Genomic DNA, 227,969 nt, shown 5'->3' on the forward strand with positions numbered 1-227,969 from the left:
CTACGTTACGTTGTCAGAACCGCTCTTTATTCAGGCTCCTAGGTTCACCGGGTGACACCGGTGGTCTCCTCCGGTCAACGGGGAAACAGCTCCTACACGCGACTTCGTGTCGCAACCAAAAGACGAGAGTAAACGCGAAAACGAGAAAGTTTACAAGGGCTGCCGCAACTCATTGAATGCAAACGGCTTTTTCGCCCACGCGCTCGTTGGTCAGGACTTGTGTATAACGGCGTGCGTTAACGCCCGTGTCGGCTACAAGTTTTCGCCCAAGTTGCGCCTGTCCGTGGAAGTCTACAATCTGACCAATAGGCGCGATTCGGCGATCGACTACGCCTATGAATCACGGCTCCCAGGGGAAGCTGCTGAAGGCAAGTTCGACGTGCATTTTCACCCCATTGAATCTCGCTCGATCCGAGCGAACCTGATCGCCAACTTTTGAAGTGCCAGAATAAACGAATTCGATAGGCCTGAGAAAACTGGATGCGGGTCTACCGTTTGATTCCCTGCAATGTATTCAACTCCCTCGACCTTACAGGCCATAAGGAACGGCTTTGCAAAGTGCGTGCGCGCACATACCAGACCTCACCGATCCAGTATTTTGTGGAATAGCCATATTGCGCTGCCACCTTTTCACGACATCTTTCAGGAGCCACTCCATGACCCGAGCTTTCAAACTTCTCGCCACCGCCTTCGGCGCCATGCTCTACACAGGAGTGCTTGCTGCCGAACCGGCTCAGCCGCCAAAAGCGGACAAGCATATGCAAAAGGTGCTCGACGCGCTCGCATCACTAGGCGGCAAGCCAATCGAAAACCTATCACCGGAAGAAGCGCGCAAGCAACCAACACCTGCCGACGCAGTCAAGAAGGTTATGACCAACATGGGCAAAGACACTGCGCCTGAAGCTGGCGTGACAGTCAAGAGCATGATGATCAAAGGCCCAACGGGCGACTTTCCAATATACATCTACAGCCCTGAAGGTAAGGGTCCCTTCCCCATCATGGTCTACTATCACGGCGGTGGTTTCGTGATTGCGGATACTAAAGTGTACGACGCCTCGCCCCGCGCCCTCGCGAAGATGGCGAAGGCGATTATCGTTTCCGCTGACTACCATCGTGCGCCTGAAAATAAATTTCCGGCCGCGCCCAATGATGCCTTTGCTGCCTATACCTGGACATTGGAGCACGCCAAGGAATTCAACGGCGACCCAACCCGCGTGGCGGTAGGAGGCGAAAGCGCCGGCGGTAATCTGGCAACCGTCGTGTCGTTGATGGCGCGCGAAAAGAAGGCCCCGATGCCGGTCCACCAGTTGCTGGTGTACCCGGTCGTTAGCGACGACATGACGCAGCCATCCTACGTGACTAACGCAAACGCCAAACCGCTCAACAAGCCGATGATGGAATGGTTTTTCAAACACTACGGCGCTGACCCATCGAGTCCAATGGCTCTACCGCTCAAGGCAACTAGCTTGAAAGGTCTTCCTTCTGCAACCATCATTGCAGCTGAAATTGACCCCCTACTCTCCGAGGGCAAGGCATACGCAGACAAGTTGAAGAATGATGGCGTACAAGTAACCTATAAGGAATATGCAGGGGTTACCCATGAATTTTTTGGTATGGGAGCAGTCGTTCCCAAAGCTAAGGAAGCGGAGCAGTTTGCTGCTAACGCGCTTAAAAAGGCCTTTGCGAAAAAAAATAATTAAATCGCATGTATTTCCCAAAAAAATTAAATATAGCGCCGTGGATTCATGCCGAAAACCTACTAATTTGAATGTGAAAAAAAACTTAAGAACGACATTTCGCGAAGGACATTTCACCGTCTGCATTCCTCAAAAAGACATGCTGCCCTTCCTTGTCGACGCTTAAACGAGCCTGGACAGTCTCGGTCCACGCCCGTAAGCGCAATATGCACCAAACAGAACTTGTTAGCGAGTTTAGTTGACATCAGACTCTCTTTGCTTCGTCGTCTTTGCTTACTATCTCGCAAGCAACAAAATGAAGCAATGAAACTTTTAATGTTGACCGATTGCAACGAGAGATGACACCAGCGTTGGCACTTGAACGTAATGTTAGATTGACCACATACACACAGCTTGTCTTCATGTATAACTTATTAAGTAACAAGTAATAAATAATAAGTATTCCCATCACCGCGCTTTGCGGTCATGGAACTCATGGAGACACGAAAAATGAAAGCTTATAATAAAGTCACGCTATGCGCGCTGGCGGCTGCCACAGCCACATTATTCGCGGCCACGATCGGCCCCGCGCGAGCATCGAGTCACCGCGAAGCACCGTTCTTGACCAAAGCCCCCAAAGTTGACGGAACTGACTTCTATATGTTCAGAAGTTACGCCCCAGGCCGCGACGGCTATGTCACGATGATCGCCAACTTCATTCCATTCCAAGATCCGCAAGGCGGCCCGAATTTCTACCAGTTTGATGAAAACGCGCTGTACGAAATCCACGTCGACAACAATGGCGACGCAAAGGAAGACATCACCTTCCAGTTTCGCTTCAAGAACACGTCAAAACATGCCGCACTGACGATCGGCGGCAAGTCCGTGTTGATTCCACTTATTAATTCGTCGACTATTTCAGGTGTTAATCCTGCCTCACTGAACGTGCGGGAAACCTACACCATTGATCTTGTCAAGGGGGACCGACGCGGCGGGACGCGCACTCGCCTTGCAGGCGCAACTGGTGGAGCGACCGAGTTCGACAAGCCTGTGGACAACATCGGCGACAAGACGTTCGGCGGCGCGACCGGCTATGAAACTTATGCTAACCTGCATATGTACAACGTGGCGATGGGAACATGCGGCACCGGCCGTGTGTTCGTGGGCCAGCGCAAAGAGCCGTTCTACATCGCCGTGGGCAAGATCTTTGACCTGTTTAATCTGAACCCGCTTGGCCCTGAAGTGGGTGGCAATAAGAACGATTTGGAAGGCAAAAACATCAGTTCGATTGCTATAGAAATGCCAATTGCCTGCCTGACCAACGGCACTGAGCCAGTCATCGGCGCTTACGCGACCGCCAGCATGCGTCAAGGGCGCCTGCTGAACCCAACACCTGGCACTGGCTTGAATAACGCCACCAAGGAAGGCGGTGCATGGAGCCAAGTTTCGCGCGTCGGCATGCCGCTCGTGAATGAAGTCATCATCGGAATGGATGACAAGGATCGCTTCAATGCGTCAAAGCCGAAAGATGACGCACAGTTCATCAACTACGTCACTAATCCGGTGCTACCCGCAGTGGTGGAGACCCTATTCCCGTCAGCCAAAGCGCCAACCAATTTCCCGCGTAACGACTTGGTCACCGTTTTCCTGAAAGGTCTCGAAGGCGTCAATCAACCAAAAAACGTAGTAGCTTCTGAAATGCTACGGTTGAATACGGCGATCGCGCCAACCGCTCAGGAGACGCAAAATCCGCTCGGCGTAGCTGGTGGCGATAATGCAGGTTTCCCAAATGGACGCCGTCCAGGTGACGACGTCGTTGACGTTTCACTGCGCGTGGCGATGGGCGCGTTATGCGCGTTGACCGGCGCAAGTGATACATTGAAAGTTGGATGCAAACCTAGCGATGCACCTGCCGGCGGCTTAGTGCTTACTGACGGCGTACGTAAGACCGCCGCCGATTTCAAGGCGGCCTTCCCTTACCTGAATACGCCGTTGCCAGGCAATAACTGAGAGGAGGAAGCGTCATGAAACCAATCGATTTCATTTCCGGAAAATGGGCAACAGTTATCGCGGTCGCGCTGCTCTCTGTCGCCAGCCTCGCTGGTTGCGGCAGCGACAACAATATTGGCGACGATCATCCTCCTCCAGAGCCGACGCCCACGCCAGTGATAGATGCGTTCTACGCCATCGTCGCTGCATTGACGGCAAATTCACCTGACGACACTGAGGCTGTCTCCATCGAGGCCACCGTTGTCACCGCGCCGGAAGACACGGAGCCACAGCCACTGGGCTAAGTGCGCGTGAAAGTGCGCGGCTGGAACCTTTTGCTCTCACAAGCGGGGGTTCCACTTTCTCAAAGGCCACCATGAACATGGATTTTCCTCACTGCCGACCGGACCACGCGCTCGCCATTCTGCTGCTATTATTTTTATTAAACGTCACCTGTTCTGCTAAACCTTACATACCCGCAAACGGTGCGCAAGTCATCGAGTACTTGCCAGTCCGCGCCAACCCCATCCAGCGCGAGCTTCTCAAACTGCGTAGTGAACTAAGTAAAGAGCCAAAAAACCTGCCACTCGCGAGCATCCTTGTGCGGCGCTACATCGAGCAGGCCCGCATTGAAGGTGACCCGCGTTACCTGGGCTATGCGCAAGCGGCGCTGGCGCCATGGTGGAAACAGCGGGACGCACCAGACGAGGTACTGGTGTTGCGTGCCACCCTATTTCAGAGCACGCACCGGTTTGCGGCGGCACTGGCCGACCTCGACACCGTGCTGCGACGGGATACCGGGAATGCCCAAGCGTGGCTAACACGCGCCACCGTCCAGATGGTGACGGGCGACCTCGTCGCAGCCAAAGGTAGTTGTATGCGTCTGTATTCGCGCGCACCTGCATTGATCGTGCAAACCTGTTTGTCTAATGTTGGCAGCCTGAACGGCGACGCCAAGAGTAGCTTCTCCAGCTTGAAAGCGATGCTAGAGCGTTATCCCGATACTGACCCGAAAGTGCGTGGCTGGACACAAACTTTGCTGGCCGAAATGGCCGCGCGCAACGGCGATGACGTGATGGCCGACACGCTATTCCGACAGGCGTTGGACGCGGGAGAGCCAGACAGTTACCTACTTGGCGCCTGGTCGGACTTCCTGCTCGACCGTGGCCGCTCGACCGAAGTTGCCAAGCTGCTCAAGGACAAAGGCCGCATCGATGCGTTGCTGCTGCGGTATGCGATCGCGCTAAAAAACGTCGGATCAACCGATGCGAAGGCGCAGACCGAAGCGTTGCGTAGTCGGTTCAACGCGGCCATGCTGCGCGGAGACACTGTCCACCAACGCGAGCAGGCCCGATTCGAGCTAGTTCTGAACAACGACTCACAATCCGCCGTGCGACTGGCCCTGCTAAATTGGGCGGTACAAAAGGAACCTGCCGATCTTCGTATCCTGATCGAATCAGCGGTTGCCAGTGGCAACGTTACTGCGGCCAAAACTGCCCTTGACTGGATCGCCAAATTCAAAATTGAGGACCGGACCATTGCCAGACCGCTGGCGAAACTGCGTGCACTGGGCCAGCGGACGTGAAGGGCGCGCTTTCCGTATTACTGACAGTGATGCTGGCCGTGTGCGCCGCGCCGGCAATGGCTCATAAACCGAGTGATAGCTACCTGACCTTGAGGGTCCACGGCAAGCAGGTGGACGGTCAATGGGACATTGCGCTGCGTGACCTCGACATGGCCATCGGTCTCGATGCCGATGGCAACGGAGAACTCACCTGGGAGGAGGTGCGTGCTAAACATGGCGATATCGCCGCCTATGCTCTAGCGCGCCTGATTATTGCGGTGCCAGGGGGCGGGAGCTGCCCGCTGGTGTCATCGGCTCAGCTGCTCGACGATCACAGCGACGGAGCTTATACGGTGCTGCGCCTGCACGCTGTGTGTCCAATCGAGGTCTCCACGTTGAACCTCGACTACAAGCTGCTGTTTGATCTCGATCCACAACATAAAGGTTTGCTTCGTCTAGAAAATGGGGCCTTTACCTCCACCGCCATCTTCACTCCCGACAGTGCCAACCAGACACTGAAATTGGCGGCTCCGTCGCGCTGGCGGCAGTTTTGTGACTACGTCAAACATGGCGTTTGGCATATTTGGATCGGCTTCGACCATATTTTGTTCCTGCTTTCGCTACTGCTGCCGGCGGTATTGGTGTGGCGCGACCGGAGCTGGCAAGCTCGCGACACATTCCGCTCCTCCGCGCTCGAGGTGCTGAAGATCGTAACTGCCTTTACATTGGCCCATTCAATAACGCTGACCGTTGCGACACTTGGCTTGGTAGCACTGCCGTCTCAGTTTGTCGAATCGGCAATTGCTGTATCGGTTATGCTAGCGGCAATAAACAATATCTGGCCCATGACCAGTCGTCTGGCTCTGGTAGCATTTGCCTTCGGGTTGATTCATGGTTTCGGTTTCGCCAGCGTGCTGCTTGATCTTGGATTGCCTACCGGGTCGTTGATGCTGTCTCTGATAGGCTTTAACATCGGAGTTGAGTTAGGGCAGATTGCTATTGTTGTAGTGTTTCTCCCAGTCGCGTTCGTCGCACGACGTAGTTTCGTCTATCGGAAATTCGTACTCCAGGCAGGATCTGCGTTGATTATATTGATTTCGGCGGTATGGCTATTTGAGCGTATGCTTAATGTCAAGATTATTTCGTGATAGGCGTTGAATAAACGAATTAAGCTAACATTTTCCAGCACTTTTCGACAGCTAACACCGGGGGCGATAGTTAGCATCAGTCCCTACAGTAATCGTGTGCTTATATCCGGATGACATGCATGGCCAAATGACCAGACCAAACTGACTGAAGCCGCTGCCAGAACAACGGGCCGTGGCCATTGCAGCACACATGGTAGCGGTGTACCGTTCGACTCCGGAAGCTGCGTGCTACGCAACAGGACGACACGGTGGATTTGCTTCGAATGTCAGCGGCGACGTAACTTGGCACTTCCCCCTTCACTCACCAAATGAGGGAGCGTACGGACTAGTTCGAAGTGCATGTGTGACTAAGGCTTTGAGGTCAGCTCGCGACAGGGCGCTACCTGGTATATGAAAGCTCCGCGAAACTGTTTAACCCAATTTTCTGTTCCATTGCACCTCTAACCCACGTCGTTATACACAAGTGCTGACCGTCGAGCGCGTGGGCGAAAAAGCCGTTTACATTCAATGCGTTGCGGCAGCCCTTGTAAACTTTCTCGTTTTCGCGTTTACTCTCGTCTTTTAGGTAAATCAATTGGCGACCGCATCGACGCACTGGGCAGCAACGGAGTTTGAACAGCTGGACTTGGGTGATGCGCGCCTGAACAAGCGAGCGAGAATACTGATGGAACGATTTGCAGCCGATCCGATGGCGAGCATCCCGAAGGCCAGCCTGGGCTGGAGCGAAACGGTGGCGGCGTATCGGTTTTTCGACAACGACAGCGTCGATTGGCGCACCTTGATGGCGCCGCACTGGCAACAGACCCAGCAGCGCATGGCGGCCTATCCCGTCATCCTGTGCCTGGAAGACACGACGGAACTCGATTTCAACGGCCAGGAGAGCAAAGGGCTGGGGCCGCTGAGCTACGAGGCCCAGCGCGGCATGTATGTGCATCCAACTTACGCAGTGACACCCGAACGAGAGCCGCTGGGCGTGCTGAATGCGTGGATGTGGGCGCGTACTTTGAAGGATGAGGCCGGCCAGCGCGGCGGCCCGAAGGAAAGCCTGCGCTGGATCGAGGGCTACGAGCGCATTGCCGAGATGGCACCCGAATTGCCCGGCACACGCCTGGTGTACGTGGCCGACCGCGAAGCCGACCTGATGCCATTGATGGCACGGGCTCAAGAGCTGGGCACGCCGGCCGACTGGCTGGTACGCGCCAAGCACAACCGCTGTTTGCCCGAAGGCAACAAGCTGTGGGCGCACACCACCGAAGGTGCACCGTTGGGCGAGATCAGCTTCCAGATGCCGGCGCGCAAAGACGTGAAGGCGCGTCCTGTGCGCCAGCAACTGTGGGCGCGGCGCATCGAACTTCCGGCGGGAAAAGGCGCGACGGTATCGGCCACGTGCGTCGTCGCACGCGAAATCGGCGCGCCGACCGGCGCCACGCCGGTCGAATGGCGATTGCTGACGAACCGCACGGTGGACAACGACATCGACGCCGTCGCCTTGATCGACTGGTATCGAGCCCGCTGGGAAATCGAAATGCTGTTCGACGTGCTGAAAAACGCCTGCCGCGTCGAGGCGCTGCAGCTGGGCACGATCGAGAAGCTCGAACGTGCGCTGGCTTTGTTCATGGTCATCGCCTGGCGAATCGCTTACCTGATGCGTAGCGGGCGAACCTGTCCCGACCTTGATGCCACGCTGTTCTTCGACCCGGACGAAATTCATGGTGCTTACCTGTTGAATGATCAGGATATGCCGGACAAACCCAGGCTCAACGACGTGCTGCGTCTGATCGCCCAGTTGGGCGGATTCCTTGGCCGGAAAAACGACGGAGAGCCGGGCGTCAAGACCATCTGGCTTGGGATGAAAGAGGTCAATGTCGCAGCGAAAACAATGGGAAAATTACGGAACCGGGCCAACGCCAAGAATTGTGTATAACGGCGTGCCTCTAACCCCAGTTACGGTGAAAAATCGTACGTACGTGAGAGGACGGGGGGATCTTGCCTGCAGAAACGAGGCACGTTGGTCGCATGCACATGGACAACGGAGGCAAGGGCCGCATCCGCAAGAAGCAGCGCGCGGGAGCGCGCTGCCGTGGTGCTACTACTGCAATAGCGGAAGTTCGATTTCGGCTTTGCGCGCTTTGATCGCTGCACCCAAGCCGTCCAGGTCGAGATTGGCTTTGCGTGCCTTGGGAAACATTTCGCCTTCTTCTTCACCAACGTGGTGATCGATCTGCTCCGACAGCACTTTGACTTTAGCGTCGTAAAGGTCCTCGTCGGGATTCATGGACAGGATCTGTGCAATCAATTCCTTCGCCGAGGCATGCTCGACCGTTGCCTCATCAATGAGATCCTCGTCGCCCGTCGCTTCGCGCACGGCGGGATAGAAAATTTCTTCTTCTGCAGTGGCGTGCTTGGTTAATTCGAGGCAAATTTGCGTCGCCAGTTTTTTCTTGCTCGCGCGCGAGCGGTCGCTGAGCGCATCGTATTGTTCGAACAGCACTTTGACGTTTTTGTGATCCTGAGTCAGCAGGGCAATGGCGTCTACCTGCGCTGTATTGACGGTACGGCCATTAGCGGCTGCTTCCGTTGATTTCGATGTCGTTGCCATGATGTCGATTCCTTGTTGTGTCATTGGACGCGCTACGGCGCGCCCATGGTGGTCTTATTTCGAACGCGAACCCGAACCCGAACCAGATTTATTGCTGCCCGACGATGACGCGGACGAGCTGGAGCGCGCCGAGCCGCCCTGAGTACCGCCGCCCGACTGACCACCATCGGATTTTCCGCCCGAACTGCTGTCGCTCTGCTGGTTACCATCGTTCTTGTGGCTCATGGCGCCGGCTTCGCGTGCTTCTTTGGTCGTGAATTCGTGAGCGTTACCGGAAGCATGTGCCGCGCGGCCGCCCTCGGCAGCGATTTCACGCTGTTTTTCTGGATCCATCGAAGCAAAGCCGCGGTTGCCCGTATCGCCGCTTTGCGACGAGTCCGACTTGCTGCCGCCTTGGTTCCCACTACCCCCTTGCGACTGTTTGCTATCGCTGGAACTCGCCTTCGATCCTTTGGAATCGCTTCCCGATGGGGTATTGCTGCCTTGATTACCCGCCTTTGTTTGATGCAGTCATGATGATCTCCAATGTGGTTGTAAACCTGGTCAACGTCATCAGCCGATAATGTCGCCGGGGAATCAATCTTAGGGCGTCTGTAGGGCTATATCATCAGACTTTCACCTGCTTTTGCGTAGGACTGTGACTAGCTGATTGTTTGGTGCAAGGCAGTAGCCCGACTAGCCCCCCCAGTTCATGTGCTTCATGACGGTGACCGCTGAACAGGGCTCGGCCGGCATATGACGTTTGCGACTGCGTCTAGCTCATGCCGAAGTCTGACGCTGCAGGGACCCATCCAGTCCTTTCTTGGCATGCAGATCTAACGGTGCCTCGAGCGAGAAACGTCTAGCTGTTCGCAGGGGCGTGCGATTCGGAGGTAGATTTGATGTCCGTTGCTTTCTCCCGTTCAAAGATCTCTTTGGCCGCAGTTACTTGGTCCGATTGGTTGGTATGTACCGAGATGAGGATGTTGCCATCACGGACTTTGCCGTCATAAAGCTTTGCCTCGTATTCTGGAATGCCCATGCCGACCAATCCACCGATGAGGCCGCCAGCCGCACCACCGACGGCCGCGCCGCCCAGGGCCGCCATGATCGGGCCTGCTGCGATAAATGGGCCAACACCTGGAATGGCCAAGGAGCCGATGCCGGCGAGCCATCCCAAAATGGCGCCTGTGCCCATGCCGGCAATGCCGCCGGTAGTTGCACCCTCAGGCATTTTCGTGTTCTGTTCGTGTGCGAAGTCGCGTGTGCCGGACTTATCTGGAAACAGCACCGAGATCGCATCGTTGGAAAAGCCGGCGTTCTTGAGGCTATCGACGATGTTCTCAGTTTGCGTTTGATTTTGCGCAATGCAATAGACTGCAGTGTTCATGATGATTCTCCGAATTAATGGGTTTTGACATCTACTTGATTGTCTACAGCGCTTACCCCGGCGACCGACTTGGCCAGCGCGGAAAGCTTGTTCTTTTCGTCGTCACTTTTGACGGGACCGCGCAGCGTCACGACGCCGGCGCTGAAGTGGATTTTCACGTTGTGCGCATAGGTCGACAGCGATTTATCTTTGACAATGCTTTTGCGCACCGCCGCTAGAACCTCACGGTCGGCCTTGGCATTAGACTGTGCCTGCGGCGTCACCTCTGCATTACCGGCATCGCGCGCGTTCAGTTTGGTATTGTCGGCATCGATCATAGCTGGGCTAGTCGAAGCTGGTCGCTCATTCATCTTCGCAGGGTCTTGGTCACTTGCCCAAGCCGAACCGATGCACGCCAGGAAGGCCACCCACACAATTTCTTTCGGCATGTATTTCATGGTCATCACTCCTTTAACGCTTTTGCGGAATCTCCACTATCGGCATCTTCCATGTGCAAGTCTGTTCGTAAAATCACACATGAAGCGTTTAGATTGTGGCATTAGGGGCGCATGTGCCTGCGGCCAATTCGATCTCCATTACTTGGCATGCGTTCATACACCCGCTTGCTAAGGGCGCAACACGATCTTCCTGCAGGCGTCGTCTTTTTTGTCGAACATCTTGTAGCCGTCTGGTGCCTGTTCCAGATTCATGCGGTGGGAGATAAGCACTTCCGGACGCAACTTGCCTTCGTCGATAAATTGCAACAGCTCCGGCATAAAGTGCTGCACATGGGTTTGCCCGGTCTTGAAGCCGATGCCTTTTTCAAAGACGTCGCCGAACAGGAAACCGTGAATGAAACCCGCATAGACGCCGGGCACGCTGACAGTGCCGCCGCGACGCACGGCGGCAATACACTGGCGCAGCGCGCTGCCGCTGCTGCCTTCGAGCTTCAGCGCCGCCAGCGTGGTTTCCAGGGCGCTGCCCTTGGCTTCGAAGCCGACGGCATCGATGACGGCGTCGACACCGCGATAGTTGGTGTTTTCAATGATGACTTCGGCAGCATCGGCGTCATCGAAATTAATCGGTATCACGCCGTACGTGGCCTTGGCGAAGTCGAGGCGGTAGGCGTGGTGGTCGATCATGAAGATTTTCTCAACGCCGAGCATGCGGGCGCTGGCCGCAGCCATTTGGCCGACTGGGCCGGCGCCGAAGATGGCCAGGCTCGATCCCGGCCCCACACCGGCGTTCTTGACGGCCTGGTAGCCCGTTGGCAGGATGTCGCTGAGAAAGAGTACTTGCTCGTCTTCGAGATTATTGGGAATCTTGATGGGACCGACATTCGCTTTCGGCACGCGCACGTACTCGGCTTGCCCGCCGGGTACGCCGCCATACATATGGCTGAAACCGAACAGTGCCGCGCCCGAGCGCAGTGACTTCTTGTTCATTATGGTGCCGCGGTCGGGATTGGTCGTCTCGCAGGCGGAAAACAGGTGCATGTCGCAGAAGAAGCAGCTGCCGCAGGCGATCACGAAGGGCACAACGACGCGGTCGCCTTTCTGCAGCTTCGTGACGGCAGGCCCGACATCGACGACGATGCCCATGAATTCGTGGCCCATGATATCGCCTTCTTTCATGCCTGGCACCTTGCCACGGTAGAGATGCAGGTCGGAGCCGCAGATGGCAGTCGCGGAGATCTTGAGGATGATATCGTCCGGCTCCTGGATAACGGGGTCGGGTACTGTGTCGACCTTGACGTCGTGAGCAGAATGGTAGACCAGTGCACGCATGACAACTCCTTAAAAGGTGTAATGAGATGATCGCCGACCGGGCGAGCCTCAGCGATATCGCTGCAGCAACTTATTAATCAGTGGTCGTTCTTATGACTCTGGCTCTCAGCGGCAGCATGCTGTGCGGGTGTGACGCCCTGCACGCGCCGAATTACCGGACGACGACAAGCCAACTGCTTGTCGAAACTAAGTTCGCATCGTCATTATTGTGTATTTGGAAACTATCAGCGAGGTGTTGAGCGTACGTACTGCCTTGGCTGCCCGAACCGGAACTGCTGTAGTTCAGGTGCCATCATGGAGTGCGAGTCAAAGTTATGGAATAGGATCACAAGCCCAGGGGAGGTAGGAGCACTCTTAGTTCTGCAAGAACATAGCTTGTCGCCGCAGTGATCAGCTTGGCGTAATCTTTACTTACAGTAATCGTGTGGTTATATCCGGATGAATGCATGGCCAACGACCTGACCAAACTGACTGAAGCCACTGCCAGAACAACGGGCCGTCGCTATTGCAGCACACATGGTAGCGGTGTTCCGTTCGATTCTGGACACTACGTGCTACGCAACAGGATGACACGGTGGATTTGCTTCGAATGTCAGAGGCGACGCAACTTGGCACTACCCCCTTCACGCACCAAATGAGGGTGCGTGAGGACTAGTTTGAAGTGGCATGTGTGACTAAGCGTCGAGGTCCAGCTCGCGACAGTGCGCTACCTGGTATATGAAAGCTCCGGGAAACTGTTTAACCCGGTTTTCTGTTCCATTGCACCTCAAACCCCAGACTCAACAGCGGGATGGCGAAACGAGACGGCATGGCAGACCCGGCAGTAATGGACGATAGCGACAGCCTACCACCGCCCCGGCACTTGTGCTCGCCGCCAGCGCTCAGGCCAGGCGCCGCACGCCCTGCCTGGCCACGGCGGCAGGACGGCGCAGCGGCGTCACATTGCTGGCGGGCCGCACGGCGATGTTTTCCGCCTGGGCATGCAGGCGGAACACGCCGACCAGTTCCGTCAGCACCTGCGCCTGCTCCTGCAGCGATTCTGCCGCCGCCGCTGCCTCTTCCACCAGGGCCGCATTTTGCTGCGTCACCTGGTCCATTTGCAGCACGGCCTGGTTGACTTGCTCGATGCCGGCGCTCTGCTCGGCGCTGGCAGCCGTGATTTCCTGCATGATATCGGCCACCTGGCGCACGCTGACAACCACCTCGTCCATCGTCTTGCCCGCGTCATGCACGAGCCTGGAACCGATTTCCACCTGCTCGACAGAGTCGCCGATCAGGGTCTTGATTTCCTTGGCGGCACTGGCCGAGCGTTGCGCCAGGTTGCGCACCTCGGCTGCCACGACGGCGAAGCCGCGCCCCTCCTCGCCCGCCCTGGCCGCTTCCACGGCCGCGTTCAAGGCCAGGATGTTGGTCTGGAAGGCGATGCCGTCGATGACGCTGATGATGTCGACGATCTTGCGCGAGGCAGCGTTGATCGATTCCATGGTCTGCACCACCTGGCCCACCACCGCGCCGCCCTTGCCCGCCACGTCGGAAGCGGCGCCGGCCAGTACATTGGCCTGGCGCGCGTTGTCGGCATTCTGGCGCACGGCCGACGTCAGCTCTTCCATCGACGACGCCGTTTCTTCCAGGGAACTTGCCTGCTCTTCCGTGCGCGACGACAGGTCCAGGTTGCCCTGGGCGATTTCGCCGGACGCCGTATTGATGGTATCCGTGCCGGAACGCACCTGGCTGACGATGCCCACCAGCTTGTCGCGCATGGTTTTCATGGCAAACAGCAAGCTGGCGCTGTCGTGGCTGGCCGTGCGGATATCCACGGAGAGGTCGCCCTCGGCGATAGCGCCGGCGATCCTGACAGCATACGCCGGTTCACCGCCCAGCTGGCGCGTCAGTCCCCGCGTGATCAGCACGCCCAGACCCAGGCCGGCGGCCACGCTGCCCAGCACCAGCGCCAGCATGAAAATGCGGCTGGCCTGGTACACGCTGGACGCTTGCGCGGCGGCATCCTTGGCCCGCTCTTCCTTCTGCAGGGACAGTTTTTCCAGCACGCCATCGAGCTCATCGGCATGCAGCCGCGTCTTGCTCAGCAGCTCCGTCAGCTGCGGGCTGCGCTGGGCCAGCGGCTCGGTGGCCGCCAGCGTCAGCGCCTGCTGCATGGTCGTGACGTACTCGACATCGACGGCGGCAAAGCGGTCGAACAATTCCTTAGCGGCCGCCGTGACGAACAGGGGCCGGGCCTTGGCCAGCTGGCTTTTGTTCGCTTCGAGGAATTTGGCGATATCGGCCAGGCGCCGGCTACGCTCTTCGTCCGTGGTTGCCAGCAGGAAATTGCTGCGCGCCCGGCCCACCTTGATCAAGGCGATATTGGCTTCCTTGATATATGACAAGCCCAGCAATTCATTGTTGTACATCTGCCCGGCCATAGTATCGATCTTGCCCATGTTGAAGATCCCTATCCCGGCCACGATGGCGCCCATCAGCGCTACACAAAAGAATGCCGCCAGCAAACGCGTGCCCACCTTCATCTGATTCAACATGACTCCTCCATTTTTTTAGCGATCAAACCTGCAAAGAATTTCCAGGAAGCATCTTGACTTGAATATAGAGAAAAGAGGATGGGAAAAATGCGCTTATTGTCACATAACAACACTTTCTTGATCTGCATCAACAAAAACAAGGGCTTGCCATGTTAGGCAAGCCCTTGTTTTTCGGCATCAACAGCAAGTCTTAATGCCCTGTGTGTCCGGCCGGTTTGCGCACCGTCATCTCGACGCCGCCCTTGGCCGGCAGCTTGCCCTTGCCCTGGCTGCGCACCGGTTCCGGCAAGGCGCCCGTCCATTCATACGCCACGCTGCCTGCCGGGTGCTGGTACCAGCCCGGATCGCGGTAGTCGCCCGGCTTTTGATCCTTGCGCACCTTCACCGTGGTAAACATGCCACCCATGCCGATGGCGCCGAACGGGCCGTCGCCGGCCATCATCGGCAAGGTGTTGTCGGGGATCGGCATCTGCATCTCGCCCATGTCGGCCATGCCGCGCTCGCCCATCACCATGTAGCCGGGCACGAGCTGGTTGATCTTCGCCGCCACGCCCTGGTGGTCGACGCCGATCATGGTCGGCACGTCATGCCCCATGGCATTCATCGTGTGGTGCGACTTGTGGCAGTGGAAAGCCCAGTCGCCAAGGTCGGTGGCAGTAAATTCCACGGCGCGCATCTGGCCGACGGCCACGTCGGTGGTCACTTCGGGCCAGCGCGACTCGGAGCGCGTCCAGCCGCCATCGGTGCCCGTGACCTCGAATTCGTGGCCATGCATGTGGATCGGATGGTTCGTCATGGTCAGGTTGCCCACGCGCACGCGCACCCTGTCGCCCTGGCGCACCACCATCGGGTCGATGCCGGGGAAGACGCGGCTATTGAAGGTGAACAGATTGAAATCGGTCATGGTCATGATCTTCGGCGTGTAGCTGCCAGGGTCAATGTCATAATTGCTGAGCAGGAAGACGAAATCGCGGTCCACCTTCATGAAATTCGGGTCTTTCGGGTGCGTCACCCAGAAACCCATCATGCCCATCGCCATCTGCGTCATTTCATCGGCATGCGGGTGGTACATGAAGGTGCCGGGCCGCTTGGCGATGAATTCATAGACAAAGGTCTTACCTGGGGCAATACCGGGCTGTGTCAGGCCAGTGACGCCATCCATGCCGTTGGGCAGGCGCTGGCCATGCCAGTGCACGCTGGTGTGTTCCGGCAATTTATTGGTTACAAAAATGCGCACGCGGTCGCCCTCCACCACTTCGATGGTCGGGCCTGGCGACTGGCCGTTATAGCCCCACAGATTGGCCATCATGCCGGGCGCCAGCTCGCGCACGACGGGCTCGGCCACCAGATGGAACTCCTTGACGTTGTTGTTCATGCGCCAAGGCAAGGACCAGCCATTCAGGGTGACGACAGGATTGAATGGACGCCCGTTCGGCGGTGGCGGCGGCGCTTTCGTGTCCGCGCCCGCCATGCTGGCCGCTTCCGGCAGGGATGCCGCACCGACGCGGCTGACGGCAGCCGCACTCAGGGCGACGGCGCCCGCATTCATGAAAAAGTTTCTACGTGTAATCATCATTATTCCTTTGCCTCAGTTGCCACAGTTGCCACACTTGGGCCGCTGCCATTGATGGCCGATTGCAACTCCGTTTGGGCGATCCAGAAATCGCGCTGGGTTTCGATGGCGCTGTTGACGCTGGCGACCTGTTCGCGCGCGTCGGCCAGCAATTCAAACACGCTGGCCAGCATGCCGTTGTAGCGCAGCAATACTTCATGCGAGATCGTTTTGCGCAGCGGCACGACTTCATCGCGGTAGTGGCGCGCCAGGTCGTAGGCCGTGCGGTAGCTCGAATACGCCTCGCGCACTTCGGAGCGGGCGCGCACGGCCGTGCCCGCCGTACGCTGCAACGACTGCTCGTACAAGGCTTGCGCCTTGGCATTGCGCGCCGTGCCCCAGTCGAACAGGGGCAACTCCAACGACACTGCATAGCCGTTTTCGCGCGGCGCTTCGCTGCTACTCTTGTTGCTGTAGCCCACGTCGAGCACATTGATGAAACCCGTCACCTTCGACAGGCCCAGCGCGCTGGCCGTGGCGTGCGCGTCGATCTTGCTCATCTGCACGTCGAGGCGCTGCTCCATCGCCTGCGCCTCGATATTGCCGGCCTCGACCGCCTGGGTGGGCAAATCGGGCAGGCGCTCGGGCAAGGCAAAGCTTGTTTGCTTGCCCCACAGGCCCAGCAGGCGCGTCAGGTGCTCGCGCGTGGCCAATGCCTGGTGGCGCGCGCGCGCCAGATCGCTGACGGCGTCCGCATAAAACACTTGCTGGCGCGCCTGGTCGAGGCGGCTCCAGTTGCCCGCCTGCTGCAAGCGCGTAGCCAGCTGGGCGCCCGCCTCGGCCGACACCAGCGCGCGTTGCATGAACTGTTCCGTCTGCCCGGCCGCCACGGCGTCGAAATAGGCGCGGCGCGTGTTCGCTGCCAGCTGCACGGCGGAAGCTGCGGCCTGCAGCTTGGCTTGCTCGAAGCGGCCCCGCTCGATATTCACGCGCAGGGGCATGGTCAGCAGGCCGGCCAGGTCGAAACTCACGCCGCGGTCGATTTCATTGCCGTGGCTGCCGTGCGAGCGGCCGAACGACAGGCCCGGATTGCGCAAGCGCCCCGCTTGCACCAGGTCCGCTTCGGACGCGCCCAGCTCGGCCAGCGCCACTTTCAAGCCGTGGTTGTTCATCAGCGCGATGCGCACGGCGCTGTCGGCGTCCAAAGGCTGGGCCAGCAGCTGCGCCAGCTTGTCCGCGCCGCCCTTGTCGGCCAGCGCGTCGGGCGCGCCCGTGCGGGCGTCGGCCAGCGCGGACACAGTCTGCATGCCGCCGTCCCGGCTGAAACTGGTGCAGCCGCCCAGCAGCAGGACGGCCGCCAGCGCCAGCGGCGTAAGGCAATACGATTTTTTGTAGCGGGCCATCTCAGTGTCCTTCATGGTGGTGTTGCGCCCCCACCTTGGTGTCCACCTTGGTGGCGGGCTTGTCCGCAGGCTTGGGCATGGCTTGATCTTGATCCTTATCCTGCGGCATCGGCATCGGCATCTTGTGGCCGTCCATCTTCATCGCGTGGCCCATGTGCCCGCCGGCGGCGCCAACTTTCTGGTTCAAGGCGCGCCAGGCCTGGTCGGGCGTGGCGTCGTCCTCTGCAGCGGGGCGGTAGCCGTCGAAGGCGGAACGGTAGCTGGTAACAGGCACGGGCGCTTGCGCCTCTTGCGGGGCGGCAATTGTTGCGGCGGGAGGGGCTGGATTGGCGGCGCTGGCAGCGAGCGGCAGCGCGGCGCACGCAGCCAGCGTGAGGCAAAGTAGGTGCTTCATGGTAATCCTTGAATGACAGGGTATGGCGCGGCGGGCGCGCGGATGGAACTCTGGCTTAGCCGGTGCAAGGTGCAGTGACATGCCACTGCGGCACCGCCAGGTTCACGGGCGGTCAGGCGGAGTGCGTCATTCTCGGGGGACGTTCGAGGCCGGACGGTATATGCCCGGCGAACAGGGGATCGGGCGCCAGCGCCGGTGGCGGCGCGCGCAGGCTCAAGGCTTGCAGCTTGGGCATGCCCGCTGGCACCGAGGCGCCCACCGTGCAGGCGCCATGGTTGCTGCAATCGTGGCCATGCTGCATGGCAGCGCCATCGCCCGTCGCCATCTTCATCTGCACCGGCTGATCCTGGACCTGCATATCAGCCATATTGTGGCACTGCGGGGCTGGCGCCTGCATGACCGTGACAACTACCGCAAGCTCGTCCACGCAGCAGCTGCGCATGGCCGACGCAAAGCCCTGCAAGGGCAGCGTGACGGCCAGCAGCCAGAGCAGCGAGCGGGCGAGAAAGCGGAAAAAGGCACGGTTCATGGCATGACTATAAACCTTCCCATATGAGGAAGGTCAAGCCTATATTTGCGATTAATCATCGTGCGCCCACTCCCTGGAGGGGATGCCGATAGGCGCCGATAAAACAGGGGCGGCTCAGGCGGGTTCCGTGATGCCCACGCAGTTGCGCCCGTTTTGCTTGGCCACATACAGCGCTGCATCGGCGGCCAGTAGCACGGCTTCCGCGCTGCCCTCCTCGCGCACCGACGAGACCACGCCCAGCGATACCGTGATGGCGCCGGCGCCGGCAATCACGGCGTCGGCCACCCTGGCGCGCAGGCGCTCGGCCACCTGCATGGCCGCGTCGAGGTCAGCGTCGGGCAAGAGCATGATGAATTCGTCGCCGCCGTTGCGGCACAGCACGTCGGCATCGCGCGAACAGGCGCGCATCAGCTGCGCCAGGCGCAGGATGACGTCATCACCGACGCCATGCCCCCACTGATCGTTGACTTGCTTGAAATGGTCGATATCGATGGCGATGACGGAAAACGGCCGCGTTTGCGCCTGCCATGCGTCCAGCGCCACCGCCATGCCGCGCCGGTTGGACAGGCCCGTCAGCGGGTCCGTCTGCACGTCCGAATTCAGCTTGCCGATCTTGTTCTGCAGCAGCGCCAAGCCTTTCAGCAAGGCTTTCTTGATCTGCGCCGCCTCAACATACCAGGAGCGGATGGCGGCAAGCTGCTCGGCCGTGCCCGGCGTGTCCATGCGCCGCGCGCCCTCGGCCAGTTGCATCAGGGGCCGCGAAATCAGGCTGGCCAGCCACCAGATGAACGGCAGGCTCAGCAAGGCGACCGGCAGGGAATGCCACACCGTATTGGCCATCAGCTGGTTCAGCGGCGCCAGGGTCATCGCCGTCGACCGCTGCGCCACGATGCCCCAGCCCGTCGAGGGCATGACGGCGTAGCCAGCCAGCATGTCCACGCCCTGACTGTTGAGCATGCGCTGGCTGCCGCTCCCCTGGTCGACAATGATGGAGTCGATCACGTCATTGGCGCCGTTCACGTTGCCCAGGCGCTGGGGGTCCGGGTGATACAACAAGCGCCGGTTCTGGTCCACCACGTAAATGTAGGAACCGTCGCGGTAGTAGTGCTGGCCCAGCATGGTGTACAGGATATTTTTCTGTTTCAGGTAAATGCTGCCGCCCACATAGCCCAGGTAGCGTCCACCCTTGCCGAAGATGGGATGCGAAATGAACACCACCAGGTTGCCGGCCGAGGAGACGTACGGCTGGGTAATCAGGGGGCGGCGCTCGCTCAAGGCTTGCGCGGCGCCCAGCGAATCGAGCTGGCGGTTTTTCAAGGCCAGCGCTTCCGGCGACACGCCCAGCACCTTGCCCAGGCTATTGACGATGAGTGCGGAATTAAAACTGTTGGTTTGCAGGCGCAGGCGCTGCGCCTCTGCGCTCAGCCAGGCGTCATCGTCCATGCGCGACGGCAGGTTGGCGGCGCTGTAAGCCAGTTGCTGGCGCGCCGACTGCAGGAAATCCTCGGCCGTGCTGGCCAGCTTGCTCGCATATGCATGGTTTGCTTCCAGGGTGGTATCGATCAGCAATTGGCGCTGCACCCGGTAACTGGCATAAAAAGTGTTGGCGAGCGATACCACGGCACTGACAAACGCCACGAGCACGATCAAGCGGCGCAAATTTATGCGCAGAACAGGTTTAGTCCACATGGCACCGGTAATAAATACACAATATTGCGATAAAGAAAGAGTGCATTATACCGAGTAAGCCATGCCAACATTCAATTGCTGGCGTCAGGCGGCAAAGAATGTGGACTGGCGGCAACATCCTACCTTGCCGCCTCGATATGCATCAAAAATGGAGAGTCAAGCGACCAGCATCAAGCGTGGATAGCGTGCTTCTTGACCCATTCCACATAGCGCTGCATCCAGCCCTGGAAGAAGCCCAGGCTGGCAGCGCCTATGCCGCCGTGCTCGTCAAACAAACCATCCTTGGCGTGGATAAACATTTCGGGCTGGCCCAGCAGCGGCACATCGAGGTAAGCGAGCACATTGCGCAAATGCTGCTGCGCCAGCGCCGTGCCGGTGGCGCCCACGGAGACGCCCAGCACGGCGCCCGGCTTGCCGCCCCATGCATTCTGGCCATAAGGACGCGAAGCATGATCGATCGCGTTTTTGAGCACGCCGGGAATCGAGCGGTTGTATTCGGGCGTGAGGAAGAGCAAGGCTTGCGCGTCGGCGATCTCGGTTTTGAGGCGCAGCACCTGTTCGGCCTGCGCGCCATCGTCGTCCTGGTTGTACAGCGGCAAGTCGCCAATTTCAATGTGCTTGAAAGAAAACTCGGGCGGCGCCAGCTTGATGATGGCGTCGGCCAGCTGGCGGTTGAAAGAATCCTTGCGCAGGCTGCCGACGATGATAGCAACGTTATATTGACTCATAGAAATCCCCGATCACGGTTAAAGAAAAGCCCCGGAGTGAAATTCACACCAAGGCTATCTTGCCACACAATGAACGGTATCGCGCGCTACCTTGCAGACTGCGCCAAACCTGTGTATTGGCGATAATAACGCCCACCCAGGTTGGTCAGCACTTCATAGCCGATGGTATTGGCCATGGCGGCCACGGCGTCGACCGGGTGTTCGGCGCAGATCAGGTCGACCAGGCTGCCGGGCACCACGCGTTCTTGGGCGATGGCGCTGACGTCGAGGGTGATGGAGTCCATGGAGATGGCGCCGATCTGCGGCACTTTCACGCCATCGACAATGGCCAGGCCCTGGTTGCTCATGCTGCGCAGCCAGCCATCGGCGTAACCGACGGAAACAGTGGCCACCTGGCGCGGCTCGCTGGCCGTGTAGCGGCGGCTGTAGCCCACATGGTCGCCGGCGGCAATCGTGCGCGTCTGCATGATCTTGCCCTGCAGGCGCACCACCGCTTGCAGGGGATTGGGCGCGTCGGCCTGTGGCGCGATGCCATACAGGGCCGCGCCCGGGCGCACCAGGTCAAAATGGTAGTCGGGCGACAAGAAGATGCCCGAGGAATTGGCCAGGCTGGCGCGGTATTGCGGCAAGCGGGCGCGAATCGCGATGAAGCGGGCCAGTTGCTCGCCATTCATCGGGTTGCTACGCTCGTCGGCGCAGGCCAGGTGACTCATCAGGTAGCGCACTTTGATGCCATCAAGAAAGTGCGCGTCCGCCAGCCAGCCATCGATTTCCTGCGGCGACAAGCCCATGCGCGACATGCCGCTGTCGACCTGCACGTTGGCATTCAGGATCTTGCCCAGCGCTTTTGCGTGCGCGCGCCAGCCGGCCACCTGCGGCTCGCTGTTGAGTACAGGTGTCAGGCCATGCGTCGTGAATTCGCTCTCCGTGCCGACGGGCGGGCCGTGCAGCACGAAAATTTCCGCATCGAGCGCCACGTGCGGACGCAGGCTGATGCCTTCTTCCAGGTGCGCCACGAAGAAATGCCGACAGCCTTCCTCATACAGGGCCGCGCCCACTTGCGCGGCGCCCAGGCCATATGCGTCGGACTTCACCACGGCCGAGCAGGCGGCCGGATGGGCCTTGTCGCGCAGCAAGCGGTAATTGGCGCGCACGGCATCCAGGTCCACCGTCAGGATGGCGCCGCTACGCTCTTTTGCAGGCATGCTGGCCGCCATCTCAGGCTACCGCGTGTTGCAGTTTGACATTGCCACGCGCGCCGCTATAGCGGCTGACGGACAGGTCGTCGGCCAGGATGGCCGGTTTTTTCGACGACATCAGGTCGGCCAGCAATTGCGCCGAACCGCAGGACATGGTCCAGCCCAGGGTGCCGTGGCCCGTGTTCAGGAACAGGTTGCGCAGCGGCGTGCGCCCGACAATCGGCGTGCCGTCCGGCGTCATCGGGCGCAAGCCCGTCCAGAACGTGGCTTCGCTCGTATTGCCGCCGCCAGGGAACAGGTCGTTGACGACCATTTCCAGCGTTTCGCGGCGGCGCGGGTTCAGGCCCAGGTTGTAGCCGGCGATTTCCGCCATGCCGCCCACGCGGATGCGGTCGTCGAAACGCGTCACGGCGATTTTATACGTCTCATCGAGGATGGTCGAGACGGGCGCCTTGGCCGCGTTGACGATAGGCACGGTGATCGAATAGCCCTTCAATGGATACACGGGAATGTCTAGCAGCGGCTGCATCAGGCCCGTCGAGTAGGAACCCAGCGCCACCACGTAAGAGTCGGCCTTGACGATTTCGGCGCCGCATTGCACGCCGGCAATCTCGTCGCCCTGCGTCAGCAGCGCGTCGATCGCCATGCCATAACGGAACTTCACGCCCAGCGCCACGGCCATCTCGGACAGGCGCGTGGTAAACAGCTGGCAATCGCCGGTTTCATCGTTGGGCAGGCGCAGGCCGCCGAACAGCTTGCCCTTGACCGCTTCCAGGGCCGGTTCCGCGCGCGACAGTTCATCGCGCTGCAGGATTTCAAACGGCACACCCGCGTCTTTCAGCACTTCGATGTCTTTCGAGGCGTCGTTGTATTGCTTTTCGGTACGGAACAATTGCATCGTACCTTGCTGGCGGCCTTCGTAGCTGATGCCTGCCTCGGCGCGCAAGATCTTGAAGCAGTCGCGGCTGTACTCGGCCAGACGCACCATGCGTTCCTTGTTGACGGCATACGCCTCCGGGGTGCAATTACGCAACATCTGCCACATCCATTTAAGCTGGGCGGCGCTGCCGTCGAGCGAAATAGCCAGTGGCGCGTGGCGCTGCATCATCCACTTCACGGCTTTCAATGGAATGCCGGGCGCGGCCCATGGCGAAGCGTAGCCGGGCGAGATTTGTCCCGCGTTGGCGAAGCTGGTTTCCAGTGCCGGGCCCGGCTGGCGGTCGATGACGGTCACCTCGTGTCCTGCCTTGGCCAGATAGTAAGCACTGGTGACGCCGATGACGCCGCTACCCAGAATCACAATACGCATAATTTCCTCAATTAATTTTAGGGCAAACTGCCAGATTTACCGCTATCATATTGGGAAAGAGCCAGCATTTGTTCACGTATAAATCGAGAAATTCAGCAATAAATCATGAGAATACTTAAAGAATCAGCACGCGGGCTGGATAAGCTGGACCGCCACATCCTGCGCATCCTGCAACAGGATGGCCGTATCTCGATGAAAGACCTCGGTGAACAGGTGGGCCTGTCCATCACGCCCTGCATCGAGCGCGTCAAGCGCATGGAGCGCGACGGCGTCATCACGGGCTACCACGCCAAGGTGAACCCGGCCGCGCTGGGCGCCAAGCTGCTCGTCTTTGTCGAGATTACGCTGAATCAGAAATCGGCGTCCGCCTTCGAGCAATTTCGCCGCGAAGTGCTGCAAATTCCCGAAGTGCAGGAATGCCACCTGGTCTCGGGCGACTTCGACTACCTGATCAAGGCGCGCATCCACGAAATGGCCGAGTACCGCAAACTGCTGGGCGACATGCTGCTGCAGCTGCCGGGCGCCGCGCAATCGAAAAGCTATGTCGTGATGGAAGAAATCAAGGAAACCCTGGCGCTCTCGACCGAGGTGCTGCAGAGCCGTTAAAAGTACCGCACACCAGTACCAACAGCATCAAATTTTGCGACTTTGTATAATCCGGTAGCACATTGCCTGCTTCGCAAGCACACTCCCATCCTGACATCACGCCCGTCCCCTCTGAGATTGGAAGCAGTGATGCACACTGGGAGTCTGCATGAACACATTGATGAAACTGGCATTTTCCTGCCTCGCGGGCTTGGCCGTGGCCATGTGCACCGCCAGTGAATACAAGGTCAACCGCGCGCCAGCAAATGGCGCCATCTATCAAAACATCCAGGTTGGCAAAACCACCCGCCTCGACCTCGACGCGGCCCTGGGCAACGCCACCGTCGTCAGCTTCGATCCCGGCTATGAAGTGTGGGTCTACAAGAACCAGCTGCAAGCCCCCAGCGTGACGCGTTTGCTTCCCCTGCTGGGCGAAAAAGGCACGCGCGAAGTGGCCGTCATGTTCGACCACGCGGGCGTAGTGAAGAAATACCGGATACACGAGCCGCGCAAGTAATCTTGTCCTTTGCTTATCCTTTGCTTATTCTGTGCTGCGCACCAACTTCTCCCGGAACAGCTTGCGGTACGCCGACGGCGACGTCTGCAGGCTGGCGCGAAAGTGCTGGCGTAGCGACAGGGCCGTGCCGAAGCCGGCCTCTTGCGCCACCACATCGATCGAAGCCTCGCTTTTTTCCAGCATGCCTTGTGCGTGCGCCAAGCGCTGGTTCAGCAGCCACTGTTTAAAAGACGTGCCAGTCGCCTGGCGGAAATGCCGGGTAAAGTTGCGCCGGCTCATGGCGGCCCGTGCTGCCAGCGCATCGATACTGTGCGCCATGCCCAGGCTTGCCGTCACGCAAGCGAGCACCTCGGCAAAGCGCCCTTCGCTGCCGGACACGGGCAAGGGCCGCTCGATGAATTGCGCCTGCCCGCCCTGCCGGTGCGGCGCCACCAACAGGCGCCGCGCTACCCGGTTAGCCACTTCGGCACCGGCCAACTGGCGCAGCAAATACAAACAACAATCGAGCCCGGCCGCCACGCCCGCCGACGTCAGCACGCCGCCATCGTCCACATACAGCATGTCGCGCTCGACCCTGACCTTGCCATGGCGCGCCGCCAGCGCGTCGGCCATGCCCCAGTGCGTGGTGGCGCTCTTGCCGTCCAGCAAGCCGGCCTGCGCCAGTGGAAATGCGCCCAGGCACAGGCCCACCATGCGCGCGCCGCGCCGCTGGGCGCCTTGCAGTGCCTGGACCAGCAGCGCCGGTGCGTCGCGGCAATCGTCGTGCCAGGCGGGCATGATGACGATATCGGCGCCATCGAGACCTTCCAGGCCGAACTCAGGTGCAATCGTAAAACCGGCAGGCGTGCGCAGGGGCACGGCGTCGGCGGCGCAGACGCGCACGTGAAAATGGGGCAGATCAGTCTCGTCCGTCTGGGCGCCAAACACCAGGCAAGGCACGGACAGGTGGAAGGGCGTCATGCCGTCGAAGGCGATCACGGCGACCGTCAAGGGGGAAGAGGGGGCGATGGAGATAGGCATGGCCCGATTTTATCGCAGATAGGCCTTCGGGCCACTTTTTGTTTGCGGCGCGGAGGCCGAGAATGGCTGTATGGAGGAAGCCTTTCCTCTTTCAACCATTCCAGGAGTCACCCATGTCCAATCCAATTAGCACCACACCACGCCGCGCCCTGCTCGTCATCGATGTGCAAAATGAATACTTTACGGGCGCCATGCCCATCGAATATCTGTCCGTGGACGTTTCCCTGCCCAATATCAGCAAGGCCATGGCCGCCGCGCGCGCCGCCGGCGTGCCCGTCATCGTCGTCCAGCACGATGCGCCCGAAGAGTCACCCATCTTTGCCAGGGGCAGCGATGGCTGGCAGTTGCACCCGCAGGTGGCCGCCTTCCCTGCAGACCACCGCATCAACAAGACCATGGGCAGCGCCTTCGCCGGCACGGACCTGCGCGCCTGGCTAGCCGGCCACGGCATCGACACCCTGACGGTGATTGGCTACATGACGCACAACTGCAACGCCGCCACCATCTACCAGGCAGCGCACGAAGGCTTGCAGGTGGAGTTCCTCAGCGACGCCACCGGTTCGCTGCCCTACGCCAACGCGGGCGGCACGGCCAGCGCCGAGGAAATCCACCGCGTTTTCAGTACCGTATTCCACTCGAACTTCGCCGCCGTGGCCACCACGCAGGAATGGCACGATGCCGTGCAGGCAGGCAAGCCATTACCGATAGACAATATTTACCTGTCTAACCAGCGCGCGAGAGGCGTGCTGAAGAACTGACGCTCGCGGGAATGGGCGGGTATGATGCGTCCATTCCCGGCTTCACTCTCAACGATGCGCAAACTCCTCCTCTTGTGCTTATCCACTCTTGCTGTTTTCCTGCTAGCCACTGCTGCGCTGGTGCTGGCGGGCCTGCACGACAGGCTGGCGCCCGCCGACGTGATTGTCGTGCCGGGAAACACCATCGCAATCGATGGCACGCCCAGCCCCCGCCTGCAAGCACGCCTCGATGCAGCCTTGGCGCAATTCCAGGCGCACCGCGCACCGCGCATCCTCGTCAGCGGGGCAACGGGCAAGGAAGGCTTCGACGAGGCCGCATCCATGGCCCGCTATCTGCAGTCGCGCGGCGTGCCGGCCAGCGCCATCATTGAGGATAATCAAGGCTGGACCACGGACGCCACGGCGTGCAATGCGGCCGCGCTGATGCGCACGCATGGCTGGAAGACGGCCATGGTGGCCACGCAGTATTTTCATGTACCCCGCTTCCGGCTGGCTTTGGCGCGGGCGGGCATCGATGTCAGCGCCAATGTGCACGCAGCCTACTTCGAATGGCGCGACCTGTATTCCATCCCCAGGGAAACCGCAGGCTACCTGGTGTACTACGCGAAGCCCTGAGCGAACACGCCTACTCGCTCCAGTCGCGCGATCTATCCACGGCGCGCTGCCATTTGTGCAGGCGCGCCAGGCGCTCGTCGGCGGCCATTTTCGGCTCGAAACGGCGCCCTACCTGCCATTGGGCGGCAATTTCTTCCTCGGAAGCCCAGAAGCCCACTGCCAGGCCTGCCAGGTAGGCGGCGCCCAGGGCCGTCGTTTCCGTCACCACGGGACGCACCACGGGCACGTTCAAGATGTCGGCCTGGAACTGCATCAGCATGTCGTTGCGCGCCGCGCCGCCGTCGACACGCAACTCACTGAGCGCTATGCCGGCATCGTCCTGCATGGCCGACAGCACGTCGACATTCTGGTAGGCCACGCCCTCCAGCGCGGCGCGCGCGATGTGCGCCTTGCCCGTGCCGCGCGTGATGCCGATCAGGGTGCCGCGCGCATACGGGTCCCAGTACGGCGCGCCCAGGCCCGCAAATGCGGGCACGAAGACCAGGCCACCCGTATCGGGTACGCTGGAAGCCAGCGCTTCCACTTCGGACGAGTCGCGGATGATGCCTAGCCCATCGCGCATCCATTGCACGGCCGCGCCGGCGATGAAGGCGCTGCCTTCGAGTAAATAATCGGTTTGATTTGCACCGGCGCCCAAAGTCCAGCCCACCGTCATCAAGAGGCGGTTTTTCGATTCCAGCGGGCGCTTGCCCACGTTCATCAGCATGAAGCAGCCCGTGCCGTAAGTATTCTTGGCCATGCCAGGCTTCAAACACGCCTGGCCAAACGTGGCCGCCTGCTGGTCGCCAGCGATGCCGGCGATCGGCACGGATACGCCCAGCAATGCCGCGTGCGTGTGCGCGGCCACGCCGCAGGATGGCACGACGTCGGGCAGCAGGGAGGCGGGAATGTCCAGCAGCGCCAGCAAATCCGTGTCCCATTGCAGGGTGTGGATGTTGAACAGCATGGTGCGCGCCGCGTTGCTGGTGTCCGTGATGTGCGCGCCGCTCATCTTGTAGATCAGCCAGCTGTCGACCGTGCCGAAAGCCAATTCGCCCCGCTCGGCGCGCGCGCGGGCGCCGGCCACGTTGTCGAGCAGCCATTTGAGCTTGGTGGCGGAAAAATAGGCGTCCAGCACCAGACCCGTCTTACGCTGGATCAAGTCTGCCTTGCCCTGCTCCACCAGTTGCTCGCAGAATGCCGCATTGCGCCGGTCTTGCCAGACGATGGCGTTGGCGACCGGTTCGCCCGTGACGCGGTCCCACAGCACCGTCGTTTCGCGCTGGTTGGTCACGCCGATGGCGGCCACGTCGCTTGCGACCACGCCGCTGTCGCGCAGCACCTGGTGCAGCACGCCCTCTTGCGAGGCCCAGATTTCGCCGGCGTCATGCTCGACCCAGCCCGGCTGGGGAAATAGTTGGCGAAATTCGCGCTGCGCGCTGGCGTGCGGCCGTCCCGCATGGTCAAACAGGATGGCGCGCGAACTGGTGGTGCCCTGGTCTAAAGCAAGTATGTATTTGGTCATGGTCGGTACTACGTCTATACAGTGAAAAGGCACGGGCAAGACGCCCATGCCTTCAGAACAGCGGCGGCAGAAGCTTACACGACTACCGTACTAGCACGACTACCTTACCTTGCCTTCTTTCCACGCTTGCAGAAGTTTATCGTAGGCAATCGTCTCACCCTTCGGCTTTTCATTCGCCAGTTTTTTCCACGGCGCGTGCTGGTCCGACAGATACTGGTTCGGGTCCACTTTCGGATTGAGCTTCGGTGCGCATGCCTTCATGCCAGCCCGCTGCAGGCGCGCCATGACCTGGTCCATTTCCTCGGCCAGGTTATCCATGGCCGCCTGCGGCGTTTTTTCCGCCGTAATCGCCGTGGCCACGTTCTTCCACCACAGCTGCGCCAGCTTCGGATAATCGGGCACATTGTTGCCCGTCGGCGTCCACGCGACTCTAGCAGGGCTGCGGTAGAACTCGATCAAGCCGCCATACTCGTTCGCGTGTTTCGTGAAGTAATCGTGGCGGATGTCGGAATCGCGGATGAACGTCACGCCGACGATGGATTTCTTCAGCGACACGGTTTTCGAGGTAACAAATTGCGCGTACAGCCAGGCGGCGGCCTTGCGGTCGTCCGGCGTGGACTTGAACAAGAACCAGGAACCCACGTCCTGGTAGCCGTTCTGCATGCCCTCTTTCCAGTACGGGCCGTGTGGCGACGGCGCCATGCGCCATTTCGGCGTACCGTCCTTGTTGACCACTGGCAAGCCCGGTTTCACCATGCCGGCCGTAAATGCCGTGTACCAGAAGATCTGCTGGGCTATTTCGCCCTGCGCCGGCACGGGGCCCGATTCCGAGAAATTCATGCCGTTTGCCTGCGGCGGCGCGTATTTCTTCATCCACTCGATGTATTTCGTCAGCGCGAACACGGCCGCCGGCGAATTGGTGGCGCCGCCACGCGACATCGACGCGCCCACGGGCGTGCACTTGTCGGCCGCTACCTTGATGCCCCACTCATCGACGGGCATGCCGTTCGGAATGCCCTTGTCGGCCGCGCCAGCCATCGACAGCCAGGCGTCCGTAAAGCGCCAGCCCAAGGATGGATCTTTCTTGCCATAATCCATGTGGCCGTAGACTTTCTTGCCGTCCAGTTCCTTCACGTCATTCGTGAAGAAGTCGGCGATGTCTTCATAGGCGGACCAGTTTTGCGGCACGCCCAGCTCGTAGCCGTACTTGGCCTTGAACTTGGCCTGCAAATCCTTGCGCGCGAACCAGTCGGCGCGGAACCAGTACAGGTTGGCAAATTGCTGATCGGGCAGCTGGTACACCTTGCCATCGGGCGCCGTGGTGAAGCTGATGCCGATGAAATCCTTCAGATCGAGGCCCGGATTCGTAAATTCCCTGCCCTTGCCCGCCATGTAATCGGACAGGGGTTCCACCGCGCCATAGCGGTAGTGCGTGCCGATCAGGTCGGAGTCCGAAATCCAGCCGTCATAGATGCTCTTGCCCGACTGCATCGACGTTTGCAGCTTTTCCACCACGTCACCTTCCTGGATGATGTCGTGGCGCACCTTGATGCCGGTGATTTCCTCAAAGGCCTTGGTCAGGGTCTTCGATTCGTAGACGTGAGTGTCGATGGTTTCCGAGACCACGGAAATTTCCTTGATGCCTTTGGCTTTCAGCTTGGCGGCCGCATCGATGAACCATTGCATTTCAGCAAGCTGTTGCTGCTTGCTCAGACTCGATGGCTGGAACTCCTTGTCGATCCAGGTTTGCGCCTGCTTGGCGTCGGCCAGGGCCGCATTCGCTACGAGCATGGCCGCAGCCGCGAAGACCGTGAACTTCAGTTTCATCGTGAATCTCCTTTTATTTTATTACCGGCCGCCTGCTGACGGTCCGGCCTCCATCAACACCGGCAAGCCGGCTCACCCCCAACGCATTACAATTAACAACAACACAAAACTGATGGCAGCCCCAATTGCCTGCTGCATTTCCGTGAATCCCGCCCAGGCCAGGTTCACATACGCGGCCGTCAATAGGCCGATGAACAGGCGGTCGCCGCGCGTGGTGGGCATGGGCAGGAAACCTTTTCTTTCGATGCTGGGCGAGCGGATCTGCCAGAGCGTCATGCCAGCCAGCATCAGACCGATGCAGATGAAAAAGATGGCCACTTCCGGCGTCCACGCCATCCAGCCAAACAGGCTGGCCGTACTATCTATATTGCTATCGGTATTATTTTCCATGTCACACCCTCCCCATCGCAAAACCCTTGGCGATGTAATGCCGCACGAACCAGATCACCAGCGCGCCGGGCACGATGGTCAGCACGCCGGCCGCCGCCAGCACGCCCCAATCCATGCCCGCCGCCGAGACCGTGCGCGTCATGGTGGCGGCAATCGGCTTGGCATTGACCGAGGTCAAGGTGCGTGCCAATAACAGTTCCACCCAGCTGAACATGAAGCAGAAGAAGGCCGTCACGCCCACGCCCGACTTAATCATTGGCAAGAAAATCTGGATGAAGAAACGCGGGAAGCTGTAGCCGTCGATATACGCCGTCTCGTCGATTTCCTTGGGCACGCCCGACATGAAGCCTTCCAGTATCCACACGGCCAGCGGCACGTTGAAGACCATGTGCGCCAGCGCCACGGCCAGGTGCGTATCCATCAGGCCGACAGTCGAGTACAGCTGGAAGAACGGCACCAGGAAGACGGCGGGCGGCGTCATGCGGTTGGTCAACAGCCAGAAGAACAGATGCTTGTCGCCGACGAAGTTGTAGCGCGAAAACGCATACGCGGCCGGCAGGGCCACCGTGACCGACATCACCATGTTCAGCGCCACGTAAATCATGGAATTGATGTAGCCGCTGTACCAGGATGGGTCGGTAAAGATGGTCTTGTAGTTGGCAAACGTCAGCTGCTGGGGCCACAGGCTCAGCACGCCAACGATTTCCTCGTTGGTTTTCAGCGACATATTGAGCATCCAATAGATGGGCAACAGTGACGCCAGCAGGAAGATGGCGAGGAGGGCGCCAGCCATTTTTCGGTTCATCATTTCTGGTCTCCCGTGCCGACGCGCTGCATCCACGTGTACAGCACAAAGCAGAACAGCAAGATGATGAGGAAATAAATCAGGGAGAAGGCCGAAGCCGGTCCCAGGTCGAACTGGCCGACGGCCTTTTGCGTCAGGTATTGCGACAAGAAGGTGGTGGCGTTGCCCGGCCCGCCGCCCGTCAGCACGAACGGTTCCGTGTAGATCATGAAACTGTCCATGAAGCGCAGCAAGACGGCAATCATCAGCACATTGCGCAGTTTCGGCAGCTGGATGTAGCGGAACACGGCCAAGCGCGAGGCGCCGTCGATGCGCGCCGCCTGGTAATACGCGTCGGGAATGGCGCGCAAGCCCGCATAGCACAGCAGCACCACCAGCGGCGTCCAGTGCCAGATATCCATCACCATCACCGTCAGCCAGGCGTCGAGCGAATTGCCGTTGTAGTTATAGTCCATGCCCAGCTGGTTCAGGGTATAGCCCATCAGGCCGATGTCGCCCCGGCCAAAGATTTGCCAGATGGTGCCCACCACGTTCCAGGGGATGAGCAAGGGCAGCGCGATCAGCACCAGCGCCAGCGAGGCCTTCCAGCCATCGGCCGGCATGCACAGGGCGATCAGGATGCCCAGCGGAATCTGGATTGCCAGCACTGAGCCGGAAAACAGCAACTGGCGCAGTAGCGCGCTGTGCAAGTCGCCATCGAGCATGACCATGCGGAACCATTCGGTGCCCACGAAGACCTTTTGCGTGGGGCTCAAAATATCTTGCACGGAATAATTGACCACCGTCATCAAGGGCAGGATGGCGGAAAAAGCCACGCACAGCAGCACGGGCAGGATCAGCAGCCAGGCGCGGCGATTATTATCGGTTTTACCATTATGTATCATCAGGCCACCCGCTTATCGTTGACGTAGAACAAAGTGCGCTGCTGGGGAAAGCGCAAGCGCACGGACTGGCCAGGCTGCGCACCGGCAACGGCGCCAGCGGCGCGCAGCTTGGCCGCCACCGTGGCGCTGCCGAGCCGGAATTCCGCCAGGTAATGCGTGCCCATGTTGCGCACGGCCACGACCGTGGCAGCCAAGGTATCCTCGCCACCTTCCCCGCCCTCGCCTGCCATCAGACACTCGACGAATTCAGGCCGCACGCCGACGGTGATTTTCCCTTGCGCGCCAGCCAAGGCTGCGCGCGCCGCGCCGGACAAGGCCAGCGCCTGCCCTTCTACCCGCGCCGCGCCATCGCCCACCGTGCAATCGAGCAAGTTCATGCCCGGGTTGCCGATGAAGTAGCCGACAAAAGTGTGCTCGGGTTCCTCGAACAAGGCTTGCGCACTGCCCGTCTGCACCACTTCGCCCTGCGTCATGACGACCACCTGGTCGGCAAACGTCAACGCCTCCACCTGGTCGTGCGTGACGTAGATCAAGGAAAGTTTCAGTTCGTGGTGGATTTCCTTCAATTTGCGCCGCAACAGCCATTTCAAATGCGGATCGATCACCGTCAGCGGTTCATCGAACAGCACGGCCGCCACGTCGGGGCGCACGAGACCCCGGCCCAGCGAAATCTTTTGCTTGGCATCGACCGACAGGCCGCTGGCGCGCAGCTTCAAATCGCCCGTCAATTCCAGCATTTGCGCCACCTGCTGCACGCGCTTGCGTACTTCCGCTTCCTTCCAGCCGCGATTGCGCAGCGGAAACGCCAGGTTGTCGTGCACGGTCATGGTGTCGTAGATGACGGGAAACTGGAACACTTGCGCGATATTCCTCGCTTCGGTGGGCAGTTGCGTCACATCCTTGCCATCGAACAGCACCTTGCCATGCGACGGTTTCACCAGGCCAGAGATGATATTGAGCAAAGTCGTCTTGCCGCAGCCGGACGGCCCCAGCAAGGCGTAGGCGCCGCCGTCATGCCAGGCCATGCTCATGGGCCGCAGCGCATAGTCGGCCGGTGCGGCCGGATTGGGTTTGTAGGCGTGGGCCAGGTCGACCAGTTCGATGCGCGCCATGTCAGATCTCCCCTGCAGAAGGAGCAAACAACAGCGCGCCATCGACGGCGAAGATGAGCAAGGCATGCGGCTGGCAATACACGGTGCAGGCGCTGCCGATGTCCAGGTTGTGCACGCCACCGAGCTGCGCCACCAGCGCCAGCTGGCCACGGTGCGCATGCACATAGGTTTCCGAGCCGCTGATTTCCGCCAGGTCCACCTGCGCTGCGATCGGCACGTCGCCATCGGACTGCGGCGACAGGTGCAGGCTGTGGGCGCGCACGCCCAGGATCACGTTTTTGTGTGCACCGATACGCGCGCGCTGCGCGCCGCTCAGGTGGATGGCCAGGCCGTCAAACGCCTGCGCCACGCCGTGCGCGTCCACTTGCGCCGGGATCAGATTGATGGGCGGATCGCTGAAGGTGCGCGCCACGGCAATCGAATTGGGCGCATTGAACACGTCGAGCGTGCGGCCCTGCTGCAGCAAGCGCCCTTCGTGCAGCACGGCCACGTGGCCGCCCAGCTGCAGCGCTTCCAGCGGTTCCGTGGTGGCGTAGACGACCGTCGTGCTGCCGCTGGAAAACAGTTCCGTCAATTCGCGGCGCAATTCTTCGCGCAATTTATAGTCGAGGTTGACCAGCGGCTCGTCGAGCAGCAGCAAGGAGGCATCCTTGATCAGCGCGCGTCCCAGCGCCGTGCGCTGCTGCTGGCCGCCCGACAGTTCGCCTGGCGTGCGCTCCAGGTAGGGCGTGATATGCAGGCGTTCGGCCAGCGCCAGCACTTTCGCGCGGATCTGCGCCTCGGGCACCTTGCGCAAGCGCAAGGGCGAAGCCATGTTGTCGTAGACGGTGAAGGCGGGATAATTGATAAATTGCTGATACACCATGGCCAGGTTGCGGCGGCTGACGGGCACGCCCGTCACATCGATGCCATCGGCCGTGACGGTCCCGGCGCTGGGCTTGTCCAGGCCCGCCATGACGCGCATCAAAGTTGTCTTGCCTGCACGCGTGGTGCCCAGCAACACGTTGATGGCGCCCGGCACCAGTGCCAGCGACATCGGATATAAATACTCGTCAGCACCCTGCTTCTTGCTGATATTGTCCAGTACCAGTTGCACGCGCGTCTCCTCCAGTGATGATTCTTATTCTCTGCCGCTCTTCGCCGCACCCTCGCACCCTCTTATGGGGCGCGGTCGTCTTCTACTGCATCGTTACGCCAGCCGATGCTGCAACAGCCAGGCGTCGAGCTTGCCCGCCGTCTCGCGCGGCAAGTGCAGACCCAGCTTGGAGCGCCGCCACAGGATATCGGCAGCGCTCACGGCCCATTCATGGCGCCGCAAATAATCGACTTCCACCGCGTACAGGCCGCTAGCGATTTCCTCGCCCATGGCGGCCACGCCATCGCGCCCATCGAGCAGCGCGTGGATGCGCGTGCCATAGGCGCGCGCATAGCGGGCCACCAACTGCGCCGGCAGCCATGCATACTCGCGCTGCAAGCCTTGCACAAACTGGCCAAACTCGCGCACCGAGCGGTTTTGCGGCGTGCTGCCAAACACATCGCCACCGGGCAGGCAGGCCTTGGCCGTCCAGGCTGGCCGCGTGTTGCCCAGCACCGGCGCCAATAAATCCACCGCTTCTTCGGCCAGCTTGCGAAACGTGGTGATCTTGCCGCCGAAAACACTCAGCAGCGGTGCGCCATCGCGCTCCAGCTCGAAACGGTAATCGCGCGTCACAGCCTTGGCGTCGGCAGCGGCGTCTTCCACCAGCGGACGCACGCCCGCATACGTCCAGACCACGTCGGCCGGCACGATGGGCTTGCTGAAATAGTAACTTGAAAGTTCGCATAAGTAACTAATTTCCTCGTCGTCGATTTCCACCTTGCCACTGTCGCCGTGGTAGTCGAGGTCGGTGGTGCCGATCAGGGTGAAATCGTGCTCGTAAGGAATGGCAAACACGATGCGGCCATCGGGATGCTGGAAGATATACGCATGATCATGCGCGAACAGGCGCTTGACGACGATATGGCTACCCTTGATCAGGCGCAAATGCCGGCGCTGCGCACCGGGCGCCGCCTGCTGCAAAAATTGCGCCGTCCACGGCCCCGCCGCATTGACGACGCTGCGCGCGCGCACCGTCATCTGCTTGCCGCTGGCGTGCTGCAAGGTGGCCAGCCAGCCCTCCCCCTCGCGCGCCAGGGCCGTGCAGCGCGTCTGCGTATGGATTTTCGCGCCCTTTTCCGCCGCATCGATGGCATTTAGCACCACCAGGCGCGCATCGTCGACCCAGCCGTCGGAATACACGAAGCCGCGCTTGAAGATGGGTTTTAACGGTTGTCCCGCCACATGGCGCGCCAGGTCGATGCCGCTGGAGGCGGGCAAGATTTGCCGCTTGGCCAGCATATCGTACAGAAACAGGCCGGCGCGTATCAGCCAGGCGGGGCGCTGGCCCTGGGCGTGCGGCATGACGAAGCGCATGGGCCACATGATGTGGGGCGCCGAGCGCAGCAGCACTTCGCGCTCGATCAGCGCCTTGCGCACCAGGCCAAATTCATAGTATTCGAGGTAGCGCAAGCCGCCATGGATCAGCTTGGTGGAAGCCGACGACGTGTGGGCGGCGAGGTCATCCTTCTCGCACAGTACCACCGACAGGCCCCGCCCGGCCGCATCGCGCGCAATGCCGGCGCCGTTGATGCCGCCACCAACCACCAGCACGTCGCATTCGAGCGTACCGGTTGCCGCCGCTTCCATGCCCTTCTGTGCTACCGCCATCGGGACTCCATCGCTGTCAAGGGCCGGCTGGCCAGGAAAGAATAGGCACTACCGGCAACTGTCGTTAAGATCAAGACTTAGCATCAATACTGATGTAATACGAATGCAATACGGATAAGATTACGCCATAATGCGAACTCATAGCAACATATTTTCATCACTATTTGTTCGTTTTTGTTCGTTTTTGATTTTTAAAGAGACAAGCCCATGATTTTGAATCCCCGCCAGCGCCGCCTGCTCGAAGTGGTGCGCCAGAAGGTCACCATGTCGGTCGAAGAGCTGGCCCAGCAACTGGACGTGACGCCGCAAACCGTGCGCCGCGACGTCAAGCAGATGGAAGAAGCGCGCCTGCTGGCCCGCTACCACGGCGGCGTGGGCTTGCCCTCGTCCGTGGAAAACATCGATTACAGCCAGCGGCAAGTGTTCAACAGCGATGCCAAGCGGCGCATCGCCGCCGCCGTCGCCGCGCAAGTGCCGCATGGCTGTTCGCTGTTGATCAATATCGGCACCACCACCGAGGAAGTGGCGCGCGCGCTGGGCCAGCACACAGGCTTGCACGTAGTGACGAACAACCTGAACGTAGCCGCCATCCTGGCCGACAACGCCGCCTGCGAAGTGATCGTGGCCGGCGGCGTGGTGCGCGGGCGCGACCGCGGCATCGTCGGCGAAGCCACCATCGACTTCATCCGCCAGTTCAAGGTCGATATCGGCATCATCGGCATTTCCAGCATCGACGAAGACGGCAGCCTGCGCGACTTCGACGCGCGCGAAGTGAAGGTGGCGCAAGCGATCATCGAGCAGTCGCGCGAAGTGTGGCTGGTGGCCGACCAGCACAAGTTCGGCCGCAAGGCCTTGGTGCGCCTGGCCGACCTGGCCCAGGTCGACATCCTGTTTACGGATGCCCCGCCGCCGCCGCGCTTTGCCGCAGTGTTGCGCGAAGCGCGCGTCAAAGTAGTTGTGACGGCCTGACGGGCGGCACGCGGTGGTATGGCGCAGCATGGCGCGCGCGCTGTCGCGCGGTAAAACGTCTTGTGTGGGCAGCTAACGAAATGATATGAAATTTTTATTCATTCGGTAAAAATGCTGTTACCATTGATGCAACATGCGTTATTTTTTTAATCTTTCTCTCCGGCTATACGATTAGTTACCTGATATTTCTTTTTATGCACTTACAGCAAGGAAATGAAAAATAATGGGGAACATGTAAATGATTTCCCGTGAAAACAGTGTTAGAACTATCTTACGCACAACGATTGTTCCCCAACAAACCACTCGACAGCAAGCGCGAAGGCCTGAACCATGCCGGCTGCGCCGCCAGTGAAGGAAAAGAAATGAACCACAATGTTGAAGCGGCCGCCATGCCGCAAGCCGCCCGTCCTGGCAGCGCTTCCGTCAGCGAACTGGAAGCCCACCTTGGCTACTGGCTGCGCTTCGTCTCCAGCCATGTCTCCCACAGCTTCCAGAAGAAAGCCGAAGCCAATGGCGTGACGATCTCCGAATGGGTGGTGCTGCGCGAAATGTTCCGCCTCGGCTGCACCTCGCCCACGGTGCTGGCGCACGTGGCCGGCATGAGCAAGGGCGCCGTGTCGAAGCTGATCGACCGCCTGGAAAGCAAGGGCATGGTCAGCAAGTCGATCCTGCTGGCCGACCGCCGCCAGCATTCGATCGAACTGACCACCGAAGGCGAGGCACTGGTGCCCGTGCTGGCCGAGATGGCCGACCAGAACGACGAGGAATTCTTTGGCAAGTTGCCGCGCCAGCTGCGCGAAGGCTTGCTCGAAGCGATGAAGGAAGTGGCGCGCACGCATCATCTGAAAAACGCGCCCTTGAATTGAGGCGCGGCGCCCGGCAAGGGTGAGACGGCGGCGCGGGCGCGTCGGCTATGATGCTGGCCTGACTGTCTTCCAGGAAAACGCATGGCCCTGCACATCGAAACTCCTTTGCTCAACTCGCGCGCCCTGAGCCTGCACAGCGAGCGCGCCATCTGGCTCAAGCTGGAAGCCTTGCAGCCGCCTGGCTCCTTTAAAATCCGCGGCATCGGCCTGGCGTGCGAAGAATATGCGCGCCGCGGCGCCAGCCGTTTCATCTCTTCTTCCGGCGGCAACGCCGGTATCGCCGTCGCGTATGCGGGGCGCCAGCTGGGCATCCCCGTCATCGTGGTGGTACCGGAAACGACCAGCGCACGGGCCAGTGCCCTGATCGCGCAGGAAGGCGCGCAAGTGATCGTGCATGGCGCCGCCTGGCAGGAAGCGAACGCGCTGGCGCAATCGATGCTCACGCCGCACGACGCCTTTTTGCATCCGTTCGACGATCCGCTGCTGTGGCAAGGCCATGCGGGCATGATAGATGAAGTGGCCAGCGCAGGCTTGAAGCCGGACGCCGTGGTGCTGTCGGTGGGCGGCGGCGGCTTGCTGGCCGGCGTGGCCGAAGGCTTGCAGCGCCAGGACTGGAATGACGTGGCCCTGGTGGCCGTGGAAACCGCAGGCGCCGCCTCGCTGGCCGCCGCCGTGGCAGCGCGCGAGCACGTGGCCCTGCCGGCCGTGACCAGCATCGCCACCTCGCTGGGCGCGCGCCAGGTGTGCGCCCAGGCATTTGCCATCAGCCAGACGCGGTTGCTGCACAGCGTGGTGGTCTCGGACCAGGCCGCCGTCGACGCCTGCCAGCGTTTTATCGGCGACCATCGCCTGGTGGTCGAGCCGGCCTGCGGCGCCGCCCTGGCGGCCGTGTATGGACAGGCGCCGCAGCTGGCGCCCTACCGCAATGTGCTGGTCATCGTCTGCGGCGGCGTCACTGCCACCACGCAGCAGCTCGATCACTGGAGCGCCACCCTGTAGGCGCCTGACCTGGCTAAGGGGCCGGCGCTGCCGCTTCGATCAGCGCCATGCCATCGCGGCCCTGCCCCTTGGCTTCATACAGGGCCTGGTCGGCCAGGTCCAGCAGCTGCTCCGGCGTCAGTTCACCGGCGCGGAAGATGGCGATGCCGATGCTGGCCGTCACGGGCAGCGGGCCGCTGGCAAGCTGGAACGGCACGCGGATGGCGTCGATGATCTTGGCGCCGATGTGGCGCACTTCGGCCGCGCTGTTGACGCCATCGAAGATGATCACGAACTCGTCGCCGGCCAGGCGCGCCACCAAGTCGCTGGCCCGCACGCTGCCAGCCAGGCGGGCGGAAAATTGCTTGAGCACCTCATCGCCCGCCTGGTGTCCCAGGCTGTCATTGATGCCCTTGAAACGGTCGATGTCGAGATACGCCAGCGCCATCGGCGCGCGCGTGGCACGCGTGCGCTGCATGCTCAGCGCCAGCTGTTCGTCGAAACGGCGCCGGTTGGCGATGCCCGTCAGGGTATCGGTGGAGGCGGCAAACTGCAGCGCCGTGTGCACCGCCTTGGCCTTGGTAATTTCGTGGATCAGGCCATACACACCCTCCACCACGCCGCTCTCGCCAACATCGGGCACGTAACTGGCCTGGAAGGCCCGGTATTCCGTTTCTGCCTCGCCTTCGATGGTGAACTCATACTCGACCTCTTCACCCGCGAACGCCCGCAGCAGGTATTGTTCGCGCAGCTGATAGGCTTCTTCGCCCAGCACCTCGCGCATGGAGTGCATCATGCTTTCCTGGTGCGACCGGCCGAACCATTTTTCGAAGGTCGCATTGATGAACTGATAGCGGTGCTCGCGGTCGATGTAGACGATCACCACGGGCACGTGGTCGGTCAGCAGTTTCAAACGCCGTTCGCTGTCGCGCGTTTGCGCCTCGGCCATTTCGCGCTCGGCCACCAGCGAGTAAAAATCGCGGCTCAAGTCGCCGATTTCGTCGCGCCGCTCGATTTGCAGCGCTTCGATGCCCAGGCGCTGGCGGCGAATCTGGTGCACCTGGCGGCGCAGCCGCTCCAAAGGCTGCAACAGGCGCAGCACCACGCGCCAGCCGGCCAGCCCTGCCAGCGCCGCCAGCAGCACGGCGGCCAGCAAGATCTTGCTGCGAATCGCATGCAAGGGCGCAAACGCGTCGCGCATCGGGTAGACCGAGGCCAGTATCCAGCCCGTCGAGGCGATGCGCTGGTAGGCAAACAGCGCATCGACGCCGCTATTCGTGGTGCCCGCCAGCGAGCCCTCATAGCCCTGCATGGCGCGCCGCGTGGGCACACTAAGGGGGCCATGGGCTTCGATATGCTGCATGATGCGCGACTTGTCAGGGTGCTCGACGATGATGCCATCGTTGGTCATGATGTACAGATAGCCGCCATTGCCGGGCTTGAGCGCTCCCAGGCGCCCCAGGAAGTCGGGCTGGCGCAGATTCACGCTGGCTACCAGCACATAGCGCACGCCGCCCTGCGCATCGAATACGGGCTGCGTCACCACCACCAGGGGCATGCCGGAAATGCTGCCGTTGAGGGGCGCGGAGATAACCGAACGCCGGGTCGCCAGCGTTTGCTCAAAATAAGGACGTCCTTTCAGGTTCAGCCCCGCATGCGGCTTGAAGGGACTCCGGCTGGCCAGCAGGGAACCATCGGCAGCGACCAGGCCGGCCGTGTAGAACTCCTTGCCCAGCACCGTTTGCGCGGAGAGGAAGCGCTGCAGGCCATCGCCATCGCCCACGCCGCTTGCCGCCAGGCTGTCGGCGATCACGCGCAGCACATTGCGCTTGGCATCGAGTTCTTCATCGATGAAGACGGCGGCGCTGGCCAGCGACACATATTGCTGGTGGCCCGTCACGTCGCGCATGCCCCGTTCGGCCACGGCCAGGGTGGCCAGCGCCAGCAGGGCCACGGCACCCAGCACCAGCATGAAAACGATCATGCTCATGCGCGCCTTCAGGCTGGCGGGAAAGCGCCGGCGCAGCAGCTTGCGCCATGTCCTCCAGACCTTGGGGTGTTGCACTGCTGTCATCACACTGCCTCTCTCTTGTAGAGCCGGCAATATAACAAAGCCTTGCAGGAAAGGACAGGCTCTCAGGCCGCGCTGCGCGCTTCGGCCAGCAATTGTCGTATCTCCGGTACGCACGAACCGCAATTGCCGCCCGCCTTGACGCAGGCCGTCACCTGCGCCGTGGTGGTCAGTGATTGCGCCTTGATGGCGGCGCAGATGGTGTTGCGCCCGACGCCGAAGCACGAGCACACTGTAGGGCCGGCGTCAACGCCCTGGCCGATGGGCTGGCCCAGCAGCACGCCGGCGCGGTCCGCCGCATCCATCTGCGCGTGCGCAAACAGGCTGGCGAGCCAGGTGCGCGACGGCAGGTCGGGCCGCGGCGACACATACACGCATTGCGCGATGCGCCCCTCTTCCAGGTGCACGGCGCGGTACACGCCGGCGCTGGCGTCCGCGTAATCGAGCCAGTCGGCGCAGGCGTCCGTCACGCCGAGCAGCGCGCGCGCCCAGGCACCCAGGTCATCGATGCGCTGGCGGCCCGCCAGCTCGTAGCGCAAAAACTGCTCGCCCTGGATGCGCGTCCAGTGCGCCACGCCGTCCAGGTGCAACGGCGTGCGGCTCAAGACGAATGCATGCCAGTGCACGCGGAACTGCTCGATGCGCACGGGCGTGTGCTTGAATTCCGGTTCGCCCGAGACGGGGTCGACCACCGGATTGACGACGGCGCCCACGCGCGCGTCGGAAGCCTGCGCGTCGCTCCAGTGGATCGGCACGAAGACCTGGCCGCGCGCGATGCCGCCGCCATGCACGACGCGCGCCACCATCGCGCCCCAGGCGCTGGAAATGCGCGCCAGTTCGCCTGCACGCACGCTGTACAGCAGCGCGTCCTGCGGGTGGATGTCGATGAACGCTTCGGCGATATGGCCAGACAATTTCGCCGCCTTGCCCGTGCGCGTCATGGTATGCCACTGGTCGCGCACCCTGCCCGTGTTCAAAATGAGCGGATACTCTTCATCGGGTGCATTGCGCGGCGCGCGCGGCGCGGTGGGCACAAAACGCGCGCGGCCATCGGCATGCGCGAAGCGCCCGTCGCCGAACAGGCGCGCCTGGCCCTGCGGCCACTGCTGCGGCGCCAGGCTAGCGTATTGCGCCGCATCAAGGTCGGCAAGCTCCCCAAGATTGAACAGGCGCGAAAGCGCTCCCTCGTTGCGGAAGGCGGACAGGCGCGCATGTTCGGCAAAGATCGCTTGCGGCGACGCAAAGTCAAAGCCCGCATAGCCCATGCGCGTGGCCACCTCGCACAGCACCTGCCAGTCGGCGCGCGCCTCGCCCGGCGCCGGCAGGAAGGCCCGCTGGCGCGAGATGCGCCGCTCGGAATTGGTCACCGTGCCATCCTTCTCGCCCCATCCCAGCGCGGGCAGCAGCACGTCGGCATGGGCATTGGTATCGGACTGCGCGCTGATATCGGACACCACCACCAGCTCGCACCTTGCCAATGCGCGGCGCACCTGGTCGGCGTCCGGCATGCTGACCAGGGGATTGGTGGCGATGATCCACACGGCCTTCACCTTGCCCGATTCGATCGCGTGGAACAGTTCCACGGCTTTCAGGCCGGGCTTGTGGGCGATGCGGGGCGAGTCCCAGAACGTTTGCACAGTGTCGCGGTGCTGCGGGTTGTCCAGCTCCAGGTGCGCCGCCAGCATGTTGGCCAGGCCGCCCACTTCGCGCCCACCCATGGCGTTAGGCTGGCCCGTCAGCGAAAACGGTCCCATGCCGGGCTGGCCGATGCGCCCTGTCGCCAGATGGCAGTTGATGATGCTGTTGACCTTGTCCGTGCCGCTTGAGGACTGGTTCACGCCCTGCGAAAAGGCCGTGACGACCTTGCGCGTGGCGGCAAACGCCTGGTAAAACGCCAGCAAGGCGTGCGGATCGACCTTGCAGATCTTCGCCACCTGCTGCGGGTCGCTGCAATCGGCATGCGCGGCCGCCAGCGCCGCATCCAAGCCAGAACTATGCTGCGTCACGAAAGCGTCATCGATCACGCCTTCCTTCGCCAAATAGCACAATAAACCGTTGAACAGCCACACGTCCGTGCCGGGTTTGACCGGCAAATGCAGGTCGGCCAGCTCGCAGGTGGCCGTGCGGCGCGGATCGATCACCACCAGTTTTACCTCTGGCCGGCTTTCCTTGATGCGCGCAATGCGCTGGAACAGGATCGGATGGCACCAGGCCGTGTTCGAGCCGACCAGTACCACCATGTCGGCCAGCTCCAGGTCTTCATAGCAGCCGGGCACGATGTCTTCGCCAAACGCCCGCTTGTGGCCGGCCACGGCCGAGGACATGCACAAGCGCGAATTGGTATCGATATTCGCGCTGCCGACATAGCCTTTCATGAACTTGTTGGCCACATAATAATCTTCCGTCAGCAGCTGGCCCGAGACATACAGGGCCACGGCATCGGGCCCGTGCTGGTCGATAATGGCGCTAAAACCGCTGGCCACCTTGTCCAGCGCAGCCTCCCAGGAAGCTGGCTGCAGTACGCCATCGACGCGCACCTGCGGCTGCAGCAAGCGGTTGTCGAGGCTCAAGGTATCGCCCAGCGCCGAGCCCTTCACGCACAGGCGGCCCAGGTTGGCGGGGTGGCTGGCATCGCCGGCGATGCGGATGGCGCCATCGGGCAGGCGCGTCGCTTCCACGCCGCAGCCGACGCCGCAGTACGGGCAGGTGGTGTTTACGGGCGTGCAAGTCGTCATGGACATATCCTGTTGGTCGCTATTGGTCGTAGTCAGGCGGCCTGGCCGCACAGGGCCTGGCCAAACAACAAGTGGCTGCGCAGCGCGCTGATGTCGCGGCGCTGCTGGATCAAGTCAAAATACCAGGGGCCGTCCTGCACCTCGCCATACAGCACGGCGCCCACCAGGCGGCTGCCCTGTACCACCAGGCGCTTGTAGACACCACGGCGCGGATCGCGCAGCACCAGGTCTTCACTGCCCTCGCCGCCGAGGATATCGCCGGCCGAATACAGGTCGATGCCCGTCACCTTCAATTTCGTCGCGCTGGCTTGCTGCACATAGCGCCGGTGTCCCGCGCCCGCCAAATGCGCCCCGCACACGCGCGCCTGTTCCCAGATGGGCGCCACCAGGCCAAACGTGGCGCGCCGGTGCTGCACGCACTCGCCCACCGCGTAGACGCGTGGATCATAGCTTTGCAGGCAATCGTCGACGACGATGGCGCGCTCGCAGTGCAGGCCTGCCTCCTTCGCCAGCGCGATATTGGGCCGCACGCCGGCCGTCATCACCACCAGGTCGGCGGGAATGGAACTGCCATCAAGAAAGCGCACGCCTTCGACGCGCGCGCTGCCGGTGATTTCGGCGGTCTGCGCCTGCATCAGGAAACGCAGGCCGCGCGCTTCCAGCGCCGTTTTCAACAGCATCGATGCGGGCTGGTCGAGCTGCTGGTTCATCAGGCTGCCGCTGGCATGCACGACAGTGACGTCCATGCCTTGGCGCTGCAAGCCGTTGGCCGCTTCCAGCCCCAGCAAGCCGCCGCCGATGATCACCGCATGGCGGTGCTGGCGCGCCGCCTGCAGCATGGTATCGACGTCGCTGATATCGCGAAAGCCGATCACGCCCGGCAGTTCATGCCCCGGCACGGGCACGATGAAGGGCGTGGAACCGGTCGCTAGCAGCAGCCGGTCGTACGCTAGCGTGATACCGGACTGCGATTGCACCGTGCGCGCCTGGCGGTCGATACGCAGCACCGGGTCGCCCGCATGCAGGGCGATGCCGTTTTGCGCATACCAGTCGCGCGTATGCAGCATGATATCGTCCACCGTCTTTTCGCCGGCCAGCACCGGGGACAGCAAAATGCGGTTGTAATTGCCGTGCGGCTCGGCGCCAAACACGGTGATGTCGTACAGGTCCGGGGCCAGTTTCAGCAATTCCTCGACCGTGCGCATGCCAGCCATGCCATTGCCGACCACCACCAGCGAGGGGCGCCGGGGCAGGTTCATATCGCCACCCACACCAGGCCGTCAAACACGCGCGCGGGCCAGGTGTCCACCGCATGCTCGGGCATTTCCAGGCACTCGCCGCTGCGCAGGTCGAAATGCTGTTTGTACAGGGGCGAGGCGACGACGATGCGCTCGCCGATGCTGCCCACCAGGCCCCGCGACAGCACCGAGGCGCCCGCGTTCGGGTCGACGTTATCGATGGCAAAGACGCGCGTTGCAGTATCAGTATCGGTATCGGTATCGGTATCAACGCCGCCGACGCGGAAGACTGCCACGTGGCGCCCTTTCAATAGCGCGCAGACGCCCGTATCGGGCACGATGTCGTCGAGTCGACAGATGGCCAGCCAGTCGGATGAAGGAGGTACAGACAGTTCATTCATGGCGTTCATGACTCAGGCCTCCACGGCAAGGATGGGAATCACGGTGGCGGCGCGGCGCTCGCCTGCCGTGGCGGGGCGGATCTGGCCCCTTTCTTCGACAAACACCACGTTTTCATCGTTTTTATCGCTGTTGACGAAATGGCGGAAGCGCTGGCGCACGGCGGGGTTGGAAACGGCTTCCTTCCACTCGCAGGCATAGGTGTCGACCACATGCTGCATGTCCGCCTCCAGTTCGTGGGCCACGCCCAGGCTGTCGTTGATGACGACGCGCTTCAGGTAATCGAGGCCCCCTTCGAGGTTGTCGCGCCACACGCTGGTGCGTTGCAAACGGTCGGCCGTGCGCACGTAAAACATCAAAAAGCGGTCGACATAGCGCACCAGGGTGGCTTCATCGAGGTCGGACGCCAGCAATTCCGCATGGCGCGGCTTCATGCCGCCATTGCCGCACACGTACAGGTTCCAGCCCTTTTCCGTGGCGATCAGACCGATGTCCTTGCCCTGCGCCTCGGCGCATTCGCGCGTGCAGCCGGAGACGCCGAACTTGATCTTGTGCGGCGTGCGCAAGCCTTTGTAGCGGTTTTCCAGCTGGATCGCAAAGCCCACGCTGTCGGCCACGCCGTAGCGGCACCAGGTGGAACCGACGCACGATTTGACCGTGCGCAAGGATTTGCCGTAAGCGTGGCCCGATTCGAAGCCGGCGGCGATCAGTTCTTCCCAGATGGCTGGCAACTGGTCGACGCGCGCGCCAAACAGGTCGACCCGCTGGCCGCCCGTGATCTTGGTATATAAGCCGTACTTTTTCGCCACCATGCCCACGGCGATCAAGCCATCGGCCGTCACTTCGCCGCCCGGCATGCGCGGCACCACGGAATAGGTGCCATCCTTCTGGATATTACCCAGAAAGTAGTCGTTGCTGTCCTGCAGGCTGGCGTGCACGGGCGATAACACGAAATCGTTCCAGCACGAGGCCAGGATATTGGCCGCCACGGGTTTGCACACGTCGCAGCCGAGACCCTTGCCATGCGTGGACAGCAGCGCGCCGAAGCTGCGGATCTTGCCCACGCGTACCAAATGGTGCAGTTCCTGGCGCGAATACGCAAAATGTTCGCACACGTGGTTGTTGACGGCCAAGCCTTGCTTCAGCATCTCCGCCTTCATGATCTGCGTCACCAACGGCACGCAGCCGCCGCAGGCCGTGCCCGCTTTCGTGCAGCTTTTCAGGGCGCCTATCGTCGTCGCACCCTCGGCCACGGCGGCGCACAGCGCGCCTTTCGAGACGTCGTTGCACGAGCAGATCTGCGCCGCGTCGGGCAAGGCGTCCACGCCCAGGCCAACCTTTTGCTGGCCGTCGGCCTGCGGCAGGATCAAAAATTCCGGGAATTCCGGCAGCTCGATCTTGTTCAGCATCATCTGCAAGAGCGTGCCGTATTCGCTGGCGTCGCCCACCATCACGCCGCCCAGCAAATATTTGCCGCAATCGGAGACGACGATCTTCTTGTAGATTTGCTTGCGCTCGTCCATGAACTGGTAGGAGCGGCTGCCCGGCGCATTGCCGTGCGGGTCGCCCAGGCTGGCCACATCCACGCCCATCAGTTTGAGCTTGGTGCTCATGTCGGCGCCCTTGAAGCTGGCCTCGCCCTCTTCCTGCAGCACATGGCGCGCGGCGATGCGCGCCATTTCATAGCCGGGTGCTACCAGGCCGAAGACCAGGCCACCCCACAGCGCGCATTCGCCGATGGCGTAGATATCTGGGTCGGACGTGACGCAGCTATCGTCGATGGCGATGCCGCCGCGCGGCCCCACTTCCAGGCCGCAGGCGCGCGCCAGCTCGTCGCGCGGGCGGATGCCGGCCGAGAAGACGATCATGTCCGCTTCCAGGTGGCTGCCGTCGGCAAACTGCATGCGGTGCGTGGCCGCCTCGCCATCAAGGATGGCCACGGTGTTCTTTTGCGTGTGCACGGTCACGCCCAGTTCTTCGATCTTGCGGCGCAGGACGCGCGCGCCGCCCTCGTCGACCTGCACAGCCATCAGGCGCGGCGCGAATTCCACCACGTGCGTCTCCAGTTTCAAGTCGCGCAAGGCCTTCGCGCATTCGAGGCCCAGCAAGCCGCCGCCGATGACCACGCCCGTTTTGGACTTGCCGCCCCAGGCCAGCATGGCTTCCAGGTCTTCGATGGTGCGGTAGACGAAGCAGCCATCGCGCTCCTTGCCCGGCAACGGCGGCACGAACGGCGTGGAACCGGTGGCGAACACCAGTTTGTCGTAGCTCAAGACTTCGCCCGTGCTGGCGGTGACGGTTTTTGCCACGCGGTCGATGCTGACGGCGCGCGCATTGAGTTTCAAGACGAGATTGTCCTTGTCGAAGAAGCCGGGCGCCACCAGCGACAGGTCGTCCGCCGATTTGCCGCTGAAAAATTCGGATAGGTGCACGCGGTCATAGGCGGGGCGCGGCTCTTCGCACAGCACAGTGACCGACAAGCGCGTATTGTTCTCCAGCGCCAGCCGTTCGAGGAATTTATGCCCGACCATGCCATGGCCGAGGACGACGATTTTCAGGGGGTGGTTCATGCTTGCTCTCCTCAGGCCGCAGCCATGTTCGGTTCGGCCGCGACACCGGTAAAACGCACGGCGATGGCGCACAGGGCCGAGATCACCACCAGCGCGCTCAAGATGATCAGGGTCTGGCGGATGTCGCCCGTGCCCTTCATCAGGAAACCGGCCGCCACGGCGCCCACGTTGCCGCCCGCACCGATGATGCCGGCCACGCCGCCCAGAGCCTTGCTGTCGATGAAGGGCACCAGCGCATAGGTGGCGCCGCAAGCCATGTGGGTGAACAGGCCAAAGACCAGCATGGCGATGACGGCGTACGTGACGCTGTCGACTTTGGCAAACCACAGCAGGCCCACGCCTTCGCCGATCATCAGCATGAACAGCAGAGTGACGCGGCTGTTCAAATTGCCGCGCAGGGCCAGCTTGTCGGACAGCCAGCCGCCCAGGGCGCGGGCAAACAGGGCCAGCAAGCCGAAGCTGCCGGCGGCCAGGCCGGCGGACTTGAGCGACAGGCCAAAATGATCGACGTAGTACACGGCGGCGATGTTATGGATGAAGATTTCAATGCCGAAGCAGGCGCCGTAAGTGACGAACAGCAGCCAGACGCGGTAATTGCCGCTGGCGGCCTTGAAGCTGTCCCAGCCGCCGGCCGGAGCATGTCCGGCCTTTCCACCTTCGATGGCCGTGCCGGCGGCGCGCAAGTCCGAGTAATTGCCTTCCGGGCAATCCTGCGTATAGCGCCAGTACAAGGCGGCCATGACCAGCATCAACACGCCCGGCACCAGCAGCGCGACGCGCCAGCCCATCGACTCGGACACGCCCAGCATCAGCATGGCGCCCAGCAGCAGCGGCATCAGCGCCTGCGCCGCGCCGCCACCCGCATTGCCCCAGCCGGCGGCGGCCGCATTCGCCGTGCCGACGACGCGCGGCGCGAACATCACCGAGGTGTGGTATTGCGTAATGACAAAGCTGGCGCCGACGGCGCCGATGCCCAGGCGGAAGAACAAGAAGCTTTCGTAGCTTTGCGAGGCGGCCACGCCCAGCACGGGAATGGCGCCCAGCAACAGCAAGCCGGTGTAGGTCTTGCGCGGGCCGTAGCGGTCGCACAAGGGGCCCACGAGCAGGCGCACGAGGATGGTGATGGCGACGGCCGCGATATTGATGTTGGCCACTTGCGCCAAGGAAAGGCCAAACTCGCCCTTGATGACCGGCATCAACGGTGCGCAGGCGAACCAGGCAAAGAAACACACGAAAAATGCCATCCACGTCAGGTGGAATGCGCGCATAGGCGGCGTGGCGAAGGAGAAGAGCGCGATGCTGCTTGCTTTTTGGCTAGCCATGATGGTTCCCGAAGTATCCCGTTAATAACAAAGATGCAAACAAAACGGCGCCCGCCCCCACCGATACAAATATCAGCCTGGGCGGACGCCGTTGTCCATGTGGTCCGTCGTTGGACCGTTGTCTATTCAGGGGATCGCCGTTGATCCGTACCTTCTGTTTAGCAAGCGCCGTGCCAGGTCTTTCATGGGGATCGCGCCCGGAATGCACGCCATTTGCGCCCGTTCATGGTGTATCGCGGTGCAGCATCGCCACTTGTTGGTGCATTGATGGAACTGAAACGTGGAAAAACTTATTAAAATACTATCGTACGCTCCACGGGTGAAGCCATCGTGCTGGCGCCCTTCTTTACTGATTACACCACTGCGTGCGCTAGCAGACTGAAAAGAAAGACAAAGCGTGTTCTACTTGAATCATTGGCCGGCGCACTCGTTCGGCCCATGCTTAAAAAGGAATCCTCATGAACAAAAACAAGAAAATTATCGTTTCCTCCCTGCTTGTAGCCTTCATGGCTTGCAGCGCCTCGGCCTTTGCCCAGGATCGTCATGACGACCGTAATGACCGTACCTCGCAGCAGCATGACCAGCGTGGCGACAGGAATGATGACCGCCGTGACGACCATGCGCGACCGAATGCGCACCCAAACAACGGCGCCAACCATGCCAGCAACCGCGGCGCCGGCCCACGCCATGACCTGCACAAGGGCAATCGCCTACCCTTCGAATACCGCAACAAGCAGCATTACGTCAGTGACTGGCGCGGTCGCCACCTCAGCGCCCCGCCCCGCGGCCACCAGTGGGTACAGGTCGATGGCGACTACGTGCTGATGGCCGTGACCACCGGCTTGATTGCGCAGATTATCCTGGGTAATTAATTGCGCCGACCGGCGCATGCCGGTCCATCAGTTCCACCACCCAATCGATAAACACGCGCAGCTTCTTGCTGACATGGCGGTTGGGTGGGTATGCCAGATACAGCGGCATCGGTTCAATCGACCACGTTTCAAACAACGGCACAAGTTCCCCTGCCACCACATGCCTGCTCGCCATATAGTCCGGCAGCCACAGCACACCCAATCCTGCCAGCCCCGCCGCCAAATAAGCGTTTCCGTCATCGATGGACAACACGTACTGGCCCTCGATCTTGACGATGTCACCGCCCCGTTGCATCACATACGGAAAACCGTTGCCGCTGCGCCCCCAGCGAAACCGGACGATGCGATGCTGCGAGTGTTCCAGCTCATTGGGGTGCAGAGGCGTGCCGGCGCGGGCCAGGTAAGCGGGCGCCGCATACACGGCCAGCTGCAAGTCACCGATCTTGCGTGCCATCAGTGACTGGTCTGTGATGGCGCCGCCGCGAATCACGCAATCGACATTTTCACCGATCACATCAACCATGCGGTCACTGGCGCCCATGTCGAGCTGGATGTCCGGGTACAGCGCATGAAACTGCGGCAGCGCTGGCACCAGCAGCATGGTGGCAAGCGGACTGGGCACATCCAACCGCAATTGTCCGCGCGGCAGCGCCGAGGCGTTCGGCAGACTGGTCTCCACCTCTTCAAGGGCTGCCAGAACATGCACGATACGCTCGTAATATACGGCGCCGTCGGCCGTCACGTTAACCTTGCGCGTGGTGCGGTTCAGCAGCTTCAGGCGCAAACGGGCTTCGAGCTGCTGCACCAGCTGCGTCACGGTCGTACGGCTCATGTGCAGCGTCTGGGCCGCCTTGGTAAAGCTGCCCGTCTCAACTACGCGCACGAAAGCCTTCATTGCGTCAAACCTGTCCATTCCCGCATCCTCGTCCATTGATTGTTTGGATTATACAAACAGTCTAGCGCACGCCTGCATGTTTATCTGCCAGCCGCCGGCGCGTAAAGTTCTGTCCATGCAGCCAGCCGGCTGACTGATCACAGGAGCAAAGCAATGACCACACGTGACGTCGTATTTCCCCCAGGGCGCCAGGCGCTGTATGAACAAAACCGTTATTCGCCGGCCGTACGCGCCAATGGCCTGCTGTTCGTGTCTGGCCAGGTCGGCAGCCGTGAGGACGGCTCACCGGAACCCGAACTCGAAGCGCAGGTCCGACGCGCTTTTGAAAACCTGAACGCCATCCTTGCAGCCGCCAACTGCTCGTTTGATGACGTGCAGGACGTCACCATCTTTATGCTCGACCCGCAGTCACACTTCCAGCGCATCTGGGACCTGGTGCAGGCCGAGTATTGGGGCGAGGGGCCCTACCCTACTGTGACGGCCGTCGGCGTCACCTGGCTGTATGGGTTTCAGTTCGAGATCAAGGTGGTGGCGAGGTTGCAGGAATAGTCGGGGTTGGGGCGTGTGACAGTATGCTTATCCCAGGTGCAAAACTGGGGTCGGACTCTCAGGGTAACCCGGCACCCTGGTTCTTTAAGACAATCCATGGCAATATGGCTGCGCCGTTTAGACAGCAAACAGCGCAACCGATCATCGCCAAGGAACCCGTCCATGTCTTTTTATCGCAAATTCGCCGACAGCATGCTGCTTGGCCTGGCAGCAGCGGGCGTCGCTCATGCGCAAGCGCCCGATGCGGCCTCCGCCACCAATCCCCCAACCGATCCCCTGCAATGGCTGGAAGACGTGGCTGGTGAAAAACCGATGGAGTGGGTGCACCAGCACAATGCCGTCACCGTCAAGGAACTGGAAAGCCAGCCCGGCTTTCCAGCCCTGCAAGCGCGCTTGAAAACCACCCTCAATTCCAAGGACCGCATCGCCTACGTCAGCAAGGAAGGCGGGTACTACTATAATTTCTGGCGCGACGCCCAGCATGTGCGCGGCATCTGGCGCCGCACCACGCTGGCGCAGTACCAGCTGGCCGAGCCAAGCTGGGAAACCGTGATCGATCTCGATCAGCTGGCTGCCGGCGAAAATGAAAACTGGGTCTGGGGCGGCGCCACCTGCCTGTATCCAAGAGGCGAACGTTGTCTCATTTCCCTGTCGCGCGGCGGCGGCGACGCCAAGGTGGTGCGCGAATACGACGTGGCCAAGCGGGCCTTTGTCAATGGCGGCTTCAGCCTGCCCGAAGCGAAGGGCAGCGCCAGCTGGATCGATCAGGACACCCTGTTCGTTTCCACCGATTTCGGCCCCGGTTCGATGACCAGCTCCGGCTATCCGCGCATCATCAAAGAGTGGCGGCGCGGCACGCCTTTGGTGCAGGCGCAAACCGTGTACGAAGCCAGGCCCGACGACTTGAGCGCCAGCGCCTACAAGGACTTCACGCCCGGCCACGAACACCAGTTCATCGAGCGGCAAATCGATTTCTATAGCGGCGAAATGTTCCTGCGCGACGGCGCCAATTTGAAGAAAGTGCCGAAACCGGACGACGCCACGGCCTTTACCGTGCGCGACCAGTTGATCATCACCCTGCGTTCGGACTGGAAAGTCAACGGCAAGACCTACCCGCAAGGCGCCCTGCTGGCCACCGACTTCACCGCCTTCATGCAGGGCAAGCAAGACCTGGAAGTGCTGTACGCGCCCACCGCCACGTCCTCGCTGGACAACGTCACGCCGACCAAATCGGCCATTCTCGTGACGACCCTGGACAAGGTCAAGAACCGCCTGACGCAATTGCGCCATGTGAATGGCAAGTGGCTGCGCCGCGTTGTCGATGCGCCGAAACTGGGCACGCTGGCCGTCAGCGCGCTCGATCCCGTCGATTCGGATCAATACTTCCTCACCGTCACCGACTTCCTCAACCCCACCACCCTGTATCTGGGCACGGCGCAAAGCGACAAGCGGACAAAAATCAAGTCGCTGCCCGCCTTCTTCGACGCCAGGCCGTACAAGGTGGAACAGTTCGAATCGACGTCGAAGGATGGCACGAAGGTGCCGTATTTCGCCATCATGAACAAGAAGACGACGTTCGACGGCAGCAACCCCACCGTGCTGTACGGCTATGGCGGCTTTGAAGTATCGCTCAAACCGAGCTACAGCGGCATCACCGGTGTCGCCTGGCTGGAAAAGGGCGGCGTGTATGTGCTGGCCAATATTCGTGGCGGCGGCGAATTCGGTCCCCGCTGGCACCAGGCGGCGCTGAAGGAAAACCGCCAGCGCGCGTATGACGACTTCATCTCGGTGGCGCAGGATTTGATCGCCCGCAAAGTGACCAGCCCGCGCCACCTGGGCATCATGGGCGGCAGCAATGGCGGCCTGCTGACGGGCGCCGTGCTGGTTCAGCGTCCCGACCTGTTCAACGCCGTCGTCAGCCAGGTGCCGCTGCTCGACATGCGCCGCTACAACCAGTTGCTGGCGGGCGCTTCTTGGATGGGCGAATATGGCGACCCGGATGTGCCGGAACAATGGGCCTACATCAGCAAGTATTCGCCGTACCAGAACGTCTTCAAGGATAAGAAATATCCACGCGTGCTGTTTACCACGTCGACACGCGACGACAGAGTCCACCCTGGACATGCGCGCAAGATGGTGGCGAAAATGGAGGAACAGGGCCACGACGTGCTGTACTGGGAAAACACGGAAGGCGGCCATGCGGGCGCCGCGAATAACGACCAGCAGGCGCTGATGTGGGCGCTGACCTACACTTTCCTGCAAGAGCAGCTGAAGTAAGGGCCTGGCTGGCCCGCTGCACCCAGGAACGCCTGCGCCGGAGCTTCCGGCGCAGGCGTTTTTACTGGTGCCGCTTACTTTGCCTGCGCGCTGGGGCGCTCGGCGATGCGGTCGCGGTATGCCTGCAGATTCGCCAATCCTTCCGCGCCTGGTTTGTACTTCATCAAGCCGCGCGCAAATTCCAGCGCGCAAAAGGCCGTGATGTCGGCAATCGTGAAGCGTTCACCGGCGATATACGGCTGCCTGGCTAGCAGCTGGTCCAGCCACTGCGCCGTCTCGCGCATCTTGACGCCCTGCGCCGCGCCGAAATCGGGAAACTGCGGGTTTTCCAGCGCCACCAGGGCCGGATGGCTGTGGCGGATGCAGTTGGCGATGCCCATGAACAGATGCAGCTCCACCCTACGGTCGGCCATTTCAATAAAAGCGCGTTCCTCGAAACCCTCGCCCATCAGGTTCGGTTGCGGCTGCAAGCCTTCCAGGTAGGTGCAGATGGCGCGCGTCTCGGCCAGCACGCGCCCGTCCGGCAACGCCAAAGCCGGCACGCGGCCCATGGGGTTCTTTTCCAGAAAGGCCGGATCGCGGTGCTGGCCCGCCATCAGGTCGAGCGCCACTTCATCGATGCCCGTGATGCCCTTTTCGGCGATGAACATGGTGACGCGGCGTGGATTCGGCGTGCGGGGGCTGATATACAGTTTCATGTGTTGTCTCGTTTTGTTTTGGTGGTTGAAAATCAGGATGGCAAAAAATCAGGATGGTGACTGGCCCGTCTCGACGATGCTGCGGGCGCGCGCGGAAAACGCCTGTGTTGCATCGTCATCGGCATCGCTGTCGATGGGCGATGGCGGCAGCAGAATACCGCGCTGCGCAGCCGGGCGCGCGTAGATGGCGGCAAGCCAGCGCTGCAGATGCGGCATGTCGCCGATCGCCACGCCCGACCATTTATAGGTGCGTACCCAGGCCCAGTTGGCGATGTCGGCGATGGAATAGTCACCGGCCAGGTATTCGTGCTGCGCCAGATGGGTGTCGAGCACGCGCAGCAGGCGCCGGCTCTCGCCCTGGTAGCGGTCGATGGCGGGCTGGATTTTTTCCGGGAAGTAGCGGTAAAACACGTTCGCCTGGCCCATCATGGGACCCACGCCGCCCATCTGGAACATCAGCCACTGCATCACGCGCGAGCGCCCCTTGGCATCCTGCGGCAGCAACTGGCCTGTCTTTTCGGCCAGGTAGACGAGGATGGCGCCCGACTCGAAGACGGCGAAATCATCATTTGCGCGGTCGACGATGGCGGGGATGCGGCCATTCGGGTTGATGGCTAAAAACCACGGCGCCTTCTGCTGCTGTTGCGACAGTTCCAGCGCGTGCAAGGTGTAAGGCAGCGCCAGTTCTTCCAGCGCGATGGAAACCTTGTGGCCATTCGGCGTGGCGGCGGTATACAAGTCGATCATCGAGGCGATCATGCGTTCTCCCGGCAAGTAAGCTGGCAATCATCATACCAGCGCACGGCGTGGCAGCGGCGCCCCTGGCGCGTTGACTTTGCCCCCGTTTCGCCTTAGATTGCTGTACGGGAACGCTGGCCAACAGTTCCAGCGAAGTCCCGCTACCGTCATCCACGCCCGCAGCCTACCCGGCCAGCGGGCGTTTTACCCATGAACCAAGGGCATACCATGCATCCCACACCGACTCCCCGCCTGCGCCGCAGCCAACTGGGCGCCGCCGTCCTGGCACTGACCGCCATCACCGCCGTTGGCGTGGCCCATGCGGCCCACGCCGCTCCCGCCAGCGCCAAATACGCCTCGGCCAGCCACGCCATCGGCACCACCACGCAGCTGCCGCGCGGCGTCACGCCGTTGCACTATGCGCTGTCGATCACGCCGGACGCCGCCGCGTCGACCTTCACCGGCAAGGCCGTCATCAAGGTAGCCGTCGACGCGCCGACGTCCAGCATCACCTTCAATGCGCTGCAATTGGCGTTTGCCGCAGCCGCCATCGAAGGCGCGGGCGGCAGCAAGCAGGTGGCGCAAAAGATCGACGTCGATGCGGCCAGGCAGACGGCCACCGTGCATTTTGCCCGGCCGCTGGCCAAGGGCCAATACCAGCTGCGGCTCGACTACAGCGGCAAGATCGGCACGCAGGCAACAGGATTGTTCTCGCTCGACTACGATACGCCGCAAGGGCGCCAGCGGGCGCTGTACACGCAATTCGAAAACTCGGACGCGCGCAGCGTGCTGCCGTCGTGGGATGAACCGGACTACAAGGCCACTTTCGCGCTGGACGTGACGGTGCCGAGCAGCCAGATGGCCGTCGGCAACATGCCGATCACCGGCAGCGAAGAGCTGGGCAATGGCACGAAGCGCGTGACGTTTGCCACCACGCCGCGCATGTCGACGTATCTGCTGTTCTTCGGCCTGGGCGACTTCGAGCGCGCCACGGCGATCGCCGACGGCACGGAGATAGGCGTCATCACCAAGAGGGGCGCGCTGGCGCAAAGCCGCTTCGCGCTCGACGAGTCAAACGCCCTGCTGCGCGAATACAATGACTATTTCGGCGTGCGCTATCCGCTGCCGAAACTCGACAACATCGCCGCGCCGGGCCGCAGCCAGTTCTTCGGCGCGATGGAAAACTGGGGCGCCGTGTTCACGTTCGAATACGGCCTGCTGCTCGACCCGGCCATCTCGACCCAGTCGGACAAGGAAAACATCTACACCACCCTGTCGCATGAAATGGCGCACCAGTGGTTCGGCGACCTGGTCACCATGCGCTGGTGGAACGACCTGTGGCTCAACGAAGGTTTCGCCTCGTGGATGGAAGGCCGCACCACGCAGCGCCTGCATCCCGAGTGGAACACGGCCCTGTCAAACGTGGCCGGGCGCGAAGCGGCCATGAGCCAGGACGCGCTGCGCACCACCCACCCGGTGATCCAGCACATCGCCACCGTGGAACAGGCCAGCCAGGCCTTCGACGGCATCACTTACCAGAAGGGCAAGGCGGTGATCAGCATGCTCGAAACGTACGTGGGCGCCGATACCTGGCGCACGGCCGTGCGCAGCTACATGCGCAAGCACGCGTATGGCAATACGGTATCGAGCGACCTGTGGCGCGAAGTCGATGCGGCGGCCGGTAAGCCGGTCAGCGCCATCGCCCATGATTTCACCTTGCAGCCGGGCGTGCCGATGATCACCGTAGGCGAAGCCGTGTGCAGCAATGGCAGCACGCGCGTCACCCTGACGCAGACGGAGTTCAGCAAGGATCAACTGGATAAAAAACCGCTGTCATGGCGCGTGCCGGTGATCGCCTCGACGGTCGGCAACGCAAAAGAAGCACGCGTGCTGGTCAAGGATGGCAAGGCGACACTGAGCGTGCCCGGTTGCGGCGCCCTGCTGGTAAACGCAGGCCAGAGCGGCTACTACCGCACCCTGTACGCGCCGTCCAGCACGCGCGCGCTGGCGGGCAGCTTTGCGCGCCTGGCGCCCATCGATCAACTGGGGCTGCTGGCGGACAGCCAGTCGCTGGGCCTGGCGGGCTTGCAAGACCCGTCCGACTTCCTCGAACTGGCAAAGGCCACGCCGCTGTCGGCCGACCCGCAGGTGCTGGGCAAGGTGGCCGCATCCCTGAATGGCTTGTATGAACAATATGTGGGCGACCCGCTGCGCCAGCAGGCATTTGGCCGCTTTGCCATGGCGCGCCTGGCGCCGATGATGGCGCAGACGGGCTGGGAAGCGCGCGCCGGCGAAGCGTCCGGCGTGGCGACCCTGCGCGCCCGCCTGATCGCCACCCTGGGCGACATGGGCGAGCCTGGCGTGCTGGCCGAGGCGCGCCGCCGCTACGCGGCCAGCGAGCAAGATCCGGCCGCCATGCCCGCGCCACTGCGCCGCACCATCGAAGGCGTGGTGGCGCAGCATGCCGACAGCGCCGCCTGGGAACAGTTGCACGCCCGCGCGCAGCAGGAAAAAACACCGCTGATCAGGAACCATTTGTACGACCTGCTTGCCAACAGCAAGGATACTGTCCTGGCGCAGCGCGCGCTGGCGCTGGCGCTGACGGATGAACCGGGCGTGACCAACAGCCCGGCCATGATCAGCAAGGTTGCACATGCTCACCCGGACCTGGCCTTCGACTTTGCACTGGCGCACCTGGAGCAAGTCAATGCGCGCGTCGACGCCAGTTCGCGCAGCCGCTATTTCCCGCGCCTGGCCGCCGCTTCGGCACAGCCGGAAATGATCGCCAAGCTGGCAGCGTATGCGCAAGCGAACCTGCCAGCGGGCGCGCGCGGCGACGCCGACAGTTCCGTGGCCGGCATCAAGTACCGCATCAAGCTGCGCGCCGAGCGCTTGCCAGCCGTCGATGCGTGGCTGGCCAGGCAGGTGGGCTAAGTTGCTTTCCCGGCGCCGCGGCGCCGGGAATTGACAAAACAAACAGGCAAAAAAAAACCGGCTTCGCTAGTCGCGGCAGCCGGTTGAAACGCTGTTTCAGAGCGCAGGGATAAACAGGGAAAAACAAGGATCTACAAATCAAGCGGAAATCGTGCCGGTCATTGAGGTGTCCGGCAACCGTGGGCCCGGGGTTTCCGTGCGCCATGTATCCACTATGCCAGTCCTTGCCTCAACCAGGCTTAGGACTTCATTAAATTGCGTCCACTTCCCCGCTTTTCCCTACCCGCCTTGCCATCGCAGCAATATTTCCTGCGCCAGCCTGTCTGGTGCCGATGCTTGAGCTCACCGGCTAAGCTGTTGAGTCATGCCTGCATCCTATCGCTCCCGGAGCGTAGTGATATGCGCAACGCATGCTGTGTGCCAACAAGAGCATCATAGCAGCGGCATATGACCGCCGCATGACGTAGCGCTAAGGTGTGCCGCCCTCCTTGACTGAAGAAGACTAAAAAGCATGGCGCCGACTCTCGCCGTCAATGGCGCAAGGTACACTTAGGCATAGACGCCGCCACGCTGGAAATCCGGGCCATCGAGGTGACCGGGTTTTACGCGCTCAGTTTATTTGTGCAACAAAGCCATTGGCACTACCAATTTTTATTCCAAACCGTCGGCCGCCCTGTTAAACGTCGTGCATCGCATCGCTCACTGGTTTTGCCGCGCAGACACAAAACGCCGCCGATACACGAATAGGCCTGGCCCCTTGCACGCCGGATCGCTTACTATCGCCCCATTGCGCCTTGCGCCACACCAACCTTTGCCCATGCCTCGCCAGGAGTCCTCATCGATGCCGAATGCCCACTGCCGCGCGCTGCTGGCCTGCGCCTGTATTTGTGCCTGTACCTTGCTTGCCGCCTGTACGCCGTTCGCCCCGCCGCCCGCCGCCATGACGCCGGCCCCGCCGACGCAGGCGCCACTGTGGCAGCAGCCCGGCGTGCAGCTCTTGCACATCGCCCCGCAGGAATCCTTGCTGACTATCACCGTGCGCCGCGGCGGTGCGCTGGCGCGCCTGGGGCATGACCACGTGATCGCCAGCCGCACCTTGCAAGGCGTGGTGGCGCCCGCGCCGGGACGCGCCGCCTTCCAGTTCCGGCTCGACGAGATGAGTGTGGATGAGGAAAGCTTGCGCCAGGCAGCAGGATTGACGAGCACGCCGTCGGCCGACGCCATCGCTGGCACGCGCCACAACATGCTGGTGCGCGTGCTCGACGCGCAACGCTATCCGTGGGTGCGTATCGACGCCCGGCGTAGCGGCGCCGAAGCGCGCGTTGGCGGCGCCAGCGAGCTGCTCGACGCCGACATCACGCTGCATGGCGTGACGCGCGCCGTGAAAGTGCCGGTGCAGATCAAGCAGGCACCCGACGGGCGCCGCCTGCAGGCCAGCGGCAGCCTGCTATTGAAACAGAGCGATTTCGGCATCGTCCCGTTCGCCATCCTGGGCGGCGCCATGGCCGTGCAGGATCAGATGGAACTGGCGTTTCGCATCACCGCCACGCTCGACGGTGGCACCGATTCTAGCGCGCCAGGATCAGGCGCAAACCCAGGCCGATGAAGATGGTGCCGGCCACGCGGTCCAGCCACAGGCCCGCGCGCGGGTGGCGGTGGAGCCATTTGCCGACGGCGCCCGAGAAATAGCCAAGCAAGCCGAACAGCACGCAAGCCTGCGCCGTAAACACCAGACCCAGCTGCGCCGTCTGCCAGCTGGCGTTGCCCTGCCCCGCCACCACGAATTGCGGCAGGAACGAGAGGAAGAACAGCACGACTTTCGGATTGATACTGTTGGCGAACAAGCCCTTGGCAAACAATCGCAACAGCGATTCGTCGGCCAGAGCTGCCGCGCCAGCGACCTGCGCGCCGCCACGGCTGCGCAAGGCGCCGATCCCCAGCCACACCAGGTACAGGCCGCCAGCCACTTTCAGCAGGGTGAACGCCGTGGGCGAGGCCGCCAGCAGGGCTGATACGCCGATGGTCGCCAGCAAAGTGTGCGTGAGGCAACCCAAGGCACAGCCGAGGCCAAATGCCATGCCCTGGCGCCGCCCGCGCGACATGCCCACGCCCAGCACCATCAGGTTATCGGGGCCGGGACTGGCGGTGATGAGCACAGCGGTGGCCAGGAAGGCCAGGAACTGGTCGGGACTGAGCATGAACGACTCGCAGGCAAAAGGCGCCATGATACCGGAGCGCGCCGCCAGAGCCATCCTGAACATGCCTGCATGACATGAAATTGCACGTGCGCCACCAAGAGTCGATTAAAATGGCTACTCCAAAGCCCAGTTGCCGCCACCCTCCCGCGACCATCACTCTCCCATCGATGCCAGCCCACCCGCCCCCGCCCAGCTACAGCGTTCCCCGCTTTCGCGCCAGCGCCTGGCTATGCCGGTGGCTGTTCCTGTTCGGCTTGCTGGGCCTGGCGTGTACAGCACAGGCCCAAATACAGGCCCAGGTGCAGGCCCAGGCGCAAACCCAGCCGCTGCCGCTGAGCAAGCAAGGCATCCACACCCTGGGCAGCGGCGGGCAGCTATTTCTCGCCAGCAATGACGCCGCGCCCGCCGATGCCGCCGCCCTGCCCGCCTGGCTGGCGCGCCAGCAGCCAGCTGCCGAGGTCGACCTGTTCGGCGGCGCCTACTGGCTGTATGCACAGGTGCGCAACGATAGCGGCGAGAGAGCCTGGGTCATCGACCCGAACGATACCCTGATCGACCTGGTCGACATCCACGTATATGGCCCCGGCCCGCACAGCGCGCCGCACACCCTGCTGACGGGCTACCAGCGAGCGCACGAGTATCTACTGCACTACGGCAGGAACGTGCAGCTGGAGCCGGGCGCCACGTATGCCATCCTGATCCGCTTTTCCAGCCCGTATTACGCGCGTGCACCCATGTTTGGCATCAAGACGCAGCACGATTACCGCAAGCTGGTGGGCAAGGAAAATTTCCTGATGGTGGCCTCGATCGGCGCCCTTCTGGCGCTGGGGCTGTTCAATTTCTTCATTTTTTCCATCACCCTGGAAAAAGCTTCGGCCTATTACGCGCTGTACGTGCTGACGTATGGCCTGGCCTGGGCCATGACCTTCCACGTCTTTGCCGACCTGTTCGACTGGCACATGCTGGCCCTCCATTACGTGCCGTTCTTCCTGCTGCCCGTCTTCAGCACCTTGTTCTACATGCATTTTTTGCACCTACGCGACCATTCTCCCCTGCTCTACCACATCAGCAAAATCAACCTGGTGCTGCCCCTGCTGTTACTGCCCAGCTGCTTCCTTGCCCTGCAATACGCGCACGCGCTGGCCACCATCGCCATCACCATCTGGATGCTGCTGGCGCTCACCTGCGGCATCGTCGTCTGGTGCCGCGGCTACCAGCCGGCGCGCTTCTTCGTGCTGGCCTTCGTCGCCCTGATGCTGCCCGGCTTTTTAATCCTGCCGGCCAACCTGGGCCTGATGCCGGCCATGGTAGCGAACGCGCAACTGGTGACCTTGCTGGGCGGCACCTTCGATGGCTTGCTGCTGGCGTTTGCCCTGGCCGACCAGATCCGCTTGCTGCGCAACAACCTGGAACAGCGCGTGCGCGAGCGCACCCTGGCGCTGACCCTCAGCAACGACGCCCTGCTGACGGCCAAGGAACACGCGGAAGTGGTCAGCCGCCACCGCATCGATTTTTTGTCGGCCATGAGCCACGACATCCGCACGCCGCTGGCCGGCGTGATCGGCATGCTGAAATTTGCCCTGCGCGACCAATCCGTGCGGGGCCGAACGCAGGAATACTTGCGCATCGGCCTGCATAATGGCGAGTCGCTCTTGACCATACTCAACGATATCCTCGATTTTTCGAAGATCGACGCGGGCAAGCTGACGCTGGAAACGCTGAACTTCGACTTGCTGGCCCTGATCGGCGACGCGGCCGGCATCGTGCAGGGCCAGGCCGATGCCAAGAGCTTGCTGCTGCGCCGCGAACTGGCGCTGGACCTGCCGCGCTATGTGCGCGCCGATCCCACGCGCCTGCGCCAGATCCTGATCAACCTGCTGGGCAACGCGCTCAAATTCACGGCCAATGGCGAAGTGCTGCTGGAAGTGCGGCGCGCCCGCTCGGCGCCGCGCCAGGATGGCCGCAGCCAGATCGACTTCATCATCAGCGACACGGGCTCCGGCATCGACGCGGCCACCTTGCCCCGTCTGTTCCAGAAATTCGAGCAGGCCGACCATTCCACCACGCGCCGCTACGGCGGCACGGGACTGGGCCTGGCCATCTGCAAGGAGCTGGTCGAACTGATGGACGGCACCATCGGCGTGGAAAGCCGGCTAGGCATCGGCTCGCGCTTTCATTTCAGCCTGCCGCTGACCGAGGGCAGCGCGCCGGCCGCGAATGCGCGCCTGGCGCCGCGCCACGCGCGCCACGCCTGCCGCCTGCGCATCCTGTGCGCCGAAGACGTGCGCACCAACCAGATCATCATCGGCACCTTGCTCGAAAGCATGGGCCATACCGTGAGCATCGTGGAAAATGGCGAGGAAGCGCTGCGTGCGCTGGGCACGGGCGCCTACGATTGCGTGCTGATGGATGGCCGCATGCCGCTGATGGATGGCGAGCAGGCCGCGCGCCTGGTGCGCGACGGCGGCAACGCACAATTCCCCATTCCCGACGCGCACATTCCCATCATTGCGCTGACGGCCAATGCCAGCGAACATGACCGGCAACGCTATCTGGCGGCCGGCATGGACGACTTCCTCAGCAAACCTGTCGATGAAGCGCTGCTGTTCCAGAAAATCGACGCCATCATCGACTTACTGCTGGCACGCGGCCAGGCACTGCCGCCGGCCCTGCCCACCGAAAACGATACGCTGGCGCGCCAGTTCGGCCTGGACGGCGCCGGCGTGAAAGCGGAAACACCGGCCCCGGCCGACCCCATGACCACGCCCGTGCACATCCTGCCGCTGGCGGGCCTGTCGCCGCAGCACTTGCAACGCATCGCACAAGCCTTCCTGATGGAAGCTCCCCGGCGCCTGGATCTGGCGTGCCACGCCGTGCGCGATGGCAATGCCAGCGCGGCGGCCGCCGCTTTCCACGCATTGAAAGGCAGCGCTGGCTACCTGAGCCGCCCCACCCTGCACAGCCTGTGCCACCAGATGGAAACGCTGGCATCGAACGGCCAGCTCGATGATGTGCCGCAGTATCTGCCGCAACTGCAGGCGGCGCTGGATGCGGCGCGGCGCGACCTGGAAGACTGCGCCGGCAGCACAAACTAAGGTTGAATCAGCCAGCCGTTCGCCTGCAGCCACGCCAGCAACAGCTGCGGCAGCCGGTACACCAGTTCAAACGCCGTGATGCCCTGCGCCTGCAGCCAGACGGCTGCCGGCCCGCTTTCCTTGCCCGCCTCGATATGCGCATAGCCGCCGCCGCTGATCAGCAAGATCGCCATGCCGTTCGGATGCGCCGGGCGGTGCACGATCAGATAGGGTTGCTCGACCTGCGTGATGGTGCCTTTGGCGCTGTCGCGTTGCGGGCCGGACGCGGCGCCACCGGGCGGCGCGCCCGGCCACAGCAAGATGGCGCCAGCCGGCGCCGCGCCCGTATGCAGGTTGAGCAAGATCAAACACAGGAACAGCAGGCGTTGCATGGCGCCCTCGCGCAGCAGACAATGAAACGCCATCATAGCAAGGCTAGAAGTCCGTCTCGCCCTGGATCACGGCCGGATAGCCCGTCATGGCGCGCGATGTCTGCATGCCCGCCATCACGGCCGCCTCGACGCAGCCCGCGTTCAAGCCCGTCTTGATCCAATCGCCCGTCAAGAACAGGTTACTGAATCCCGACTGGTCGGTAGCCAGCCGGTATTGCGTGCTGTTCACCACCGACATCACATAGCGCTCGGACGGGTCGACATTGGCGCGCCAGTACTGGCTGTCGAAACGTGCCGGCCCCGTCCCTTGCTTCGCATCGACCAGCCATTGCCACGGGAACGCGCCCGGTGCGCCCGCCTCCGGCCACAGCGCGCCGATTTCCTGGTCCAGCTGATGCAGCGCGCCCTGTTTCGCCCGCTCGGCGCAGCGCGCGGGAAAGCCCGTGTCCGTCACGGGCGGGTAGCTGTCGACAGGAAAGGCGCTGCAAAAGTACGAGACATTCTTCGGCTCCAGCCCTGCCGGCCAGTCTTCGTGCGCCAGCAACTGGTCCATCGGCGCCCACGTGTCGTACGGCTCCGTGAAGGCTGACAGCACAGGCTGCTGGCCCTTCGGTTGCGTGCTCCAGCCCATCTGCGCCAGATTCTTGTTGAGCCACACCTGGTAGGCCTGCGTGGCCACCGTCTTGACCTTCTCGGATGCCAGCTGCAGGGCCGGGCTGTGCGCCAGCAGTTGCGGGCACAGGGCTTGCAGCGAACCGATGGAAATGCCGAACACCACCTTGTCGAAATCGACGCCCTTCTTCAATACCGTGACGGGCAGCGGCTGGCCGAAGGCTTGCTGGTACTGCTGCGGCCAGTCGCTCCAGTACGATTCCAGGTTGATGTCCTTTTCCTGCAGCAGGGCCGCTTGCGCTGGATCAAGTTGCGCATAGTCGGGCGCGCTGGGCCAGCAATCGAGGCCTTTCACATCCACCAGCGGCGCGTAGCCGGTGGCAGGGTCCGCCAACTGCACCTGCTCGGTGATGCGGATGCTGTCGATGTCGCCCGCGCCTGGCACCAGTTCTTCCACGCGCTGGAAAAACTTGAACGCCACGCCGCGCTTTTGCAGCACTTCATACAGCGGCGTAAAGATCGTGTCGCCCATGCCCGCCTGCATCTTGAACATGATGCCGCCCTTGTAGGCCAGGCCGATGCGCGCCATCGCCCGCAACAGGGTGCCCGCCTCGATATTCGGTTTCGCAAAATCGCCGCCCTCGTAGGCGAACACCAGGTCGTAAAAACCCCGCACGGGCGCCGAATTGACGCTGAACTGCTCGTCGCCGCCATGTTTTTTAAGCCAGTCACGGAAATCGATGTCGTTGATGACGTCAAAGCCGTGCTTGAACACGCCATCCTCGAACATGCCTTTCATCACTGTGATGCCCAGGTCCAGGCAGGTGAACAGGCGGCGCAATTCATCGTCGCCATCGATCAGTGCACGGTAGCGCAGGCGCAGCCAGGCGCGGATGCCGTTCAGGGTGCTGGCCAGCAGCTGGTGGCGGGCCTCGTCGTGGCGCGAGGAGTCCGGCGCCAGGTCGGCCACCAGCGCGGCCAGCGCACCCACGGACAGGCCCACGTCCAGCCCCAGCTCATCGGCCTGCCCCACCACTTCGTCGGCCAGGCGGCGCAGCCAGCCCGGCCACGCGCCCTCGCCCTCGCCTTGTAGCGCGCTAGCGCGGGCGATGCGCGCATCGGCATCGGCCACTTGCCGGATCTGGCGTATCCACTGCTCGATCCAGCCCACCATGGCAATGGCCATCTGCCACAAGGTGATGTCTTCGCCGCCCTCGCCCGGTTCGCCCGGCAAGGTGGGAAAGACGATCGACCAGTTGCGCCACTGCCCCTTGACGTCTTCCGACAGAGCCACGTAGTCGTGCTGCTTGAAGGCGTCGCGCCAGGTGGCCAGCGGCGCGCCGGGTGGCCGCTCCAGGCTGGCATAGGCTTCCTTGATCATCTTGAAGGCATTCGCGTAGAAGCCGAACCAGATATGCAGGCCGTGCTCCTCGATGCGCTGGCCCACTTGCGCATTGCGCCCGCTGGCACCCTTGCCGCCCAGGCGCCAGCCCAATTGATACACGGTGATGGCATGCTGGTTTTGCCAGCCCGGCTGATTCGTCAAATAGTACGCCGCCGTCATGGCCGCCACGCCGCCGCCGAGGATGGCGATCTTTTCCGGTGCGATGACCGAATTGTCGACCAGTTCCTCGCCCGGCATGGCCGTGAAATCGAAATTCACGTTGAACGGCAAGATCGCCGGCTGCGGCCCCAGCTGCAGGCCCAGGGTCTGGTCCAGCGGGAAGCTGTCGAACGCATGCAAGGTGCATTCGTACTCATAGCCCAGCAGGCGCGCGCTGTGCAGGCGGTTGATCTCGGCCGGCGCCGCCACGAGGGCCTGGTACACGGCCTTGATGCCCGCGCTGTCCGGGAACTGCTTGAGGAAAATCTGGTCGATGCGGGGATTGCGCAACAGCGACAGGATGTCAGCCCAGCCGGCTTGATCCATGTCAAAGAAATCGGGAATCGACAGGAAGACCTGGAACGCCTGCTCGATGAGTTCCAGGAAACTGTTGATGGGCTTGTCCGGCCCCGTCTGCACGGTAGCGTTCACTTCCAGCAGCGGGTGCAGGGCCAGCTTGGTTTCCGGCGAAAAATGCTGGAAACCCTTGGCCGCCACGGCGCAGCGCAGCGGTTCGCTGCCAGCGGCGGGAATCTCGTATTCGCACAGGTATTTGGGGTAGCCGAACAGCTCGCGCCCGTTGATCAGGGCCATCGCATCGTCGACGAAAATATGGCAAGGGTACCAATAGATGTGCGCCAGCTTGCCTTCGCCATCCATCTCGCCGACCATGATCCAGGTGACGATGTCCACTTCCGTGATCCAGCCCTTGGCCTGGTCGACGGGGTTGCTAGAATCGGCATGGTTGACCCGCGTAAAGGTCAGCATCACATACGGCGACAGGGCTTTGAAGCGCATGCGCGTGCCCGCCACCTGGTTCAGGGTGGTGTTGACGGTCGCTTGCAGCCTGGCCAGGTCGCCCTTGACGAAATAGCCAAACATTTCAGACTGTTTCAATTGCAGCGGCGAGTGCATCATCACCGAGCCGCCCTGATAGATATACGAAGGTCTTGCCGAAGCTTGCGCCGTCATTGTCCTGCCCCCATTGAAGTTTCAGTCAAACAAAATGTTTATAGTGTCTCAGAAAGAACAATGAATGATATGAAATAAATGCAAAGATTTGCCAAGATGCATGGGCCCATGCCGGAAGGCAGGCCGCCGCCATCCGGTGTACGATGGGCCATCCGAATATCGCAAGCGGCCCGACCATGGCAATGATTACCACCGACTACGTTTCAACCTTTTCCGGCAACCGCTTTTATCCCCTGCGCCCGCATATCGACCGCGTCGCCATCGAGGATATCGCCCACGGCCTCGCGTACCAGTGCCGTTTCAATGGGCAAACGCAAGTGTTTTACTCGATTGCCCAACACAGCCTGATCGTCACCAGCCTCGTGCCGCCCCACTTGCGCCTGGCCGCCCTGCTACACGATGCGGCCGAAGCGTATCTGGGCGACATGGTGAAACCGCTGAAAGTGCTGCTGCCGGAATTTTCCGCGCTGGAAGACAAGGTCAGCGCCATCATCGCCGCCACGTATGGCATCGACTTTTCCGACTACGCGCCCATCAAGCAGGCCGACCTGATCGCGCTGGCCACGGAAAAGCGCGACCTGATGCCCCATTCGACCGAGCGCTGGGCCTACCTTGACGGCATCGCCCCCTTGCCCGGTATAATCGATGTCATGGGTCCGGCCGAAGCCAAGCAGCGTTTCCTGCACGCGTTTGCCGCACTGACGGGAAAAGGCATGGCCGCATGAGCGTTCGCGCCCTGCCTCACGTTCCTGTCCTAAGCCACGGTTTTTGCACGGCTTTTTAAGATATCCACAGCAACTGTGGATAAAGTTGTTGATAAGCCCCTCTTGACAAGCCGCAACGCCAGTATTGATGCGGCTTTCAACAATTTGCTGATTTCACAGGCATTTTTTTACCCCAATGAAATCAATGACTTACAATCATGGATTTGCGCCAGAGCAAAGTTTCCGCATCACATGAAAATATATTTTGTGGCGCAGCGGCAGCCATAGGCCTGCGCGCCCTTGCCGGAACAGCATTGTTTTGACAAACCCGGCGGACTGGCATAGTGTGGAGTGAGCGAGCACGATCAACGTTGGAAAATGCATGAATATGGATAGCGACAGTCCCGCCAAGGCGGCGGATGAACCCGACTGGCTGATGGATGAGCCGCTGGAGCAGGCCGGCAATGCGTCCGAGCCAGCCAGCGCGCCGCCGCCATGGCGCGTGCTGATCGTCGACGACGATGTCGACGTGCACGTGGTCACCAAATTTGCCCTCAGCCAGGCCAGTTTCCAGGGGCGTAGGCTGAGCTTTTTGCATGCGTATTCGGGCGCCGAGGCACTCGCCATGCTGCGCAGCACGCCCGATATCGCCGTGGTACTGCTCGATGTCATCATGGAAACCCAGGATGCGGGCCTGCAAGTAGCGCGCCAGATCCGCGAAGAACTGCACAACAGCGCCGTGCGCATCATCCTGCGCACGGGCCAGCCGGGCCAGGCGCTCGAACACCGCATCATCATCGATTACGACATCAACGATTTCTGGTGCAAGACCGACCTGACCACGCGCAAGTTGTTTACCACCGTGATCGCTTCGCTGCGCACCTATGCCACCTTGCGCGAAGCCCAGCAGCAGGTGGCCGAGCTGGCCGCCGCCCTGGCCCAGCGCGGCGATTCCACCGCGCCGGCGCCTGGTGGCACACCCTGAACCTCTGCCCTTACTTTTAGTTATCCAGCAAGAGCACTGGATGGGCATACAGCCTTGTTTCAGACGCTGTTTTTGCCCTCCGCAGCGCTACATCGCGCGCGGGGATGTGTTGAAATTAGCTAAGTAGCGGATTGTTAAGCGCTTTTTCAGATATCCACACGGACTGTGGATATCTTTGTGGATAAGCGCCTATTGACAGGCCTCAAAGCCACAGCCCGTGCGGCTTTCAATAAACTGCTCAATCAAACAGCAAAAATAAAATAGAATAAAATCAAGCACTTAGAAACTCACACATAATCACGTGAAAATTATTTCACCAATTTCGCCAACTCATCATTTGTGCATAACTGAGCAATAGTAATCAATTCGATAACATGCATGCGTGGCCAGCAGCAACACAGCCGCCGCAACTACTCAGTCCAGCACTTGGCGGCACTGCTCCGGATGCAGCAGCACGCGCTCGATCAACTCGGGGTCGATATTGTATGACTTCAGGTATTCCAACGCACACAATGTGCTGAAGGCGGCTTGCACGGCGATGCCCAGGTTGATGATATCGCACATCTTCTGATCAACACGGGCGTGCTGCGCCGCGCTCTTCAAGGGCATATGCAACGTTTCTTGGGAATTAAGCATAGTGAACAACTCCTGCGACGAAGGACAAAAGGGCGGACAAGGCGCGACGGGGAGCACCCGGGCGCCGACGCGGACAGGGACTGCGGCAGTATTGCCGATAAAGTATTGCTGATAAATTCCCGAAGTCAATGGCAGGCAAACATGCGCCGCTGTTTTTTCTTGCCGCCACCGTGTAGCTACCTTGCAAGCGGCAGCGGCGCCGAAAGCGATGGACAAGCGCAATCGGCGACGGCGATAATCAGCCATGCCCTCGCCCCATACCGCCCAACCTGACCTTCCCCGTCCGCAGCCCGCCTCGCTGGCCGACCTGTTCTTCTCGTTCACCTGGCTGGCACTGCAGGGATTTGGTGGCGTGCTGGCCGTGATCCAGCGCGAGATGGTCGAACGCAAGCGCTGGATGACGCAGGAGGAATTCCTGGAAGACTGGGCCGTGGCGCAAATCATGCCCGGGCCCAACGTGGTTAACCTGTCGCTGATGGTGGGCGGACGCTATTTCGGCTTGAAAGGGGCACTGACGGCGCTGGCCGGCATGCTGGCGGCGCCCCTCGTCATCGTGCTGGTGCTGGGCGTGCTGTACACGCGCTTTGGCGGCAACCCGCAAGTGGCGGGCGCCCTGCGCGGCATGGCGGCCGTCTCGGCCGGCATGATCGCCGCCACGGGCATGAAACTGGCCGCCGCGCTGGGCAAGCATCCGCTGCCGCTGTGGCTGACCTTGCCGCTGGCCGTGCTGGGCGTGCTGATGGTGGCCGTGCTGCGCTGGCCCCTCATCTACATCCTGCTGGGTCTGGGCGGCATCGGCTGCGTGTTGACGTACAGAAAGCTGTCCACATGACGCCGCCCTTGCAACTGGTCTTGAGCACGGCGGACTGGCTGAACCTGTTCGGCCATTACCTGATGCTGTCATTGATGTCGATCGGCGGCGCCATTTCCACCACCTCCGAAATGCACCGTTTCCTGGTGGAACAGCATGGCTGGCTGACGCAGGCGCAATTCAATGAATCAATCGCCATCGCCCAGGCCGCGCCCGGCCCCAACGTGCTGTTCGTCGCCCTGATGGGCTGGAACGTCGGCATGAATGCGGGCAGCTACGCGGCAGCTTACCTGGGCGTGCTGGTGACCATGGTGGGCATCATGCTGCCCAGCACGACGCTCACTTACATGGCGGCCAGCTGGGGCTACCGCAACCGCGACCTGCGCCCCGTGCGTGCCTTCAAGCAAGGCATGGCGCCCATCGTCGTCGCCCTCCTGATTTCCACCGGCTTGATCCTGGGCGGCGCCAACCATCATATAAGCACCGACTGGCCCGTGTGGAGCCTATCCATCGTGGCCGGCATCCTCATCTGGCGCACGAAGATTCACCTGCTGTGGCTGCTGGCGGGCGGCGCCGTGCTGGGCTGGTACCAGTTGGTGTGATGGCTACACGGCCAGGTGGCGCTTCACCTCCTCGCCATCCATCTGCGCCGCCGTGCCGCTGGCCACCACCTTGCCGCGCGACAAGACGATAAAATCATCGGCCAGCTCGCGGGCGAAGTCAAAATACTGCTCGCACAGCACGATGGCCATGTCGCCGCGCTGTTTCAGCAAGGAAATGACGCGGCCGATATCCTTGATGACGGACGGCTGGATGCCTTCTGTCGGCTCGTCAAAAATGATCAGCTGCGGCTCGGCCAGCAAGGCGCGCGCAATGGCCAGCTGCTGCTGTTGCCCGCCGGACAGATCGCCGCCGCGCCGCTGCAGCATCTCCTTGAGCACCGGAAACAGCTCATACACGTGGGGATCGATGCGCGATGCCTGCCGCCCCCGCTTGACGGCCATGCCCATCAGCAAGTTTTCCTCGACCGTCAGGCGCGCAAAGATGTCGCGCCCCTGCGGCACATAGGCGATGCCCAGCTTCGCTCTCGCATGCGGCGCCAGTTTGGTGATGTCGCGCCCGTTGAAGGCCACCGTGCCCTGCGCCACGGGCAGCACGCCCATCAGGCACTTGAGCAAGGTGGTCTTGCCCACGCCATTGCGTCCCAGCAAGGCCAGGCATTCGCCCTTGCGCGCCGACAGGTTGATGCCGCGCAAGGTGTGCGAGGAGCCATAGTATTGATTTAGTTGTTGCACTTCGAGCATAGTCTGTGATCTCCCCTTATTACCTTCCCAGATAGACTTCGATGACGCGCTCGTCGGCCTGCACCTGGTCCATGCGCCCTTGCGCCAGCACAGCCCCTTCATGCAGCACGGTGACGATGCCTTGCTGCGCAATTTCCGCCACAAAACCCATGTCGTGCTCGACCACCATGATCGAATGCTTGCCGCGCAATTCATTGAGCAATTCAGCCGTGCGCGCCGTTTCCGCGTCCGACATGCCGGCCACGGGTTCGTCGAGCAAGATCAGCTGCGGTTCCTGCATCAGCAGCATGCCGATTTCCAGCCATTGTTTTTGCCCGTGCGACAGCAGCCCGGCCAGCCGCGCCGCCTGGCCACCCAGGCGTATCAACTGCAAAATGGCCTCGATCCTGCCTTCCTGCTCGGACGTCAAACGGGCAAACAGCGTGGGCGCGACGCGCTTGTCCATCTTCATGGCCAGTTCCAGGTTGTCGAACACCGTGTGCTGTTCGAACACGGTGGGGCGCTGGAACTTGCGCCCGATGCCGGCGTGGGCGATCTCGGCTTCCGTCATCGTGGCCAGGTTCATCGTCTGGCCGAACCAGGCCGAGCCGGACGTGGGGCGTGTCTTGCCGGTGATGACGTCCATCATGGTCGTCTTGCCCGCCCCATTCGGGCCAATGATGCAGCGCAACTCGCCCACGGAAATATCCAGGCTCAGCTTATTGATGGCCTTGAAGCCGTCAAACGACACGCAGATGTCTTCCAGGTACAGGATGGCGCCGTGGCTCGTATCGACGCCTTCCCCCTTGACGCGCGCATAGGACGGACCAGCTTCGGCGCTGGCCAGGCCGGGTAACATACGGATGCTCATGCTGCCTCCTCTGCCACCGCGGCAGTCTTGCGCCGCTTGAGCTTGCGCAAGACGCCCAGCATACCCTGCTGCATGAACAGGGTCACACCGATGAACAGCAGGCCCAGCGCGAACAGCCACAGTTCCGGCAAGGCAGCCGTAAACCAGCTTTTCAAGCCGTTGACGGTGAAGGCGCCCAGGATGGGGCCGATCAGGGTGCCGCGTCCGCCCACGGCCACCCACACCACCATTTCGATGGAATTGGCGGGCGACATTTCAGACGGGTTGATGATGCCCACTTGCGGCACGTACAGGGCGCCGGCGATGCCGCACAGCACGGCCGACAGGGTCCAGACGAACAGCTTGAACCATAGCGGGTTGTAGCCCAGGAACATCAGCCGCGCTTCGCTGTCGCGCACGCCCTGCAGCACTCGGCCCAGCTTCGAGGTGACGATGGCGCGCGCGCCCACCAGCGCGGCGATCAGGATGGCCAGGGTCAGCAGGAATAGCACCGCCTTGGTGGCGGGCGCCGTGACGCTATGGCCGAGGATGGTCTTGAAGTCCGTAAAGCCATTGTTGCCGCCAAAGCCAGTGTCATTGCGGAAGAACAAGAGCATGAAGGCATACGTCATCGCCTGCGTGATGATGGAAAAATACACGCCCTTGATGCGCGAGCGAAAGGCAAAGTAGCCAAACACGAAGGCCAGCACGCCGGGCACCAGCACGACGAGGGCCATGCAGTACCAGAAATGCTCGGTGAACGCCCAGTACCAGGGGTAGGTTTTCCAGTCCAGGAAGACCATGAAGTCGGGCAAGCTGCTGTGGTATTGCCCTTGCTCACCGATGGCGCGCATCAGATACATGCCGTGCGCATACGCGCCCAGCGCGAAGAACACGCCATGGCCCAGCGACAAGATGCCCGTGTAGCCCCAGACCAGGTCCAGCGCCAGCGCGGCCAGTGCGTAGCACATGAACTTGCCCACCAGCGCCACCGTGTAGGCGGACACATGCAGCGCATGCCCTTCGGCAAAGATCAAATTGAAAATCGGCAAGATTGCCGCCAGCACCGTGCAGGCGGCAATCGCCATCCAGACAGGCCGTGTAAACAAGCCTTCTTTCCTTGTGATGGAGGTCATCATTCGACGCTGCGTCCCTTCATGGCAAACAGCCCCTGCGGCCGGCGCTGGATGAAAATGATGATGAACACCAGGATGGCGATCTTCGCCAGCACGGCGCCCGCCACCGGTTCGAGAAATTTATTCACTTCGCCCAGGCCCAGCGCGGCGATCACGGTGCCGGCTAGCTGGCCCACGCCGCCCAGCACCACCACCATGAAGGAATCGACGATGTAGCTTTGCCCCAGGTCCGGCCCCACATTGCCCAGCTGCGACAGGGCCACGCCGCCCAGCCCGGCGATGCCGGAACCGAGGCCGAAGGTCAGCATGTCGACCTTGCCCGTGGCCACGCCCACGCAATCGGCCATGCGGCGGTTTTGTGTGACGGCACGCACGAACAGACCCAGGCGCGTCTTGTTCAGGATCAGCCACACGGCCACCACGACAACGATGGCAAAGGCGATGATGGCCAGCCGGTTGTAGGGCAGCACGAGGCCGCCCAGCACCGTGACGCCGCCCGACATCCAGGCAGGATTGGCCACTTCCACGTTTTGCGCGCCGAAGATGGTACGCACCGCCTGCATGAGGATCAGGCTGATGCCCCAGGTGGCCAGCAGGGTTTCCAGCGGCCGCCCGTACAGCCAGCGAATGACCGTGCGCTCCAGCAGCACGCCGACCAGGCCGGCGACGAAAAAAGCGGCCGGCAAGGCGGCCAGCAAATACCAATCCTGCATGCCCGGCAGGTAACTGCGGAAGAACAGCTGGCACAGATACGTGGTGTAGGCGCCTATCATCAGCAATTCGCCGTGCGCCATGTTGATGATGCCCATCAAGCCAAAGGTGATGGCCAGCCCCAGCGCAGCGAGCAGCAGCACGCTGCCCAGCGAGATGCCGTAAAACACATTGCCGGCAAATTCCATGCGCGCCACCCTGCCCTTGATCTGGCGCAAGGTCTCGATGGCGGCCAGCTGCACGGCTTGGTCCGGTTCGTGCGCGCGGCCGTCCGCCCCCTTTTCCAGCATGGCTTGCAATACCGGCAGCAGGCGCGCATCGCTGCTGCCCGCCAATGCCTGCACGGCTTGCTTGCGCGTGGCGGCGTCCGGCGCATGCAGGTTGGCGCTGGCGATCAGCACTTGCAGGATTTGCCGGATTTCGCCATCGCCTTCTTGCGCCAGCGCCTTGCGAATCAGGGGAATTTGTGCAGGATCAACAGACTGTTGCAGCTGCTGCGCGGCCGCCAGCCTTTGCGCCCGTTCCGGCGCCAGCAGCGTCAGGCCCGACATGGCGCCCGCCACGGCCGCGCGCAAGCGGTTGTTGACTATCACGCCGTCGATGCCATCGGGCACGGCCAGTTGCTGGCCAGTCGATGGATCATAGGCTTGCTCGCCGTCAACGATGTAGAGCTTGCCGTCGGGGGTTGCATAGACAGCCTCGTCCTGCAAGGCTTGCAGCAAGCGGGCCGCGTCCGGCGTGGCCAGCGCGGCAATCTGCGCCACGGCGGCCACGCGGGCTTCAGGGTCGTCACCTGCCAGCGGTGTCAACAGGCCGGCAGGGATGACCGCCTGCGCCAAGGACGACAGGCACAGGCAGGCGACGGCCAGCAGCGATGTGAATAGCCTCATTGATATCCCGGGAAAACGTTGATGGTCAACGCCACCGGACGCAAACCCGGCAGCGGCAGCGGCAGGCGTCGCTCTACAGCTTCTGCTTGCCCTCATTGCCCTTGATAAACGGGCTCCACGGCTGGGCGCGGATCGGTTCCCTGGTTTTCCACACGACATTAAATTGCCCATCGGCCTTGATCTCGCCGATCATCACGGGCTTGTGCAAGTGGTGATTCGTCGCATCCATGGTCAGGGTAAAGCCGGACGGCGCCTTGACGCTTTGGCCCGCCATGGCGGCGATCACCTTGTCCGTATCCGTCGATTTCGCCTTTTCCACGGCTTGCGCCCACATGTGGATGCCCACGTAGGTCGCTTCCATCGGGTCGTTCGTCACCACCGAGCCCGCGTTCGGCAACTTTTGCGCCACGGCATAGGCTTTCCACTGCTTGATGAAGGCCGTGTTGACGGGATTTTTGACGGATTCGAAATAATTCCACGCGGCCAGGTGGCCCAGCAGCGGCTTGGTATCGATGCCGCGCAGCTCTTCCTCGCCCACGGAAAACGCCACCACGGGAACGTCGGTAGCTTTCAGGCCGGCATTGCCCAATTCCTTGTAGAACGGCACGTTCGAGTCGCCATTGATGGTGGAAATGACGGCCGTCTTGCCGCCGGTGGAAAATTTCTTGATATTGGCGACGATGGTCTGGTAGTCGGCGTGGCCGAATGGCGTATAGACCTCGCTGATATCGCTATCCTTCACGCCTTTGCTTTTCAAGAAGGCGCGCAGGATCTTGTTGGTGGTGCGCGGATACACATAATCCGTACCCAGCAGCACAAAGCGCTTGGCCCCGCCGCCATCCTTGCTCAGCAGATATTCCACGGCCGGGATCGCCTGCTGGTTCGGTGCGGCGCCCGTATAAAACACATTCTTTTCCAGCTCCTCGCCCTCGTATTGCACGGGATAGAACAGCAGGCTGTTGAGTTCCTTGAAGACCGGCAAGACCGATTTGCGCGACACCGACGTCCAGCAGCCAAACACCACGGCAACCTTGTCTTGCGCCACCAGCTGGCGCGCTTTTTCCGCGAACAATGGCCAGTTCGACGCGGGATCGACCACCACGGCTTCCAGCTTCTTGCCCAGCACGCCGCCCTTGGCATTGATTTCGGCAATCGTCATCAGGGCAACGTCTTTCAGCGACGTTTCAGAGATGGCCATGGTGCCCGACAAGGAGTGCAAGATGCCCACCTTGATCGTGTCGGCGGCAAAGGCTGCCTGCGTAAAGGTGGAGGTGGCCAGGGCCAGTGCGCCTGCGGCTGCCGCTTTCAGGATGATGCGTCGTGACATGGGGACTCCTGTGGTGGTTACGTGGGTGTCAATCAAGGGCATACATTGTTGTTAAAGCAGAATGCATGCCAGCATCTTTGCCCAGCGGGCATGGTGCACGCGCCACGCCGTGGTGCACGCACGACATTGCCGCCCGAAAAAAAACCCGGCTGCACAAGGACTGTGCAGCCGGGGTCTTTTTGCCGTAGAACGGTGCGCGCGCAGTTAGTCCTTGCGCGGCGCCCCTCGCAGGCGGCGCCAGCCCTTGCGCCCCAGCGGGAACAGCAGCACGAAAGCGAGCAGCCACGGCAGGATATACGCCATGGCCGTGATGGCGTTAGCCACGCCTGCCGACAGGTTTTCCGTGAAATTACCCAGCGCGCGCTTGATGGGCGTCCAGAACGAATGCTTGCCTTCGGCGCTGATGGCCACGTTCAGCAAGTCCGTATCGATGCGCTGCATCAACAGGGCATCGGCCGCCGTCGCCTGCTCCAGCTCGACTTGCACCGTGGCCAGTTCCTTGCTCACCTTGATCAGGGCATCGACATTCACAGCCGAGCGCTGTTCCAGGTCTTGCAGCTGGGCCTGGTATTGCTTCAGCATTTCCAGGCGCTTTCTGTTATCGAGCACAGGACGGCCCAGGTCTTCCACCTTGGTGCCCTCGCTGGTGACCTCGCCTTCGGCCGAGACCAGCGCGACGAGCTTCTTGATGCCCGCCGGCTTGGCGCGCATGCTGATGCGCGCGTGCACATAGCGGCCGCTGTCGAGGCTGGAATCGAGTAGCAGACAGCCATTTTCCGTATCGGCCTTGCAGGCGGCCAGCACTTTTTCATACAGGGGCCGCACTTGCGCCTCGTGCGCGTCGACGCTGACGCTATGCTCATAGGCCAGCAATTGGCTGCCCTTTTCCTTGCCGTCGAGGCGCGCGGCGCTGGACTGGCCGCCGCTCTCGCCCTTGCTGCCGCAACCGGCCAGGATAATGAGACCAGCCAATGCCAGCAATGTCATGCGCTTGTTCATGTAGTCCTCTTGTCAAGATGAAGGCCCTGCTTGCGCCAAGCTTATTGCCACATGAAAACCATGAGGAAAAAACAAGGGGCGATTTTAGTCGAAAGACACGTCTATCCACTGTTCTCTTGCGCTAGCGCAATAAAAATGCGGACTTTTTGCCGCAGTGGGAGGCCGCTGCAACTTTGGCGCCGGCGCCGTAACTGGTATCATGCGGGCAAACGCCAGCCGGCGCCTGTGCAACAGGGCCGGCGCATGCACCACCTTGCGAAGCGGCCCGGCCACCCCGCACCGCCGACGCCTCCCTACAGATCAGAGAAACGAGTTCCCATGAGCACATCATCGTCCCACCCATCGTTCTGGCGCAGAGTCCCGCTGGCCTTTGGCGCCTTTTTCAGCACCCTGTCGGACGCCGCCTATGCGGCCCGCGTGGAAAAGCTGTCACTGCCCGAGGCCGCACCTGTGGCGCCGGTGGCCCCCGTGCCGACGCCGGCCGCCGCTCCCGTCATCTTGAAAGAAGCCACGCCGGATGCCGCCCTGCAATTGCTGGCACTGCTGCAGCGCGAAGCGCGCCTGATCGACTTTACCCAGGAAAACCTGGGCAGCCATGCCGATGCCGACATCGGCGCGGCCGCGCGCGTGGTGCATGAAGGCTGCGCCAAGGTCATGCGCGACTATTTCAGCATCGAACCGGTGCGCCAGGAAGCCGAGGGCAGCCGCATCGTGCTGCACGATGGTTTTGACCCGGCCAGCGTGCGCCTGACGGGCAACGTGGTCGGCTCGGCGCCATTTACGGGCACCTTGAGCCATCGCGGCTGGCGCGCAGCCAGCGTGCGCCTGCCAAAATTGAGCGAGCAGCACGACGCCGCCATCCTGGCCCCGGCCGAGGTGGAACTGTGAGCGACGTAATCAACAACAGCCCCCGCTACGCCATCGGCATCGACCTGGGCACCACCCACAGTGCCCTGTCCTATGTCAACCTCGATGAAAGCGACGGCGAAAAGTCCAGCCACGGCGTGCTGAAAGTGCCGCAACTGTCGGCGCCAGGCACCGTCGAAGACCTTTCACTACTGCCATCGTTTGTGTACCTGCCGCACGCCGATGAAGTGGCGGCGGGCGACCTGGCCCTGCCCTGGGTCACGCAGGAAGCCGAAGCGCCATTCGTGGTGGGCGAAATGGCCCGCAGCCGTGGCGCCACCACGCCGATCCGCCTGGTCTCGAGCGCGAAAAGCTGGCTGTGCCACCCGGGCGTGGACCGCCGCGCTGCCATCTTGCCCAACGACGCACCGGCGGAAGTGGCACGCATTTCGCCGATTACTGCCGCCACGCGCTACCTGACGCACTTGCGCCAAGCCTGGGACAACGCCCACCCGCAAGCGCCGTTCGCGCAGCAGGAAATCACCGTGACGATTCCCGCTTCGTTCGACCCGGCCGCGCGCGAATTGACGATGGAAGCGGCGCAGGCGGCCGGCTACACCGCATTGACCTTGCTGGAAGAGCCGCAGGCGGCCCTGTACAGCTGGATCCAGACCAGCGAAGGGCGCTGGCGCAAGGAAGTCAAGCCGGGCGACATCATTTTAGTCATCGACGTGGGCGGCGGCACCAGCGACTTTTCGCTGATCGCCGTACTCGAACAGGGCGGCGTGCTCGAACCGCACCGCGTGGCCGTGGGCGAACACATCCTGCTGGGCGGCGACAATATGGACCTGGCCCTGGCGCACCTGGTGGCGCGCAAGCTGGCCGCCAACGGCACCCAGCTTGACGCCTGGCAAATGCGCGCGCTGACCTACGGCTGCCGCAGCGCCAAGGAAAGCCTGCTGGCCGAGAGCAGCCTGGAAACAGCGCCCATCGTCGTACCTAGCCGTGGCTCGAAGCTGATCGGCGGCTCGATCCGCACGGAACTGACGCGCGCGGAGGTCTCCACCTTCATCCTCGACGGCTTCTTCCCGCAGGTGGAAGCGTCCAGCCGCCCGACAGTGCGCACGCGCGCCGGCCTGACGCAACTGGGCTTGCCGTATGCGCAGGACGCGGCCATCACGCGCCACCTGGCCGCCTTTTTGGGCCGGCAAGTGGCGGCAACAAGCGAGCTGGAAGGCTTCGCCGGCCGCCAGATGGACGGCGCCAGCTTCCTGCATCCAACGGCCGTGCTGTTCAACGGCGGCGTCTTCAAGTCCGACCTGCTGGTGCAGCGGATCATGGCCACTGTCAACGACTGGCTGTACCTGGAAGGCGCGGAAGGGGCGCGCATGCTGGCCGGGGCCGACCTGGACCTGGCCGTGGCGCGCGGTGCGGCGTATTACAGCTACGTGCGGCGCGGCCATGGCGTGCGCATCCGCGGCGGCACGGCCAGCGCGTTCTACGTGGCCATCGAATCGGCCATGCCGGCCATCCCCGGCATGGAACCGCCGATCCAGGCCCTGTGCGTGGCGCCGTTCGGCATGGAAGAAGGCAGCGAACTGGAACTGCCGGGCCAGCAATTCGGCCTGGTGGTGGGCGAACCCGTGCACTTCCGCTTCTTCGCCTCGTCCACGCGGCGCAACGACCAGATCGGCGACTTGCTCGATTTCTGGGGCCCCGATGAATTGCAGGAGCTGAGCGAAATCCAGGCGACCCTGTCTGCCGAAGGCCGCCAGGCCGGCGACGTGGTGCAGGTCACACTGCACGCGCGCGTGACGGAAGCGGGAACCCTGGAGCTGCTGGCCGTCTCCCTTGACGGCGCCGAGCGCTGGAAAGTGGAATTCGACGTGCGCGGCACGCCGCAATAACGACAATGCATAGCGCTGCCTATCTGGTCGGCATCGACCTGGGCACCACCAACACGGTGGTGGCATATGCGGATGCCAACGATCCCGCGTCAGGCATCCGCCTGTTCCAGGTCGAGCAGCTGGTGGCGCCCGGCGAAGTGACTGCGCGCCCCTTGCTGCCGTCCTTGCGCTACCACCCGGCTCCCGGCGAACTGGCGGCAGGCGACTTGCAACTGCCATGGCCACAGCAGGACGTGGCTGGCACGGCGCATGCCGTGCTGGGCGCCCTGGCGCGCCAGTTGGGTGCGCAAGTGCCGGGCCGTCTCGTCTCCAGCGCCAAGAGCTGGCTGTCGCATGCGAACGTGGACCGCCAGGCCCCCATCCTGCCGTGGGGCGCGCAAGCCGACGTGCCCAAGGTGTCCCCCGTGGCGGCCAGCGCCAGCTACCTGGCGCATGTGCGCGCGGCGTGGAATCAGCGTTTTCCCGCTGCCCCCCTGGAAGCCCAGGAACTGGTGCTGACCATCCCCGCCTCGTTCGACGAGGGTGCGCGCGCACTCACATTGGCGGCGGCGCGCATGGCCGGCTTGGCCACGCTACGGCTGGTGGAAGAGCCACAGGCGGCCTTCTATGATTTCCTGCACCGCCGGCGCGAAACGCTGCACCTTGACCTGGCGCAAACACGGCGCATTTTAGTCTGCGACGTGGGCGGCGGCACCACCGATTTCAGCCTGATCGACGTGGCTTTCGCCGATGGCACGCCGCAGCTTGAACGCAGCAGCGTGGGCAGCCACCTGATCCTCGGCGGCGACAATATGGACCTGGCGCTGGCCCACCTGGTCGAAACGCGCATGGCCAAAGGCGTGGAAGGCGGCATGCGCTTGTCCGCCGCGCGCTTGTCGCAACTGATGGAGCGCTGCCGCGCCGCCAAGGAACTGCTGCTCTCCGCCGACGCGCCAGACAAGGCCAGCGTCACCCTGCTTGGCGCAGGTGCGCGCCTGATTGGCGCCAGCCGCTCCATCGACATCACGCGCGAGGAAGTGGCGGCGATGGTCGTCGACGGCTTCTTCCCGAAAGTGGAACTGAGCGACGTGGCGAAAAAGGGGCGCGCCGGCATCGTCGAATTCGGCTTGCCGTATGCGCAGGATGCGGCCATCACGCGCCACCTGGCGAGTTTTTTACAGCAGCACCCGGGCGCACTGCCCGACACGCTGCTGCTGAACGGCGGCGTGTTCCGCGCCGACGCGCTGGCGCGCCGCCTGGCCGAGACGCTGGCGCACTGGCGCGGCCAGCCCTTGACCGTCCTGCACAATGACAATCCCGACGTGGCCGTGGCGCGTGGCGCCGTCGCCTACGCGCTGGCCCGCCGTGGCCAGGCGCCGCGCATCGGCGGCGGTTCGCCGCGCAGTTATTTCCTCGTGCTGGGCGAAGTGGGCAAGGACAAGCGCGCCGTCTGTATCCTGCCCCGTGGCAGCGCCAGCGGCGAAGAAATCGGCCTGACAGAGCGCTTGTTCGCACTGCGCCTGGGCCGGCCCGTGCGCTTTCACCTGGCGTCATCGATTGCCGAAGCGGGCACGCCACCGCAGCTGGGCGACATCGTCGACCTGAACGAAGGCGACTATGTGCGCCTGCCGCCGCTGGCCAGCGTGCTGCAAGACAGCGCAGGCGACAAGCGCGAAATCACCGTGCAGCTGGCCACCGTGATGACGGAAGTGGGCACGCTGGAAGTGCACTGCGTGGCCGAAGCGGATACCAATCAGCGCTGGCTGCTGGAATTTCAATTGCGCGGTGGCGATGAGGCGGAAACTGCAACGTCCACAGTGTCGCCGCGCCTGAAAGAAGCGCTCGAGAAGATCGAACGCATCTTCGGCGGCAAGGCGCAAAAAATCGAGACGAAGGAAGTACGCCAGCTGCGCCAGCACCTGGAACAGGGCCTGGGCAGCCGCGAGCAGTGGGATACCCCCCTGCTGCGCCAGCTGTTCGACGCCCTCATGCTGCGCGCCCGTGGCCGGCGCAGATCAGCTGAGCATGAGCGGGTCTGGCTGAACCTGGCCGGCTACTGTTTGCGTCCTGGCTATGGCGATGCGCTCGATCCGTGGCGCATCGAACAGCTGTGGGCCATGTTCGACACGGGCGTGCAGCACCACAAGGACAATCAGGTGTGCGCCGAATGGTGGACCCTGTGGCGCCGCGTGGCCGGCGGCTTGAGCACCGGGCAGCAACTGCGCCTGCTGGACGATTTCGCCTTCAACCTGCAAGCCGACGCCTCGCAGCGCGGCAGCCGCCCCGTCACGCTGGCCAATGGCAGCGACGACGACATGCTGCGCCTGGGCGCCTCGCTTGAACGCATCCCCGGCGCCTACAAGGCCGAAGTGGGCGCCTGGCTGATCAAGCGCCTGGACAAGGCCAGCAGCGAAGCGGCGGATACGAATACCTTGTGGGCGCTGGCCAGGGTCGGCGCGCGCCAGCCCTTCCACGGCAGCGCGCACGAAGTGGTCGACAGCGCCACCGTGGCCGACTGGCTGGCCGTGCTGCTGGCGCTGGACTGGAAAAAGACCGAACCGGCCGCCTTTGCCGCCACCCACCTGGCGCGCATGACGGGCGACCGCTCGCGCGACATCGGCGACGACTTGCGCGCCACTGTGCTGGCCCGCCTGAAAGCCGTGGGCGCCCCGCCCCTGTGGCAAGCCATGGTCAGCGAAGTCACGCAACTGGACGAGGCCAGTACCAAGCGCATGCTGGGCGAGGCGCTGCCGCCAGGCTTGAAGCTGATCAGCTAATTGGCCAAGCGAAGCCGATCTCTCCTGCCCTACACCAGCGCCACCACAAACAGCACCACCGCCAGCGGCGCCTGCACCAGCACGATGCCGGGGTGCGTGCGGCGCAGCTGGGCCCACAATGACAGGCCCGGCACCTCTTCGTGCGGGTGGTGCGCCTCGTCGCGCAGCGACATCGCGTGCAGGAACATGCCAGCGATGAGGGGGCCGGGGTTGACCCACCAGCCTTGTTCGAGCAAGCCGCGCGACAGGTATATGGCTAGCGCGCCGATGGCGAACGGCGAGGCCCACACCAGCACCAGCATCAAGCGAATGCCGTAAAACTCGGCCAGGGTGCCCATCTGCTGCAGACGGCTGATATCCTGGCCTGCCATGCGCTTGTCGATGGCCAGCTCGGCGCGGCCATACAAGGTCCACAAGCCGCCAAACAGGCAGCCCAGCAGCACGCCGATGACGATATCGGCCACGAAGACCACATATTTGTTCACGTCAGCCGTGCCGATGCCCAGCGAGGTATGGGCGGCAGCATGCAAGTGCAAGCCCGCCTGCTCGCCTTCGGCCGTGGTGTAGCGGTCGCGCACGTCGTAGGTGGCGCCGATGTACAGCACTTTTTTACGCGGCGCATCTGCCGCCACGCCGGCGCGGCCATCGAGCAGCCGCACGCGTACGCGCGTGGGATCGAGGAAGGCGGGCGCCACGGCGGCCGGGTGGAATGGCGCAGTGACGGCGTTCTGCTCGGCCGCATCCTTGGCGTCGCCATGGATGACGGGCTCGAACGCCCAGCGCGCCAGCTCTTTTTCGCTGCCCGTACGCCGCGCCAGCTGGCACACGCGGTCGGCCAGGCGATAGCCTTCCTTTTGCTCGGACAGCACTGCCGGCATGGGCTGGTTTTGCTCCTGCTGCTGCTTGCCATGCGCCAGTTCGAATGCCACGGCGGCCAGCACCGGGCTTTTCAGCTCGATGCGCGTGACGGCGCCCATGCGCTCGCGGATCTGCGGGCTGGCAAAATGCACGCCGGCGGCGCAGCGCGCGCGTATCCACGGCAAATTGGCGTTCTGGGCCGATTGTTCGGGCAGGATCAGCACCAGTTGATGGCCATCGGCAGCCAGCTGGTCGAGCAGACGGTCCAGTGGCCGTTCGCCCGGCTTGTGCCGCTCATTGGCTTGCTCATACATGGCGGGCGCCAGGTCCAGGTCGATGGCCAGCACCCGCGCGCCGCGCTGCGCCACATTGGCCAGCAGCTGTTGCAGGCGCGATCGCTCCAGCGGTTCGCGTTCGTCGAATACCTGCTCGAACGCTGGCTGGTCGATCTCGATGATGCCGGGCCGGTAAGCGGCGCCCGGATCCTTGCCCCAGTTTAATAACTGCCCCTGTTCCGCGCTGGCGCGCAGCATGGCCGCATCGAGCCATTCGAGCACATGAAAACCTTCCAGTACCAGCATCAGCGCGGCGATCAGGCTCGCGCCAATTACATGGTGCAGCAAATGCGTGCCCGTCAGCTTGAAGGCTTGCCCCATTTGCCGGAACGGCCATAGCAAACGCGCGCCAAGGCCAGTGTTTCGGGCCACAGGATGGTCAGCATTCAATCGATATTCTCCCTGTAATCCTGCCGTTTATTATCAAAACGACAGTCGGCGACAAGGAGAATATGGTATTGCAATTGTGTCCAGCCCGCCGCACGGCTGGCCCACCCTCTCCCTTTTACTTCGGCTTGGCCAGCAGCAGCTTGCCCAGCGCTTCAAAGGCTGGCGTGGTGGTCGGATCGTTGGCCGCGTTGGCCGCCGTCGGCGTTGAGGCAAAACGCACGATCACCATTTCCGCCTTCGGATCGACATAGATGCGCTGGCCGTACACGCCGCGCGCCATGTAGGCGCCATGGTCATTATGCGTGGCCCACCACATGTCGCGGTAGCTCCAGCCTTTCAGCAAGTCGTAGCCAGCCTTGGCAAACTGCTGCTTGTCGCCGCCACGGCGGATATCCTCGACGGCCGCCCTGGGGATGATTTGCTGGCCGTTGTAGCGGCCATCGTTGCGCAGCATCTCGCCAAAGCGGGCCAGGTCGCGCAGGCCCGCGTTCAAGCCACCGCCGGCAAATGGCGTGCCGGTCGAATCGACCGTCATGTAGCCATCCTGCTCGGCGCCCAGCTTCTTCCAGATATGCTCGGACAGGTATTCATTGACGTTCTGCCCCGTGACGCGGGCGATGATCCAGCCCAGCACATCGGAGTTGACCGTACGGTAGCCGAATGCTTCGCCATGTTTGCCCTGGTGCTGCACCGTCTGCAGGTACTCGAAATAGCTGCGTGGCCCCGTGTAATCCTTGGGTTTCGGCAGCGGGCTGCCGGCCGCCGCGTGCTGCCACACTTCGGCGTTCGGATCGGCATAGTCCTCGCTGAATTTCAGGCCCGTGGTCATGTCGAGCACCTGGCGCACGGTGGCGTCGCCAAACGCCGAGCTGGCCAGTTCCGGCACATATTGAGCCACTGTCTTGTGTGGATCGAGCTTGCCTTCGGCCACCAGCGCGGCGCCCATGGTGCCCATCACGGACTTGGTCACCGACATGGCGCCATGCTGGCCGCTGTCCTTCAAGACGCCGAAATAGCGCTCATACACGATGCGGCCGCGGTGCAGCACCACGATGCCATCCGTGTAATTGGCACCCAGCGACTGCTCCCAGGTCATCGTTTCCTGCGCGCCCAGCGGCGTGAAGCGCAGGCTGTCGATATCGCTGCGCAGCGCGCGCTGCAGGGGCACGGGTGCCGCCAGGGCGCGCGACACATTCACCGTCGGCATCAACTGGCGAAAGTGCGATACGCTCCAGCGCAGCTGGGGGAAATTGAAATAGCTGCCATCGTCGAAACGGATGAGCTTGTCGGCCGGCGGCGGCGCACCGACCATCCATTTCAATGTAGCAGGATCGCTGGCAGCGGCCGACAGTGGCGCAGCGCCCATAGTGGCTGCCGCTTCGGCGGCCTGCGCGCCCGCCTGCATGCCGCCCGAAGCGAGGGCCATGCAACTAGCGGCCAGGGCCATGCGTTTGATCTTGGGCAATACATTCATGCGATGCTCTCCTGTGTTTGCGCAGCGGCGGGGGCCGCTGCGGAAAATCCAATGCGACAAACCGGCCTCAATAGATCCAGACGACATTGGCCAGCCAGCCCGTCCAGGTCTTGGCCTGGCCTTTCACCAACTGATTGACGCCGGACTGCGCGAACGCGGCGCTAAAGCCCAGGGTCAGATAAGTATTCGGGTTGACGACACGCACGTATTTGACGAAGACATCGTTCGACAGCATGGGGCGCAGCACGCCCGAGATCACCACCGGCGCGTCGCCCGGCACGTCGAGGCGGGTAGCCTGGCCAAACTGCAGCGGACTGCCCATCCGGTTGGCGCGCACTTGGGCCAGGTAGGCGATCACGGTGTCTTTCGGCGTCGGGTGCAGCTCGATCGTGGCCTGCAGCGCATTCACGTTGGAGTTGACGAAGACCCAGGTCGCCTTGCTGCCGGAAGCCCAGGCGCCCGGCGTGCCTTCGAAGAACAGTGGGTCGAAGCGCTCGTTGCGGGCCGTATGCGGGTCGTCGCCGGAAAAACTCTGGTAGCCCAGCTTGAACGTCGGCGTCCACGCCACGTCAGGCAGCGAAAAGCCCCCTTCCGTGCGCCAGCCCCAGGCCCGCATCGGTTCGCGCGTATTCCATTCGCGCGTGGCGTCAAGGCCGAACCAGCCTTTTGAGAGCAGCGTGGGCAGCACGGGGACGCGCGCATAGCCATACACGAACTGCAGGTCCTTGCGGCCATCAGGCACCGCCAGCGGCGCGCCGATGCCGCCCGGTGCCGCTTGCGGATACGCGGCGCGCGAACGGGGCACCTTGCCATACGCTATGCCGACTTTACGCTCGTCGGCAGGGGTGTAGCTGACATCGACGCCCACCACGCGCGTGCCCGAATCGTTGTCCGGGTTTTCATTCGGGTCCAGATAAAACGCCTGGGCGCTGAACGCCTCCTGGCTCACCTTCGCCACCACCGAATTCTGGAAGGCCTTGCGTGGCCCCAGTTTCAGCGCGCCCCGGTCAAAACCGTTCGAGCCGCCATTGGCGATCAGCATGCCGGTGCCGAGCGTAAAATTCTGCGCGCCGGCCGACAGGTCAAGGCTGGCATGCGTGCCGCTGATCGGCATGCGCACTCCGGCGACGAATTCCTCGATCGAGATGCGGCCCGTATCACCTGCGCCGAAAGGATCGTGGCGCAAGGTGCCCGAGCCGACGGCGGAAACGCGCGCATACAGCTGCTTGCCGTCGCCGAGATTGCGCTTGAAACCGAGCGCCGGCTTGACATAGAACTCGTACCAATAGGGATTGAAATCGAAGTCCGGATTGCGCGCCGGCGTGTTCGACAGTTTCCAGAACAGCTTGCTCTCGCCGGCGATCTGCACGCCCGCCTCGACGGAGCGCGTGATTTGCCAGTCGGCGCCGATGGCCGGCTCGACGGCGGCGCGCCGGGCCACTTCCTTTTCCATGCTGCTCTGGCCATCCGGATCAAGCTGGCCAGCGGCGCTGCTCACAGCGCTCCAGCTCAGCAGGGCCAAGACGACAGAACCGCGCATCACGATCATCGCTTGCGTTGCCATAGGTATCCCTTGCGGTAGCTGACTTTTGATGACTTTTTTATCGAAAAGCGGCGCAGCGCGCCTGGCGGGAAAATCCGCCCGCCCAGGGGTATGGAACGCTTTCATTTGAGCGAATGTTATCAGAGAAACTCTTTTTTATTGTTGTAAGGCATCCTATTGTGCGGCCTCGGTTTTGTTCGCCATCTTGCATAAAAATATTCTATTTCTGATAGGCTTTACCGCTGAGACCAAGGTCTCACGGCAGCCCATGCTGCAATGCAGAATGCATGCGCCGGCACTTCATGCTACAAACTGACATCCACATAAAAACACCAGAGACAGATACACCGGAGAGCAGCATGCCTTACGTCCGCCAGACCAGCCATCTCGACCGGGTGCGCGACATGATTGCCGGCAAAGCCCTCAACCCGGGCCTGGACGCGGCCCGGCTGGCCTCCTCATACCGGCGCTCGCTGCACGACTACCGGCTCGACCCCGCATCGACCACGGGGCCGCGCATCTTGACGGGCGCCGAGCTGCGCGCCATACAGCAAGCCGAGGAAAGCTTCTTGCGCTCGACGGGACTATGCCTGCCGCGCCTGCACGCCATGGTGCGCGAGGCGGGCTACTGCGTCATCCTGGCCAATGCACATGGCGTGACGATCGATTACGTCGTCGACACGGACCAGCGCAAGGACTTCAAGAAGGCGGGCCTGTATCCCGGCTCATGCTGGTCGGAAGACGAGGAAGGCACCTGCGGCATCGCTTCCGTGCTGCTCGACCGCGAAGCGATCACCGTACACAAGAGCGACCATTTCCGCGCCGCGTTCACCAGCCTGACCTGCAGTGCTGCGCCCATCTTTTCGCCGCACGGGGAATTGATCGGCGTGCTCGATGCCTCGGCCCTGGCCTCGCCCGACGCGCGCGACAGCCAGCGCCTGGTGAACCAGCTGGTACGGCAAAGCGCAACCCTGATCGAAGACGGTTTTTTCCTCAAGTCCTACGGCCATTGCTGCATCCTGCTGGCGCACCGCAACCGCCATTTCGTCGAAGTGCAGCCGGAAATGCTGATCGCCATCGACGAACATGGCCATATCGTGGCCGCCAACGGCTGCGCGCGGCAAGTCATCGAGGGCATGCACGCGCTGCCCCGCCCTGTTGGCGAGGTGCTCGAAGTGCGCGCCGAGCGGCTCTTCGACGCGCGCGCCGGACACAATCTGCTGTCGCTGCGCCTGACCGGCAGCAGCACCTGGTTGCATGCCCGCGTGCGTGCGCCGCTGCGCCAGGCAAGCGTGCGCCCGCGCACCAGGCGCGAGGCGCCGGGGGAAGTGGTGGCGATGGTGGAATGCACGCCGCTGGAACTGGCCGAGCGCACGCGCATCGTCCATGCCATGAACAACGCCAAGTGGCGCCCGCTGCAGGCCGCTGCCATGCTGGGGCTGTCGCGCGCCACCCTGTACCGGCGCATCAAGCACCTGAAAATTGTGCCGCCGCACCGGCAGTAAGTGGACGTCAACGCGCCATAGATTGGCTGAGACTTCCGTCTCAATGGCCGCCATGCTGCAATGCAGGATGCGGCGCCAGAACGCCAGTGCTACAACATCGTCAGCGGCAGCACAGCCGCATCCCATCATAAAGTCAGCAGACTTGGAGGAGACACGATGCACACCGAGAACAACCCGCACGACCTGGCCGTGGCTGGCATCCTGGAGCAATTCGAAGGTGCCCTGCGCGCCAGCGACAACACGGGCGCTGCCCAGCTGTTCGAAGAGGACGGCTACTGGCGCGACCTGGTCTTGTTTACCTGGAACCTGAAAACCCTGGAAGGACGCGCTCAGATCGCCGCCATGCTGGGCGCGCAATTGGGCGCTGTGCAGCCGGTGGTGCTGCGCATCGCCGACGGCGAGCACGCCGTTGAAGCCGGCGGCGTACTGCAATGCTGGATCAGCGTGGAAACGGGCGTGGGGCGCGGCGCGGGCTTCATCCGCATCCGCGACGGCAAGATCTGGACCCTGCTCACCACCATGGGCGAATTGAAGGGTTTTGAAGAAGCCAAGGGCGGGCGCCGGCCCATGGGCGCCGAACATGGCGCGCGCACGGAGCGCAGCAGCTGGCTGGAAAACCGCGAGCAGGAAGCGGCTGAACTGGGCTATGCGCGCCAGCCATATTGCGTCATCATCGGCGGCGGCCAGGGCGGCATCGCGCTCGGTGCGCGTTTGCGCCAGCTCAATGTGCCCACCATCATCATCGAGAAAAACGCCCGTCCCGGCGACAGCTGGCGCAAGCGCTATAAATCGCTGTGCCTGCACGATCCGGTCTGGTACGACCACATGCCCTACATCCCCTTCCCCGACAACTGGCCCGTCTTCACGCCGAAGGACAAGGTAGGCGACTGGCTGGAAATGTACACCAAGGTGATGGAGCTGAACTACTGGGGCTCGACCAGCTGCGAGTCGGCCTGCTTTAATGAAGCCACCGGCGAGTGGACAGTGCAGGTGCTGCGCGATGGCCAGAGCGTCACCCTCAAACCAAAACAGCTGGTGCTGGCCACGGGCATGTCCGGCAAGGCGAATATGCCGAAGTTCAAGGGCATGGACGTGTTCCAGGGCGAGCAGCAGCACTCGTCGCAGCATCCGGGGCCAGATGCCTACGTGGGCAAAAAGGTAGTGGTGGTCGGCGCGAACAACTCCGCGCACGATATTTGCGCCGCCCTGTGGGAAGCGGGCGTGGACGTGACCATGGTGCAGCGCTCGTCGACGCACATCGTCAAGTCCGATTCGCTGATGGACCTGGCGCTGGGCGACCTGTATTCGGAGCGCGCGCTGGCGGCAGGCATGACCACGGCCAAGGCCGACCTCACCTTCGCCTCCATCCCCTACAAGATATTGGCGGACTTCCAGAAGCCCGTCTTCAAGGCTATCCGCGAACGCGATGCCGACTTTTATGCGCGCCTGGAAGAGCGCGGCTTCATGCTCGATTTCGGCGACGACGATTCGGGCCTGTTCATGAAATACCTGCGCCGCGGCTCCGGCTACTACATCGACGTGGGCGCCTCCGAGCTGGTCGCCGACGGCAAGATCAAGCTAAAAAGCGGCCTCGGCGTGCAGGAACTGAAAAGCCACTCCATCGTGCTGTCCGACGGCAGCGAGCTGCCGGCCGACCTGGTGGTGTACGCCACCGGCTACGGCTCCATGAACGGCTGGGCGGCCGACCTGATCTCACCCGAGGTGGCCAACAAGGTAGGCAAGGTATGGGGACTGGGGTCAAACACGACGAAGGACCCGGGTCCGTGGGAGGGCGAGCAGCGCAACATGTGGAAACCCACGCAGCAGCAAGCGCTGTGGTTCCACGGCGGTAACCTGCACCAGTCGCGCCACTACTCGCTATACCTGTCGCTGCAGCTGAAGGCGCGCATGGAGGGATTCGATACGCCCGTGTACGGACAGCAGGAGGTGCATCACCTGTCCTGATTTCCTGCATTCAAAACGAAAAATGGCGGCGGACCGAGGTCCGCCGCCATTTTTTTCCTTGCAGTAATACCTTACAGCACCACATAAACGTCTGACACAAATCGTAGCGAGCGGCGATGATTTGTGGCTGAGAAGCGCAGCTGTGCTATAGCACAGCGAGCATCGCAGGCCGCAAAGCGCGGTGCGCAGTAGATTTTGTCACACGTTTTACTCTTTGATCGCTTCGATCGAGAACGTCAGGGTGACGTCATCGCTGACGGCTGGCGCGAATTTGCCGGCGTTAAATTCCGAGCGCTTGATCTTGGTCGTGGCATTGGCGCCGCAAGCGTCTTTCTTCAGCATCGGGTGCGGTGCGCAGTTGAACGAGGTGACGGTCAGGGTGACTGGCTTGGTCACGCCTTTCAGGGTCAGGTTACCATCGACGGAGGCCAGCTTGTCGCCGTCAAAATTGAATTTGGTCGACTTGTAGGTGGCGACCGGGAACTTGGCCGTATCAAGGAAACCGTCGCCCTGGATGTGCGAATTGAACAGGGTCGAACCCGTATCGACGGATTTGGTATCGATCAGCACTTCCACGGCGCCCGTCTTGGCGGCACGGTCCAGGGTGATCTTGCCGGTAGTGTTGTTGAAACGGCTTTGCTGCGTCGAGAAGCCCATGTGGGTGTACTCGAAACGGGGGAAGGTATGGCTGCCATCGATGACATAGACTTCAGGAGCAGCAACGGCGGACAGCGAGAAGCCGGCGGCGGCGATAAAAGCGAGCAGTTTTTTCATTGTATATTCCTAACAGGGAGTGGAGGATGTCAACACCGCAACCGGCATGTGTGCGCCCGATACGGCTGTCTGGCGCATGCGGCTGATAGGCTGGCTTCAGTTGCAACGCTTATTTGCAACAATTATGCATGGCATGAAGATCGATGTAAAACGGAAAATATACCTAGTTAGCATCTAAAAAATCGATAATAAGGGCAGTATTATCCAAAACAGCGGCTTCTGCCGCCGATTATTGTCTGCCTTGCAAAAAATATCCAGCACTATCCGGCAACTTAAATGAGAATGATTCTTGTTATTGTCCACGCAGGTCGCTATCATCGTTGCCTTTTGCAGCGTGGGCACTGCCGTTGACACTGCCATCACCACGCCGCCGCAGAATTGGCCCGCCCGCCGGCGCGGTCGCATGCACGCCATCGCGTCCCTTGCCATGCCGGGCATGCAGCTTCGCCTTATTCATCCATAATGGAGCAGGAAAACACATCATGGCCACTAGCACCGATTCGAACGCATTGAACGCGACCCCGACAACCTCGCCGCCCCGCAGCCAACGCCTGCAAGCGGACAGCAAAACCAGCGGCGAAGAACGCGGGATCGCCGGTGCACGCGCCGCCTTCATGCGCATGCACGGCCACGTCGAGGCATACGCCTGATGGCAGAGCGGCACGCCGAGGCGCCCCTGCGCGAAGCGCATGGCGTGCGCCTGCGCCGCTGGGCCTGGACGGGCGCGGGGGCTTTGATGGTACTGCTGGGCATCATCGGCGCCATGCTGCCCGTGATGCCGACGACGATTTTCCTGATCCTCGCCCTGGCCTGCTTCAGCCGCGCCTCGCCGCGCCTGGAACACTGGCTGCTGCACCATCCCCGCTTCGGCCCATCGCTGCGCCAATGGCGCGAACACCGCGCCGTCTCGCGGCGTGGCAAGGCCATGGCCTGCCTGGGCATGGCCATCGGCTTTGTCGCCATGTGCCTCGGCCACCCGCCATGGTGGGTCATCGCCATGGTAGGCAGCATGGAAATGGCCGTCCTGATTTACCTGCTGCAGCGCCCCGCAGGCCCGCAAGCGCCAGCGACCGGGGCAGAATCTGCTCGCAACATGGGTAAGGGCGGGCAATAAACGCACATCCTTGCAGGGGGAAAAACGGCAAATCACCTGAGCTACGCATAAACCTGCCCTTACCCTTAGCATGGCGTCTCGAACTTTCCACCAAGTTAGCGCCCAGGCGGAGCGGGCGGCACGATTTAATTCGGTAAACACTTCACTTTCCCGCTTTTTCAACTTGAAAACATCCGTATAGACATTATTTGCATATTCAAAGCAAGATTCTGTCGTAGGAGTAATAACGCCATCGGAGGTATACTACGCAACCGACGTCACAAGGCAGCCGTTTCGGCACATGAATAACAGCCTGTGGCGGTCCAATCAATAAGGAAACACTGCATGACCACACCACACCGTACGCCGGTGATACGCATCGACGGCGCGAACAAGACCTTCGCGCTGCCCAAGGGCGAACAATTCCACGCGGTCAAATCGGTCACGCTGGAAGTCTATCCCGGTGATATTTTCGGCCTGATCGGCAAGAGCGGCGCCGGTAAATCAACCCTGCTGCGCCTGATTAACCTGCTTGAGCGCCCTGACAGTGGCACCATTACCGTGGCCGGGCGCGAATTGACGCGCCTGGGCAAGAGCGAATTGCGCGACGCGCGCCAGAATATCGGCATGATTTTCCAGCAATTCAATTTGCTGCAAAACGCCAGCGTCTTCGACAACGTCGCCTTCCCCTTAAAAATCCATGGCACGGCCAAGGGCGAGAAAATCGCCGCCCGCGTCGAGGAATGCCTGGCGCTGGTGGGCCTGTCCGACAAGCTGCACAGCTATCCGGCGCAACTGTCGGGCGGCCAGAAACAGCGCGTGGCCATCGCCCGCGCCCTGGCCAGCCATCCCGACGTGCTGCTATGCGACGAGCCGACGTCCGCGCTGGACGCGGAAACCACGCGCGCCCTGCTGGGCACCTTGCGCGACATCAATGAACGCCTGGGCGTGACGATCGTCATCGTCAGCCATGAACTGTCGGTGCTGGGCGCCATCTGCAACCGCGTGGCCGTCGTGGAAGACGGCGCCATCGCCGAACAATTCGACCTGAGCGACACGGCCACGCCGCGCAAGACGGCGCTGGGACGCGAGCTGGCTTACTACGGCACCGCAGCATTTGAAGCCACCGCATGGAAGGATGCAACACATGTTTGAAGAATCGATCACTAACGTCATCAACTTGATGCCGGAAATCTGGGTGGCGCTGGGCCAGACCATGACGATGCTGGGCATCGGTTTGACGGCCGCCATCCTGATCGGCGGCCCGCTGGGCATCTTGCTGTTCCTGGTCTCGGAAGGCCAGTCGCTGGAAAACCGTCCGCTGTCGATGATTCTGGGCTGGCTGGTCAATACCGTGCGCAGCTTCCCCTTCATTATTTTACTCGTCGCACTGACGCCATTTACGCGCATCATCGCGGGCACGTCGATCGGCCCGCTGGCCGCCGCCGTACCGCTGTCGTTCGCCGCCATTCCCTACCTGGCGCGCCTGATCGAGCAAAACCTGCGCGAAGTGCCGCGCGGCGTGATCGAGGCAGCGCATGCCATGGGCGCCTCGGAAATGCAGATCATCTTGCGCGTGCTGCTGGTGGAAGCGCGCTCCGGACTGGTGCTGGCCCTGACCGTGCTGTCGATCAGCTTCCTGTCGTATTCGGCCGTGGCCGGCGTGGTAGGCGGCGGCGGCATCGGCGACCTGGCCATCCGCTACGGCTATTACCGTTTCGAGACGGACATCATGGTCGTCACCGTGGCCATCCTGATCGTGCTGGTGCAAACCATCCAGTTCGCCGGCACGCGCATCGCCAAGCGCCTCGACAAACGTTAATCATATTCAGTACAAGGACACAGATGAACCACATTCGCCGCAACCTGCTCCTGGCCGCCGCCAGCCTGGCCTTCGCCACCGCTGCCCACGCCAAGGACCCGAAGGAACTCGTCATCGGCACCAGCTCCGGTCCGTATTCGGACCAGTTGAAGCTGGGCATCAAGCCTATCCTGGAAAAACAGGGCTACAAGGTCAAGATCGTTGAATTCAACGACTACGTGCAGCCGAACTACGCGCTGGCCGAAGGCTCGCTGGACGCCAACGTGTTCCAGCACATCGTCTACCTGACCAAGTTCGCCACCGATAACAAGCTGCCCCTGAGCCCATTGATCACCGTGCCGACCACGCCGATCGCCCTGTACAGCAGCAAGCATAAATCGCTGGCCGAAGTAAAGAACGGCGCCACCATCACCATGCCGAACGATCCGACCAACCAGGCGCGCGCGCTGGTGGTGCTGGCCAAGATGGGCTGGATCAAGCTCAAGCCAAATGCCGACCCGCTGCGCGCTTCCGAGCGCGACGTGCTGGAAAACCCGAAAAAGCTCAAATTGATCCCGCTCGAAGCGGCGCAGCTGCCACGCTCGCTGGCCGACGCCGATTTCTCTTTCGTCAACGGTAATTTCGCCCTGGCCGCCGGCATGAAGCTGACGTCCGCGCTGGCCGTGGAAAAAATCTCGGACAGCTACATCAACCTGGTGGCCATCCGCACGGCCGACAAGGGCAAGCCCTGGGTGAAAGACCTGGAAGCGGCCTACCGCTCGCGCGCCTTCCTCGACGCGACGAATAAATACCTGGCCGGCTACGAAAAGACGGACTACCAGCAGGCGCTGGAAAAAACGCTGAAAAAATAGACAGCGTGCTTGAAACGTAAAAAAGGACGGCCAGGTGCAAACCCGGCCGTCCTTTTTTACGCCCGCCACGCGGGCATCCTCAACACTTACAACGCCTAACAAAACCGTAGCGAGCGGAAGGAAGGCTCGGCGCCCCCGTTGGCTCGAGAAGCGCAACTGTACGAAGGTACGGGGGCGCCGAGCCAGTGAGCATCGCAGACCACAAATTACGACGCGCAGTAGGTTTTGATAGGTGTTCCTAGAAGCGGTAGCCGACGCCGACGCCGATCAGCAGTGGATCAACCTTGACTTCGCTGGCCTTGGCGCCGCCGATGAAGACATCGCTGCGGATCTGCACTTTCTTGATGTCGAAGTTCAGCGACCAGTTCTTGTCCAGCTTGTAGTCGACACCGGCTTGCAGCGCAAAGCCCCAGCTGTCGTGCTCCAGGCGGCCCGCGCCGTTCAGCAGTTTCACTCCCGAAATATTCGTGTAGTTCACGCCCGCGCCCACGTAAGGGCTGAACTGTTTTTCAGGCATGAAGTGATATTGCAGCGACAGGGTCGGCGGCAAGTGCTTGAAGGTGCCGATATTGTTGCCGTCGAGCGTGACGTCATGCTTTTGCGGATACGTCAGGATCAGCTCGGCAGCGATGTTGGGAGTAAAGAAATACGAGATATCGATTTCAGGAATCGTCTTGCTGCTGACATGCAAACGGTCGGCTGCGCCGACGCCGCCGATAGGCGCAGATTTGTCGGCCGGGTCGATGTGCACGGCGCGCGCACGGACCAGCCATGGGCCTTCCTGTGCCATGGCATTGCTGGCGAAGGCGCCGATGGCGGCCAGGACGATTGCTGCTGCAGTTGCGGACGTTTTCATTGTGGTTTCCTCTGTCGTTAAGTAACGCTGCGAAGTTTAAAAGTGCAGTGCAACAAAAACTTTGATCCACATCAAATAGTGCCAGATGGCATCGACAGCGCGATTTTTTCCTTTTCCCACGTCAAGAAATGCGGCAGCGCAGCGCGGTAGCGGGCATCACTGCACGTGGGCAAACAGGCTGGCCACCCAGTCGGCCAACACATGAAAATGGTAATGATTATCATTTACGATATAATCTACTGCCACGCTCGGGCGATCAAAAAAAAGGAATCGGAGACATGGATATATTGAGGGAACTGCGTGAATCGGGCTTGAAAGTGACCATCCCCCGCTTGCGGATTCTGCAGCTGTTTCAAGAGGGCGCGATCAAGCATCTGAGTGCGGACGATGTGTATAAACTCTTGCTGGCCGAAAAGATCGATGTGGGCCTGGCCACCATTTACCGCGTACTGATGCAGTTTGCCGAAGCGGGTATCCTGTTTCGCCGCCATTTCGAAGCGGGCCACGCCGTCTTCGAACTGAACCAAGGCCAGCACCACGACCACCTGGTCTGCACAGGCTGCGGCAAGGTCGATGAATTCGTCGATGAAGGCATCGAGCTGCGCCAGAACGAGATCGCCACCGAGCGGGGCTTCGTGCTGCATGAGCACGCGCTGTCGCTGTACGGCACCTGCGCCGACTGCACGGCCAGGAAAGTCCCGCCGCGCCGGGCATGAAGCCGCGCCTGGGTAGCCCGTGGTACACCACCTTGGCTGCCTTGCGCTACACTGCGTGCGCCGTACATCAACAAAGGAAAGCCATGTACATCGGAGAAATCGCCCGCCTGGCGGGCACCTCGCCCAAGGCCTTGCGCCACTATGAATCGCTGGGCTTGCTGGGCGACGTGCGCCGCTCGGGCGCCTACCGCGTCTACACGCAAGAAGACCTGGCGCAGGTGAAATTGATACGCCAGGCGCAAACGCTGGGCTTTCGCCTGGCCGAACTGCTGCCCATCCTGGCTGGCGACGCTACCGACTGGGCCGCCCTGTCGCAGCATATCGCCGCCAAGCGCGCGCAATTGCAGCGCGACATCGCGCGCCTGCGCCAGCTCGACGCACAGCTGGTCGACATCGACGTGGAAATCCACGACTGCCTGGCGCGCCAGCGGCAGCAAGCGGCCTGAGGCTGCCCGCTTGACTCTGCCACTAGGGGCAGGCTTTAGCATGCAAGCTGTTCTTTTATAGAAAGCTTGCATCATGGAAAAACGCGTTTTAGTGATCTTCGGCCATCCGTCCGGCGACAGTTTCTGCGCCGCTCTCGCCGACGCCTACGCCGAGACAGCACGCGCCCAGGGCCATACCGTGCGCACATTGCGCCTGGGCCAGCTGGACTTCAACCCCATCTTGCACCAAGGCTACCGCCAGGTGCAGCCGCTGGAAGCCGATTTGCTGGCGGCGCAGGAAGCCATCAGTTGGGCGCAGCAGCTGGTGTTCTCCTACCCCATCTGGTGGGGCGGTGCGCCGGCGCTGCTGAAAGGCTTTGTCGACCGCGTCTTCCTGCCCGGCTACGCCTTCAAGTACCGCCCAGGAAAAGCCTTCCCGGCGCAGCTGCTGGCGGGCCGCAAGGCCCAGCTCCTGGTGACGATGGATACGCCGCCCTGGTATTTCCGCTGGGTCTACCGCATGCCCGGCATCCACCAGCTGCGCAAGACGACGCTGGAGTTTTGCGGCATCAAGCCCGTCAAGGTAGCCAGCTTCGGCCCCATCATAAATTCCACCGAGCAACAACGTGCGCGCTGGCTGGATCAAGCGAAGGCGCTGGCCCGGCACGCCTGAGTTGCTTGCCATGCAGCCATCTTGCATTCGGTTTTGACAAGCTGGTAATCAAGCCGTCATAATCCAAGGCTACCATGATGATATTGCCTGTTTGTCAGCCGCCTTGCCGCTGCGACAACAAGGTTCCGATCGTCATGTAAAGGTAGCCGCCTGTGGAGTTCAACGCTTCTCGATTGCATCTCCCCCGTTATCGCTCGTCCGTGGCGTTTGATCTGTGCATCGCCACGGAATCGGTACAGGCCGACGCCAGCAACTTCGCCGTGCTGGAACTGTTTACGGAGCGGCGCGACATGATGAGCCTGCCCGTCACGGAGCAGCAACGGCCCATCGGCTTGATCAGCCGCAATATCTTCATGTCGCAAATGTCCAAGCCGTTCTACCACGAGGTGTATGGCAAGAAGAGCTGCATCGCCTTCATGGACAAGGAACCGCTGATCGTCGACGGCGCCATGAGCATCGAAGACCTCACCTTCCGCGCCGTGGAAGCGGGCGAGAAGGCGCTGGCCGACGGCTTCATCATCACCGACGATGGCGCGCTGGCCGGCGTGGGCTTCGGCTTGCAGTTGATGAACGTGGTGGCCACCATGCAGGCCGAGAAAAACCGGCAGATCATGCACAGCATCGATTATGCCAGCGTGATCCAGCGCGCCCTGCTGCGCACCTCGAACGCCGAGCTGCGCGCCACCCTGCCCGACGCCCACCTGGAATGGCAGCCGCGCGACGTGGTGGGCGGCGATTTCTACTTCTTCGAACGCCATGCGGGCGGCTGGTTTGCCGCCATCGCCGACTGCACGGGCCACGGCGTGCCCGGCGCCTTCATGACCCTGATCGCCTCGTCCGCCCTGAGCCAGGCCCTGCGCGAACTGGGGCCGCACGACCCGGCCGCCCTGATCGGCGCTGTCAGCCGCGCCATCAAGACACTGCTGGGACAGGATGGCAGTGCCACCGGCTCGAACGACGGCATGGATTGCGCCTTTTTGTGCCACGACGACGCCAGCGCCAGCCTGCGTTTCGCGGGGGCGAAACTGGCGCTGCATATGGTGGCGCCTGGCGAGGACGGCGTGCGCGCCTGCGATGGCGCGCGCATGGGCGTGGGCTATGTCGACACGCCGGCCGGCTACTGCTGGTACAACGAGACGATCAACACGCCGCCAGGCAGCCTGCTGTTCATCACCACCGACGGCTTGCTCGACCAGATCGGCGGCGCGCGCGACATCGCGTATGGCAAGCGGCGCATGCGCGAACAGTTGCTGGCGCAGCGCGCTACCCCGGCCAGCGAGGTGGCGGCGGCCCTGCTGCAGGACAGCGCGGCCTGGCAGGGCAAGCAGCCGCGCCGCGACGACCTGACCTTTTTCTGTTTCCGCCTGTAGTTTGACGCCCATCAAGCCCCCCATCAACAAGAAACCGGGTCACCGGCTAGCCAGGAGCACTGACGTGCTGTACGAAGAATTCAACGAGTTTTGGGATGTGGCGCGCAAGCGCAATATCATCTTTTTTTACGTGGGCTATTTCTCGCAGCACGTGGTCAGTGCGATTTCGGAAACCATCAAGGCGCGCCTCGACACGGCGGGTGCGGCCGGCCCCACGCGTCGGCGCATCTTTTCTTCGTTCATCGAAATGTCGCAAAACATCATGCATTATTCGGCGGACAGCCTGACGCCCGACGCGCAACTGGACCAGCAGATGCGGCGCGGCTCGTTTTGCATCGGTACGCGCGGCGATAGTTTTTTTCTCCTGTGCGCCAACCCCGTGTCGACGGACAACGTGGCGCAGATCCGCGCCCGCCTGGAGCCATTGCACACGATGACGATGGAAGAAATCCGCCTGGCGTATAAAAAGGCCCTGCGCGAAGAAGCGCCCGCCGACAGCAAGGGCGCGGGCCTGGGTTTTCTGACCATGGCGCGCGACGCCAGCGAGCCGCTGGAATTCGAATTCGTCCAGGATCCCCAGGAGCCGGACCACACCATCTTCTGCATCAAAGCCATCATCTGAAAGAGCCGACTCAGGAAAGCATATGCAATTACCGTCACCACTGTTCATCGCCGCGACCCCGAGCTCGCCCGAAATCGACTTCCGTTTCGAACAGCACGTCCTGTCGATCAAGGGCGAGTCGTATCCGGAAAACGCGGCCGCCTTCTATGGCCCGCTGATCGCCGCCGTGCGTGCCTACCTGGACGGCTGCCGCGCAGCCGCCATCACCGTGAATGTCTCACTGGCCTACTTCAACAGTTCCAGCACGAAGATGCTGTTTACCCTGTTCGACACACTGAACCAGGCGGCCCTGGACGGCAACCAGGTTCGCCTGAACTGGTACCACGACGAGGACGACGACACCATCCTGGAATTCGGCCAGGAGCTGCAGCAGGACTTTACCGCGCTGGACTTCCGCGACCATCCCGTGCAGGGCAGCTAGGCCATGCGCGCCGCCATGGCCGAGGCCGCACTGGAGCCCGACCTGTTCACCGTGGAAGCGGCAGCGCTGGCTGCCGCGCGCCGCATGCACGCCGACGAGCAGGCCAGCGGCGAAGCGCAGCGGCGCGTGCTCGGTGAGTTGATCGTCCATTATGAACGGCTGATGCGCGAAACACGGCGCCTGATTGGCCGCAGCGACCGCGCCGAGCGCGACATGCACCTGCTGAACCGCCAACTGCAAACCCTGGCCGGCCAGCTCGAATACCGCGCCACGCACGACCCGCTGACGGGCGCGCTGAACCGCGGCGCCGTGATCGACCACGCGCAGCGCTGCCTGGCGCAGGGTGACATGGCGCTGATCGTGCTCGATATCGATTTGTTCAAGCAAGTCAACGACGACTTCGGCCACCCGGCCGGCGATGGCGTGATCCAGGCCGTGGTCGACTGCCTGAAGGGCTTGTTGGGACAGGAGGCAGCCATCGGCAGGGTCGGCGGCGAGGAATTCTCCGTCGTCTGGCCCACCACCTCGCGCGACGAGGCGGGCAAGGTGGCGCAGCGCATCTGCGAGACAGTCGGGCGCCAGCGCCATGCGGCGCCCATCACGCGCGCCATCACCGTCAGCGTGGGCCTGAGCTGGAACCGCGCCGGCACGGCCTTCGAGACAGCCTACAGCCATGCCGACCAGGCCCTGTACCAGGCCAAGCGCGAAGGACGCAACTGCGTGCGCCAGTGGCTGGAAAGTTAGCGCAACTGCTCGCGTGCCATGCTGCCGTCGCGGCGCATGGCGCTTGCCGCGCGCTGCATGGCCGCCGCCTGCGCCTCGGGCAGCTGCCTGTTGCAGGCCAGGTAGGTCTGCACGCGGTTGAAGGTCAGCAGCGGCACCACCTTGTTTTCCCACTCCTTGCCGGCAAATGGCTTGCTGCCCACTGCCATGCCCACGGCCCACAGGTCGATACGTCCCATGAGCAGCTTTTGCGGATTGAGCCACTCCTGCGTCACGGCTGCGACATTCAAGCCGCGCTGGCGCAGGTAATCGTCGCGCGCGTCACCGAGCACCGTGCCGATCGTCAGGCCATGCGCATCGTCGAGCGTGCGCAGCGCCAGGCGCCGTTCGGCCAGGCCATACAGCACCCATTCGGCTTCGTTGAGTGGCCCAATCCAGCGGAACTGCGCTTCGCGCTCTTGCGTGCGCGTGGTGGAAAAGATGCAGGTGTCAAGCTCGCGCAGCGCCAGGGCATACGCGCGCTTCCAGGGCAGCAGCTCGATGGAATACACAATACCGGCGCGCGCCATGATCTCGCGCACCTTCAGCGTCTCGCGTCCCACCACGACATTGCCTTCCATCATGCTCGATGGCGGCAAATGCTCGCCGACGATGCGTACGCCCGTCGCCGTCGCCGCTAACGGCATCAGCAGCGCCGCTGCCAGCAGCCATGCCATCGTTCCTAGTTTCATGCTTGCCTTCATCTGCCACAGGGTATCGGTCACGATGTTACCATCGGCGCCGGCCCGGCATGGAAGAATATTGCCTTTTAAGCCATTGTTTTTCCGCAACGTGGCAACAGGCCAACGCCGGGAAGATGACCGTACGAGACGGCTGGGGGTGGGAAATAATTGGCGGAAAACAGTAGGAGTCGAACCTACGGGAGAACGTCTGACGCCCTCCACCGGGTTTGAAGCCCGGCCACATCACCGGATGAGTGTGCTTTCCGCGGTGCCTGAGCTAGCTGTTGGGCAAGGCTGCAGTGTAGGACCACAACGCCTGCGGGCGTAATAGATGCCCATTGCCAACACGGCGAGTATAACCGACGCGGTCAAAGAATTCCAAGACCTGGATCGCCCGCTTGCGGCCCAGCCCGCTCGCATCGCGGAATGCCGCCGCCCCCACGGCGCCACTGCCCGGTGGCAAGCCTTCGTCCTGCCCGGCCTTTTGCGTTAGGGTGTGCACCAGCTGTGCCAATGCGGCCAACGCCGCCGGATGGTAAAACAGGTCGTGCACCACCTGGCTGATCTGGCCCGCCTTGGCAAGCTTACGCAATAGACGACGGGTTTCATCCTCGGCCAGGCCGAAGTCGCGCGCCAGGTCGCGCGTCCATGGCGGATCGAAACGTCCCTGGGCCAGGGCCGCCAGCATGGGTTCGGCCACCGCCTGCTCCTGCGGCGTCAGCTCCACGCTGTGCGTCGGCAGATGCAAGCTGGCGCCGCGCGCCTGCACCTCGCCCCGCGCCAGCAAGCCTTCGACCAGACGGCTCCACAAGGCGTCTTCCATCTCCGCGTCGACGATGCGTTTCAAGCGCCACAATTCCGGCCCCGCCTCGTCGGGCGCCCGTGCGTGGAAGGCTTCCAGGGCGGCCAGCACGCGCTGTTCCAGCGCCGCCAGCGCGGCGGGCGCCAGCAGCAAGGCATCGTTGGCGCGCAGGGCAATACGCTGCGTATCGGGTGGCAGCACGATGGCCGATGCCGGCAGCAGCGACAGGCGCACCAGCAGCGACTCGCGCAAGCCCAGCGCACTTTGCGCCAGCAGGGCTGCGTAATCGCCATGCGCGATGAACGCGGCCAAGGCGTCCAGCCAGGCAAGCCGAACCGGACTCCTGCGCTTGCGCGCGGGGCCGAACGGGTCGAGCACCATGCCGCCACCCACCGTCTGCGTGGCCTGCGCATTGCGCACCACGAAGCGGTCGCCCGGCACGCCATGCAGGGGAGTATCAAACACCAGTTGTACTCTAGCGGTCTGGCCCGGCGCCAGGGTTTCGCCATCGAGCATCACGGCGCGCGCCAGCTGGTGCGCCGCGCCCAGGTGCACGTGCAGCGGCGACCAGGCTTTCAGGTGCACGCCCGCGTCGGGCAGCAGGGTCAGCTCCACGTCGAGGCGTTCGGAACACTGCGCCAGCTCGGGCGCGACGATCCAGTTGCCCCGTTCGATGCGCTCGCGGGCGATGCCGGCCAGGTTCAGCGCCAGGCGCTGGCCCGCCATGCCGGCGTCCGCCGCACGGTTTTGCGCGTGGATGCTACGCACGCGCGCCTCCACGCCGCCGGGCGCCAGTTGCAGGGTGTCGCCCACCTTCGCCAAGCCCGCCAGCGCCGTGCCGGTAACGACCGTGCCTTGCCCCGACAAGGTAAACACGCGGTCCACGCCGAGGCGGAACAAGCGCCGTTCATCGCGCCGCGGCAGGCCGCGCGATACCTGCGTCAGGTGCGCCAGCAGGGCCGCCACGCCGGGATCATGCTCCACGCTGGCCGCCGTGGGGAAGATGGGGCTGCCAGCGAGCGAGGTACCATCGAGCAGTGCCTCGATGTCGGCTGCCACCTGCGCCACTCTCGCCGCGTCGGCGCGGTCGATCTTGGTCAGCGCCACGGCGCCGCGCGTCACGCCCAGCAGTTGCAGAATCGCCAGGTGCTCGTGCGTCTGCGGCATGACGCCATCGTCGGCCGCCACCACCAGCAGGGCGAAGTCGATGCCCGTCACGCCGGAGGCCATGGTGCGGATGAATTTTTCGTGGCCTGGCACGTCAATCACGCCCAGCACCGTGCCGTCCGCCAGCGGCAGGTAGGCATAACCGAGTTCGATGGAAATGCCGCGCGCCTGCTCTTCCTTCAAGCGGTCCGTGTGCACGCCCGTCAGCGCGCGCGTCAAGGTCGTCTTGCCATGGTCGATATGGCCTGCGGTACCGACGATCATGAGTCGACAACCCCATTCAACTGCGCCAGTTGCTGCGCGAACGCTTGCGCATGCGCCTCTTCCAGGCAGCGCAGATCGAGCCACAGGGTATCGTGCCCGATGCGCCCGATCACCGGCCGCGGCAAGGCGCGCAGACGCTGTTCCAGCACGCCCAGCGGATTGCTCAGGCGCGCGCCAGGCGCGCTGCGAATCGCCAGGCCAAAGCTGGGCAACTGATCGACGGGCAAGGCGCCGCTGCCGATCTGGCTTTTCATCGCTTCGGCCGTCACGGCGTAGGATGTTCCCAGCGCGTCTTGCAGCAGTGGCAGCAACTCCTCGGCTTGCTCGCGCATCGCCGCCGCAGGGCGCGTCAAGAGGCGCAAGGTGGTCAGGCGTTCGGCCAGCAAGTCCGGTGCGCGGTACAGCTGCAGCACGGGGGCCAAAGCGGCCAGGGTCAACTTGCCCACGCGCAGCGCGCGCTTCAAAGGGTTGCGCTTGATTTTCGCGATCAAATCGGCGCGTCCGACGATGATGCCGCACTGCGGGCCGCCCAGCAGCTTGTCGCCACTGAAGGTCACCAGGTCGGCGCCCGCTGCGATGGTTTCGCGCACCGTCGTTTCATGCGGCAAGCCGTATTGCGCCAGATCAACCAGGGTACCGCTGCCCAGGTCCACCGCCGTGGCCACGCCGTGTTTCGCGGCCAGCGGCACGAGCGCATCGAGTTCCACGCTTTTCGTGAAGCCGGTGATCGCGTAATTGCTGCAATGGACCTTCATCAGCAGGCTTGTGTGCTCGTTGACGCCATTGGCGTAGTCGGCCAGGTGCGTGCGGTTGGTGCTGCCCACTTCGCGCAGTACGGCGCCAGCGCGCGTCATCACATCGGGGATGCGGAAGGCGCCGCCGATTTCCACCAGTTCGCCGCGCGAGACGACCACTTCCCTGCCTTGCGCGAGGGTATTGAGCATCAGCAGCACGGCGGCCGCGTTGTTGTTGACGATGGTAGCCGCTTCGGCCCCCGTCAGCTCGCGCAGCAGCTCTTCCACCAGGTCGTCGCGGTCGCCCCGCTTGCCCGTTTCCAGGTCGAACTCCAGGTTCATCGGCCACTGCAGGGCTTCCACCACGGCTTGCACGGCGGCGTCAGGCAACAGCGCCCGGCCCAGATTCGTGTGCAGCACCGTGCCCGTCAGGTTGAACACGGCGCGCAAATGCGAGCGCGCCTGCGCCTGCAGGCGCTGCGCCAGCTGCGCCGTGATGCTTGCCATCTCCAGCCCATCCTGGGTGCCAGCCAGCATGGCTGCGCGCAGCCCGGCCAGCAGCGCGCGCGCCGCCTCCACTGTCTGCACGCGCCCGTATTGCGCGATCAAGGCCTGGCAAGACGCATCGGCGAGGATGCGGTCCACCGATGGCAGGCGCACGGTCTGCTCAGTCTTCATCAAGCTTTGCCGCCTTGAGGTTCGGCTTGGGGCTCACTTTTGCCCAGCCACAGCAGCGGGTTGCCGCTGGCGCGCTGGTAGCCGGCCTCGCCCACCAGCAGGTCGAGCATCAGGCTGGCCAGGTCGTCTGCCAGCGGTTCCACGTTGTAATCGTGTTCCTGGTTGAAGACCTTGCGGTAGGTATGGCAATCGTCGCAAGTTTCCGCGCGTGCCACTTTTTTCGGGTCGTTGGCCTTGTTGGGCAACTTGTCATCCTTGGCCATCACCGGATCGAACGGCGCCGCTTCGGCCGCATCCAGGCCCTGATAGGCGATCTTGCCATTCTGTTCGCAGGTCGAGCACTTCACGCGCACCATATGCCATTCGCTTTCGCAGATGCCGCAATGCAGGTAGCGATAACCTTGCGACTGGCCGCCGATGCGGATCACGCTGGCGACGGGGTGCGAACCGCAGACGGGGCACAGTGTGCCCGTTTCCAGGTCCGGCACGCGCGCGGCGCGCAACTCGCTGGCCGACACCGACCACAGAATCTGCAGCGCGGCGGCAACGAATGGCGCATGCATGGGATTGAGGTTGTCGCCATTTTCATCGAGCACGGCATCGGCGCAGGCGTCCAGCGCTTTCGCGTCGAGTGCGCGCAGCTGCGCCAGCACCTGCGTCAAGCCGTCCGACAGGGCCGGCTGGGCAGCCGCAGTAGCGGCCAGTTCACCCAGCAGGCTGGCAAAAATGTCGCGCCAGACGGGTGGACGGGCGCCGCTGACGGGCAGCACGGGCATGCGGTGGGAGATGGCGCGGCGCAGCGCGTCAGGGTCGGCGGCGGGCACGGCGCCCGGCGCCAGCTTGTGCACCACGGCCGCCTGCGCATCGGCCAGCGCGGCCATCAGCAGCAGATAGCCCTGCATGCCCGCATCGACGGGGATGCCCTTGATATTGCCCTGCGCCAATTCGCGCAAGCGCAAGGCGCGCGCCGTAAACAGGCTGCCAGGCTGCGGCAGCAGCAGGCGCGCAATGGCGTTATGGTCCAGGCCTTCGATTTCGCCTGGCTGAAGAATACGTTGTACCAATGGAGTTTTCCCATCAAAAAAGGCCGAATACATTCGGCGAGCCCATCCGACGGATGCGGCAGTGTTTCAAAGTATTTTAAACTAGAAAGAGAAAGGGGCCGATCCTGTGGGACCGGCCCCGGCGCTTGCAGCAGGGTTGCACTTACAACAGCTTAATCCTTGCTATTGCGTATCACCGCGTCAAACCACTTCGCATGGTGCTTGCGCGCCCAACCGTAAGTGACGGTGCCGCGCACCATGGCGCCGATCGAGCCCTTGACCCACAGGGCCGCGTAAATGTGCACGATGATGGCGCAAATGATGCCGAAGGCGCACACGGCATGCAACAAGGCGGCCGCGCGGATCACCGGGATCGGGAAGTAGAACGCAAAGTAAGCGCGCCAGATCACGATGCCCGACAACAGCAGGCCGAGCATGCAAGCGAGCAACACGAAGAACAGGATCTTCTGGCCGGCATTGTATTTGCCGATCTTCGGAAGCTTTTCTTCGCGGTTGTTAAGCACGTCGTCGATCTGTTTCAGCCACTGCACGTCGCCGTCCTCGAACTTGTTGTGGTGCCAGAAGCGCAGCACCAGGATCGCAAACGAGACAAACATCACCAGGCCGGCAAACGGATGCAAAATGCGCGTCCATTGGCCGCCACCGAACAGGTTGGCCAGCCACGCCATCGACGGATGGAACATGGCTAGGCCAGACAAGGCCAGCATGACGAAGGTGATGGCAGTGATCCAGTGGTTCGTGCGCTCGTTGGGGTTGTAGCGCTGAATCAGGGGGTTGCCATCCTTGTCGCGCAGCTTGCTATCGTGATGTTCACTCTGGCTCATGTTGTTCCTCCCGGATGCGCCTGGCCTCTTCCAAGGCTTCGCGCTCTTCGTCCTTGCTCACTTCGTTCGGACCGACACGCGTGTAGTGGAAAAAGCCTGCCAGTGCCGTGGCGGCCATGCCGGCCACCGCCAGCGGCTTGGCCCAGCCCTTCCAGAAACCGACCATCAGGCTGATGCGCGGCTTGTCTGGCAGGTTCGAGTACAGGCGCGGCTTGTCGGCATGGTGCAGCACGTACATCACGTGCGTGCCGCCCACGCCAGCCGGATCGTACAGGCCAGCGTTCTCAAAACCGCGCGACTTCAGGTCCACGATGCGCTCTTCCGCATGCACCTTCATGTCTTCCTTGGTGCCGAAGACGATGGCGCCCGTCGGGCAAGTTTTGACGCAGGCCGGTTCCTGGCCCACGGCCACGCGGTCCGAGCACAAGGTGCACTTGTAGGCGCGGTCGTCCTTTTTCGAGATGCGGGGCACATCGAAAGGACAGCCAGCCACGCAGTAGCCACAGCCGATGCAGTTTTCCTGATGAAAATCAACGATGCCGTTCGTGTATTGCACGATGGCGCCCGGCGCCGGGCAAGCCTTCAGGCAGCCCGGGTCCTCGCAATGCATGCAGCCATCCTTGCGGATCAGCCACTCGAGGTTGCCGTCGTTATCTTCGTGTTCGGCAAAACGCATCACCGTCCACGATTGCGGCGTCAAGTCCGTCGGGTTGTCATAGGTACCATGGTTTTCGCCGACCTCGTCGCGCAGGTCGTTCCATTCCATGCACGCCGTCTGGCAAGCCTTGCAGCCGATGCATTTCGACACATCGATCAACTTGGCCACGGTGCCGGTCACCGGGCTACGCGCTTGCGGCGGCGTCACCGTGGTAGCCGACAGGCGCCGGATATCTAAGGATTGCAGTGCCATTATTGATCTCCCATCATGCTTTTTCCACCTTCACCAGGAAGGACTTGAATTCCGGCGTTTGCGAATTCGCATCCCCCACGCCTGGCGTCAGGGTATTAATCAGATACCCCGGCTTGGCCACGCCCGTAAAGCCCCAGTGCAACGGCAAGCCCACGGTATGCACCAGCTTGCCCTCGATCATCAGGGCCTTGATGCGCTTGGTGACCACGGCCTTGGCGATGATGTGGCCGCGCTTGGAACTGACGCGCACCTCACCACCGGCAACGACGCCGATGCTCTTGGCCAGCTCTTCGCCGATTTCAACGAATTGCTGCGGCTGGATGATGGCATTCAAGCGTGCATGCTTGGTCCAGTAATGGAAATGCTCGGTCAGGCGATAGCTGGTGGCCACATGCGGGTATTCCTCATGGGTGCCAAACATTTTCCGGTCATCGGCGAACACGCGCGCGGCCGGATTGCTGGTCGCCTGCGGGTTTTTCGGATGCATCGGGTTGTAGCCCAGCGGATTTTCAAACGGCTCGTAATGCTCGGGGAACGGCCCTTCGGCCATGGCGCCGCGCGCAAAGAAACGCGCCACGCCCTCGCCCAGCATGATGAATGGGCCCATGCCGTTTTCCGGCGGCTCATCGACCTTGAAGTCGGGAATATCGGCCCCGCTCCAGTTCGTGCCATTCCACTCGATCAACTTGCGGGTCGGATCGAAAGGCTTGCCCTTCAAGTCGCACGAAGCGCGGTTATACAGCACGCGGCGGTTAGCCGGCCACGCCCAGGCCCAGCCCAGTGTCTGGCCGATGCCGGTCGGGTCGCTATTGTCGCGCCGTCCCATCTGATTGCCCGCCTGCGTCCAGCTGCCGGCGAAGATCCAGCAACCGCTGCTGGTGCTGCCATCGTCGCGCAATTGCGCAAACGAGGCCAGTTGCTCGCCTTTTTTCACCAACAGCTTGGTCGCGTCCTTCGGATCGTACAGATCGGCCAGCGCGCGGCCGTTAAATTCCCGGGCGATCTCTTCCGGTTGCGGATTATGCGGCTGCGCATAGTTCCACGTCAGGTTGAGAATCGGATCAGGGAACTTGCCGCCTTCCGTCTGGTACATCTTTTTGATGCGCAAGAACAGGCCCGACATGATTTCCAGGTCGCTGCGGGCCTGGCCCGGCGGTTCGGCCGCCTGCCAGTGCCACTGCAAGACGCGCGAGGAACTCACCAGCGAACCGCGTTCTTCGGCGAAGCAGCTGGTCGGCAAGCGGAACACTTCCGTCATGATCTTGGTGGGATCGACTTCGTGGTATTGCCCGTGCGGCTTCCAGAATTCGCCCGTTTCCACGGCCAGCGGGTCCATCACGACGAGGAACTTCAGCTTAGCCAGCGCTTCGGTGACCTTCTGCTTGTTCGGCGCGGAGGCGAGCACGTTGAAGCCCTGGCAGATATAGCCGGTCATCTTGCCTTGGTGCATGAGCTCGATGGCTTGCATCAAGTCATACGGCTTGTCCAGCTTTGGCAGGTAGTCGAAGGCGTAATTATTCTCGGCCGTGGCAAAGTCGCCCCACCACGTCTTCATGAAGCTGACGTGGAATTTGCGGTAATTGCTCCAGTAGCTGAGCTGGTTCGGCCGCAGCGGCTTGGTGGCGCGCGCGGCGATGTAAGCATCGAAGTCCTGCTCGCCCTCATTGGGCAGGGTCATGTAGCCCGGCAACAGGTTCGACATCAGGCCCAGGTCGGTCAGGCCCTGGATGTTCGAGTGGCCGCGCAAGGCATTCATGCCGCCGCCGGCGATACCCATATTACCCAGCAGCAACTGCACCATGGCGCCCGTACGGATGGTTTGCGCGCCCGTCGAGTGGTGCGTCCAGCCCAGTGCGTACAGGATGGTACCGGCGCGGCCAGGCACGGCGGTCGAGGCGAGCGCCTCTGCCACCTTGTGGAATTTCTCCGGCGACACACCGCACGTACGCTCGACCATCTCGGTCGTGTAGCGCGCGTAGTGCTTCTTCATCATCTGGTAGACGCAGCGCGGGTGCTCCAGGGTCGGGTCGATCTTGGCATAGCCATCGTCGCCGATCTCGTAATCCCAGGTGGCCTTGTCGGTGTACTTGCCTTTTTCCTTGTCGAAACCCGAAAACAGGCCATCCTCGAACGCATAGTCTTCGCGCACGATGAAGGGCATGTCCGTGTAGTTGCGCACGTACTCATGCTGGATCTTGTCGTTCGTCAGCAGATAATTGATGATCGCGCCGAGGAAGACGATGTCCGTGCCGGTACGCGTGGCGCAGTAGTAATCTGCCACGGATGCGGTACGGGTAAAACGCGGATCGACAACGATCAGCTTGGCCTTGTTATGCGCCTTCGCTTCCGTGACCCATTTGAAACCGCAAGGATGTGCTTCTGCTGCATTGCCGCCCATGACCAGGATCACATCGGCATTCTTGATATCGACCCAATGATTCGTCATCGCGCCACGGCCAAACGTCGGGGCAAGACCTGCCACCGTCGGTCCGTGTCATACACGCGCCTGATTATCAAAGGTCAGCATTCCCATGCTGCGCACTGTCTTGTGGGTCAGGTAACCGACCTCGTTGCTGCCGGCGGACGCGGCCAGCATGCCGGTGGAGAGCCAGCGGTTGACGGTCTTGCCGTCGGCATTCTTTTCGATCAGGTTGGCATCGCGGTCATCCTTCATCAGGCGCGCGATCTTGTCGAGCGCCACATCCCAGGAGATCGGTTGCCACTCCGTACCACCGGGTGCGCGGTATTCGGGCACTTTCAGGCGGTTCGGGCTATGGATGAAGTCGATCAGGCTGGCACCTTTCGGGCACAAGGTGCCGCGGTTGACCGGGTGATCGGCGTCGCCTTCCACGTGGATGATGCTGGAGACGGAATTTTTCGCGCCGTCGCCCAGTCCATACAGCAGGACGCCGCATCCTACCGAACAGTAAGGACAGGTATTGCGTGTCTCGGTCGTACGAGACAGCTTGTATTGCCGCACTTCCGCCATCGCCTGGCCCGGTGCGAAACCGAGCAGGGCGAGGCTGGAACCAGCAATGGTCGCGCCAGTTACCCGAAGGAACTGGCGCCTGGACATCTGAACCATATTCAGGCCTCTATGATGTAAGTAAATAAAAGTCATACAAGCTCATGACAGTGTCATATCAATATCATATATACACCATACATAAGCCATGTGTAGCGTATTTTACCTCTCAAACGGACGAAAATTTAATTCATCGGAAAGAATTGCATTTAGTCAACATTAATTCGTCCGTGGCGAACAATAGCGCAACACAGCTTAAACAGCTGCAACAGCCGGTGTGCGCATCCCTTCGCTGGCGCATGCGATGCAGAAAACACGGCCAGGACATCGATGGCGGCGGCCATGAAAAAACCCGCTCGCAAGCGGGTTGTTTCATGCAAGGAACTGCAGCGCGGAAATTACAAGCTATAGCGCAAGGTCAGCGCCACGTTGCGCGGCGCGCCTGGCAAGCTCAGGTTCGGGCTGGAACCGTGGCCCGAGACGATGTAGCGCGTGTCGCCGAGATTGTTGACGTTCAGCTGCACTTCATAGCGGCCCGTGCGGTAGGCGGCCATGGCGTCGGCCGTCACGTAGCCTGGCAAGACGACGGTGTTGCCCGTATTGGCGAAGCGGCTGCCGACGGCATTCGCGCCGCCACCCACCGTAAAGCCGTGGCCCAGGTCTTTCGTCAGCCACAGGTTGGCCGTGTTGCGCGCCGTCAAGGTGGCGCGCTTGCCCTTGATGGCGACGGCATTGGCCATCGTTGTGCCCGGCACATTGACGCTCTTGTCGACGGCGATGGAATCGGTGATGGTGGCGTCCAGGTAAGCGTAGCCGGCCATCATTTTCCAGCCATCGCGCAAGTCGGCATTGAACGTCAGTTCCAGGCCGTCCGTGCGCTGCGTGCCGACCGGCACGATGCGGTTCGTGATCGGATCGCTGGTCTTGATATTGTCGCGCTCCAGGCGGAACAGCGACACGGTGGCGTTCGCGCGGCCACCCCACAAGTCATACTTGGCGCCCACTTCCGTGTTGCGCGTGGTTTCCGGCGCCAGGTCGGCATTGTTGGCGGCCAGGGCGAAGTTTTCGCCGCTCGGCTGGAAGGAACGGCTCCACGAGGCGTAATACGCTTGCGCCGCGCCCGGTTGCCAGACGAGGCCGGCGCGGGGGCTGAACGCGGCATCCGTGCGTGACAGCCTGGCAGTGGTCACGCCGGCCGCGTTGGCCAAACGCGACTGCTGTTTGTAGCTGTCATAGCGCAAACCGGCCAGCGCCTTCCACTCATCGCTGAAGCTGACCGCATCCTGCACATACGCGGCGGCCGTGTCATAGCTACCAAAAGTATCGCTGCGCACGCCCAGCTTGCTGCGCTCGACCACGGGCAGGACAGGATGGAAGATCGACACATTCGTCGCTACCACGGTGGCAGCCCAGCTGGTGGCATCCTTGTCTTGCTTGCCGAACTCGGCGCCGTACAGCACTGCGTGGCGCATGGCGCCCGTCAGCAGTTTTTGCGTCAGCTCGGTCTGGTTGAACCAACCGCTCTCATCGCGGTTGAGCTTGGCGTGGCCCAGGCTCATCGTGCCCTTGACTTCATTGACGTTGCCGGAAATATTCGTGTTGTTGCGATCCAGGTGGTAATCGTAGTAGCGGAAGGCATTGCGCAGCGACAAGGAATCGCTGAATTTATGCGTCAGGGTGGCGGCCGTGGAAACCACGCGTGACTGGCTGAAGTCCGCATCACGGGCGTTCGCAGCACCGTAGTAAGTGCTCGCATCGACCACCACGGGGTGGCCCTGATAGGAAGGAATGCCGAAGTCCGTCAGGCGGCGGTCTTCCAGGTATTCGCCCTGCAGCAGCAACTTGGTGGCGCTAGAGAGGCGGATGGCCACGGATGGCGCCAGCGCCGTGCGGTTGATGAATTGCTGGTCGCGGTAGCTGTCCGACAATTCGCGCGCGCCCGTGAAACGCCAGTCCACCGTCTCGCCCACGCGGCCCACATCGACTTCACCACGGCGCCCCTTGGTATTCGTCAGGCTCAGGGCCACGTCCGTGATGTCCACGCCCGGCTTCTTGGTGATGCGGTTGACCAGACCGCCCGATGAGCCACGGCCGTACAGCACGGCAGCCGGTCCCTTGATCACTTCCAGGCGCTCCACGTTCGACAGGTCGCGGAAATACAGGGCGTCATCACGGAAACCGTCGACAAACTGGTCGCCGATGGCCGTGAAGCCGCGGATGAACACCTGGTCGCGCTGGCCGTCGCCGGTGGACAAACCCACGCCCGGGATATTCTTCATGATGTCCTGGATCGACATGGCGTGCTGGTCCTTGATGACGGCGGCCGGCACCACGTTGATGGTCTGCGGCACGTCGCGCAGGGCCATCTCCGTCTTGGTGCCGCTGGCGGACGTAGCGGCAACATAGCCATCCTTGTCCCTGGCGGCCGTGACCGTCACGGCAGGCATGGTTTCCTGGGCCAAGGCGATGCCAGGCAGGATGGCGGAAAACGACAGCGCGCCCAGGACGGCGGCGGCGATACGGGAGAGTTCAGGCTTGTGACGCGACGGCATACAGTTCCTTGATGATTAAATAATAATGCGAATGATTCTCATTAGTATTTTATCAGTACGCCAGGCCTAGAGTAAGGTGCACGGTAAGTGATAGTACTTATCAGTGCACGACTTGATGTAAAAAAGCAACAGAAGGTAGATATCAGACACATCTAAAAAAGCAATTAAAATTGCCTTAGAAAACTATTTCCGTGCGTCAATGCTATACTTCTGGCTTACTGGTCAACGGCCTCCCACGCCGCCACACCCCTGACGTTATCTCCATCGCCGCGCCCAGCGCGGCACGCCGCAACGCAATCTGCGGCACCCGAAGACCCCGATCCCCTGCGCCTTGCGGCGCCTGCCCGCCCCTGCTGGCGGCGGCGATCATGATTATTAAACTGTTAGGAATTACATGAAAAACCTGAACATCGGCAGCCGCCTTGGCGTCGGCTTTGCTGTCGTCTTGCTGTTGCTCGCCGCCTTGACCGTCACCGCCTTGGTGCGCATGCAAACGGCCAGCGACATGACCTACGGCCTCATCCACACCAGCGTCAAGAACCAACGCATGGTGGCCGAATGGGCCAAGATCATCGAACTCAATAGCGTTCGCGGCGTCGCCTCGTTTGAAATTGCCGACCCTGTCGTGCGCGCCAAAATCGAAAACGACTTGAAAGCCGATGCGGCCCGGTCGAGCAAGCTGCAAGATGAGATTGCCGCCTCACTGCGCAACCCGGCAGTAATTGAGCAATTCAAGGTGGTGCGCAAGGTGCGCACCGAATACGTGACCGTGCGCGGGCGCGCCTTCCAGCTGAAAGCCGATGGCGATTTCGCCGCCGCCAAGCTGATGTTCGACAAGGACGTCACGCCCATCACCACCAGCTACCTGGCGGAAGTGAAGCGCTTTTCCGCGATGCAGATCAATGCCGCCGATGGCGTGGCCGACAGCATCATGGAAACCTACACCAGCACCCGCACCTTGCTGATCGAACTGGGCCTGCTGGCCGTGCTGGTCGGCATCGGTTTCGCCTGGTGGATCACGCGCTCGATCACCGGCCCCATCCGCGACGCCGTGAAAGTGGCCGAAACCGTGGCTGCAGGCGACCTCAGCAGCACCATCACGGCACAGGGCCGCGATGAAACGGGCCAGCTGATGCATGCCCTGAAAAGCATGAACGACAGCCTGGTGGGCATCGTCGGCCAGGTGCGCAGCGGCACCGACACCATCGCCACGGCGTCCGCCGAAATCGCCGCCGGCAACCAGGATTTGTCGTCGCGCACGGAGCAGCAAGCCAGTTCGCTGGAAGAAACAGCCTCGTCGATGGAAGAGCTGACGTCGACCGTCAAGCAGAATGCCGACAATGCGCGCCAGGCCAACAAGCTGGCCGGCGACGCGGCCGGCATCGCCAGCCGTGGCGGCGCCGTGGTGGCCGAAGTGGTGGCCACCATGAGCGAGATCAATACCTCGTCGAAGAAAATCGTCGATATCATTTCCGTCATCGACGGCATCGCCTTCCAGACCAACATCCTGGCCCTGAACGCGGCCGTGGAAGCGGCACGCGCCGGCGAACAGGGGCGCGGCTTTGCCGTGGTGGCAACGGAAGTGCGCAACCTGGCGCAACGCTCGGCAGCGGCGGCCAAGGAAATCAAGGGCTTGATCGACGATTCCGTGCAAAAAGTCGACGTGGGCACGGAGCTGGTCGACAAGGCCGGCAAGACGATGGAAGAAATCGTGCAAAGCATCGGCTTCGTCACCTCCATCATGAGCGAGATCAGCAACGCCAGCGAAGAGCAAAGCGCGGGCATCGAGCAAGTCAACCAGGCCATTTCCGAAATGGACCAGGTGACCCAGCAAAATGCGGCCCTGGTGGAAGAAGCCTCGGCAGCGGCCGAAGCGATGCAGGAACAGGCCAGCGAACTGGCGCAAGTCGTCAGCGTGTTCCGCCTGGATGCGAATGCTGTGGCCAGCGACCGCTTCAGTGTCAAAACGGCACAGCGCAGCGCGCCGGCAGCGCCTGCCGCACCAGCACGCAAGGCGCCATCGCCTGCCCTGCGCCTGCCGGTAGCTCGCAAGAGCAGCAAAGTGGCAAGCCCGGCCGAAGGCGAGTGGGAAGAGTTTTAAACCTTGTTTTAAGCGTGATGTAACAAGCCGTGCGGCACTGGCTGCCGCGCGGCATCAAGCCAATCTGGCTTGCGCTTCGTTTATCAGTTGCGCCAGTTCGCGCGGCACCGGGCCGGACAGGAAGTCCAGCGCCAGTTGCTCCGGATCGATGGCCGCGTCAAGCGGCAAGCCATGCTCGAAACCGCCCACCATGGTGCGGCAAAAGTGCGGCGATTCGGGCCGCGTTTCCACATACCAGCAGCCTGCATGACCCTGCACAAAGTATTCGCCGATAAAATAGCCGAGCATGGTTTTGACCCACTGCCAGCTTTCGTCGCGGATGACGATGGTGCGCATGGCCGCATCGATATACGGCAGGTATTCGGCCGCGTTCGTCAGCACTTCGTGCGCGGGCTGAATGCCCAGGCGCTCGACAAAATTCACCAGCGACGCGCCCAGTGCGCCATAGTAGGCGTCAAAACCCGTTTGGCTTTGTTGCAACAGTTGTTCTTGTTCGTTCGACAGCATCCACACTCCATCACACTTGAAAATCCCGCCAATAGCGCGCTAGCGCGCGGGACGACTTGGCATTATTTTAGGCTATGTCACCGTCAGATGTGGAAAATCTCCCAGTGTTGCTTTCAGTAATGTTTTTGGGGAGCGGATGCGCCTGGCATCGAGTATCCAGCGCCAGCCCAAATAGTTCGGCAGATAGCGGATATTCCTGATCCTTTGCATGACCAATTATCAAGGCGCTGCATGGCTCTGCGTGTCCAGTCCTCGACGGATATGGTGCATTGACCTTCGCTTGGGATTGGGAGGCATGGGTAGAAGGGCGCTGGGCTGGGGGATACGAAGCAAAACCTCAATAAACGCACCACAGTGACCTGAAACGGCCCCTGTGGTGGGTTTAGCGCAAAAGGCATGGAGAGCAGATAGTCCTAGTTCGCACCAGTGGCGCGCTAACCAACTTGCCAAAAATAACCTAATAGGTTAAAATTTGCTTATGGAGAAACGATCCCCACATTGCAAGCTGACCGTGGTCCAAGCCTTAGTAGAAGCTGGTAAGGTACGCACCACACACACAGCGCGAGTTGGTGCAAATGAGCTGGGGCTTGCGTTTTCCGAGATGCTGGATGTGGTGATGTTGCTTACGCCAGCGGATTTCTACAAGAGCATGACCACCCATGCCGATCACACGATATGGCAGGACGTGTACCGCCCAAGCACGCAGGCGGGCGACGTGTACCTGAAGTTGACGGTTATTAATGACGTGCTGATTGTGTCCTTCAAGGAGCTATGAACATGAAATGTCCTGTTTGCGGCGCGGCTGAACTGATCCACGACACCCGCGACACTCCCTACACCTACAAGGGCGAAAGCACCATCATTGCAGCAGTGACGGGCGACTTTTGCCCTGCCTGCGCCGAGTCGATCCTGGATGCTTCTGAGTCGAACCGCGTCATGCGCGAAATGCGCGCCTTCTCCAAGCAGGTGAATGCGGCCATCGTTGATCCAGGCTTTATTACCAACGTGCGCAAGAAGCTTGATCTTGACCAGCGCGAAGCCGCCGAAATCTTCGGCGGTGGCATCAATGCCTTCTCGCGCTACGAGAATGGCAAGACCAAGCCCCCGTTAGCCTTGGTTAAGCTGTTCAAACTGCTTGATCGTCACCCCGATCTGCTCAACGAGGTTAAAACCGCATGACCTCGTTTGCGAGATGTGACTTTTTTGAAAATACTGCGACGGTTTTCAAAATAGACGCGACTGGCACTTCCACAGTGATTTTTGGGTACGCTCAATTGTGTTTGTCTTCCTTAGTCTTGGCGCACTTTGTGGCGTCATTATCGCTTCCACACTATGGCCGCTCATTTAATCAGAGAAAATCGCTGTAGGAGTTCTTTTCTCATCACAGATTTTGTCGATATGCAAACTATTACTCTTCGCGACGCGATTTCGTCCTCGGACTTGTTATCGGCAAAGCACCCTCATATCGGCAAGGTAACAGCAGGTATGAATTTAGCTGTGCTGTTTGGAATTATTACGGCTAAGAATCACAAGCTCGAATATATCGGGGCAGGAGTTGGCGGCAAACTAGAGTCCGTCGCGCTGCGTGTTGATGTTTCACACTTCATGCTCACGATCGCAAAGCGATTCGTGCTACTTACTTTTCAGGAAGGGAAGGCGAGGCCGGCGGTAATTCAGAAATGTGGCGGCGAGTCGACAGAAAGGTGGGCGAGAATTTTACGGCATACTTTGGCACGGAAGACATATATACGGATCAGGATAATCTGAAATGGGAACACCGATACAACCGCCCTGGTGAACCTGACGAACTCTCCGCTTATGATGCTGATGGACGCGAAGTTTTACTGTTGATCATGGAGACTCGTCACAATGCTTGAAGCCCTTCGAGCCATTCAAAACTGTAATTACCCGTCCAAACCGTCGATAGTGACGCCATGTTCGACCATGCGATAGACGGCTATATTGATGATGGCGGCCCGAGACCAACTTGGCCGCTGGAGTCCAGCAGGCAATCGGCATAGGCTAGCCATAGCGATTCGTGGCGCAAGTGCGCCAGCGGCGTGCCGGCCAATGCATTGAAGGTGCGCCCGCAGGGAACACAGCGGTAACGCGGCAAGCCATATGTGCGTGGCCATGCCGGTGCAGATGGCACGAGTGGCAGACGGGGCAGTGCAATCGCCCCTGCGCTGCGCCTTCGACCAGGGCCACGACTGCGTCGTCCCGTGCTGCGCCACGCAGCAAGGCGATGCCTGCCAGACGCTGGCGTGTACTCAGCCCGACGAAGTGGTCAATGAAGATATTCCATTCGGCTGGCTGCATGAAATACTCCCCGTCTGCTTGGCATTGAGCGTCAGACCATGCTGCGACGGGAAGATTCCATCATCCCCTACTTATCGAGGACAGAGCCTTATTTTACGCCACGCTGACATCCACGCCCGCACGCTGCAGCAAGGCCTGGTTGCGGCCAGACAAATGCGTCACCTGCACATGCTTGCCCGCTTTCTCGTAGCGCTCATACAGGGCCTCGATGGCCGCAATGGCCGAGTGATCGGCCATGTGCAGGTGCCGGCAGTCGAGGATGACGCGCGCCGGATCAAACGCAGGCTGGAACAGTTCCTGGAAATGCGCGGCCGAGGCAAAGAACAAAGTGCCATGCGGCACGTACACGCGTACGCCTTGCGTGCTGTCATCGATGTCGGCGCGCATCTCGCGGGCATGTTGCCAGGCGAAATTCAAGGCGGCGATGACGATGCCGCACAGCACGGCCGTCGCCAGGTCGGTAAACACCGTGATCACCGTCACGGCAACGATCACCAACGCATCTTGCCGCGGCACCTTGCCCAGCACGCGCAGCGAGCCCCACGCAAAGGTCTGCTGCGCCACCACGAACATCACGCCCACCAGGGCGGCCAGGGGAATGCGCTCGATCAGCGGCGACAGGAACAGGATGAACAGTAAAATCATTACACCGGCCACGACGCCCGACAGGCGCGAACGGCCGCCGGAACTCAGGTTGATCATGGTCTGCCCGATCATGGCGCAGCCGCCCATGCCGCCAAACAGGCCCGAGACCACATTCGATGCACCGAGGGCGATGCATTCGCGGTTCGGTTGGCCCCGCGTTTGCGTGATGTCATCAGTCAAATTAAAGGTCAGCAACGTTTCCAGCAAACCCACCATGGCCATCAGCGCCGCATACGGGAAGATCACGTGCAGGGTGGCCATGTCCAGCGGCACGGTGGGGAAATGCAGGGCCGGCAAGCCACCGGCGATATGCGCCAGGTCGCCCAGGGTGCGCGTCGGCAAGTGCAAGGCATAGCTGAGCACGCCCACGCCCAGGATGGCCACCAATGCCGGCGGCACGGCGCGCGTGATGCGCGGCAGCAGATACACGATGGCCATGGTCAGGGCCACCAAGGCGCTCATCACGAGCAAGGGCGTGCCCTGCAGCCATTGCTCGCCTTGCGGTGTCGCCTGGCGAAAGTGTTCTAGTTGCGCCATGGCGATGATGATGGCCAGGCCATTCACAAAGCCCAGCATCACCGGGTGCGGCACCATGCGGATGAGCTTGCCCAGGCGCAAGATGCCGAACAGCGCCATCAGGATGCCGCTGAGCACCACCGTCGCCAGCAGGTATTGCACGCCGTGCTGGGCCACCAGCGCCACGATGACCACGGCCATGGAGCCGGCGGCGCCCGAAATCATGCCCGGACGCCCGCCAAAGATGGCCGTCAGCGCGCAGATGATGACGGCGCCATACAGCCCCATCAGGGGATTCAACTGCGCCACCAGGGCAAAGGCGATGCATTCTGGCACCAGCGCAAACGAAGTAGTCAAGCCAGCGAGGAAGTTTTTTTGCAGGTTCGAGAGCCATTCGTCTCGAAAGGCAGTATTTATCATGAATTACGATCTACAGTCGGAAGTGAGCCTGGCGCTCAACGGAAGGCGATACTGGCCTGATCCGCAGCGATCAGGCCAGCCCTGCCTCCCGCGCAATGGCTGGGAAGCGCCGAAATCATCGAGGGGCATGGCAAAACGGGAAGCTTATTCAACAAGCCGGGCGGCGTTGCTGAACTTGTACCCATTATACAAGAGGGATAAAAACAGCGCCCCGCGGCCATGGTGACGGCAGCTTCCGCCGTCCCCGCCCTAAGCTTCTAGCGCCGCATCCGACTCAACTGACTCAACTTCAACTGACCGCCCCTCACCATCGAGGCGCTTCATGTTATCCAATAGCTTGAGCATGTAATGCAGGCTATGGGTCATGTCGCTGATCGAAAAATCAGCCAGCGCCTGTTCATAGTAGTCATTGATGCGGGGCGTGGCTTGCTCGTTCCATACCTGCTTGCCTGAGGGCGTCATGGTGATCAGTCTTGAGCGCCGGTCGCGCCCATCGGGATCGCTGCTGAGATGGCCGTCGCGCTCCATACGACTCAATAAACCGGACAAATTTTGCCTACTGACCAGCAAATAGCGCGCCAAATCCCCCACGCTCATGCCACCGGCCGCTTCCGGACGCGACAGCGCGCCCAGGACCGCCCACTGCTGCGTGGTCAGGCCCAGGTCTTCGACAGCCCGCGTCCCAGTTTTGTGCAACATGTTTGCACATTGATACAAACGAAAGAACAGCCTGTTAGCCAGTTCGGCACGCGTCTTTTCGACCGAATCATTGTGGTATCTCATAGTTTCTCCAGTAATCATGACCAGCACCTCTGCGAACGAGCAGGGCAACAGTCAACATATTTACGTATATTTTATCAAACTCGCTTGCGCTAAAGAAGATCGTGAAATAATATACGTAAATATATTGACGTATATGCGATCGAGTTTAAACACCATGCGTAAGGATACCAACCATGGCAATCTTGAGGGAGAAAACTATGCAGCAATTCACGGGAAAGACCGTCATCGTGACCGGCGGCGGCGGCGGTATCGGCGGCGCCACGTGCCGGCGCTTCGCCCAGGCGGGCGCCCTGGTAGCAGTGTTTGACATGAATCTGGACGCCGCGCGAGCGGTGGCAGCAAGCATCGTCGAAGCGGGTGGCAAGGCAACAGCCTTCCAGTGCGACATCACCGACCGGGCCCAGGTCGATGCGGCCGTGGCCGCCACCGAAGCCCAACTGGGGCCGATAGCCGTACTGGTCAACAATGCCGGCTGGGATGTCTTCAAACCATTCACCAAGACCGTCCCTGCCGAATGGGCCAAATTGATTGCCATCAATCTCACCGGCGCACTGCACATGCATCATGCGGTACTGCCCGGCATGGCCGAACGCAAGGCTGGCCGCATTGTCAACATCGCGTCCGACGCGGCCCGCGTCGGCTCCTCCGGCGAAGCTGTATACGCTGCCTGCAAGGGCGGCTTGGTGGCATTTTCCAAGACCATTGCACGTGAACATGCCCGCCATGGCATTACCGTCAACGTGGTGTGCCCCGGCCCCACCGACACGGCACTGCTGGCGGGCGTCGCCGAGGGCGCGCCGAATCCCGAAAAACTGCTCGAAGCGTTTACGCGCGCCATTCCGTTGGGCCGCCTCGGCCAGGCTGACGACCTGGCCAGCGCCATTGTGTTTCTCGCCAGCGAAGACGCCAGCTTCATCACCGGCCAGGTATTGAGCGTATCGGGCGGCCTGACGATGAACGGCTGACCGCAGCCCGCACCTGCGCCACCCCACAGCACAGCACAAGGAGATCAGCATGGAATTCGAAGACATTCTGTACGAAGTACGCAACGGCGCCGCCTGGATCACGATTAACCGCCCGGACAAGATGAATTCGTTTCGCGGCCAGACTTGCGATGAAATCATCAAGGCCCTGAACAAGGCCGGCTACGACCGCGACGTCGGCGTCATCGTGCTCGCCGGCGCTGGTGACCGGGCATTTTGCACCGGCGGCGACCAGTCTGCCCACAACGGCAATTACGACGGCCGCGGCACCATCGGCCTGCCGATGGAGGAGCTGCACACGGCCATCCGCGACGTGCCCAAGCCGGTGATCGCCCGTGTGCAAGGCTATGCGATCGGTGGCGGCAATGTGCTGTGCACGATTTGCGACCTGACCATTTGCTCGGACAAGGCACAGTTCGGCCAGGTGGGTCCCAAGATGGGTTCGGTCGATCCTGGTTACGGCACCGCTTTCCTGGCGCGCGTGGTGGGCGAAAAGAAGGCGCGCGAAATCTGGTATCTGAACCGCCGCTATTCAGGCGCCGAGGCCGTCGCCATGGGCCTGGCCAACATCTGCGTGCCACACGATCAACTCGATGCCGAAGTACAGAAGTGGGCCGAAGAAATTTGCGAACGCAGCCCGACCGCGCTGGCCATCGCCAAGCGCAGTTTCAATGCCGATACCGCGCACCAGGCCGGCATTGCAGGGCTGGGCATGTACGCGCTCAAGCTGTTTTACGACACCGAGGAATCGCGCGAAGGCGTCAATGCGCTGAAAGAAAAGCGCAAGCCCGAGTTCCGCAAGTTCGCAAAATAAACGGGGCACCCGACCCCGGCCCTTGACATTGCAAAAGGAGACAAGATGAACCCCTATATAGACGACGACCTCGCGACATTGGGCGAGCACGTGCGCCGCTTTGCCGACGGACGCGTGGCACCGGGCTTCCTGGAACGCGACAAGACACGCATCCTGGACCGGACATTGATGCGCGAGATGGGCGAGATGGGTTTCATCGCGCCGGAATTGCCGGAACAGTTTGGCGGCCAGGGACTCGGTTGCCTGGCCGCCGGCGTGATCCATGAAGAAATCGCGCGCGCCGACCTCAGTCTTTCCTATATCAACCTGCTGGCCTCGCTCAACGGCCAAATCCTGGCGCAACACGGCAAGCCGGAAGTGGTCAAGCCCTGGCTGTCCAGGCTGACGCAAGGTCAGGCACTGCTGGCAATCGCCCTCACCGAGCCGCGCGGCGGCTCCGATGCCGGCGCTCTGCGGCTGAAAATGGAGCGCGTTGGCGAGCATTACGTGCTCAACGGTGAAAAAACGTCGATTTCCGCCGCCGACCAAGCCGATGCCGCCGTCGTCTTTGCCCGTACCGGCACGGTCGAATCGGGTGCACATGGCGTCTCTGCCCTGCTGGTGCCGATGGATTTGCCAGGCATCACGCGCAACCGTTTCGACTGCCATGGCCAGCGTGCCATCGGCCGCGGCTCGCTGTTTTTTGAAAACGTGAAAGTCCCCGTCGATCATCTGCTGGGACAAGAAGGCAAGGGCTTCGTACAAGTGATGCAAGGCTTTGATTTCTCGCGCGCCCTGATCGGACTGCAAGTGCTGGCGGTGGCCCGCACCGCGCTGGAAGAGACCTGGGAGTATGTGGCCCAACGCCAGGCCTTCGGCCAGCCCCTGTCCGCCTTCCAGGGCGTGTCGCACCCGCTGGCCGAATACGACACGCAAGTGACGGCGGCGCGACTGCTGTGCCTGCAAACCCTGTGGCTCAAGGACAAGGGCGCGCCGCATACTGCCGAAGCGGCCATGTGCAAGTGGTGGGGTCCAAAGCTGGCTTACGACGTGATCCATCAATGCCTGCTGATGTTCGGCCATGGTGGCTACGACCACGGCCTGATGGAACAGCGCCTGCGCGATGTGCTGGGCTTCCAGATCGGCGACGGCACGGCCCAGATCATGAAAACCATTGTCGCCCGCACGCGCGCCGGGCGTGCGGCTGTTCCAGCGTAGTGCGTGCTTTTGCCTGGTAGTAATCAATATAACTAGAGGAGACAAATCATGGAATTTGATGCCATCTTGATTCCGCCGCGCCGCGCCGCGAGCATCGCCCAGGGGCTCTGGCACGACCGCACCATCAACGACGCGCTGGACGCCTGTGTGGCCAGCGCGCCGGACAAAGCCGCGCTCACCGCCGTGCAGCTCGATGCGACAGCGATCACCCGCTTTACCTACCGCGAACTGGCAAACATGGCCGACCGCATCGCCGTCGGTCTGACGCGCCTGGGCGTGGGGCGCAATGACGTGGTGTCTTGCCAGCTGCCCAACTGGTGGCAGTTCACGCTGACCTACCTGGCCTGTTCGCGCATCGGTGCGGTGATGAATCCGCTGATGCACATTTTCCGCGAACGCGAGCTGGCCTTCATGCTCAAGCATGCAGGCTCGAAGATCATGATCGCCCCAAAGACGTTTCGCGGCTTCGACTTCGAAGCCATGATGGCCGGCTTGCAGCCTGACCTGCCCGACCTGCAGCAGGTCGTGATCGTGGGCGGCGCCGGCGCCAACAGCTTCGAAGCGCTGCTCAGCATCCCCCAATGGGAACTGGCCGACGATGCCGGCGACATCCTGCAGCGCCAGCGGCCGGGACCCGACGACGTCACGCAGCTGATCTACACCTCGGGTACGACCGGCGAACCGAAAGGTGTCATGCATTCGGCCAACACCACCATGGCCAACATCATCCCCTACGCGCAGCGTCTGCATCTGGGTGCCGACGACGTGGTCTTGATGGCCTCGCCGATGTCGCACCAGACTGGCTTCATGTACGGGCTGATGATGCCCATCATGCTGCAAGCGAGCGTGGTGCTGCAAGACATCTGGGAGCCCAAAAAAGCGGTGCAACTGATCCGCGAACATGGCGTGACTTTCACCATGGCTTCGACGCCTTTCCTGACCGATCTGGCCAACACCGTCGGCGAATTGGCCAGCCCCGTGCCCACCCTGCGCACCTTCCTGTGCGCGGGCGCACCGATACCCGGCCCTCTGGTTGAAAAGGCGCGCAAGACGATGGGCACCAAGATCGTTGCGGCCTGGGGCATGAGCGAAAATGGTGCCGTCACCCTGACCCGCCTGGAAGACGACGACGAACGCTCGGTCAACAGCGACGGCTTGCCGCTGCCCGGCGTGGAGCTCAAAGTCGTCGATGGCAACGGCGTGGCACAGCCGCCCGGCGTGCCGGGCCAGTTGCTGCTGCGCTCATGCTCGAACTTTGGCGGCTACCTGCATCGCCCGCAATTTAACGCCACCGATGCCGATGGCTGGTTCGACACGGGCGACCAGGCACGCATCGACGAACAAGGCTATGTCCGCATCACCGGGCGCAGCAAGGATGTGATCATCCGTGGCGGCGAAAACATCCCGGTGGTCGAGATCGAAACCATGCTGTACCGCCACCCGTCCGTAGCGACCGTCGTCATCGTCGCCTATCCCGACGAGCGACTTGGCGAACGCGCTTGCGCCATCGTCGTGCCCAAGCAGGGCCACAGCATCGATCTCGCGTCGATTGTCGACTTCCTCAAGGCGCAAAAGGTTGCCCTGCAATATATCCCCGAGCGCCTGATCGTGCGCGAAGAGATGCCGACCACGCCGACGGGGAAAATCCAGAAATTCAAGCTGCGCCAGATGCTCGGCGACGGCGCGATCTGAGGCGGCCATGTCCCCTTCCCTTGATTCTCCCCTGGAGGCTAGCCCCATGGACGACACGCTTGTTCTGCTCGAAACCATAGGCCGCGTTGGCGTCATCACGCTGAACCGGCCCAAGCAACTCAATGCCCTCAACGATGGCTTGATGGATGCCCTGGGCCATGCGCTGCTGGCATTCGACGCCGACGAGGCCATCGGCGCCATCATCATCACCGGCAGCGACAAGGCCTTTGCCGCCGGCGCCGATATCGCGGCCATGGCGCACTGGACCTATATGGATGTCTACCGCAGCGACTTTATCACCCGCAACTGGGAAACCATCTGCCAGGTGCGCAAGCCGGTAATCGCCGCTGTGGCAGGCTTCGCCATGGGCGGCGGCTGCGAACTGGCGCTGGCCTGCGACATCGTGATTGCCGCCGACAACGCCAAATTCGCCTTGCCGGAAATTACGCTGGCCATGATGCCGGGCGCAGGCGGCACGCAGCGCTTGCCGCTGGCGGTGGGCAAGGCCAAGGCGATGGACATGTGCCTGAGCGCGCGCACGCTCGATGCGACAGAGGCGGACCGCTACGGCCTGGTCTCACGCGTGGTGCCGGCAGCCGACTTGCGCAGCACAAGTATCGCGCTGGCCACCGCCATTGCCGCTTATTCCTTGCCTGCCCTGATGAGTATCAAGGAATCGATCAAGCGCGCCTACGAAGGCTCGCTGGCCGAAGGCATCTCCTTCGAGCGGCGCCAGATGCATGCGCGTTTCGCCAGCAGCGATGCGCACGAGGGCATGGCAGCCTTCCTCGACAAGCGCACGCCACTGGTGCAACACCGCTAGCTCCCTCCCCCTATTTTCACGAATGGATGTCCGATTATGTCATTAGATACAGAGTCCTTTGAACTCCTGCTTGCCACCGTACAGCGCTTCATCCGCGAACGCCTGGTGCCTGCCGAAAATATCGTCGAAGAACTCGACGAGGTACCGGCCGACATCGTCGAGGATATGAAGCAGATGGGCCTGTTCGGCCTGTCCATCCCCGAGCAATATGGCGGCATCGGCCTGTCGATGAGCCAGGAATGCCAGGTTGCGTTTGAACTGGGGCAAACGGCGCTGGCCTTTCGTTCCGTGTTCGGCACCAACGTGGGCATCGGCTCGCAGGGCATTTTGATGGATGGTACCGAAGCACAAAAGCAAGCCTTCCTGCCGCAGGTGGCCAGCGGAGAACTGATCATGTCGTTCGCGCTGACGGAACCTGCAGCCGGCTCGGACGCGGCCGCCCTGCAGTGCAAAGCCGAATTGGACGGCGACTGTTATGTGCTCAATGGCGTCAAGCGCTTCATCACCAATGCCCCGCGTGCCGGCGCCTTTACCTTGATGGCGCGCACGGGCGGCCCGGGCGCTGGCGGCATCTCCTCGTTCATCGTGCCGTCCAACTTGCCCGGCATCAGCCTGGGCAAGCCGGACAAGAAGATGGGCCAACGCGGCACAAAGACCTGCGACATCATCCTCGACAATGTGCGGGTACCGGCCGCCAATATCATCGGCGGCGTGCCCGGCAAAGGCTTCAAGACGGCCATGAAAGTGCTCGACCGTGGCCGCTTGCATGTATCGGCTCTGTCGTGCGGCGTGGCCCAACGCGTGCTCGACGAATCGGTGCTGTATGCGCGCGAACGCAAGCAATTCGGCGAGCGCATCGGCGACTTCCAACTGGTGCAGGCCATGCTGGCCGATAGCCAGGCCGAGCTGTACGCGGGCTGGTCGATGGTGCAGGACTGCGCCAAACGCTATGACGCCAAGCCAGCCGGTGTGAGCGACCCCGATGTCAGCATGCGCGCCTCGTGCGCCAAGATGTTTTGCACCGAAATGGCCGGACGCGTGGCCGATCGCGGCGTGCAAGTGCATGGTGGCGCCGGCTATATCAACGAATACAAGGTCGAGCGTTTCTACCGTGACGTGCGCCTGTTGCGCTTGTACGAGGGCACCACGCAGATCCAGCAGCTGATCATCGGCCGCGAGCTGATGCGCAGCGACTGAGCCAGCCTTTCGTGTCATGCAATAGCGGAGGAAATACGATGAAAGCAGTCTTCATCAGCGGCCACGGCGACAATGCCGTGGTGCAGATAGGCGAACGGCCCAAGCCCGCACGGGGCCACGGCGACGTGCTGGTGCGCGTGATGGCGGCCAGCCTGAACCGGGTTGACCTGTATATGCGCGACAGCGGCAAGGGCATCACGCACAGCCTGCCGCACATCCTGGGACTCGATGGCGCCGGCATCGTCGAAGAAGTCGGCCCGGAAGAGCCGCTGTTGACTGTGGGCCAGCGCGTGGTGCTGCACCCCGGTATCGGCTGCGGGCGCTGTGAATTCTGCCAGCGCGGTGCCGGCGTACTGTGCACCGGCATCCAATACCTGGGCGAACATCGCGACGGTACCTTGGCTGAATTTGTCAGCCTGCCGGCGCGCAATGTATTCCCCATGCCCGCCTCGCTCAATTTTGAACAGGCAGCGGCGCTGGGAGTGTGCCACCTGACGGCGTGGCGCATGCTATTTGGCAAGGCGCAGATCCAGCCGTGGGAAACGGTACTCATCTTCGGCATCGGCGGCGGCGTCTCGCTGGCCGCGCTGCAACTGGCCAAGCTGGCCGGTTGCAAGGCCATCGTCACCTCGCGCGATGCCGGCAAGCTGCAGCGCGCCTTGGACTTGGGCGCCGATCACGCCATCAATGGCAGCACGCAAGACATCACCAGGGAAGTAATGGCCTTGACGGGCGGGCGCGGCGCCGATGTCGTCATCGAAAACGTGGGCCAGGCAGTCTGGTCGCACGCCCTCAAGTCACTGGTACGGGGCGGGCGCATCGTCACGTGCGGCGCCACCAGCGGCGACCAGCCGCCAGCCGATCTGCGCCGCATATTCATCCGCCAATTGCAGATATTCGGCTCCACCCTTGGTGATTTGGCCGAGTTGCGCGACTTGCTGGCATTTGTCGAGCGCAGCGCACTGCGTCCGGTGATCTGTGCGACTTACCCGATGGACGAAGTGCATGCGGCGCTCGACGCACTGGAGGCCGGTTCTCAATTCGGCAAGATCGCCATCACCATCGGCCCAGCAACACCAGACGCACAATGACAGGAGTCACACACATGCCAGCACCATCTACAATATTGAACGCGCCCGACGGCGAGGTGCCCGTGATCACCATCGACGCGCCGCCGGAAGCGGCCGCGCTACAACACCAGGCCAGTTCCGAGCACGCCGCCATGCAGCTGGCGCCAGCCCAGCAAGCCGTGCCCCGGCCGATCCGCACGGTGGCCATCATCGGCGCCGGCACCATGGGGACAGGCATCGCCATCAGCGTGCTCGACGCCGACATGCAGGTACTGCTGCTGGAGCAAGACCCGGCCGCCCTGGCGCGCGGCAGCGAACGCATTGACATGCACTACAGGAAGCGGGTCAGCGCCGGCAAGCTCAAGGCTGAGTTGGCCGCGGCCAACGCGGCGCGCTTGCAGCCATGCACCGACTGGACCCAACTGGGCCAGGCCGACCTCGTCATCGAAGCCGTATTCGAAGAACTGGCCGTCAAGCTGGCCGTGTTTGTCCAGATCGATGCCCATGCCCGTCCCGGCGCCGTGCTGGCAAGCAACACTTCCTACCTCGATCTGGACCAGATCGCGGCCGCCACATCGCGTCCGCAAGACGTGCTGGGCTTGCACTTCTTCAGTCCCGCCAACATCATGAAGCTGCTGGAAGTGGTGCCCGGCGCGGACACCGCGCCCGAGGTGCTGGCCACCGGCCTGGACATGGCCAAACGCCTGGGCAAGCAGGCGGTGGTGGCCAGCAACAGCTTCGGCTTCATCGGCAACCGCATCTACAACGCCTACCGCAAGCAGTGCGAATTCATGCTCGAAGACGGCGCCTGGCCCGAGCAAGTCGACGCTGCCCTGCAGGCATTTGGCTTTGCCATGGGTCCCTTTGCGGTGGCCGACCTGTCGGGCCTGGACATCGCCTGGCGCATGCGCCGCGCGCAGGCGGCCAAGCGCCCAGCCCAGGAGCGCTACGTGGCCATTCTCGATCACTTGTGTGAGCGCGGCAGGCTGGGCCAGAAAGCGGGCGCCGGCTATTACAACTACGCCGATGGCAAGCGCTCGGCCCACAGCGACGCCACGGTACGCCATATTATCGAACAGGCATCGCTTGCGCGCGGCGTGGCGCGCCGCCACCTGAGCGACACAGAAATCTGCCGCCGCGCCCTGCTGGCGATGGCCAATGAAGCTGCGCAGCTGGTGGCCGAAGGCGTCGCCAGCCGCGCCAGCGACATCGACGTGGCGATGGTGCACGGCTATGGCTTTCCCCGCCGGCATGGTGGCCCCGTGTTCTGGGCCCGCCGGCAGGCTCTGGCCACGCTGCAAGCCGGCATGCAGGAACTGGCAGCGGGCAGCGGCGGTGCGACGGGCAACGCTGCCGCCCTGCACGATTAAGCGCCGCTTGAACGCAACAACTCCACCTATCTTTCACCACGCATAGGAATTGCGTCATGCACCAAGCATACATCTGCGATGCCAAGGCATCGCCATGATATTAGAACGCGTGTGAGGCGCCGCGCACCATGCCGATACAGGCGTTTTTCAGCATCTATAAGGGAGATTCCCTTATAGCCCCCCCACCGTTGAAAGACGGAAATCATGGAGACAAGCATGTACGTAAAAAAATTAAAACAACGCGAACACAGCCTGAAGCAAGTCGTGGCGCTTGGAGTGGCCGGCTGCATCGGCAGCCTGGCATTTGCCGCGCAGGCAACGGCGCAGGAAAAAATCAGCGATGGCGTGGTAAAGATCGGCGTACTCACCGACATGACCGGGACGTATTCCGAATTCGTCGGCGCCGGTGCGGTGACGGCGGCGAAAATGGCGATTGCAGACTTTTCAAAAAATGGCACGGTGCTGGGCAAGAAGATCGAAATCGTCAGTGCCGATCACCAGAACAAGCCTGACATCGGCGCCACGCGGGCGCGCGAATGGTTCGACAAGGATCAAGTCGATGTCATCGTGGAACTGGTGACCACCAGTGTCGCCTTGGCGGTGATGGACGTGGCCGAACAAAAGAAAAAAATGGTGCTCATTTCCGGCTCCGCCTCGCTACCCATTACCAACGAGCGCTGCAACGCCAGTACCGTGCACTGGGTCTATGACAGTTATGGGCTGGCCTCCGGTACCTCGAAGGCGATCGTACAATCAGGTAAGAAGAACTGGTTTTTCATCGCCGCCGACTATGCCGCAGGCGCGGCGATGATGAATGGCGCCAGCCAGGTCGTCGTCGCCAATGGCGGCAAAGTGCTGGGCGTGGCCAAGCACCCATTCCCTGCCACCGATTTCTCTTCCTTCCTGCTCACGGCGCAAGCGTCCAAGGCCGATGTCATCGCCCTGGCCAATGGCGGGCAAGATACCATTCTGGCCATCAAGCAAGCGGCCGAATTTGGCATCTCGAAGACCCAGACCATCGTGCCGATCGTGTTGTTCATCAATGACGTGCATGCCTTGGGCTTGAAAGTGGCGCAAGGCTTGACGCTGACCGAAGGCTTTTACTGGAACCGCGACGAAAAAAGCCGCGCCTGGTCGCGCCGCTACTTCGAAAAAACCAAGAAAATGCCGAGCATGGCGCAAGCGGGCGTGTATTCGTCGGTGCTCAATTACCTCAATGCCATCGAAAAAACCGGCACCGATGACATGGCAAGCGTCATGAAGTACTTGAAATCGACCCCAATCGATGATGGTCTGTTCAAGGGAACCATACGGGCTGACGGCAAGTTTGCGCATGAGATGCTGCTGCTCGAGGTGAAAAAGCCGAGCGAATCGAAGGAGCCGTGGGACTATTACCACGTGCGCAAAGTCATTTCGGCCGCCGATTCGGCCATGCCCTTGTCCGAATCGAAATGCAAGCTGGTGCAACGCTAGTCTTGACTCTGGCATGCCGGGGGCGCGGCGTGCAGTTCGCTGCCCGCTGCCCCCGGTCGCTGATTTCATCTACCAGGAGAACGCGCATGGCTTTCGATTATCACAGGCTGATGCACTGGCACTTCCCCGACGTGCGCCATACGTACACCGAGAAAGACACGATGCTGTACGCGCTCAGCCTCGGTTACTGCAGCGATCCGCTCGATACGGCCGAGCTGCAATTTGTCTACGAAAAAGACCTGCAAGCGGTGCCGAGCATGGCCGTGATCCTGGGCAGCCCCGGCGCCTGGATGCAGCATCCCGACACGGGCCTTGACTGGCTGCAAGTGCTGCATGGTGAACAATACCTGACTTTGCATCAGCCATTGCCCGCCGCCGCCGCCATCATTGGCCGCACGCGCGTCACCGGCATCACCGACAAGGGTGCTGGCAAAGGGGCGTTGCTGGCCTGTGAAACACGGGTATCGGAGCAAGCCTCCGGCAAGCTGTTGGCAACGGTGGAGCAAGTCTATTTCTGTCGCGGCCATGGCGGCTATAGCGCGCGAGGCCAGCCCAGCGACGAGAGCGTCTCAAAGCTGCCAGTGATGCCGTCGGCGCCAGCCGATATCGTTTGCGACTTGCCGACGCGGCTAGACATGGCCTTGCTGTATCGTTTGTCGGGAGATTTGAATCCCCTGCACGCCGAGCCGCAGCTGGCACGCAGCGCCGGCTTTCCTCGCCCCATCTTGCATGGCTTGGCGACGTTCGGCGTGATCGGGCATGCCCTCTTAAAAACCTGCTGCCATCACGAGGCGGCGCGTCTGCAAGTGCTCAATGCACGTTTTAGCGCACCCGTGTTTCCTGGCGAGACCATCAGAACGGAAATCTGGCGGCGTGGCATGCACGTGTTTTTCCGCGCACATGTGGTGGAGCGCAACGCGCTGGTCATCGATAAGGGCTATGCGCTCATTACGCCTTAGCGCATAGCCGATGCATGTGCTGCCAGTGATCAGAACACCTGGTTCAAGCCTATCATCAGGCCGCTCGGATTGAATCCGACTGGAGAGACCGTCCCCACCAGATCGCCGCCGTTTGACAAACTGTAGGACGCATTCCGCTGGTTGATCATCTTGCCCCAACTGCCGTACAGCGTGGTTGTCTCGAACAGCTTGTAGGTGTAAGCCAGGCCAACCAGGCTGACATCGCGATCGGCGATCAGCGACTTGTCGTTTGCCCGCGTATAGCTGGCCAGTGCCGTACCGCCGCCCATCGGCACGCCGGCGCTGACGCTCCAGCCGCTGGCCTTGGACAAGATCTTCGAACCGCGCTCATAGCCGCCGCCAGCGATCTTGCCCTGCACATAGGTAGCGTAAATTCTGGCAATACCGAACTGATAATTGGCGCCCGCTTGAAAACCTTTCCTTGATGCCAAGCCCGTTTCGCCTAGCGAGGGATTGAAACTGGCATTCCTGACATTCCAGGCAGTCACGGCGGCCTTGAATGGCCCGTTCGCATAGAACAGCGCCAGATCACCTCCACGGCCCGCAGAGTCGGTGGTCGAGCTCGTGGCCGTGCCAACGACCGTATTGACGTTGTTGCCACTGCCCGTCGTCAGGGTCAGTTGCGCGGTCACGCCGCGCATCTTGGGTGAGATATACACCAGGGAATTATTCAGCCGGGTCGGCATGCTCGCGATCACCGGCAAGAGCGTGGCCGAAGAACCATACAGGCCAGCGCCCATCGCGGTGCTGTCGGAAACGGAGGCCAGATACGAGCCCGCATACTGACGCCCGGCAGTGATGGTACCTGCCGGCGTCATCAAGCCAGCGTATATCTGGCGCGAAAAAAACTGCGTGCCCGCGCTAGTCAACGCACCATTCGAGGCCACCGTATTGTTAATGCCCAGGGTGGGAACGCCGGTACCCACCGTGCCTGTATTCATGGACAAGCCCGCTTCCATGAGGTAGACCGCCTTGATGTCATTGCCGAGATCTTTTTCGCCCTTGATGCCCAACCTCGATGCCGTATAGCCACCCGAGCCGATGTTCATCTTGTTGCCAAAGCCACTATCGGCGCGCGACACATCGATATCGGCGACACCGTAGATGGTCAAGGCAGGAGTGACAGGACCAGCAGGCACACCGGCCTGCAAGCCGGCACCACGATTGGGTCCACCGGTCTGGACATCCTGTGTCTTTTGCGTTTCCTGCGCCGCCAGGATCTTCTGTATCAATTGCTTTTGTTCCGCTAGCTCACGCCGCAATGTCTCTATCTCCGTTTCGGCGAAAGCAGGCATGGACACTGCCAACGCCAACACGCCGATAGCCAGCGGGGTCAATTTTGGATGGCTTTGCTTGAAGGACTTCATGAATGTCTCCTGTATTTTTATTGCCATATGGCATGGATGAATCTATTCAACCAGCAGGACGCGAGCCGAATCGGCTACCGCCGGCTATCGATGGCGACACATGCATGCATTGCCATCGTCTGACACTGCTCGCTCAGGTATTGCGCAAAAGGGAAGCATTGCGCGACCAGGCTTCGGCATGTTTCCGCAGCGATCCGAGCAGTGATCCAAGCATAAGAATGTATGCGAATCATGTCAATATATTTGCATATATTTATATGGTCGCGAAAAATTACGTCTTATTTCGGAGATTTTATGTGATTTTTTAAGGGAAAAATGTGTATTTTTATTGGCCTGAAGAAATACAGTGCCAATGAATATGAAAATTTTTGTCAACCTATTGACGTTTTATATGTCCAAACCCTCAAGTTTCAAGTCGCGCTAGATGCCGCACCAGGAAGCTGGCGCGCAGAACGTGCCATTAAAAAATAAGCATGGCGCAAAATGCAGCAGTCCCGCCATACACACCGCTGGAGAGCAAGGATGAAGCACACGGTGTTTTCAGAACCAGGATTTTGGATCATGCCCCTTCATCGTCCTGCCTGTCGGTTTATAGGCCTTCCCCATGCTGGGCGCACGGCAAAAAAATAGCCCACTCGAAAGTAGGCTATTTTTCCATCTGGAGGCGAGGACGGGATGCTAAGCCTCCTAAACGGCTTGCCGGACATATCTTGTCCTTTAAATCAAAGACTTGTGCGAGCGCCGCCATTTCCTCCTTCTGCGACCATTTTTTGGCATTTTCTGTCCGCCCTCAGCGCTAAACCGTCCAGATCCTGAAAAGAGACTTTCACTGAACGGCATTAGCGCCACGGTGCCCGTGGTTTGCCAGTGCTGCTTAAATGATCACACCGCGCGGGACAGGTATGCCGTACAGCGCGCCGGCGTAGGCGGCGTAGACCGGGTCATCAACGTTACAGGCATGCCCCATGGCAACGGACAAGTCGCGCCAGGTTCGCTGGATAGGATTGGTCACGCGGCTGGCGTTGCCGCCGGCATGCTTGAACACCATCGCGGCGGCCTCGGCAGCGCGGCGCACGGCGCGCACCTGATTGACGCGGGCCTTGCGTTTCATCTCCTGAGTCACACGGCCGCCGGCGACGACAAAGTCATAAATGTCGCCAATTTCCCGGAGCACATGCTGACGGCTGGCATCGATGTCGGCCAGTGCAGCGCCGAGCGACGCCATGTGGTAAGGATTCTGCGTTTGCTTGGTGCCCATGCGCGTCACGCGTCCACCCGTGTATTCGGCGAAATGCTCCACGACACCGGCAGCAATGCCCATCGTGGCAACCGAAATCGCACCAGGGAAAAACAGGTCGAATGGAATCTGATACAGCGCATTGCCCGGGCGGTTGCGCGTGGCATACACGCGCTCATTCAAGTCTGCCAGATTGAAGGTGCGATAGTCAGGTACAAATGCCTCTTTCACCAGCAAGTCCTTGCTGCCCGTGCCGGCCAGGCCCATGACGTTCCAGGAGTCATGCAATATCTCGTAGTCGGCGCGCGGCAGTACAAAATGGTAGGGAACGGTAAATTCGCCCGCCGGTCCATTTTCGCTTTCCGCCATGCCGCCGATCACTACCCATTTGCAGTGGTCGGTGCCCGACGAGAACGGCCACTGGCCATTCAGGACAAAGCCGCCATCGACGCGGCGGGCCTGGCCGATCAGCGCGTAGGGCGAAGCGGTCCAGGTATCGTGATCGTCGCCCCAGACTTCTTCCTGCAAACGCGGATCGCCCTGGCCAAACTGAAAGGGATGGACGCCGACGACCGAGCCGACCCAGCCCAGCGACGGCGCCTTGGCAGCCAGCTCCATGACGGCCTGGCAAAAATCGCGGGGATTGGCTTCGTAACCGCCGTATTCCTTCGGCTGCAGCATGCGCACCAGGCCGCTTTCGCGCAGCAGCCGGGCGCCTTCGTCCGTCACGCGTCCCAGTGCAATGCTGGGCTCTTCCTGATTGACAAAGTGATCGATGTTGCCATTGATGATTTCTTGTACGGGATGCATATCGATAATTCCTATTTAGAGCAATGATTGTGTGAAGTGTCCCGGCAGCAGCCGGGAGAAAGAGCCATGTTCATTGCGCCGGCGAGTCGACCGACATGAGCGCCGTCAGCTCCTTGTGCTGGCGGCGATGGCCCCAGCTGCTGGGCTTGTCATAGATGCGCGGGATCCACAGATCGTGATCGACATCCAGGCCGCCCCAGCCATATTCGAGACGGAAGCCCGACGGCGTGTACATGTAGAACGACGTCATGTGATCGTTGCTGTGCCGTCCCAGCGTGGTGGTGATGGGAATGTTGCGCTGTTCGCACAGGTCATGGGCAGCGCCCAAGTCGTCCAATGCATTCACCTCGATCATCAGATGCAGGAAGGCAGGCTGGCGGGTCGGCAGGCTGCTGATGGCCAGCGAGTGATGACGCCCATTGATGTGGTAAAAGTGCGCCTGCAGTTCGCCATCCTTGACCGTATCGGACTGATGAAAACCCAGCACCTCTCGATAGAAACGGTCGCCTTCTGCCAGGTCGGAGACGGCAAGCACCACGTGCCCCAGTCCCTGCTCGCCCGTGCGAAAGCCACTGACGGGCCGGCCCGGGCGCAATGGCGCGACGGTATGCACCTGCCCCCAGCTCAACTCATGGCGAAAGCCCGAGGGATCGCGGAACCAGTAAAAGCCCTCGACCTGGCGCTGCGCGCTGTCGACTTCGCTTGCACGGGCGACGTCGAGGCCATAGGCCGCAACACGCTCGGCCACGGCTTTGGCGTCCGCTTCATCCTTGACGCTCCAGCCGATATAGGCAATCTCGTTTCTGGCGCCGGGATGAATGGAGATGCGGTGCGCAGCATCATCGAGCCGGAGCCTGACGGCACCATCGGCGCCGTGTCCTGCAAGCTGCAGACCCAGCACTTCAGGCCCGAAGGTTTCCCACTCTTTGTACTGAGGGGAAATAACCCCCAGATAAGCAAGCGACTTGATCATGGTCGGTGTCTCCAATGTTTTAATTGATTTATAGATCTAGAATATACATTCATCAAAAGCCGCACGCCGGGCTATAACGAACGGCCACAATGCGCGCTGGCGCCGGACGCGCAGCTATTGCTGCTTATGCACCAATAAAGGAATGAACAGCCCGGTTAAACTCATCGGTATGCTCAAGCTGCACCCAATGCCCGCAACGGTTGACGATATACACGCGCGAGTTGGCGATGGCGCGGGCCAGCGTCAGTGCTGAAGCGAAATGGACGGTACGGTCGTCGCGGCCATGCATGAGCAGGGTCGGTGCCGTGATCGAGGCAACGCGTGCCGGGTCGAGCCTGACCATGGGCTTGCCATGACCGCTCTTCCAGCCTTCGATATGATCAGGACGCGCCAGCGCCGCCTTGACGCGCTCGACGAGCAATTCATCGGTGACGTGGCGCGTGTCGAAAGCCATGCCCTCGACAAACTTGCGCATGGTTTCCACGCACGGGTTGAAGTAAGCCGCTTCCAGCGCCTTCACGCCTTCGCTCAAGCCGGCCGGATCAAACATGCCAGGCACGCCAGCCGACGAACCCATGGTGATCAGGTGCGATACCAGCTCGGGACGCTCGTAGGCCAGGCGGATGCAGGACGAACCGCCCATGGAATTGCCGACAAAGGCGGCCTGTTTGATGTCCAGCGCTTCGAGAAACTCCGCCAGGACGCCACTGTTGTCACGCTGATCGTAATGGACCGCCTGCGATTTTCCCCAGCCCGGCAAATCGATGGCCAGCACGCGGTAGTGCTGCGCCAGGGCCGCGATATTCGGATTGTAATTGCTCCAGGCAGTGGCGCCTGGCCCGCCGCCATGCACCAGCACGAGAGGATGCCCCTCGCCCGCCTCATGGTAATGAATATCCCAGTTCTTGGTCTTGATGCGTTTGCTTGTGTTTTCTTCGGTCACGATCGTCATGTTTGTCTCCATATTGTATTGCGCGTCTTTCTCAATGAATCAACGCGCATCTGCCATCAGGACGATGGCTCAGAACAGGCCGTCGCGCGCAGCGTTGGCACTCCACTGCACCGCCGCTGCCAGCGTGTCAATGCATAATAACTGAATCTTCGTTCTAGAATCAATATTTTATTTTTGTGCAAACGCAGCACACGGCTGTTGCCGTGGAAGGCGCGGATAAATGGGGAAAACAGGAATGGTCGGCGCTGGACGGAAGCGCCGGTAGTGGCAAGAAAGTGACCGCAGGAGCCTGCGGTGCGACAAAAAAGGCTGAAAAACAGCCGGAGATCAGCCCTTCGCAGCGACGCTTTTGACTATGCGCTTGCGCGCGGTGCCAGCTGCGGGCGTGGCTGCCTGGGCAGTCGCATCGGCCGTCGCCTGCGCAACGAGGTGTACCAGACATGAGGCCAGCATGGGGCGAAATGCCTTGATGGACTCGCCCGATGCACCAGCAATCGCGTTACCGTCCTGCAGCGCGAGCGTGAAGCCACTGAGGCGCTCCGGCAAGTCGGGATCGTGCGCTATCAGGATGCTGGGCATGGTGGTGCGCCACCAGGATGCGAGCTCCGTGCGCTGCATCTGGCGTATCTTGAGAAAGCGCTCGCGGGCGACTTGCTCGCGCACCGATTGCTCCACGCTGAGTATGACCCCCAGCCGCCAGAAGTCTGCGGCATCGTACTGGCGACCCGTATCTGAACTGCCCAGGATACGTTCGATGTGCTGTTCAAAGGCCTCGCCAGGCAATGGCTGATGCTGCGCGATGACCTGTTTGTGCCAGCGTTCGTAACTGGTCTCGATGAGCGCGGCCAGCAGCATGTCCTTGTTCTCGAAATGCCAGTAGACACTCCCCACCGGCAGTTCGGCCTTCTTCGCCACCTTCGCCATGGTTGCGCCGCTGTAGCCGTCCTCGCAAATGACTTCAAATGCAGCGTCGAGGATACGCTCGCGCGAGGCGGCACTGGTGCGATGTTCACCGGAACGGCGGGGACGATTTGTAATTGAGGACATGGAAAATTTGGCAATGAGCTGACAGAGAAAAAATGGTAACACGACACCTTGCATAAAACCTAATGCCCTGCAATACAAGGTTGACATGCTTGACGGCGGCAAAATCGGCATGCGCCCGTGTGTTGCGGACGGCGCTGCACCAATCATGCCTGCGCAGCATAACTGAAATGAAGCTTTTCGCGTTGCTTCCATCGCTGCGATCACAAAAAATAGCGGCATCCATCAGTGATGCGCAAGCACTGGAAAACAGGCTTCGGGCAACGCCGGGCGTGACCGATTATCACGCGTTACCAGTCAAGGAACACATGAACAAACTCAATCTCTCCGTGGCCATCGGCAATTACGACCGTTGCCGTCCCCTGATCGATGGTGCCGTCCAGATCGATGGGGTCAACCCCATCTTCATGACGCTGTCGCCGGAAGAAATCTTCTTCCGCGCGTTTCGCGGCGAAGAATTCGACATCTGTGAATTGTCGCTCTCCAGTTCCACCGTCAAGGCTGCCGATGGCAAGCTGCCCTACGTGGGCGTACCGGTATTCTTGTCGCGTGCGTTCCGCCATACGGCCATCTACGTGCGCACCGACCGCATCAAGAAGCCGGAAGACTTGCGCGGCTGCCGCATCGGCCTGCCCGAATACCAGCTCACCGCCAATGTGTGGGTGCGCTCGATCTTGCAGGACGACCATGGCGTGGCACCCTCCGATGTAACCTGGGTACGCGGCGGCATTTCACATGCAGGCCGCCCCGAAAAGATCAAGCTGGCATTGCCCGACAACGTCAGGCTGGAAGACGCGCCGAAAGGCGAAACCATTTCCAGCTTGCTGGCCAAGGGCGAAATCGACGCCTACGTGGCGCCGCGTCCACCCGATGTTGCGCCAGGCACGCCCAATATCGGCTGGCTGTATCCGGACCCCGTCGCCGCAGCGCAGGACTACTACCGCCGCACGCGCATCTTCCCCATCATGCACATCCTGGGCGTGCGCCGCGAACTGGCCGAACAACATCCGTGGCTGCCGGGCGCCGTCTACAAGGCATTCAATCAGTCGAAGACCCTGGCGCTGGAACACCTGAGCGATACCTCGGCCACCAAGATCACGCTGCCGTTCGCCGAAGAGCGCCTGAAAGAAGCGCGCGAGTTGATGGGCGAAGACTTCTGGTCCTACGGCCTCGACGGCAATCGCCACGTGCTGGAGAAATTCTTCGACCACCATCACCAGCAAGGGCTTTCCTCGCGGCTCGTCACCCCGGAAGACCTGTTCCATCCGGGCACTTTTGAATCATTCAAACTGTAAGGGCCCATACCATGAGCCTGTCCAATCCCGAATCTTACGCACGCTGGCATGCGGCGCGCCTGGCGCCGCTGTGGGAAAGCCCGAACGCCCACAAGGCGCCTGCCGGCCCGCTGGCCAGCCACATCTGGCGCTGGAACGACACCCGCCCCCTGGTCGACCTAGCGTTTGCCGAAACATCGCCCGCCTCGGTCCAGCGGCGCGTTCTGCAAATGCTCAGCCCACATGCCCGCTCCCTGGCTGACGAATTTACTTGCGGCAATGTGCTCGCGGCGCTGCAATGCCTGCTGCCAGGCGAGACGGCCCGCCCCCATCGCCATACGATGAATGCGCTGCGCTTCCTGCTCGAAGGATCGGGGGCCGTCACGCTGGTCGATGGCAAGGAGTGCGCCATGGAGTTTGGCGATCTGGTGCTCACGCCGGGCATGTGCTGGCATGAGCACCGTCACGACGGCGCCGAGCCGGTAGTCTGGCTCGACGTGCTGGATGTGCCGCTGCACCAGAACCTGGGCACTGTCGTCTTCCAGCCCGGCCCCATTGAAGAAACGCCCGTCACGATGATGGATGCCGCCTTCGCCAGCCCGAATATCGTGCCTTGCGAAGTCAAGGGAAGGCGCGACCATTCTCCGGTGTTCCGCTATCCCTACCTTGACGCCGTGCGCGCACTGGCCCATGCGCCCGCCTCGCCCGATGGCGCGCGGCGCGTGCGCTACGTCAATCCGCTCAATGGCGGCAACGCCATGGCCACGCTGGCGGCCTCGATGATGCAGCTCGACAAGGGCGTGCAAACAGTGCCCGCGCGCAGCAATGCCAATGTGGTGTGTACCGTCGTCGAAGGCCATGGCGAAACACGCATCGGCGAACACACCATTGCGTGGGGCCCGCGCGACACGTTCACGGTGCCGCAGCATAACTGGGTCTCGCACCGCAGCGATGAAGGCGATGCGCGCCTGTTCATCGTCTCGGACGCCGATGTGCTGCAGCGCCTGGGATTGCTGTCCGAAGAACTGCGCTCTGCAGGCTAGATTCTTTTCAGAGGGGCGCCAAGGCACCCTCTTCGTCCTATATTTTTTGAAAGACATACGCATGAATATCTGCTGGTACGACCAACAACAATTAGGCGTCGTCATTGACGCCATGGTGTATGACGTCAGCGCGGCCCTGGAGGCACTGCCCCCTGCGCTCTACCCTGCCGCCCCCGGTGACATGCTCATCGCCCACCTCGACGTCGTGCGCGAGGCCATCACGCGCGTACTGCCGGGCGCGACGGCCAAACCCATCGACGCAGTGCGCTTCCTCTCCCCCGTGGCCAATCCTGGCAAAATCATCGGCGTGCCCGTCAACTATGCTGACCATGTGGCCGAGGCCAATGCCGACCAGGCCACCTTTACCGACCGCTACAAAGGCAATATCACCGAACAAGGCTTGTTCCTGAAAGCGGCCAGTTCCCTGGTCGGTCCGGCCGAAGGTGTGTCGTTGCGTTTTCCAGAGCGCTTAAGCCATCACGAAATGGAGCTTGGCGTGGTGATCGGCAAGACCGCTGCCAATGTTTCGCAGGCAGACGCCATGTCGTATGTCGCCGGCTATGCCATCGCGCTCGACATGACAGTGCGCGGACCGGAAGACCGCTCGCTGCGCAAATCGGTCGACAGCTATGCCGTGCTCGGTCCCTGGCTGGTCACGGCCGACGCCATCGGCAACGCGCAAAAACTCGACATCAAGCTCAGCGTCAATGGCGAAGTGCGCCAGCAAGCGAGCACGGCAGAAATGATCATCGGCATCGCCGAGCAGATCGCCTGGGCGTCGAGCTACTACACCTTGCATCCGGGCGACATCATCATGAGCGGTACTTGCGCCGGCGTAGGCCAGGTACTGCCAGGCGACATCATGCAGTGCGAGATAGAAAACGTCGGCAGCATGACGGTTGCCGTCAAGTCGGAACAGGGATAACGACCATGTCCGCGCCCTCTCTCACGCCCGCAGCAAACGCGCACGACAAACTGCAGCTGCGCCTGCAGTCGGTCACCTATGCGACCCGGGACATCCTGGTGTATGAGTTCGTCGACCCGGAAGGCGCACCGCTGCCCGCCGTCAGCGCCGGCGCCCACGTCGATGTGCACCTAGCGAACGGGATCACCCGGTCTTATTCGCTGCTGCACGCCGACGCTGCACCGGCGCGCTACGTGGTCGGCGTCAAGCTAGACTCGAATAGCCGCGGCGGATCGCGCTATATGCACGAGCAGCTGCGCGTGGGCACGCTCGTCGCGCTGTCGCAGCCACGCAATCATTTCCCGCTGAAAGAAGACGCCGCACACACGGTGCTGATCGCCGGCGGCATCGGCATCACCCCTGTGCTGTGCATGGCGCGCCAACTCGAGCGCCTGGGCGCATCGTGGGAGCTATGGTATGCCAGCCGCTCGCGCGCCGACCTGGCCTTCCTGCCCGATCTGGCGCAATTTGGCCAGCGCGTGCGCCTGCACATCGACGATGAAACCCATGCCGTGCTGGACATGGCGGCCATCGTGGCGACCGCTCCCACTCATGCGCACTTCTATTGTTGCGGCCCTGGCCCGATGCTGACGGCGTACGAAGCGGCCGCATCGTCACGCGCGCCTGACACCGTCCACCTGGAACGCTTTGGCGCGACGAAAATGCCCAGCACCAGCGGCGAGGGTTTTGTCGTCCAGCTGGCACGCACCGGCATCGAACTGCTCGTCCCCACGCAATCGACGCTGCTGGCGGTGCTTGCAGACAACGGCATCAGCATCGATTCATCGTGCGAGGCCGGCATTTGCGGCTGCTGCGAGATCGGCGTGCTCGACGGCGAAGTCGATCACCGCGACGAGGTACTGACACCCACCCAGCGCGCCGGCAACAAGTCGATGATGGCCTGCTGCTCGCGCGCCAAAAACGGGCGCCTGGTGCTCGACCTGTAAGGCTCCCTCCCCCCCAACTGCGCGGCCCGTCCTTGGGCTGCGCAGCAGCATTTCCCCTTCCCTCGATACCGCTCTCCTTGCCATCCTCGCTACGTAGGGCAGGCACTTAACGCCTCGTCCCTCAAACGGAAACATCTGCACAGGCATGCATGCATGCAAAAAAATGGCCTGCAGTGATAACGCTGCAGGCCATTTTGTGCGAAGCGCCAGTGAGTAACGCTTACCCTGTTTGCACCTTGCCGCCCACTGGTGGCATATTTTTGCCCGGCTCGCTGTCCGCTTCCTCCGCGCCCACCGTATTGACCGGCAGCTCCTGGTCGAAGCGCTCGGTGCTGAAGTAGAACGCGATGGCGCTGATGACGCACAGGGAGCCGAAGAACACCGCGACGTAGATAGGATCGGCCCCACCCTTCCAGGCCAGCAGGCCCGCTGCAATCATGGGCGCCAGACCCGAGCCGATGGTGGACGCCAGCTGGAAGGTCACGGCGATACCGCTGTAACGTACGTCGGCTGCAAATTTTTCACCCATCCAGGTGTTGACCGGACCGCCCATCATGGCTTGCACCAGCGGCAAGGCGAGCACCAGGGCCAGGATCAAGGCGCCGAGACTGCCGCTATTGACCAGCAAGAAGATCGGCCAGATCAGTACAGCGCCCAGGAGCGCGCCGGTGATCATCAGCGGGCGCCGGCCATAGCGGTCGGACATTGCACCAAAACACGGCATCGAGAAAATATGCAGCAAGTTGGCCACCGTCATGGCCAGCAGCGAATCGCTGCGGCTATAGCCTATCGTGACGGCATAATTAAGCAAAAAGGCTGCGGCAAAAGTGGCAAATGCCAGCGGTGCCAGGCCGCCAATGACGCCAGAGAGCACTTGCGCGCGGTTGTGACGAAATACCGTTACCAGGGGCAACACGCTATGCTTCTTGCCCGAAGCAAGCCGCTTCTTGCGCGCCTCTTCAAATTCAGGCGTTTCATCGAGCTTCATGCGGATCACGATACCGAGCACAACGAGCAGCGCGCTGAGCAGGAACGGTATGCGCCAGCCCCAGGCCAGGAAGTCTTCATTGGGTAACTTGGAGAACAGCATCATCACCAGCGTACCGAGCAATGCGCCGCTGGGGCCGCCGGAGGCGACGATCGATACGGCCAGGCCACGCCCCTTGGGCTTGGCATGCTCCATCGACATCAGGGTTGCGCCCCCCCATTCGCCGCCGATGGCAAAACCTTGTATCAGGCGCAAGATGACCAGCAAGATCGGCGCCATGATGCCAATTTGCTGATAGGTAGGCAGCATGCCGATGAGGACGCTGGCACCGCCCATCATGATCAGGGTGATCATCAAAATCTTCTTGCGGCCCAGCCTGTCGCCGTAATGCCCGAAGACAACCGCACCCAGGGGACGCGCAAAATAGCCAGCCGCCAAGGTGGCAAACGCCGACATCGTGCCGATCGTCGGATCAAGGTTCAGAAAGAAGATGTGTGGAAAGACGAGTGCCGCGGCAACGCCGTACAGCAGGAAATCGTAGTACTCGAGCGTGGTGCCCAGGTAGCTGGCGATAATGGCACGTCGCCGGTTCTTGTCCTGTGTAGCAGGGGTGGAAAAGTCAGCCATATAAGTTCCGCAAGTTTGAGTTAATCAAGTGTCGTACGATGGAACGCGCGCAACAGTGCGTACACGTCCAACCCTGTTACTGCTTCTCTTCCTGTTCCGCAGGACTAAAAATGGATGGGAGCATCTTAAAATCTTCCAGCTTGCCCATGGGCGCACGCATCTTCAGCATCGGCAGGTAATAACGTATATGCGCCAGCACCAGGATAAGATTCATGTACAGGCACCAGACCGACATATAGGTACTGAAGATGCGGTCATAGCGCACGTTCAAGACGATGGAGTTATGAAACACCATGTAAGAGATCGGCAATGCAACGGCCAGGACCAGCGGTACGAAAATATTGAACACCAGGCACAGCCCGACGAGCAGTTCAACTGTCTTGACGATGTCAAACATGCCCACTTCCAGCAGCGAGACCAGCATCACGTTTGACGGGTGAAAATTACCCAGCGGCTGGGGGAAGATAGGCGCAAAGCCGAACAGCGACAGCAAATGGCTGGTGCCGCTGACGATCATCCAGGCGCCGAGCATGATGCGGAAAAAAATCAGCACGAGTTTGCCGACAAACCAGATATCGAACTTGTTACTGGTGCTGATGTCAGCACGGGTGGGAATTGCCATGAAACTTGTCTCCAGATGATTTATTTTTTTGTTGTAGATCAATCAGGCGCCATCAACCCAGGTCGACAGGCTTGCCCAGGCTGCTGTCGATGCAAGACTGGCCACCCAGCGCTTGCGTCAAGGTCTTGCGCCAGACGATACGCCCGTTTCCAGTGCGAAACATATCGACGACCTCTTGTGCCGGGAGAGCGCCATTTGCCTCCACGCAATGGTGGACAACGACGTTCAAGCCTTCCGCCACTACCTGGCGCACCGTGTAGCTGAGCGGCGCCGTGTCCTTGCGGTAGAGCGCTTGCGGCGTCACGTCGATTGTTTTCTTGGTGAAATACAGCTTGGCCGCTTCTTCCACTTGACCTTTCCCGTAAGCGACAGCCATATAATCGGAAACAATACCCCGTGGCAGCTTGCCTACGCCAGGGCCATTGTCGCCATACCAGCGTGGATTAAAGTGCAGGTTTTGCGCGACATAGCCTGTCAGCAATATGCCAAGTGCGATGGAAATCGCATTCAATTTTTTGTCGGTGATCACTTGCTATGTCTCCTGTATGCCAGCTTGGCGTGATTCGGTTTCTGCTCGTTTTTCACGATGTTGTCTCCTCTTGTAAATTTTTTTGAATGGCTGGGAACAAACGTTAATGCAAACGTCAATTCAAACGTCAATGCGCCCTCTCCTGGTACAAGCGCCACAACGCCTGCTTGTGCCTGGCGAAATAGCTGCTGCGTACTGGCGCTGTCATTTCTTCCAGTTTTTTCCGTTCGGCTGGCGCCAGTTCGTTGACCTGCAAGCCACGCTGCGCCAGCGCGGCGCGGGCCTGGCGTGCTTCGGCGCGGGTCGCCTGACGTTGAAATTGGCCCACCTCGCGGGCAGCGGTTTGCAAAACTCGCTGCTGTTCCGGCGTCAAGCCTTGCCAAAACACGGCATTGGCCACCAGCACCAGCGGGCTGTAGGAATGGTTGCTCACGGTGAGCGAGGACTGCACTTCATACAGACGCCCGGCAAGAATCTGGGCGTAAAAGTTATCCTGGGCATCCACGCGCTGCGATTTGAGCGCTGCATACAATTCGCCAAATGGCAAGGCTTGGGGATGGGCGCCCATGGCGCGCAGGGTATCGATAAACACCGGCTCGCCAATCACGCGGAAATTGCGGCCGCGCATATCGTCAGCCTGGCGTATGGGCGCACCGGAGGTGGTGATCTGGCGAAAGCCGTTTTCCCACCACGCCAGGCCCACCAGTCCGGTCGAGGGCAGGCGCGCCAGCAAGGCGTTGCCGAAAGCGCCATCGAGCAAGGCATCGGCCTCTTGCTCGTCGCGCAGCAAGAATGGCAGGTCCATCAACTCGAATTCCTGCGCCACGCCGGCCAGGCCGGTAGTAGCCACCAGCATCAATGCAGGCGCGCCATCGGCGCCAGAGCGCAGCGCAGCGATCTGTTTGGCAGGAGAGCCAGGCAAGGCATCGGTGCGCGCAGTCACGTGCAGGGTGCCCGCACTGCCGGCCTCGACCAGTTGCGCAAATTTGACCATGCCCTGACGTACAGGATGATCGTCGGCCAGGTAGGAGCGGTAGTCGGCGATGTCGATCTGGCGCGCCGTAAGCGGCGCCGCGAAGGAAGCACCAGGCGCCAGGGCAACGCTGCTTGCCAGCGCCAGCATCAGGCGAACGCCCAAGGCCGACGGTGTACAGCAGCTACGACAGATACCGCGCCACGCAGTGCGCGCCAGATCGGCCACGCGTTTGAAATTTGTCTCCAGCATTGATCTATTCTTTATATAGCGTTCGAAGATTATCATATCTGCCTTGCGTGCTTTCAATGCCCACGATGGAATGTCTGCTATGTGATATGCGCATAGCTTGCAGACGGTGGCGAGTGGTGCGTGTCTGCCCCAGCAATACAGACACGCGCCCACCGGTGCTGCCGTGCCCTAAGCGACGGCCATGGCCGCGTTCAAGGCCGACACATTGGACTCCGCTTCCAGGTTGAGGATGCGTGCCATGAGCCTCTCTGCCTGCGCACGCTGCATGCCAGCGGCATCCGTACACTCAAACACCTTCTTTTTGTACTCCTCTGGCGTCATCGGATTTTTCGGATCCCCTTTGGCAAATTTCACCAGCCGGGTGTGGGTCTTGCCGTCGCGCGCCTTCAGTTCCAGGCGCACATAGCCAGGCCCGCCATCGGGACGCACCAGGTTCTTGTCTTCGACGGTGACGATGCGCCTGGCAAGCGCGCGCAGATCGGCGCGCTGCAAGGCCGCCTCGGAGAAATGACGCAAGCCCACTTCCCTGTCCTGTATCGCCACAGCCACCATCCACGGATTGCTGAATTGCGCTTCGACGATGCTCTTGGGATTTTGCTTTTTTTCCAACGGTGCGCCCAGCAGCATCATTTCGGCGGGCGGGCTGTAGATCGTCACCTGCTCCACATCGTCAGCCTTCAGGCGATGTACCTTGACGATATCGAGCACGCCGTCGATGGCGACATGCCCTCCCCTGCAGCAGGGATAGGGCTTCGGGGCGATGTCGAGCCCCGCAAAACGGCTACCCAGGCCGCCCAGCAATGCCTCTTCGGCAAACTTGCCGCCATGGTATTGCTTGAACAAGCCCTTGATGCCGCCCAGCACATGGGGCGAGCCGAACACGCCGCGCTTGGCCAGGCGCGCCGACATCACGCCGCCATAGGCGGCAAAGCCGGCGCCGAGGCGCTTGGCATGGGTGCCGTCGATGCTCGCCTGCGCATTGCCTGACAACTGATGGTAGGCCAGCCCCACGGCGGCCACCATCTGTTCGCGCGTCAATCCCATCAGCCGTCCAGCCACCAGCGCTGCTGCCAGGAAACCATACATCGGGGTGGGGTCCCAGCCGACGATGAACGGCGATACGCCCGGTGAGCCTGCGCGCGACAGCCGGCATGCTGCGTCGGTACCCGTGGCTACAGCGGCGATGAGGTCCTTGCCGCTGACGCCACCGACGAAATCCGCCACCGCCAGCGCCGTTGGTATGGTCACGCAAGAGGCATGTATCAACGAGGGCTCGTAAGTGTCGTCAAACTCCAGCGCTGCAGCCATGGCGGCATTCAGGCGCGCCGCCTTTTCGGCCGGCATGCGCACTTTCGTGCCCAGGATCAGGCTTTCCTCCTTGCCGCCCGTCTCGCTGCTCCAGGCGTACAACTGCTTGATGCCATCGGCCCCCAGCGCCGGCAGCGCGACGGCAACCGTGTCGAGGATCTGCGTCTTGGTAACGGCCACGACCTCAGCCGGCAAGTCTTCATAGCGGGTGCCCAGGCAGTAATCTACCAGCGTGTAGATGGCGTCCGGAACGGGCTCGCCACGCGCACCTGGCTCGCCGGGCTTGCCCGTGGCGGCGCTTTCCAGCATGGCCCAGGCCGGAACAGCAGCCCAGCTTGACGCGATAAGCGCCGATAACTGGACAAATTTTCTACGCTTCGTTTCCATGATCGTCTCCTTGTTATTGTTGATCCCGCCGAAGCGGGAACGATCAGTCCTGCCGCCGGCTGTCGCGTATCATCATGTAGATAAGACCAACCCAGGAACCGGCAAACGCGATCAGGTCATAGTTGCGTATCGGCCTGAAATTAGTGTAGAAAAGGCCAGTCGAGCCGATATAGGCGGCAACCGTGAGTAGCACGCACACCGCAACGGCGATCCATTTATTCTTGTCCATCAATTCACCTCGCTATTGAATTTGCCGCCCTGCGCAGGTCTTTTATCGTCGAGCCGTTCGCCGAGACCGGGCTTGTAAGCCTTGGCGCCATCCCACAGCCACAGCGGTTCGAGTTTTGGCTTGATCGCGGCAAAAATCCAGCCACTGTAGGCCAGCAGTAGCACGCCGTTCATGAACAATTCCTGCGGGCCCGTAAACAGCTGGCGCGGCGTGGCCACGATGAAGGTATTGAGCCAAAAGATATTTACGGTGGCCGGGAATTCCAGGATCAGCCCCAGCAGCGTGAAGCGGTTGAAAAACAGCATGGCGCCGGTGACGATCTCCAGATACTTGATCATTTGATACAAATAAATATTCGCATTGGCCTGCACCCATTCGCCGCCAAGGCCGGGAATTTCAGGCACATAGCCGGTGACGGCATAGCGGATGCCGGAAAACAGCAGATGCGCGCCAAAATACAGGCGCATCCAGTGAATGATGTAATACCACGGTGATTTATTGGACATTTCCAGTTCCTTTTGTGTGGATACGACAATGATCAGAAACGCCAGTTCAGGCCTGCAGTGACGGCATCGATGGCATGCCCCGCATCAGGCTTCGGGCTTTGAAACACCGGATAGCTGGCCCTGCCGCCTTGCGACAAATGGGTATAGGCGGCCATCAGCATCATCGAGCGGCTCAAGTCATAGGTGTAGGCAATGCCGTAGTTGGTGACATCGCTGTCGGCCGCGCCGCTGTCGTAACGCCCGTAAGTGAGGCGCACATTGCCGCGCTCGGAGACGGGAATGACGGCACCGACCAGCTTGATGGTTTCAGTGCGGCCGTTGAGCATGGCACCGCCCGCGCCGCGCGTAGGATCGGTCGCGTCGCGCCGGATGTAGCTCAGGTAGGGTTGCACCGGGCCAGCCATATATTTGGCGCCGATGGCCATTTCAGTCACGGAATCGATGCCGCGGATGGCACCCGAGCCGTCCGTGGCACCCGCTTTCACCACCAGGATGCCCACGAGCAGTGGCCCGGACGCATAGTCGGCGCCCACTTCAAGCAGGCTTGGCAGGGTCAGCGAATCTTCACTCAGGCTGTATGACAGATTGGCCTGCACGCCGCGCATGCGCGGCGAGATGTAGGCGATGGTGTTTTCCGTGCGCGTCGTCGGATTGATCAGGAAGCCGCCAGGCTTGCCCGTGCCGCTGGCAGTGCCAGGTGCGCCAAAGCCCAGCGTGGACAGCACGCCCCACGCATCCATGGCCGGCATCAGCATGGGGTCATACGTGCCAAAGAAGGAGTATGCCGGACCTTGCTGGCGTCCCAATCGCACGGCACCAAACTCGCGGTTCTCGATCTCGATATACGCCTGGCGGCTAAATACGCGGCTGGGATTACCGTTGGTGGAACTGGACGTACCCGTGTCCAAGTTCACACCCGCTTCAAGCCGGGCGTTGGCCTTCCAGCCCGAACCCAGGTCTTCACTGGCCAAAAAACCGATGCGCGAACCGGAACCTCCCGGATGCATGGCGGTTTTTGATTCACCCGAGGTACGGTAATGGGCAAGCCCCAGGTCGGCCACGCCATACACTTTCAGGCTGCCCGCAGGCTGTTCAATCGATGCTGCAGAGGTCTGTGCAAACGACACGGCGGACACGCACAAGGCGGCCATACCGGCTACTGATTTCTTCATGTTGTCTCCATTATTTTTATGCAAGGCTAACGTCAGCCTCCTGTAGCCGGTGCGGATGCCCGCAACGGCCGTACATATCCTGTTTCCGTGAAGCAAACTAAAGCAGGCTACAGGGGGGAGCAATTTCTTTTTAACAGAACTTTGCTCTGGAAGATATGTTCTAGAATTTTGGCACACATAACGAAGAAAGCCATTCTATAGTGCGCATGGCTGCTATACGCTTTATGCATGAAATGATGCTGGACGCAAAAATGGCGCAGCAGAGTCGCCAGGCGCAGGCCCGCACGGCGGACCGCCTTGAAAGATGTGTTGTTTTAGTGAGATAGCGTGTGTCGGCGCGAGCGCGCGGACGACAAGATAGCGTGCGATCACGCGAGTGAGCGCACGCCAGAGAGAAACGGTAGCCGCGTCAGTCCTGCGCTGCTGCGCGCTGCTTGAGCATGTCCAGCGCGACGTCCACAATCATGTCTTCCTGGCCACCGACCATGCGGCGCTTGCCCATTTCGACCAGGATATCGAAGGCCGGCAAGCCATACTTGGCCGACGCCGCTTCTGCATGGCGCAGGAAGCTTGAATATACGCCCGCATAGCCCAGGGCCAGGGTTTCACGGTCCACGCGCACGGGCCGCTCCTGCATCGGTCGCACCAGCTCTTCGGCCGTATCAATGAGCTTTTTCACATCGCAGCCGTGCTTGAGACCCATGCGGTCGGCCGCAGCAATGAACACTTCCAGCGGCGCATTGCCGGCGCCGGCGCCCATGCCGGTCAGACTGGCATCGATGCGGTCGCAGCCATGTTCCAGCGCGACGAGCGAATTGGCCACGCCCAGGCTCAGGTTATGGTGCGCATGCATGCCGGTCTGCGTCTCGGGCAGCAAGACATCCTTGAAGGCCTTGAAGCGCTCGGCAATGTCGTACATATTCATCGCGCCGCCGGAATCGACGACGTAGACGCACTGCGCGCCATAGCTTTCCATCAGCTTGGCCTGCTGCGCCAGCCCTGCCGGCGTGTTCATGTGGCTCATCATCAAAAAACCCACCGTGTCCATGCCCAATTGACGCGCATATTCAATATGCTGGCGCGAGATGTCCGCTTCGGTGCAGTGCGTGGCAACGCGCACGATGCGCGCTCCCGCATCATAGGCATTTTTCAGATCGTGGATGGTGCCGATACCGGGCAGTAGCAGCGTTGCAACCTTGGCATGCTTGACGCTGCCAGCGACCGCCTCTATCCATTCAAGGTCGGTATGGGCGCCAAAGCCATAGTTGAAGCTCGACCCTTGCAAGCCATCGCCGTGCGCCACTTCAATTGAATCGACCTTGGCCGCATCGAGCGCCTGGGCAATGCTCACTACCTGCGCCAGCGTGTACTGATGGCGCACCGCATGCATGCCGTCACGCAGGGTGACGTCGGAGACATAGATTTTTTTATCCGGATTGAACATGATTTTCCTAAGGTCGTACCGTTAAACCGCCAGCGGGGCGGCGTTCATGCTGGCGGCAATGCGCTCGGCGGTGGCCAGTGCAGCGCTGGTCATGATGTCAAGATTGCCCGCGTAGGCCGGCAAATAGTGCGCGGCGCCTTCCACTTCGAGGAAGATCGACACTTTCAAGCCGGCCTGACGGCCTATTCCCGGGATATTGGGCGCATTGTCAGCGCCAAAGCGCTCGAACTGCACGTCCTGCTTGAGGCGGTAGCCGGGCACATACGAGGCCACTTCGGCAGCCATGGCAAGCACCGAGGCGCCGATAGCCTCTTCGTCGGCGTCCAGCGCAGCGAGGCAGTAGACCGTGTCGCGCATGATCAAGGGCGGCTCGGCCGGATTGAGGACGATGATCGCCTTGCCATGCTGCGCGCCGCCCACTTCGACGATCGCCCGCGACGTGGTTTCCGTAAATTCGTCGATATTGGCGCGTGTGCCGGGACCGGCCGATTTGCTGGCGATCGATGCGACGATTTCAGCGTAGTGGACGGGGGCCACGCGCGCTACTGCGGCAACCATGGGGATGGTGGCCTGGCCGCCGCACGTGACCATATTGACGTTGGGGGCATCGGCATGTTCGTCGCCATTGACGACGGGGATGCAGTACGGCCCGATGGCAGCGGGCGTCAGATCGATCATGCGCAGCGAAGGACGCAGGCCACGCAGGAAGGCGTCGTTCTTGACATGGGCGCCGGCCGAAGTGGCATCGAAAACGATGTCGATCTCGTCAAACTCCGGCAAGCGTGCCAGGCCCTCCACACCTTCGTGGGTGACGGCAACGCCCATGCGGGCCGCGCGCGCCAGGCCATCCGAGGCGGCATCGATGCCAACCATGGCGCCCATCTCGATGTGCTTGCCACCCCTGAGAATCTTGATCATCAGGTCGGTGCCAATGTTGCCGGGGCCGATGATGGCAACGCGTATTTTCTTGTGCTGGTTCATGTTGAAATCCCTGGTTAATTACCAAACACTGCGCGCAGCTCGCCCAGTCCTTCGATACGTGCGACAAACTGGTCGCCGGGCGCCACCGCGACCATCGGCCCGAGTGCGCCGGTCAGCAGCACTTCGCCTGCGCGCAGCGGCGTACCGACGCGCACCATCATGTCAGCGAGCCATACGGCCGCATTCAGGGGATTGGCCAGGCAGGCCGCGCCGCTGCCCACGGACACGCTTTCGCCGCGGCGCTGCATAGCCATCTTGCAGTTGACCAGGTCGAGGCGACCCAGCTTGACGGGGGTAGAGCCGAGCACGAAGGCGCCGCTCGACGCATTGTCGGCCACCGTGTCGAGCAGCTTGATGCTCCAGTTTTCAATGCGGCTGCCCACCACTTCAATGGCCGGCAGCGCATACGCGGTAGCCGAGATGATGTCGGCAAAGGTATGCCGCTCGTGCGTCAGGTCGCGCTCCAGCACCAGCGCAATTTCCGCCTCTACTTTTGGCTGCAGTGTGCGTGCCAGGGGAATTTCGGCGCCATCGCCATAGGCCATGTCGGCAAAGAGCATGCCGAAGTCGGGCGAATCGACGCCGAGCTGGGTCTGCACGGCAACCGACGTCAAGCCAATCTTGCGCCCGACGACGCGCCCGCCCGCTGCCATGCGGCGGCGCACATTGTATTGCTGCACCGCGTAAGCGGCGGCGAGCGGGTCGGCACTGCCTGCCGCTTCCAGTAGGCGTTCGCGTATAGGCGCGCAAGGCAGGCGCCGTTCTTCGGCTGCCCAAAGTAGGTCGGCGATCTCGCTGATCTGTTGTTGGTTCATGGTGTTTTCTCAATGCAAAAATGGTGGGATGTGCCGCGCAAGCTGTCGTGTGCGCGGCAGGTCTGTGTCAGCTCAGCTTGAATTGCTCGCGGATCGACGCGCTGTGCTCACCCAATACGGGCGCCGCGCGCGTGCACGGTCCGCGCTGGCCATCGATCTTTACCGGGCGGTGAACGGCGGTCATCTTGCCGTGTTCAGGATGCTCAATCTCGTAGAAAGTCTGCGCCTGCCTGACTTGCGGGTCGTCCATGACCTCGGCGATGGTGTACACCGGGGCGAAGGGCACATCATGCTGCGCCAGACGCTCGCACCATTGTGCTCGCTCGCGGGAACGGAAAGTGTTTGCCGCCTCCGCATTGAGCAGCGCGTAATTGCGCGTGCGCAGTTCGGGCGTCAGGAAGCGCTCGTCCGTCAGCAACTCAGGCCGCTCCAGCACGGCGACAAAGGCCAGCCAGAATTTTTCAACCGACGACAAATGCACCGTGAGCAGGCAGTGGTCGGCGCAGGGGAAGGCATACGATTGCGAAATGGCCACCCGCGTGCGCGGCGTCGGCGCCACGCCGAGACGCGTGTACTGCGCAAAACCTTCGGGTGAAAAAGCGATCGACGCTTCCAGCATATTGATCTCGACGCGGGCGCCCTCGCCCGTGCGTTCGCGCTGCATCAGCGCACCCAGCATGCCGTAGGCTGCATACATGCCGGTCACGTTATCGGAAATGGTGGGGCCTGTCATGGCCGGCTCGTCGGCGTCCAGCATCAGGCCCGCCAGGCCGCTCAAGCCGAGCGCAACGGCGTCATAGCAGGGACGGTCACGGTAGGGGCCTTCCGTGCCGAAGCCGGTGATCGAGCACCAGACCAGGCGCGGATTGACTTCCTTGAGCGATGCTGGCGTCAAACCGAGACGCGCCATCACGCCAGGCCGGTAGTTTTCCAGCAGCACGTCGGCCTTGGCCAGCAAGAGTAGCAAATCGGCCTTGCCTGCCTCGCTTTGCAAGTCCAGCTGTATGCTCTCCTTGTTGCGGTTGTACGAGGAAAAATGCGGGCTATACAGCTTGCCTGCGTGACGCCGGAACGGATCGCCGCCCGCCGGGTGCTCGACCTTGATGACGCGCGCGCCCAGGTCGGCCAGCATCATGCCTGCCAGGGGAGCGGTCAGGACGGTACCAAGTTCGATGACCAGTATGCCTTCGAGGGCATTGTTCATGCTTTGCTCCTTCGCCATTAGCTGTAATGTTTGAGAATTTGCCGCGCCAGCGTGGTGCGCAGCACTTCGGTGGGGCCTTCCGTGATGCGATAACTGCGCAGGTCGCGCCAGAAACGCTCGATCGGCGTGTCTTCCGACAAGCCCATGCCGCCGTGCAGCTGCATGCAGGTGTCGATGATGCGGAAGCCCGCCTCCACGCCAAAGGTCTTGATCATGAACGTTTCCATGCGCGCCGCTTCGCCGGCATCGGTCTTGCGCGCCGCGTCGTACACCAAGAGGCGCGTGCAATACAGTTCGGTGAAGGCGTCGGCGATCATCCATTGCACGCCCTGGCGTTCAGCCAGCACTTCGCCAAAGGTCGTGCGCTGGTGGGCGTAGGCGGCCGTCAGCGCCAGACAGCGCTCGGCGGCGCCGCAGGCATGCGCGCCCTGGCGGATGCGCCCGTAATTGATATAGCCCTGGGCCAGCGCAAAACCGCGCCCTTCTTCGCCCACCAGATTCTCGAACGGCACCAGGACATCGTCGTAGCTGATCTCGCACGGCGCGTCGCCCATCATCATCTTTTCCGAACTGGCAAGCTTGACGCCTGGCGCATCCATGTCGATGAGGAAGCAGGAAATGCCGCCGCGCGCGCCTTTTTCCGGGTCGGTCACGGCCATGACGATGGCAAAGTCAGCCACCGCAGCGCGCGTGATGTAGCGTTTGATGCCAGTGATGCGGTAACCGTCTTCGGTACGCACGGCGCGCATGCGCATGGCCGACGGATCGGAGCCGGCATCGGGCTCGGTCTGCGCGAAGCACGAACGCTTTGTGCCTTCCAGCACGGGGGTCAGGTATTGCTTGCGCTGAGCTTCGTTCAAGCCCAGCAAGATTGGCCCGACCATCGGTCCGAACAGGCCATGGTCGCGTACCCAGGAAGCGACCGTGCTACGCCCGACTTCCTCCCAGAAAACTGCCAGTGCCAGCAGAGGCAGGCCCTGGCCGCCGAATTCCTCCGGCACGTCCATGAGCCAGAAGCCCGCTTTGCGCGCACGTTCGCGCAGGGTGGCCGCCTGTTCGGGCGGAAGCATGCCATTCGCGCCGATGGCGTGTTCGAGCGGGATCAATTCGCGTTCGACGAAGCGGCGGATGGAGGAGCGAAACTGCAGCAGCTCCTCCGGGAGCGAGTCATAAGGGATCAAATCGAGCATAGGGATAGGGTGGCGTGGTGAGGTGGCGTAAGAGTGATGGGACAGTGCGGCCAACAGCAGCCGACCGCCCCGCGCAACGGGCAGAACTCAGGCGAGCGCTTCCTGGCCCGGCTGCTCCGGCAAATGCAGCGCACCATCGAGCGACTGCCACGACTTCGTCGCCTGGCCAGCTTCCTGCAGTTCCAGTTCGCGCCAGAACAGCTTGCGCAGAGTGACGATGCCCAGGTCCGAGCGACCCAGAATTTCGTCTTCGCGGCTGGTGATCTGCGCCTGGCCGCGAATCGACAAATAATCCTGGGCAGCCGTCAGGCCCACAAAGGCGTCTTCCGGGTTATTCCATACGCGTGAAGCGAACAATTCGTCGTGATGCTCGGCCGGATCGTATTTGCCATACTTGGCGAAATACTCCTTGAAGCGCGTGCGCGAGGCCTCGCTGGCGCCGGGCTGCTGACCGTAGATCATGAAGCGCGTCGTATTTTTCTCATCATTCGGTATCATCCACACAAACACATCAATCCACGGATCATCGGGCGTCAGGCCGGGCACCGTGACGTGGTTATTATTCGGGAAAGTCCAGTCGCTGACGCGCACGTTGGTCGCCGAGCGCTGTGCAATCTGGCGGATGCCTGCCGTCGTTTCTTCATACGACAGGTCCGGGATCGCGTCGGTGACTGCCTTGCCGAACGGGCCAACCGTCAACGCCATGTGCACGAAGCTCACGTGGACGGCATCGAGCGAATTTTCCACTTGCTGGAACCAGTTATTGTCCCAGCGTTCGCGCCCGTTGGCGACCAGCGTGCCGTCGCGTTCAAGCAGCAGCTTGCGCGGCAGGTCGAATTCCGGCGCCTCGCCTTCGCCCATGTAGGCAAACACCAGTCCCATGTATTCTTTTACCGGATAGGCGGGAATCTGGGTGCGCGGCATGCCGTTGTTGGCTTCTGCAGGACGCTTGACGCAGGCACCCTTGCCGTCAAATTGCCAGCCGTGGTAGATGCAGCGGATCTCTTCGCCGACCACCCAACCCGTGTGCAGCAAGGTGCGACGATGGGCGCAGCGCCCGCCAACGAGGTGCAGCGCACCGCTGTCGCCGCGATACAAAGTCAGTTCTTCGCCCATGATCAGGAGCGCGATGGCGCCGCCCACTTCCACGCTTTCGCCCAAAGCCACTGGTTGCCAGAATTTGCGCAACAAACGGCCCATCGGTTTGCAGCGGCTCGACTCGGTCAGTTGCTTGAACTGCGCAGCGCGTTCTTCGCGCCGCTGGTCCTGGATGGTAATCATGTGTGTCTCCGTCATATTAGGGTTAAGGACGCTCGATGGGCTCGCCCAGCAGCTCGGTCAGCAGTTCCTGCTCTTCGCCATAGCGCGTCACTCTGGTGGCACGCGCGTAATCGCCGATATCGACAGGGTCATGCTTGCCCGGCGTCCAGGTGGGGTACTTGAAGCGCAGGCCCGCGTCGACTGGCAGGTCGGCACCGGTCATGCACGCCGATTCATCGGAAGCGAGGAACACGGTGGCCATGGCCAGGTCGGCTGCGCGCGGGAAGCGGCGCAAAGGCAGCTGGTCCAGATACTCCTGGCGCGAGTAGAAGCCCCGGCGCTCGGGCTGTTTCCAGTCGGGGTCGAACATTTCGTCGCGCATCGTCGTCCACAGCTGGTGCTCCATCGAGCAAGGTGTGACGGTATTGACGCGGATGCCGTGATGCGCCAGGTCCATGGCGGCAGAGCGGGCAAAATTGAGCAGCGCGGCCTTGGCTGCGCAGTAGGCGGCGCCATCTGCCTCGCCGAAATGGGCGGCCGTCGACAGCAGGTGGATGATGCTGCCCTGGGAACCGCAGGCGAGCATGGCACGTGCGCTGTGCTGGGTGGTCAGCATGCCTGCCGTGGCGAAGCTGGCGACCGAGTCTTGCCAGTCATCGAGCTGCATGTCAAGCACGTCGGCCCAGTGCACGCGGCCGGCCATATTGACCACGATATCGAGTCGCCCGTACTTTTCCACGGTGGCCGCGACAATGCGCTGGACGTCCGCATCATTGCGTGCATCGCCAACCATGCTCACCGCTTCCCAGCCGCGTTCGCGGATGAATTGCGCCGTGCCGCTGGCAGCGTCTTCGCGCACATCGGTCACGCAGACCCTGGCGCCTTCGCGGGCCAGAAAGTGTGCCGTGGTGCCGCCGATGTTCGGTCCTGCACCAAACACGATGGCTACTTTGTCTTTTAATCTATCCATGATTCTCTTTTGTCTCCCGGTTCCCTGACCAGCAGTTCTCGCTTGTCAACGTAGAGCATTGTTAGCGCTGCGCCGTGGCGATACAAGTCGATAAGCCCCAAGGCTAATATGCAGAAATTGCATGGGTAGTGAAAACGTGGCGTAGCGCGCATGGGAGCACGGGAAGTTGGGCGTTACCGTGGCGGATGCACGATATATTTTTATTTTGTTGAATTTATATTCTAGAACGATATAATTAAAAACAAATCGCCCCGCTGGCTGCATGGCAAGCAAGTATGGCGGCACAATAAAACCAACCACAAGAGACAGTGAGCAAATGATGCAAGTTCCTACCCCAGCAAGCAAAATCGATGGCACCCGCTTTCGCGAGGTGCTCGGCAGTTACCCTACCGGCGTGGCCATCGTCAGTTGCATGGATGAAAACGGCATGCCAGTCGGCATGGTGATCGGCTCGTTTACCTCGGTTTCGCTCGAGCCGCCGCTGATCGCCTACCTGCCGATGAAGAGCTCGCGCACGTTTGCCCGCATGCGCGGCGCGAGCACCTTCTGCGTCAATATCCTGGCGGCCGACCAGGAAGCGGTGTGCCAGCATATCGCCTCCCCCGTTGAAGACAAGTTTGCCGGCCTGGCCTGGCACCTTAGCCCTGAGGGCAACCCGGTGCTCGACGGCGTCGTGGGCTGGATAGACTGCAACTATGCGAGTGTGACGGAAGTGGGTGACCACTACATCGTGCTCGGTGGCGTGCTGGGCATGCAGCTTGAACGCGATACGGCGCCGCTGCTGTTCTTCCAGCGTGGCTACGGGCGCTTTTCGCCTGGGCCGCTGATTGCTGCTGCCGAACGCGACACCATCGAAGCGGTCCGGCTGGCTGAATTGGGGCGCGATTCCATGACGGCTCTCGCCAGCGAATTTAACGCCGAATGCAGCATCATTGCGGCGGTAGGCGGCGATGTCGTCTACGTGGCATTGGAAAATCGCTCGCCGCACTGGCGCCTGCGCAGCCGCCTGGGCTTCAGGGTACCCTGTGCGCCACCGCTGGGTCCCCTTTTTGTCGGCCATCCCGGCGCGCCTGCGGACACGCAATGGCTGCAGCGACTGGGGCGTGCGGATGAGGAAATGACAGCGCGTTCCGTGGCGCAGCTCGAACGCGTGCGCAGCCGGGGATGGTCGATCGCGCTGCAGGGTCCGCAAGATGCAGAAAACCTCGACGAAATGGTCGAGCTATACACGAATGCGCACAGGACGCCGGCTCAGGAGCGCCGCCTGCTCGCAGCGGCCAAGGAACGCTCCAATCTGCATGAACCGGCAGATCTGCTGGAAGATGTAGCTTATGATGTATTGCATCTGTCGGTGCCGGTGCGCGATGCATCCGGGCAAGTGGTGCTGGTGCTCAGGCTCAGTGCATTGCCACGCGCCGTACACATGACACAGATACGGCTATGGCTGCAGCGCTTGCAGCATGCGGCCACCGGGCTCGAACAGGCCGTCGCCGCACGCCGTGAAACACAGCTAAGCTGAACTGCCGCGCCAGCCAGCGCCGGTAGTCAACGGCGCTTTACTGATACCTAACCGAGACTGCTGAGCCACATGGAAATTACACAGATACGCCACTTCGTGCGCATCGCCGAAACCGGCAGTTATATCAAGGCTGCGGACTTGCTCAACATCGGGCAATCGACATTGAGCAGGCAAGTGCGCTCACTGGAAGTGGAACTGCGCGCCAGCCTGTTCTATCGCCATGGCCGCGGCGTGCTGCTGACTGAAGCGGGCAAGAAATTTCTGGAATATGCGCGTGCCATGCTGCACCTGATGGATTCGGCAACGGCAGCCGTTCGCGATTCGGAAGCGGCATTTTCCGGCCAACTGGTCATCGGCATGGCGCCCAGCATTGGACGCGCCTGCATACCGACGTTGCTGCCGAAACTGATACAACTGTTTCCGCGCGCATCCATCAGCGTCGTAGAAGGCCTGTCCGGCGTACTCTACGACGCAGTCTTGCTGGGCCAGCTCGATCTTGCACTCATCTATAACCCGGCCGCCTCGCCCAATATCAAGATCACGCCGATCGTCTCGGAACCGCTTTACCTGATCGGCGCAGAGACGGTAGGCACGGATGACACTGCCGTTTCCCTGGCCGCTGTCGCTGCGCTGCCACTCATTTTGCCGCACGGAAATCACTCGGTCCGGGTTGCTGTCGAGTCGGCTGCTGCACGCCTGGGACTGGGCGTCAATGTCACGCTGCAGGTCGACGCATCCTACTCGACCATGGAACTGGTCGCACAGGGCTTGGGATACTCCATCATGCCCCGTCTGGTGGAACGCGGCTCGCGGCTACCCCCGCTTTGCTGGCAAAAAATCACCGATCCCGTCCTGGAAACAACGCTGAGCATGGTGCTTCCCCTGCAACAGCCGAACAATCCCCTGCTTACCGCAGCGGCCGAGGTCGTGCGTTCCAGCCTCAGCGAGCTGCTGAGCGAGTAAACATCTGCGCATGTGGCCGTTGGCATCGTCACTTGGCGGCGACGATGCCTGTGGGATGTAGTATGTGGTCGCACTAAGCCAGATGCACGGCTGGCAAAAACACAGGCAAAAAAATAGCCCACTCGAAAGTGGGCTATTTTTTTTCATCTGGAGGCGAGGACGGGAATCGAACCCGTCTAAACGGCTTTGCAGGCCGCTGCATAACCTCTTTGCTACCTCGCCAGAGGAACTGCTTGGGTGGCCTTGCGGCACACCTTGAAAACTGGAGCGGGAGAAGAGGCTCGAACTCTCGACCTCAACCTTGGCAAGGTTGCGCTCTACCAACTGAGCTACTCCCGCATGGAGCTAGTCACTACATAATCACACTGCGCGCCAAATACAAAACCACATTGCAGCGGATAAAAAAAGGAAGCCAGCTTAGCTTCCCCTTAGAATTCTGGAGCGGGAGAAGAGGCTCGAACTCTCGACCTCAACCTTGGCAAGGTTGCGCTCTACCAACTGAGCTACTCCCGCATGGAGCTTTCATTTACTGTTACTACGCCACTTACTTTACTACTTCGAGCTTTTACTGGAGCGGGAGAAGAGGCTCGAACTCTCGACCTCAACCTTGGCAAGGTTGCGCTCTACCAACTGAGCTACTCCCGCTTTGCAACATCATTCTACTTCTGTTTACTACGCCATTACTACCATCGAGCACTACTGATCTAGCATACACTGGAGCGGGAGAAGAGGCTCGAACTCTCGACCTCAACCTTGGCAAGGTTGCGCTCTACCAACTGAGCTACTCCCGCAGTGGACAACATTGTATCAGAAGCTCTATCACATCGCCAGTACTACTTTTTACTACCTTCGCTGTTTTTACCTATGACACGATCCAGAAAACTGGAGCGGGAGAAGAGGCTCGAACTCTCGACCTCAACCTTGGCAAGGTTGCGCTCTACCAACTGAGCTACTCCCGCGTCATCAACAACAGGCCAGCATTGTAAAGGAATTACAGAGGCTGTCAACGGGCAATATCTGGTGTTTTGCAAAATATTCCGCATAAAACTGCTGACTGCCTAATCGCTGTGCAACTAATTCAAATTACCGGCCTTTTCCTTGATCAAAGGCCATGCCAGGCGCAAATAATAGAACATCGACCACACCGTCAGCACGCAGGCGATCCACAGCAGGCGCTCGCCCCACACATGGGTGTCGATCGCGCCGAAGATCACTTCGTGGTACAGCAGCAAGGGAATGGCCGTCATTTGCGCGGCCGTCTTGATCTTGCCGATCGAACTGACGGCCACCGATTTCGACGCGCCGATCTGCGCCATCCATTCGCGCAGCGCGGAAATGGTGATTTCGCGGCCGATGATGATGAAGGCCAGCACGGCGTTGACGCGGTCCAGCTGCACCAGCACCAGCAAGGCGCCCGCCACCATCAGCTTGTCGGCCACGGGGTCGAGGAAGGCGCCGAAGGCCGAGGTCTGGTTCCAGCGCCGCGCGAGGAAACCATCGAACCAGTCGGTGACGGCGGCAACAATGAACACCAGGGTGGCGACCAGGTTCTGGTCGCCATGCAGCAGCATCGATGGCGGCAGATAAAACACGCCGACGACGAGCGGAATCAGGGCCACGCGCAGCCAGGTCAAAAGGATGGGAATATTAAAAGGCATAAGGAAGCAATCGGCCGACGGGTAAATTGAACATGAAGAAAGCGTGAAGAAAGCGCCACTAGTCTACATGGCCCGACAGTATTAGCCTAGTCCGCTTGCGACAGCGCCGGACCAGGCTATACCTGCATCAGTGCAACTGCCTGTAAATCTCTTCTGCCAGTTGCGTGGAAATACCTTCCACCGACATCAGATCTTCCACGCTGGCATCGACCACGCCGCGCAAGCCGCCAAAGCGCGACAGCAGCTTCTGGCGGCGCTTGGCGCCTATCCCTTCAATTTCTTCCAGGCGCGAAGTCTGGCGCGTCTTGGCGCGCTTGGCGCGCATGCCGGTAATGGCAAAGCGGTGCGCCTCGTCGCGGATCTGCGCGATCAGCATCAAGGCCGCAGATTCCTTGCCCAGTTCCTGCGCCGGCCGGCCATCGACGAAGAGCAAGGTTTCCAGGCCCACTTTGCGCCCTTCCCCCTTGGCTACGCCCACAATCAGGCTGATATCGAGTCCCAGTTCGGCAAATACCTGGCGCGCCATTTCGATCTGCCCCTTGCCGCCGTCGATCAGGACCACGTCGGGCATGACGCCATCACCGTTGGCGACTTTTTCGTAGCGGCGCATCAGTACCTGGCGCATGGCGGCGTAATCGTCGCCGGGCGTAATATCGTTGATGTTATAACGCCGGTATTCGCCGTTCTGCATGGCGTGGTGGTGGAATACCACGCACGACGCTTGCGTCGCTTCGCCCTGCGTGTGGCTGATATCGAAACACTCCGCGCGCAAGCTGTCGATATCTTCCGTTTCCAGGCGCAGCGCTTCGGCCAGCGCGCGCGTGCGCGACTGCTGCGAGCCTTGCTCCGACAGCAGGCGGGCCAGCGAAATCCCGGCACCCTTTTGCGCCAGCTCAAGCCACTGGCGGCGCTGCCCCTGCGGCTGGAAGATCAGGTTGATACGGTGGCCGCACTGTTCCATCAGGGCCACCATCAGGGCCGGCTGATCGAATTCGATATTCAGGATCAGGGTGCCGGGGATGAATTTTTCCGTGTAGTGCTGGGCCAGGAAGGCGGCGAGCACTTCTACTTCGAGGGGCGCTTCCGCAATAGCCGCCGCGTCGCTCAGCTGGCTGGGGAAGTAGGCACGGTCGCCCAGGTGGCGCCCGCCGCGTACCATGGCCAGGTTGACGCAGGCGCGCCCGCCCTGCACCAGCACGGCGAGAATGTCGACATCGGCGTCGCCCGTCGTTTCCATGCTCTGCTGGTGCAGCACGCGCGACAGCGAATTGATCTGGTTGCGCACCACCACCGCCTGCTCGAATTTCAGCTCGGCAGCAAAGGCATGCATCTTCTTTTCCAGGTCGGCCATCACTTCGCTCTGGCGCCCGCGCAAGAAGCGCGCCGCGTTTTCCACGTCGTTTTTATAGTCTTCCTTGCCGATCAGGTCCACGCAGGGCGCGCTGCAGCGGCCGATCTGATGCAGCAGGCATGGCCGCGTGCGGTTCGCATACACGCTATCCTCGCAGGTGCGGATCAAAAACACCTTTTGCAGGATCTGCATCGATTCCTTGACGGCCCAGGAACTGGGAAACGGCCCGAAATACTGGTTTTTCTTGTCCACCGCACCCCGGTAATACACCATGCGCGGCGCATCGCCACCCGTGATCTTCAGGTAGGGGTAGGACTTGTCGTCGCGAAACAGGATGTTGTAGCGCGGCTGCAACGCCTTGATCAAGTTGTTTTCCAGGATCAGCGCTTCCGCTTCGCTGTGCGTGACCGTCGTTTCCAGGCGCGCGATGCGCTCGACCATCATGGCGATGCGCGGGCTGGCCAGGTTCTTCTGGAAATAACTGGAGACACGTTTTTTCAGGTCGCGCGCCTTGCCAACATACAACACTTTGTCGCTGGCATCGAAATAACGGTACACGCCGGGCAAATTGGGCAGTTTGGCCACGGTGGCCAGCACTTGCGCACGGGGATCGGGTGGCGTCTCGGCCAAGGTCGGTTCTAGGGTCGGTTCTGGGCTTGCTTCGGTCATTGCTGGCTCATTGTTGCGCTGCTTGCTCCACGATCACAAATGCGACCGCGTACTCCTCTTCATCGCTGATGGTCACTTGCGCGCTCAGGCGGTGCTGTTGCATGAAGTCCGCCAGCACGCCGCTGCAGACGATCATCGGCTTGCCGCTGGGGTGGTTCAGCATCTGCGCGGCGGGCCAGGTCATCGGCATGCGCAGGCCCAGCCCGATGGCCTTGGAAAACGCCTCTTTTGCCGCGAAGCGCGTGGCCAGGAAGCGCACGCCGCGCACGGCATTTTTCGCGCTGCGGGCACGGAATTTCTCCAGTTCCTGCGGCCCCAGTATCTTTTTTGCGAAACGCTCGCCGTGGCGGGCCAGCGCCGCCTCGATGCGGGGAATCTTGCAAATATCGGTACCGATGCCATAGATCATGGTGGCCTCCCTTGTCCGCGTGTTTATGCTTTGCTGCCCAGGCGCGTGGCCACCATGATGGCCTTCATTTCGCGCACGGCGTTTTCCCAGCCGACAAACACGGCATGGGCGACGATGGCGTGGCCAATGTTCAGTTCGCTAATATCGGCAATGGCGGCAATCGCCTGCACGTTACTGTAATGCAAGCCGTGGCCCGCGTTGACCTTCAAGCCGCGGCCCACGCCAAACAGCACGCCCGCCTTGATGCGCTCCAGCTCGGCCAGTTGCTCGGCGCCTGCCGTATCGGCATAGCGGCCCGTGTGCAGCTCGATGACGGGCGCACCGAGTTCGGCTGCGGCGGCGATCTGTTGCTCGTCAGCATCGATGAACAGGCTCACGCGGATGCCCTCGCCCTGCAGTTGCTGGACGGCAGCCTGCACTTCCTTGAAATAACGCACCACGTCGAGGCCGCCTTCGGTGGTCACTTCCGTGCGCTTTTCCGGCACCAGGCAAACATCTGCCGGGCGGATGCGGCAGGCGAAGTCCAGCATTTCCTGGGTCACGGCCGCTTCCAGATTCATGCGCGTAAGCAATTGCGGCGCGATGGCGATCACGTCCGCATCCTTGATGTGGCGGCGGTCTTCGCGCAAATGCAGGGTGATGGCGTCGGCGCCCGCCTGTTCGGCCAGCAGGGCTGCACGGATCGGATCAGGGTATGGCGTGCCGCGCGCATTGCGCAAGGTGGCGACATGGTCGATATTGACGCCCAGGTCGATGACAGGGCCGGAAGGCTGCAAGAAGCTCATAGGTGGTATCCATAGTGTGCCGTAGTGCCGCAAAGCACCACTACAGCTGCATTAAATCGATCAGTATCTGGCGCGTGTTCAAGGTGCCCCCCCCCAGTTGATGGGCCAGCAGGAAGCGCATCAGCAGCTTGCTTTGCGCCTGCGTGGCCACGTCAAGATAATCTTCGCGCTCCATGTCGAGCAGGGTCTTGCCCGTGATCCTGGGCCAGGCATCGCTGGCGCGCGCCGGACGCGGCCCCCGCTCCGGGTCGACCACGTACACCTGCCCCGCATCGACGGCCTGGCGCGTGCCCGTGCAGCGGGTCAGGTCGGCCGCCACGCCCGTTTCCTTGAGCAGGGCGCGCTCGAACTTGCGCAGCACGATGGGCGGCGGCTCATTGTGCGCCAGTTGATTCAAAGTGGCAACGTAGTGGTCGAACAAGACGGGGTGCGGGTCGTCGCGCGCCAGCAATTTCACCAGCAATTCATTCAGGTAAAAGCCGCACAGCAAGGCGGTCTTTTCCAGCGGCAACATGCCGCCCACCCATTCGGCGCCCGTCAGGATGCGTAGCTCGGATTTACCCGTCCAGCCCGCTTGCAGCGGTTGAAACGTCTGCAGCACGCCGCGCAACTGCGAATGGGGCCGCTTGGCGCCCTTGGCGACGAGCGCAATGCGGCCATATTCGCGCGTAAACACGTCGACGATGAGGCTGGTTTCTTTATGCGGATAGCTGTGCAGCACGAAGGCTGGCTGGCCCGTGATCTTGCCGTCGCGCCCAGGCGGACGGCTGCGCCGGGGCGCGGCCGGACTGGAAGATGCGCAAGTTGCTGCCGGCGGCGCAAGGGCCACCGGCGCAGGGACAGGTGCGGCAGGAGGGGCTGGCGCGATCCCGGGATGCGCTGGCGTGCTGGTGCTCATGCGTGTGGCGTCGCCCCCGGGTTGCGGATTACTCGTAGCCGTAGGCGCGCAAGCCCGCCTCGTTATCGGCCCAGCCCGATTTGACCTTGACCCAGATTTCCAGGTACACGGGGCCACCGAAGAGTTTTTCCATGTCCAGGCGGGACTGCGTCGAGATATCTTTCAGGCGCGCGCCCTTGTTGCCGATAACCATGGACTTATGCATATCGCGCTCGACCAGGATGGCGGCAAACACGCGGCGCAAATCGCCTTCCTGCTCGAATTTCTCGATCAGCACGGTACTCGTGTATGGCAGTTCGTCGCCGACGAAGCGGAAGAGTTTTTCGCGCACGATTTCCGAGGCAAGGAATTTTTCGCTGCGGTCGGTGATGTCGTCCGGTCCAAAGATGGGCTGGTTTTCCGGCATGAAACGCTTGATTTCATTCTGCAAGCCTTCCAGCTGGAAGTGCAGCTTGGCCGAGACGGGCACGATGGCGGCAAAGTCGCGCATGGCGGCAATCTTTTGCGCGAACGGCAACAAGACGGCTTTATCCTTGATGCGGTCGGATTTGTTGATGACCAGGATGCATGGCACTTCCTTCGGCAGCAGATCCATTACTTGCTGGTCGGCCGGGCCAAACGTGCCCGCCTCGATCACGTACAGGATGACGTCCGAGGAAATCAGGGTGTTCGTGACAGTCTTGTTGAGCGTCTTGTTCAGCGCGTTCGAATGGCGCGTCTGGAAGCCAGGCGTGTCGACGTAGATGAATTGCGCGTCCGGCACCGTCTGGATGCCCGTGATGCGGTGGCGCGTGGTTTGCGCCTTGCGCGAAGTGATGCTGACCTTCGCGCCGATCAGCACGTTCATCAGGGTCGATTTGCCCACGTTGGGGCGGCCCACGATGGCGATATAGCCGCAGCGGAAGTTGTCGGGCATTTTGGTGGCTGTCATGCTAGTGTCGATTCTGTGTAGTGTGAGCGGCGATCGCCGGGGCCGCAGGGGCAACCGCGTCGTCGCTCTGGATGGTGGCAATACCGGCCAGCTTGAGCTGGGCGGCGCGCGGTTTGGGCTTGCGGCTGGCGGCAGGCGACTTCAGTAGTGCCTGCTCGGCCACGTCCAGCGCCAGTTTGGCGGCGGCTTGCTCACCGGCGCGGCGGCTTCCGCCACGGCCGTAAACCTGGATATTCAATTTTGGCACCAGGCATTCGATCTCGAATTCCTGGCTGTGGGCGGCGCCGTGGGTGGCCACCACGTTATATTGTGGCAGCGAAATTTTCTTGCTTTGCAAAAACTCCTGCAGCAAGGTCTTGGCATCCTTGCCCAGCGTTTGCGGATCGACCGAGTCGAGGATGGGAATGTAAAAGGCGCGGATCACCGTGCTGGCAGCGTCGAAGCCCGTGTCAAGGAAGATGGCGCCCAGCAAGGCTTCCAGCGTATCGGCGAGGATGGACGGGCGGCGGAAACCGCCCGATTTCAGTTCGCCTTCGCCCAAGCGCAAAAATTGCGACAATTCCAGCTTTTGCGCGATTTCATACAGCGACTGCTGTTTCACCAGATTGGCGCGCAGGCGCGACAAATCGCCCTCGTCGATGCTCCTGAAGCGTTCGTACAGGATGGAGGCGACTACGCAGTTGAGGATCGAGTCGCCGAGGAATTCCAGCCGCTCATTATGCAAACTGCTGTGGCTACGATGCGTCAAGGCTTGCTGCAACAGGCCAGCATCCTGGAACGTATAGCCTAGACGGGTTTGCAATAACTGAAGATTCATTGTTGTTTCTGTGTCATCTGAGTAATTCGGCTGGCCGCCGCGCGAAGGATCGGCGCGGCAGCCATGGGTGGTCTTTACAGACCAGGCCGGCCTAGTGTATGCCGCCCACGCGTTTCGGATTGCTGAAGTTCATCCACACCAGGAATGCCTTGCCGACGATGTTCTCGTTCGGCACGAAGCCCCAGTAGCGGCTGTCCGCACTATTGTCGCGGTTATCGCCCATCATGAAATAGTTACCTGGTGGCACTACACACGTGAAACCGTCTTCGTTGTAGTCGCAGCCATCCTTGTGCGGGAAATCCTTGACTTCGCGCAAGTTCAGGGTCGGCGCCGGCGCATCGTTGAGGATGCGGTGGCTCACGCCAGTCAGGTTTTCTTCCAGTTGCTTGTGGTAAACGGTGCTTTCGTCGTCCAGGTAGTCGTCCAGCGGCGTGTACTGCACTTCCTTGCCATTGACCGTCAAGCGCTTGTTTTCATAGGTAATTTTATCACCAGGCACGCCGATCACGCGCTTGATATAGTCTTGCGACATATCTTTCGGGTACTTGAACACCATCACGTCGCCGCGCTGCGGGTCATTCACTTCGATGATGCGCTTGTTGATGATCGGCAAACGGATGCCATAGGTGAACTTGTTCACCAGGATCAAGTCGCCCACCAGCAAGGTCGGCACCATCGAGCTCGACGGGATCTTGAATGGCTCGTACAAGAACGAGCGCAAGCAGAATACCAGCGCGATGACAGGGAAAAAGCTGCCCGAATACTCGACCCAGGTCGGCTGGCGCAACAACGCTGCCTCGATGGCGGCACGGCTGCCGCCCGCATCGGACTTGATGCCCTCAGCGGCCAGCTTGGACTGGCGCGCATCGAACTGCGCCAGGGCGCGGTCGGCCGCAAGGCGGCGCTGCTTGGACAGGTAAAACACGTCCAGGCACCAGACCAGGCCCGTCAATACCATCAGTACGAACAGGATTAAAGCGAAATTTCCTAAGATCACTTGCAGGTTCATGTATCAACCATCCACTTGTAAAATTGCCAGGAATGCTTCTTGCGGGATTTCCACGGAACCCACTTGCTTCATGCGTTTCTTACCCGCTTTTTGTTTTTCCAACAATTTCTTCTTGCGGCTAATGTCGCCGCCATAGCACTTCGCCAGCACGTTCTTGCGCAAGGCCTTGACGTTCTCGCGAGAAATGATGTTGGCGCCGATGGTCGCCTGAATCGCCACGTCGAACATCTGGCGCGGGATCAGCTCGCGCATCTTGGCGGCCACCTGGCGGCCACGGTACTGGCTGTTCGAACGGTGGACGATAATGGCCAGCGCATCGACTTTTTCGCTGTTGATCAGCATGTCGACCTTGACCACGTCGGCCGCGCGGTATTCCTTGAACTCGTAATCCATCGAGGCATAGCCGCGCGACGTCGATTTCAGGCGATCGAAGAAGTCCAGCACGATCTCGGCCATCGGCATTTCATACACCAGCTTGACTTGGCGGCCGTGGTAGCTCATGTCCATCTGGATGCCGCGCTTGCCGATACACAGGGTGATCACGGAGCCGACATATTCCTGCGGCATGTACAGATTGACCGTGACGATAGGCTCGCGCACTTCCTCGATGCGCGACGGATCGGGCATCTTCGACGGATTGTCGACGCTGATCATGGTGCCATCGCGCTGGATCACTTCGTACACCACGGTTGGCGCCGTCGTGATCAGGTCCATGTCAAATTCGCGCTCCAGGCGCTCTTGCACGATTTCCATGTGCAGCAGGCCCAGGAAGCCGCAGCGGAAGCCGAAGCCCAGCGCCTGCGACACTTCCGGCTCGTACATCAGGGCGGCGTCATTCAGTTTCAGCTTTTCCAGCGAGTCGCGCAGCGCATCGTACTGGTTCGCCTCGACCGGGAACAGGCCGGCAAACACTTGCGGCTGCACTTCCTTGAAGCCTGGCAATGGCGCGGCAGCAGGACGGCTGGCCAGGGTGACGGTATCGCCCACCTTGGCCGCCTTCAATTCCTTGATACCGGCAATGATGAAGCCCACCTGCCCAGCCGACAATTGCGGCAGCGATTGCGAACGGGGCGAAAACACGCCGATGTCTTCCACCAGCTGCACCGAATCGGTGGCCATCAGGAGGATCTTGTCTTTTGGTTTCAGGGTACCGTTGACCACGCGCACCAGCATGACCACGCCCACATAGGCGTCATACCAGGAGTCGACGATCAGCGCCTGCAGCGGCGCATCGGGGTCGCCCTTCGGGGGCGGCACCTTGACGATCAGCTGCTCGAGCACGTCCAGCACGCCGAAGCCGGTCTTCGCCGAGCAATGCACGGCGTCGGACGCATCGATGCCGATCACGTCTTCGATTTCGGCAATGGCGTTCGGAGGATCGGCGTTCGGCAAGTCGATCTTGTTGAGCACGGGCACCACTTCCACACCCAGCTCCAGCGCCGTATAGCAATTGGCCACGGTTTGCGCTTCCACGCCTTGCGATGCGTCAACGACCAGCAGCGCGCCTTCGCAGGCCGACAACGAGCGCGACACTTCATAGCTGAAGTCGACGTGGCCCGGCGTATCGATCAGGTTCAGGTTGTAGATCTGGCCATTGCGTGCCTTGTAGTGCAGGGCCGCCGTTTGCGCCTTGATGGTAATGCCGCGTTCGCGCTCCAGATCCATCGAATCGAGCACCTGCGCCTCCATCTCGCGGTCGGACAAGCCGCCGCACAATTGAATGATGCGGTCAGCCAGGGTCGATTTACCGTGGTCAATATGGGCGATGATGGAGAAGTTGCGTATGTTGTTCATTAACTAATATATGTGCGAAGTGACGACACTGCTTTAACAGGAATCATGGGGATCATGCTCGGGCCAGACCGGGCCAAAACCGGGCACCCCACTCATGATGAAAAAAGCGCTCCGAGCAGGACATCTGCATGCCCAGGCGAGCGCTTTTGAAGCGACAGAAGCTGCTGCCTCGGACAGTAGCTTTTTCGACCTTCCCATTTTACCGGATTTCAGAGTAGAAAGCCCGTCTTTCAGAGACACGCGCCGGGGCAAGGCCACAATTTGCCTGTTTTCAGCACCAAAATGGTGCAATGCAGTGTCAATCTTGCTATTGGTGCTACGCCAGGTAGCGGCGCACGGCCGCCTCATCGAGAAAATAGTGGCACAGCTGCGGCTGCGCCAGATCACCAAACAGCACCGGCACCAGCTCGTCGAAGCGCACCAGCAAGCTGGCGTCAAGTGACTCGTCGATGTCGATCACCGCGACCGTGAACGGCTTTCCAGGGGGCTGCAGCAGGAGCAAGGCATCCAGCATGTCCTGGCATAAATGGCAATAACTGCGGGAATAGAGGGTGAAGTGCATGAGAATTTGAATAACCCCAACAGCAACGACTGGGGTCGGCCCCTGAGGGTCGACCCCAGCCTTCAATTGGGATGCGGGTTTAAAAGAATTATTTGGCCGATGGGCGCAGCGAGACGAACTGCGCCGCCTCGCCACGGCGCACCAGCACGGCTGCCGGCTTCTTCGGATCGAGCTTGGCCACCAGCGCATTGAATTGCTTGGCATCCTTCACCGCAACGTTGTTCAGTTGCAAGATCACGTCGCCAGACTGCAGGCCGGCCAGGGCCGCCACGCCGTCCGCGTCGTCCACCTGCACACCGCCATCGATCTTCAGCTCTTGCTTCCTGGCCGCTGGCACGTCGCTGACCTTCAGGCCCAGCACGTTGACGGCTTGCACTTCCGCCTTCTTGACCACCTTGTCGCCTTCCAGCTCGCTCACCGTGATGGGCAAGGTTTGCTGCGCGCCATTGCGCCAGATGGTGATGTTGGACTTGCCATTGACAGTGGTGCCGCCGACCAGGCGCGGCAGGTCGGACCAGCGCTCGATGGCTGCAGCGTTGAATTTCAGGATGATGTCGCCCGGCTTGATGCCCGCCTTGTCGGCCGCGCCACCCGGCTCGACCATCGACACTTGCGCGCCGTTCGCATTCGGCAAGCCCAGCGATTCGGCCACTTCCTTGCTGACAGCGCCGATCTGCACGCCGATACGCCCGCGCACCACCTTGCCCGTTTTCTTCAGTTGCTCGCCCACGCGCATGGCGTCGTCGATGGGCACGGCAAACGAAATGCCGTTGTAGCCGCCGGACAAGGTAGCGATCTGCGAATTGATGCCGATCACCTCGCCGCGCATATTGATCAGCGGGCCGCCCGAGTTACCGGGATTGACAGCGACGTCGCTCTGGATCAGCGGCAGGTAGTCGCCCGTGTCGCGCGCCTTGGCCGAAATGATGCCGGCCGTGACGGTATTTTCCAGGTTGAAGGGCGAACCGATGGCGATCACCCACTCGCCCACGCGGATCTTGTTCGAGTCGCCGATGCTCAAGCGCGGCAGGTTACCGCCTTCGATTTTCAGCAGCGCCACGTCGGTGGCGGCGTCAAAGCCGATCACCTTGGCCTTGAATTCACGCTTGTCCGTCAGGGTCACGTACACTTCATCGGCGCCATCGACCACGTGCGCATTGCTCAGCACGTAACCGTCGGCGGAGATGATGAAGCCGGAACCGACCCCGCGCTGCACTTCCTGCTCCTGCGGCACGGCGCGGCGGCTGCGTGGCGCCTGCTGACGCGGCGCCGGCACGGCACCGCCAAAGAAGCGGCGCAAGAATTCCTGCATCTCCTGCTCGTCCTGGCCGCCGGCCGCGCCGCCCATTTTCAGGCGCTCGGTGGTGCGGATATTCACGACGGCGGGGCCGACGGCGTCGACCAGGTCCGAAAAGTCAGGCAGCTTCACGGCCGGTACGGCAGCGACCGCTTGCGGCGCCAGGCCCAGCATGGCCGGGGCGAAGAAGACGCCAGCCGTACCGAAGCACAAGGCGGAAAGCGTCTTCACCGAAAACGTCTTGCTGGCGGCACACATCGATTTTTTCATGGAAAGGATCTTTTCGAATATTAAAACGGATCAGGCGATTGCCTGCGTGCATGATTCACCGCCATCCCGAAAATCCCAGGGTCAAACACACCTGACAGCACGCATGGCAAACCATGCAACAATATATCGCAAAAGCAAGATATTGCCTGTTCCTAGTGTCAAGCGTGCTGATGGGCAATGTCAAGCGCGAAGACGGGCATTAAGCCTCGCGTAAGGTGCGCGAAACGCGCGCAAGGCGCGTCCGGCAGGGAAACGTTCACTAGCGCTGCGCCAGGGGCCCCATCTCCAGCGGCTCAGGCATGCCCGGCGGCACGAGCGCGCCGGATACGGGTGCAATCCCGCCGTCGCGGCCAGGCGCCGGCTCATTGGCCAGGCGGCTGGCCAGCTGCGCGTCAAAATGCGCGCTCAGCTCATGGCCGCACAGGTCCGAGCGCAAGGCATCGCCGATGCGGCCATACGCTTCCCAAGCCTGGCGGCCCTCGTCCGTGTCGAGGGCGGCAAACGCCAGTTCGAGTTCACTGGTCGCCAGCTCGCCATCGGCCAGCGCGGAAATCGTCTTGTGCAATCGTGTGTGCGTGTCCATGATAGGCCCTGCATGTCGAGAGGATCGGCATGGAAACCGGACGCAGCCATGCCAATCCCATATTCATTACATTACCAGCGCTTGTCAATCGGCATGTCCAGTAAAGGCTTCAATTTCTCCGCGATCACTTCGCGTGCGCGGAAAATGCGGCTGCGCACGGTGCCGATGGGACAAGCCATGATCTGCGCTATTTCTTCGTAGCTCAGCCCCTCGATCTCGCGCAGCACGATGGCCGTGCGCAACTCGATGGGCAGCACATCCATGGCGGCATTGACGGTCGCCGCAATCTGCTTGCTGGCCAGCACCGATTCAGGCGTATTATTATCGCGCAACTTGTTGCCGTCATCGAAGGATTCCGCCTGGTCGGCGTCCGCATCGCTGGACGTGGCGGCCCGCCGCCCCTGGGTGACGAGATAATTCTTGGCCGTATTGATGCCGATGCGATACAGCCAGGTATAGAAGGCGGCATCGCCGCGAAAATGGCGTAGCGCACGGTACGCTTTGATAAAGGTTTCTTGCACCACATCTTCAGCCTCCGCAGGGTCATGCACCAGGCGCGATACAAGACGCATCAGGCGGCGCTGGTATTTCGATACCAGCACGTCAAATGCCCGCTTGTCGCCGGCCTGCACCCGCTCGACCAGTAACTGGTCATACTCGCGCTCTGTCCTCACGGCCAATGTCCCTGTTGGCATGCAGCGTGGGCGCCTGTATGAATATAGAGTTGGCCCGCTGCAAGAAGTTCAGTGTTCACCCCACTTTTATTCTTCCTTTCCTCGCGCCGCGATGGCCCGGCAGGCCACGGCCAGTTGGCGGAACGCTGCGCAGCTGCGCCCGCGCTGCACCAGCACGGCAGTGCGCCGCCCCGCGCCATCAACCAGGCACAGCACCAGCAGCGACGGCCACAGGGTGGAACCCGGCAGCAAGCGCAGCAGGGGCGGTAGCGCCGGCAATGGCGGTACCGGCGGCACTGGCGATACCGGTAATACCGCTGACAGCGGCCCGGCTTGCGCCGGCAGCCCGCCAGCGCCGGTACCTGGCACCGCACCATGCTCCAGATATACCGCCAGCCGCAATTGGCCGACCGGCGAAATATCAAGCGCTTGCGGCTTTCTGCGCCAGCGCAGTAAAAACAATAAAAAAACGCCACCAGCCGCACTCAGCAGCGCAGCGACGCTGCCCAGCGCATAGCCACCCACCAGCACATCGGGCGCAGGCGCACTGCTCCAGGCGCCGCACAAGGGCCAGGCGGCCAATACGGCGCACAGACCCAGCAGCGCTTGCAGCAGGCGCAAACAGACAGGCGTGCGAATAACAGCCGCTACCGCGATTGACATACTTCATGGGGAAAAAAGGCGCGCCGACACCATGCCGGGCAAATTCAGACGCCAACGAGCGTTGGCGCCGAATCAGCGCTCACTACAGTTAGACCGTAGCGAGCGCTTGAAAGTTCCTACTTATTTCGCTTTACCGAAAATCAGCGTGCCATTCGTTCCGCCGAAGCCGAACGAATTCTTCACTGCATAATCGATCTTCATTTCACGCGCCGTGTTGGCACAGAAATCGAGATCGCAAGCCGGATCCTGGTTGAAGATGTTGATGGTCGGTGGCGACACCTGATGGTGTATTGCCAGGACCGTAAACACTGCTTCCAGACCGCCCGCGCCGCCCAGCAAATGGCCCGTCATCGACTTGGTCGAGTTGACGACCAGGTTCTTGGCGTGCTCGCCGAAGGTGCGCTTGATGCCCATCACTTCGGCCATGTCGCCTTGCGGGGTCGACGTACCGTGCGCGTTCAGGTACTGAATCTGATCCGGGTTCAAGCCTGCGTTGTTGAGGGCCGCGATCACCGATTTGCTGCCGCCGCTACCATCTTCCAGCGGCGAGGTCATGTGATAAGCATCTGCGCTCATCCCGAAACCATGCACTTCGGCATAGATCTTGGCACCACGGGCGACCGCGTGCTCGTACTCTTCCAGCACCATGACACCAGCGCCCTCGCCCAGCACGAAGCCGTCGCGGTCGGTATCCCACGGACGCGATGCCGTTGCCGGATCGTCGTTGCGGGTCGACAAGGCGCGTGCCGAGGCGAAACCGCCCAGGCCCAGCGGCGACACGGTCGATTCAGCACCGCCGGCAATCATGACGTCGGCATCGCCGTACTCGATCATGCGTGCTGCAGCACCGATGCTGTGCAAACCGGTAGTACACGCCGTCACGATCGCCAGGTTCGGGCCCTTCAGACCATATTTGATCGAAAGGTTGCCAGAGATCATGTTAATGATCGAGGCAGGCACGAAAAATGGCGAGATACGGCGCGGACCGCGCTTTTCGTACTCGGACTTGGTTTCCTCGATCAGCGGCAAGCCACCGATACCGGAACCGATGATGACACCGATACGCTCGGCGTTTTCTTCGGTCACTTCCAGACCGGAGTCCTGGATCGCCTGGATGCCCGCAGCCATGCCGTAATGGATAAAGGTATCCATGTGGCGGGCTTCCTTACCGGAGATGTAATCTTCGATATTGAAACCTTTGACTTCACCGGCAAAATGCGTGGTGAATGGCAGTGCATCAAACTTGGTAATCGTGGCGATGCCGGATTTACCTTCAACGATTGCGCCCCACGCCTCGGCAATAGTATTGCCGACAGGTGAAACGCAGCCCAGGCCGGTGACAACAACACGACGGTTTTTAGAACGGCTCAAGCGATTCTCCTGAAGTCGGTCAGACAGGCTTAGGCCTTGACGTGTGCAGTGGCGTAGTCGATCGCCTGTTGCACGGTGGTGATTTTTTCAGCTTGTTCGTCAGGGATTTCCATTTCGAATTCGTCTTCCAGGGCCATGACCAGTTCCACGGTGTCCAGGGAATCGGCGCCGAGATCGTCGACGAAGGAGGATTCGATTTTGATGTCTGCTTCTGCAACGCCCAGTTGCTCAGCGACGATTTTCTTAACGCGTTGTTCGATATCCGACATGTTATTGCTCCAAAGTGTGTGTTACGGAAAGTGCGCGCATTTTATCAGGTTTGCGCGTCCGAATACTAATTTCGGCGTCTGCTGCTAATTCGGCCGAAGCTGCTGCTAAAAGATGCGATTATAGACAAAAACGGCCATTGAATCATGCCATGGTGGCCGCCCCCGTCCAGCTTTCACATCAATTCATGTACATTCCGCCATTCACGTGCAGGGTCGTGCCCGTGATATAGGCCGCTTGCGGCGAGGCCAGAAAGGCCACGGCGGCGGCTACATCTTCCGGCTTGCCCAGGCGGGACAGGGGAATTTGCGTCAACAGGGCCGCGTGCTGCTCTTCGCTCAGCGACTTGGTCATGTCGGTATCGATAAAACCTGGCGCGATGCAGTTCACGGTAATGTTGCGGCTGCCGATTTCGCGCGCCAGTGCACGGCTCATGCCTTCCACGCCGGCCTTGGCCGCCGCGTAATTCATCTGGCCAGGGTTGCCCGACGAGGCGACCACCGACGTGATATTAATGATACGCCCAGCCTTGGCTTTCATCATGCCACGCAATACGGCGCGCGACAAACGGCCGACGGCCGACAGGTTCGTCAGGATCACGCTGTCCCACTCTTCATCCTTCATGCGCATGGCCAGCTGGTCTTGCGTGATGCCCGCATTGTTGACCAGGATCGACAGGCTGCCGTAGGTTTTCTGCACTTCGTCGACGACGGCCGTGCAGCGCGCCGCATCGGTCACGTTCAGGACCAGGCCCTTGCCGGCCACGCCGGCGGTGGCCAGATAGTCAGTGATGGCTTGCGCGCCCGCTTCCGAGGTGGCGGTGCCGACTACGGTGGCGCCCTGTTTGCCCAGTTCGGTGGCGATGGCGCGGCCGATGCCGCGCGAGGCGCCCGTGACCAGCACGACTTGATTTACTAAATTCATGAATGTCCTTAACTGAAGAAAGGTCGCGGCAGCCTCGCTGCCGCCCTCTGTTTACTTGAGCTGCGTCAAAATGCGTTCCAACGAAGCCTGGTCGACGATGGCGTCGCCCACCAGCACCGGATCGATGCGCTTGGCCAGGCCCATCAGGACCTTGCCCGGACCGCACTCGATCACTTGCGTGATGCCGTCGGCGGCGACCTTTTGCATGGTTTCCACCCAGCGCACGGGGCTGGCGGCTTGGCGCACCAGGGCATCCTTGATGCCGGCCGGATCGTTGACGATGGCCACGTCGACGTTGTTGATCAGGGCGATTTGCGGCGCCAGGAAAGTCAAGCCAGCCATGTACTCGCGCAGGCGGTCCGATGCAGGTTTCAGCAGCGACGAGTGGAACGGCGCCGAAACGGGCAGCTTCATGGCGCGCTTGGCGCCCTTGGCCTTGGCCAGTTCGCAGGCGCGCTCGACGGCCGCCGTGTGACCGGCGATGACCACTTGCGCAGGCGCATTGAAATTGACGGGCTCGACCACCAGGGCCGGGTTTTCCGCTGCCGCTTCTACACAGGCGGCGCGCACGTCATCGTCCGACAGGCCCAGCACGACAGCCATCGTGCCCTGCCCTACCGGCACGGCTTCCTGCATCGCTTGCGCGCGGAAACGCACCAGCGGCACGGCGTCCTTGAACGCGATGACGCCGGCGGCGACCAGCGCCGAGTATTCGCCCAGGCTATGGCCGGCAACGACGCCCGGCACGGTGCCGCCCGCTGCCAGCCAGGCGCGGTAGACGGCCACGGCCGCCGTCAGCATCACGGGCTGGGTATTGGTGGTCAGGTCCAGCGCTTCCTTCGGACCTTCGGCGATCAGCTTGCCCAGGTCGAATTGCAGGGCGTCCGACGCTTCGGCCAGCGTATCGGCCACCACGCGGTTGCCAGCGAAACCGTCGAGCATCGCAATGGCTTGCGAGCCCTGGCCTGGGAAAACAAATGCAAATTGTGTCATGTCGACTCCGTTTTTTAATATTGTTGCGCGTTTCGGCGTTTCGGCGTTTCGGCGTTTCGTTTACATGCGCGCCAGCACGGCGCCCCAGGTAAAGCCGCCGCCCACGCCTTCCATCATGACGTTATCGCCCTTCTTGACGCGGCCATCGCGCACGGCGATGTCGAGCGCCAGCGGGATCGAAGCGGCCGAAGTGTTGCCATGCTGGTCGACGGTAACGACCATCTTTGCCAAAGGCAAGCCGAGTTTCTTGGCCGTGCTGTTCATGATGCGGATATTCGCCTGGTGCGGGATCAGCCAGTCGATCTGGTCCGCGGTCATGTTGGCGTGGGCCAACGCTTCATGTGCCACTTTTTCCAGCACGGACACGGCCAGCTTGAAGACGGCAGGGCCATCCATGTACAGGAAGGCGCTACCAGCCAGTGCGCCACCGGCCAGGCTGCCCGGCACGCTGAGGATGTTCGAGTGGCGGCCATCGGCGTGCAGCTTGGTCGCCAGGATGCCTGGCTCTGTCGACGCCGTCATGACGATGGCGCCGGCGCCGTCGCCGAACAGCACGCAGGTGCCGCGGTCTTCGAAATTGAGGATGCGCGAAAACACTTCGGCGCCGATTACCAGCACGTTCTTATGCATGCCCGATTGAATAAAACTATCGGCGGTGGCCACTGCATATACAAAACCGCTGCAGACCGCTTGCACGTCGACGGCGGCGCAGTTGTTCGTGATGCCCAGCTTGTTTTGCACGATGCAGGCGGTGCTGGGGAAGCTGCCGAAGAAATCGGGGGTCGAGCTGGCGACGATGATCAGGTCCAGGTCGTTGCCATCCAGACCAGCCATTTCCAGGGCCTTTTTGGCCGCTTCCACGCCCAGGTCCGAGGAATTTTGCGACGGCGCCGCGTAATGGCGCGCCGAGATGCCGCTGCGCGAGAATATCCACTCGTCCGAGGTCTCGATGCCCTTGGCGGCCAGCTGCTCCGTCAAATCCTGGTTGGTGACGCGTTTCTCCGGCAAATAGCTGCCGGTACCGATAATTTTGCTGTAGATTTTGCTAAAAACAGTCATGCTACCCGTCCACTAAATGGTAGAGCTTGTTGATGTAGGTTCGTCCGGTGCTGGCGTGCGCGGCATCAGCTCGGCGATCAGGCTGGCCAGGTGCGCTTGCACGTCATTTTTTGCCGCATCAAAGGCGCGGCGCAAGGCCCATTCAAACGAATAGGCATCCGCGCTGCCGTGGCTCTTGAAGACCAGGCCACGCAAGCCCAGCAGGCTGGCGCCGTTGTAACGCGAAGGATTGAGGCGGTTGCCGATGGCTTTCAGGGCGCCGCGGGCGATCAGCGCGCCCAGCATGGTCAGCGCATTGCGCTTGAATTCGGTGGTCAGTACGTCTTTCATGAGGCGCGCCAGGCCTTCGATGGCCTTCAGGGTGACATTGCCGACAAAACCGTCGCACACGACGATATCGGTGGTGCCCTTGAAGATATCGTTGCCTTCCACGTTGCCGTAGAAGTTCAGCGCGCCACGCGCGTGGTCCGCCTGCAGCAGCTTGGCGGTGAGTTTCACCACTTCATTGCCCTTGATATCTTCCGTGCCCACGTTCAGCAAGCCGATCGTGGGGCGTTCTATGCCTTCCATGGCCGAGACGAGCACGGAGCCCATGATGGCGAACTGGTGCAAGTGATGCGGTTCGCAATCGACGTTGGCACCCAAGTCCAGCATGTAGGTCGGGCCATTCTTTTGATTCGGCAAGATGCTGCAGATGGCCGGGCGGTCGACGCCCGACATCGTCTTGAGGACATAGCGCGACACTGCCATCAGGGCTGCCGTATTACCGGCGGAAACGGAGGCTTGCGCCACGCCGCTCTTGACCTGCTCAATGGCCACGCGCATGGAGGAATCCTTCTTGCGGCGCAGGGCCACTTCGAGGGGATCGTCCATGGTAACTTGTTCGGAGGCATGCAATACCGACAGGCGCGGATGCGTGTCAGCTTTATGCTTTTTCAGTTCGGCACGGATCACGTCTTCCAATCCAACAAGGATCAGTTCGGCTTCAGGCTCATGTTTTACGAAGGAAATTGCTGCAGGGATAGTGACTGAGGGACCATGATCTCCGCCCATGCAGTCGATAGAAATTTTGATTGTCATTTGTGTTGATTCAGTACCGCTGAGGGCTTGCGGCAAGATGTGAATCGGACTGGAGCATACCAAGGCGGCGCATGTCACTACAGCTCTGGCAAGCTTGATTCAAAATGACGGAGTGCAAGATGAATTGCAGCCGATAAAAAAGAAGAAGCGGCGCCACGCCGAATAACCACGCAACACCGCTTTCATCTTACCCAACAAAAACGTCGATTACTCGTCGTTTTTGGTCTTCAACACTTTACGACCACGATAGAAGCCGTTAGGGCTGATATGGTGACGCAGATGTGTTTCGCCGGTAACTGGCTCGACGCTCAATTGCGGCGCGACCAGGAAGTCGTGCGAACGGTGCATGCCGCGCTTGGAAGGGGTTTTCTTGTTCTGTTGAACTGCCATGATGACTCCTAATACATAAGTTCTAAAATTTTAGCACATTCGATTAGCAAATACATGCGAATCGAGTATCCCAGCGGCAAAGACTACCCGAAAATAGCCCGGACCGACATCGTTTGTTACATGCTACGTTTTACTACACTTGCCATACTCGATTACTACACGCGTTTGACACGTTCTTTACTGAGGAGCCTCGAAAACCTACTGCGCTTCCCGCTATCGCCTCTGCGTTGCTCGGCGTACTCTTGTACGCTTGCGCTACTCAAGACGATATCGGGCCGCTCGCTACGGTTTTTTGAGTCCCCATCTATTTACTACTTATTCCGGCTTCAAGTCTTTCAGGGCCGCAAACGGCGACTTCTTTTCAGTCTTGAGAGCATCGAGCTGCGCCGTATCGGGGCAGACGTCATGTTTGGGTACCTGCGGCAGGGCCAGCAAGGCTTCATCTTCGATCAGGGCCGCGGCATCCATGCTGCGGCTGCCGACGATCACGTCGATCGTTTCATCGTTGATGATGTCTTCGATCTCGTCTGCGTGCTCGTCATCCTTGCCCAGCATCAGAGTAGTCGTTGAATCAATCGCGTAAGCATACGGGGTCAGGCAGCGCTGGCAAACCAGCTGAACGGTGCCGTTGACCGACAAGGTCAGTTGTGGGTAGCCCAGCTTGCTGGTGCCGCCGACGACCTTCCAGGCGATGTCGCCGGAAGCATCTGCACAATCCTTGGTCAACCGGGTCATTTCAGCGACAGGAGTTACACCCTCGCGGCTCCCGCTGATACGACAAAAATCAAAGGCGTCGATCACAAAAGCATTCATTGGTAGAAAATTTCCCCGGAAAACCTGCGATAATAACAGGGTTTTTAGCGCCGAGTCAAAGCCTTAGCATCTTTTTTGACGTGCTGATTGCAAGCTGATTGCCAGATACGCGACAAACTCAGTGATAAATGCAGTGACAAATGCAGTAACAAATTCATCAACACCGCCATGCCGCATGGAGCCTCAATTGTGGATTCCACGCCGTGAAATTTGCGTGAAATTCCACTGACACCGACCAGCGCGGCCATGCCGGCCACCATCTACTACTACCGAATGATACCAACTTCCGCCCCATTGCGCTTGATTCTTGCATCGAGTTCGACCTACCGCAAAGAACTGCTGGAACGCCTGCGCCTGCCTTTCGAGGTGGCCGTGCCCGATCTGGACGAAAGCCCCCTGCCCGGTGAAAGCCCCAGCACCACGGCCCTGCGCCTGGCGCAAGCGAAGGCGCAAGCCGTGCTCGACCGCTTCCCTGGCAGCGTCGTCATCGGCTCCGACCAGGTCGCCACGCTGGATGGCGCGCAGATCGGCAAGCCGGGCAACCACGCCAACGCCCTGCTGCAACTGCAAACCATGCGCGGGCGCCAAACCGTGTTCCACACGGCCCTGTGCCTGCTCGACGGGCGCAAGTCGCCCGCCGTGGCGCAAGTGGAAGATATCCAGACCCTGGTCACCGTGCGCGACTTGCCGGATGCCGAACTGGACGCCTACCTGCGCATCGAGCAGCCGTATGACTGCGCCGGCAGCGCCAAGAACGAGGGCCTGGGCATCGCCCTCCTCGATCGCATCGATAGTACCGACCCGACCGCCCTCACCGGCTTGCCCCTGATCGCCCTGACCGGCATGCTGCGCCGCGCCGGCGTGGCGTTTTTCAATTTTTAATATTTCGACAAGAATAATATGACCGGCACCCTGTACCTGATCCCCAACCACCTCGGCCTGTCCGACAGTCCAAACGACCCGCTGGCCCACATCATTCCCGAACAAGTGCGGCAAATCACTTCGCAACTCGATTATTTCGTCGCGGAAAACGCCAAGACGGCGCGCGCCTTCCTGAAATTGATCGGCAACCAGCATCCGCTGGCCAAGCCGCTGCAGGAAATCACCATCTCGGAACTGAACGTGAATACCCCGGCGCAAGCGCTGGCGGGCTTGCTGGCCCCACTGCTGGCGGGGCGCGACGCGGGCCTCGTCTCGGAGGCGGGCGTGCCGGCCGTGGCCGACCCCGGCGCCGACCTGGTGCGCCTGGCGCATCAGCACTCTATTCGCGTGCGCCCGCTGGTGGGGCCGTCGTCGATTCTGCTGGCCGTGATGGCCAGCGGCCTGAATGGCCAGAGCTTTGCCTTCAACGGCTACTTGCCCACCGATGCAGCCCTGCGCGCCAAGCGCATCAAGGAGCTGGAAGTGCGTTCACGCAATGAAAAGCAAACCCAGCTGTTCATCGAGACACCCTACCGCAACGCCACCATGCTCGAAGCGCTGGTGGCGCAATGCGCGCCCTCCACCCTGATCTGCGTCGCCACCGACCTCAGCCTGGACACGGAAAGCGTGCAAACGTGGAATGGCGCGCAGTGGAAGAAACAATTGGCCGCCGGCAAGGCGCCCGATTTCCACAAGAAGCCTACCGTGTTCCTGTTGCTGGGACAGTAAACTTTCCCGTTAACGACAAACGCCACGAATCTAACCCGTGGCGCTCCATCAATACAGTCACAACACTTGAGAAAACCGTCGCGAGCGGAAGGGAGAGATGGCCGAGAAGCGCAACCGTACTGAAGTACGGCGAGCATCGCAGGCCACCTATACCGACGCGCAGCAGGTTTGCTCAGGTGTCACCACTACACGCGGCGCGTACCGGTATTCTTTTGACCGCCCTTGCCCGTTTCCAGCACGAACTTGGCGCCATCGTCGCGGCCCAGCACCTTGACCAGATAAGGCATGACTTCGCGCAACATCGGCTCCAGCGTGTACGGCGGGTTCAGGATGAACATGCCGCTGCTGTGCAAACCGAAACCGTCCGGCGACGGCGTATTCACCGTCAACGTCACGTGCAGCCAGTCTGTCGACGGCAGTTGCTTGAGCTTGTCGGCGAACTGGCGCGATTCCATGCGCTGCAGCACCGGATACCAGACGGCGTAGATGCCCGACGGGAAGCGCACGAGCGCGTCGGCCAGGGTGTCCTTGACCTTGCGGTAATCCATCTTGTCTTCATATGGCGGGTCGATCAGCACCAGCGCGCGGCGCGATGGCGGCGGCAGCAAGGCTTTCAGGCTCTGGAAGCCGTCGGCCTGGGTGATGAGGACGCGCTTGCCGCGCACGGTCGGACGTTCGCCCTGGGCCAGCGCATGCGCCTCGACCTTGCGGAAGTTGTCGGCCAGAATCTTTGCATCCGCTGGATGCAGCTCGAACAGGCGCAGACGGTCTTGCTCGCGGCTGACCTTGTCGGCGCAGTACGGCGAACCCGGGTAGTAGCGCATCTTGCCGCTCGGATTCATTTCCTTGATCAGCTTCATGTACTCGGCCAGCGAGGCCGGCAAGTCCTTGCGGTCCCACAGGGGCGCGATGCCCGTCTCGTACTCGGCATTTTTCGAGGCATAACCACCGTCGAGCGCATACACGCCCGCGCCGGAGTGGGTATCGATATAACTATAGGCGGTATCTTTTTGATTCAGATATTGCAACAACTGAATCTGCACATAATGCTTCAACACATCGGCGTGATTACCCGCGTGAAAGGCGTGGCGGTAACTCAACATAAGCTGGCTAATTCCATAATAAAATATAAACAAAGGCGGGGCTGCGCTGACACCGGGCAGGGCATGAAAACAGACTGGAGGAGTCAGGCTGCGGGGCCAGGAAACAGCATGGACCAGCGTAATCAGCGCGCAATTACCAGCATTATCCACTAGAAACTGCTGTTGCATCAAAAAACACGTTTAAACAAGCCCTTGCATTGCCGCGACTGGCGTGGCCGGGCGCGGTAGAATACGCGCATCGGCGCCGGACGCCCATTCGCCTACTAATATATAGACAACCATGCACAGCCTGACCCTCACTTCCGATAACCGCGGCGACGTCGCGGCAGCCCTGGCCGGCCCGCGCTGGAGCGTGGCCTGCCTGTGCGCGCTATGGTGCGGCACGTGCGGCACCTACCGCGCCACGTTCGAGGAACTGGCCGCGCGCCACCCTGACACACTCTTCGTCTGGATCGACATCGAAGACCAGGCCGACGTCGTGGGCGACCTCGACATCGACAATTTCCCCACCCTGCTGATCCAGCATGCAGACCATGTGGCCTTCTTTGGCACCGTGCTGCCCGACGGCGGCCTGGCGCACCGCATGGTGCAGGCGCAGCAGGCGCTCAGCGAGGAAGAGCTGGCTGCGCTGTCAAACAGCACGCAGGAACGGCGCGACTGGCAGCGCGATTGCAATCTACGCAACCTGCTGGCCGCTACCCTCGCTTGATATTGATATTGATCTTGATCGACATCAAGCCAGGCGCAGCGGCAGGCTGCGCAGCCGTTTCCCCGTCAGGATAAACACGGCGTTGGCCACGGCCGGCGCGATCGGTGGCGTGCCGGGCTCACCCACGCCTTCGGGCGGCTCGGCGCTGGCGATGATGATCGTCTCGACGACGGGTTCCTGGCCCATGCGCAGCACGGGATAGTCGTGGAAATTGCTTTGCAGGGCTTTCCCTTGCTTGAACGTGATCTCGCCGCCCAGCGCCGCCGACAGGCCAAACAGCACGGCCGACTCCACCTGCTGGGCGATGATGTTCGGGTTGACGGCGATGCCGCAATCGATGGCGCACACCACGCGCTGCACGCGAATCTCGCCATTTTCCACGGACACCTGCGCCACTTGCGCCACGATGCTGCCGAACGACTGGTGCAGCGCCACCCCATGCGCGTGGCCGGGCGGCGCGCTGCCCGCCTTGCTGACTGCTGCATCGAGCACGGCCAGGTGGCGCGGATGCTGAGCTAACATGGCGCGGCGAAACGCGACACTGTCCTGCCCCGCCGCATGCGCCAGTTCATCGATAAAACTTTCCTTGAAGAAGGCGTTGTGCGAGTGGCCGACGGAGCGCCAGTAACCGACGGGCACGGCACTGTCGGCGATCACGTGGGCGATACGCTGGTGGGCGATCTCATACGGCATGTCGAATTCGCCCTCGGCCGTGGTCTTGTCCGGCCCCATGCCAGGCAAGCCGAAATTGCGCTGCAAGAACTGGTGCGTGATGGAGGCGCTGACGGATTTATTCTCCCAGGAAGCGATGCGGCCATGCTCATCGAGGCGGGCGGCAAAACGCGCCAGCGCGGCGGGACGGTACATATCGTGCTTTGTGTCCTGCTCGCGCGTCCACACCAGCTGCACGGGTGCGCCGTCGCACTGCAGCGCGATGGCCACCGCTTGCGCCACCATATCGACTTCCAGGCGGCGGCCGAAACCGCCACCGAGCAGCAGTACCTCGATCGCCACATCCTTTGCATCGACGCCGGCCACTTTCGCCGCCACGTCGACGGCGATGCCAGGCGCCTGCGTGGAGACCCACAGCATCACCTTGCCGTTTTTCACCTGGGCGGTGCAGTTGACGGGTTCCATGGCGGCGTGCGCGAGGAACGGTGCGCGGTACTCGGCTGTCAGCGTGCGCTGCGCGCCGCTCGCCTGCGCATCGACCTTGCCGCTGGAATAGTAGGTAAATCCCGATTCCGTATCGAGCAGGCGGGCAAATTCGGTGTAGATGCCGGCGCTCGATACCCCCGCCTGCGGCCCGCCCGTCCATTGCACGGCCAAGGCGGCGGCCGCCGTCTTCGCGCGCCAGTACGTATCGGCCACCACGGCGACGCAAGAGGCGCCACGCTGGCCCAACGCCGCCGTCAGGTCCGCGACTTTTCTTACGCCGGGCAGCGCCAGCACGGGCGCCGCATCGAAGGAAGCGAGCGTGTCGCCCAGGCTCGGCGGCAGCTGCAAGGCCGCGTACAGCATGCCGGGGGGGCGCGCATCGATGCCGAAACGCGCGCTGCCATTGACTTTGGCTGGCGTGTCGCGGCGCGGCGCCGGCTGGCCGATCAGTTTGAAATCCTTCGGCAACTTGAGCACGGGCTTGCCCGGATCGATGCCGGCGGCGCGCTGTGCCAGGCTGGCATAGCTGGCGCGCCGGCCGTCCGGGTGGATCACTTCGCCATTGTGCGTGCGGCACTGCGCGTGCGGCACCTGCCACTGCGCGGCGGCGGCGCCCACCAGCATGGCGCGCGCCGAAGCGCCCGCCTCGCGCATGGGAAGCCAGCCATCCTTCACGCTCGACGAACCACCGGTGACGATCACGCCCAGTTCGCGCGCCGCCTTGGCCACCGTCCACTGCGCCAGCGCCTTCAGGCGGCCCTGGTCGTCCGGGTGGAATGGCAAGCCATCCTTGAGCATGGCGACGTTGCCGAAGATTTTATCCATCGGTGCCTGTATCAGCTTGACGCTGCTCAAGGGCACGTCGAGTTCCTCGGCCACCAGCATCGGCAGGGCCGTGTGCACGCCCTGCCCCATTTCGCTGCGCGGCATGGCCAGGGCCACCATGCCATCTGTTTGAATGGCCAGCCAGCCGTTCAGCGCCACGGCACCCTCGGCGACGGGCAGTGGCGCGCTGCCATTCAGGCGCTGGCGCGGCGGCAGCACGCCCCAGCCCAGCACCAGGGCGCCCACGCCGGCCACGCCCAGCCCGAGGCCGCCGAGCAGGAAACGGCGGCGCGACGTGGTGTGTTGTCCGCTCATGGGATCTCCCTTTATTGGATGTATTTAGTCATCGAGCCAGCGCTCCAGCATATCCTGTGCCAGCACCGGGCGGCTATATAAATAGCCTTGCGCCAGCTTGCAGCCGTGGCGCAGCAGGAAAGCGGCCTGCTCTTGCGTCTCCACGCCCTCGGCGATCACCGACAAATGCATGCTCTTGCCCAGCTCGATGATGGCAATCGCAATCGCCTCGTCGTTGACGTCGGTCGAAATATCCTTGATGAAGGAGCGGTCGATCTTCAAGGTTTGCACGGGCAACTGCTTCAGATACGCCAGCGAAGAATAACCGGTGCCGAAATCGTCGATGGCCAGGCCCACGCCGATGGCGTGCAAGTCATTGATGAAGCCCAGGGCGTCGCCCGTGTTCATGATCACCGATTCCGTCACTTCCAGCTGCAGGCGCTGCGGTTCGAGCCCCGTTTCCTTGAGGATGTCGGCCACCATGCCGGCGATGCTGCCGCGCTCGAACTGCTTGGCCGACAAATTGACCGCCATCTTCGGCACGCGCAAGCCCTGCGCCTGCCAGCGCATCATCTGGCGGCAAGCCTCGTCGAGCACCCATTTGCCCAGCTGGTTGATGAAGCCGCTGTCCTCGGCCAAAGGAATGAAGCGCACTGGCGGCACCAGGCCCAGTTCCGGGTGGTTCCAGCGCACCAGCGCCTCCACGCCCACCAGGCGGCCCGTGTCGATCTCCACCTGCGGCTGGTAATTGAGGAACATCTCGTTCTTTTCCAGCGAACGGCGCAAAAAGGTTTCCAGGCGCAGGCGCTCGACGCCCTCGCCCGTCATCGACGGCGCGTAGAAACGGTAGCCGTTGCGCCCGCGCGCCTTGGCCTGGTACATGGCCACGTCGGCGTTGCGGATCAGCATGTTCAAATCTTGTGCATCGTCCGGATACAGGCTGATGCCCACGCTGCAGGTGACGAACAATTCATGGCCGGCCACCGTGAATGGCTGGTCGAACATGGTCATCAGCTTTTCGGCCACCTGCGTGGCGCCAAATTCGCCGTCGATGCGTTCGAGCAGCACGATGAATTCATCGCCGCCCAGGCGCGCCAGCGTGTCGCCTTCACGCAGGCGCGCCGCCAACTGGCCCGCCACTTTCTGCAGCAATTCGTCGCCCACGTGGTGGCCGAGGGTATCGTTGACATTCTTGAAGCGGTCCAGGTCGATGAACAGGATCGCCAGTTGTTCCTGGTCGCGCGCGGCGCGCAGCAGCGCGTGCTGCAGGCGGTCGTGGAACAGCAGGCGGTTCGGCAGCGCCGTCAGCGGGTCGTGGTGCGCCATGTGGTCGAGCTTTTCCTGCGACTCCTTGATCAGGGTAATGTCGCTGAACACGCCCACGTAATGGGTAGTGGCCGCGCGCGTGTCGCGCACGGCGCTGATGGTCAGCCATTCCAGGTACACCTCGCCGTTCTGGCGCCGGTTCCAGATCTCGCCGCGCCAGAAGCCGTTGGCCGTCAACTCATCCCACATGGCCGTGTAAAACGCCGCGTCGTGGCGTTCGGAGCGTGTCAGCGACGCATGCCGGCCCAGCGCCTCGGCTTCGCTGTAGCCCGTGATCTGTGTGAAAGCAGGGTTGACGGTGACGATGATGCCGTCCATGTCGACCACCATCACGCCATCGGCGATGTATTCAAGCACCGTGGCCGACAGGCGCAGCTTTTCCTCGGCTTCCTTGCGCGCCGTGATATCGGCGTACACCCAGATGCTGCCTTCGTTGGGCCGCAGCGCATCGAGCGCGCTGCCGCTGACCAGGGCCCAGAACAGGCTGCCGTCGCGGCGCTGGTACTGGCGCTCTTCGCTGAAATCGCCGCCGCTGGCCAGCGCTGGATACTGGCGCTCGCCCGCCTCTTCGAAATCATACGAGGAACTGAAGACGATGGCCGTCGAATTGCCCATCATTTGACCGGAATCATAGCCAAACAGCTCTTCGCAGCGGCGGTTGACGGAAATGATGCGGCGGTGGCGCACGAACATCACGCCGAACATCACATTATCGAGGATGACGCTTTGCTCGGTCAGCAGCGCCTCGATGCGCATTTCGTGGTGCTTGCGCTGGCTGATGTCGGCAATAATGCCGTCGACCCAGGTCACGCCATGCTCGCCCGCCTGCGGCTGGCCATTCTCGGCCACCCAGCGCTCGGTGCCGAAAGCGTCGACGATGCGGTATTCCAGCGCGTACGGCAGCACGTCAGCCACCGCCTGCTTGACGGCGCGGCGGTGTGCGCGGCGGTCTTCCGGGCAAATCAGGTCGGCCCAGGCATGCGACGTGCCGCGCATGAACTGGCGCGCCGGGTAGCCGGCAATGTCCTCGATCGCTTCGCTGACGAAGTCGATGGGCCCGTCCGGCCGGTAGCGGAAGACGGCGCCCGGCACTTGCGTGACGATGGTGCGGAAGCGTTCTTCGCGCTGACCCACGTCCTCGAACAGCTGGCGGATGGCCGCGCGCATCTGCTCGAGCTGGGCAGAGAGGCGCCCCAGCTCGTCATTACTGCCCGGCACCAGGTGCGTGTCGAAGTCGCCATGCGAGAGGCGGTCGGAAAAACGCATCAGGCGGCGCAGCGGTTTCAACAGGCGGCGGTTCAGGAACAGCACGATCAGCGCCATCGACACGGCCAGCTGCGCGCCCAGCACGAAAATGTAGGACACCTGCTTTTCGCGCAATTCCTGCTGGCTGCGCGCATCGTCCATCTCGACGACCACGCGGCCGATGCGCTCGCCGCGCACGAGGATGTCGCGCTCGGCGCGGTACAGATTGCCGACGGGACGCTGTGGCGCCTGCAGGCTGATAAATTGCGTATCGCCCTGCCCCACCACCGTCACTTGCAGCACGGCGCGGTCGCGCATCACGGACTCGACCAGCGACCGCGCCGATTCCGCATTCATGTTCCACAAGGACTCTTGCATGCCCAGCGCCAGGATGTCGGCATTGCGCTGCAGCGCTTCGTTCAAGCTGGTGCGCGCCGACTGGCGTTCGTGCACCCCCACCAGCAGGTAGCTGCCGATGATGGCGGGAATGACCAGGCCGCCAAACACCACCAGCAGCAGCGCGCCATAGATCGACGAGCCGTACAGGGCACCCAGGCTGGCACGCAGGCGTTGATAAGGTGCGTTAGACATGCAGGAACGGGGCAACAGGGATCAGGCGAGCGATCATCGAACTTTATGGGAGAATCCGGGTGAATGTGACGGGAAGAAACTTTTTCAAGAGTAATTATGCATGGAAAAAGCGCAGAAAGTCACCAATAAACACACGCCAGCAGCGACGTCATGTCATATAGACAGGCCAGAAAAACCACACGCAGACTGGCCCGCCCGGTGAGTGCCAGCAGAAAAGTGCGCGGCTTGCTATCATCGCGCCACTTCACCTAGAGGAACTACCATGACATTCTCCATCTATAGCGCATCGATTCCCGTCTTCAAACAGATCCTGGGCAGCCTGGCCGCCATCCTCGACAAGGCGGAAACGCACGCGCAAGACAAGAAAATCGACCCGAACGCCCTGCTGCAGTTCCGTTTATTCCCGGACATGCTGCCGTTCGTGCGCCAGATCCAGATCGCCACCGATTTCGCCAAGGGCTGCGGCGCGCGCCTGGCCGGCGTAGCCGTGCCGCCATATGAAGACAGCGAGCAGAGCTTTGCCGAACTGAAAGCGCGCATCGTGAAAACCATCGCCTTCCTGGAAAGCCTGCCGCAAGCGGACATCGATGGCAGCGAAACGCGCGCCATCACCACCGGCAGCGGCGAAAAGACCAAGCACTTCACGGGCCAGACCTATCTGTTCCACTACGCGCTGCCGCATTTCTTCTTCCACGCCACGACGGCGTACGACATCCTGCGCCACAATGGCATCGAAGTGGGCAAGAAGGACTTCATCGGCAGCTTCTGATACGCATAAGCAAATCTACTGCGCGGCGCGCTTTGCGGCCTGCGATGCTCGCCGTACCTGAGTACGGCTGCGCTTCTTGGCCACAAATCATCGCCGCTCGCTACGATTTGCTTAAGCGTCGACGCAATAGGGGGGATACTGCTCTATGCGTCGCTATCGCTATATTTAAGTGTTTCTGCGCGGATACCCTTGCGCCAGTATCCGCACCCACACCAGTTCCTTCTCTTCATCCGTCATCGACACCCAGTGGGCCACTTCCACTACGCTGCGCCCGCAGCCGCGGCAGATGTCATCGAATGTGGTCGAGCATACGGCCACGCACGGCGTATCGGGACGCGGCGGCAATTGCTTGTCAGTCATCAGGACACCTTCGGCAAGCCGAGCTTTTCCCAGCCTTCGACACCCAGTTTTTCCAATGTGGCAATATTCTTGTCGAAAATCCCGGACGCTTCGGGGAAGGCCTCGACGGCGCGCTCGATGCTGTCTTCGCGCAGCAAATGCAAGGTCGGGTACGGCGAGCGGTTGGTATAGTTGCTGATGTCATCCTCGAACGTCTCGGCGAACTGGTAGTGCGGGTGGAAACTGGCCACCTGCAGTTCGCCGGCCAGGTGCATGTCTTCCACGGCCGCGTCGGCCACGTCGAGGAACTCGTTGTAGTCGAGGAAGTCGTTCAGGGTGTACGGGTGGATCAGCAAGGTCGTGTCGATCTGCTCGGGATCGGTGTCGGCCAGGATTTGCAGCTCGTCCATCAGCAGCGCCAACAAATCCTCGGGATTGCTTGACTCGCACACCACGTAACGGATCTGCTTCTTGACGTGCACTGCCTTGGCGAACGGGCACAGGTTCAGGCCGATCACGGCCTTTTCCAGCCAGGCAACGGTATTGGCGATGATGACGGCATTGTCGTCGTCGTGACGCGGCGCGGTGTTCATATATGTGGTGCTCTCTATCGGTAACGTGGCGGCGAAATGGCCGGCCAAAGCCAAATTGTACGCATTCTTTGCGCAGTCTCATACTGGACGTGTTCCAGGCTTGCGCCAGCAGCATGGCCATGTATGCTATAACAGCGGCCGAACCACGCATTGGGCAAATTAAATTTGCAATAATGACAGCGTTAGCGAATGGAAAATCAGCTGCTTTCCACTTATTGCCGCTTATTTCCTGTCATCATGCTGACATAATTCTTGACGCCGGCATGTGGATATACGTACACTCGCTGCTGAATCATGGGTCTGTCCGATGTTTCTCCGACGACAACAATGGAACTCTATGCACGAAAACTCCTTTACCTCTACCGTCCTGGCGGCGTTGGTCCTGGCGCTTGCGCCCGCCCTCAGCCAGGCGTACGAAGCCGGTGTTGAGAGCGATAACGCGCCAGTCGCCGCCACCACACCGGCCCTGATCCCGATGACCGCCCAGGTCACGGCAAAACTCCCCACCCTCGACAACCGCCTGCAAAAGACCGACCGCCTGCTGAAAAACCTCAGCGACAGTTCCGATCCGCTGCGCGAAGCCGACGTCTGGGGCCGTATCCGCAGCGGCTATGCGATTCCCGACATCAATAACCAGCTGGTGACGAACCACGTCAACTGGTACGCCACCCGCCCCGACCACATCGCCCGCACCACGGCGCGCGCCTCGCGCTATATCTTCCACGTGGTGCAGGAACTGGAAAAGCGCGGCATGCCGACGGAACTGGCCTTGCTGCCGTTCATCGAGTCCGCCTTCAACCCGCAAGCGTTCTCCAGCGCCAATGCGGCCGGCATGTGGCAGTTCGTGCCCGCCACGGGGCGCGATTTCAACCTCAAGCAAAACATGTTCAAGGACGAGCGCCGCGGCGTGCTGACCTCGACCGATGCGGCCCTGACGTATTTGCAGCGCCTGTATGACATGTTCGGCGACTGGCAACTGGCCCTGGCCGCCTACAACTGGGGCGAAGGCTCGGTGCAGCGCGCCATCAAGAAAAACCAGGCGCTGGGCAAACCCACCGATTTCGAAAGCCTGGCCGACCTGATGCCAGCCGAGACGCGCAACTACGTGCCCAAGCTGCAAGCGGTGAAGAACATCATCGCCAATCCGGCGCAATTCGGCCTGACCCTGCCCGTGGTCGAGAACCAGCCCTACTTCACGGCCATCGACAAGACCAGCGACATCGACATCACCGTCGCCGCCCAGCTGGCCGAGCTGTCGATGGATGAATTCAAGGCCTTGAATCCGCAATTTAACCGCCCCGTCATCATCGGCGGCGAGAAGACCAAGATTTTGCTGCCGCAGGAAAACGCCGCCAAGTTCACCACCAACCTGGCGCAATGGGGCCATGCCTTGTCGAGCTGGACCACGCACAAGATCACCAACGCGCGCGAACGCATCGAAACGCTGGCCTCGAAATTCGGCACCACGGCCGACGTGCTGCGCCAGGCGAATAACATTCCCCAGCGTACGCGCCTGCGCGCCGGTTCCACCATCCTCGTGCCGAAAACCTCGGCCACGATGAACATCGACATCACCCAGGAAATTGCCGACAGCGCCACCATGCTGCTCGAAGCGGACCGTCCCGAACGGGCCGCCAAGGCCGTGCGCCGCGCCACCAAGGGCGGCAAGGTGCAAGCGGCGCCGATCTCGCTGGTGAAGCCACGCATCCAGCGCAGCGGTGGCAGCAGCCGCGCCAAGGCCCGCCATTAACTTGCGCTACGCCTGATCCATACTGGAAACACGCCACCGGCCGCCACAGCTTTAGCTGTCGCGGCCGGTGCTACATCCAGCCTACCCGTCATCCATCCAGACAGGAGTCTTCATGGCTTTCTTGCAAGGTAAAAAAATCCTCATCACGGGCTTGCTGTCGAACCGGTCGATCGCCTATGGCATTGCCAAGGCCTGCCACCGCGAAGGTGCCACCCTGGCCTTTACCTATGTGGGCGAGCGCTTCAAGGAGCGTATCACGGAGTTTGCGGCCGAATTCGGCAGCGAACTGGTGTTTGACTGCGACGTCGGCAGCGACGAGCAGATCAGCGCCGTCTTCCACGACCTGGCCCGCCACTGGGAACAGCTGGACGGCCTGGTGCACGCCATCGGCTTTGCCCCGCGCGAGGCGATTGCCGGCGACTTCCTCGACGGCCTGTCGCGCGACAGCTTCCGCATAGCCCACGATATTTCCGCCTACAGTTTCCCCGCCATGGCCAAGGCCGCCCTGCCCCTGCTGCAACCGGGCGCCTCGGTATTGACGCTGACCTATCTGGGCGCCGTGCGCGCCGTGCCCTACTACAACACCATGGGCCTGGCCAAGGCGTCGCTGGAAGCGTCCGTGCGCTACCTGGCCGAATCGCTGGGCCCGCGCCGCATCCGCGCCAACGGCATCTCAGCCGGCCCCATCAAGACTTTGGCCGCTTCCGGCATCAAGGATTTCAGCAAACTGCTGGGCTTTGTGGCCGAACACGCTCCGCTGCGCCGCAACGTCACCATCGAGGAAGTGGGCAACACGGCCGCCTTTTTGCTGTCCGACCTGGCGTCGGGCATCACGGGCGAGATTACCTACGTCGATGGTGGCTTTTCGCAAGTCATGGCCGTCAATCCCGAAATAGAGTAATGCGGTGATGGACAATATTGTTCGATTGTCACCCGACGGCCAAAGAATATATTCCCATATTGGCGGCAGCGCATGACGCGCTCCACGCACCCCAGGAAAGAAGTCGCGGCGGCGCTGCGCCACGCGGAAAATCAAGCTGCGGCAGGCTACGCATTTTCACTGATTTCATGTAGGAAACATGCGCAAAACGTGGTAGCACTTTCACTTTGACGTATTTAGGCAGTGCAAAACAGCCGGAAATACAGTATAGTGTCGTTGTGCGCTGCAATATGTTTCCTTGAAGCGAAGACAACACCGCAGTAACTGCACTACAAACTTAGCAGCTTCGCAAGCCTTAGCGCATCCACAGGATGCCGCTTATAAAGCCCTCCCGCCTTGTGTGTCGCACCTGACACCGTCCCGGCGCAAAGCTTTTGTGCCGAAATTTCTTTTTAGTTGAGTCATTTCGTTTTGGTTGGCGTTGCTATTTTGCGTTCTGCTTTTTGCAATAACGCTGATTTTTACGAAAGAAAAGAATGACATTTGAATCCTTAGGCCTGCATCCGTCCATCATCGCCGCTCTGACCGAATCGGGCTACACCGCGCCAACCGCGGTACAGTTGCAAGCGATTCCAGCGGCGATCGAAGGCCGTGACCTGCTGGTCTCGTCGCAGACCGGTTCGGGCAAGACCGCAGCATTCATGCTGCCGTCGCTGCACAAACTGGCCAGCGCCGAAGAAAGCGCCGCCGGCAAGACGCCAAACCAGGAAATGCAAGCATCGCGCGCCCGCGGCGAGCGTCCACGTTTCAAGGCTGCCCAACCAAAAATGCTGGTGCTGACCCCAACGCGCGAACTGGCACTGCAAGTGACGACCAATACCGAGAAATACAGCACCGGCATCCGCCGCATCAAGGCTGTGTCGATCTTGGGCGGCATGCCTTACCCTAAACAGATGCAATTGCTGGCCAAGAATCCTGAGATTCTGGTCGCCACCCCTGGCCGTTTGATCGACCACATGGATTCGGGCAAGATTGACTTCTCGCAACTGGAAATCCTGGTGCTGGACGAAGCCGACCGCATGCTGGACATGGGTTTCATCGACGACATCGAAAAAATCGTTGCAGCGACGCCAGAAGGCCGTCAAACCATGCTGTTCTCGGCAACGCTGGACGGCGTGGTTGGCAACATGGCCCGCCGCATCACGAAAAACCCGATGGTCATCCAGATCGCCGGTTCGTCGAACAAGCATGAAAACATCACCCAGCGCGTCCACTTCGTCGACGATCTGTCGCACAAGAATCGCCTGCTCGATCACCTGCTGCGCGATGAAACGCTTGACCAGGCTGTTGTGTTTACCGCCACCAAGCGTGACGCCGACACCATCGCCGACCGTCTGAACATCGCCGGTTTCTCGGCTGCCGCCTTGCACGGCGACATGCATCAGGGCGCACGTAACCGCACCCTGGACGGCATGCGCCGCGGCCAGGTCAAAGTGCTGGTTGCCACCGACGTTGCCGCCCGCGGTATCGACGTGCCAACGATCACCCACGTGTTCAACTACGATCTGCCGAAGTTCCCGGAAGACTACGTCCACCGCATCGGCCGTACCGGCCGCGCTGGCCGCAATGGCCTGGCCATCTCGCTGGTGAACCACGCTGAAGGCATGAACGTCAAGCGCATCGAACGCTTCACCAAGCAATTGATCCCGGTCAATGTCATCGAAGGTTTCGAGCCTAAGAAAACGGCGTCGGCACCACGTTCGAGCGCCCGTCCAGGCGGCTGGAAACCAGGCGACAACCGCGGCGGCGCAAAACCAGCGCAACGCACGTTCAGCAAGCCGGGCGCGCCACGCAAAGACGGCGCACCTAGCACCGGCGGCGGCTACAAGGGTTCGAACCCGCGCAGCACCGACGGCACACGCCGCAGCTACGACGACCGTTAATCACGGCTCACCGCTGCCAGTAGGTAAGCAATAAAAAATGGCCACCAGAGCGATCTGGTGGCCATTTTTGCATCTGCAACAGCTATATTTCTCTTAAAACCTACTTCTTCGATACCTTCTGGCGCGACAGCTTGCGCAGCTTGGCTTGCTCGAAACGCTGCTGCTGCTCCGGCGTGTCCAGCGCCAGCGGCGGCACGGCCACCGGCTTGCGGTTGGCGTCCACCGCCACCATGGTGAAGTAGCAGCTGTTGGCGTGACGCACCAGGCGTTGCTGGATATTTTCCGTCACCACGCGGATACCCACTTCCATCGAAGTCGTGCCCGTGTAATTGATCGAGGCCAGGAACGTCACCAGCTCGCCCACGTGGATCGGCTGCAGGAACATCACCTGGTCCACCGACAGGGTCACCACATAGCTGCCCGAATAGCGGCTGGCGCAGGCATAGGCGACGCTATCGAGGTATTTCAGGATAGTGCCGCCGTGCACGTTGCCGGAAAAGTTGGCCATATCGGGCGTCATCAAGACCGTCATCGTCAGTTCGTGGGCCGACCAGTTCATCGCGCTGTCCAAAGTGTTCTCCAAAGGGGATGTTGTAAAATACATGAGGGGATGTGAAAACCGGCCCCAGGGGCCGGTTGCAGGCCTTACAGGCCCAGAGTATCGATATCGGCCAGCGAGTCGCGGCCCTTGTCGGAAATGTCGTGTCCCTCGCCTTCGGCGCGCGCCACGATGTGGGCTTTCTTGCCCAGGAAATAGGCCACGTCCGTGTCCAGTTTGACCAGCGGGTCGGCGGCCACGGCGCGCAAACCCATGATGCAGCGGCGCACGAACAGCAGTTGCTGCGCCTTCTCGGTGATGGACAGGCGTCCATCGCGGGCATAGCTGAGCAGCTTCAGGCCAGACAGGCGCTTGGCGTTGCGGGCAACGCAAGCGCTGGGGCGCTCGGTCTTGATGCCGCGTGCAACTTGCTCCAGCGCGTCATATTCATCGGTCGTTAATTTCTCGTTCTTCATTACTCTTCCATAAAAGGCCAGGTGTTCGGCCCCCATGGTACGCGTCCCGCTGCGCATCGGCAACAGGCAACGTGAATCCACCGCCGTCCGCCCCACGGACGGCGTGCTGAAATGCGCCAGACGCGCGCTTATTTATAGCTGCGCAGCAGCAACCAGGCCAGGCCGCAGCCAGCCACGGCGCCTGCCAGCGCCAGCGTCACCAGTTTTTTGCTGGTGATCACAGGGCGCCGGCCCAGGTAAATTTTGTTATGCAAGGAATTGCCCATGATGGTCTCCCGAACAATAATTTTTATGATGTCTCATTATAAGAACAGAATCGTGACGGCTGCATGACACTCGGCAGTCAGCACTTGTTTTCTATCCATGAGGCAATATTTATTAGTTTTTTTGTTGTTTATTTGGCGTGGCGATCAGGCCGCCTACGCATTCTATTTCCGACCAAAAATAAACTCTGCGCACGGCAGCTGCGCGGCATGCAAAGCCGCGCAGCAAACCTTGCCAGCTTGTGCTCACGCCATTTTCACGGGCGGCGGCGGCGGCGTCGGTTCCTCGACCGGCACGGGATCGATGTACGGCGGCTGGCCTGGCGGCGGCGTCAGCGGATCGCCTTCCGGCGGTGGTGCAATATCGGGTTCGGGCGTGCTGTGCGCGCGCGCAAGTTGGAACAGTGAATGCATGGTGGCCTCCTTGGCTCCACTGTAGACGATGCGCGCAAATCCTGGCGCCCGGCAGTGGCGCCATGCTGCGGGAACTAAACGCTTCAACGCCAATCCAATATCTGAAGCATCCAATTAACCAGGAGCGCAGGAACTCCCTCACCGATGGCGCGCACAAAAATTCTTTTTATGGCCGAGGCCGTAACACTGGCCCATGTCGGGCGCCCGTTGAGTCTGGCACAAGGCCTGGCCGAGGAGTTGTACGACGTGCATTTTGCCTGCGCCGACGGCTACGACTTTTGTTTCAAGCAAACGTCCTTCCGGCGCTGGCGCATCGACAGCATTTCATCGCAGCAATTCCTGCAAGCCTTGGCCAAGGGCAAGCCTGTCTACACGGAAAGCACCTTGCAGGCATATGTGGAAGACGACCTGCACCTGCTCAAGGCCGTCCAGCCCGATCTCGTGATCGGCGACTTTCGCCTGTCGCTGTCCATCAGTGCGCGCCTGCAGGGCATTGCCTACATTGCCGTCAGCAATGCTTACTGGAGCCCCCACGTGCGCCAGCATTACACGGTGCCCAGCCTGCCCCTGACGGGCGTGCTGCCCATCTGGCTGGCCAATCCCCTGTTTCGTCTGATCCGCCCGCTGGCCTTCGCCTCGCATGCCGTGCCCCTGAACCGCGTGCGCCGCCGCCATGGCTTGCCGTCGCTGGGCGGCGACCTGCGCCGCATCTATACGGATGCCGACCGCACGCTGTATGCAGATATCCCGCAACTGTTCCCACCGCAGGCCATGCCGCCCACGCATGACTACCTGGGCGCCGTCATCTGGGCTCCGCCCGTCGAGCTGCCGGACTGGTGGCTGCGCCCAGAACTGAGCAGTGGGCGCCCCATCATCTATGTCACCCTGGGCAGTTCCGGCCAGGGCCAGCTGCTGCCCCGCGTGTTGCGCGCGCTGGCGCCGCTGCCCGTCACCGTGCTGGCGGCCACGGCCGGCACCATCCGCGTCGATACCGTGCCGCCGAATGCCTTCGTGGCCACCTTCTTGTCGGGCGACGCAGCCGCGCGGCGCGCCAGCCTGGTCATTTGCAACGGCGGCAGCCCCACCAGCCAGCAAGCGCTGACGGCAGGCGTGCCCGTGATCGGCATCGCTGGCAACCTCGACCAGTTCCTCAACATGCACGGCATCGTGGGCGCCGGCGCCGGCCTGCTGCTGCGCGCCGACCGCTTCCGCGAAGCGGCCCTGCGCCATGCCGCCATGCGGATGCTGGACGATGGCCAGGCCAGGCTGGCGGCGCAGCAACTGATGGCGGCATTTTGCCACTACGTGCCGGGGCAGCGCCTGCAGGCGCATATGCAAGCGCTGTTGTCGCCTGCGCCGCACGGCGGCCAGCCTTGACAGCGCGGCGTCGGTTTTTCTTACAGCACGCCGGCTTGGCCCTGCAGCACGTCAACAAAAGCACGCCAAGTCCTTGATTTCAAAAGAACCTCATACGTTGGCATGGAAGTCGCTTAGTACTGGCCATGAGCACCTGCCCACAGGACTCAGGCAAGACTTCCTGCCCCACTCAACCACGAGGTAAGCAAAATGAAACTGTCTCATTTAAAATTGGTCCCGGCAGCTGCGGCACTGGCCATGCTGTGCGCCGCCGGCAGCGCACAGGCGGGCGCCTACGGCTATTCCTACAACAACATCTTTGGCTTGGTGATCGCCGTGCCAACGGGCCAGATCACGGTAGCCAACAGCACCACCATTTCGCGCAGCACGGCGACCCTGAACGGCGTGAGCGTCATCCAGGGCGGCGCTGGCTCGCTCGATGCCCCGCGCGCCAATGTCGGCGCCGTCACCAAGGGCCAGAACGACTTCACGCAGCAAGGACCGCTGGGCGACTATTCGCGCGGCGACGCGCAGATCGTCAGCACGCAGTTTCCCGCATTTCCAGCGGGCTCGACCTCCACGCAGGCAGTCAACGTGGCAGAAGCCCACCTCGACGGGCCATCCGGCACAGCCGATGCGTCCGGGCGCAATGGCTCGACCACGGGCTTTTCCGTCGATTTCATCGTCGGCTCACCCACGGCGACCCTGAGCTTTGACTTCCTGGCCTCGCCATTCATGCAAGTCTTCCTGCAAAGCACGGTGGGCACCGCGTCCTCGGCGACGGCCAACCTGGTGGTCACCTTCACCATCACCAATGCGACCGGCGCGACGGTGTTCAACTGGACACCCGATGGCGTGGTCAACTCGGGCATCTCGGGGGGCACGGAGTCGGTCGATGACGCCAGCCTGAACACCAGCCTGGCGACAAACTTCCTCACGCGCGGCAATCTGTTCACCTACGATCCCTCTGGTTGCGGCACGCCTGCGGGTACGGGCGTGGGCACCGCTTGCGGCAGCGACTTCAGCGCCGTCAGCAATACCTTGGCGGCCGGCAACTACACGCTGACCCTGAACGCGGTGGAAAGCGTGGACCTGGTGAAACAGGCAGCGGCGCCGGAACCAGGCACCCTGGCACTACTGGGCCTGGGCCTGGCAGGGCTGGGCTATGCCAGCCGCCGGAAGGTCAGCAGCTGAAGCATGCCACAGGGGGATGCACAGGCGAGGGAAGTCTCCTCGCCTTTTTTACGCTGCAAGCGTGTCGGCGTTCCTTACAGCGCAGCCGGCATTTGCCGCCGGCCGCAGCGCCGCAGCACGATCAGGAGAGGAGGATGTCCATGAATAATTTTTCTTGCACACGGCGACCAATGGCCCTGCTGAGCTTGCTGAGCTTGCTGGGTTTGCTGTCGCTGGCAAGTAGCGGCGCTGCCAACGCTGCCGCGTATGGCTATGCGTACACGAGCGTCTTTGGCCTGGTCATCAGCAATCCCACGGGCTCGGCCACCGTGCTGAGCAACATCGACCTGTCGCACACCACCGCCACCCTCAACGGCAGCAACGTCATCCAGGGTGGCGGCAACGAGATTGACGCGCCGCAAGCGACGCGCGGCGCCGTCAGCAAGGGGCAAAATGATTTTACACAGCAAGGCATGGGCAATGCAGCGTACGCACGCGGCGAGGCGCAGATCATCACCTCGCAAATTCCGCCCTTCCCGCCCGGCTCGACCAGCACGCACACGGTCAACGCGGCGGAAACCTTTTTGACGGGCAACGGCAGCGCCGGCGCGTCGGGGCGCAACGGCTCGACCACCGCCCTAGCCGTCAATTTCCGCGTCGGCGAACCGGGCGCGACCCTGGCCTTCCAGTTCCAGGCCCTGCCCTTCATGCAACTGTACCTCGATGCCCTCGCCGGAACGGGGTCATCTGCCACCACGAATTTGGCGCTCACCTTCACCATCGTCGATGAAAATGGTCGGATCGTCTTCAACTGGACGCCCGACGGCAGCCTCGGCTCGGGCATCCTCGGTGGCAGCGAACTGGCAGACGACCTCAGCCTCAATACGGGCTACGCGCAAACGCCGCTCACCAGCGGCAGCGTGCTGACATACGACCCCAGCGGCTGCGGCGCGCCCGGCGGCACGGGCATCGGCACGCTCTGCGGCGGGCAGTATGGCGCCGTCACCGGCAACCTCGTCGCTGGCAGCTATGCGCTGGTATTGAACATGCTCAACAGTTCCAAACTGGCTTACGTGCCGGCCGCCACGCCGGTGCCGCTACCGGGCACCCTGCCGCTGCTGGCGGCGGGCCTGGCCATGCTGCTGAGCCTGGCGCGGCGGCGCTGACGTACCCGCGAATCAATGCCGCGCAGCTTCATTGCCGCGTCGCCGTCGCCAAGAGCAAGTCTTGCAGCGGGCGGCGCAAGGAGCGCGCCAGGGCCGGCGGACCGGCACCGATGCGCCCGAGAAACACGGCCCGCCCGGCCGCCGCCGCGCCCAGCACGGCCTGGCACTGCGCCGCCAGTTCCTGCGCCAGCTCCTGCAGGCCGTCGGTGCGCGAAAAGGCGCGCCGTTCGCGCACGTAGCGGGCAAAGATCAGCGGCGTCAGTTCCGGCTGCAATTGCAGGCCCAGCTGCGTGGCCGTCAGCCAAAAGCGCTGCATGGCGCGTCCGGCCGCCACGTAGTCATCAAGGTGGCGCGGCGGCGCATCGGCCAGCAAGACAAAATGCGCGGCGCAACAGATGCCAGGCAGCAGGTCCATCTGCAGCCGGGGCGCCAGGGTGCCCGCCAGCCAGGTATTGAAAAAATCCACACGGCGCCAGCTGTGCATGACCCAGCGCATCAGCCGCGCCGTCATCGGGTCGACGCCCAGCGCCTGGTCCGGCATGCGGTCTTCGCTGAAGCGGGCACCCCATTCGATCACGTCGCGGTGCACCCGGTGCGCCTCGGGCATGGTCAGGCGCAGCCTGGCATTATCAAACATCAATCGCGCGCAAGCCAGGCGCGCGCGCCAGCCTTCGAACCACTCCACCTGGTAGCCGGCCGGCAAGCTGGCCGCCAGCGCGGCCTTTTCGCTGGCGCGCAGCCGGCGCGTGCTGAGCCGGCGCCGCTGCACGCTGCGCTGCGCCAGGAAGGCCGCCAGCGGATCGGGCTGCATGCCGGGATTGTCGACAAAATGCACATCAAAGGTGGGCAGGCTGTCGGGCATGGCCGTGCGCCGCCGCGCTTCCATGCGCAAGCCGTGGCAGCTGGCCGCCAGCGCCATGCTTTCCAGCAAGGCGCCCAGCGATAGCTGGCTGGGATGGCCGTCGAGGTCATACACGCTATGCGCGCGCGTGTCGAAGCCATGCACGACGACATGCCTGGCAGCCAAGATTTCAAAGCGCCAAGGCTGCGTGTTGTCGCCGCTGGGCGCCCAGCGCGCCTGTTCGAGGATGTTTTCCAGCACCAGGTCGAGCTGCAATGCTTGCGTCATCACGCCCCCTGCGCCGCACGGCGCCGCTTGATGATGGCCATCGCCAGGCGCTGCAGCGGATGGCGGTTGCCACCCGGACGCCATGTGCGCACGAGCTTGTTGCGGTAGGCGTCGAAATGCATGCCGTGCGGCGCCGCCATCACCTTGCCACGCTTCAACAATATCTTCAGCGCCTCGGTGGCGGCCGCGCCCGCGCACAGTTGGCAGCCCATGATGGTCGATGGCCCGCGCCGCTCCTTCAGGTTGATGGCGGACGGGTCGACCAGATAGAGACCGTGCAGGCCGGCCGGCGCCAGGCCGACGAGGAAGCGCAGGGCTTTTTCTTCATCGGGCAAGTCGCCCCAGCCAAAGTAATCCTCGAACGTCATCTTGCCCGGCATAAAGCTGAGCACGGCCGTGCCCATGCCCAGCGGCGCGGCCGTAATCGATGCAATGCCCAGGCGCGCGCACATGGCGAAGGTGGCCTGGCGCGCGGGAAAGGCGAAGAAATCCAGACCATCCACGTACAGGTCGACACCGTCGAAAAACTCGGCCAGGTTGCTGTCGTTCACACCGTCGGGAAATTGCTTGATTTCAAGTTCGGGATTGATATCGCGCGCCATCTGCGCCAGCGCGGCCACCTTGGGCTGGCCCAGGGTGGAGACCATGGCACCGGCCTGACGGTTGAAATTGGCGATATCGAAAGTGTCGAAATCGGCGATGTGGAAGGCGCCGATGCCCAGCCGCGCCAGGGTCAGCAAATGCACGCCGCCCACGCCGCCCATGCCGGCAATGGCCACGCGCTTGCCGCGCAAGCTGTCCTGCTCCACCTGCGTGACCCAGCCCAGGTTGCGGGCGAACGCCGCGTGATAGGAAAAACCGTCTGTCATGCTCACCTCTACTGTGCGTCCATTGCGGACCAAGAAAAGTTTGACAGCCAGTCAGGCAATAAGTTCCGTGAACTTGAAAAAAAAGGGGCGGCGCTACCGGGCTGATGCCCGGCAGGCACCGCCCGCACTGTATTGCCAAAGTCTTGCCTGAGGGTCAGGCCAAGGCTTCCTTGGCTGCCTCTTCCGGTGTCAAGCCGTCATAAAACTGGTCGGTAAACCACTCGACCTGCTCTTCGATATGATCTTGCGCCTGCGCCACGGTGGCGCCACCGGCCACGAGGAAGCCTTCGACCTCGATGCACCAGTTGATCAATTCCAGGGTTTCCGGATCGAGTTCTTCTTTCTTAGCCATGTTGCATCTTCCTTGCGTGGTGGTTATTTGCTGCGGTATCACATCAATAGCCTACAGTTTAACAGGCTCGCCACCCAGCCGGTGTCTGCGCTACATCAAGGCGTGCCAGTGGCAGCGACATTCTTGCGTTCCGGATACAGCACCACCTGCACATAGTTGTTCATGTTCAAGTACCGCTGCGCCGCCTGCTTCACGGCTTGCGGCGTGATGGCACGCACGCGCTGCTCGAAGCGCAGGATTTGCGCCGGGTCGCGCCCCTGCGTCACCGAACCCATCAACTGGCTCATCCAGTAGGGGTTTTCGCGCAGCGACTTTTGCTGGCGCGTGATCCAGTTCAGCTTGACCTTTTCCAGGTCCGCCGCCGATGGCCCCTCCGTCTTCATCCTGTGCATTTCGGCAAAGGCGGCGGCGATGACCTTGTCCACGTTTTCCGGTCCCGTCGGCAAGTTCAGGGCCACCGAATAATGGCCGTACGGATGCTGGCCCATGGTCGTTTCGAAACCGCCGCCATAGATCATGCCCATCTTTTCGCGCAGCACCTCGATGACCTTCAGGTTAAGCACCTCGCCCAGTGCCTGTAGGGTCAGTTTCTGCTCATCCGAGTACGCCACGTCGCCATGGAAAGTGATCGAAATCGTACTCTTGGGCTCACTGCCCATGTAGATGTCTTTCTTGACCACCCCGGCCGCCGGGCGCAGGCCCACGTCGCGGTAGGCGTGCGGCACTTCGGCCACCGGCAAGGTGCTCAGGTAGCTGGCGATCAGGGGCTTGATCTTGTCGAGTTCGAAACTGCCCGCAAAGACGAAGGTCATGTCGCGCGCGCTGGAAAAACGCTGGCGGAAGATCTCGAGCGAGCGGTCCAGCCCCACCTTGTCGAAATCGGCCACGCGCGGCACACCGTCGACGCGGGGGCTGTCGCCAAACGTGGCATGTTCGATGGCATCGTAAAACACCGCTTCGGGCTGCGCCATGCTGTTTTTCGCCAGGTCTTGCTGCTTGCCGATGAAGGACTGGTACAGGCCCGCATCCTTGCGCACGTCCTTGAAATACAGCGTCACCAGTTGCAGCATGGATTCCACATCGGCGCTGCTCGACGAGCCGCCAAAGCCTTCGCTCAGTTCGCCCAGCGAGGCGCCCACGTTGACGGTCTTGCCGGCCATCACTTTTTGCAAGTCCAGCGGCGCCAAATCCTTCAAGCCCATGCTGCCGACGATGGCGCTGGCATAGCGGGCGTTGTAAATGTCGGCATCGCCAAACAGCGACTGGCCGCCGAAGCGGGTCGACCCCATCAGCACCTGGTCATTCTTGAAGTCCGTGGGTTTGAGCAGCACGCGCACGCCATTGCCGAGTGTCAATTCCGTCACGCCGATGGCGCTATTGAATTTTTCAGCGACGATGCTGCCACCGGCCGGCGGGCCGTCCATCAGCTTGCTGGCGAATACTCTTTCCGTGCGCGGCGCGATTTTTTGCTGCTCGGCCTTGGCTACCGCGTCGAGCAATTGCTGCTGCGTCGGCACGCTGGGAGTTGCATCACCGGCCTTCGGCTCGGCGCCCATGAAGACCACCAGTTTCTTTTGCTGGCCAGGGATGACCTTGGCGACAATGTCGTTAATTTCCTGCAAGCTTAGCTGCGGCAAGAGTTCCTGTGCGTACAGCAACTCATTGGCGATGCCGGGGATGGCTTCCCGCTCCAGGAAGTTGCGCGAATACTCGGCCACGAAACCGGCCGAATCGGACTTGTCGCGCTCGCTGTATGCGCGCTGGTAGTTGCGCAGCATATTCTTGCGCGCCCGGTCCAGCTCATCCTGGCTGAAACCGAAGCGGCGCGCCCGCTCATCTTCTTGCACCAGCGCATCAACGGCCGGCTGCACGCCGCCCTTGCCCAGCAAGGCATACGCGCTGAACGATTCATAGCCACGCACCAGCTTGCCCATGCTGCTGCCGCCCTGGATGAAGGGCGGATTGGCTTGCTGCGACAATTCCTGCATGCGCGCGCTGAGCATTTGCCCATACAGGTTTTCGATCATCTGGCGGCGGTAGTCGGCAATGGTGACGGCTTCCTGCGCCGGACGAATCGGATAGCGGATGAAGACCGTATCGTCGGCCGCTTCCTTGTCGGTGATCACCAGCGCTTCCGTCTGCGAGCGCTGCGGCACCTCGGCATACATGCGCGGACGCGCTTGCGCCGGATTTTTCAGCTTGCCGAAATGCTGGCGTATCATCGCTTCGGCCTGCTTCGGCTCCACATCGCCCACCACCATCACGGCCATCAGGTCGGGACGGTACCAGTCTTTATAGAAACGCTTGATGGCTTCCGGCTTGAAGGTTTTCAGCACCGATTCCTTGCCGATCGGCATGCGTTCGGCATAGCGCGAACCGTTCAGCAGTTTCGGATACAGCACCTTGTTCATGCGGTCGCTGGCGCCCTTGCCCAGGCGCGCCTCTTCCAGCACGATGCCGCGCTCGCTGTTGATGTCGGCCGGATTGAATTTCAAGCCATGCGCCCAGTCTTCCAGCACGAGAAAACCCTTTTCCAGGTTTTCCTTCTTGTTCGTCGGGATCGGCAGCACGTACACGGTTTCATCGAAGCTGGTGTAGGCGTTCAGGTCGGCGCCGAATTTCACGCCGATCGATTGCAAATATGAAATTAGTTCATTGCGTTTGAAATGCGTGGAACCATTGAAAGCCATGTGCTCCGTGAAATGCGCCAGGCCTTGCTGGTCGTCGTCTTCCAGGATGGAACCGGCTTTCACCACCAGGCGCAATTCGACTTTCTGCGCGGGTCTGGCATTTTTCTTGATGTAATAGGTCAAGCCGTTCGGCAGTTTTCCAACGGTAACTTCTGGTGCCAGCGGCAAGGGATCGCTCAAACGGATTTCCGCCTGGGCCATGCAGGCGCACGCCAGCAAGACGGCGCCCGAGACCAGGCGTAATTTACTCAGCTTCATGTATTCTCAACGGTAAGATTCAGTAAGCGTACCTTACACTGAAATCCTGTTTCCGCAATTAAAAACAGCTTAGGGAAATCCGTTTCTCCCAGGGAACTTTACCGAATGGCGAGCTGGGCGGTACCCAGCCAGGATGTTCACCCTGTCAAGGCATTGCCAACGACGCCAAGCCAGCCAACCTGGTGCGCCCCTGCCACGTCTTTCCCCCGCGCGCGCGGCTGGAGAATCGCTTGTACGGAACGCGAGCAATGTTAAGATGCCATGATGACCCTCTCCGTCTCCCTCATCATCAGCCTGCGCCGCCTGCACCGGGCCACCATGGCCTGGCTGGGCAGCTGGTGGCGTATGCTGCATTTCGCCATCCTGGTGTTTTCGCTGGCGCTGTCGCCGTCGAGCTATAACCGCAACAACCGCCCCATCCTCGCGCACCGTCTGGTGATGAACACGGCGCCCAATCTGGTGTGGTTCAGCGTCGCCTGCGCGCTGGTCAGCCTGGTGCTGATACGCATCCTTGTCGTCAGCGCGCAAAGCTATGGCCTGTCGCGCTATGCGCTGGAAATGGTGGTGCGCGTGCTGGTGCTGGAACTGATCCCGCTGACGGCCGCCCTGTTCGTGGCGCTACGCCTGACTTTGCCCGACGGCATTGCGTTTGCGCAAATGCGCTCAAGCGGCGTGCTCGACACCATGCAGCGCCAGGGCGTCGACTTGCTGCGCCGTGAATACTTTCCGCGCGTCATGTCGGGCATCTTCGCCGTGTGGATGCTGGCCATCGTCAGCTGCGTCACCTCGCTGATCCTCGCCTACATCACCATCTACGGTTTCACGCCGTGGGCGCTGCAAGGCTACACGCGGGTGGTGGGGCAAATCTTCAATCCCGCCGTGGCCCTGATCCTGGTACTCAAAGTGGTGTTCTTCAGCTTTGCCGTGGCCCTGATTCCGCTCGCCTCGTCGTACTACCCGGAAGACCCGCACAGCCGCCGCAGCCGCCTGTGGGCCGCGCACGGCCTGTCCGAGATGCTGCGCCTGTTTTCTGTCATCCTGCTGATCGAAGTGGCCTCGCTGATGGGCAATTACTATTGATGCCCGCCAGCGGCCAGCGATCCCCGACCACCCCATACCAGAAGCCGACGCCATGAGCCAGAGCCAGAGCCCCCCACCCACTCCCGACCAGACCGACGTCACGGCGCCGGACGCCGCCCTGCCCGCGCCGCCGCCCGTGCGCCATGCCGAACTGAAGGCGGCCATCCTGCTCGTCTTCATGTTCGTGCTGGTGGTCGGCTCGGTGGTGTATTTGATGTATGCGCGCGGCGCCTTTGAGGCCACACAAACGCTGGTGCTGACGGCCGACGATTCGGACGGCGTGGGCGTGGGCGCCGACCTGACCTTTTCCGGCTTTCCCGTCGGCCGCGTGCAGCGCATCGAGCTGGCGCCGGACGGGCGGGCGCGCGTCATCATCGACGTGCCAAAGAAGGATGCGCACTGGCTGCGCACCAGCTCCATCTTCACCCTGGAACGGGGCATCGTGGGCGGCGCTAAGCTGCGTGCCTACAGCGGCATCCTGACCGATCCGCCGCTGCCCGACGACGCCACGCGCGACTTGCTGGTGGGCGACATGGCGGCCGAAATCCCGCGCCTGCTGTCGGCCGCGAAAGACTTGCTCAATAACGTGGCCAGCCTGACGGGCACCGATTCGGCGCTCGACGGCACCCTGCGCAATGTACAGGCCGTCACGGGCAAGCTCAGTGGCCCGGGCGGCGCCATGGGCCTGCTGACGGGCGACGACAAACAATCGCGCCTGCTGGTCGAGCGCGCCAACGCCCTGCTGTCCACGGCCGACCAGCTGGCGCGCCGCACGGACGCCCTGGTGGGCAATGCCGATACGCGCGTGTTTGGCGAGAAAGGCGTCATGACGGATGCGCAGGCAACCATCGTGCAACTCAATGCCCTCTTGGCCGACACGCGCAACAGCCTGAAAAAGGTCGACGCCGTGCTGGTCGAGGCGCAAGCCGTGGGCGCCAACGCCCGTGCCGCCACGGCGGACCTGGGCCCGCTGCGCGCCGACGTGGAAAGCAATCTGCGCAAGGTCGAGCAACTGGTCAATGAAATCAACCGCAAATGGCCATTCAAGCGCAATCCGGAGATCACCCTGCCATGAGTAAGATCAATATAGTCTTGTCCGCCCTGGCCGTGGCCGCGCTCGCTGCCTGCTCCAGCGGCCCGCCCGTGCCGGACTGGAAGATGAATGCGCAAAGTTCGATCGAGCGTTTTGAAGCGGCCTATTTGAACGGCAACGCGCTGGTCGAACAGACGGAATTCCAGCGCGCCCGCAGCCAGGTGGCCGGCACGGGCAAGATCGATCTGATCGCCAGGGTCGAGCTGCTGCGCTGCGCCACCCGCGTGGCCAGCCTGGCGTTCGACGCTTGCATGGGCTTCGAAGCGCTGCGCCAGGATGCCAGCCCGGCCGACCGCGCCTATGCAGCCTACCTGGCCGGCACGGCGCAGCCGGCCGACTTCGCCCTGCTGCCGGATGGCCAGCGCGCCGTGGCAGGCGCAGGCTCGGACGCGGCCGCAGCCAGCGCCGCGGCGGCCATCAAGGAGCCGCTGTCGCGCCTGGTGGCGGCCGGCGTGCTGCTGCGTGCCAACCGCGCCACGCCCGCCCTGCTCGACACGGCCGTCGCCACGGCATCGGACCAGGGCTGGCGCCGGCCGCTGCTGGCGTGGCTGGGCGTGCAGCGATTGCGCGCCGAACAGGCTGGCGACACGCAGGAAGCGCTGCGCATCGCGCGCCGCATGGCCATCGTGGGCCAGCCGCCGGCGCCATGAAGCCGCGCCCGTTAAAAGCGGGTCCGCCGCTGCCAGTTCGGGCATAATCGAACTTCGAAGCGATGCTGCAGGCGCGCGGCGAGCAACAACAACGACTGATCAGCCAGCTGCAAGACGCGCGCATGGTCCAGGTGCGCCAGCAAGCCGACCTGGCCTTCCTGCAAGCGGACATGGTCGAGCTGGTCGGCGAATCGATGGATGGCTTGAAACGGGTGCGCGACATCGTGCAGGCGCTGAAGGATTTTTCCCATGTGGGCGAGACACACTGGCAAACCGCCAGCCTGCATGCTGGCCTGGACAGCACCCTGAGCATCATCAGCAAGGAATTGAAATACAAGGCGCGCATTCGAGAAGCAGTTTGGCGAATTGCCACAAATCAAATGCCTCGCCTCCCAGCTGAACCAGGTATTCATGAACCTGCTGGTCAACGCCGGACAAGCCATCAGCGGCGAAGGCGTGATCAGCATGCGCACCGGCCACGCCGATGGCTGGGTATGGGTGGAAATCGGCGATACGGGAACCGGCATCGCGCCCGAACACCTGAACCGCATCTTCGAACCCTTCTTCACCAGCAAGGCCGTGGGCAGCGGCACGGGCCTGGGCCTGTCGCTGTCATACGGTATCGTCATGCAACATGGCGGGCGCATCGACGTGGCTTCGGAACTGGGCCAAGGCACGCGCTTTACCGTTCACCTGCCCTTGAATCGCCCGGTAGCGAACGCCTAACTATCCTTCGGTGGCCGATACACGCGTATATTCAGGCGCCCGCCGTTCTTGCCCTCGAAATCGAGCAGCTGGGCAATCACGCGCGCCGTCAGCACATGCTCGACGGCGAGCAGCATCAGGCCGTCGCGGCTGATCAGGTCGCGCGACAGCACCATGCCCGGTTCCAGCTGACCCGACAGCACGGCCATGTCGCGCGGCGGCGTTTCCGTCTCATCCATGATGCTGCGGAAAGCGGCGACCACGGCCGGGTCGTAGCGCTTGCCGCTGCTGTCGTAGATCAGCGTCCTGGCCTCATCGGCGCGCAGGCTGCGCTGTACCATGGCACCGATCTGCAAACCGTCGTAATCGGATGCCAGCGCCAGGATGCGCGCGCCCCACGGAATCGCCAGGCCCGTCAAGCCATCGGGAAAGCCGGCGCCGTCGAAGCGTTCCAGCTGCGAGCGCAAAATGACGGAGACGGTGCGCAGTTCTTCGAGCGCCATCAGCAGTTGCTCGGCGCGCAGCGGATGCTTGCGGAACATGGACAGCTGCTCGCCGTTCCACGCGCTGGCCGGCAGGTCCAGCAAGGCGTCACTCAAGCTGAGCTTGCCAATATCCTTGAGCAAGGCCGCGATGAACACGTCGCGCGCTTCCTGCGCTTCCAGGCCCAGCGCCTGGGCCAGCTTGCGTGACAGCTCGGCCACCCTGCGCGCATGGCCCGCCAGCTTGCCGCCGCGCATCTCGATCAGAGTGGAAAACACCTTGATCGTGGTCACGAACGTGGCTTTGAGCTTGTCATTTGCCCCCTGCAACTCGTCATGCGACAGTTTCAGCTGCTCCGTGCGCTTGGCCACCTTCTCTTCCAGGCTGGCATTGAGCGCCTTGAGCTGCGCGTTCTGGCTTGCCGTGAGCGCTTCCAGGCGCACCTTGTCCTGTTCCAGCGCGCGCCGTTCCAGCGCATGGCGCACCACCAGCACGATGTCGCCCTCGTCCCACGGCTTGGTCACGTAGCGGTAAATCTCGCCCTTGTTGATGGCGTCGAGGATGGAATCGACATCGGCATAGCCGGTCAGCAGCAGCCGCATGGTGCCGGGCCAGCGCTGCCGCACCTGGGCCAGGAACTGCGCGCCGTCCATGTGCGGCATGCGCATGTCGGAGATGACCAGGTCCACCGTGTCGTTCTCGAGCAGGGCCAGGCCCGCCGCCCCGCTGTCGGCCGTCAGCACGCGGTAGCCATGCGGACGGAACAAACGCCGCAGCGAAGACAGGATATTGGGCTCATCGTCGACGCACAGGATGGTGGCCGGTGGCGCTGCGGGGAAGGTGTCCATGCTGCTCTGTTCGGTAAAAGTCATGACGTGGCGTCCTGTGGCACGCTGGGGTTGGCCTGGCGGATCGGCAGGATGATGCGGATGGTGGTGCCGCTGCCGACCACGCTACGCACATCGATGCGGCCGTGGTGCTTTTGCACCGTGCTGTAGGCCAGCGACAGCCCCAGCCCTGTGCCCTTGCCGACGGCCTTGGTGGTGAAAAACGGGTCAAAGATGCGCGACAGGTGCTCGGGGGCGATGCCGGAGCCAGTATCCTCGACCTCGATCCATACCTCCGCTTCGCTGGCGCGGCCCGTGCGCACGGTGATGCGGCCCCGCTGTTCGCCCATGGCGTGGGCCGCGTTGACGACCAGGTTCATGATCACCTGGTTCAGCTCGGAAGGCTGGCATTCGATATCGGGGATCTCGCCATACTGCCTGACGACGTCGGCCCTGTACTTGACTTCGTTATTGACGATGTTGAGCGTGGTGTCGATACCTTGGCGCAGGTCAGCCCAGACCCATTCCTGGTGCGCATCCGTGCGCGAAAAATCCTTCAAATCCTGCACGATGCGGCGCACGCGCACGATGCCCTCTTTCGATTCGTCCATCAGCAGCGGAATATCGGTGCGCAGGAAAGCCAGGTCGATTTGCTCGCGCAGCGCGCGCAGGCGCTGCGCCACCTCGGGCACGGCGATGCCCGGCTCGGCTTCCTCGTAGGCGTCGAGCATGCTGAACAGGTCGGCCAGATAGCCTTCCAGCATGCCGAAATTGGAAAACACATAGCCGATCGGATTATTGATCTCGTGCGCCACGCCGGCGGCCAGCTGGCCGATGGAAGCGAGCTTTTCCGATTGCAGCAGCTGTTGCTGGGCCAGCGACAGCTTGTTGTTCAATTCGGTCAGGGCCAGGTTGCGTTCACGCAGTTGCCTATCGGCGATCTCGCGCTGGCCGATATCCTCGGCCAGGCGCTCGTTCATCTCGGCCAGCTGGGCCGTGCGCTTGTCCACCAGGTGTTCCAGGTTGTCGTGCGCCTTGCGCAGCGCGCTCTCCGCATTGTGCCGCTCGGTCACATCGCGCAGGGTTTCGATGGCCCCCACCATGCGGCCCTGGCGGTCGCGCAGGGGCGCAGCCGTGAAGTGCAGCCAGTGGCCGTCGCTGCCGATATTGGCAAAGAAATCCTCGGCCTCATAGGCGCCGGGAATCACGGGAGAGCGCTTCAGCTTGCCTTGGTACAGTTCGCTCTCGCCGAGCGAGATATCGTCGGCCACCAGCAAATCGGCCAGACAGGCGCGCGGCTGTGGATAAAACGCCTTCCAGTGGTCGCGCGTGCCCACCATCTCGGCAGCGCCATAGCCCAGCAACTGCTCGCAGGCGCTGTTCCAGTGGGTAACCACATGCTCCGTATTGATGGCGAAGGTGGCCACCGGATGGCCGTCGAAAAACGCCGACAGCGCGATCGAGTCGGTCTGCCTGCGCTCAGGCATGACGCTCTTCGCCTGCCCTGCATCTGTTTCCATGACATCGTCCTTGTTCATACCAGCATGATCCGCGACATTTCGTCGAAAGTACGCTCGGTTTGCCGCAACAGTTCAAACCAGGCGGCATCGCTGAGCGCGAAACTGTGCCATCCGGCAGCTGACAGTGGCGGCACCAGCGCGTCGTCCAGGCCCGACAAGTCCAGCGCATGGGCGACGGCATTTGCCACGTGGATGAGCAGCGGCAAGCCTGCCCCGTCGGCCCGGTCGAGCCGGTCGATGGCATGATGATCAGCCACAGCTTGCTGTATCGCCACGGGAAATTTCCAGTAAGCGGCCATGGTGCTGCCCACCTGCGCATGATCGATGCCGATGACGGCCTGTTCAGCATCGGTCATCTGGCAGTCGTGCGTCTGGCGGTAGCTGCGGATAGCTGCGTGTTCGGCGGGAAATCGCGTCGCCAGCACCAGCGTGCCCAAATCGTGCAGCAGGCCAGCCGTGAACGCCGTTTCGGGGTTGAGCCGCAGGTGTGGCGCCAGCGTGCGGGCGGCCACGGCGGTGGCCAGCGAATGGCGCCAGAATGCATGGAAATCGAAGCCGCCGCCAGTCGGCGCGAAACTGCCCGTCAGCGCGCACGCCGTAACTACCGTGCGGATGCTGTGGAAGCCCAGCATGGAAACGGCTTGCGCAATGCTGGTGACCTTCGACTGCATGCCATAGAACGAGGAGTTGGCGATGCGCAGGGTCTTTGCCGCCAACGCCTGGTCCAGTTCGATCTTTTGCGCCAGTACATGCACGTCGATGTCTTCCTGGCCCATGCTTGAAAGCAGCTCAAGCACGACCGCAGGCAAGGCGGGCAATTCCTGGATTTGCCGGATGATATGTTCAAGACTTAGCGGTGTCATGGCAGGCCATCCTGTCGGTAGCGCTGCAACAAAGCTTGCAGTTCAGCGCCTGCGCAGTCCGGCGGCGTGGCGCGGAACAATACCTGCAGCCGCGCCAGTCGCAGCGTGCGCTCACGCTCGGCATGCGCCAGCGCGGCGGGGTCCGGCAGCGTTTCCTCGTCGGCGACGATGCAGCAGCTTTCCACGCCGCGCCGGCGCAGCGCGGTCAGGTTTGCCGCCGTCAAGGTGGCGCCCTGCGCCAGCAGCACTGCGCCGCTCGCGTCCATCAGCACCTGCGCCAGCACCATGCCCTCCTGCGCCAAGTCCAGGGGCATGTCGCGGCCTGCGGCGCTCATGATGCAGCCCCGCAGCGGCTCAGTGTCACCAGGCTGCCGCGCGATTGCGAATGCGCGCCCATGGGGTAAATCGCCACCGCATACGGCTGGCCGTCGATGGCGGCCAGGTGCTGCGCGCCATCGGCGATGCCCTTGTCCGCAAACAGATGCGGCAAGACGAGGGCCGCCTCGTTGCCCAGCAGGGCCGCGCCCCGCTCGAACAAGGCGGCCGCCGCCGTGTTGATGAAGGCAATCATGCCTTCATCATCGAGACCGATCACGGGCAGCGGCAGAAATTGCAGCAGTTCGCGGGCGATACCCAGGCTGACCTCGTCGCGGCTGATCTGGTGTTGTTGCTGGTGCACCAGCATCTGCATCGATGCATTGGCCGCCGCCAGGGCCAGGTTGACCTCGCGTAACTGATCGTTCAGGCGCACATTGTCATCGGCTATCCCCTTCAGGCGGAACGCCTCGGCAATGTGCTCGCGCAACTGGTGATCTTCCCAGGGCTTGGTAAGGAACTTGAAGATGGCACCCTCGTTGACGGCATCCGTGACCGCTTGCAGTTCGGTATAGCCCGACAGCATGATGCGTATGGTCTGCGGATACAGCAGCTTGGCCTTGCGCAGGAAATCGGCACCCAGCATGCCGGGCATGCGCTGGTCGGAGACGATCACGTCGACCGGATGACTGGCCAGCACGTCCAGCCCTTCCTGGCCGCTGCCGGCAGTGAGGATATGGTATTGATCGCGCCGCAGCAGGCGCTTGAGGGCGGCAAGGATATTTTGTTCGTCATCGACCAGCAGCAAGGTGCGCGGCGGCGTCCCGGGTAACTGTCCGGCGCCCGCTGCGACCCTGTCAGCGCCTGGCGTCACGTGCTCGTCGTGCATATTCATCGGATCATCCTGTCGTCGCCAAAGCGACATCGGGCTTGCCTTTATCGCGCCTGTCACGCACCGGCAGGACACAAGGCATGTCGCGGTAAAACACAAAGCCGCCCAGCCCCAGGGTTTTGGTGTCCGCCTTGACGCCATACACGAGGGCATGCCGGCCGCTATCGACCCGCAGCAAACCGGCATGCAGCGACTTGTCGGCGTGTGCCGATGCCAGCAACGGCGACGAGGATGGGGGCAGGAGCAAGGTCAGTTCGGATGCAGTGGCGTCATACGACCAGCGCGCCGGGTTGAAAAAAGTAAAGCCGCCGTCGAAGCGCAGCGCGCCATTTTTCAGCTGCGTCATGCAGATACCGGGAAATTCGCTGGGCGGGTTGTACCAGGTTGCCACCACTTCGCCCTTGCCGGGCGCCCCGGCACAGCCGGCCAGCAGCGCCAGCGATCCCGCCAGCATGATTATCTTCAGGTGCATGTTCATCCCGTTCAATTGCCGTATGGAACAACCATCTTAGTCCTGGATGACTGGCCGCTCTAGCGGCCAGCGCACATAAGGGCGATTTAGTTTTCGCCAGCCGCCTTGGCGGCATGCGCCGCCGCTTCGCGCAATTTATCTTTTTTACTCTTACGCGCACCCTTTACGCCGCCGTTGACACTATCGGTCGCGGTGCTGACAGCAGTCGGCTGTTCTGTCGGCTCGAAACCGGCCACCACTTCGCGCACGATGCGCAAGTCGTTGCGGTCTTCGATCAGGCGGAAATGCGCTTCCGTATCGGCCGTGATGAAGCTCACGGCCGTGCCGCTCTCGCCGGCGCGGCCCGTGCGGCCGATGCGGTGCGTGTAATCGACGGCCGAACGGGGCAAGTCGTAATTGACGACGGCAGGCAAGCCGGCGATGTCGATGCCGCGCGCGGCCACGTCGGTGGCCACCAGCACTTGCAGGCGCCCGGCCTTGAAGTCGGCCAGCAACTGGCTGCGCGTGCCCTGGCTGAATTCACCGTGGAAGGCGCCCACGTGCAGGCCGGCGCGCTGCAGCTTGTCGGCCACGTGTTCGGCCGCATACTTGGTGGCAACAAACACCAGCACGCGCTCCCACTGCTGCTGCAAAATCAGATACCGCAGCAGCTGCGTGCGGCGCGCCACGTCGACCGTGATGGCGCGCTGCACGATGTCGGGCTTGTCCTGCGGCTCGGACGCCACTTCGATGCGCGCGGGGTTTGTCAGCAGGCTGTCGGCCAGCGCCTGCACGCTGTCGGGGAAGGTGGCCGAGAAAAACAGGTTTTGCCGCTTGGCCGGCAACAGCGCCAAAATCGCGTCGATCTCTTCGCTGAAACCCATGTCGAGCAAGCGGTCAGCCTCGTCGAGCACAAACAGCGACACGCCGCCCAGCTTGACGGCATTTTGCCGCACCAGGTCCAGCAGGCGGCCCGGCGTGGCGACGACGATATCGGCGCCACCGCGCAAGTCCATCATCTGCGGGTTGATCGACACGCCGCCAAACAGCACGGATATCTTCAATTTGATCGGCAGTGGCTTGGCCAGCCCATGCACGGTCTGCCCCACCTGCGCGGCCAGCTCGCGCGTGGGCACCAGGATCAGCGCGCGCACCTGGCGCGGGCCGATCGCTGGCGCCATCAGCGCCTGCAGCAGCGGCAGCGCATAGGCGGCCGTCTTGCCGGAGCCCGTCTGGGCCGCGCCCAGCACGTCGCTGCCGCGCAGGATGGCGGGAATGGCGGCCGCCTGGATGGCCGTCGGCGCGGCATAGCCGGCCTTTTCAACGGCGCGGACCAGAGAAGGGATCAGCCCCAGTGAGGAAAATGGCATAGCGGGCCTTCTTTTTTATGCGTAAAGTGAGACGGTCGCGAAAGGCGGCCGGTCGGGATAGCGACAGTATAAAGCAAGGGTACGACTAACCGGACAAAATGCTCAGGGCTAGGCGCCATGCCGCAGACAGTACGCTAGTACCGCAAGGCAAAGGCAACAACGCCATGGGGATTTTGTCGGCTATTGCTTGGGCATTTGCAGCTTCGGGTAGCCATGTTCGTCATAGCCCGGCATGCCGCGGCGGATCGCGTGCGAGAAATCCGCATCGTCATTGGCCGCCCGCGCGCGCGCCGTGATATGGCCGCCCTCGCGCAGCTGCTGGAAGCTCAAACCCGGCACCAGTGCCTTGACATCGAACAGATAGCGGTCCAGGTAGCCCGAGGCCAGCAGGCGGTAATCGAAGGGCAGGCCCGGCACGATGCGGCGCACCAGCTCGAAGACGATGGTGGTGCAGTTGGCCGTCAGCGTATTGTAGAACTGCGGCTGGCGCTTCAGCGATTGCGCCTCGTCCAGATAGGCCAGGAACAGCGAGCGCATGGCCGCCTTGGGCATCATCACGCGGTACAGCTGCATGTCTTCGCCGCGCGCATTCGTGCGCACGCGCAGGATGTCGCGCTCGTCGGCGGCCACCAGGCTCGTTTCGAAATGCTTGAAAAAACCGCCGATAGCGGAAAAACTTTCGCCCTTCTCCTTACGGATTTCGATGGAAAACGTCAGGAAGCGCCCATCGGCAAAGCCGAACGACATCAAGGTGTGGGCGATAAAGGGGCCCGTCCAGTACGACAACGCCACATCGAGCGTGCGCAATTCATCGAGGTTGTAGCTGCGCTGCTCCCACTTGACCGTGTAGTCGTCATCGCTGCGCCAGTCAAAATTGCGCACATTGTCCAGCGTGACAATGCTGCCCTTCAGTGTGCCCATGACATTGCGCGCCACGTCGTCGGCCCAGACGCGCTGCTGCTTGGGCATGATCAAGCTCCACCACAGCAGCAGCAGAATGAAACCGGCCGCATACGGCAGCAGCACGCGCGCATCGCCGCGCAGCCACCACAGCGCCACGCTGGCCACGCCCAGCGCACCCCACAGCAGCGCGCCGATGGCTTGCGCCGCCATGCCTCCAGACAGCTGGTACCACAGCGCCAGCGCGCCCCACAGTGCAGTCAACAGGATAATCAGGGAAACGGCCATTTTGCCGATGCTGCCCAGCACGGAGCGGGCACGGTGTGATAAGAAAGTCATGCCTCAATTATAGGCGCAGGCACGTATTTATCCTGTATGAGATTTGTCGCGACCGCAAAACGGGCACCGTGTCGCTGAAGCTGAGCCAGCTCATCCTGGCGATGGCAGCCAACACGGATATCGTGTATGCCGACTACCCAGCGGCCACCAGTTGCCCGCCAAAGCCCATGCTTTATCAATTTTCTGGGCCGGCAACTGCAAGCTGAACTCCCCCAAGGAAGATAAATCAGCTTAGACTATAATATTGCGATATGGCAATATTATGAGGGAGTAAGTTTTGCTAGTCATACTCGGATTTATCGTCGTCCTGTTTTCCGTCTTTGGCGGCTTTGCCTTGCAAGGCGGCCATCTGGCGGCCCTGTTCCAGCCGCTGGAGCTGCTGATGATCGGCGGCGCCGCGCTGGGCACCTTCTTTGTCGGCAATGACGCCAAGGCCATCCGCGCCACGTTCGCCGCCCTGCCCACGCTGTTCCACGGCTCGCAATACACCAAGGCGCGCTATATGGAACTGATGGGCCTGATGTATGAAATTCTCAGCAAGATCCGCAAGGAAGGCTTGATGTCGGTCGAGGATGATATCGACGACCCCTACCGCAGCGCCACCTTCGTGAAATACCCGTACACGCTGGGCGACGAGCACATCCTGGAATTCATCACCGATTACCTGCGCTTGATGGTGTCGGGCAATATGGATGCCTACCAGATCGAAAACCTGATGGATAACGAGATCGAAACTTACCACGAAGATGCGGAAATGCCGATCCAGACGATTTCGCAGCTGGCCGACGCCATGCCCGCCTTCGGCATCGTGGCCGCCGTGATGGGCGTAGTGCACACCATGGCTTCCGTCGGTTTGCCGCCGGCCGAGCTGGGCGTGCTGATCGCGCAGGCGCTGGTGGGCACCTTCATCGGCATCTTGCTGGCGTATGGCTTCATCGCGCCGCTGGCCAGTTTGCTGCGCCGCAAGCACCATGAAACGGCGAAGATGTACCAGTGCGTCAAAGTGACCTTGCTGGCCAGCCTGAATGGCTATGCACCGGCGCTGGCCGTGGAGTTCGGCCGCAAGGTGATTTCCGCCACGGAACGCCCATCGTTCAGCGAACTGGAAAACCACGTGCGCCAGGTGCGCACGAAGAACTAGCAGCTTATGGAGTCGAGGTCGGGGTCGGCGCCGTTTCTTCCGGGCAGCTGACCTCTTCCTCTTCATTGTATAAATTCATCGGCACGCGCTGGCCGTCCACTTCCAGTTCGCGCACTTTCGGCGGCACCAGCTGGAACTGCCCTGCCTGCAGCTTCTCGCGCAGCGGCTTGCAGCGCAGGGCATCGGTGGGGATTTGCCCCCGCGCATACCAGCTGCCGCCGGCCTTTTCCGCCAGCAAGACGGAGGTGGCGCGCGGATCGCTACTGATCAGCAATACTTCCTGCTTGCCATCGCCATCGAAATCGAGCAGATACGCGTCGCACTGCTGCCCTGCCCGCTTCAAGCAGGCGGGCAGGCGCCAGGCCGGCCCAACCTGCGTCCAGTCCTGGCGCACAAAGCTGTCCGGCAATTTCGCCGTCGCCGGGCGCAGGGTCAGGTTGATCGATACGTCGCTCAGCGCGCCCGTCTCGTCGAGGCGGTTCTGGCGCTTGAGCATGGCCGTGGCGCGGGCACGCACAACGGCAGCGTCCGGCCCCGTCGTGCGCTTGGCTAATTCCTGCAGGGCCGCCTGGCCGTAGCGGGCGCCCTCGAAGCGCAAATATTCGAAATCGAACTTGTCCACGCTGACCTTGCCGCCGTCCAGGCGCGCCATCTGGCTGGCCACGGAGATGCGCGCCGGGTCCGCCAGCGGCGAAAACAGCGCCAACAGCACCAGCAAGGTGACAAAGGCGGTAGCCACATTGACGTTGGCGATCAGGTGCAGCCAGTCGCCATACTTGCCAGCCGCCCAGGCATAGCCGACGGCGTAGCAAGTGGCGATCAAGAGGCAGGCGGCAGCGATCAGGCGGTCGGCCGTCCAGCCATGCGACATCACGCGCAGGGTCAGCGCATAAATGGCGATGCCCACTACCCACGGCAGCAGCAAACAGGCCAGGCGCGTGCCCAGGCGGATGCCGCGCGCCACGCCATGGCCCACTTCGCCATTCTGGAAGGCGGCATTGATCAGCACCACCAGCACGCCGGCCATGCCCAGCAGCACGGAAGCGGCATGGCGCGTGGCCCACAGCCGCTCGAAGCCGATGAAAGGCAGGGTCAACAGGAAACCAGAAACCAGCACGGCGGCGATCGGCATCAGCCACGACAGCAGCACCAGCAGCAGGGTGCGGATGCCGCGCACGATGGACGGGCGCACGTCGGTAATGTGGATGGCAAACGAGAACGCGAAGCAAATGACGGGAATCACGAACCAGGCCTGGCTCAGCAGTTTTTTCAAAAAGGTCAGCTTGATCAGCAAGAACAGTTGCCCGCCCAGCCACAGCACCAGCCACAGGCCCAGCACGAACAGCAGGGAAAACAGCAGCTGGATGCCCAGCTTCCAGGCGATTTCAAAATACGTGGGGTAGCGGGCGATGCGCTGGCCATCCTGGGCGCTGGCCAGCACCAGCGCGTGGGCGATATACAAGCCCACCACGCTGAAACCGAACAGCTGGGCCGAAATGACGCGCAGGGGCGCACCGGGTTTATAGTTACCCCAGATCACGTGTTCGGCGCCGCGCGCCACGTCGTGCCAGGCCAGCACGGCCATCACGGCAGCCGCACCCGCCATCCACAGCGCGATGCGCCTGAGCGGCATGTGGCCCAGGCTGGACACGAGCAAGATGGGCAACAGCAAGCTGATCAGCATCAGGGGACCCAGCAGGTACGCTTCCGTGGCGGGCCAAACCTTGTCTTGCGCCGAGCTGTACAGCCAGTACAGCAGCAAGCCCTGCAGCAGGCCCGTCACCAGGCGCGTCGCCGCAATGCGCGGCGCCACCACCGGATCGAGCAAAGCCATGTTTTTTCCAGCGGCATCGTGCTGCATCGTCATTCCTTTAGAGTGTTTCATTGCCGTCCATTGCTGGGCGGCATACACGCGCATTATTGCATTTCGTTATCGTCATCTCAACAACGATTCGTGCGGGTGCCCTGCCCGCGTACCCTCCGCATCGCGGACTGGCGCGGCGGCTGGAGCGGAGGGCGATGGCGCGACCGTTGCGGGGGGGGCGATGTGGACAATGATGTGGACGATTATGCGGACAAATAAGCTGCCGTCATGGCCGTTGCTGGTGGGCATGGGTGCTGGGCATGGGTACTGCGCAGGGCGCAGAACTGGCGTGCGGCGATTTCCTGGCCAAGCTGGGCAAGAAGCCCGCGCATTTCGGCTGCCAGAGTTGCCAGAGTTGCCAGAAATATGGGGCGGCGCAGCCTGAAATCGACCGCTTTTCGTCAACATTGATGCCTACGCGCAAGACCCCTGACATGAAAAAAACCGCCTGTGCATGGCAGCAGGCGGTTTTGAGGTGGGACAGAAGCTGGTTTACTTGGCGGCCTTGCGGCGGCGCATGAAACCCATCAGGCCCAGGCCAGCTAACAGCATGGCGTAGGTTTCCGGCTCCGGCACGGCAGCCATCACGGCCACGTTATCGATCACGGCGCCCGAATAATTATCATACGGCGTGCCGACCTTGGCGGCGCTGACAAACGACAGGCTCGCCAGGCCGGTGGAGGCGGCCGTGAAGCTCAGGGTGTGGCCATACAAGGTGTTCGAGGCGGCATCCGTCGAGTAGAAATCACCTAGCACGCCACCAAAGTTGACTGCCACGCCCTGGCCAGCCGGAGCGTTCGAATTGCGCGCCATGTCAAAACTCAAATTGTAGGTGTGGCCGGCAACGACATTGAAACTTTGTGACAAGGAACCAGGACCTGGCGTGCCCAGCATGTCGATGCTGTAGCCATCGATGGCGTTGTAGGCATTGCGGATCAGGTCGACCGAGGTGGCACCCACAGTCCAGCCCGTGATGTCCGGCGAACCGCCATTGACGACTTGATAGCCGCTGGCAAACGTGGAACCCGCTGCGATGGACTCGAAGTCACCATTCGTGATCAGGTTGACGGGGCTGGCGCTGGCGCTGCCTGCAGCCAACAGGGCAAGGACGGCGGCGATGGTGGTGGTGGTGGTTTTCATGTTTTGTCTTCCTTGTCTTGTTAGCATCAAAGTTACCTTAAATGAATCATATAGCAGCCTCAATGAAACGCAAAGAACTTTCTAAAAAAATATTTAACATGGACAATATGTAACGACTTTCTGTGGCAGAACCTGCCATAAAAAACCACGGCGGCCAGGGCGTGCCGTGGTTTCCACTGAACGAGGATGCCGCTCCCCTGCCCACTTTCCCGCTTTCCAGCACTGCCTTTTTTATGCAACCCTCCGGCGGCCCCGGAATTGTCATCTTCCAAAAAAACGCGCCGGACGGCGCGTTCAGAAAAGAAAGGTGATGGCCTTAATCGAGTTCCCGGCCCGCCACCAGGATGCCGTCCGCATCGGCATACACCCAGTCGCCCGGCTGTACGGCCACGCCGCTGATTTCCACGCGCACGTCGCGCTGGCCCGTGCCCTCCTTGTTGCTCTTGCGCGGATGCGTGGCCAGGGCGCGCACGCCGATGTGGCAAACATTGATTTCCTCGCTATCGCGGATGCAGCCGTGGACCACGATGCCGGACCAGCCATTGCTTTCAGCCAGCACGCCCAGCTGGCCGCCCACCAGTGCGCGGCGCAGGCTACCGCCGCCGTCGATCACCAGCACATGGCCCTGGCCCGGCGTTTCCAGGGTGCTGCGCACCAGGGCGTTGTCTTCAAACACTTGCAAGGTGGTGGCTGGGCCGCTGAAACGCACGCGCTGGCCAAAGGCGCGGTAGACGGGCGGCAACACTGCCAGGGTGCCAGCGTCCAGCATGGACGCATGGTTGTCGCACAGATCGGTGGTGGCAAAAGTCATGCTCGCTCCAGGAAATGAATAAATAGTATCAAATGGCAACGATTCTATGCCTTTTGCAGCGCTGCGGCACGCGTTTTACCGCCCACGCCCACGGCCGTGGCGATCGCCAGCGCCTGGAACACGCCGATGAAGACGAACAGCAGGGCCGGATGGTCGCCATCCATCAGCGCACCAAAGAACAGGGGGCCGACGGCCAGGCCGCTGTCGAGGCCCGAATACACGACGCCATACACGCGCCCGGTGGCATTCTTCGGCGCCGCCGCGCGTATCATCAGGTCGCGCGACGGCCCTGCCACGCCCGAAGTCAGGCCGATGGCGCCCATCAGCACCACGGCGCCCCAGGCCGGCACGACGGCCATCGCCAGCAGCACGGCCAGCAGTGCGGCGGCGGAAAAGGCGATCGCCACGTTGCGGTCTGGCTGCTTGCTGCGCGCGCCGACCACGCCGCCAGCCAGCATGCCCGCGGCCGAGGCCAGCATGTAGGCCGTGTAGGCGCTGGTGGCCAGTGCCAGGCTCATGCCATACAGTTTGACCAGGGCCACGCTGGCGAAACTCTGGATACCGCCCAGGGCAATGGCGGTAATGAAGAAGAAGGCAAAACACATCCACACGGCCGGCAGGCGTAAAAAGTCCAGCGTGCCTTCGCCGCCGTCCGGCGCGCCCGGCGCGGCCTGCTTCAGCGGCTCGGGACGGATGGCATGGCGGTTCAGGAACAGGATCAGCAGCGCGCCGAAGGGCAGCACGGCCGCGCACTGCAGGGCCACGCGCCAATCGTAGTGGGTGGCAACCCAGGTCATGAACAGGGGCGCCAGGGCCCAGCCGATATTGCCGCTGATGCCATGCACGGAAAAGCCGTAGGCCACGCGCGCCGCCGAGACACGCTGGTTAAGGATGGTGTAATCGGCGGGATGGAACACGCTGTTGCCCATGCCGGCCAGCATGGCGCCCAGCATCAGCGCCGTATAACTGTGGGCATGGGCCAGCGCCAGCGCCGAGATGCCCAACAGAAAGATGCCCGAGAACAGGACGGCACGCGCGCCGAAGCGGTCGACAACAAAGCCGGCCAGCGCCTGCCCCACGCCGGAAATGATGAAAAACACCGTCATCAGCAAGCCCAGTTCCGCATACGACAGGTCAAACGCGGGTTTCAGCCAGACGAACAGGGCCGCCAGGATCAAATGGTAGAAATGCGACACGCCATGTGCCAGGCCCACCAGGGCGATGACGCGGGCATCGCTGCGCAGGGTAGTCGGCAACTGCGGTGGCAGATACGCGGGGGAGTTAGTTGTTATCATGTCATACCCTGTCTTATACTGGTGAAGCTCAAGTGTATGAAAAATATCATCGCCTGTTTTCCGACAGAACGACATAATTTATCGAATTAAGGCCAAGCTGATGGGTGTACCGATCTTCCGCCATACCCGCATGTGTCCGCCACGGGAAGCGCCCAGCGCGAGCATTCCCGTGACCATGGTCGCGCGCGACCTGCAAGCCGATGAATTTCTATTGCCGCACAGCCACCCCTGGGGCCAGGTGACCATGGCGCTGGAAGGCGTGCTGCGCATCACCGCCAACAACAGCAGCTGGGTGCTGCCGCCCATGCGCGCCATCTGGATCGCGCCCAACGTGGAGCATGCCGTCACGATACTGGAAAAAACCCGTTTGCGCCCCCTGTGCATCCATGCCGCGCGCGCGCCGTTCACGGGCCGTGACTGCAAGGTGCTGGAAGTATCAAGCCTGATGCGCCAGCTCATCATGGCGCTGGAGCAACTCGATCCAGGCCAGGAACCGGCGCGCGAAGCCCTGCTGGCCGAGCTGATACTCGATGAATTGACACGCTCGGCCACGCGCCCCATCCGCGTTCCCCTGCCTGCCGACAAGCGGCTGAAGAGCCTGTGCGACAGCCTGATCGACAAGCCTGGCTCGAACCTGACGCTGGAACACTGGGCGCAGGTGGCCGGCGCCTCGGAGCGGACCCTGGCGCGGCTATTCGAACGGGAGTTGGGCATGAGTTTTGGCCAGTGGCGCCAGCAGGTGCGCCTGGCGCATGCGGCGCCCATGATCGCGCGCGGCGTGCCCCTGTGGCAAGTGGCCGAAGAACTGGGCTATGCCAGCCAGTCGGCCTTTTCGGCCATGTTCAAGAAGACTTTCGGCAATTCGCCGTCGGCGTTTTTTGCACAGGGCGGGCGCGCCTAAAAAGGCACCGGTACAGCGCTCAGGGCGAGGCGGTGCAACGCAGCCATGGGCGCTTTATCGGCGCGCCTTCAGGCCATGAAGTCGAAGAGGGAGTTCTTGCCCGTATAACCGGGCAAGGCCGAGTTCGTTCCCGTCTCTTCCTGCGCCGAATACGCCTTTACCAGCGCCTGCGCCTGCGCCGTCAGCGCCTTGGCCAGCACGGCTTTCTTGTTGCTGAGGGTGGTGATGTCCTTACCGACCGATTGCACTTCCTTGCCGATGATGCTCGTTTCGCCCGTCAGCGTGCCAATCTTGCTGGAGAACTGGTCGGCCACGCCCTTGCCGTTATTCGTAAACAGCTTGCTGACGGCATCCGGATCGGCATCGATGGCGGCCTTGAGTTTTTTTTCGTCCAGCACCAGCTCGCCGCTCTTGCCCAGGGTCACGCCGGCGCTGGCCAGTATGGAGGACGGCACGCCCGTGCTGGCCGTGCGCAGCACTTGCCCCATCTGCGAACGCACCTGCCCCAGGGCCGTGTCGTATTTCAAGTCGCCGTCCTGCAAGCTCTGCAGCTTGCTGTTGAGCTCATTGTAAGCCGTGACGAAGCTG

Annotated in this window: 203 protein-coding genes, 7 tRNA genes and 4 pseudogenes (1 of these 214 running past the window's edge); 79 read left to right on the top strand and 135 right to left on the bottom strand. The window is 61.7% G+C overall.

What is annotated here, in order from left to right; translation table 11 throughout:
* The first annotated feature begins 106 nt into the window (after nt 1–106).
* The 7 genes from ACQ4W6_RS12850 to ACQ4W6_RS12880 all read left to right on the top strand — a co-directional run bounded on the left by ACQ4W6_RS12850 (nt 107) and on the right by ACQ4W6_RS12880 (nt 8,301).
* On the top strand, nt 107–439 hold the full coding sequence (locus ACQ4W6_RS12850; protein ID WP_436567574.1) for a hypothetical protein: 333 nt from the start codon (nt 107–109) through the stop codon (nt 437–439).
* Nucleotides 440–656: 217 nt separating this feature from the next.
* Nucleotides 657–1,700, top strand: a complete 1,044-nt coding sequence (locus ACQ4W6_RS12855) for an alpha/beta hydrolase (protein WP_436567575.1) — start codon at nt 657–659, stop codon at nt 1,698–1,700.
* A gap of 486 nt (nt 1,701–2,186) precedes the next feature.
* Complete coding sequence (locus ACQ4W6_RS12860) at nt 2,187–3,686, top strand: DUF4331 domain-containing protein (protein ID WP_436567576.1); 1,500 nt, start codon at nt 2,187–2,189, stop codon at nt 3,684–3,686.
* Between the two features lie 14 nt (nt 3,687–3,700).
* Nucleotides 3,701–3,970 (top strand): hypothetical protein, encoded by a 270-nt coding sequence (locus ACQ4W6_RS12865; RefSeq protein ID WP_436567577.1) that lies wholly within the window; start codon nt 3,701–3,703, stop codon nt 3,968–3,970.
* A gap of 71 nt (nt 3,971–4,041) precedes the next feature.
* Entirely contained in the window at nt 4,042–5,250 is a 1,209-nt protein-coding gene (locus ACQ4W6_RS12870; RefSeq protein ID WP_436567578.1) for a tetratricopeptide repeat protein, read from the top strand.
* Complete coding sequence (locus tag ACQ4W6_RS12875; RefSeq protein WP_436567579.1) at nt 5,247–6,377, top strand: HupE/UreJ family protein; 1,131 nt, start codon at nt 5,247–5,249, stop codon at nt 6,375–6,377. Before ACQ4W6_RS12870 ends, ACQ4W6_RS12875 begins: the two co-directional genes overlap by 4 nt.
* A 574-nt stretch (nt 6,378–6,951) precedes the next feature.
* The gene (locus tag ACQ4W6_RS12880) at nt 6,952–8,301 is read left to right on the top strand and encodes an IS4 family transposase (RefSeq protein WP_436567580.1); all 1,350 of its coding nucleotides are present in this window, start codon (nt 6,952–6,954) and stop codon (nt 8,299–8,301) included.
* 165 nt (nt 8,302–8,466) lie between these two features.
* Here ACQ4W6_RS12880 and ACQ4W6_RS12885 read toward each other — a convergent pair whose 3' ends face one another.
* From ACQ4W6_RS12885 to ACQ4W6_RS12950, 14 genes are all read right to left on the bottom strand, one after another.
* Entirely contained in the window at nt 8,467–8,976 is a 510-nt protein-coding gene (locus ACQ4W6_RS12885; protein ID WP_436567581.1) for a hemerythrin domain-containing protein, read from the bottom strand.
* 54 nt (nt 8,977–9,030) lie between these two features.
* Nucleotides 9,031–9,486 (bottom strand): KGG domain-containing protein, encoded by a 456-nt coding sequence (locus tag ACQ4W6_RS12890; RefSeq protein ID WP_436567781.1) that lies wholly within the window; start codon nt 9,484–9,486, stop codon nt 9,031–9,033.
* A 331-nt stretch (nt 9,487–9,817) separates the two neighbouring features.
* Nucleotides 9,818–10,345, bottom strand: coding sequence for a hypothetical protein (locus ACQ4W6_RS12895; RefSeq protein ID WP_436567582.1), 528 nt, complete (start codon nt 10,343–10,345; stop codon nt 9,818–9,820).
* Nucleotides 10,346–10,359: 14 nt separating this feature from the next.
* Nucleotides 10,360–10,782, bottom strand: coding sequence for a BON domain-containing protein (locus ACQ4W6_RS12900; RefSeq protein ID WP_436567583.1), 423 nt, complete (start codon nt 10,780–10,782; stop codon nt 10,360–10,362).
* 168 nt (nt 10,783–10,950) lie between these two features.
* Entirely contained in the window at nt 10,951–12,111 is a 1,161-nt protein-coding gene (locus ACQ4W6_RS12905) for a zinc-dependent alcohol dehydrogenase (RefSeq protein ID WP_436567584.1), read from the bottom strand.
* An 881-nt stretch (nt 12,112–12,992) separates the two neighbouring features.
* Nucleotides 12,993–14,648: a methyl-accepting chemotaxis protein gene (locus ACQ4W6_RS12910; protein WP_436567585.1), complete on the bottom strand. Its 1,656-nt coding sequence runs from the start codon at nt 14,646–14,648 to the stop codon at nt 12,993–12,995.
* 190 nt (nt 14,649–14,838) lie between these two features.
* The gene (locus tag ACQ4W6_RS12915; protein ID WP_436567586.1) at nt 14,839–16,221 is read right to left on the bottom strand and encodes a multicopper oxidase family protein; all 1,383 of its coding nucleotides are present in this window, start codon (nt 16,219–16,221) and stop codon (nt 14,839–14,841) included.
* A gap of 2 nt (nt 16,222–16,223) precedes the next feature.
* Nucleotides 16,224–17,603, bottom strand: coding sequence for a TolC family protein (locus ACQ4W6_RS12920; RefSeq protein WP_436567587.1), 1,380 nt, complete (start codon nt 17,601–17,603; stop codon nt 16,224–16,226).
* 1 nt (nt 17,604) lies between these two features.
* On the bottom strand, nt 17,605–17,997 hold the full coding sequence (locus tag ACQ4W6_RS12925) for a hypothetical protein (protein WP_436567588.1): 393 nt from the start codon (nt 17,995–17,997) through the stop codon (nt 17,605–17,607).
* A gap of 112 nt (nt 17,998–18,109) precedes the next feature.
* Complete coding sequence (locus ACQ4W6_RS12930; protein ID WP_436567589.1) at nt 18,110–18,526, bottom strand: hypothetical protein; 417 nt, start codon at nt 18,524–18,526, stop codon at nt 18,110–18,112.
* 114 nt (nt 18,527–18,640) lie between these two features.
* On the bottom strand, nt 18,641–20,185 hold the full coding sequence (locus ACQ4W6_RS12935; RefSeq protein ID WP_436567590.1) for a sensor domain-containing diguanylate cyclase: 1,545 nt from the start codon (nt 20,183–20,185) through the stop codon (nt 18,641–18,643).
* A 200-nt stretch (nt 20,186–20,385) separates the two neighbouring features.
* Entirely contained in the window at nt 20,386–20,943 is a 558-nt protein-coding gene (locus ACQ4W6_RS12940) for an NADPH-dependent FMN reductase (protein ID WP_436567591.1), read from the bottom strand.
* A gap of 86 nt (nt 20,944–21,029) precedes the next feature.
* Nucleotides 21,030–22,148 (bottom strand): alanine racemase, encoded by a 1,119-nt coding sequence (gene alr, locus ACQ4W6_RS12945; RefSeq protein WP_436567592.1) that lies wholly within the window; start codon nt 22,146–22,148, stop codon nt 21,030–21,032.
* Between the two features lie 13 nt (nt 22,149–22,161).
* Entirely contained in the window at nt 22,162–23,451 is a 1,290-nt protein-coding gene (locus ACQ4W6_RS12950; protein WP_436567593.1) for a D-amino acid dehydrogenase, read from the bottom strand.
* Nucleotides 23,452–23,556: 105 nt separating this feature from the next.
* Here ACQ4W6_RS12950 and ACQ4W6_RS12955 point away from each other — a divergent pair, with 105 nt between their 5' ends.
* Together ACQ4W6_RS12955 and ACQ4W6_RS12960 are read left to right on the top strand one after the other, a co-directional pair.
* Nucleotides 23,557–24,057 carry an Lrp/AsnC ligand binding domain-containing protein gene (locus ACQ4W6_RS12955; RefSeq protein ID WP_353656458.1) on the top strand — a complete coding sequence of 167 codons (501 nt, stop codon included), beginning with the start codon at nt 23,557–23,559 and terminating at the stop codon, nt 24,055–24,057.
* A 148-nt stretch (nt 24,058–24,205) separates the two neighbouring features.
* Nucleotides 24,206–24,553 (top strand): hypothetical protein, encoded by a 348-nt coding sequence (locus ACQ4W6_RS12960; RefSeq protein WP_436567594.1) that lies wholly within the window; start codon nt 24,206–24,208, stop codon nt 24,551–24,553.
* 24 nt (nt 24,554–24,577) lie between these two features.
* On the opposite strand, the gene ACQ4W6_RS12965 is transcribed toward ACQ4W6_RS12960, so the two are convergent.
* The gene (locus ACQ4W6_RS12965) at nt 24,578–25,543 is read right to left on the bottom strand and encodes a GlxA family transcriptional regulator (RefSeq protein ID WP_436567782.1); all 966 of its coding nucleotides are present in this window, start codon (nt 25,541–25,543) and stop codon (nt 24,578–24,580) included.
* A gap of 143 nt (nt 25,544–25,686) precedes the next feature.
* Between ACQ4W6_RS12965 and ACQ4W6_RS12970 the strand changes: the two genes are divergently transcribed.
* Complete coding sequence (locus tag ACQ4W6_RS12970) at nt 25,687–26,331, top strand: cysteine hydrolase family protein (RefSeq protein ID WP_436567595.1); 645 nt, start codon at nt 25,687–25,689, stop codon at nt 26,329–26,331.
* A 54-nt stretch (nt 26,332–26,385) separates the two neighbouring features.
* Nucleotides 26,386–26,946 (top strand): YdcF family protein, encoded by a 561-nt coding sequence (locus tag ACQ4W6_RS12975; protein WP_436567596.1) that lies wholly within the window; start codon nt 26,386–26,388, stop codon nt 26,944–26,946.
* A gap of 10 nt (nt 26,947–26,956) precedes the next feature.
* Here the strand turns inward: ACQ4W6_RS12975 and glpK are convergent, their stop codons facing one another.
* The 8 genes from glpK to glpD form a co-directional block, all read right to left on the bottom strand.
* The gene (gene glpK, locus ACQ4W6_RS12980) at nt 26,957–28,450 is read right to left on the bottom strand and encodes a glycerol kinase GlpK (RefSeq protein WP_436567597.1); all 1,494 of its coding nucleotides are present in this window, start codon (nt 28,448–28,450) and stop codon (nt 26,957–26,959) included.
* 99 nt (nt 28,451–28,549) lie between these two features.
* Nucleotides 28,550–30,277 (bottom strand): ABC transporter substrate-binding protein, encoded by a 1,728-nt coding sequence (locus ACQ4W6_RS12985; RefSeq protein ID WP_436567598.1) that lies wholly within the window; start codon nt 30,275–30,277, stop codon nt 28,550–28,552.
* Nucleotides 30,278–30,349: 72 nt separating this feature from the next.
* Nucleotides 30,350–30,625: a DUF2160 domain-containing protein gene (locus tag ACQ4W6_RS12990; RefSeq protein WP_436567783.1), complete on the bottom strand. Its 276-nt coding sequence runs from the start codon at nt 30,623–30,625 to the stop codon at nt 30,350–30,352.
* A 43-nt stretch (nt 30,626–30,668) separates the two neighbouring features.
* Entirely contained in the window at nt 30,669–31,475 is an 807-nt protein-coding gene (locus tag ACQ4W6_RS12995) for a carbohydrate ABC transporter permease (RefSeq protein WP_436567599.1), read from the bottom strand.
* Nucleotides 31,472–32,356: a carbohydrate ABC transporter permease gene (locus ACQ4W6_RS13000; RefSeq protein WP_436567600.1), complete on the bottom strand. Its 885-nt coding sequence runs from the start codon at nt 32,354–32,356 to the stop codon at nt 31,472–31,474. The genes ACQ4W6_RS12995 and ACQ4W6_RS13000 overlap by 4 nt, the downstream gene beginning before the upstream one ends.
* Complete coding sequence (locus ACQ4W6_RS13005; RefSeq protein WP_436567601.1) at nt 32,356–33,468, bottom strand: ABC transporter ATP-binding protein; 1,113 nt, start codon at nt 33,466–33,468, stop codon at nt 32,356–32,358. The genes ACQ4W6_RS13000 and ACQ4W6_RS13005 overlap by 1 nt, the downstream gene beginning before the upstream one ends.
* A 1-nt stretch (nt 33,469) precedes the next feature.
* Nucleotides 33,470–34,564 (bottom strand): ABC transporter ATP-binding protein, encoded by a 1,095-nt coding sequence (locus ACQ4W6_RS13010; protein WP_436567602.1) that lies wholly within the window; start codon nt 34,562–34,564, stop codon nt 33,470–33,472.
* 93 nt (nt 34,565–34,657) lie between these two features.
* Nucleotides 34,658–36,214 (bottom strand): glycerol-3-phosphate dehydrogenase, encoded by a 1,557-nt coding sequence (glpD, locus tag ACQ4W6_RS13015; RefSeq protein WP_436567603.1) that lies wholly within the window; start codon nt 36,212–36,214, stop codon nt 34,658–34,660.
* 207 nt (nt 36,215–36,421) lie between these two features.
* On the opposite strand from glpD, the gene ACQ4W6_RS13020 reads away from it, so the two are divergent.
* The 3 genes from ACQ4W6_RS13020 to ACQ4W6_RS13030 all read left to right on the top strand — a co-directional run bounded on the left by ACQ4W6_RS13020 (nt 36,422) and on the right by ACQ4W6_RS13030 (nt 39,048).
* The gene (locus ACQ4W6_RS13020; protein WP_436567604.1) at nt 36,422–37,183 is read left to right on the top strand and encodes a DeoR/GlpR family DNA-binding transcription regulator; all 762 of its coding nucleotides are present in this window, start codon (nt 36,422–36,424) and stop codon (nt 37,181–37,183) included.
* Between the two features lie 248 nt (nt 37,184–37,431).
* Nucleotides 37,432–38,049 carry a MarR family winged helix-turn-helix transcriptional regulator gene (locus ACQ4W6_RS13025; RefSeq protein WP_436567605.1) on the top strand — a complete coding sequence of 206 codons (618 nt, stop codon included), beginning with the start codon at nt 37,432–37,434 and terminating at the stop codon, nt 38,047–38,049.
* Nucleotides 38,050–38,130: 81 nt separating this feature from the next.
* The gene (locus ACQ4W6_RS13030) at nt 38,131–39,048 is read left to right on the top strand and encodes a pyridoxal-phosphate dependent enzyme (protein ID WP_436567606.1); all 918 of its coding nucleotides are present in this window, start codon (nt 38,131–38,133) and stop codon (nt 39,046–39,048) included.
* 13 nt (nt 39,049–39,061) lie between these two features.
* On the opposite strand, the gene ACQ4W6_RS13035 is transcribed toward ACQ4W6_RS13030, so the two are convergent.
* The 6 genes from ACQ4W6_RS13035 to ACQ4W6_RS13060 all read right to left on the bottom strand — a co-directional run bounded on the left by ACQ4W6_RS13035 (nt 39,062) and on the right by ACQ4W6_RS13060 (nt 49,362).
* Nucleotides 39,062–41,101: a diguanylate cyclase domain-containing protein gene (locus ACQ4W6_RS13035; RefSeq protein WP_436567607.1), complete on the bottom strand. Its 2,040-nt coding sequence runs from the start codon at nt 41,099–41,101 to the stop codon at nt 39,062–39,064.
* Between the two features lie 62 nt (nt 41,102–41,163).
* Nucleotides 41,164–43,833, bottom strand: a complete 2,670-nt coding sequence (locus ACQ4W6_RS13040; protein ID WP_436567608.1) for a molybdopterin-dependent oxidoreductase — start codon at nt 43,831–43,833, stop codon at nt 41,164–41,166.
* A 32-nt stretch (nt 43,834–43,865) separates the two neighbouring features.
* Nucleotides 43,866–45,092 (bottom strand): NAD(P)/FAD-dependent oxidoreductase, encoded by a 1,227-nt coding sequence (locus ACQ4W6_RS13045; RefSeq protein WP_436567609.1) that lies wholly within the window; start codon nt 45,090–45,092, stop codon nt 43,866–43,868.
* Nucleotides 45,089–45,472, bottom strand: coding sequence for a nitrite reductase small subunit NirD (gene nirD / locus ACQ4W6_RS13050; RefSeq protein WP_436567784.1), 384 nt, complete (start codon nt 45,470–45,472; stop codon nt 45,089–45,091). Before nirD ends, ACQ4W6_RS13045 begins: the two co-directional genes overlap by 4 nt.
* 12 nt (nt 45,473–45,484) lie before the next feature.
* Nucleotides 45,485–48,028: a nitrite reductase large subunit NirB gene (gene nirB / locus ACQ4W6_RS13055; protein WP_436567785.1), complete on the bottom strand. Its 2,544-nt coding sequence runs from the start codon at nt 48,026–48,028 to the stop codon at nt 45,485–45,487.
* A 23-nt stretch (nt 48,029–48,051) separates the two neighbouring features.
* Entirely contained in the window at nt 48,052–49,362 is a 1,311-nt protein-coding gene (locus ACQ4W6_RS13060) for an MFS transporter (protein ID WP_436567610.1), read from the bottom strand.
* Nucleotides 49,363–49,820: 458 nt separating this feature from the next.
* Here ACQ4W6_RS13060 and ACQ4W6_RS13065 point away from each other — a divergent pair, with 458 nt between their 5' ends.
* Nucleotides 49,821–50,234 (top strand): RcnB family protein, encoded by a 414-nt coding sequence (locus tag ACQ4W6_RS13065; RefSeq protein ID WP_436567611.1) that lies wholly within the window; start codon nt 49,821–49,823, stop codon nt 50,232–50,234.
* On the opposite strand, the gene ACQ4W6_RS13070 is transcribed toward ACQ4W6_RS13065, so the two are convergent.
* The gene (locus tag ACQ4W6_RS13070; protein WP_436567786.1) at nt 50,218–51,147 is read right to left on the bottom strand and encodes a LysR family transcriptional regulator; all 930 of its coding nucleotides are present in this window, start codon (nt 51,145–51,147) and stop codon (nt 50,218–50,220) included. The genes ACQ4W6_RS13065 and ACQ4W6_RS13070 overlap by 17 nt on opposite strands.
* Nucleotides 51,148–51,282: 135 nt before the next feature.
* On the opposite strand from ACQ4W6_RS13070, the gene ACQ4W6_RS13075 reads away from it, so the two are divergent.
* Nucleotides 51,283–51,678, top strand: coding sequence for a RidA family protein (locus ACQ4W6_RS13075; protein WP_436567612.1), 396 nt, complete (start codon nt 51,283–51,285; stop codon nt 51,676–51,678).
* Nucleotides 51,679–51,840: 162 nt separating this feature from the next.
* A complete protein-coding gene (locus ACQ4W6_RS13080; RefSeq protein WP_436567613.1) occupies nt 51,841–53,955 on the top strand; it encodes a prolyl oligopeptidase family serine peptidase in 2,115 nt (704 codons plus the stop codon).
* Between the two features lie 74 nt (nt 53,956–54,029).
* Here the strand turns inward: ACQ4W6_RS13080 and ACQ4W6_RS13085 are convergent, their stop codons facing one another.
* Both ACQ4W6_RS13085 and ACQ4W6_RS13090 read right to left on the bottom strand, forming a co-directional pair.
* A complete protein-coding gene (locus ACQ4W6_RS13085; protein WP_436567614.1) occupies nt 54,030–54,653 on the bottom strand; it encodes a glutathione S-transferase family protein in 624 nt (207 codons plus the stop codon).
* Between the two features lie 48 nt (nt 54,654–54,701).
* Complete coding sequence (locus ACQ4W6_RS13090; RefSeq protein ID WP_436567787.1) at nt 54,702–55,400, bottom strand: glutathione S-transferase family protein; 699 nt, start codon at nt 55,398–55,400, stop codon at nt 54,702–54,704.
* A 201-nt stretch (nt 55,401–55,601) separates the two neighbouring features.
* Between ACQ4W6_RS13090 and ACQ4W6_RS13095 the strand changes: the two genes are divergently transcribed.
* From ACQ4W6_RS13095 to ACQ4W6_RS13105, 3 genes and pseudogenes are all read left to right on the top strand, one after another.
* Nucleotides 55,602–58,325, top strand: coding sequence for a M1 family metallopeptidase (locus tag ACQ4W6_RS13095; protein WP_436567615.1), 2,724 nt, complete (start codon nt 55,602–55,604; stop codon nt 58,323–58,325).
* Nucleotides 58,326–58,823: 498 nt separating this feature from the next.
* Nucleotides 58,824–58,922: pseudogene (locus ACQ4W6_RS13100) on the top strand (IS5/IS1182 family transposase); the annotation flags it as partial.
* A gap of 244 nt (nt 58,923–59,166) precedes the next feature.
* Entirely contained in the window at nt 59,167–59,931 is a 765-nt protein-coding gene (locus ACQ4W6_RS13105; protein ID WP_436567616.1) for a YceI family protein, read from the top strand.
* Here ACQ4W6_RS13105 and ACQ4W6_RS13110 read toward each other — a convergent pair.
* Nucleotides 59,894–60,523, bottom strand: coding sequence for a LysE family translocator (locus ACQ4W6_RS13110; RefSeq protein WP_436567617.1), 630 nt, complete (start codon nt 60,521–60,523; stop codon nt 59,894–59,896). The genes ACQ4W6_RS13105 and ACQ4W6_RS13110 overlap by 38 nt on opposite strands.
* 110 nt (nt 60,524–60,633) lie before the next feature.
* Here ACQ4W6_RS13110 and ACQ4W6_RS13115 point away from each other — a divergent pair, with 110 nt between their 5' ends.
* Nucleotides 60,634–63,618 (top strand): hybrid sensor histidine kinase/response regulator, encoded by a 2,985-nt coding sequence (locus tag ACQ4W6_RS13115; RefSeq protein WP_436567618.1) that lies wholly within the window; start codon nt 60,634–60,636, stop codon nt 63,616–63,618.
* Here ACQ4W6_RS13115 and ACQ4W6_RS13120 read toward each other — a convergent pair.
* Together ACQ4W6_RS13120 and ACQ4W6_RS13125 are read right to left on the bottom strand one after the other, a co-directional pair.
* Complete coding sequence (locus tag ACQ4W6_RS13120) at nt 63,615–63,989, bottom strand: hypothetical protein (protein WP_436567619.1); 375 nt, start codon at nt 63,987–63,989, stop codon at nt 63,615–63,617. The genes ACQ4W6_RS13115 and ACQ4W6_RS13120 overlap by 4 nt on opposite strands.
* Before the next feature lie 43 nt (nt 63,990–64,032).
* Complete coding sequence (locus tag ACQ4W6_RS13125; protein WP_436567620.1) at nt 64,033–67,176, bottom strand: NAD(P)-binding protein; 3,144 nt, start codon at nt 67,174–67,176, stop codon at nt 64,033–64,035.
* A gap of 176 nt (nt 67,177–67,352) precedes the next feature.
* Here ACQ4W6_RS13125 and ACQ4W6_RS13130 point away from each other — a divergent pair, with 176 nt between their 5' ends.
* Nucleotides 67,353–67,901, top strand: a complete 549-nt coding sequence (locus tag ACQ4W6_RS13130) for a phosphohydrolase (protein WP_436567621.1) — start codon at nt 67,353–67,355, stop codon at nt 67,899–67,901.
* Nucleotides 67,902–68,262: 361 nt separating this feature from the next.
* Nucleotides 68,263–68,865, top strand: a complete 603-nt coding sequence (locus ACQ4W6_RS13135; RefSeq protein ID WP_436567622.1) for a response regulator — start codon at nt 68,263–68,265, stop codon at nt 68,863–68,865.
* Nucleotides 68,866–69,279: 414 nt separating this feature from the next.
* Here the strand turns inward: ACQ4W6_RS13135 and ACQ4W6_RS13140 are convergent, their stop codons facing one another.
* On the bottom strand, nt 69,280–69,747 hold the full coding sequence (locus tag ACQ4W6_RS13140) for a hypothetical protein (RefSeq protein ID WP_436567623.1): 468 nt from the start codon (nt 69,745–69,747) through the stop codon (nt 69,280–69,282).
* Between ACQ4W6_RS13140 and ACQ4W6_RS13145 the strand changes: the two genes are divergently transcribed.
* On the top strand, nt 69,746–70,333 hold the full coding sequence (locus ACQ4W6_RS13145; RefSeq protein ID WP_436567624.1) for a chromate transporter: 588 nt from the start codon (nt 69,746–69,748) through the stop codon (nt 70,331–70,333). The two genes, ACQ4W6_RS13140 and ACQ4W6_RS13145, sit on opposite strands and share 2 nt — an antisense overlap.
* The gene (locus ACQ4W6_RS13150; RefSeq protein ID WP_436567625.1) at nt 70,330–70,914 is read left to right on the top strand and encodes a chromate transporter; all 585 of its coding nucleotides are present in this window, start codon (nt 70,330–70,332) and stop codon (nt 70,912–70,914) included. The genes ACQ4W6_RS13145 and ACQ4W6_RS13150 overlap by 4 nt, the downstream gene beginning before the upstream one ends.
* Nucleotides 70,915–70,917: 3 nt before the next feature.
* Here ACQ4W6_RS13150 and urtE read toward each other — a convergent pair whose 3' ends face one another.
* The 6 genes from urtE to ACQ4W6_RS13180 form a co-directional block, all read right to left on the bottom strand.
* Entirely contained in the window at nt 70,918–71,616 is a 699-nt protein-coding gene (urtE, locus tag ACQ4W6_RS13155; RefSeq protein WP_436567626.1) for an urea ABC transporter ATP-binding subunit UrtE, read from the bottom strand.
* A gap of 19 nt (nt 71,617–71,635) precedes the next feature.
* Nucleotides 71,636–72,466: an urea ABC transporter ATP-binding protein UrtD gene (gene urtD / locus ACQ4W6_RS13160; RefSeq protein WP_436567627.1), complete on the bottom strand. Its 831-nt coding sequence runs from the start codon at nt 72,464–72,466 to the stop codon at nt 71,636–71,638.
* Nucleotides 72,463–73,581 (bottom strand): urea ABC transporter permease subunit UrtC, encoded by a 1,119-nt coding sequence (gene urtC / locus ACQ4W6_RS13165; protein WP_436567788.1) that lies wholly within the window; start codon nt 73,579–73,581, stop codon nt 72,463–72,465. The genes urtD and urtC overlap by 4 nt, the downstream gene beginning before the upstream one ends.
* Nucleotides 73,581–75,182: an urea ABC transporter permease subunit UrtB gene (gene urtB, locus ACQ4W6_RS13170; RefSeq protein WP_436567628.1), complete on the bottom strand. Its 1,602-nt coding sequence runs from the start codon at nt 75,180–75,182 to the stop codon at nt 73,581–73,583. The genes urtC and urtB overlap by 1 nt, the downstream gene beginning before the upstream one ends.
* Nucleotides 75,183–75,255: 73 nt before the next feature.
* Entirely contained in the window at nt 75,256–76,509 is a 1,254-nt protein-coding gene (gene urtA / locus ACQ4W6_RS13175; protein WP_436567629.1) for an urea ABC transporter substrate-binding protein, read from the bottom strand.
* 204 nt (nt 76,510–76,713) lie between these two features.
* Complete coding sequence (locus ACQ4W6_RS13180; RefSeq protein ID WP_436567630.1) at nt 76,714–77,508, bottom strand: DUF4349 domain-containing protein; 795 nt, start codon at nt 77,506–77,508, stop codon at nt 76,714–76,716.
* Between the two features lie 318 nt (nt 77,509–77,826).
* Here ACQ4W6_RS13180 and ACQ4W6_RS13185 point away from each other — a divergent pair, with 318 nt between their 5' ends.
* The 3 genes from ACQ4W6_RS13185 to ACQ4W6_RS13195 are packed head-to-tail and all read left to right on the top strand — an operon-like array spanning nt 77,827 to nt 83,017.
* Nucleotides 77,827–78,396 carry a DUF2760 domain-containing protein gene (locus tag ACQ4W6_RS13185; RefSeq protein ID WP_436567631.1) on the top strand — a complete coding sequence of 190 codons (570 nt, stop codon included), beginning with the start codon at nt 77,827–77,829 and terminating at the stop codon, nt 78,394–78,396.
* Nucleotides 78,393–80,261, top strand: coding sequence for an Hsp70 family protein (locus ACQ4W6_RS13190; RefSeq protein ID WP_436567632.1), 1,869 nt, complete (start codon nt 78,393–78,395; stop codon nt 80,259–80,261). Before ACQ4W6_RS13185 ends, ACQ4W6_RS13190 begins: the two co-directional genes overlap by 4 nt.
* 5 nt (nt 80,262–80,266) lie before the next feature.
* On the top strand, nt 80,267–83,017 hold the full coding sequence (locus tag ACQ4W6_RS13195; RefSeq protein WP_436567633.1) for an Hsp70 family protein: 2,751 nt from the start codon (nt 80,267–80,269) through the stop codon (nt 83,015–83,017).
* Nucleotides 83,018–83,046: 29 nt separating this feature from the next.
* Here the strand turns inward: ACQ4W6_RS13195 and ACQ4W6_RS13200 are convergent, their stop codons facing one another.
* The 3 genes from ACQ4W6_RS13200 to ACQ4W6_RS13210 all read right to left on the bottom strand — a co-directional run bounded on the left by ACQ4W6_RS13200 (nt 83,047) and on the right by ACQ4W6_RS13210 (nt 87,638).
* The gene (locus tag ACQ4W6_RS13200) at nt 83,047–84,552 is read right to left on the bottom strand and encodes a CHASE2 domain-containing protein (RefSeq protein WP_436567634.1); all 1,506 of its coding nucleotides are present in this window, start codon (nt 84,550–84,552) and stop codon (nt 83,047–83,049) included.
* 163 nt (nt 84,553–84,715) lie between these two features.
* Nucleotides 84,716–86,074: a serine hydrolase domain-containing protein gene (locus ACQ4W6_RS13205; RefSeq protein ID WP_436567635.1), complete on the bottom strand. Its 1,359-nt coding sequence runs from the start codon at nt 86,072–86,074 to the stop codon at nt 84,716–84,718.
* 67 nt (nt 86,075–86,141) lie between these two features.
* Complete coding sequence (locus ACQ4W6_RS13210; protein WP_436567636.1) at nt 86,142–87,638, bottom strand: alginate export family protein; 1,497 nt, start codon at nt 87,636–87,638, stop codon at nt 86,142–86,144.
* A gap of 338 nt (nt 87,639–87,976) precedes the next feature.
* Between ACQ4W6_RS13210 and ACQ4W6_RS13215 the strand changes: the two genes are divergently transcribed.
* Nucleotides 87,977–89,122, top strand: a complete 1,146-nt coding sequence (locus tag ACQ4W6_RS13215; protein ID WP_436567637.1) for a sigma-54-dependent Fis family transcriptional regulator — start codon at nt 87,977–87,979, stop codon at nt 89,120–89,122.
* A gap of 156 nt (nt 89,123–89,278) precedes the next feature.
* A complete protein-coding gene (locus tag ACQ4W6_RS13220) occupies nt 89,279–91,087 on the top strand; it encodes an NAD(P)-binding domain-containing protein (RefSeq protein WP_436567638.1) in 1,809 nt (602 codons plus the stop codon).
* A gap of 207 nt (nt 91,088–91,294) precedes the next feature.
* Here ACQ4W6_RS13220 and ACQ4W6_RS13225 read toward each other — a convergent pair whose 3' ends face one another.
* Nucleotides 91,295–91,861, bottom strand: coding sequence for a YceI family protein (locus ACQ4W6_RS13225; protein ID WP_436567639.1), 567 nt, complete (start codon nt 91,859–91,861; stop codon nt 91,295–91,297).
* A gap of 482 nt (nt 91,862–92,343) precedes the next feature.
* Here ACQ4W6_RS13225 and ACQ4W6_RS13230 point away from each other — a divergent pair, with 482 nt between their 5' ends.
* The 5 genes from ACQ4W6_RS13230 (at nt 92,344) to ACQ4W6_RS13250 (ending at nt 95,627) form a co-directional block, all read left to right on the top strand.
* On the top strand, nt 92,344–92,511 hold the full coding sequence (locus ACQ4W6_RS13230; RefSeq protein WP_436567640.1) for a hypothetical protein: 168 nt from the start codon (nt 92,344–92,346) through the stop codon (nt 92,509–92,511).
* Nucleotides 92,511–92,975 (top strand): YbaN family protein, encoded by a 465-nt coding sequence (locus tag ACQ4W6_RS13235; RefSeq protein ID WP_436567641.1) that lies wholly within the window; start codon nt 92,511–92,513, stop codon nt 92,973–92,975. The genes ACQ4W6_RS13230 and ACQ4W6_RS13235 overlap by 1 nt, the downstream gene beginning before the upstream one ends.
* 324 nt (nt 92,976–93,299) lie before the next feature.
* Nucleotides 93,300–94,109 (top strand): methionine ABC transporter ATP-binding protein, encoded by an 810-nt coding sequence (locus ACQ4W6_RS13240; protein WP_436567642.1) that lies wholly within the window; start codon nt 93,300–93,302, stop codon nt 94,107–94,109.
* On the top strand, nt 94,102–94,776 hold the full coding sequence (locus tag ACQ4W6_RS13245; RefSeq protein ID WP_436567643.1) for a methionine ABC transporter permease: 675 nt from the start codon (nt 94,102–94,104) through the stop codon (nt 94,774–94,776). The genes ACQ4W6_RS13240 and ACQ4W6_RS13245 overlap by 8 nt, the downstream gene beginning before the upstream one ends.
* A 23-nt stretch (nt 94,777–94,799) precedes the next feature.
* Nucleotides 94,800–95,627, top strand: coding sequence for a MetQ/NlpA family ABC transporter substrate-binding protein (locus ACQ4W6_RS13250; RefSeq protein WP_436567644.1), 828 nt, complete (start codon nt 94,800–94,802; stop codon nt 95,625–95,627).
* Between the two features lie 238 nt (nt 95,628–95,865).
* Here ACQ4W6_RS13250 and ACQ4W6_RS13255 read toward each other — a convergent pair whose 3' ends face one another.
* Nucleotides 95,866–96,483 (bottom strand): OmpW/AlkL family protein, encoded by a 618-nt coding sequence (locus tag ACQ4W6_RS13255; protein WP_436567645.1) that lies wholly within the window; start codon nt 96,481–96,483, stop codon nt 95,866–95,868.
* A gap of 278 nt (nt 96,484–96,761) precedes the next feature.
* Between ACQ4W6_RS13255 and fur the strand changes: the two genes are divergently transcribed.
* From fur to ACQ4W6_RS13290, 7 genes are all read left to right on the top strand, one after another.
* Nucleotides 96,762–97,199 (top strand): ferric iron uptake transcriptional regulator, encoded by a 438-nt coding sequence (fur, locus tag ACQ4W6_RS13260; RefSeq protein WP_436567646.1) that lies wholly within the window; start codon nt 96,762–96,764, stop codon nt 97,197–97,199.
* Nucleotides 97,200–97,282: 83 nt separating this feature from the next.
* Nucleotides 97,283–97,645 carry a MerR family transcriptional regulator gene (locus ACQ4W6_RS13265; protein WP_436567647.1) on the top strand — a complete coding sequence of 121 codons (363 nt, stop codon included), beginning with the start codon at nt 97,283–97,285 and terminating at the stop codon, nt 97,643–97,645.
* Nucleotides 97,646–97,718: 73 nt separating this feature from the next.
* Nucleotides 97,719–98,297 (top strand): NAD(P)H-dependent oxidoreductase, encoded by a 579-nt coding sequence (locus ACQ4W6_RS13270; protein ID WP_436567648.1) that lies wholly within the window; start codon nt 97,719–97,721, stop codon nt 98,295–98,297.
* A 173-nt stretch (nt 98,298–98,470) separates the two neighbouring features.
* Nucleotides 98,471–99,667 carry a SpoIIE family protein phosphatase gene (locus ACQ4W6_RS13275; protein WP_436567649.1) on the top strand — a complete coding sequence of 399 codons (1,197 nt, stop codon included), beginning with the start codon at nt 98,471–98,473 and terminating at the stop codon, nt 99,665–99,667.
* 64 nt (nt 99,668–99,731) lie between these two features.
* On the top strand, nt 99,732–100,289 hold the full coding sequence (locus ACQ4W6_RS13280; RefSeq protein WP_436567650.1) for a SiaB family protein kinase: 558 nt from the start codon (nt 99,732–99,734) through the stop codon (nt 100,287–100,289).
* A 22-nt stretch (nt 100,290–100,311) separates the two neighbouring features.
* The gene (locus ACQ4W6_RS13285) at nt 100,312–100,710 is read left to right on the top strand and encodes a DUF1987 domain-containing protein (RefSeq protein WP_436567651.1); all 399 of its coding nucleotides are present in this window, start codon (nt 100,312–100,314) and stop codon (nt 100,708–100,710) included.
* A 3-nt stretch (nt 100,711–100,713) separates the two neighbouring features.
* On the top strand, nt 100,714–101,454 hold the full coding sequence (locus ACQ4W6_RS13290) for a GGDEF domain-containing protein (RefSeq protein ID WP_436567652.1): 741 nt from the start codon (nt 100,714–100,716) through the stop codon (nt 101,452–101,454).
* On the opposite strand, the gene ACQ4W6_RS13295 is transcribed toward ACQ4W6_RS13290, so the two are convergent.
* From ACQ4W6_RS13295 to ACQ4W6_RS13335, 9 genes are all read right to left on the bottom strand, one after another.
* A complete protein-coding gene (locus tag ACQ4W6_RS13295) occupies nt 101,451–102,164 on the bottom strand; it encodes a substrate-binding periplasmic protein (protein ID WP_436567653.1) in 714 nt (237 codons plus the stop codon). The two genes, ACQ4W6_RS13290 and ACQ4W6_RS13295, sit on opposite strands and share 4 nt — an antisense overlap.
* 160 nt (nt 102,165–102,324) lie before the next feature.
* Nucleotides 102,325–102,420, bottom strand: a tRNA-Sec gene (locus ACQ4W6_RS13300).
* A gap of 12 nt (nt 102,421–102,432) precedes the next feature.
* Nucleotides 102,433–104,388 carry a selenocysteine-specific translation elongation factor gene (selB, locus tag ACQ4W6_RS13305; RefSeq protein ID WP_436567654.1) on the bottom strand — a complete coding sequence of 652 codons (1,956 nt, stop codon included), beginning with the start codon at nt 104,386–104,388 and terminating at the stop codon, nt 102,433–102,435.
* Complete coding sequence (gene selA / locus ACQ4W6_RS13310; protein ID WP_436567789.1) at nt 104,385–105,800, bottom strand: L-seryl-tRNA(Sec) selenium transferase; 1,416 nt, start codon at nt 105,798–105,800, stop codon at nt 104,385–104,387. The genes selB and selA overlap by 4 nt, the downstream gene beginning before the upstream one ends.
* Nucleotides 105,800–106,897 (bottom strand): formate dehydrogenase accessory protein FdhE, encoded by a 1,098-nt coding sequence (gene fdhE, locus ACQ4W6_RS13315; protein ID WP_436567655.1) that lies wholly within the window; start codon nt 106,895–106,897, stop codon nt 105,800–105,802. The genes selA and fdhE overlap by 1 nt, the downstream gene beginning before the upstream one ends.
* A gap of 119 nt (nt 106,898–107,016) precedes the next feature.
* Nucleotides 107,017–107,688: a formate dehydrogenase subunit gamma gene (locus ACQ4W6_RS13320; RefSeq protein WP_436567656.1), complete on the bottom strand. Its 672-nt coding sequence runs from the start codon at nt 107,686–107,688 to the stop codon at nt 107,017–107,019.
* Nucleotides 107,675–108,598: a formate dehydrogenase subunit beta gene (gene fdxH, locus ACQ4W6_RS13325; RefSeq protein WP_436567657.1), complete on the bottom strand. Its 924-nt coding sequence runs from the start codon at nt 108,596–108,598 to the stop codon at nt 107,675–107,677. The genes ACQ4W6_RS13320 and fdxH overlap by 14 nt, the downstream gene beginning before the upstream one ends.
* 13 nt (nt 108,599–108,611) lie before the next feature.
* Entirely contained in the window at nt 108,612–111,683 is a 3,072-nt protein-coding gene (fdnG, locus tag ACQ4W6_RS13330; RefSeq protein ID WP_436567658.1) for a formate dehydrogenase-N subunit alpha, read from the bottom strand.
* Nucleotides 111,684–112,021: 338 nt separating this feature from the next.
* Nucleotides 112,022–114,175 (bottom strand): TonB-dependent receptor, encoded by a 2,154-nt coding sequence (locus ACQ4W6_RS13335; RefSeq protein WP_436567659.1) that lies wholly within the window; start codon nt 114,173–114,175, stop codon nt 112,022–112,024.
* A 394-nt stretch (nt 114,176–114,569) separates the two neighbouring features.
* On the opposite strand from ACQ4W6_RS13335, the gene ACQ4W6_RS13340 reads away from it, so the two are divergent.
* On the top strand, nt 114,570–116,276 hold the full coding sequence (locus ACQ4W6_RS13340) for a methyl-accepting chemotaxis protein (protein WP_436567660.1): 1,707 nt from the start codon (nt 114,570–114,572) through the stop codon (nt 116,274–116,276).
* A 54-nt stretch (nt 116,277–116,330) separates the two neighbouring features.
* Here ACQ4W6_RS13340 and ACQ4W6_RS13345 read toward each other — a convergent pair whose 3' ends face one another.
* Complete coding sequence (locus ACQ4W6_RS13345) at nt 116,331–116,783, bottom strand: hypothetical protein (RefSeq protein WP_436567661.1); 453 nt, start codon at nt 116,781–116,783, stop codon at nt 116,331–116,333.
* 72 nt (nt 116,784–116,855) lie between these two features.
* Nucleotides 116,856–116,972: pseudogene (locus ACQ4W6_RS13350) on the bottom strand (IS1595 family transposase); the annotation flags it as partial.
* Nucleotides 116,973–117,261: 289 nt separating this feature from the next.
* On the opposite strand from ACQ4W6_RS13350, the gene ACQ4W6_RS13355 reads away from it, so the two are divergent.
* Nucleotides 117,262–117,558: a type II toxin-antitoxin system MqsR family toxin gene (locus tag ACQ4W6_RS13355; RefSeq protein ID WP_436567662.1), complete on the top strand. Its 297-nt coding sequence runs from the start codon at nt 117,262–117,264 to the stop codon at nt 117,556–117,558.
* 2 nt (nt 117,559–117,560) lie between these two features.
* Nucleotides 117,561–117,962 (top strand): type II toxin-antitoxin system MqsA family antitoxin, encoded by a 402-nt coding sequence (locus tag ACQ4W6_RS13360; protein ID WP_436567663.1) that lies wholly within the window; start codon nt 117,561–117,563, stop codon nt 117,960–117,962.
* A gap of 814 nt (nt 117,963–118,776) precedes the next feature.
* Here ACQ4W6_RS13360 and ACQ4W6_RS13365 read toward each other — a convergent pair.
* The 3 genes and pseudogenes from ACQ4W6_RS13365 to ACQ4W6_RS13375 form a co-directional block, all read right to left on the bottom strand.
* Nucleotides 118,777–119,102, bottom strand: a pseudogene (locus ACQ4W6_RS13365) (transposase); the annotation flags it as partial.
* Nucleotides 119,103–119,195: 93 nt separating this feature from the next.
* Complete coding sequence (locus tag ACQ4W6_RS13370; RefSeq protein ID WP_436567664.1) at nt 119,196–120,683, bottom strand: SulP family inorganic anion transporter; 1,488 nt, start codon at nt 120,681–120,683, stop codon at nt 119,196–119,198.
* 249 nt (nt 120,684–120,932) lie between these two features.
* Nucleotides 120,933–121,466: a MarR family winged helix-turn-helix transcriptional regulator gene (locus ACQ4W6_RS13375; protein ID WP_436567665.1), complete on the bottom strand. Its 534-nt coding sequence runs from the start codon at nt 121,464–121,466 to the stop codon at nt 120,933–120,935.
* A gap of 197 nt (nt 121,467–121,663) precedes the next feature.
* Between ACQ4W6_RS13375 and badH the strand changes: the two genes are divergently transcribed.
* The 10 genes from badH (at nt 121,664) to ACQ4W6_RS13425 (ending at nt 133,044) form a co-directional block, all read left to right on the top strand.
* Complete coding sequence (badH, locus tag ACQ4W6_RS13380) at nt 121,664–122,431, top strand: 2-hydroxycyclohexanecarboxyl-CoA dehydrogenase (protein WP_436567790.1); 768 nt, start codon at nt 121,664–121,666, stop codon at nt 122,429–122,431.
* A gap of 49 nt (nt 122,432–122,480) precedes the next feature.
* The gene (gene badI / locus ACQ4W6_RS13385; RefSeq protein WP_436567666.1) at nt 122,481–123,263 is read left to right on the top strand and encodes a 2-ketocyclohexanecarboxyl-CoA hydrolase; all 783 of its coding nucleotides are present in this window, start codon (nt 122,481–122,483) and stop codon (nt 123,261–123,263) included.
* 45 nt (nt 123,264–123,308) lie between these two features.
* Nucleotides 123,309–124,460 (top strand): cyclohexanecarboxyl-CoA dehydrogenase, encoded by a 1,152-nt coding sequence (aliB, locus tag ACQ4W6_RS13390; RefSeq protein ID WP_436567667.1) that lies wholly within the window; start codon nt 123,309–123,311, stop codon nt 124,458–124,460.
* A gap of 48 nt (nt 124,461–124,508) precedes the next feature.
* Nucleotides 124,509–126,152 (top strand): cyclohexanecarboxylate-CoA ligase, encoded by a 1,644-nt coding sequence (gene aliA / locus ACQ4W6_RS13395; RefSeq protein ID WP_436567668.1) that lies wholly within the window; start codon nt 124,509–124,511, stop codon nt 126,150–126,152.
* Nucleotides 126,153–126,198: 46 nt separating this feature from the next.
* On the top strand, nt 126,199–126,975 hold the full coding sequence (locus ACQ4W6_RS13400; RefSeq protein ID WP_436567669.1) for an enoyl-CoA hydratase: 777 nt from the start codon (nt 126,199–126,201) through the stop codon (nt 126,973–126,975).
* A 36-nt stretch (nt 126,976–127,011) separates the two neighbouring features.
* Nucleotides 127,012–128,172 (top strand): acyl-CoA dehydrogenase family protein, encoded by a 1,161-nt coding sequence (locus ACQ4W6_RS13405; RefSeq protein ID WP_436567670.1) that lies wholly within the window; start codon nt 127,012–127,014, stop codon nt 128,170–128,172.
* Nucleotides 128,173–128,210: 38 nt separating this feature from the next.
* Complete coding sequence (locus ACQ4W6_RS13410) at nt 128,211–129,263, top strand: zinc-binding dehydrogenase (RefSeq protein WP_436567671.1); 1,053 nt, start codon at nt 128,211–128,213, stop codon at nt 129,261–129,263.
* 14 nt (nt 129,264–129,277) lie between these two features.
* A complete protein-coding gene (locus tag ACQ4W6_RS13415; protein WP_436567672.1) occupies nt 129,278–130,612 on the top strand; it encodes a 3-hydroxyacyl-CoA dehydrogenase in 1,335 nt (444 codons plus the stop codon).
* A gap of 216 nt (nt 130,613–130,828) precedes the next feature.
* Nucleotides 130,829–132,085 carry an ABC transporter substrate-binding protein gene (locus ACQ4W6_RS13420; protein ID WP_436567673.1) on the top strand — a complete coding sequence of 419 codons (1,257 nt, stop codon included), beginning with the start codon at nt 130,829–130,831 and terminating at the stop codon, nt 132,083–132,085.
* 86 nt (nt 132,086–132,171) lie between these two features.
* A complete protein-coding gene (locus tag ACQ4W6_RS13425) occupies nt 132,172–133,044 on the top strand; it encodes a MaoC/PaaZ C-terminal domain-containing protein (protein ID WP_436567674.1) in 873 nt (290 codons plus the stop codon).
* A gap of 29 nt (nt 133,045–133,073) precedes the next feature.
* Here the strand turns inward: ACQ4W6_RS13425 and ACQ4W6_RS13430 are convergent, their stop codons facing one another.
* The 5 genes from ACQ4W6_RS13430 to ACQ4W6_RS13450 all read right to left on the bottom strand — a co-directional run bounded on the left by ACQ4W6_RS13430 (nt 133,074) and on the right by ACQ4W6_RS13450 (nt 139,538).
* Nucleotides 133,074–134,432, bottom strand: coding sequence for a porin (locus ACQ4W6_RS13430; protein WP_436567675.1), 1,359 nt, complete (start codon nt 134,430–134,432; stop codon nt 133,074–133,076).
* An 874-nt stretch (nt 134,433–135,306) separates the two neighbouring features.
* Nucleotides 135,307–136,479 (bottom strand): acyl-CoA dehydrogenase family protein, encoded by a 1,173-nt coding sequence (locus tag ACQ4W6_RS13435; RefSeq protein ID WP_436567676.1) that lies wholly within the window; start codon nt 136,477–136,479, stop codon nt 135,307–135,309.
* Between the two features lie 70 nt (nt 136,480–136,549).
* The gene (locus ACQ4W6_RS13440; RefSeq protein WP_436567677.1) at nt 136,550–137,452 is read right to left on the bottom strand and encodes a VOC family protein; all 903 of its coding nucleotides are present in this window, start codon (nt 137,450–137,452) and stop codon (nt 136,550–136,552) included.
* Between the two features lie 124 nt (nt 137,453–137,576).
* Nucleotides 137,577–138,404, bottom strand: coding sequence for an alpha/beta fold hydrolase (locus ACQ4W6_RS13445; RefSeq protein WP_436567678.1), 828 nt, complete (start codon nt 138,402–138,404; stop codon nt 137,577–137,579).
* 327 nt (nt 138,405–138,731) lie between these two features.
* Nucleotides 138,732–139,538, bottom strand: a complete 807-nt coding sequence (locus tag ACQ4W6_RS13450; RefSeq protein ID WP_436567679.1) for a TetR/AcrR family transcriptional regulator — start codon at nt 139,536–139,538, stop codon at nt 138,732–138,734.
* A 218-nt stretch (nt 139,539–139,756) separates the two neighbouring features.
* On the opposite strand from ACQ4W6_RS13450, the gene ACQ4W6_RS13455 reads away from it, so the two are divergent.
* From ACQ4W6_RS13455 to ACQ4W6_RS13470, 4 genes are all read left to right on the top strand, one after another.
* The gene (locus tag ACQ4W6_RS13455) at nt 139,757–140,743 is read left to right on the top strand and encodes a substrate-binding domain-containing protein (RefSeq protein WP_436567680.1); all 987 of its coding nucleotides are present in this window, start codon (nt 139,757–139,759) and stop codon (nt 140,741–140,743) included.
* Between the two features lie 11 nt (nt 140,744–140,754).
* Nucleotides 140,755–141,765, top strand: coding sequence for a cupin domain-containing protein (locus ACQ4W6_RS13460; protein WP_436567681.1), 1,011 nt, complete (start codon nt 140,755–140,757; stop codon nt 141,763–141,765).
* A gap of 61 nt (nt 141,766–141,826) precedes the next feature.
* On the top strand, nt 141,827–142,690 hold the full coding sequence (locus ACQ4W6_RS13465) for a fumarylacetoacetate hydrolase family protein (protein ID WP_436567682.1): 864 nt from the start codon (nt 141,827–141,829) through the stop codon (nt 142,688–142,690).
* Nucleotides 142,691–142,695: 5 nt separating this feature from the next.
* Nucleotides 142,696–143,676 (top strand): PDR/VanB family oxidoreductase, encoded by a 981-nt coding sequence (locus tag ACQ4W6_RS13470; RefSeq protein WP_436567683.1) that lies wholly within the window; start codon nt 142,696–142,698, stop codon nt 143,674–143,676.
* Between the two features lie 220 nt (nt 143,677–143,896).
* On the opposite strand, the gene ACQ4W6_RS13475 is transcribed toward ACQ4W6_RS13470, so the two are convergent.
* The 15 genes from ACQ4W6_RS13475 to ACQ4W6_RS13545 all read right to left on the bottom strand — a co-directional run bounded on the left by ACQ4W6_RS13475 (nt 143,897) and on the right by ACQ4W6_RS13545 (nt 159,133).
* Entirely contained in the window at nt 143,897–145,291 is a 1,395-nt protein-coding gene (locus ACQ4W6_RS13475) for an MFS transporter (RefSeq protein ID WP_436567684.1), read from the bottom strand.
* A gap of 76 nt (nt 145,292–145,367) precedes the next feature.
* Nucleotides 145,368–145,913 (bottom strand): DoxX family protein, encoded by a 546-nt coding sequence (locus ACQ4W6_RS13480; protein ID WP_436567685.1) that lies wholly within the window; start codon nt 145,911–145,913, stop codon nt 145,368–145,370.
* A 52-nt stretch (nt 145,914–145,965) separates the two neighbouring features.
* Entirely contained in the window at nt 145,966–146,442 is a 477-nt protein-coding gene (locus ACQ4W6_RS13485) for a hypothetical protein (RefSeq protein ID WP_436567686.1), read from the bottom strand.
* Nucleotides 146,443–146,569: 127 nt separating this feature from the next.
* Nucleotides 146,570–147,667, bottom strand: a complete 1,098-nt coding sequence (locus ACQ4W6_RS13490; protein WP_436567687.1) for a DctP family TRAP transporter solute-binding subunit — start codon at nt 147,665–147,667, stop codon at nt 146,570–146,572.
* A gap of 168 nt (nt 147,668–147,835) precedes the next feature.
* On the bottom strand, nt 147,836–149,362 hold the full coding sequence (locus ACQ4W6_RS13495; protein WP_436567688.1) for an MmgE/PrpD family protein: 1,527 nt from the start codon (nt 149,360–149,362) through the stop codon (nt 147,836–147,838).
* Nucleotides 149,363–149,405: 43 nt separating this feature from the next.
* Nucleotides 149,406–149,591: a hypothetical protein gene (locus tag ACQ4W6_RS13500; RefSeq protein WP_436567689.1), complete on the bottom strand. Its 186-nt coding sequence runs from the start codon at nt 149,589–149,591 to the stop codon at nt 149,406–149,408.
* Complete coding sequence (locus ACQ4W6_RS13505; protein ID WP_436567690.1) at nt 149,591–150,097, bottom strand: hypothetical protein; 507 nt, start codon at nt 150,095–150,097, stop codon at nt 149,591–149,593. The genes ACQ4W6_RS13500 and ACQ4W6_RS13505 overlap by 1 nt, the downstream gene beginning before the upstream one ends.
* Before the next feature lie 32 nt (nt 150,098–150,129).
* Nucleotides 150,130–151,269, bottom strand: a complete 1,140-nt coding sequence (locus ACQ4W6_RS13510; RefSeq protein ID WP_436567691.1) for a porin — start codon at nt 151,267–151,269, stop codon at nt 150,130–150,132.
* 409 nt (nt 151,270–151,678) lie between these two features.
* A complete protein-coding gene (gene dmpG, locus ACQ4W6_RS13515; protein WP_436567692.1) occupies nt 151,679–152,713 on the bottom strand; it encodes a 4-hydroxy-2-oxovalerate aldolase in 1,035 nt (344 codons plus the stop codon).
* A 21-nt stretch (nt 152,714–152,734) separates the two neighbouring features.
* Nucleotides 152,735–153,694, bottom strand: coding sequence for an acetaldehyde dehydrogenase (acetylating) (locus ACQ4W6_RS13520; protein ID WP_436567693.1), 960 nt, complete (start codon nt 153,692–153,694; stop codon nt 152,735–152,737).
* A 14-nt stretch (nt 153,695–153,708) separates the two neighbouring features.
* Nucleotides 153,709–154,509 carry a fumarylacetoacetate hydrolase family protein gene (locus ACQ4W6_RS13525; protein ID WP_436567694.1) on the bottom strand — a complete coding sequence of 267 codons (801 nt, stop codon included), beginning with the start codon at nt 154,507–154,509 and terminating at the stop codon, nt 153,709–153,711.
* Nucleotides 154,510–154,576: 67 nt separating this feature from the next.
* Complete coding sequence (locus tag ACQ4W6_RS13530) at nt 154,577–155,713, bottom strand: CaiB/BaiF CoA transferase family protein (RefSeq protein WP_436567695.1); 1,137 nt, start codon at nt 155,711–155,713, stop codon at nt 154,577–154,579.
* Between the two features lie 17 nt (nt 155,714–155,730).
* On the bottom strand, nt 155,731–156,903 hold the full coding sequence (locus tag ACQ4W6_RS13535) for an acyl-CoA dehydrogenase family protein (protein WP_436567696.1): 1,173 nt from the start codon (nt 156,901–156,903) through the stop codon (nt 155,731–155,733).
* An 87-nt stretch (nt 156,904–156,990) separates the two neighbouring features.
* Nucleotides 156,991–158,184 carry a Rieske 2Fe-2S domain-containing protein gene (locus ACQ4W6_RS13540; RefSeq protein ID WP_436567697.1) on the bottom strand — a complete coding sequence of 398 codons (1,194 nt, stop codon included), beginning with the start codon at nt 158,182–158,184 and terminating at the stop codon, nt 156,991–156,993.
* A 22-nt stretch (nt 158,185–158,206) separates the two neighbouring features.
* The gene (locus ACQ4W6_RS13545) at nt 158,207–159,133 is read right to left on the bottom strand and encodes an SDR family NAD(P)-dependent oxidoreductase (RefSeq protein ID WP_436567698.1); all 927 of its coding nucleotides are present in this window, start codon (nt 159,131–159,133) and stop codon (nt 158,207–158,209) included.
* A gap of 316 nt (nt 159,134–159,449) precedes the next feature.
* Here ACQ4W6_RS13545 and ACQ4W6_RS13550 point away from each other — a divergent pair, with 316 nt between their 5' ends.
* Together ACQ4W6_RS13550 and ACQ4W6_RS13555 are read left to right on the top strand one after the other, a co-directional pair.
* Nucleotides 159,450–160,652 carry a flavin reductase gene (locus ACQ4W6_RS13550; RefSeq protein WP_436567699.1) on the top strand — a complete coding sequence of 401 codons (1,203 nt, stop codon included), beginning with the start codon at nt 159,450–159,452 and terminating at the stop codon, nt 160,650–160,652.
* 69 nt (nt 160,653–160,721) lie between these two features.
* Nucleotides 160,722–161,615: a LysR family transcriptional regulator gene (locus tag ACQ4W6_RS13555; protein ID WP_436567700.1), complete on the top strand. Its 894-nt coding sequence runs from the start codon at nt 160,722–160,724 to the stop codon at nt 161,613–161,615.
* A 148-nt stretch (nt 161,616–161,763) separates the two neighbouring features.
* On the opposite strand, the gene ACQ4W6_RS13560 is transcribed toward ACQ4W6_RS13555, so the two are convergent.
* The 28 genes from ACQ4W6_RS13560 to ACQ4W6_RS13695 all read right to left on the bottom strand — a co-directional run bounded on the left by ACQ4W6_RS13560 (nt 161,764) and on the right by ACQ4W6_RS13695 (nt 182,882).
* Nucleotides 161,764–161,837 (bottom strand) — tRNA-Cys (locus tag ACQ4W6_RS13560).
* 41 nt (nt 161,838–161,878) lie between these two features.
* Nucleotides 161,879–161,954: transfer RNA gene (locus ACQ4W6_RS13565), tRNA-Gly, on the bottom strand.
* A gap of 98 nt (nt 161,955–162,052) precedes the next feature.
* A tRNA-Gly gene (locus ACQ4W6_RS13570) sits at nt 162,053–162,128 on the bottom strand.
* 56 nt (nt 162,129–162,184) lie between these two features.
* Nucleotides 162,185–162,260: transfer RNA gene (locus ACQ4W6_RS13575), tRNA-Gly, on the bottom strand.
* 70 nt (nt 162,261–162,330) lie between these two features.
* A tRNA-Gly gene (locus tag ACQ4W6_RS13580) sits at nt 162,331–162,406 on the bottom strand.
* Nucleotides 162,407–162,498: 92 nt separating this feature from the next.
* Nucleotides 162,499–162,574, bottom strand: a tRNA-Gly gene (locus ACQ4W6_RS13585).
* A 114-nt stretch (nt 162,575–162,688) separates the two neighbouring features.
* The gene (gene pgsA / locus ACQ4W6_RS13590; RefSeq protein ID WP_436567701.1) at nt 162,689–163,273 is read right to left on the bottom strand and encodes a CDP-diacylglycerol--glycerol-3-phosphate 3-phosphatidyltransferase; all 585 of its coding nucleotides are present in this window, start codon (nt 163,271–163,273) and stop codon (nt 162,689–162,691) included.
* A gap of 127 nt (nt 163,274–163,400) precedes the next feature.
* Complete coding sequence (gene uvrC / locus ACQ4W6_RS13595; RefSeq protein WP_436567702.1) at nt 163,401–165,293, bottom strand: excinuclease ABC subunit UvrC; 1,893 nt, start codon at nt 165,291–165,293, stop codon at nt 163,401–163,403.
* Nucleotides 165,294–165,300: 7 nt separating this feature from the next.
* On the bottom strand, nt 165,301–165,702 hold the full coding sequence (acpS, locus tag ACQ4W6_RS13600; protein WP_436567703.1) for a holo-ACP synthase: 402 nt from the start codon (nt 165,700–165,702) through the stop codon (nt 165,301–165,303).
* A gap of 23 nt (nt 165,703–165,725) precedes the next feature.
* Nucleotides 165,726–166,487 carry a pyridoxine 5'-phosphate synthase gene (pdxJ, locus tag ACQ4W6_RS13605; RefSeq protein WP_436567704.1) on the bottom strand — a complete coding sequence of 254 codons (762 nt, stop codon included), beginning with the start codon at nt 166,485–166,487 and terminating at the stop codon, nt 165,726–165,728.
* Between the two features lie 40 nt (nt 166,488–166,527).
* Complete coding sequence (gene recO / locus ACQ4W6_RS13610; protein ID WP_436567705.1) at nt 166,528–167,385, bottom strand: DNA repair protein RecO; 858 nt, start codon at nt 167,383–167,385, stop codon at nt 166,528–166,530.
* Between the two features lie 28 nt (nt 167,386–167,413).
* Complete coding sequence (era, locus tag ACQ4W6_RS13615) at nt 167,414–168,316, bottom strand: GTPase Era (RefSeq protein WP_436567706.1); 903 nt, start codon at nt 168,314–168,316, stop codon at nt 167,414–167,416.
* 1 nt (nt 168,317) lies between these two features.
* Entirely contained in the window at nt 168,318–169,133 is an 816-nt protein-coding gene (gene rnc, locus ACQ4W6_RS13620) for a ribonuclease III (protein WP_436567707.1), read from the bottom strand.
* A gap of 91 nt (nt 169,134–169,224) precedes the next feature.
* Complete coding sequence (lepB, locus tag ACQ4W6_RS13625; protein ID WP_436567708.1) at nt 169,225–170,142, bottom strand: signal peptidase I; 918 nt, start codon at nt 170,140–170,142, stop codon at nt 169,225–169,227.
* A gap of 3 nt (nt 170,143–170,145) precedes the next feature.
* Entirely contained in the window at nt 170,146–171,936 is a 1,791-nt protein-coding gene (gene lepA, locus ACQ4W6_RS13630; protein ID WP_436567709.1) for a translation elongation factor 4, read from the bottom strand.
* Between the two features lie 316 nt (nt 171,937–172,252).
* On the bottom strand, nt 172,253–172,498 hold the full coding sequence (locus tag ACQ4W6_RS13635; protein WP_436567710.1) for a glutaredoxin family protein: 246 nt from the start codon (nt 172,496–172,498) through the stop codon (nt 172,253–172,255).
* Between the two features lie 88 nt (nt 172,499–172,586).
* Entirely contained in the window at nt 172,587–174,065 is a 1,479-nt protein-coding gene (locus tag ACQ4W6_RS13640; RefSeq protein WP_436567711.1) for a Do family serine endopeptidase, read from the bottom strand.
* A gap of 259 nt (nt 174,066–174,324) precedes the next feature.
* Nucleotides 174,325–174,648 (bottom strand): RseA family anti-sigma factor, encoded by a 324-nt coding sequence (locus tag ACQ4W6_RS13645; RefSeq protein WP_436567712.1) that lies wholly within the window; start codon nt 174,646–174,648, stop codon nt 174,325–174,327.
* Between the two features lie 71 nt (nt 174,649–174,719).
* Nucleotides 174,720–175,343: an RNA polymerase sigma factor RpoE gene (rpoE, locus tag ACQ4W6_RS13650; RefSeq protein ID WP_436567713.1), complete on the bottom strand. Its 624-nt coding sequence runs from the start codon at nt 175,341–175,343 to the stop codon at nt 174,720–174,722.
* A gap of 66 nt (nt 175,344–175,409) precedes the next feature.
* Nucleotides 175,410–175,985, bottom strand: a complete 576-nt coding sequence (locus ACQ4W6_RS13655; RefSeq protein WP_436567714.1) for a hypothetical protein — start codon at nt 175,983–175,985, stop codon at nt 175,410–175,412.
* 120 nt (nt 175,986–176,105) lie between these two features.
* Entirely contained in the window at nt 176,106–177,356 is a 1,251-nt protein-coding gene (gene fabF, locus ACQ4W6_RS13660; RefSeq protein WP_436567715.1) for a beta-ketoacyl-ACP synthase II, read from the bottom strand.
* Nucleotides 177,357–177,385: 29 nt separating this feature from the next.
* The gene (gene acpP, locus ACQ4W6_RS13665; protein ID WP_008449912.1) at nt 177,386–177,625 is read right to left on the bottom strand and encodes an acyl carrier protein; all 240 of its coding nucleotides are present in this window, start codon (nt 177,623–177,625) and stop codon (nt 177,386–177,388) included.
* Between the two features lie 178 nt (nt 177,626–177,803).
* Entirely contained in the window at nt 177,804–178,547 is a 744-nt protein-coding gene (gene fabG, locus ACQ4W6_RS13670; RefSeq protein ID WP_436567716.1) for a 3-oxoacyl-ACP reductase FabG, read from the bottom strand.
* Between the two features lie 51 nt (nt 178,548–178,598).
* On the bottom strand, nt 178,599–179,540 hold the full coding sequence (fabD, locus tag ACQ4W6_RS13675; protein WP_436567717.1) for an ACP S-malonyltransferase: 942 nt from the start codon (nt 179,538–179,540) through the stop codon (nt 178,599–178,601).
* A 60-nt stretch (nt 179,541–179,600) separates the two neighbouring features.
* Nucleotides 179,601–180,599, bottom strand: a complete 999-nt coding sequence (locus ACQ4W6_RS13680; protein WP_436567718.1) for a beta-ketoacyl-ACP synthase III — start codon at nt 180,597–180,599, stop codon at nt 179,601–179,603.
* Between the two features lie 12 nt (nt 180,600–180,611).
* Nucleotides 180,612–181,679, bottom strand: a complete 1,068-nt coding sequence (gene plsX / locus ACQ4W6_RS13685) for a phosphate acyltransferase PlsX (RefSeq protein WP_436567719.1) — start codon at nt 181,677–181,679, stop codon at nt 180,612–180,614.
* 207 nt (nt 181,680–181,886) lie between these two features.
* Nucleotides 181,887–182,069 (bottom strand): 50S ribosomal protein L32, encoded by a 183-nt coding sequence (rpmF, locus tag ACQ4W6_RS13690; RefSeq protein WP_010399517.1) that lies wholly within the window; start codon nt 182,067–182,069, stop codon nt 181,887–181,889.
* Nucleotides 182,070–182,384: 315 nt separating this feature from the next.
* Nucleotides 182,385–182,882, bottom strand: coding sequence for a YceD family protein (locus ACQ4W6_RS13695; RefSeq protein ID WP_436567720.1), 498 nt, complete (start codon nt 182,880–182,882; stop codon nt 182,385–182,387).
* A gap of 273 nt (nt 182,883–183,155) precedes the next feature.
* On the opposite strand from ACQ4W6_RS13695, the gene ACQ4W6_RS13700 reads away from it, so the two are divergent.
* Together ACQ4W6_RS13700 and ACQ4W6_RS13705 are read left to right on the top strand one after the other, a co-directional pair.
* Entirely contained in the window at nt 183,156–183,764 is a 609-nt protein-coding gene (locus ACQ4W6_RS13700) for a Maf-like protein (RefSeq protein WP_436567791.1), read from the top strand.
* Nucleotides 183,765–183,782: 18 nt separating this feature from the next.
* Complete coding sequence (locus ACQ4W6_RS13705) at nt 183,783–184,532, top strand: SAM-dependent methyltransferase (RefSeq protein ID WP_436567721.1); 750 nt, start codon at nt 183,783–183,785, stop codon at nt 184,530–184,532.
* A 185-nt stretch (nt 184,533–184,717) separates the two neighbouring features.
* Here ACQ4W6_RS13705 and ACQ4W6_RS13710 read toward each other — a convergent pair whose 3' ends face one another.
* Nucleotides 184,718–185,635, bottom strand: coding sequence for a 23S rRNA (adenine(2030)-N(6))-methyltransferase RlmJ (locus ACQ4W6_RS13710; RefSeq protein WP_436567722.1), 918 nt, complete (start codon nt 185,633–185,635; stop codon nt 184,718–184,720).
* A 280-nt stretch (nt 185,636–185,915) separates the two neighbouring features.
* Between ACQ4W6_RS13710 and ACQ4W6_RS13715 the strand changes: the two genes are divergently transcribed.
* Entirely contained in the window at nt 185,916–186,344 is a 429-nt protein-coding gene (locus tag ACQ4W6_RS13715; RefSeq protein ID WP_436567723.1) for a thioredoxin family protein, read from the top strand.
* Between the two features lie 24 nt (nt 186,345–186,368).
* Here the strand turns inward: ACQ4W6_RS13715 and ACQ4W6_RS13720 are convergent, their stop codons facing one another.
* Complete coding sequence (locus ACQ4W6_RS13720) at nt 186,369–188,642, bottom strand: xanthine dehydrogenase family protein molybdopterin-binding subunit (protein ID WP_436567724.1); 2,274 nt, start codon at nt 188,640–188,642, stop codon at nt 186,369–186,371.
* Between the two features lie 24 nt (nt 188,643–188,666).
* Complete coding sequence (locus ACQ4W6_RS13725; RefSeq protein WP_436567725.1) at nt 188,667–191,783, bottom strand: EAL domain-containing protein; 3,117 nt, start codon at nt 191,781–191,783, stop codon at nt 188,667–188,669.
* 262 nt (nt 191,784–192,045) lie between these two features.
* On the opposite strand from ACQ4W6_RS13725, the gene ACQ4W6_RS13730 reads away from it, so the two are divergent.
* Entirely contained in the window at nt 192,046–192,552 is a 507-nt protein-coding gene (locus tag ACQ4W6_RS13730) for a DUF1993 domain-containing protein (protein WP_071322895.1), read from the top strand.
* Nucleotides 192,553–192,717: 165 nt separating this feature from the next.
* Here the strand turns inward: ACQ4W6_RS13730 and ACQ4W6_RS13735 are convergent, their stop codons facing one another.
* Both ACQ4W6_RS13735 and ACQ4W6_RS13740 read right to left on the bottom strand, forming a co-directional pair.
* Nucleotides 192,718–192,912 (bottom strand): DUF1289 domain-containing protein, encoded by a 195-nt coding sequence (locus tag ACQ4W6_RS13735; RefSeq protein ID WP_436567726.1) that lies wholly within the window; start codon nt 192,910–192,912, stop codon nt 192,718–192,720.
* On the bottom strand, nt 192,912–193,484 hold the full coding sequence (locus ACQ4W6_RS13740; RefSeq protein ID WP_436567727.1) for a DUF1415 domain-containing protein: 573 nt from the start codon (nt 193,482–193,484) through the stop codon (nt 192,912–192,914). Before ACQ4W6_RS13740 ends, ACQ4W6_RS13735 begins: the two co-directional genes overlap by 1 nt.
* A 337-nt stretch (nt 193,485–193,821) precedes the next feature.
* On the opposite strand from ACQ4W6_RS13740, the gene ACQ4W6_RS13745 reads away from it, so the two are divergent.
* From ACQ4W6_RS13745 to ACQ4W6_RS13755, 3 genes are all read left to right on the top strand, one after another.
* Complete coding sequence (locus ACQ4W6_RS13745) at nt 193,822–195,234, top strand: transglycosylase SLT domain-containing protein (protein ID WP_436567728.1); 1,413 nt, start codon at nt 193,822–193,824, stop codon at nt 195,232–195,234.
* 112 nt (nt 195,235–195,346) lie between these two features.
* Nucleotides 195,347–196,135, top strand: coding sequence for an enoyl-ACP reductase FabI (gene fabI / locus ACQ4W6_RS13750; RefSeq protein ID WP_436567729.1), 789 nt, complete (start codon nt 195,347–195,349; stop codon nt 196,133–196,135).
* A 515-nt stretch (nt 196,136–196,650) separates the two neighbouring features.
* Nucleotides 196,651–198,057 (top strand): DEAD/DEAH box helicase, encoded by a 1,407-nt coding sequence (locus ACQ4W6_RS13755; protein WP_436567730.1) that lies wholly within the window; start codon nt 196,651–196,653, stop codon nt 198,055–198,057.
* Between the two features lie 100 nt (nt 198,058–198,157).
* Here ACQ4W6_RS13755 and ACQ4W6_RS13760 read toward each other — a convergent pair whose 3' ends face one another.
* The 4 genes from ACQ4W6_RS13760 to ACQ4W6_RS13775 all read right to left on the bottom strand — a co-directional run bounded on the left by ACQ4W6_RS13760 (nt 198,158) and on the right by ACQ4W6_RS13775 (nt 199,748).
* Nucleotides 198,158–198,616, bottom strand: coding sequence for an acyl-CoA thioesterase (locus tag ACQ4W6_RS13760; protein ID WP_436567731.1), 459 nt, complete (start codon nt 198,614–198,616; stop codon nt 198,158–198,160).
* An 86-nt stretch (nt 198,617–198,702) separates the two neighbouring features.
* The gene (locus tag ACQ4W6_RS13765; RefSeq protein ID WP_436567732.1) at nt 198,703–199,071 is read right to left on the bottom strand and encodes a hypothetical protein; all 369 of its coding nucleotides are present in this window, start codon (nt 199,069–199,071) and stop codon (nt 198,703–198,705) included.
* Between the two features lie 128 nt (nt 199,072–199,199).
* Nucleotides 199,200–199,337: a hypothetical protein gene (locus ACQ4W6_RS13770; RefSeq protein ID WP_436567733.1), complete on the bottom strand. Its 138-nt coding sequence runs from the start codon at nt 199,335–199,337 to the stop codon at nt 199,200–199,202.
* A 243-nt stretch (nt 199,338–199,580) separates the two neighbouring features.
* Entirely contained in the window at nt 199,581–199,748 is a 168-nt protein-coding gene (locus ACQ4W6_RS13775; RefSeq protein WP_436567734.1) for a hypothetical protein, read from the bottom strand.
* A 207-nt stretch (nt 199,749–199,955) separates the two neighbouring features.
* On the opposite strand from ACQ4W6_RS13775, the gene ACQ4W6_RS13780 reads away from it, so the two are divergent.
* From ACQ4W6_RS13780 to ACQ4W6_RS13790, 3 genes are all read left to right on the top strand, one after another.
* Nucleotides 199,956–201,125, top strand: coding sequence for a glycosyltransferase (locus tag ACQ4W6_RS13780; RefSeq protein ID WP_436567735.1), 1,170 nt, complete (start codon nt 199,956–199,958; stop codon nt 201,123–201,125).
* A gap of 189 nt (nt 201,126–201,314) precedes the next feature.
* Nucleotides 201,315–202,298 carry an EDSAP-1 family PEP-CTERM protein gene (locus ACQ4W6_RS13785; RefSeq protein ID WP_436567736.1) on the top strand — a complete coding sequence of 328 codons (984 nt, stop codon included), beginning with the start codon at nt 201,315–201,317 and terminating at the stop codon, nt 202,296–202,298.
* Between the two features lie 140 nt (nt 202,299–202,438).
* The gene (locus ACQ4W6_RS13790) at nt 202,439–203,443 is read left to right on the top strand and encodes an EDSAP-1 family PEP-CTERM protein (protein ID WP_436567737.1); all 1,005 of its coding nucleotides are present in this window, start codon (nt 202,439–202,441) and stop codon (nt 203,441–203,443) included.
* Nucleotides 203,444–203,471: 28 nt separating this feature from the next.
* Here the strand turns inward: ACQ4W6_RS13790 and ACQ4W6_RS13795 are convergent, their stop codons facing one another.
* From ACQ4W6_RS13795 to ACQ4W6_RS13810, 4 genes are all read right to left on the bottom strand, one after another.
* Nucleotides 203,472–204,572, bottom strand: coding sequence for a nitroreductase family protein (locus tag ACQ4W6_RS13795; protein WP_436567738.1), 1,101 nt, complete (start codon nt 204,570–204,572; stop codon nt 203,472–203,474).
* On the bottom strand, nt 204,572–205,441 hold the full coding sequence (locus tag ACQ4W6_RS13800; protein ID WP_436567739.1) for a ThiF family adenylyltransferase: 870 nt from the start codon (nt 205,439–205,441) through the stop codon (nt 204,572–204,574). Before ACQ4W6_RS13800 ends, ACQ4W6_RS13795 begins: the two co-directional genes overlap by 1 nt.
* A 154-nt stretch (nt 205,442–205,595) precedes the next feature.
* Complete coding sequence (locus tag ACQ4W6_RS13805) at nt 205,596–205,793, bottom strand: hypothetical protein (protein WP_010399555.1); 198 nt, start codon at nt 205,791–205,793, stop codon at nt 205,596–205,598.
* 95 nt (nt 205,794–205,888) lie between these two features.
* Nucleotides 205,889–208,741 carry a M16 family metallopeptidase gene (locus ACQ4W6_RS13810; RefSeq protein WP_436567740.1) on the bottom strand — a complete coding sequence of 951 codons (2,853 nt, stop codon included), beginning with the start codon at nt 208,739–208,741 and terminating at the stop codon, nt 205,889–205,891.
* A gap of 264 nt (nt 208,742–209,005) precedes the next feature.
* Between ACQ4W6_RS13810 and ACQ4W6_RS13815 the strand changes: the two genes are divergently transcribed.
* The 4 genes and pseudogenes from ACQ4W6_RS13815 to ACQ4W6_RS13830 form a co-directional block, all read left to right on the top strand.
* Nucleotides 209,006–209,821, top strand: a complete 816-nt coding sequence (locus ACQ4W6_RS13815; protein ID WP_436567792.1) for an MlaE family ABC transporter permease — start codon at nt 209,006–209,008, stop codon at nt 209,819–209,821.
* A gap of 52 nt (nt 209,822–209,873) precedes the next feature.
* Complete coding sequence (locus tag ACQ4W6_RS13820; protein ID WP_436567741.1) at nt 209,874–210,896, top strand: MlaD family protein; 1,023 nt, start codon at nt 209,874–209,876, stop codon at nt 210,894–210,896.
* Nucleotides 210,893–211,564, top strand: a complete 672-nt coding sequence (locus ACQ4W6_RS13825; RefSeq protein ID WP_436567742.1) for a hypothetical protein — start codon at nt 210,893–210,895, stop codon at nt 211,562–211,564. Before ACQ4W6_RS13820 ends, ACQ4W6_RS13825 begins: the two co-directional genes overlap by 4 nt.
* 116 nt (nt 211,565–211,680) lie before the next feature.
* Nucleotides 211,681–212,290: pseudogene (locus ACQ4W6_RS13830) on the top strand (sensor histidine kinase); the annotation flags it as partial.
* On the opposite strand, the gene nosR reads toward ACQ4W6_RS13830, so the two are convergent.
* From nosR to ACQ4W6_RS13870, 8 genes are all read right to left on the bottom strand, one after another.
* Nucleotides 212,287–213,624 carry a response regulator c-di-GMP phosphodiesterase, NosR family gene (gene nosR, locus ACQ4W6_RS13835; protein WP_436567743.1) on the bottom strand — a complete coding sequence of 446 codons (1,338 nt, stop codon included), beginning with the start codon at nt 213,622–213,624 and terminating at the stop codon, nt 212,287–212,289. The pseudogene ACQ4W6_RS13830 and the gene nosR sit on opposite strands and share 4 nt — an antisense overlap.
* Nucleotides 213,621–215,099, bottom strand: coding sequence for an ATP-binding protein (locus ACQ4W6_RS13840; protein ID WP_436567744.1), 1,479 nt, complete (start codon nt 215,097–215,099; stop codon nt 213,621–213,623). Before ACQ4W6_RS13840 ends, nosR begins: the two co-directional genes overlap by 4 nt.
* A 14-nt stretch (nt 215,100–215,113) precedes the next feature.
* Entirely contained in the window at nt 215,114–215,962 is an 849-nt protein-coding gene (locus ACQ4W6_RS13845) for an HDOD domain-containing protein (RefSeq protein WP_436567745.1), read from the bottom strand.
* Entirely contained in the window at nt 215,959–216,297 is a 339-nt protein-coding gene (locus tag ACQ4W6_RS13850) for a hypothetical protein (RefSeq protein ID WP_436567746.1), read from the bottom strand. Before ACQ4W6_RS13850 ends, ACQ4W6_RS13845 begins: the two co-directional genes overlap by 4 nt.
* Nucleotides 216,294–217,172 (bottom strand): response regulator, encoded by an 879-nt coding sequence (locus ACQ4W6_RS13855; RefSeq protein WP_436567747.1) that lies wholly within the window; start codon nt 217,170–217,172, stop codon nt 216,294–216,296. The genes ACQ4W6_RS13850 and ACQ4W6_RS13855 overlap by 4 nt, the downstream gene beginning before the upstream one ends.
* A gap of 4 nt (nt 217,173–217,176) precedes the next feature.
* A complete protein-coding gene (locus ACQ4W6_RS13860) occupies nt 217,177–217,641 on the bottom strand; it encodes a hypothetical protein (protein WP_436567748.1) in 465 nt (154 codons plus the stop codon).
* 86 nt (nt 217,642–217,727) lie between these two features.
* Nucleotides 217,728–218,990: a DEAD/DEAH box helicase gene (locus ACQ4W6_RS13865; RefSeq protein ID WP_436567749.1), complete on the bottom strand. Its 1,263-nt coding sequence runs from the start codon at nt 218,988–218,990 to the stop codon at nt 217,728–217,730.
* Nucleotides 218,991–219,170: 180 nt separating this feature from the next.
* Complete coding sequence (locus ACQ4W6_RS13870) at nt 219,171–220,229, bottom strand: Lnb N-terminal periplasmic domain-containing protein (RefSeq protein WP_436567750.1); 1,059 nt, start codon at nt 220,227–220,229, stop codon at nt 219,171–219,173.
* A gap of 277 nt (nt 220,230–220,506) precedes the next feature.
* On the opposite strand from ACQ4W6_RS13870, the gene motA reads away from it, so the two are divergent.
* Nucleotides 220,507–221,370, top strand: a complete 864-nt coding sequence (gene motA, locus ACQ4W6_RS13875; RefSeq protein WP_436567751.1) for a flagellar motor stator protein MotA — start codon at nt 220,507–220,509, stop codon at nt 221,368–221,370.
* 4 nt (nt 221,371–221,374) lie between these two features.
* On the opposite strand, the gene ACQ4W6_RS13880 is transcribed toward motA, so the two are convergent.
* Entirely contained in the window at nt 221,375–223,255 is a 1,881-nt protein-coding gene (locus ACQ4W6_RS13880; RefSeq protein ID WP_436567752.1) for a DUF4153 domain-containing protein, read from the bottom strand.
* Between the two features lie 239 nt (nt 223,256–223,494).
* Between ACQ4W6_RS13880 and ACQ4W6_RS13885 the strand changes: the two genes are divergently transcribed.
* Complete coding sequence (locus ACQ4W6_RS13885) at nt 223,495–223,755, top strand: hypothetical protein (protein ID WP_436567753.1); 261 nt, start codon at nt 223,495–223,497, stop codon at nt 223,753–223,755.
* On the opposite strand, the gene ACQ4W6_RS13890 is transcribed toward ACQ4W6_RS13885, so the two are convergent.
* Nucleotides 223,727–224,374, bottom strand: a complete 648-nt coding sequence (locus ACQ4W6_RS13890) for a choice-of-anchor C family protein (RefSeq protein WP_436567754.1) — start codon at nt 224,372–224,374, stop codon at nt 223,727–223,729. The genes ACQ4W6_RS13885 and ACQ4W6_RS13890 overlap by 29 nt on opposite strands.
* Before the next feature lie 122 nt (nt 224,375–224,496).
* Between ACQ4W6_RS13890 and ACQ4W6_RS13895 the strand changes: the two genes are divergently transcribed.
* Nucleotides 224,497–224,685: a hypothetical protein gene (locus ACQ4W6_RS13895; protein WP_436567755.1), complete on the top strand. Its 189-nt coding sequence runs from the start codon at nt 224,497–224,499 to the stop codon at nt 224,683–224,685.
* A 5-nt stretch (nt 224,686–224,690) separates the two neighbouring features.
* Here ACQ4W6_RS13895 and rraA read toward each other — a convergent pair whose 3' ends face one another.
* Together rraA and ACQ4W6_RS13905 are read right to left on the bottom strand one after the other, a co-directional pair.
* A complete protein-coding gene (gene rraA / locus ACQ4W6_RS13900) occupies nt 224,691–225,185 on the bottom strand; it encodes a ribonuclease E activity regulator RraA (RefSeq protein WP_436567756.1) in 495 nt (164 codons plus the stop codon).
* Nucleotides 225,186–225,229: 44 nt separating this feature from the next.
* Nucleotides 225,230–226,480, bottom strand: coding sequence for an MFS transporter (locus ACQ4W6_RS13905; protein ID WP_436567757.1), 1,251 nt, complete (start codon nt 226,478–226,480; stop codon nt 225,230–225,232).
* A gap of 100 nt (nt 226,481–226,580) precedes the next feature.
* On the opposite strand from ACQ4W6_RS13905, the gene ACQ4W6_RS13910 reads away from it, so the two are divergent.
* Nucleotides 226,581–227,381, top strand: a complete 801-nt coding sequence (locus ACQ4W6_RS13910) for an AraC family transcriptional regulator (protein ID WP_436567758.1) — start codon at nt 226,581–226,583, stop codon at nt 227,379–227,381.
* 68 nt (nt 227,382–227,449) lie between these two features.
* Here the strand turns inward: ACQ4W6_RS13910 and fliD are convergent, their stop codons facing one another.
* Nucleotides 227,450–227,969 carry the end of a flagellar filament capping protein FliD gene (gene fliD, locus ACQ4W6_RS13915; RefSeq protein ID WP_436567759.1) on the bottom strand. 866 nt of this gene lie beyond the right edge of the window, so only the last 520 of its 1,386 coding nucleotides appear in the window; its start codon lies beyond the right edge, outside the window — the gene reads right to left on this strand; its stop codon occupies nt 227,450–227,452.

It is taken from the genome of Janthinobacterium woesei, assembly GCF_051380875.1.
GTDB lineage: Bacteria > Pseudomonadota > Gammaproteobacteria > Burkholderiales > Burkholderiaceae_D > Janthinobacterium.

Bases quoted from the DNA above. Each gene is read 5' to 3' on its own strand.
- ACQ4W6_RS13890 (WP_436567754.1), bottom strand. From the start codon at position 224,374: ATGAAAACCACCACCACCACCATCGCCGCCGTCCTTGCCCTGTTGGCT.
- ACQ4W6_RS13710 (WP_436567722.1), bottom strand. From the start codon at position 185,635: ATGTTGAGTTACCGCCACGCCTTTCACGCGGGTAATCACGCCGATGTG.
- badH (WP_436567790.1), top strand. From the start codon at position 121,664: ATGCAGCAATTCACGGGAAAGACCGTCATCGTGACCGGCGGCGGCGGC.
- glpK (WP_436567597.1), bottom strand. From the start codon at position 28,450: ATGACCAAATACATACTTGCTTTAGACCAGGGCACCACCAGTTCGCGC.
- ACQ4W6_RS12940 (WP_436567591.1), bottom strand. From the start codon at position 20,943: ATGAGTCAATATAACGTTGCTATCATCGTCGGCAGCCTGCGCAAGGAT.
- ACQ4W6_RS13855 (WP_436567747.1), bottom strand. From the start codon at position 217,172: ATGAATATGCACGACGAGCACGTGACGCCAGGCGCTGACAGGGTCGCA.
- ACQ4W6_RS13715 (WP_436567723.1), top strand. From the start codon at position 185,916: ATGCACAGCCTGACCCTCACTTCCGATAACCGCGGCGACGTCGCGGCA.
- ACQ4W6_RS13180 (WP_436567630.1), bottom strand. From the start codon at position 77,508: ATGAACAAGCGCATGACATTGCTGGCATTGGCTGGTCTCATTATCCTG.
- ACQ4W6_RS12925 (WP_436567588.1), bottom strand. From the start codon at position 17,997: ATGAAGCACCTACTTTGCCTCACGCTGGCTGCGTGCGCCGCGCTGCCG.
- fur (WP_436567646.1), top strand. From the start codon at position 96,762: ATGGATATATTGAGGGAACTGCGTGAATCGGGCTTGAAAGTGACCATC.
- ACQ4W6_RS13545 (WP_436567698.1), bottom strand. From the start codon at position 159,133: ATGGATAGATTAAAAGACAAAGTAGCCATCGTGTTTGGTGCAGGACCG.
- ACQ4W6_RS12870 (WP_436567578.1), top strand. From the start codon at position 4,042: ATGAACATGGATTTTCCTCACTGCCGACCGGACCACGCGCTCGCCATT.
- lepA (WP_436567709.1), bottom strand. From the start codon at position 171,936: ATGAACAACATACGCAACTTCTCCATCATCGCCCATATTGACCACGGT.
- rpoE (WP_436567713.1), bottom strand. From the start codon at position 175,343: ATGCCAACAGGGACATTGGCCGTGAGGACAGAGCGCGAGTATGACCAG.
- ACQ4W6_RS13095 (WP_436567615.1), top strand. From the start codon at position 55,602: ATGAACCAAGGGCATACCATGCATCCCACACCGACTCCCCGCCTGCGC.
- ACQ4W6_RS13370 (WP_436567664.1), bottom strand. From the start codon at position 120,683: ATGATAAATACTGCCTTTCGAGACGAATGGCTCTCGAACCTGCAAAAA.
- dmpG (WP_436567692.1), bottom strand. From the start codon at position 152,713: ATGTTCAATCCGGATAAAAAAATCTATGTCTCCGACGTCACCCTGCGT.
- ACQ4W6_RS13905 (WP_436567757.1), bottom strand. From the start codon at position 226,480: ATGATAACAACTAACTCCCCCGCGTATCTGCCACCGCAGTTGCCGACT.
- ACQ4W6_RS13400 (WP_436567669.1), top strand. From the start codon at position 126,199: ATGGACGACACGCTTGTTCTGCTCGAAACCATAGGCCGCGTTGGCGTC.
- ACQ4W6_RS13810 (WP_436567740.1), bottom strand. From the start codon at position 208,741: ATGAAGCTGAGTAAATTACGCCTGGTCTCGGGCGCCGTCTTGCTGGCG.
- rpmF (WP_010399517.1), bottom strand. From the start codon at position 182,069: ATGGCAGTTCAACAGAACAAGAAAACCCCTTCCAAGCGCGGCATGCAC.
- ACQ4W6_RS12930 (WP_436567589.1), bottom strand. From the start codon at position 18,526: ATGAACCGTGCCTTTTTCCGCTTTCTCGCCCGCTCGCTGCTCTGGCTG.
- ACQ4W6_RS13645 (WP_436567712.1), bottom strand. From the start codon at position 174,648: ATGGACACGCACACACGATTGCACAAGACGATTTCCGCGCTGGCCGAT.
- ACQ4W6_RS13745 (WP_436567728.1), top strand. From the start codon at position 193,822: ATGCACGAAAACTCCTTTACCTCTACCGTCCTGGCGGCGTTGGTCCTG.
- urtA (WP_436567629.1), bottom strand. From the start codon at position 76,509: ATGTCACGACGCATCATCCTGAAAGCGGCAGCCGCAGGCGCACTGGCC.
- badI (WP_436567666.1), top strand. From the start codon at position 122,481: ATGGAATTCGAAGACATTCTGTACGAAGTACGCAACGGCGCCGCCTGG.
- ACQ4W6_RS13220 (WP_436567638.1), top strand. From the start codon at position 89,279: ATGCACACCGAGAACAACCCGCACGACCTGGCCGTGGCTGGCATCCTG.
- ACQ4W6_RS13405 (WP_436567670.1), top strand. From the start codon at position 127,012: ATGTCATTAGATACAGAGTCCTTTGAACTCCTGCTTGCCACCGTACAG.
- fabI (WP_436567729.1), top strand. From the start codon at position 195,347: ATGGCTTTCTTGCAAGGTAAAAAAATCCTCATCACGGGCTTGCTGTCG.
- ACQ4W6_RS13910 (WP_436567758.1), top strand. From the start codon at position 226,581: ATGGGTGTACCGATCTTCCGCCATACCCGCATGTGTCCGCCACGGGAA.
- ACQ4W6_RS13815 (WP_436567792.1), top strand. From the start codon at position 209,006: ATGACCCTCTCCGTCTCCCTCATCATCAGCCTGCGCCGCCTGCACCGG.
- ACQ4W6_RS12985 (WP_436567598.1), bottom strand. From the start codon at position 30,277: ATGAAACTGAAGTTCACGGTCTTCGCGGCTGCGGCCATGCTCGTAGCG.
- ACQ4W6_RS13070 (WP_436567786.1), bottom strand. From the start codon at position 51,147: ATGGACAGGTTTGACGCAATGAAGGCTTTCGTGCGCGTAGTTGAGACG.
- ACQ4W6_RS13000 (WP_436567600.1), bottom strand. From the start codon at position 32,356: ATGATACATAATGGTAAAACCGATAATAATCGCCGCGCCTGGCTGCTG.
- ACQ4W6_RS12995 (WP_436567599.1), bottom strand. From the start codon at position 31,475: ATGATGAACCGAAAAATGGCTGGCGCCCTCCTCGCCATCTTCCTGCTG.
- ACQ4W6_RS13525 (WP_436567694.1), bottom strand. From the start codon at position 154,509: ATGAACCAACAACAGATCAGCGAGATCGCCGACCTACTTTGGGCAGCC.
- ACQ4W6_RS13295 (WP_436567653.1), bottom strand. From the start codon at position 102,164: ATGAAACTAGGAACGATGGCATGGCTGCTGGCAGCGGCGCTGCTGATG.
- ACQ4W6_RS13035 (WP_436567607.1), bottom strand. From the start codon at position 41,101: ATGACAGCAGTGCAACACCCCAAGGTCTGGAGGACATGGCGCAAGCTG.
- ACQ4W6_RS12910 (WP_436567585.1), bottom strand. From the start codon at position 14,648: ATGTTGAATCAGATGAAGGTGGGCACGCGTTTGCTGGCGGCATTCTTT.
- ACQ4W6_RS13870 (WP_436567750.1), bottom strand. From the start codon at position 220,229: ATGACTTTCTTATCACACCGTGCCCGCTCCGTGCTGGGCAGCATCGGC.
- ACQ4W6_RS13470 (WP_436567683.1), top strand. From the start codon at position 142,696: ATGTCCGCGCCCTCTCTCACGCCCGCAGCAAACGCGCACGACAAACTG.
- pgsA (WP_436567701.1), bottom strand. From the start codon at position 163,273: ATGCCTTTTAATATTCCCATCCTTTTGACCTGGCTGCGCGTGGCCCTG.
- ACQ4W6_RS12885 (WP_436567581.1), bottom strand. From the start codon at position 8,976: ATGGCAACGACATCGAAATCAACGGAAGCAGCCGCTAATGGCCGTACC.
- ACQ4W6_RS12915 (WP_436567586.1), bottom strand. From the start codon at position 16,221: ATGATTACACGTAGAAACTTTTTCATGAATGCGGGCGCCGTCGCCCTG.
- ACQ4W6_RS13795 (WP_436567738.1), bottom strand. From the start codon at position 204,572: ATGACGCAAGCATTGCAGCTCGACCTGGTGCTGGAAAACATCCTCGAA.
- ACQ4W6_RS13235 (WP_436567641.1), top strand. From the start codon at position 92,511: ATGGCAGAGCGGCACGCCGAGGCGCCCCTGCGCGAAGCGCATGGCGTG.
- ACQ4W6_RS13125 (WP_436567620.1), bottom strand. From the start codon at position 67,176: ATGACGGCGCAAGCTTCGGCAAGACCTTCGTATATCTATCAGGGCGGC.
- ACQ4W6_RS13090 (WP_436567787.1), bottom strand. From the start codon at position 55,400: ATGATCGACTTGTATACCGCCGCCACGCCGAATGGCCACAAGGTTTCC.
- ACQ4W6_RS13020 (WP_436567604.1), top strand. From the start codon at position 36,422: ATGATTTTGAATCCCCGCCAGCGCCGCCTGCTCGAAGTGGTGCGCCAG.
- fdhE (WP_436567655.1), bottom strand. From the start codon at position 106,897: ATGTATTCGGCCTTTTTTGATGGGAAAACTCCATTGGTACAACGTATT.
- rnc (WP_436567707.1), bottom strand. From the start codon at position 169,133: ATGAATCTTCAGTTATTGCAAACCCGTCTAGGCTATACGTTCCAGGAT.
- ACQ4W6_RS13110 (WP_436567617.1), bottom strand. From the start codon at position 60,523: ATGCTCAGTCCCGACCAGTTCCTGGCCTTCCTGGCCACCGCTGTGCTC.
- ACQ4W6_RS13800 (WP_436567739.1), bottom strand. From the start codon at position 205,441: ATGACAGACGGTTTTTCCTATCACGCGGCGTTCGCCCGCAACCTGGGC.
- ACQ4W6_RS13410 (WP_436567671.1), top strand. From the start codon at position 128,211: ATGAAAGCAGTCTTCATCAGCGGCCACGGCGACAATGCCGTGGTGCAG.
- ACQ4W6_RS12975 (WP_436567596.1), top strand. From the start codon at position 26,386: ATGCGCAAACTCCTCCTCTTGTGCTTATCCACTCTTGCTGTTTTCCTG.
- ACQ4W6_RS13360 (WP_436567663.1), top strand. From the start codon at position 117,561: ATGAAATGTCCTGTTTGCGGCGCGGCTGAACTGATCCACGACACCCGC.
- pdxJ (WP_436567704.1), bottom strand. From the start codon at position 166,487: ATGAGCTTCTTGCAGCCTTCCGGCCCTGTCATCGACCTGGGCGTCAAT.
- ACQ4W6_RS13290 (WP_436567652.1), top strand. From the start codon at position 100,714: ATGCGCGCCGCCATGGCCGAGGCCGCACTGGAGCCCGACCTGTTCACC.
- ACQ4W6_RS13435 (WP_436567676.1), bottom strand. From the start codon at position 136,479: ATGCATCCCGTACAAGAAATCATCAATGGCAACATCGATCACTTTGTC.
- ACQ4W6_RS12970 (WP_436567595.1), top strand. From the start codon at position 25,687: ATGTCCAATCCAATTAGCACCACACCACGCCGCGCCCTGCTCGTCATC.
- rraA (WP_436567756.1), bottom strand. From the start codon at position 225,185: ATGACTTTTGCCACCACCGATCTGTGCGACAACCATGCGTCCATGCTG.
- ACQ4W6_RS13045 (WP_436567609.1), bottom strand. From the start codon at position 45,092: ATGAACCTGCCCCGGCGCCCCTCGCTGGTGGTGGTCGGCAATGGCATG.
- ACQ4W6_RS13455 (WP_436567680.1), top strand. From the start codon at position 139,757: ATGAACAAACTCAATCTCTCCGTGGCCATCGGCAATTACGACCGTTGC.
- ACQ4W6_RS13775 (WP_436567734.1), bottom strand. From the start codon at position 199,748: ATGCATTCACTGTTCCAACTTGCGCGCGCGCACAGCACGCCCGAACCC.
- ACQ4W6_RS13655 (WP_436567714.1), bottom strand. From the start codon at position 175,985: ATGTCAATCGCGGTAGCGGCTGTTATTCGCACGCCTGTCTGTTTGCGC.
- ACQ4W6_RS13440 (WP_436567677.1), bottom strand. From the start codon at position 137,452: ATGATCAAGTCGCTTGCTTATCTGGGGGTTATTTCCCCTCAGTACAAA.
- ACQ4W6_RS13150 (WP_436567625.1), top strand. From the start codon at position 70,330: ATGACGCCGCCCTTGCAACTGGTCTTGAGCACGGCGGACTGGCTGAAC.
- ACQ4W6_RS13120 (WP_436567619.1), bottom strand. From the start codon at position 63,989: ATGCAACGCCTGCTGTTCCTGTGTTTGATCTTGCTCAACCTGCATACG.
- ACQ4W6_RS13820 (WP_436567741.1), top strand. From the start codon at position 209,874: ATGAGCCAGAGCCAGAGCCCCCCACCCACTCCCGACCAGACCGACGTC.
- ACQ4W6_RS13520 (WP_436567693.1), bottom strand. From the start codon at position 153,694: ATGAACCAGCACAAGAAAATACGCGTTGCCATCATCGGCCCCGGCAAC.
- ACQ4W6_RS13450 (WP_436567679.1), bottom strand. From the start codon at position 139,538: ATGTCAACCTTGTATTGCAGGGCATTAGGTTTTATGCAAGGTGTCGTG.
- ACQ4W6_RS12900 (WP_436567583.1), bottom strand. From the start codon at position 10,782: ATGAAATACATGCCGAAAGAAATTGTGTGGGTGGCCTTCCTGGCGTGC.
- ACQ4W6_RS13475 (WP_436567684.1), bottom strand. From the start codon at position 145,291: ATGGCTGACTTTTCCACCCCTGCTACACAGGACAAGAACCGGCGACGT.
- ACQ4W6_RS13540 (WP_436567697.1), bottom strand. From the start codon at position 158,184: ATGATTACCATCCAGGACCAGCGGCGCGAAGAACGCGCTGCGCAGTTC.
- urtC (WP_436567788.1), bottom strand. From the start codon at position 73,581: ATGACCTCCATCACAAGGAAAGAAGGCTTGTTTACACGGCCTGTCTGG.
- ACQ4W6_RS13430 (WP_436567675.1), bottom strand. From the start codon at position 134,432: ATGAAGTCCTTCAAGCAAAGCCATCCAAAATTGACCCCGCTGGCTATC.
- ACQ4W6_RS13735 (WP_436567726.1), bottom strand. From the start codon at position 192,912: ATGACTGACAAGCAATTGCCGCCGCGTCCCGATACGCCGTGCGTGGCC.
- ACQ4W6_RS12960 (WP_436567594.1), top strand. From the start codon at position 24,206: ATGAACACATTGATGAAACTGGCATTTTCCTGCCTCGCGGGCTTGGCC.
- era (WP_436567706.1), bottom strand. From the start codon at position 168,316: ATGACAGCCACCAAAATGCCCGACAACTTCCGCTGCGGCTATATCGCC.
- ACQ4W6_RS13850 (WP_436567746.1), bottom strand. From the start codon at position 216,297: ATGAGCGCCGCAGGCCGCGACATGCCCCTGGACTTGGCGCAGGAGGGC.
- acpS (WP_436567703.1), bottom strand. From the start codon at position 165,702: ATGATCTATGGCATCGGTACCGATATTTGCAAGATTCCCCGCATCGAG.
- selB (WP_436567654.1), bottom strand. From the start codon at position 104,388: ATGATCGTCGGTACCGCAGGCCATATCGACCATGGCAAGACGACCTTG.
- recO (WP_436567705.1), bottom strand. From the start codon at position 167,385: ATGAGCACCAGCACGCCAGCGCATCCCGGGATCGCGCCAGCCCCTCCT.
- ACQ4W6_RS13490 (WP_436567687.1), bottom strand. From the start codon at position 147,667: ATGCTGGAGACAAATTTCAAACGCGTGGCCGATCTGGCGCGCACTGCG.
- ACQ4W6_RS13720 (WP_436567724.1), bottom strand. From the start codon at position 188,642: ATGAGCGGACAACACACCACGTCGCGCCGCCGTTTCCTGCTCGGCGGC.
- ACQ4W6_RS13285 (WP_436567651.1), top strand. From the start codon at position 100,312: ATGCAATTACCGTCACCACTGTTCATCGCCGCGACCCCGAGCTCGCCC.
- ACQ4W6_RS13700 (WP_436567791.1), top strand. From the start codon at position 183,156: ATGATACCAACTTCCGCCCCATTGCGCTTGATTCTTGCATCGAGTTCG.
- fabG (WP_436567716.1), bottom strand. From the start codon at position 178,547: ATGAATTTAGTAAATCAAGTCGTGCTGGTCACGGGCGCCTCGCGCGGC.
- ACQ4W6_RS13535 (WP_436567696.1), bottom strand. From the start codon at position 156,903: ATGCTCGATTTGATCCCTTATGACTCGCTCCCGGAGGAGCTGCTGCAG.
- ACQ4W6_RS13730 (WP_071322895.1), top strand. From the start codon at position 192,046: ATGACATTCTCCATCTATAGCGCATCGATTCCCGTCTTCAAACAGATC.
- ACQ4W6_RS13210 (WP_436567636.1), bottom strand. From the start codon at position 87,638: ATGGCAACGCAAGCGATGATCGTGATGCGCGGTTCTGTCGTCTTGGCC.
- ACQ4W6_RS13755 (WP_436567730.1), top strand. From the start codon at position 196,651: ATGACATTTGAATCCTTAGGCCTGCATCCGTCCATCATCGCCGCTCTG.
- ACQ4W6_RS13320 (WP_436567656.1), bottom strand. From the start codon at position 107,688: ATGAGCCAGAGTGAACATCACGATAGCAAGCTGCGCGACAAGGATGGC.
- ACQ4W6_RS13115 (WP_436567618.1), top strand. From the start codon at position 60,634: ATGGCTACTCCAAAGCCCAGTTGCCGCCACCCTCCCGCGACCATCACT.
- ACQ4W6_RS13345 (WP_436567661.1), bottom strand. From the start codon at position 116,783: ATGCTGTCGAACGAACAAGAACAACTGTTGCAACAAAGCCAAACGGGT.
- ACQ4W6_RS13265 (WP_436567647.1), top strand. From the start codon at position 97,283: ATGTACATCGGAGAAATCGCCCGCCTGGCGGGCACCTCGCCCAAGGCC.
- ACQ4W6_RS13135 (WP_436567622.1), top strand. From the start codon at position 68,263: ATGAATATGGATAGCGACAGTCCCGCCAAGGCGGCGGATGAACCCGAC.
- ACQ4W6_RS13495 (WP_436567688.1), bottom strand. From the start codon at position 149,362: ATGGAAACGAAGCGTAGAAAATTTGTCCAGTTATCGGCGCTTATCGCG.
- ACQ4W6_RS13065 (WP_436567611.1), top strand. From the start codon at position 49,821: ATGAACAAAAACAAGAAAATTATCGTTTCCTCCCTGCTTGTAGCCTTC.
- ACQ4W6_RS13760 (WP_436567731.1), bottom strand. From the start codon at position 198,616: ATGAACTGGTCGGCCCACGAACTGACGATGACGGTCTTGATGACGCCC.
- urtD (WP_436567627.1), bottom strand. From the start codon at position 72,466: ATGAGCATCCGTATGTTACCCGGCCTGGCCAGCGCCGAAGCTGGTCCG.
- ACQ4W6_RS13340 (WP_436567660.1), top strand. From the start codon at position 114,570: ATGAAAAACCTGAACATCGGCAGCCGCCTTGGCGTCGGCTTTGCTGTC.
- ACQ4W6_RS13195 (WP_436567633.1), top strand. From the start codon at position 80,267: ATGCATAGCGCTGCCTATCTGGTCGGCATCGACCTGGGCACCACCAAC.
- ACQ4W6_RS13355 (WP_436567662.1), top strand. From the start codon at position 117,262: ATGGAGAAACGATCCCCACATTGCAAGCTGACCGTGGTCCAAGCCTTA.
- ACQ4W6_RS13465 (WP_436567682.1), top strand. From the start codon at position 141,827: ATGAATATCTGCTGGTACGACCAACAACAATTAGGCGTCGTCATTGAC.
- ACQ4W6_RS13335 (WP_436567659.1), bottom strand. From the start codon at position 114,175: ATGCCGTCGCGTCACAAGCCTGAACTCTCCCGTATCGCCGCCGCCGTC.
- urtE (WP_436567626.1), bottom strand. From the start codon at position 71,616: ATGCTCGAAGTGCAACAACTAAATCAATACTATGGCTCCTCGCACACC.
- ACQ4W6_RS13505 (WP_436567690.1), bottom strand. From the start codon at position 150,097: ATGTCCAATAAATCACCGTGGTATTACATCATTCACTGGATGCGCCTG.
- ACQ4W6_RS13680 (WP_436567718.1), bottom strand. From the start codon at position 180,599: ATGACTGTTTTTAGCAAAATCTACAGCAAAATTATCGGTACCGGCAGC.
- acpP (WP_008449912.1), bottom strand. From the start codon at position 177,625: ATGTCGGATATCGAACAACGCGTTAAGAAAATCGTCGCTGAGCAACTG.
- ACQ4W6_RS13185 (WP_436567631.1), top strand. From the start codon at position 77,827: ATGAGCACATCATCGTCCCACCCATCGTTCTGGCGCAGAGTCCCGCTG.
- ACQ4W6_RS13140 (WP_436567623.1), bottom strand. From the start codon at position 69,747: ATGGCTGATTATCGCCGTCGCCGATTGCGCTTGTCCATCGCTTTCGGC.
- ACQ4W6_RS13880 (WP_436567752.1), bottom strand. From the start codon at position 223,255: ATGAAACACTCTAAAGGAATGACGATGCAGCACGATGCCGCTGGAAAA.
- aliB (WP_436567667.1), top strand. From the start codon at position 123,309: ATGAACCCCTATATAGACGACGACCTCGCGACATTGGGCGAGCACGTG.
- ACQ4W6_RS13080 (WP_436567613.1), top strand. From the start codon at position 51,841: ATGTCTTTTTATCGCAAATTCGCCGACAGCATGCTGCTTGGCCTGGCA.
- glpD (WP_436567603.1), bottom strand. From the start codon at position 36,214: ATGGCGGTAGCACAGAAGGGCATGGAAGCGGCGGCAACCGGTACGCTC.
- ACQ4W6_RS13415 (WP_436567672.1), top strand. From the start codon at position 129,278: ATGCCAGCACCATCTACAATATTGAACGCGCCCGACGGCGAGGTGCCC.
- lepB (WP_436567708.1), bottom strand. From the start codon at position 170,142: ATGAACCTGCAAGTGATCTTAGGAAATTTCGCTTTAATCCTGTTCGTA.
- ACQ4W6_RS12865 (WP_436567577.1), top strand. From the start codon at position 3,701: ATGAAACCAATCGATTTCATTTCCGGAAAATGGGCAACAGTTATCGCG.
- plsX (WP_436567719.1), bottom strand. From the start codon at position 181,679: ATGACAATCAAAATTTCTATCGACTGCATGGGCGGAGATCATGGTCCC.
- ACQ4W6_RS13500 (WP_436567689.1), bottom strand. From the start codon at position 149,591: ATGGACAAGAATAAATGGATCGCCGTTGCGGTGTGCGTGCTACTCACG.
- ACQ4W6_RS13865 (WP_436567749.1), bottom strand. From the start codon at position 218,990: ATGCCATTTTCCTCACTGGGGCTGATCCCTTCTCTGGTCCGCGCCGTT.
- ACQ4W6_RS13255 (WP_436567645.1), bottom strand. From the start codon at position 96,483: ATGAAAACGTCCGCAACTGCAGCAGCAATCGTCCTGGCCGCCATCGGC.
- ACQ4W6_RS13640 (WP_436567711.1), bottom strand. From the start codon at position 174,065: ATGAAAAAATCGATGTGTGCCGCCAGCAAGACGTTTTCGGTGAAGACG.
- ACQ4W6_RS13205 (WP_436567635.1), bottom strand. From the start codon at position 86,074: ATGAATGTATTGCCCAAGATCAAACGCATGGCCCTGGCCGCTAGTTGC.
- ACQ4W6_RS13805 (WP_010399555.1), bottom strand. From the start codon at position 205,793: ATGGCTAAGAAAGAAGAACTCGATCCGGAAACCCTGGAATTGATCAAC.
- fdxH (WP_436567657.1), bottom strand. From the start codon at position 108,598: ATGGCACTGCAATCCTTAGATATCCGGCGCCTGTCGGCTACCACGGTG.
- uvrC (WP_436567702.1), bottom strand. From the start codon at position 165,293: ATGACCGAAGCAAGCCCAGAACCGACCCTAGAACCGACCTTGGCCGAG.
- ACQ4W6_RS13085 (WP_436567614.1), bottom strand. From the start codon at position 54,653: ATGAAACTGTATATCAGCCCCCGCACGCCGAATCCACGCCGCGTCACC.
- ACQ4W6_RS13130 (WP_436567621.1), top strand. From the start codon at position 67,353: ATGGCAATGATTACCACCGACTACGTTTCAACCTTTTCCGGCAACCGC.
- ACQ4W6_RS13695 (WP_436567720.1), bottom strand. From the start codon at position 182,882: ATGAATGCTTTTGTGATCGACGCCTTTGATTTTTGTCGTATCAGCGGG.
- ACQ4W6_RS13885 (WP_436567753.1), top strand. From the start codon at position 223,495: ATGGGTACTGCGCAGGGCGCAGAACTGGCGTGCGGCGATTTCCTGGCC.
- ACQ4W6_RS13230 (WP_436567640.1), top strand. From the start codon at position 92,344: ATGGCCACTAGCACCGATTCGAACGCATTGAACGCGACCCCGACAACC.
- ACQ4W6_RS13060 (WP_436567610.1), bottom strand. From the start codon at position 49,362: ATGGCTAGCCAAAAAGCAAGCAGCATCGCGCTCTTCTCCTTCGCCACG.
- nirD (WP_436567784.1), bottom strand. From the start codon at position 45,472: ATGAATGAACTGTCTGTACCTCCTTCATCCGACTGGCTGGCCATCTGT.
- ACQ4W6_RS13550 (WP_436567699.1), top strand. From the start codon at position 159,450: ATGATGCAAGTTCCTACCCCAGCAAGCAAAATCGATGGCACCCGCTTT.
- ACQ4W6_RS13530 (WP_436567695.1), bottom strand. From the start codon at position 155,713: ATGAACAATGCCCTCGAAGGCATACTGGTCATCGAACTTGGTACCGTC.
- alr (WP_436567592.1), bottom strand. From the start codon at position 22,148: ATGCCTGCAAAAGAGCGTAGCGGCGCCATCCTGACGGTGGACCTGGAT.
- ACQ4W6_RS13425 (WP_436567674.1), top strand. From the start codon at position 132,172: ATGGCTTTCGATTATCACAGGCTGATGCACTGGCACTTCCCCGACGTG.
- ACQ4W6_RS12855 (WP_436567575.1), top strand. From the start codon at position 657: ATGACCCGAGCTTTCAAACTTCTCGCCACCGCCTTCGGCGCCATGCTC.
- ACQ4W6_RS13555 (WP_436567700.1), top strand. From the start codon at position 160,722: ATGGAAATTACACAGATACGCCACTTCGTGCGCATCGCCGAAACCGGC.
- nosR (WP_436567743.1), bottom strand. From the start codon at position 213,624: ATGACTTTTACCGAACAGAGCAGCATGGACACCTTCCCCGCAGCGCCA.
- ACQ4W6_RS13460 (WP_436567681.1), top strand. From the start codon at position 140,755: ATGAGCCTGTCCAATCCCGAATCTTACGCACGCTGGCATGCGGCGCGC.
- ACQ4W6_RS13770 (WP_436567733.1), bottom strand. From the start codon at position 199,337: ATGGGCAATTCCTTGCATAACAAAATTTACCTGGGCCGGCGCCCTGTG.
- fabD (WP_436567717.1), bottom strand. From the start codon at position 179,540: ATGACACAATTTGCATTTGTTTTCCCAGGCCAGGGCTCGCAAGCCATT.
- ACQ4W6_RS12895 (WP_436567582.1), bottom strand. From the start codon at position 10,345: ATGAACACTGCAGTCTATTGCATTGCGCAAAATCAAACGCAAACTGAG.
- ACQ4W6_RS13705 (WP_436567721.1), top strand. From the start codon at position 183,783: ATGACCGGCACCCTGTACCTGATCCCCAACCACCTCGGCCTGTCCGAC.
- ACQ4W6_RS13240 (WP_436567642.1), top strand. From the start codon at position 93,300: ATGACCACACCACACCGTACGCCGGTGATACGCATCGACGGCGCGAAC.
- ACQ4W6_RS13420 (WP_436567673.1), top strand. From the start codon at position 130,829: ATGTACGTAAAAAAATTAAAACAACGCGAACACAGCCTGAAGCAAGTC.
- ACQ4W6_RS12920 (WP_436567587.1), bottom strand. From the start codon at position 17,603: ATGGCCCGCTACAAAAAATCGTATTGCCTTACGCCGCTGGCGCTGGCG.
- ACQ4W6_RS13725 (WP_436567725.1), bottom strand. From the start codon at position 191,783: ATGTCTAACGCACCTTATCAACGCCTGCGTGCCAGCCTGGGTGCCCTG.
- ACQ4W6_RS13145 (WP_436567624.1), top strand. From the start codon at position 69,746: ATGCCCTCGCCCCATACCGCCCAACCTGACCTTCCCCGTCCGCAGCCC.
- ACQ4W6_RS13765 (WP_436567732.1), bottom strand. From the start codon at position 199,071: ATGAAGAACGAGAAATTAACGACCGATGAATATGACGCGCTGGAGCAA.
- ACQ4W6_RS13840 (WP_436567744.1), bottom strand. From the start codon at position 215,099: ATGGAAACAGATGCAGGGCAGGCGAAGAGCGTCATGCCTGAGCGCAGG.
- ACQ4W6_RS13785 (WP_436567736.1), top strand. From the start codon at position 201,315: ATGAAACTGTCTCATTTAAAATTGGTCCCGGCAGCTGCGGCACTGGCC.
- ACQ4W6_RS12860 (WP_436567576.1), top strand. From the start codon at position 2,187: ATGAAAGCTTATAATAAAGTCACGCTATGCGCGCTGGCGGCTGCCACA.
- ACQ4W6_RS13860 (WP_436567748.1), bottom strand. From the start codon at position 217,641: ATGCACCTGAAGATAATCATGCTGGCGGGATCGCTGGCGCTGCTGGCC.
- ACQ4W6_RS13845 (WP_436567745.1), bottom strand. From the start codon at position 215,962: ATGACACCGCTAAGTCTTGAACATATCATCCGGCAAATCCAGGAATTG.
- ACQ4W6_RS13105 (WP_436567616.1), top strand. From the start codon at position 59,167: ATGCCGAATGCCCACTGCCGCGCGCTGCTGGCCTGCGCCTGTATTTGT.
- ACQ4W6_RS13225 (WP_436567639.1), bottom strand. From the start codon at position 91,861: ATGAAAAAACTGCTCGCTTTTATCGCCGCCGCCGGCTTCTCGCTGTCC.
- ACQ4W6_RS13270 (WP_436567648.1), top strand. From the start codon at position 97,719: ATGGAAAAACGCGTTTTAGTGATCTTCGGCCATCCGTCCGGCGACAGT.
- ACQ4W6_RS13375 (WP_436567665.1), bottom strand. From the start codon at position 121,466: ATGAGATACCACAATGATTCGGTCGAAAAGACGCGTGCCGAACTGGCT.
- ACQ4W6_RS13510 (WP_436567691.1), bottom strand. From the start codon at position 151,269: ATGAAGAAATCAGTAGCCGGTATGGCCGCCTTGTGCGTGTCCGCCGTG.
- ACQ4W6_RS13740 (WP_436567727.1), bottom strand. From the start codon at position 193,484: ATGAACACCGCGCCGCGTCACGACGACGACAATGCCGTCATCATCGCC.
- ACQ4W6_RS13005 (WP_436567601.1), bottom strand. From the start codon at position 33,468: ATGGCGCGCATCGAACTGGTCGACCTGGCCCACGCCTACAAACCCAAT.
- urtB (WP_436567628.1), bottom strand. From the start codon at position 75,182: ATGAGGCTATTCACATCGCTGCTGGCCGTCGCCTGCCTGTGCCTGTCG.
- ACQ4W6_RS13250 (WP_436567644.1), top strand. From the start codon at position 94,800: ATGAACCACATTCGCCGCAACCTGCTCCTGGCCGCCGCCAGCCTGGCC.
- ACQ4W6_RS13825 (WP_436567742.1), top strand. From the start codon at position 210,893: ATGAGTAAGATCAATATAGTCTTGTCCGCCCTGGCCGTGGCCGCGCTC.
- ACQ4W6_RS13480 (WP_436567685.1), bottom strand. From the start codon at position 145,913: ATGGCAATTCCCACCCGTGCTGACATCAGCACCAGTAACAAGTTCGAT.
- ACQ4W6_RS13075 (WP_436567612.1), top strand. From the start codon at position 51,283: ATGACCACACGTGACGTCGTATTTCCCCCAGGGCGCCAGGCGCTGTAT.
- ACQ4W6_RS13635 (WP_436567710.1), bottom strand. From the start codon at position 172,498: ATGCACTTCACCCTCTATTCCCGCAGTTATTGCCATTTATGCCAGGAC.
- ACQ4W6_RS12905 (WP_436567584.1), bottom strand. From the start codon at position 12,111: ATGCGTGCACTGGTCTACCATTCTGCTCACGACGTCAAGGTCGACACA.
- ACQ4W6_RS13790 (WP_436567737.1), top strand. From the start codon at position 202,439: ATGAATAATTTTTCTTGCACACGGCGACCAATGGCCCTGCTGAGCTTG.
- ACQ4W6_RS13030 (WP_436567606.1), top strand. From the start codon at position 38,131: ATGGCCCTGCACATCGAAACTCCTTTGCTCAACTCGCGCGCCCTGAGC.
- ACQ4W6_RS12950 (WP_436567593.1), bottom strand. From the start codon at position 23,451: ATGCGTATTGTGATTCTGGGTAGCGGCGTCATCGGCGTCACCAGTGCT.
- aliA (WP_436567668.1), top strand. From the start codon at position 124,509: ATGGAATTTGATGCCATCTTGATTCCGCCGCGCCGCGCCGCGAGCATC.
- ACQ4W6_RS13245 (WP_436567643.1), top strand. From the start codon at position 94,102: ATGTTTGAAGAATCGATCACTAACGTCATCAACTTGATGCCGGAAATC.
- selA (WP_436567789.1), bottom strand. From the start codon at position 105,800: ATGAAGACTGAGCAGACCGTGCGCCTGCCATCGGTGGACCGCATCCTC.
- ACQ4W6_RS13040 (WP_436567608.1), bottom strand. From the start codon at position 43,833: ATGACGACTTGCACGCCCGTAAACACCACCTGCCCGTACTGCGGCGTC.
- ACQ4W6_RS13445 (WP_436567678.1), bottom strand. From the start codon at position 138,404: ATGACGATCGTGACCGAAGAAAACACAAGCAAACGCATCAAGACCAAG.
- ACQ4W6_RS13215 (WP_436567637.1), top strand. From the start codon at position 87,977: ATGCCTTACGTCCGCCAGACCAGCCATCTCGACCGGGTGCGCGACATG.
- ACQ4W6_RS12955 (WP_353656458.1), top strand. From the start codon at position 23,557: ATGAGAATACTTAAAGAATCAGCACGCGGGCTGGATAAGCTGGACCGC.